This is a genomic window from Gloeobacter kilaueensis JS1, assembly GCF_000484535.1.
GTDB classification, from domain to species: Bacteria; Cyanobacteriota; Cyanobacteriia; order Gloeobacterales; family Gloeobacteraceae; genus Gloeobacter; species Gloeobacter kilaueensis.
Genome location: NC_022600.1, coordinates 905,381 through 1,126,596 on the forward strand (window position 1 = coordinate 905,381; position 221,216 = coordinate 1,126,596).

At 60.5% G+C, this 221,216-nt stretch carries 236 protein-coding genes, 7 tRNA genes and 2 pseudogenes (2 of these 245 running past the window's edge); 151 read left to right on the forward strand and 94 right to left on the reverse strand.

Features of this window, described 5'->3' with window-relative positions:
- Positions 1–26 carry the end of a helix-turn-helix domain-containing protein gene (locus tag GKIL_RS04190; RefSeq protein ID WP_023172166.1) on the forward strand. It extends 289 nt beyond the left edge of the window, so only the last 26 of its 315 coding nucleotides appear in the window; its start codon lies off the left edge, out of view; its stop codon occupies positions 24–26.
- 368 nt (positions 27–394) lie between these two features.
- Here GKIL_RS04190 and GKIL_RS04195 read toward each other — a convergent pair whose 3' ends face one another.
- A complete protein-coding gene (locus GKIL_RS04195) occupies positions 395–775 on the reverse strand; it encodes a hypothetical protein (RefSeq protein WP_041243710.1) in 381 nt (126 codons plus the stop codon).
- 219 nt (positions 776–994) lie between these two features.
- Positions 995–1,648 carry a helix-turn-helix domain-containing protein gene (locus GKIL_RS04200; protein WP_023172168.1) on the reverse strand — a complete coding sequence of 218 codons (654 nt, stop codon included), beginning with the start codon at positions 1,646–1,648 and terminating at the stop codon, positions 995–997.
- A 9-nt stretch (positions 1,649–1,657) separates the two neighbouring features.
- Here GKIL_RS04200 and GKIL_RS24525 point away from each other — a divergent pair, with 9 nt between their 5' ends.
- The 15 genes from GKIL_RS24525 (at position 1,658) to GKIL_RS04280 (ending at position 9,421) form a co-directional block, all read left to right on the forward strand.
- Entirely contained in the window at positions 1,658–1,954 is a 297-nt protein-coding gene (locus tag GKIL_RS24525; RefSeq protein ID WP_144080313.1) for a hypothetical protein, read from the forward strand.
- 128 nt (positions 1,955–2,082) lie between these two features.
- On the forward strand, positions 2,083–2,373 hold the full coding sequence (locus GKIL_RS24530) for a hypothetical protein (protein ID WP_144080314.1): 291 nt from the start codon (positions 2,083–2,085) through the stop codon (positions 2,371–2,373).
- Entirely contained in the window at positions 2,370–2,969 is a 600-nt protein-coding gene (locus GKIL_RS22280) for a pentapeptide repeat-containing protein (protein ID WP_023172172.1), read from the forward strand. Before GKIL_RS24530 ends, GKIL_RS22280 begins: the two co-directional genes overlap by 4 nt.
- Entirely contained in the window at positions 2,966–3,196 is a 231-nt protein-coding gene (locus GKIL_RS04215; RefSeq protein WP_023172174.1) for a hypothetical protein, read from the forward strand. The genes GKIL_RS22280 and GKIL_RS04215 overlap by 4 nt, the downstream gene beginning before the upstream one ends.
- Positions 3,193–3,411 carry a hypothetical protein gene (locus GKIL_RS04220; RefSeq protein WP_023172175.1) on the forward strand — a complete coding sequence of 73 codons (219 nt, stop codon included), beginning with the start codon at positions 3,193–3,195 and terminating at the stop codon, positions 3,409–3,411. Before GKIL_RS04215 ends, GKIL_RS04220 begins: the two co-directional genes overlap by 4 nt.
- Positions 3,398–3,925 (forward strand): putative metallopeptidase, encoded by a 528-nt coding sequence (locus GKIL_RS04225; RefSeq protein WP_023172176.1) that lies wholly within the window; start codon positions 3,398–3,400, stop codon positions 3,923–3,925. Before GKIL_RS04220 ends, GKIL_RS04225 begins: the two co-directional genes overlap by 14 nt.
- On the forward strand, positions 3,918–4,241 hold the full coding sequence (locus GKIL_RS04230; protein ID WP_023172177.1) for a hypothetical protein: 324 nt from the start codon (positions 3,918–3,920) through the stop codon (positions 4,239–4,241). Before GKIL_RS04225 ends, GKIL_RS04230 begins: the two co-directional genes overlap by 8 nt.
- Positions 4,238–4,438 carry a hypothetical protein gene (locus tag GKIL_RS04235; RefSeq protein WP_023172178.1) on the forward strand — a complete coding sequence of 67 codons (201 nt, stop codon included), beginning with the start codon at positions 4,238–4,240 and terminating at the stop codon, positions 4,436–4,438. Before GKIL_RS04230 ends, GKIL_RS04235 begins: the two co-directional genes overlap by 4 nt.
- Positions 4,435–4,794, forward strand: coding sequence for a hypothetical protein (locus tag GKIL_RS04240; protein WP_023172179.1), 360 nt, complete (start codon positions 4,435–4,437; stop codon positions 4,792–4,794). Before GKIL_RS04235 ends, GKIL_RS04240 begins: the two co-directional genes overlap by 4 nt.
- The gene (locus GKIL_RS04245; RefSeq protein WP_023172180.1) at positions 4,781–5,116 is read left to right on the forward strand and encodes a hypothetical protein; all 336 of its coding nucleotides are present in this window, start codon (positions 4,781–4,783) and stop codon (positions 5,114–5,116) included. Before GKIL_RS04240 ends, GKIL_RS04245 begins: the two co-directional genes overlap by 14 nt.
- Positions 5,106–5,315 (forward strand): hypothetical protein, encoded by a 210-nt coding sequence (locus GKIL_RS04250; protein WP_023172181.1) that lies wholly within the window; start codon positions 5,106–5,108, stop codon positions 5,313–5,315. The genes GKIL_RS04245 and GKIL_RS04250 overlap by 11 nt, the downstream gene beginning before the upstream one ends.
- Positions 5,316–5,764: 449 nt before the next feature.
- Entirely contained in the window at positions 5,765–7,294 is a 1,530-nt protein-coding gene (locus GKIL_RS04265) for a KOW motif-containing protein (RefSeq protein WP_023172182.1), read from the forward strand.
- Positions 7,291–8,325, forward strand: coding sequence for a DNA cytosine methyltransferase (locus GKIL_RS22285; protein WP_023172183.1), 1,035 nt, complete (start codon positions 7,291–7,293; stop codon positions 8,323–8,325). Before GKIL_RS04265 ends, GKIL_RS22285 begins: the two co-directional genes overlap by 4 nt.
- Positions 8,322–9,146 (forward strand): DNA adenine methylase, encoded by an 825-nt coding sequence (locus GKIL_RS04275; RefSeq protein WP_023172184.1) that lies wholly within the window; start codon positions 8,322–8,324, stop codon positions 9,144–9,146. Before GKIL_RS22285 ends, GKIL_RS04275 begins: the two co-directional genes overlap by 4 nt.
- On the forward strand, positions 9,143–9,421 hold the full coding sequence (locus GKIL_RS04280; RefSeq protein WP_023172185.1) for a hypothetical protein: 279 nt from the start codon (positions 9,143–9,145) through the stop codon (positions 9,419–9,421). Before GKIL_RS04275 ends, GKIL_RS04280 begins: the two co-directional genes overlap by 4 nt.
- A 45-nt stretch (positions 9,422–9,466) precedes the next feature.
- On the opposite strand, the gene GKIL_RS25185 is transcribed toward GKIL_RS04280, so the two are convergent.
- Complete coding sequence (locus tag GKIL_RS25185; protein ID WP_187293883.1) at positions 9,467–9,625, reverse strand: hypothetical protein; 159 nt, start codon at positions 9,623–9,625, stop codon at positions 9,467–9,469.
- An 81-nt stretch (positions 9,626–9,706) separates the two neighbouring features.
- On the opposite strand from GKIL_RS25185, the gene GKIL_RS23305 reads away from it, so the two are divergent.
- From GKIL_RS23305 to GKIL_RS04430, 33 genes are all read left to right on the forward strand, one after another.
- Positions 9,707–9,973: a helix-turn-helix domain-containing protein gene (locus tag GKIL_RS23305; RefSeq protein ID WP_071824781.1), complete on the forward strand. Its 267-nt coding sequence runs from the start codon at positions 9,707–9,709 to the stop codon at positions 9,971–9,973.
- Positions 9,924–10,901 carry a hypothetical protein gene (locus GKIL_RS24535; protein WP_023172187.1) on the forward strand — a complete coding sequence of 326 codons (978 nt, stop codon included), beginning with the start codon at positions 9,924–9,926 and terminating at the stop codon, positions 10,899–10,901. The genes GKIL_RS23305 and GKIL_RS24535 overlap by 50 nt, the downstream gene beginning before the upstream one ends.
- A complete protein-coding gene (locus GKIL_RS22290; RefSeq protein WP_023172188.1) occupies positions 10,894–11,595 on the forward strand; it encodes a hypothetical protein in 702 nt (233 codons plus the stop codon). Before GKIL_RS24535 ends, GKIL_RS22290 begins: the two co-directional genes overlap by 8 nt.
- Positions 11,585–11,809: a hypothetical protein gene (locus GKIL_RS04295; protein ID WP_023172189.1), complete on the forward strand. Its 225-nt coding sequence runs from the start codon at positions 11,585–11,587 to the stop codon at positions 11,807–11,809. Before GKIL_RS22290 ends, GKIL_RS04295 begins: the two co-directional genes overlap by 11 nt.
- On the forward strand, positions 11,802–12,017 hold the full coding sequence (locus GKIL_RS22295) for a hypothetical protein (RefSeq protein ID WP_023172190.1): 216 nt from the start codon (positions 11,802–11,804) through the stop codon (positions 12,015–12,017). Before GKIL_RS04295 ends, GKIL_RS22295 begins: the two co-directional genes overlap by 8 nt.
- Positions 12,014–12,490, forward strand: coding sequence for a hypothetical protein (locus GKIL_RS04300; RefSeq protein ID WP_023172191.1), 477 nt, complete (start codon positions 12,014–12,016; stop codon positions 12,488–12,490). Before GKIL_RS22295 ends, GKIL_RS04300 begins: the two co-directional genes overlap by 4 nt.
- A 472-nt stretch (positions 12,491–12,962) precedes the next feature.
- Positions 12,963–13,259, forward strand: coding sequence for a hypothetical protein (locus GKIL_RS04305; protein ID WP_041243713.1), 297 nt, complete (start codon positions 12,963–12,965; stop codon positions 13,257–13,259).
- Entirely contained in the window at positions 13,240–15,153 is a 1,914-nt protein-coding gene (locus GKIL_RS04310; RefSeq protein WP_187293884.1) for a phage terminase large subunit family protein, read from the forward strand. Before GKIL_RS04305 ends, GKIL_RS04310 begins: the two co-directional genes overlap by 20 nt.
- Before the next feature lie 46 nt (positions 15,154–15,199).
- Positions 15,200–15,802 carry a hypothetical protein gene (locus GKIL_RS04315; protein WP_144080315.1) on the forward strand — a complete coding sequence of 201 codons (603 nt, stop codon included), beginning with the start codon at positions 15,200–15,202 and terminating at the stop codon, positions 15,800–15,802.
- A gap of 53 nt (positions 15,803–15,855) precedes the next feature.
- Entirely contained in the window at positions 15,856–17,427 is a 1,572-nt protein-coding gene (locus tag GKIL_RS04320) for a phage portal protein (RefSeq protein ID WP_071824857.1), read from the forward strand.
- A complete protein-coding gene (locus tag GKIL_RS04325) occupies positions 17,414–19,549 on the forward strand; it encodes a phage major capsid protein (protein WP_023172197.1) in 2,136 nt (711 codons plus the stop codon). Before GKIL_RS04320 ends, GKIL_RS04325 begins: the two co-directional genes overlap by 14 nt.
- Before the next feature lie 30 nt (positions 19,550–19,579).
- On the forward strand, positions 19,580–19,768 hold the full coding sequence (locus GKIL_RS04330; protein ID WP_023172198.1) for a hypothetical protein: 189 nt from the start codon (positions 19,580–19,582) through the stop codon (positions 19,766–19,768).
- Between the two features lie 3 nt (positions 19,769–19,771).
- Complete coding sequence (locus GKIL_RS04335; protein ID WP_023172199.1) at positions 19,772–20,056, forward strand: hypothetical protein; 285 nt, start codon at positions 19,772–19,774, stop codon at positions 20,054–20,056.
- A gap of 8 nt (positions 20,057–20,064) precedes the next feature.
- Positions 20,065–22,125, forward strand: coding sequence for a hypothetical protein (locus tag GKIL_RS04340; RefSeq protein ID WP_144080316.1), 2,061 nt, complete (start codon positions 20,065–20,067; stop codon positions 22,123–22,125).
- A gap of 11 nt (positions 22,126–22,136) precedes the next feature.
- On the forward strand, positions 22,137–22,673 hold the full coding sequence (locus GKIL_RS04345; protein ID WP_023172201.1) for a hypothetical protein: 537 nt from the start codon (positions 22,137–22,139) through the stop codon (positions 22,671–22,673).
- The gene (locus GKIL_RS04350; RefSeq protein WP_023172202.1) at positions 22,670–23,671 is read left to right on the forward strand and encodes a COG1361 family protein; all 1,002 of its coding nucleotides are present in this window, start codon (positions 22,670–22,672) and stop codon (positions 23,669–23,671) included. The genes GKIL_RS04345 and GKIL_RS04350 overlap by 4 nt, the downstream gene beginning before the upstream one ends.
- Complete coding sequence (locus GKIL_RS04355; RefSeq protein ID WP_023172203.1) at positions 23,671–24,534, forward strand: CE1 family esterase; 864 nt, start codon at positions 23,671–23,673, stop codon at positions 24,532–24,534. Before GKIL_RS04350 ends, GKIL_RS04355 begins: the two co-directional genes overlap by 1 nt.
- Positions 24,534–24,977, forward strand: a complete 444-nt coding sequence (locus tag GKIL_RS04360) for a hypothetical protein (protein ID WP_023172204.1) — start codon at positions 24,534–24,536, stop codon at positions 24,975–24,977. Before GKIL_RS04355 ends, GKIL_RS04360 begins: the two co-directional genes overlap by 1 nt.
- Positions 24,978–24,988: 11 nt before the next feature.
- Positions 24,989–25,810, forward strand: a complete 822-nt coding sequence (locus GKIL_RS04365; protein ID WP_023172205.1) for a hypothetical protein — start codon at positions 24,989–24,991, stop codon at positions 25,808–25,810.
- A gap of 2 nt (positions 25,811–25,812) precedes the next feature.
- Positions 25,813–26,403 carry a hypothetical protein gene (locus tag GKIL_RS04370; RefSeq protein ID WP_023172206.1) on the forward strand — a complete coding sequence of 197 codons (591 nt, stop codon included), beginning with the start codon at positions 25,813–25,815 and terminating at the stop codon, positions 26,401–26,403.
- Positions 26,400–26,696, forward strand: a complete 297-nt coding sequence (locus GKIL_RS04375; RefSeq protein ID WP_023172207.1) for a hypothetical protein — start codon at positions 26,400–26,402, stop codon at positions 26,694–26,696. Before GKIL_RS04370 ends, GKIL_RS04375 begins: the two co-directional genes overlap by 4 nt.
- On the forward strand, positions 26,683–26,985 hold the full coding sequence (locus tag GKIL_RS04380) for a hypothetical protein (RefSeq protein WP_023172208.1): 303 nt from the start codon (positions 26,683–26,685) through the stop codon (positions 26,983–26,985). Before GKIL_RS04375 ends, GKIL_RS04380 begins: the two co-directional genes overlap by 14 nt.
- On the forward strand, positions 26,982–27,122 hold the full coding sequence (locus GKIL_RS25190; RefSeq protein ID WP_187293885.1) for a hypothetical protein: 141 nt from the start codon (positions 26,982–26,984) through the stop codon (positions 27,120–27,122). The genes GKIL_RS04380 and GKIL_RS25190 overlap by 4 nt, the downstream gene beginning before the upstream one ends.
- Positions 27,119–28,288 carry a hypothetical protein gene (locus tag GKIL_RS04385; RefSeq protein WP_023172209.1) on the forward strand — a complete coding sequence of 390 codons (1,170 nt, stop codon included), beginning with the start codon at positions 27,119–27,121 and terminating at the stop codon, positions 28,286–28,288. The genes GKIL_RS25190 and GKIL_RS04385 overlap by 4 nt, the downstream gene beginning before the upstream one ends.
- A gap of 12 nt (positions 28,289–28,300) precedes the next feature.
- Positions 28,301–28,711: a hypothetical protein gene (locus tag GKIL_RS04390; RefSeq protein ID WP_023172211.1), complete on the forward strand. Its 411-nt coding sequence runs from the start codon at positions 28,301–28,303 to the stop codon at positions 28,709–28,711.
- 50 nt (positions 28,712–28,761) lie between these two features.
- The gene (locus GKIL_RS25195) at positions 28,762–28,914 is read left to right on the forward strand and encodes a hypothetical protein (protein ID WP_187293886.1); all 153 of its coding nucleotides are present in this window, start codon (positions 28,762–28,764) and stop codon (positions 28,912–28,914) included.
- A complete protein-coding gene (locus tag GKIL_RS04395; protein WP_023172214.1) occupies positions 28,914–31,511 on the forward strand; it encodes a tape measure protein in 2,598 nt (865 codons plus the stop codon). The genes GKIL_RS25195 and GKIL_RS04395 overlap by 1 nt, the downstream gene beginning before the upstream one ends.
- Positions 31,508–32,179, forward strand: coding sequence for a DUF2460 domain-containing protein (locus GKIL_RS04400; RefSeq protein ID WP_023172215.1), 672 nt, complete (start codon positions 31,508–31,510; stop codon positions 32,177–32,179). The genes GKIL_RS04395 and GKIL_RS04400 overlap by 4 nt, the downstream gene beginning before the upstream one ends.
- Positions 32,176–33,402, forward strand: a complete 1,227-nt coding sequence (locus GKIL_RS22300) for a DUF2163 domain-containing protein (RefSeq protein ID WP_023172216.1) — start codon at positions 32,176–32,178, stop codon at positions 33,400–33,402. The genes GKIL_RS04400 and GKIL_RS22300 overlap by 4 nt, the downstream gene beginning before the upstream one ends.
- Positions 33,395–33,832, forward strand: a complete 438-nt coding sequence (locus GKIL_RS04415; protein WP_023172217.1) for a C40 family peptidase — start codon at positions 33,395–33,397, stop codon at positions 33,830–33,832. Before GKIL_RS22300 ends, GKIL_RS04415 begins: the two co-directional genes overlap by 8 nt.
- Complete coding sequence (locus GKIL_RS04420; RefSeq protein ID WP_023172218.1) at positions 33,819–35,486, forward strand: phage tail protein; 1,668 nt, start codon at positions 33,819–33,821, stop codon at positions 35,484–35,486. The genes GKIL_RS04415 and GKIL_RS04420 overlap by 14 nt, the downstream gene beginning before the upstream one ends.
- Positions 35,486–36,184, forward strand: coding sequence for a GTA baseplate fiber-binding domain-containing protein (locus GKIL_RS04425; RefSeq protein WP_023172219.1), 699 nt, complete (start codon positions 35,486–35,488; stop codon positions 36,182–36,184). The genes GKIL_RS04420 and GKIL_RS04425 overlap by 1 nt, the downstream gene beginning before the upstream one ends.
- Positions 36,177–36,566, forward strand: a complete 390-nt coding sequence (locus GKIL_RS04430) for a hypothetical protein (RefSeq protein ID WP_023172220.1) — start codon at positions 36,177–36,179, stop codon at positions 36,564–36,566. Before GKIL_RS04425 ends, GKIL_RS04430 begins: the two co-directional genes overlap by 8 nt.
- On the opposite strand, the gene GKIL_RS04435 is transcribed toward GKIL_RS04430, so the two are convergent.
- The 6 genes from GKIL_RS04435 to GKIL_RS04460 all read right to left on the reverse strand — a co-directional run bounded on the left by GKIL_RS04435 (position 36,563) and on the right by GKIL_RS04460 (position 39,261).
- Positions 36,563–36,976 carry a hypothetical protein gene (locus GKIL_RS04435; protein ID WP_041243719.1) on the reverse strand — a complete coding sequence of 138 codons (414 nt, stop codon included), beginning with the start codon at positions 36,974–36,976 and terminating at the stop codon, positions 36,563–36,565. The genes GKIL_RS04430 and GKIL_RS04435 overlap by 4 nt on opposite strands.
- A gap of 30 nt (positions 36,977–37,006) precedes the next feature.
- Entirely contained in the window at positions 37,007–37,723 is a 717-nt protein-coding gene (locus GKIL_RS04440; RefSeq protein ID WP_023172222.1) for a CHASE3 domain-containing protein, read from the reverse strand.
- On the reverse strand, positions 37,720–38,301 hold the full coding sequence (locus tag GKIL_RS04445; RefSeq protein WP_023172223.1) for a hypothetical protein: 582 nt from the start codon (positions 38,299–38,301) through the stop codon (positions 37,720–37,722). The genes GKIL_RS04440 and GKIL_RS04445 overlap by 4 nt, the downstream gene beginning before the upstream one ends.
- A complete protein-coding gene (locus GKIL_RS04450; RefSeq protein WP_023172224.1) occupies positions 38,298–38,492 on the reverse strand; it encodes a hypothetical protein in 195 nt (64 codons plus the stop codon). Before GKIL_RS04450 ends, GKIL_RS04445 begins: the two co-directional genes overlap by 4 nt.
- A gap of 50 nt (positions 38,493–38,542) precedes the next feature.
- Positions 38,543–38,944: a hypothetical protein gene (locus GKIL_RS04455; protein ID WP_187293887.1), complete on the reverse strand. Its 402-nt coding sequence runs from the start codon at positions 38,942–38,944 to the stop codon at positions 38,543–38,545.
- An 86-nt stretch (positions 38,945–39,030) separates the two neighbouring features.
- Positions 39,031–39,261: a helix-turn-helix domain-containing protein gene (locus GKIL_RS04460; protein ID WP_023172226.1), complete on the reverse strand. Its 231-nt coding sequence runs from the start codon at positions 39,259–39,261 to the stop codon at positions 39,031–39,033.
- A gap of 98 nt (positions 39,262–39,359) precedes the next feature.
- Here GKIL_RS04460 and GKIL_RS25200 point away from each other — a divergent pair, with 98 nt between their 5' ends.
- The 5 genes from GKIL_RS25200 (at position 39,360) to queA (ending at position 42,603) form a co-directional block, all read left to right on the forward strand.
- Positions 39,360–39,527, forward strand: a complete 168-nt coding sequence (locus GKIL_RS25200; RefSeq protein ID WP_023172227.1) for a hypothetical protein — start codon at positions 39,360–39,362, stop codon at positions 39,525–39,527.
- Positions 39,527–40,138: an ERF family protein gene (locus GKIL_RS22305; RefSeq protein ID WP_023172228.1), complete on the forward strand. Its 612-nt coding sequence runs from the start codon at positions 39,527–39,529 to the stop codon at positions 40,136–40,138. Before GKIL_RS25200 ends, GKIL_RS22305 begins: the two co-directional genes overlap by 1 nt.
- Positions 40,139–40,451: 313 nt before the next feature.
- Complete coding sequence (locus tag GKIL_RS04470; protein ID WP_144080319.1) at positions 40,452–40,880, forward strand: hypothetical protein; 429 nt, start codon at positions 40,452–40,454, stop codon at positions 40,878–40,880.
- Positions 40,881–41,048: 168 nt separating this feature from the next.
- A complete protein-coding gene (locus GKIL_RS24545) occupies positions 41,049–41,288 on the forward strand; it encodes a carboxymuconolactone decarboxylase family protein (RefSeq protein ID WP_023172230.1) in 240 nt (79 codons plus the stop codon).
- A gap of 259 nt (positions 41,289–41,547) precedes the next feature.
- A complete protein-coding gene (queA, locus tag GKIL_RS04475) occupies positions 41,548–42,603 on the forward strand; it encodes a tRNA preQ1(34) S-adenosylmethionine ribosyltransferase-isomerase QueA (protein WP_023172231.1) in 1,056 nt (351 codons plus the stop codon).
- 69 nt (positions 42,604–42,672) lie between these two features.
- Here the strand turns inward: queA and GKIL_RS04480 are convergent, their stop codons facing one another.
- On the reverse strand, positions 42,673–44,199 hold the full coding sequence (locus GKIL_RS04480; RefSeq protein WP_023172232.1) for a phytoene desaturase family protein: 1,527 nt from the start codon (positions 44,197–44,199) through the stop codon (positions 42,673–42,675).
- Between the two features lie 50 nt (positions 44,200–44,249).
- Here GKIL_RS04480 and coaE point away from each other — a divergent pair, with 50 nt between their 5' ends.
- On the forward strand, positions 44,250–44,837 hold the full coding sequence (gene coaE, locus GKIL_RS04485) for a dephospho-CoA kinase (protein ID WP_023172233.1): 588 nt from the start codon (positions 44,250–44,252) through the stop codon (positions 44,835–44,837).
- On the opposite strand, the gene GKIL_RS04490 is transcribed toward coaE, so the two are convergent.
- Complete coding sequence (locus GKIL_RS04490) at positions 44,822–45,382, reverse strand: DUF1997 domain-containing protein (protein WP_187293888.1); 561 nt, start codon at positions 45,380–45,382, stop codon at positions 44,822–44,824. The two genes, coaE and GKIL_RS04490, sit on opposite strands and share 16 nt — an antisense overlap.
- Positions 45,383–45,576: 194 nt before the next feature.
- Between GKIL_RS04490 and prmA the strand changes: the two genes are divergently transcribed.
- The gene (prmA, locus tag GKIL_RS04495) at positions 45,577–46,452 is read left to right on the forward strand and encodes a 50S ribosomal protein L11 methyltransferase (RefSeq protein ID WP_023172235.1); all 876 of its coding nucleotides are present in this window, start codon (positions 45,577–45,579) and stop codon (positions 46,450–46,452) included.
- Here the strand turns inward: prmA and thiO are convergent.
- The gene (thiO, locus tag GKIL_RS04500) at positions 46,427–47,479 is read right to left on the reverse strand and encodes a glycine oxidase ThiO (protein WP_023172236.1); all 1,053 of its coding nucleotides are present in this window, start codon (positions 47,477–47,479) and stop codon (positions 46,427–46,429) included. The genes prmA and thiO overlap by 26 nt on opposite strands.
- A 102-nt stretch (positions 47,480–47,581) precedes the next feature.
- On the opposite strand from thiO, the gene GKIL_RS04505 reads away from it, so the two are divergent.
- Together GKIL_RS04505 and serA are read left to right on the forward strand one after the other, a co-directional pair.
- Positions 47,582–47,959 carry a cupin domain-containing protein gene (locus GKIL_RS04505; protein WP_023172237.1) on the forward strand — a complete coding sequence of 126 codons (378 nt, stop codon included), beginning with the start codon at positions 47,582–47,584 and terminating at the stop codon, positions 47,957–47,959.
- Positions 47,960–48,131: 172 nt separating this feature from the next.
- Positions 48,132–49,712 carry a phosphoglycerate dehydrogenase gene (gene serA / locus GKIL_RS04510; RefSeq protein ID WP_023172238.1) on the forward strand — a complete coding sequence of 527 codons (1,581 nt, stop codon included), beginning with the start codon at positions 48,132–48,134 and terminating at the stop codon, positions 49,710–49,712.
- On the opposite strand, the gene GKIL_RS04515 is transcribed toward serA, so the two are convergent.
- Entirely contained in the window at positions 49,709–50,152 is a 444-nt protein-coding gene (locus GKIL_RS04515; protein WP_023172239.1) for a response regulator, read from the reverse strand. The genes serA and GKIL_RS04515 overlap by 4 nt on opposite strands.
- A 178-nt stretch (positions 50,153–50,330) precedes the next feature.
- On the opposite strand from GKIL_RS04515, the gene GKIL_RS04520 reads away from it, so the two are divergent.
- A complete protein-coding gene (locus GKIL_RS04520; RefSeq protein ID WP_023172240.1) occupies positions 50,331–51,824 on the forward strand; it encodes a sensor histidine kinase in 1,494 nt (497 codons plus the stop codon).
- On the opposite strand, the gene GKIL_RS04525 is transcribed toward GKIL_RS04520, so the two are convergent.
- Positions 51,821–52,246, reverse strand: a complete 426-nt coding sequence (locus GKIL_RS04525) for a response regulator (RefSeq protein WP_023172241.1) — start codon at positions 52,244–52,246, stop codon at positions 51,821–51,823. The genes GKIL_RS04520 and GKIL_RS04525 overlap by 4 nt on opposite strands.
- Before the next feature lie 287 nt (positions 52,247–52,533).
- On the opposite strand from GKIL_RS04525, the gene GKIL_RS04530 reads away from it, so the two are divergent.
- The 8 genes from GKIL_RS04530 to GKIL_RS04565 all read left to right on the forward strand — a co-directional run bounded on the left by GKIL_RS04530 (position 52,534) and on the right by GKIL_RS04565 (position 62,082).
- Positions 52,534–53,064 (forward strand): phycobiliprotein lyase, encoded by a 531-nt coding sequence (locus tag GKIL_RS04530; RefSeq protein WP_023172242.1) that lies wholly within the window; start codon positions 52,534–52,536, stop codon positions 53,062–53,064.
- A 45-nt stretch (positions 53,065–53,109) separates the two neighbouring features.
- Complete coding sequence (locus GKIL_RS04535) at positions 53,110–53,583, forward strand: HEAT repeat domain-containing protein (protein WP_187293889.1); 474 nt, start codon at positions 53,110–53,112, stop codon at positions 53,581–53,583.
- 198 nt (positions 53,584–53,781) lie between these two features.
- Complete coding sequence (locus GKIL_RS04540; protein WP_041243721.1) at positions 53,782–54,813, forward strand: glycosyltransferase family 9 protein; 1,032 nt, start codon at positions 53,782–53,784, stop codon at positions 54,811–54,813.
- On the forward strand, positions 54,803–55,885 hold the full coding sequence (locus GKIL_RS04545; protein WP_023172246.1) for a glycosyltransferase family 9 protein: 1,083 nt from the start codon (positions 54,803–54,805) through the stop codon (positions 55,883–55,885). The genes GKIL_RS04540 and GKIL_RS04545 overlap by 11 nt, the downstream gene beginning before the upstream one ends.
- Positions 55,879–57,108: a PucR family transcriptional regulator gene (locus tag GKIL_RS04550; RefSeq protein WP_023172247.1), complete on the forward strand. Its 1,230-nt coding sequence runs from the start codon at positions 55,879–55,881 to the stop codon at positions 57,106–57,108. The genes GKIL_RS04545 and GKIL_RS04550 overlap by 7 nt, the downstream gene beginning before the upstream one ends.
- 145 nt (positions 57,109–57,253) lie before the next feature.
- On the forward strand, positions 57,254–58,117 hold the full coding sequence (locus GKIL_RS04555) for a sigma-70 family RNA polymerase sigma factor (RefSeq protein ID WP_041243722.1): 864 nt from the start codon (positions 57,254–57,256) through the stop codon (positions 58,115–58,117).
- On the forward strand, positions 58,114–59,013 hold the full coding sequence (locus tag GKIL_RS04560) for a hypothetical protein (RefSeq protein ID WP_041243723.1): 900 nt from the start codon (positions 58,114–58,116) through the stop codon (positions 59,011–59,013). Before GKIL_RS04555 ends, GKIL_RS04560 begins: the two co-directional genes overlap by 4 nt.
- Positions 59,014–59,097: 84 nt before the next feature.
- Positions 59,098–62,082: a tetratricopeptide repeat protein gene (locus GKIL_RS04565; RefSeq protein ID WP_023172248.1), complete on the forward strand. Its 2,985-nt coding sequence runs from the start codon at positions 59,098–59,100 to the stop codon at positions 62,080–62,082.
- A gap of 103 nt (positions 62,083–62,185) precedes the next feature.
- On the opposite strand, the gene GKIL_RS04570 is transcribed toward GKIL_RS04565, so the two are convergent.
- Positions 62,186–64,063 (reverse strand): ABC-F family ATP-binding cassette domain-containing protein, encoded by a 1,878-nt coding sequence (locus tag GKIL_RS04570; protein ID WP_041243724.1) that lies wholly within the window; start codon positions 64,061–64,063, stop codon positions 62,186–62,188.
- A 185-nt stretch (positions 64,064–64,248) separates the two neighbouring features.
- On the opposite strand from GKIL_RS04570, the gene GKIL_RS04575 reads away from it, so the two are divergent.
- From GKIL_RS04575 to GKIL_RS04600, 6 genes are read left to right on the forward strand one after another with little or no spacing between them, the layout of a single operon-like run.
- The gene (locus GKIL_RS04575) at positions 64,249–65,199 is read left to right on the forward strand and encodes a glycosyltransferase (protein WP_023172250.1); all 951 of its coding nucleotides are present in this window, start codon (positions 64,249–64,251) and stop codon (positions 65,197–65,199) included.
- Complete coding sequence (locus GKIL_RS04580; RefSeq protein ID WP_023172251.1) at positions 65,196–67,094, forward strand: glycosyltransferase; 1,899 nt, start codon at positions 65,196–65,198, stop codon at positions 67,092–67,094. The genes GKIL_RS04575 and GKIL_RS04580 overlap by 4 nt, the downstream gene beginning before the upstream one ends.
- Before the next feature lie 9 nt (positions 67,095–67,103).
- The gene (locus GKIL_RS04585) at positions 67,104–67,853 is read left to right on the forward strand and encodes an SDR family oxidoreductase (RefSeq protein WP_023172252.1); all 750 of its coding nucleotides are present in this window, start codon (positions 67,104–67,106) and stop codon (positions 67,851–67,853) included.
- Positions 67,850–68,428, forward strand: a complete 579-nt coding sequence (locus GKIL_RS04590; RefSeq protein WP_023172253.1) for a D-glycero-alpha-D-manno-heptose-1,7-bisphosphate 7-phosphatase — start codon at positions 67,850–67,852, stop codon at positions 68,426–68,428. Before GKIL_RS04585 ends, GKIL_RS04590 begins: the two co-directional genes overlap by 4 nt.
- A 2-nt stretch (positions 68,429–68,430) precedes the next feature.
- Positions 68,431–70,593: a lipopolysaccharide heptosyltransferase II gene (gene waaF / locus GKIL_RS24100; RefSeq protein ID WP_023172254.1), complete on the forward strand. Its 2,163-nt coding sequence runs from the start codon at positions 68,431–68,433 to the stop codon at positions 70,591–70,593.
- Complete coding sequence (locus GKIL_RS04600) at positions 70,496–71,311, forward strand: glycosyltransferase family 2 protein (protein ID WP_041243725.1); 816 nt, start codon at positions 70,496–70,498, stop codon at positions 71,309–71,311. The genes waaF and GKIL_RS04600 overlap by 98 nt, the downstream gene beginning before the upstream one ends.
- 8 nt (positions 71,312–71,319) lie before the next feature.
- On the opposite strand, the gene GKIL_RS04605 is transcribed toward GKIL_RS04600, so the two are convergent.
- The 3 genes from GKIL_RS04605 to GKIL_RS04615 all read right to left on the reverse strand — a co-directional run bounded on the left by GKIL_RS04605 (position 71,320) and on the right by GKIL_RS04615 (position 74,952).
- Positions 71,320–72,186, reverse strand: coding sequence for an SDR family oxidoreductase (locus tag GKIL_RS04605; protein ID WP_023172258.1), 867 nt, complete (start codon positions 72,184–72,186; stop codon positions 71,320–71,322).
- Between the two features lie 27 nt (positions 72,187–72,213).
- Complete coding sequence (locus tag GKIL_RS04610; protein ID WP_023172259.1) at positions 72,214–73,428, reverse strand: zinc-dependent alcohol dehydrogenase; 1,215 nt, start codon at positions 73,426–73,428, stop codon at positions 72,214–72,216.
- 495 nt (positions 73,429–73,923) lie between these two features.
- On the reverse strand, positions 73,924–74,952 hold the full coding sequence (locus GKIL_RS04615; protein ID WP_023171280.1) for an IS110 family RNA-guided transposase: 1,029 nt from the start codon (positions 74,950–74,952) through the stop codon (positions 73,924–73,926).
- A 419-nt stretch (positions 74,953–75,371) separates the two neighbouring features.
- Between GKIL_RS04615 and GKIL_RS04625 the strand changes: the two genes are divergently transcribed.
- The 3 genes from GKIL_RS04625 to rsgA all read left to right on the forward strand — a co-directional run bounded on the left by GKIL_RS04625 (position 75,372) and on the right by rsgA (position 78,121).
- Positions 75,372–75,827 carry a hemerythrin domain-containing protein gene (locus GKIL_RS04625; RefSeq protein WP_041243727.1) on the forward strand — a complete coding sequence of 152 codons (456 nt, stop codon included), beginning with the start codon at positions 75,372–75,374 and terminating at the stop codon, positions 75,825–75,827.
- Positions 75,828–75,938: 111 nt separating this feature from the next.
- A complete protein-coding gene (gene dnaJ, locus GKIL_RS04630; protein WP_023172261.1) occupies positions 75,939–77,087 on the forward strand; it encodes a molecular chaperone DnaJ in 1,149 nt (382 codons plus the stop codon).
- 8 nt (positions 77,088–77,095) lie between these two features.
- Positions 77,096–78,121, forward strand: a complete 1,026-nt coding sequence (rsgA, locus tag GKIL_RS04635; RefSeq protein WP_023172262.1) for a ribosome small subunit-dependent GTPase A — start codon at positions 77,096–77,098, stop codon at positions 78,119–78,121.
- On the opposite strand, the gene GKIL_RS04640 is transcribed toward rsgA, so the two are convergent.
- From GKIL_RS04640 to GKIL_RS04650, 3 genes are all read right to left on the reverse strand, one after another.
- On the reverse strand, positions 78,118–78,714 hold the full coding sequence (locus GKIL_RS04640; RefSeq protein ID WP_023172263.1) for a sulfite oxidase-like oxidoreductase: 597 nt from the start codon (positions 78,712–78,714) through the stop codon (positions 78,118–78,120). The genes rsgA and GKIL_RS04640 overlap by 4 nt on opposite strands.
- Positions 78,715–78,748: 34 nt before the next feature.
- Positions 78,749–79,426 carry a bifunctional 4-hydroxy-2-oxoglutarate aldolase/2-dehydro-3-deoxy-phosphogluconate aldolase gene (locus tag GKIL_RS04645; RefSeq protein WP_023172264.1) on the reverse strand — a complete coding sequence of 226 codons (678 nt, stop codon included), beginning with the start codon at positions 79,424–79,426 and terminating at the stop codon, positions 78,749–78,751.
- 71 nt (positions 79,427–79,497) lie between these two features.
- Positions 79,498–80,319: a Uma2 family endonuclease gene (locus tag GKIL_RS04650; RefSeq protein WP_041243728.1), complete on the reverse strand. Its 822-nt coding sequence runs from the start codon at positions 80,317–80,319 to the stop codon at positions 79,498–79,500.
- Positions 80,320–80,430: 111 nt separating this feature from the next.
- Between GKIL_RS04650 and modA the strand changes: the two genes are divergently transcribed.
- Positions 80,431–81,186, forward strand: a complete 756-nt coding sequence (modA, locus tag GKIL_RS04655; RefSeq protein ID WP_023172266.1) for a molybdate ABC transporter substrate-binding protein — start codon at positions 80,431–80,433, stop codon at positions 81,184–81,186.
- A gap of 6 nt (positions 81,187–81,192) precedes the next feature.
- Here the strand turns inward: modA and GKIL_RS04660 are convergent, their stop codons facing one another.
- The 3 genes from GKIL_RS04660 to GKIL_RS04670 all read right to left on the reverse strand — a co-directional run bounded on the left by GKIL_RS04660 (position 81,193) and on the right by GKIL_RS04670 (position 87,501).
- Complete coding sequence (locus GKIL_RS04660; protein ID WP_023172267.1) at positions 81,193–84,816, reverse strand: cobaltochelatase subunit CobN; 3,624 nt, start codon at positions 84,814–84,816, stop codon at positions 81,193–81,195.
- Positions 84,817–84,928: 112 nt separating this feature from the next.
- Positions 84,929–86,995 carry a protein-disulfide reductase DsbD family protein gene (locus GKIL_RS04665; protein ID WP_023172268.1) on the reverse strand — a complete coding sequence of 689 codons (2,067 nt, stop codon included), beginning with the start codon at positions 86,993–86,995 and terminating at the stop codon, positions 84,929–84,931.
- Positions 86,992–87,501, reverse strand: coding sequence for a thioredoxin family protein (locus tag GKIL_RS04670; RefSeq protein ID WP_023172269.1), 510 nt, complete (start codon positions 87,499–87,501; stop codon positions 86,992–86,994). Before GKIL_RS04670 ends, GKIL_RS04665 begins: the two co-directional genes overlap by 4 nt.
- 262 nt (positions 87,502–87,763) lie before the next feature.
- Here GKIL_RS04670 and GKIL_RS04675 point away from each other — a divergent pair, with 262 nt between their 5' ends.
- Positions 87,764–88,855, forward strand: a complete 1,092-nt coding sequence (locus tag GKIL_RS04675) for a tetratricopeptide repeat protein (RefSeq protein ID WP_187293890.1) — start codon at positions 87,764–87,766, stop codon at positions 88,853–88,855.
- 59 nt (positions 88,856–88,914) lie between these two features.
- Here the strand turns inward: GKIL_RS04675 and GKIL_RS04680 are convergent, their stop codons facing one another.
- From GKIL_RS04680 to GKIL_RS04690, 4 genes are all read right to left on the reverse strand, one after another.
- Positions 88,915–89,508: a Dps family protein gene (locus tag GKIL_RS04680; RefSeq protein WP_023172271.1), complete on the reverse strand. Its 594-nt coding sequence runs from the start codon at positions 89,506–89,508 to the stop codon at positions 88,915–88,917.
- Positions 89,509–89,711: 203 nt separating this feature from the next.
- On the reverse strand, positions 89,712–89,846 hold the full coding sequence (locus tag GKIL_RS25710; RefSeq protein WP_275450541.1) for a hypothetical protein: 135 nt from the start codon (positions 89,844–89,846) through the stop codon (positions 89,712–89,714).
- Positions 89,847–89,903: 57 nt separating this feature from the next.
- The gene (gene uvsE / locus GKIL_RS04685; protein ID WP_023172273.1) at positions 89,904–90,635 is read right to left on the reverse strand and encodes a UV DNA damage repair endonuclease UvsE; all 732 of its coding nucleotides are present in this window, start codon (positions 90,633–90,635) and stop codon (positions 89,904–89,906) included.
- A 10-nt stretch (positions 90,636–90,645) separates the two neighbouring features.
- The gene (locus GKIL_RS04690; RefSeq protein WP_023172274.1) at positions 90,646–91,020 is read right to left on the reverse strand and encodes a nuclear transport factor 2 family protein; all 375 of its coding nucleotides are present in this window, start codon (positions 91,018–91,020) and stop codon (positions 90,646–90,648) included.
- Positions 91,021–91,241: 221 nt separating this feature from the next.
- Between GKIL_RS04690 and GKIL_RS04695 the strand changes: the two genes are divergently transcribed.
- Both GKIL_RS04695 and GKIL_RS04700 read left to right on the forward strand, forming a co-directional pair.
- A complete protein-coding gene (locus GKIL_RS04695; RefSeq protein WP_023172275.1) occupies positions 91,242–91,505 on the forward strand; it encodes a type II toxin-antitoxin system Phd/YefM family antitoxin in 264 nt (87 codons plus the stop codon).
- A complete protein-coding gene (locus GKIL_RS04700) occupies positions 91,502–91,915 on the forward strand; it encodes a type II toxin-antitoxin system VapC family toxin (RefSeq protein ID WP_023172276.1) in 414 nt (137 codons plus the stop codon). Before GKIL_RS04695 ends, GKIL_RS04700 begins: the two co-directional genes overlap by 4 nt.
- Before the next feature lie 98 nt (positions 91,916–92,013).
- Here the strand turns inward: GKIL_RS04700 and GKIL_RS04705 are convergent, their stop codons facing one another.
- Positions 92,014–92,886 carry a hypothetical protein gene (locus GKIL_RS04705; RefSeq protein WP_023172277.1) on the reverse strand — a complete coding sequence of 291 codons (873 nt, stop codon included), beginning with the start codon at positions 92,884–92,886 and terminating at the stop codon, positions 92,014–92,016.
- A 56-nt stretch (positions 92,887–92,942) separates the two neighbouring features.
- Positions 92,943–95,279, reverse strand: a complete 2,337-nt coding sequence (locus GKIL_RS22310; protein ID WP_023172278.1) for a S8 family serine peptidase — start codon at positions 95,277–95,279, stop codon at positions 92,943–92,945.
- Positions 95,280–95,509: 230 nt separating this feature from the next.
- Here GKIL_RS22310 and GKIL_RS04715 point away from each other — a divergent pair, with 230 nt between their 5' ends.
- From GKIL_RS04715 to GKIL_RS04725, 3 genes are read left to right on the forward strand one after another with little or no spacing between them, the layout of a single operon-like run.
- Entirely contained in the window at positions 95,510–95,872 is a 363-nt protein-coding gene (locus GKIL_RS04715) for a hypothetical protein (RefSeq protein ID WP_023172279.1), read from the forward strand.
- Positions 95,873–96,781 carry an NAD(P)H-dependent glycerol-3-phosphate dehydrogenase gene (locus GKIL_RS04720; protein ID WP_023172280.1) on the forward strand — a complete coding sequence of 303 codons (909 nt, stop codon included), beginning with the start codon at positions 95,873–95,875 and terminating at the stop codon, positions 96,779–96,781.
- A gap of 58 nt (positions 96,782–96,839) precedes the next feature.
- Positions 96,840–98,162: a dihydroorotase gene (locus tag GKIL_RS04725; RefSeq protein ID WP_023172281.1), complete on the forward strand. Its 1,323-nt coding sequence runs from the start codon at positions 96,840–96,842 to the stop codon at positions 98,160–98,162.
- Here GKIL_RS04725 and GKIL_RS04730 read toward each other — a convergent pair.
- Positions 98,137–98,616, reverse strand: coding sequence for a hypothetical protein (locus GKIL_RS04730; RefSeq protein WP_023172282.1), 480 nt, complete (start codon positions 98,614–98,616; stop codon positions 98,137–98,139). The genes GKIL_RS04725 and GKIL_RS04730 overlap by 26 nt on opposite strands.
- Before the next feature lie 210 nt (positions 98,617–98,826).
- Between GKIL_RS04730 and GKIL_RS04740 the strand changes: the two genes are divergently transcribed.
- Positions 98,827–98,899: transfer RNA gene (locus GKIL_RS04740), tRNA-Leu, on the forward strand.
- A 339-nt stretch (positions 98,900–99,238) separates the two neighbouring features.
- On the opposite strand, the gene GKIL_RS04745 is transcribed toward GKIL_RS04740, so the two are convergent.
- The 7 genes from GKIL_RS04745 to GKIL_RS04775 form a co-directional block, all read right to left on the reverse strand.
- Complete coding sequence (locus GKIL_RS04745) at positions 99,239–100,183, reverse strand: NADP-dependent oxidoreductase (RefSeq protein WP_023172283.1); 945 nt, start codon at positions 100,181–100,183, stop codon at positions 99,239–99,241.
- 92 nt (positions 100,184–100,275) lie between these two features.
- A complete protein-coding gene (locus GKIL_RS04750) occupies positions 100,276–101,310 on the reverse strand; it encodes an amidohydrolase family protein (RefSeq protein ID WP_023172284.1) in 1,035 nt (344 codons plus the stop codon).
- Positions 101,311–101,473: 163 nt separating this feature from the next.
- The gene (locus tag GKIL_RS04755) at positions 101,474–101,941 is read right to left on the reverse strand and encodes a nuclear transport factor 2 family protein (RefSeq protein WP_023172285.1); all 468 of its coding nucleotides are present in this window, start codon (positions 101,939–101,941) and stop codon (positions 101,474–101,476) included.
- 151 nt (positions 101,942–102,092) lie between these two features.
- Entirely contained in the window at positions 102,093–103,613 is a 1,521-nt protein-coding gene (locus tag GKIL_RS04760) for an aldehyde dehydrogenase family protein (RefSeq protein ID WP_023172286.1), read from the reverse strand.
- An 83-nt stretch (positions 103,614–103,696) separates the two neighbouring features.
- The gene (locus tag GKIL_RS24105) at positions 103,697–104,704 is read right to left on the reverse strand and encodes a hypothetical protein (RefSeq protein WP_223173804.1); all 1,008 of its coding nucleotides are present in this window, start codon (positions 104,702–104,704) and stop codon (positions 103,697–103,699) included.
- 408 nt (positions 104,705–105,112) lie between these two features.
- A complete protein-coding gene (locus GKIL_RS22320; protein ID WP_023172290.1) occupies positions 105,113–105,499 on the reverse strand; it encodes a YybH family protein in 387 nt (128 codons plus the stop codon).
- An 87-nt stretch (positions 105,500–105,586) separates the two neighbouring features.
- Positions 105,587–106,075 carry a nuclear transport factor 2 family protein gene (locus GKIL_RS04775; RefSeq protein ID WP_023172291.1) on the reverse strand — a complete coding sequence of 163 codons (489 nt, stop codon included), beginning with the start codon at positions 106,073–106,075 and terminating at the stop codon, positions 105,587–105,589.
- Between the two features lie 339 nt (positions 106,076–106,414).
- Between GKIL_RS04775 and GKIL_RS04780 the strand changes: the two genes are divergently transcribed.
- Positions 106,415–107,314, forward strand: coding sequence for a LysR family transcriptional regulator (locus GKIL_RS04780; RefSeq protein ID WP_023172292.1), 900 nt, complete (start codon positions 106,415–106,417; stop codon positions 107,312–107,314).
- 53 nt (positions 107,315–107,367) lie between these two features.
- Here GKIL_RS04780 and GKIL_RS04785 read toward each other — a convergent pair whose 3' ends face one another.
- Positions 107,368–108,012: a TetR/AcrR family transcriptional regulator gene (locus GKIL_RS04785; protein WP_023172294.1), complete on the reverse strand. Its 645-nt coding sequence runs from the start codon at positions 108,010–108,012 to the stop codon at positions 107,368–107,370.
- A gap of 79 nt (positions 108,013–108,091) precedes the next feature.
- Here GKIL_RS04785 and GKIL_RS04790 point away from each other — a divergent pair, with 79 nt between their 5' ends.
- Positions 108,092–109,204 (forward strand): aldo/keto reductase, encoded by a 1,113-nt coding sequence (locus tag GKIL_RS04790; protein WP_023172295.1) that lies wholly within the window; start codon positions 108,092–108,094, stop codon positions 109,202–109,204.
- Positions 109,205–109,492: 288 nt separating this feature from the next.
- A complete protein-coding gene (locus GKIL_RS04795; RefSeq protein ID WP_187293891.1) occupies positions 109,493–109,972 on the forward strand; it encodes an HAD-IIIA family hydrolase in 480 nt (159 codons plus the stop codon).
- A 13-nt stretch (positions 109,973–109,985) separates the two neighbouring features.
- On the opposite strand, the gene GKIL_RS04800 is transcribed toward GKIL_RS04795, so the two are convergent.
- Positions 109,986–110,966, reverse strand: a complete 981-nt coding sequence (locus GKIL_RS04800; RefSeq protein WP_023172297.1) for a DUF4351 domain-containing protein — start codon at positions 110,964–110,966, stop codon at positions 109,986–109,988.
- 819 nt (positions 110,967–111,785) lie between these two features.
- On the opposite strand from GKIL_RS04800, the gene uvrA reads away from it, so the two are divergent.
- Positions 111,786–114,728: an excinuclease ABC subunit UvrA gene (uvrA, locus tag GKIL_RS04805; RefSeq protein WP_023172298.1), complete on the forward strand. Its 2,943-nt coding sequence runs from the start codon at positions 111,786–111,788 to the stop codon at positions 114,726–114,728.
- A gap of 11 nt (positions 114,729–114,739) precedes the next feature.
- Here the strand turns inward: uvrA and GKIL_RS04810 are convergent, their stop codons facing one another.
- A complete protein-coding gene (locus GKIL_RS04810) occupies positions 114,740–115,402 on the reverse strand; it encodes a DUF1361 domain-containing protein (RefSeq protein ID WP_023172299.1) in 663 nt (220 codons plus the stop codon).
- A gap of 85 nt (positions 115,403–115,487) precedes the next feature.
- Positions 115,488–116,204, reverse strand: coding sequence for a Uma2 family endonuclease (locus GKIL_RS04815; protein WP_338029144.1), 717 nt, complete (start codon positions 116,202–116,204; stop codon positions 115,488–115,490).
- Positions 116,205–116,305: 101 nt separating this feature from the next.
- Between GKIL_RS04815 and GKIL_RS04820 the strand changes: the two genes are divergently transcribed.
- Entirely contained in the window at positions 116,306–116,815 is a 510-nt protein-coding gene (locus GKIL_RS04820; RefSeq protein WP_023172301.1) for a Rieske 2Fe-2S domain-containing protein, read from the forward strand.
- A 67-nt stretch (positions 116,816–116,882) separates the two neighbouring features.
- On the opposite strand, the gene metH is transcribed toward GKIL_RS04820, so the two are convergent.
- Entirely contained in the window at positions 116,883–120,458 is a 3,576-nt protein-coding gene (gene metH, locus GKIL_RS04825; protein ID WP_023172302.1) for a methionine synthase, read from the reverse strand.
- A gap of 111 nt (positions 120,459–120,569) precedes the next feature.
- On the opposite strand from metH, the gene GKIL_RS04830 reads away from it, so the two are divergent.
- The 3 genes from GKIL_RS04830 (at position 120,570) to GKIL_RS04840 (ending at position 124,419) form a co-directional block, all read left to right on the forward strand.
- Positions 120,570–121,229: a glutathione S-transferase family protein gene (locus tag GKIL_RS04830; RefSeq protein WP_023172303.1), complete on the forward strand. Its 660-nt coding sequence runs from the start codon at positions 120,570–120,572 to the stop codon at positions 121,227–121,229.
- A 59-nt stretch (positions 121,230–121,288) separates the two neighbouring features.
- Positions 121,289–121,918 carry a glutathione S-transferase family protein gene (locus GKIL_RS04835; RefSeq protein ID WP_023172304.1) on the forward strand — a complete coding sequence of 210 codons (630 nt, stop codon included), beginning with the start codon at positions 121,289–121,291 and terminating at the stop codon, positions 121,916–121,918.
- Between the two features lie 398 nt (positions 121,919–122,316).
- A complete protein-coding gene (locus tag GKIL_RS04840; protein WP_023172305.1) occupies positions 122,317–124,419 on the forward strand; it encodes a S53 family peptidase in 2,103 nt (700 codons plus the stop codon).
- Between the two features lie 180 nt (positions 124,420–124,599).
- On the opposite strand, the gene GKIL_RS04845 is transcribed toward GKIL_RS04840, so the two are convergent.
- The gene (locus GKIL_RS04845) at positions 124,600–126,243 is read right to left on the reverse strand and encodes a polysaccharide deacetylase family protein (protein WP_023172307.1); all 1,644 of its coding nucleotides are present in this window, start codon (positions 126,241–126,243) and stop codon (positions 124,600–124,602) included.
- 75 nt (positions 126,244–126,318) lie between these two features.
- Positions 126,319–127,344 carry a type I glyceraldehyde-3-phosphate dehydrogenase gene (gap, locus tag GKIL_RS04850; protein ID WP_023172308.1) on the reverse strand — a complete coding sequence of 342 codons (1,026 nt, stop codon included), beginning with the start codon at positions 127,342–127,344 and terminating at the stop codon, positions 126,319–126,321.
- 191 nt (positions 127,345–127,535) lie between these two features.
- Between gap and GKIL_RS04855 the strand changes: the two genes are divergently transcribed.
- The 4 genes from GKIL_RS04855 to GKIL_RS04870 all read left to right on the forward strand — a co-directional run bounded on the left by GKIL_RS04855 (position 127,536) and on the right by GKIL_RS04870 (position 130,609).
- Complete coding sequence (locus GKIL_RS04855; protein WP_023172309.1) at positions 127,536–129,077, forward strand: phycobilisome rod-core linker polypeptide; 1,542 nt, start codon at positions 127,536–127,538, stop codon at positions 129,075–129,077.
- A gap of 80 nt (positions 129,078–129,157) precedes the next feature.
- Positions 129,158–129,295: a photosystem II reaction center protein K gene (locus GKIL_RS04860; protein ID WP_023172310.1), complete on the forward strand. Its 138-nt coding sequence runs from the start codon at positions 129,158–129,160 to the stop codon at positions 129,293–129,295.
- 77 nt (positions 129,296–129,372) lie between these two features.
- Positions 129,373–130,131 carry a DUF429 domain-containing protein gene (locus tag GKIL_RS04865; protein ID WP_023172311.1) on the forward strand — a complete coding sequence of 253 codons (759 nt, stop codon included), beginning with the start codon at positions 129,373–129,375 and terminating at the stop codon, positions 130,129–130,131.
- A gap of 172 nt (positions 130,132–130,303) precedes the next feature.
- Positions 130,304–130,609, forward strand: coding sequence for a helix-turn-helix domain-containing protein (locus GKIL_RS04870; RefSeq protein WP_023172312.1), 306 nt, complete (start codon positions 130,304–130,306; stop codon positions 130,607–130,609).
- 194 nt (positions 130,610–130,803) lie between these two features.
- On the opposite strand, the gene GKIL_RS04875 is transcribed toward GKIL_RS04870, so the two are convergent.
- Genes GKIL_RS04875 through GKIL_RS04895 form a run of 5 tightly spaced genes read right to left on the reverse strand, consistent with a single transcriptional unit; the run spans position 130,804 to position 136,049 of the window.
- On the reverse strand, positions 130,804–132,414 hold the full coding sequence (locus tag GKIL_RS04875) for a type IV secretory system conjugative DNA transfer family protein (protein ID WP_023172314.1): 1,611 nt from the start codon (positions 132,412–132,414) through the stop codon (positions 130,804–130,806).
- Positions 132,414–133,541: a hypothetical protein gene (locus GKIL_RS04880; RefSeq protein ID WP_023172315.1), complete on the reverse strand. Its 1,128-nt coding sequence runs from the start codon at positions 133,539–133,541 to the stop codon at positions 132,414–132,416. Before GKIL_RS04880 ends, GKIL_RS04875 begins: the two co-directional genes overlap by 1 nt.
- A gap of 5 nt (positions 133,542–133,546) precedes the next feature.
- Positions 133,547–134,014, reverse strand: coding sequence for a hypothetical protein (locus tag GKIL_RS04885; RefSeq protein WP_023172316.1), 468 nt, complete (start codon positions 134,012–134,014; stop codon positions 133,547–133,549).
- Positions 134,011–135,312 (reverse strand): DNA polymerase III subunits gamma and tau, encoded by a 1,302-nt coding sequence (locus GKIL_RS04890; RefSeq protein ID WP_023172317.1) that lies wholly within the window; start codon positions 135,310–135,312, stop codon positions 134,011–134,013. The genes GKIL_RS04885 and GKIL_RS04890 overlap by 4 nt, the downstream gene beginning before the upstream one ends.
- 14 nt (positions 135,313–135,326) lie before the next feature.
- Positions 135,327–136,049, reverse strand: a complete 723-nt coding sequence (locus tag GKIL_RS04895) for a hypothetical protein (RefSeq protein ID WP_023172318.1) — start codon at positions 136,047–136,049, stop codon at positions 135,327–135,329.
- Positions 136,050–136,207: 158 nt separating this feature from the next.
- On the opposite strand from GKIL_RS04895, the gene GKIL_RS04900 reads away from it, so the two are divergent.
- Together GKIL_RS04900 and GKIL_RS25830 are read left to right on the forward strand one after the other, a co-directional pair.
- Positions 136,208–136,279: transfer RNA gene (locus GKIL_RS04900), tRNA-Asn, on the forward strand.
- Between the two features lie 63 nt (positions 136,280–136,342).
- Positions 136,343–136,543 (forward strand): annotated as a pseudogene (locus GKIL_RS25830) (PIN domain-containing protein); the annotation flags it as partial.
- 58 nt (positions 136,544–136,601) lie between these two features.
- On the opposite strand, the gene GKIL_RS24555 reads toward GKIL_RS25830, so the two are convergent.
- Positions 136,602–137,207, reverse strand: coding sequence for a hypothetical protein (locus GKIL_RS24555; RefSeq protein ID WP_023172319.1), 606 nt, complete (start codon positions 137,205–137,207; stop codon positions 136,602–136,604).
- 734 nt (positions 137,208–137,941) lie between these two features.
- Between GKIL_RS24555 and GKIL_RS04910 the strand changes: the two genes are divergently transcribed.
- The 6 genes from GKIL_RS04910 to GKIL_RS04930 all read left to right on the forward strand — a co-directional run bounded on the left by GKIL_RS04910 (position 137,942) and on the right by GKIL_RS04930 (position 144,346).
- A complete protein-coding gene (locus tag GKIL_RS04910; RefSeq protein WP_023172320.1) occupies positions 137,942–140,257 on the forward strand; it encodes an ATP-binding protein in 2,316 nt (771 codons plus the stop codon).
- Positions 140,238–140,927, forward strand: a complete 690-nt coding sequence (locus tag GKIL_RS04915) for a response regulator (RefSeq protein ID WP_023172321.1) — start codon at positions 140,238–140,240, stop codon at positions 140,925–140,927. Before GKIL_RS04910 ends, GKIL_RS04915 begins: the two co-directional genes overlap by 20 nt.
- Positions 140,928–140,959: 32 nt before the next feature.
- Positions 140,960–141,187 (forward strand): hypothetical protein, encoded by a 228-nt coding sequence (locus GKIL_RS24560; protein WP_023172322.1) that lies wholly within the window; start codon positions 140,960–140,962, stop codon positions 141,185–141,187.
- Positions 141,188–141,315: 128 nt separating this feature from the next.
- Entirely contained in the window at positions 141,316–142,449 is a 1,134-nt protein-coding gene (locus GKIL_RS04920) for a radical SAM protein (RefSeq protein ID WP_245595928.1), read from the forward strand.
- Between the two features lie 237 nt (positions 142,450–142,686).
- Positions 142,687–143,607 (forward strand): S1C family serine protease, encoded by a 921-nt coding sequence (locus GKIL_RS04925; RefSeq protein WP_023172324.1) that lies wholly within the window; start codon positions 142,687–142,689, stop codon positions 143,605–143,607.
- Positions 143,608–143,683: 76 nt separating this feature from the next.
- Positions 143,684–144,346, forward strand: a complete 663-nt coding sequence (locus tag GKIL_RS04930) for a response regulator transcription factor (RefSeq protein WP_023172325.1) — start codon at positions 143,684–143,686, stop codon at positions 144,344–144,346.
- On the opposite strand, the gene GKIL_RS04935 is transcribed toward GKIL_RS04930, so the two are convergent.
- Entirely contained in the window at positions 144,343–144,762 is a 420-nt protein-coding gene (locus tag GKIL_RS04935; RefSeq protein ID WP_023172327.1) for a GNAT family N-acetyltransferase, read from the reverse strand. The genes GKIL_RS04930 and GKIL_RS04935 overlap by 4 nt on opposite strands.
- A 218-nt stretch (positions 144,763–144,980) precedes the next feature.
- Between GKIL_RS04935 and GKIL_RS04940 the strand changes: the two genes are divergently transcribed.
- The 3 genes from GKIL_RS04940 to GKIL_RS04950 all read left to right on the forward strand — a co-directional run bounded on the left by GKIL_RS04940 (position 144,981) and on the right by GKIL_RS04950 (position 147,188).
- A complete protein-coding gene (locus GKIL_RS04940) occupies positions 144,981–145,739 on the forward strand; it encodes a ZIP family metal transporter (protein ID WP_338029147.1) in 759 nt (252 codons plus the stop codon).
- A gap of 13 nt (positions 145,740–145,752) precedes the next feature.
- Positions 145,753–146,601, forward strand: coding sequence for a hypothetical protein (locus GKIL_RS04945; RefSeq protein ID WP_023172329.1), 849 nt, complete (start codon positions 145,753–145,755; stop codon positions 146,599–146,601).
- Positions 146,602–146,690: 89 nt separating this feature from the next.
- A complete protein-coding gene (locus tag GKIL_RS04950) occupies positions 146,691–147,188 on the forward strand; it encodes a hypothetical protein (RefSeq protein ID WP_041243732.1) in 498 nt (165 codons plus the stop codon).
- Positions 147,189–147,197: 9 nt separating this feature from the next.
- Here the strand turns inward: GKIL_RS04950 and purH are convergent, their stop codons facing one another.
- Positions 147,198–148,718, reverse strand: a complete 1,521-nt coding sequence (purH, locus tag GKIL_RS04955; protein WP_187293919.1) for a bifunctional phosphoribosylaminoimidazolecarboxamide formyltransferase/IMP cyclohydrolase — start codon at positions 148,716–148,718, stop codon at positions 147,198–147,200.
- 98 nt (positions 148,719–148,816) lie between these two features.
- Between purH and GKIL_RS25205 the strand changes: the two genes are divergently transcribed.
- Entirely contained in the window at positions 148,817–148,990 is a 174-nt protein-coding gene (locus GKIL_RS25205; RefSeq protein WP_023172332.1) for a hypothetical protein, read from the forward strand.
- Positions 148,987–150,033, forward strand: a complete 1,047-nt coding sequence (locus GKIL_RS04960; protein WP_023172333.1) for a DUF3326 domain-containing protein — start codon at positions 148,987–148,989, stop codon at positions 150,031–150,033. Before GKIL_RS25205 ends, GKIL_RS04960 begins: the two co-directional genes overlap by 4 nt.
- Before the next feature lie 6 nt (positions 150,034–150,039).
- Here GKIL_RS04960 and GKIL_RS04965 read toward each other — a convergent pair whose 3' ends face one another.
- The 3 genes from GKIL_RS04965 to GKIL_RS04975 are packed head-to-tail and all read right to left on the reverse strand — an operon-like array spanning position 150,040 to position 151,753.
- On the reverse strand, positions 150,040–150,156 hold the full coding sequence (locus tag GKIL_RS04965; protein ID WP_023172334.1) for a photosystem II reaction center protein I: 117 nt from the start codon (positions 150,154–150,156) through the stop codon (positions 150,040–150,042).
- Between the two features lie 46 nt (positions 150,157–150,202).
- Complete coding sequence (locus GKIL_RS04970) at positions 150,203–151,099, reverse strand: SDR family oxidoreductase (protein ID WP_023172335.1); 897 nt, start codon at positions 151,097–151,099, stop codon at positions 150,203–150,205.
- An 18-nt stretch (positions 151,100–151,117) separates the two neighbouring features.
- The gene (locus GKIL_RS04975) at positions 151,118–151,753 is read right to left on the reverse strand and encodes a TetR/AcrR family transcriptional regulator (protein ID WP_041243733.1); all 636 of its coding nucleotides are present in this window, start codon (positions 151,751–151,753) and stop codon (positions 151,118–151,120) included.
- Between the two features lie 152 nt (positions 151,754–151,905).
- On the opposite strand from GKIL_RS04975, the gene GKIL_RS04980 reads away from it, so the two are divergent.
- The 3 genes from GKIL_RS04980 to GKIL_RS25835 all read left to right on the forward strand — a co-directional run bounded on the left by GKIL_RS04980 (position 151,906) and on the right by GKIL_RS25835 (position 155,596).
- The gene (locus GKIL_RS04980; RefSeq protein ID WP_023172337.1) at positions 151,906–154,284 is read left to right on the forward strand and encodes an endonuclease MutS2; all 2,379 of its coding nucleotides are present in this window, start codon (positions 151,906–151,908) and stop codon (positions 154,282–154,284) included.
- A 54-nt stretch (positions 154,285–154,338) separates the two neighbouring features.
- Positions 154,339–154,410 (forward strand) — tRNA-Thr (locus GKIL_RS04985).
- Positions 154,411–155,254: 844 nt separating this feature from the next.
- On the forward strand, positions 155,255–155,596 hold the full coding sequence (locus GKIL_RS25835) for a type II toxin-antitoxin system PemK/MazF family toxin (protein WP_023172339.1): 342 nt from the start codon (positions 155,255–155,257) through the stop codon (positions 155,594–155,596).
- 24 nt (positions 155,597–155,620) lie between these two features.
- On the opposite strand, the gene GKIL_RS04995 is transcribed toward GKIL_RS25835, so the two are convergent.
- Positions 155,621–156,220 (reverse strand): Uma2 family endonuclease, encoded by a 600-nt coding sequence (locus tag GKIL_RS04995; protein ID WP_245595900.1) that lies wholly within the window; start codon positions 156,218–156,220, stop codon positions 155,621–155,623.
- Positions 156,221–156,534: 314 nt separating this feature from the next.
- Between GKIL_RS04995 and GKIL_RS05000 the strand changes: the two genes are divergently transcribed.
- A complete protein-coding gene (locus GKIL_RS05000) occupies positions 156,535–157,566 on the forward strand; it encodes a class I fructose-bisphosphate aldolase (protein ID WP_023172342.1) in 1,032 nt (343 codons plus the stop codon).
- Positions 157,567–157,622: 56 nt separating this feature from the next.
- On the opposite strand, the gene GKIL_RS05005 is transcribed toward GKIL_RS05000, so the two are convergent.
- Together GKIL_RS05005 and GKIL_RS05010 are read right to left on the reverse strand one after the other, a co-directional pair.
- The gene (locus GKIL_RS05005) at positions 157,623–157,952 is read right to left on the reverse strand and encodes a hypothetical protein (RefSeq protein WP_023172343.1); all 330 of its coding nucleotides are present in this window, start codon (positions 157,950–157,952) and stop codon (positions 157,623–157,625) included.
- Between the two features lie 202 nt (positions 157,953–158,154).
- The gene (locus GKIL_RS05010) at positions 158,155–159,066 is read right to left on the reverse strand and encodes a PhzF family phenazine biosynthesis protein (protein WP_023172344.1); all 912 of its coding nucleotides are present in this window, start codon (positions 159,064–159,066) and stop codon (positions 158,155–158,157) included.
- A 500-nt stretch (positions 159,067–159,566) separates the two neighbouring features.
- On the opposite strand from GKIL_RS05010, the gene GKIL_RS05015 reads away from it, so the two are divergent.
- From GKIL_RS05015 to GKIL_RS25845, 6 genes and pseudogenes are all read left to right on the forward strand, one after another.
- Positions 159,567–160,184 carry a hypothetical protein gene (locus GKIL_RS05015; RefSeq protein ID WP_023172345.1) on the forward strand — a complete coding sequence of 206 codons (618 nt, stop codon included), beginning with the start codon at positions 159,567–159,569 and terminating at the stop codon, positions 160,182–160,184.
- A 316-nt stretch (positions 160,185–160,500) separates the two neighbouring features.
- A complete protein-coding gene (locus tag GKIL_RS25840; protein WP_420841397.1) occupies positions 160,501–160,758 on the forward strand; it encodes a zinc ribbon domain-containing protein in 258 nt (85 codons plus the stop codon).
- A gap of 413 nt (positions 160,759–161,171) precedes the next feature.
- A complete protein-coding gene (locus GKIL_RS23330; RefSeq protein WP_023172347.1) occupies positions 161,172–161,351 on the forward strand; it encodes a chlorophyll a/b-binding protein in 180 nt (59 codons plus the stop codon).
- 398 nt (positions 161,352–161,749) lie between these two features.
- Positions 161,750–161,950 carry a 50S ribosomal protein L33 gene (gene rpmG, locus GKIL_RS05025; protein WP_023172348.1) on the forward strand — a complete coding sequence of 67 codons (201 nt, stop codon included), beginning with the start codon at positions 161,750–161,752 and terminating at the stop codon, positions 161,948–161,950.
- 2 nt (positions 161,951–161,952) lie between these two features.
- Entirely contained in the window at positions 161,953–162,174 is a 222-nt protein-coding gene (rpsR, locus tag GKIL_RS05030; protein ID WP_023172349.1) for a 30S ribosomal protein S18, read from the forward strand.
- Positions 162,175–162,420: 246 nt separating this feature from the next.
- A pseudogene (locus GKIL_RS25845) lies at positions 162,421–162,744 on the forward strand (IS6 family transposase); the annotation flags it as partial.
- 783 nt (positions 162,745–163,527) lie between these two features.
- Here the strand turns inward: GKIL_RS25845 and GKIL_RS05035 are convergent.
- Positions 163,528–163,815, reverse strand: a complete 288-nt coding sequence (locus GKIL_RS05035) for an RNA recognition motif domain-containing protein (protein WP_023172351.1) — start codon at positions 163,813–163,815, stop codon at positions 163,528–163,530.
- A gap of 468 nt (positions 163,816–164,283) precedes the next feature.
- Here GKIL_RS05035 and GKIL_RS05040 point away from each other — a divergent pair, with 468 nt between their 5' ends.
- The 4 genes from GKIL_RS05040 (at position 164,284) to GKIL_RS05055 (ending at position 168,678) form a co-directional block, all read left to right on the forward strand.
- Entirely contained in the window at positions 164,284–164,694 is a 411-nt protein-coding gene (locus tag GKIL_RS05040) for a fasciclin domain-containing protein (RefSeq protein WP_023172352.1), read from the forward strand.
- 510 nt (positions 164,695–165,204) lie between these two features.
- Positions 165,205–165,825: a 50S ribosomal protein L25 gene (locus GKIL_RS05045; RefSeq protein ID WP_023172353.1), complete on the forward strand. Its 621-nt coding sequence runs from the start codon at positions 165,205–165,207 to the stop codon at positions 165,823–165,825.
- 433 nt (positions 165,826–166,258) lie between these two features.
- Positions 166,259–167,848 carry an acyl-CoA thioesterase/bile acid-CoA:amino acid N-acyltransferase family protein gene (locus GKIL_RS22325; protein WP_023172354.1) on the forward strand — a complete coding sequence of 530 codons (1,590 nt, stop codon included), beginning with the start codon at positions 166,259–166,261 and terminating at the stop codon, positions 167,846–167,848.
- Positions 167,849–167,997: 149 nt separating this feature from the next.
- Positions 167,998–168,678, forward strand: coding sequence for a phosphatase PAP2 family protein (locus tag GKIL_RS05055; RefSeq protein WP_081705170.1), 681 nt, complete (start codon positions 167,998–168,000; stop codon positions 168,676–168,678).
- Positions 168,679–169,281: 603 nt separating this feature from the next.
- Here GKIL_RS05055 and GKIL_RS23350 read toward each other — a convergent pair.
- The 3 genes from GKIL_RS23350 to GKIL_RS05075 form a co-directional block, all read right to left on the reverse strand.
- On the reverse strand, positions 169,282–169,620 hold the full coding sequence (locus tag GKIL_RS23350; RefSeq protein WP_023172357.1) for a hypothetical protein: 339 nt from the start codon (positions 169,618–169,620) through the stop codon (positions 169,282–169,284).
- 89 nt (positions 169,621–169,709) lie between these two features.
- Positions 169,710–170,435, reverse strand: coding sequence for a hypothetical protein (locus GKIL_RS05070; RefSeq protein WP_051382681.1), 726 nt, complete (start codon positions 170,433–170,435; stop codon positions 169,710–169,712).
- A gap of 193 nt (positions 170,436–170,628) precedes the next feature.
- Positions 170,629–170,700 (reverse strand) — tRNA-Lys (locus GKIL_RS05075).
- Between the two features lie 100 nt (positions 170,701–170,800).
- Here GKIL_RS05075 and GKIL_RS05080 point away from each other — a divergent pair.
- Together GKIL_RS05080 and GKIL_RS05085 are read left to right on the forward strand one after the other, a co-directional pair.
- Positions 170,801–170,873 (forward strand) — tRNA-Glu (locus tag GKIL_RS05080).
- A 7-nt stretch (positions 170,874–170,880) separates the two neighbouring features.
- A complete protein-coding gene (locus GKIL_RS05085; protein WP_023172359.1) occupies positions 170,881–171,807 on the forward strand; it encodes an RluA family pseudouridine synthase in 927 nt (308 codons plus the stop codon).
- A gap of 30 nt (positions 171,808–171,837) precedes the next feature.
- Here the strand turns inward: GKIL_RS05085 and GKIL_RS05090 are convergent, their stop codons facing one another.
- Positions 171,838–173,487, reverse strand: coding sequence for an alkaline phosphatase D family protein (locus tag GKIL_RS05090; RefSeq protein WP_023172360.1), 1,650 nt, complete (start codon positions 173,485–173,487; stop codon positions 171,838–171,840).
- Between the two features lie 305 nt (positions 173,488–173,792).
- Here GKIL_RS05090 and GKIL_RS05100 point away from each other — a divergent pair, with 305 nt between their 5' ends.
- The 4 genes from GKIL_RS05100 (at position 173,793) to rpsU (ending at position 177,519) form a co-directional block, all read left to right on the forward strand.
- Positions 173,793–175,367, forward strand: coding sequence for a B12-binding domain-containing radical SAM protein (locus tag GKIL_RS05100; protein WP_023172361.1), 1,575 nt, complete (start codon positions 173,793–173,795; stop codon positions 175,365–175,367).
- Between the two features lie 140 nt (positions 175,368–175,507).
- Positions 175,508–175,843, forward strand: a complete 336-nt coding sequence (locus GKIL_RS25715; protein ID WP_023172362.1) for an RNA recognition motif domain-containing protein — start codon at positions 175,508–175,510, stop codon at positions 175,841–175,843.
- 150 nt (positions 175,844–175,993) lie between these two features.
- Positions 175,994–177,301 (forward strand): DEAD/DEAH box helicase, encoded by a 1,308-nt coding sequence (locus GKIL_RS05110; protein ID WP_023172363.1) that lies wholly within the window; start codon positions 175,994–175,996, stop codon positions 177,299–177,301.
- A gap of 35 nt (positions 177,302–177,336) precedes the next feature.
- Positions 177,337–177,519, forward strand: coding sequence for a 30S ribosomal protein S21 (gene rpsU / locus GKIL_RS05115; protein ID WP_023172364.1), 183 nt, complete (start codon positions 177,337–177,339; stop codon positions 177,517–177,519).
- 13 nt (positions 177,520–177,532) lie between these two features.
- Here rpsU and tsaE read toward each other — a convergent pair whose 3' ends face one another.
- Positions 177,533–177,991, reverse strand: coding sequence for a tRNA (adenosine(37)-N6)-threonylcarbamoyltransferase complex ATPase subunit type 1 TsaE (gene tsaE / locus GKIL_RS05120; RefSeq protein ID WP_023172365.1), 459 nt, complete (start codon positions 177,989–177,991; stop codon positions 177,533–177,535).
- A gap of 46 nt (positions 177,992–178,037) precedes the next feature.
- Here tsaE and GKIL_RS05125 point away from each other — a divergent pair, with 46 nt between their 5' ends.
- Genes GKIL_RS05125 through GKIL_RS05135 form a run of 3 tightly spaced genes read left to right on the forward strand, consistent with a single transcriptional unit; the run spans position 178,038 to position 179,827 of the window.
- Positions 178,038–178,556, forward strand: coding sequence for an NYN domain-containing protein (locus GKIL_RS05125; protein ID WP_023172366.1), 519 nt, complete (start codon positions 178,038–178,040; stop codon positions 178,554–178,556).
- Between the two features lie 11 nt (positions 178,557–178,567).
- Positions 178,568–179,266 carry a type III pantothenate kinase gene (locus GKIL_RS05130; protein ID WP_023172367.1) on the forward strand — a complete coding sequence of 233 codons (699 nt, stop codon included), beginning with the start codon at positions 178,568–178,570 and terminating at the stop codon, positions 179,264–179,266.
- 27 nt (positions 179,267–179,293) lie between these two features.
- Positions 179,294–179,827, forward strand: coding sequence for a superoxide dismutase family protein (locus GKIL_RS05135; protein WP_023172368.1), 534 nt, complete (start codon positions 179,294–179,296; stop codon positions 179,825–179,827).
- Positions 179,828–179,843: 16 nt separating this feature from the next.
- On the opposite strand, the gene GKIL_RS05140 is transcribed toward GKIL_RS05135, so the two are convergent.
- The 4 genes from GKIL_RS05140 to GKIL_RS05150 form a co-directional block, all read right to left on the reverse strand.
- Positions 179,844–180,119, reverse strand: coding sequence for a hypothetical protein (locus GKIL_RS05140; protein ID WP_023172369.1), 276 nt, complete (start codon positions 180,117–180,119; stop codon positions 179,844–179,846).
- 101 nt (positions 180,120–180,220) lie between these two features.
- Complete coding sequence (locus tag GKIL_RS05145) at positions 180,221–181,642, reverse strand: bifunctional class I SAM-dependent methyltransferase/glycosyltransferase family 2 protein (RefSeq protein WP_023172370.1); 1,422 nt, start codon at positions 181,640–181,642, stop codon at positions 180,221–180,223.
- Positions 181,643–181,673: 31 nt separating this feature from the next.
- Positions 181,674–181,763 (reverse strand): hypothetical protein, encoded by a 90-nt coding sequence (locus GKIL_RS25850; RefSeq protein WP_023172371.1) that lies wholly within the window; start codon positions 181,761–181,763, stop codon positions 181,674–181,676.
- A 65-nt stretch (positions 181,764–181,828) separates the two neighbouring features.
- The gene (locus tag GKIL_RS05150; protein WP_023172372.1) at positions 181,829–182,125 is read right to left on the reverse strand and encodes a 2Fe-2S iron-sulfur cluster-binding protein; all 297 of its coding nucleotides are present in this window, start codon (positions 182,123–182,125) and stop codon (positions 181,829–181,831) included.
- Positions 182,126–182,372: 247 nt separating this feature from the next.
- Here GKIL_RS05150 and psbB point away from each other — a divergent pair, with 247 nt between their 5' ends.
- Positions 182,373–184,013 carry a photosystem II chlorophyll-binding protein CP47 gene (gene psbB / locus GKIL_RS05155; protein WP_023172373.1) on the forward strand — a complete coding sequence of 547 codons (1,641 nt, stop codon included), beginning with the start codon at positions 182,373–182,375 and terminating at the stop codon, positions 184,011–184,013.
- 73 nt (positions 184,014–184,086) lie between these two features.
- Positions 184,087–184,188, forward strand: a complete 102-nt coding sequence (locus tag GKIL_RS23355) for a photosystem II reaction center protein T (protein WP_023172375.1) — start codon at positions 184,087–184,089, stop codon at positions 184,186–184,188.
- Between the two features lie 84 nt (positions 184,189–184,272).
- Here the strand turns inward: GKIL_RS23355 and psbN are convergent, their stop codons facing one another.
- Positions 184,273–184,404, reverse strand: a complete 132-nt coding sequence (psbN, locus tag GKIL_RS05160) for a photosystem II reaction center protein PsbN (RefSeq protein WP_023172376.1) — start codon at positions 184,402–184,404, stop codon at positions 184,273–184,275.
- A 140-nt stretch (positions 184,405–184,544) separates the two neighbouring features.
- Here psbN and psbH point away from each other — a divergent pair, with 140 nt between their 5' ends.
- The gene (gene psbH, locus GKIL_RS05165) at positions 184,545–184,781 is read left to right on the forward strand and encodes a photosystem II reaction center phosphoprotein PsbH (protein ID WP_023172377.1); all 237 of its coding nucleotides are present in this window, start codon (positions 184,545–184,547) and stop codon (positions 184,779–184,781) included.
- Positions 184,782–184,821: 40 nt separating this feature from the next.
- Positions 184,822–185,145: a twin-arginine translocase TatA/TatE family subunit gene (gene tatA, locus GKIL_RS23360; protein WP_023172378.1), complete on the forward strand. Its 324-nt coding sequence runs from the start codon at positions 184,822–184,824 to the stop codon at positions 185,143–185,145.
- Here tatA and ggt read toward each other — a convergent pair.
- The gene (gene ggt / locus GKIL_RS05175; RefSeq protein ID WP_023172379.1) at positions 185,081–186,868 is read right to left on the reverse strand and encodes a gamma-glutamyltransferase; all 1,788 of its coding nucleotides are present in this window, start codon (positions 186,866–186,868) and stop codon (positions 185,081–185,083) included. The two genes, tatA and ggt, sit on opposite strands and share 65 nt — an antisense overlap.
- An 80-nt stretch (positions 186,869–186,948) precedes the next feature.
- Between ggt and GKIL_RS05185 the strand changes: the two genes are divergently transcribed.
- The 3 genes from GKIL_RS05185 to GKIL_RS05195 are packed head-to-tail and all read left to right on the forward strand — an operon-like array spanning position 186,949 to position 189,795.
- Entirely contained in the window at positions 186,949–187,707 is a 759-nt protein-coding gene (locus GKIL_RS05185; RefSeq protein ID WP_023172380.1) for a hypothetical protein, read from the forward strand.
- Between the two features lie 24 nt (positions 187,708–187,731).
- Positions 187,732–188,604, forward strand: coding sequence for a bifunctional methylenetetrahydrofolate dehydrogenase/methenyltetrahydrofolate cyclohydrolase FolD (folD, locus tag GKIL_RS05190; RefSeq protein WP_023172381.1), 873 nt, complete (start codon positions 187,732–187,734; stop codon positions 188,602–188,604).
- Entirely contained in the window at positions 188,605–189,795 is a 1,191-nt protein-coding gene (locus tag GKIL_RS05195) for a DUF2252 domain-containing protein (RefSeq protein ID WP_023172382.1), read from the forward strand.
- A gap of 351 nt (positions 189,796–190,146) precedes the next feature.
- Here the strand turns inward: GKIL_RS05195 and GKIL_RS24570 are convergent, their stop codons facing one another.
- The 4 genes from GKIL_RS24570 to GKIL_RS05215 form a co-directional block, all read right to left on the reverse strand.
- Positions 190,147–190,908: a hypothetical protein gene (locus GKIL_RS24570; RefSeq protein ID WP_023172383.1), complete on the reverse strand. Its 762-nt coding sequence runs from the start codon at positions 190,906–190,908 to the stop codon at positions 190,147–190,149.
- A gap of 308 nt (positions 190,909–191,216) precedes the next feature.
- On the reverse strand, positions 191,217–191,795 hold the full coding sequence (locus tag GKIL_RS05205; RefSeq protein WP_023172385.1) for a DUF1802 family protein: 579 nt from the start codon (positions 191,793–191,795) through the stop codon (positions 191,217–191,219).
- Positions 191,796–191,803: 8 nt separating this feature from the next.
- The gene (der, locus tag GKIL_RS05210) at positions 191,804–193,174 is read right to left on the reverse strand and encodes a ribosome biogenesis GTPase Der (protein ID WP_023172386.1); all 1,371 of its coding nucleotides are present in this window, start codon (positions 193,172–193,174) and stop codon (positions 191,804–191,806) included.
- A gap of 32 nt (positions 193,175–193,206) precedes the next feature.
- A complete protein-coding gene (locus tag GKIL_RS05215; protein WP_023172387.1) occupies positions 193,207–193,974 on the reverse strand; it encodes an HAD family hydrolase in 768 nt (255 codons plus the stop codon).
- A gap of 62 nt (positions 193,975–194,036) precedes the next feature.
- Between GKIL_RS05215 and hemC the strand changes: the two genes are divergently transcribed.
- Positions 194,037–195,080: a hydroxymethylbilane synthase gene (gene hemC, locus GKIL_RS05220; protein WP_081705172.1), complete on the forward strand. Its 1,044-nt coding sequence runs from the start codon at positions 194,037–194,039 to the stop codon at positions 195,078–195,080.
- Here hemC and GKIL_RS05225 read toward each other — a convergent pair whose 3' ends face one another.
- Positions 195,081–195,614 (reverse strand): hypothetical protein, encoded by a 534-nt coding sequence (locus tag GKIL_RS05225; protein WP_023172389.1) that lies wholly within the window; start codon positions 195,612–195,614, stop codon positions 195,081–195,083.
- 138 nt (positions 195,615–195,752) lie between these two features.
- On the opposite strand from GKIL_RS05225, the gene GKIL_RS05230 reads away from it, so the two are divergent.
- Positions 195,753–195,825: transfer RNA gene (locus GKIL_RS05230), tRNA-Phe, on the forward strand.
- 138 nt (positions 195,826–195,963) lie between these two features.
- Entirely contained in the window at positions 195,964–196,209 is a 246-nt protein-coding gene (locus GKIL_RS05235; protein ID WP_023172390.1) for a hypothetical protein, read from the forward strand.
- Positions 196,210–196,313: 104 nt separating this feature from the next.
- On the opposite strand, the gene GKIL_RS05240 is transcribed toward GKIL_RS05235, so the two are convergent.
- A complete protein-coding gene (locus tag GKIL_RS05240) occupies positions 196,314–196,760 on the reverse strand; it encodes a hypothetical protein (RefSeq protein ID WP_023172391.1) in 447 nt (148 codons plus the stop codon).
- Positions 196,761–197,034: 274 nt separating this feature from the next.
- Between GKIL_RS05240 and GKIL_RS05245 the strand changes: the two genes are divergently transcribed.
- Positions 197,035–198,558, forward strand: coding sequence for a type II secretion system protein GspD (locus GKIL_RS05245; protein WP_187293892.1), 1,524 nt, complete (start codon positions 197,035–197,037; stop codon positions 198,556–198,558).
- An 83-nt stretch (positions 198,559–198,641) separates the two neighbouring features.
- Here GKIL_RS05245 and GKIL_RS05250 read toward each other — a convergent pair whose 3' ends face one another.
- From GKIL_RS05250 to GKIL_RS05270, 5 genes are all read right to left on the reverse strand, one after another.
- A complete protein-coding gene (locus GKIL_RS05250; protein WP_041243746.1) occupies positions 198,642–199,472 on the reverse strand; it encodes a hypothetical protein in 831 nt (276 codons plus the stop codon).
- Positions 199,469–199,657: a hypothetical protein gene (locus tag GKIL_RS05255; RefSeq protein ID WP_023172394.1), complete on the reverse strand. Its 189-nt coding sequence runs from the start codon at positions 199,655–199,657 to the stop codon at positions 199,469–199,471. The genes GKIL_RS05250 and GKIL_RS05255 overlap by 4 nt, the downstream gene beginning before the upstream one ends.
- Positions 199,658–199,758: 101 nt before the next feature.
- Complete coding sequence (locus GKIL_RS05260) at positions 199,759–200,685, reverse strand: NAD(+) kinase (RefSeq protein WP_023172395.1); 927 nt, start codon at positions 200,683–200,685, stop codon at positions 199,759–199,761.
- A 4-nt stretch (positions 200,686–200,689) separates the two neighbouring features.
- Positions 200,690–201,550 (reverse strand): lipoyl synthase, encoded by an 861-nt coding sequence (lipA, locus tag GKIL_RS05265; protein WP_023172396.1) that lies wholly within the window; start codon positions 201,548–201,550, stop codon positions 200,690–200,692.
- 57 nt (positions 201,551–201,607) lie between these two features.
- Entirely contained in the window at positions 201,608–202,789 is a 1,182-nt protein-coding gene (locus GKIL_RS05270; protein ID WP_023172397.1) for a mechanosensitive ion channel family protein, read from the reverse strand.
- 146 nt (positions 202,790–202,935) lie between these two features.
- On the opposite strand from GKIL_RS05270, the gene GKIL_RS05275 reads away from it, so the two are divergent.
- Positions 202,936–203,589, forward strand: coding sequence for a response regulator transcription factor (locus GKIL_RS05275; RefSeq protein WP_023172398.1), 654 nt, complete (start codon positions 202,936–202,938; stop codon positions 203,587–203,589).
- Positions 203,590–204,642 carry a polysaccharide pyruvyl transferase CsaB gene (gene csaB / locus GKIL_RS05280; RefSeq protein ID WP_023172399.1) on the forward strand — a complete coding sequence of 351 codons (1,053 nt, stop codon included), beginning with the start codon at positions 203,590–203,592 and terminating at the stop codon, positions 204,640–204,642. It begins immediately after the preceding gene.
- On the opposite strand, the gene clpS is transcribed toward csaB, so the two are convergent.
- Both clpS and GKIL_RS05290 read right to left on the reverse strand, forming a co-directional pair.
- A complete protein-coding gene (gene clpS / locus GKIL_RS05285; RefSeq protein WP_023172400.1) occupies positions 204,624–204,905 on the reverse strand; it encodes an ATP-dependent Clp protease adapter ClpS in 282 nt (93 codons plus the stop codon). The two genes, csaB and clpS, sit on opposite strands and share 19 nt — an antisense overlap.
- 126 nt (positions 204,906–205,031) lie before the next feature.
- A tRNA-Gln gene (locus GKIL_RS05290) sits at positions 205,032–205,103 on the reverse strand.
- 128 nt (positions 205,104–205,231) lie between these two features.
- Between GKIL_RS05290 and ndhC the strand changes: the two genes are divergently transcribed.
- From ndhC to GKIL_RS05305, 3 genes are read left to right on the forward strand one after another with little or no spacing between them, the layout of a single operon-like run.
- Positions 205,232–205,594 carry an NADH-quinone oxidoreductase subunit A gene (gene ndhC, locus GKIL_RS05295; RefSeq protein WP_023172401.1) on the forward strand — a complete coding sequence of 121 codons (363 nt, stop codon included), beginning with the start codon at positions 205,232–205,234 and terminating at the stop codon, positions 205,592–205,594.
- Between the two features lie 34 nt (positions 205,595–205,628).
- Positions 205,629–206,324: an NADH dehydrogenase subunit K gene (locus GKIL_RS05300; RefSeq protein WP_023172402.1), complete on the forward strand. Its 696-nt coding sequence runs from the start codon at positions 205,629–205,631 to the stop codon at positions 206,322–206,324.
- Positions 206,325–206,335: 11 nt separating this feature from the next.
- Entirely contained in the window at positions 206,336–206,860 is a 525-nt protein-coding gene (locus GKIL_RS05305; RefSeq protein ID WP_023172403.1) for an NAD(P)H-quinone oxidoreductase subunit J, read from the forward strand.
- Between the two features lie 58 nt (positions 206,861–206,918).
- On the opposite strand, the gene GKIL_RS22330 is transcribed toward GKIL_RS05305, so the two are convergent.
- From GKIL_RS22330 to GKIL_RS05335, 6 genes are all read right to left on the reverse strand, one after another.
- Positions 206,919–208,280, reverse strand: coding sequence for an S-layer homology domain-containing protein (locus tag GKIL_RS22330; RefSeq protein ID WP_023172404.1), 1,362 nt, complete (start codon positions 208,278–208,280; stop codon positions 206,919–206,921).
- Positions 208,281–208,381: 101 nt separating this feature from the next.
- Positions 208,382–209,413, reverse strand: a complete 1,032-nt coding sequence (locus tag GKIL_RS22335) for an S-layer homology domain-containing protein (protein WP_023172405.1) — start codon at positions 209,411–209,413, stop codon at positions 208,382–208,384.
- 168 nt (positions 209,414–209,581) lie between these two features.
- Entirely contained in the window at positions 209,582–211,444 is a 1,863-nt protein-coding gene (locus tag GKIL_RS22340) for a tetratricopeptide repeat protein (RefSeq protein ID WP_144080322.1), read from the reverse strand.
- A 116-nt stretch (positions 211,445–211,560) separates the two neighbouring features.
- A complete protein-coding gene (locus tag GKIL_RS05325) occupies positions 211,561–213,291 on the reverse strand; it encodes a M61 family metallopeptidase (RefSeq protein ID WP_023172407.1) in 1,731 nt (576 codons plus the stop codon).
- Positions 213,292–213,323: 32 nt separating this feature from the next.
- A complete protein-coding gene (locus GKIL_RS05330) occupies positions 213,324–213,599 on the reverse strand; it encodes a YggT family protein (RefSeq protein ID WP_023172408.1) in 276 nt (91 codons plus the stop codon).
- Positions 213,600–213,648: 49 nt separating this feature from the next.
- The gene (locus GKIL_RS05335) at positions 213,649–213,960 is read right to left on the reverse strand and encodes a ssl2009 family thylakoid membrane protein (RefSeq protein ID WP_023172410.1); all 312 of its coding nucleotides are present in this window, start codon (positions 213,958–213,960) and stop codon (positions 213,649–213,651) included.
- A gap of 115 nt (positions 213,961–214,075) precedes the next feature.
- Between GKIL_RS05335 and deoC the strand changes: the two genes are divergently transcribed.
- Together deoC and GKIL_RS24115 are read left to right on the forward strand one after the other, a co-directional pair.
- A complete protein-coding gene (gene deoC / locus GKIL_RS05340; RefSeq protein ID WP_023172411.1) occupies positions 214,076–214,756 on the forward strand; it encodes a deoxyribose-phosphate aldolase in 681 nt (226 codons plus the stop codon).
- A complete protein-coding gene (locus tag GKIL_RS24115; RefSeq protein ID WP_023172412.1) occupies positions 214,756–215,646 on the forward strand; it encodes an ankyrin repeat domain-containing protein in 891 nt (296 codons plus the stop codon). The genes deoC and GKIL_RS24115 overlap by 1 nt, the downstream gene beginning before the upstream one ends.
- A gap of 63 nt (positions 215,647–215,709) precedes the next feature.
- On the opposite strand, the gene GKIL_RS05350 is transcribed toward GKIL_RS24115, so the two are convergent.
- Entirely contained in the window at positions 215,710–216,393 is a 684-nt protein-coding gene (locus tag GKIL_RS05350; protein WP_023172413.1) for a Bax inhibitor-1/YccA family protein, read from the reverse strand.
- Positions 216,394–216,504: 111 nt separating this feature from the next.
- Here GKIL_RS05350 and xth point away from each other — a divergent pair, with 111 nt between their 5' ends.
- Entirely contained in the window at positions 216,505–217,326 is an 822-nt protein-coding gene (xth, locus tag GKIL_RS05355) for an exodeoxyribonuclease III (protein ID WP_041244387.1), read from the forward strand.
- Here xth and GKIL_RS05360 read toward each other — a convergent pair.
- The 3 genes from GKIL_RS05360 to GKIL_RS05370 all read right to left on the reverse strand — a co-directional run.
- Positions 217,276–218,169 (reverse strand): metallophosphoesterase, encoded by an 894-nt coding sequence (locus GKIL_RS05360; RefSeq protein WP_023172415.1) that lies wholly within the window; start codon positions 218,167–218,169, stop codon positions 217,276–217,278. The genes xth and GKIL_RS05360 overlap by 51 nt on opposite strands.
- Before the next feature lie 78 nt (positions 218,170–218,247).
- On the reverse strand, positions 218,248–221,097 hold the full coding sequence (secA, locus tag GKIL_RS05365; RefSeq protein WP_023172416.1) for a preprotein translocase subunit SecA: 2,850 nt from the start codon (positions 221,095–221,097) through the stop codon (positions 218,248–218,250).
- A 96-nt stretch (positions 221,098–221,193) separates the two neighbouring features.
- Positions 221,194–221,216 carry the end of a sensor histidine kinase gene (locus GKIL_RS05370; RefSeq protein ID WP_023172417.1) on the reverse strand. The gene runs 1,462 nt beyond the window's last position, so the window shows 23 of its 1,485 coding nt (coding positions 1,463–1,485); the start codon falls outside the window, past its right edge — the gene reads right to left on this strand; its stop codon occupies positions 221,194–221,196.

Below are 221,216 nucleotides of genomic sequence, written 5' to 3' on the forward strand. Positions count from 1 at the left end.
CAAAAGCAAGCGCACAGCCCGAGTAGCGCCGGGCAAGCGGAACTGGCGCGGCGACGACGCATAATCCCCGCCAGCCGCCGCTACTATCCTTGTAACTTGAAAGGCTCTCCCCGGTTCGACCCCCTCGCGCCGGGGTTTTACTTTGTGCGCTTCTTGTCCCTGCTGCGCGGATCTTCATCGGCGACGGCGGGAACCGGCGGCGGTTGCGGTGGCTTCCCATTGCTATACCCCGGACACTGCGGAGCCTCCCCGCCAGGCCGTGAGTACGCAGATCTGGCCCCACAGCGATGGCCCCGAGCGTCGAGGTCGTCGGGGCAGAGGCAGCGGGCGCTGGCGGCGTGAGGCAGAAGAAAAACGGCTGCGACAAAGAAGAGAACAGCGGAGAACATTATTTTCATTTCCCAGACCTTGCGGCAATATCGTTCGCGATCGCAGCCTCGTCGTAGACAGTAGGCACGCCGCCCTTTCTGTCGTAGCTGTAGTAAAATCGCCCGACTTCAAGCGCGAATACCCTGGCCTCGGTGGACTCAGGGTGCCTCTCTAGGATGCGCAACGCAGCCTTATATACTCTGCTGCGTTCTGGTCCTCCGATCGCCTCTGCCTGTACTCGCAGCAAGTTGAGCCCTGGCGCTAAATCAGATAGAGCTACATCTCCTTTTTCAAGCTTTGCTATAAAATCTTGAACTGCCGGGGTTTTTGCTGGTGGCTCAAAAATTATAAAAGCTGCTGCAACAACTATCAGGCCAACAATCACAATGGTCGCAAACAGAGCCATAGAGCCGTGATCTGGGATAGGAGCAGAAGCACTCTACATCGATTTCTCCCCTGTTTGGGGGGATAGACCTAAGTTTATAGAATCTTCATAGACGGTGAAATCCCGTTGCGGCTAAGCACATGAACAAATGAGCATTTTTTGAGCAAAAAACGAACATGGACATGCGTTCATGCTCTCAGGCAAAATGTCCTCAGTTTTGTTCTGCCTATCACGTCCCTTTCAGTTTTCAGGTGTTTCATGCTCAGCCGCACTCAGCACCCTAGGTTCCGCGCCAGAAAAGTACACAATAAGCGTCTCCTTTACAGACGATTTCATGGATGTAATGTCCACCCTAGCTGGTCTCGCTTCTACAGGCAATTGATAAGTCGCCTTACATATATCAAAATATCTTTGGGTAAGATCTCTGTCGATTCCGTCGATTCTGTCAATTTGTTCTACGCGATTGCGAACGCTCCGTGCTTTGTATGGTGCCGATTCACCTTCTTCATCCGAAAAAACGTCTTCCTGGTCAAGGTTGGTGGCACCAGAATCATCCCAGGCTGTTAGATTTTTGACATCCAGACCTTTGATCAGCTCCGCTGCGGTCGTTTTATAAAGACTGGCGATAGCTATAAGAGCATCAAATGGAAACGGGAATTTGCCTGACAAGTAATTCGTCAGAGTTGGGCGCTTAATGCCTGTTTCTCTTGCTACATGAGCAACAGTGTGCTTAGCAGCGCGCATTAATGCCTTTACTCTCTGAATCAATATTTTGCCTGACTCCGCCGAGGACGGCGAAACAGCATGGGGCTGATCAGGCAGATTATTGACAGGATGTTCGATTTCTGACATCATGAGCTTGCTGGTTATCCAAGTTACCAGTAAGCGTAACATCGGCAGCTTATGCAAACGAAGATCAGCCTTTCATTGCCGCCTGTAGATGGGCCTTTCATTAAGGCCGAGCTTTCGCGCCGCAATGTCGAACTTCAAGACATTGCGGCTGCGGTTGGCGTCTCGGCGACGATTGTCAGCTTGGTCATTTCAGGCCACCGCAGTTCAAAGCGGGTAGCGCAAGCTATTGCAGCCGCTGCTGGGGTGCCTGTTGAGAAGGTCATCGCGCTTAGAAAATCAAAAGCTCAGGCTCCCTCTACCAAAGTTGCGCCTGAGCCAGTGACCACTACTACGAGGTCAACCACATGATACCGCATTCAAAAGCCTCAGCAGCGGGCCGACCCGCTCTGGGGGGAGTGGAAGTTGCTTGCGGGGCGCACCCTCTACGCGCCCCTCTTTTTCCCGCCCCCAGATCTGCCGAATATCTCGAAGCCAAGGTGCTCGAACTTGAGCACGAGCTCGCCGCTGCCTACCGCCAGATTGGCGGCCTGCAGGATCATATCCGCGCCCTCGAGGCCGAGGCCGATCAGCGCAACGCTCTGATCTTCCGCCAGGCCGCGCTGCACTTTGCTGCCCAGCGCGTCATTGCCTGCTGGGAAGAGCAGGGTGGCGGCGAAGAGCAGGAGGTCCGCCTCGCTATGGCCCTCAACTGGCTCCGCGAGGCTCTGGCTGGGAGGCCCGCGCCGAGGTACCTGCCCGCTGAGTGGCTGAAGGGAGGTGCGGCGTGACACCAGAAGCACTGCAAAAAATCCTCGCGGATCACCTCGAATGGATCGGGTCGCTCGGCGAGCGCGGCACCAGGGCCAACCTGTACGGGGCCAACCTGACGAGGGCCAACCTGTACGGGGCCAACCTGACGAGGGCCAACCTGGAGGGGGCCAACCTGTACGGGGCCAAGCTGACGAGGGCCAACCTGTACGGGGCCAACCTGGAGGGGGCCAACCTGACGAGGGCCAACCTGTACGGGGCCAACCTGACGAGGGCCAGCCTGGAGGGGGCCAACCTGGAGGGGGCCAAGCTGGGCAAGGAAACGAAAATCTCACCCGAGACACGTCTGCCCACCGGCGAACTCTGGAGCGAGTACCTGGCCGAAGTTGTGCCCGCGCTTTGCACCGCCGGGGGCCGGAAACTTGAGGAAGTGGCGGGCCATTGGGACTGCCACACCTGGGAGAACTGCCCGATGGCTGCCGCGTTCGGCGTGCAAGGAATTGAAGAAATTCCGCTTCTGTTTCGCCCGCGCGCTCAGCAGTTCGTGCCACTGTTCGACGCCGGGCTAATTCCGTGCCCAGTTGCCAGGTCCGAGGCGGCGGAGGTGCAGCCGTGAGCAAATTGCACCCCGAAGTTGTTGGCTGTCCTTTTCAGCAAGCCCCGGCTTTCAGCTATTGGCGCTACAGCCCCAGCCGCTCTGCTGTGCCGGTGCTGGTTGTGGCGCTGCTCGGTTCTGAGCGTGCTCAGGTCCGGCTTCTGGAGAATCCCTGGCCGGGCACGCTGGGAGACTTTATCCACGTCCGCACCATCCTGCGCAGCCAGCTGCAAAGGGGGCGCTCATGAACGAACACGCCCCCCCCGCACTGCTTCTTGCCAGCAGCGAGCGGCTTTTTCTCGAAGTCACCGAGCCGCTGGATCAACTGATCGCCCTCAAGCTGGCCGGGATTGTCCGCCAGCTGGTGAGCGTGGCCTACTCGATGGGCCATGCCGACGGCGGTCAAGCGCCCCAGCCGTGTACCGCCTGCCCGGCAAAAGGAGGTAGCGATGCCCAGGATTGAACTGCCCTTTGGCGGCGATCTGACCATTCCAGTGCCGCCACCGCAAGAAGAGGAGCGGGCCGCCGCCGATCTGCAAGATACCCGCGACTATTACCTGGCCGATCAGGAGGCGCACGATCTGGCGGACAAGCTGATCTTCAGCTGCTTCGAGCTGGTCCACCTGCGCAATGTGCCGATTCGCATTCTCATGCGGCGACCTGAGCGCTCAAGCAAAGGGCGGCTCACGATGGGCAGCGCCCATAAAGCGAGCCCTCGCGATCAGGCCCTGCACGGCTGCACTTTTGTGATCGTGCTGTGGGAGAAGTTTTGGAAGGGGGAGCCTCGCAAGCACGAGGCTTTGTTGTTCCACGAACTTTGCCACTGCTGGGTTGACGAAGAGGGCAAAGCGAAGCTCGTCGGCCACGACATCGAGGAGCACTACGCTGTCATCCGCCGTTACGGGGACTGGCAGGGCGAGGTTGAAGACGTTGCTCGGCAGCTCAGCCTCTTTGGCAAGGGAGGCAGCGATGAGTGATAACCCGCCCCGCACCCACAACGGCGACCAGTTGCCCGTCCGCTATGAGGGCGGCAAACCGGAGAGCCGACCCGCCGCCGTAGGTGGCAGCAGTTGGGTTGAAGTCGATCTCTGCACAGCTGCTGGGATCAAGATTGGCACCTGCAGGATGCCTGAAATTGAGTCGCTGAAGAGCGCGATTGCAACTCAGAACGGCGTTTTCATCTACGACGAAGAGTCAGATCGCTACTTGAAGGTGCCTACTTACTGGCCTGCTCCGAGCCAGTTGCACTTCAACTTTGCTGCTGGCGACTCGCCGCGTGGAGGTAGCTCATGAGCAAGATCGCCGTATTACACGCGCGGATCAAGGAGGCAGCCTGGGAGCCTCGCCCAGGCTGCCGGGTCGCCGTCGCCATTGTCCAGGCCGACGATTCACTGCTCCAGATTCTGCCTCTGGAGAGCCCTTACGGCGACGGCTACGAGCGCCGATGGGTGCCTGCTTCCTCAATCACCCTTCTGGAGGTGCGGCCATGATCGCAGGAGCACCTCGCCGGGGGCCGGGCAGGCCGCGCAAGAGCCAGCCACTGGCAGCTATAAAGGCAGTCATTGGTGATGGCGTCGGCACCCTGCCGCCTCTGGACAGGCGCTGGATCGGGGCCGCAGCAGCCTCTGCTGCCCTGGATATGAGCGCCCGGCTGTTGCGCACCTGGGCGGCCAACCCCAGTGCCTACGGCCTCACCTACGGCGTCCATTACCGGGATCTGGCTGGCCCTGCCTCGCGCCGCGCCAGCTACCAGTTCTGTGTCGAAGAGATCCGCGCTCTCATCTCGCGCCCTCCCTGTCTGCGCGATGCGGCCCGTGGGCAGGGGGGTGGCGATGTCAGCCACTAAAGCTAAAGCGTGCCTCGGGCCCTATCTGCAGGGGCTGGGCGCAACTGGCCGTCTTCTCGCGGATCGGTGCTTCGGGCGCTGCTGGGCGGCTGAGCAGCAGCTGTTTGCACTGAGGGCCGACGCTCTTACCCAGGCCAGTCTCAACGTTATTAGCTATCACGTAGGCGATCTGAAGGCCATCGCGTCGGAATGGGTGATCTGCTCCACCGACGAAGAGCGGGCCGATCGACTGGAGCTGATCCAGGAGGTCGCCGATCGCTGCGAGCTGGCGATCAGAGGCTGGCTGGCCTACGAGTTGGAGCATCGCTGCAATGAAAGGTAGCGCTGCAGGGGCGATCCGCTGTCCGGGCTGCGGGTGCCGCCTGAATAGCTGCATTCGCGCCACCAGAGGCAAGGAAGGGCTGCTGTCTGGCCACATATGCTTCCAGTGCCACCGCTTCTTTTTGCTCCTCAATACAGATCACCTTGCGCAGGGCGCAGCCCAGGAGGCGAGCGAGTGGGACGGCGAGCAGTTGATCTAACTGGCCGGACTTTCGGCCAGCTTGTGGCCCTGCAGCCCGCTGGATGCGCCGGGCGAGGGCTATACAGGGTACCCCTTTGGGAGTGCCGCTGCCTCTGTGGCCAACTCGCCACAGTCCGATCAACCTATCTGAACGCTGGCCGGACACGTTCGTGCGGCTGCCTGCGGGTAGAGCACGGGCGCAGATTGGGCCAGAGCAATCGAAAGCTATCTGGGAGGGCACTCTGATGCCCATTCGAGCAATGGAGCTGGCAGGCCAGACTTTCACTCGCTGGACAGTGCTGAGCCGGTACGACGGGCCGCGCCTGCTCTGCGGGCCAATCTATTGGGTCTGCCGCTGCGAGTGCGGCAATGTTCGAGCCGTCGAGCAGTGCTCTTTGAGAGCTGGGAAATCCCGCTCTTGCGGTTGCCTGCGGCGGGAACTACTCATGAATCGGGGAAACAATACTCATGACGACTGAATTGCAATTGCATGATTTTCAGGCAGGTCAATCTGTCTGGATAACCAGTGACAGGCTCGGCTACCAGGGCCAGAGCGCTGTGATTTTGGCTGTTGAAGGCAACGAAATCACCGTCAAACAAGGTGACGGTCGAGAGCGCTTGTACAAACCTGAAGAACTGGCTTTCCAGGCGCAGCCAGAGGCATCATTACCGCCCCTATTTACGCCTGGGCAACGGGTGCGCGTCGTATCTGGCGACCGGGCGGGCAAATCGGGCGTTGTCACCACGATTTCTTCAAGCGGAATTGTGCGTGTGCGCGGCGACGAGCAGACCGCTGGACCACCGTGGGCGATTGGCGCGCACCATCTTGAGGCGATGGCAGCTGAGGAGGAGGCGACTCCCGCCCCGCCGTCGAACGAGGCACAAAATACCGAAGAAGAGCCGTTGAAGCCCGGCGATTGCGTGAGCGGGCCTCTATTTGAGTGCGGCCAGGTGCGCTTTGTGGGCACTGACGACGATGGGCCGTGGGCCGATGTGCGCTGGGTGGCCGACTCGCGGATCAAGAGCGCCAAGTTTCCGCAAGCCCAGCTGAAAAAGCTCGAAGACGGCGCTTTTGAGGCTCCCTCCGGCTTGCCGCAGCCATTCCGCCCTGCGCGGAACTTCAAAGCTCTCGATTGGGTGGGCACGCCGAATGGCCCGGCTTTGATCACAGAGGTTAAGCCTGCGATCGGCGACTGGCTTTATGCAGCACAGGTGGGCGGCGAGGATGGCTCGGTCGTCTATTTTTATCAGACGACCGGCGGCTTAAAGAAGTGCGATCCACCGCCGGTGGCCGCCGAACAACGTTACGAGCCGGACCTATTTGCCAAGATCCTGGCGCGGGACGGCTCTCCTGTTGAGGAGGGCCAATCTCCCCCGCTGAAGGGAGGGCCAATCTCCCCCGCCGAGGGGAGCGCAGCCCCGCTTCCCCCAGCCATGCCCTTCAGCGATCAACTCTCTGATTGCTTTGTTCCGCCGCCTGTTGAGGCGTTCCCTGAAGAGCGCCAGGCCCACCACCAGGCCCGCGATAAACAGTTCGGCGAACTGCTGGCGGCTGAGCCTAAGTGTCCTCATTGCGGCGCGCCTGCAATTGTCAGCCGCGGCCCCAACTGCTGGTGCTGCAACCTGCCGTTGGAAGGCAAGGACGATTCCGAGGGAGAGACTCCTCCTGCCGCTGCAGCGACTTCGCAGGCTAGGGATCTGTTCTCGCTGCTATCTGCTGCCACTCGTGAGGCGGTGCGCGTAATGGCTCTGCTGGAGGATGAGCGGCAGGCAAAGCACCGAGCAGCGGATGTGCAGGCCATTGCCTCTCAGAAGGCGCTTGAGGAGGTGCGGCAGTTGCGCGAACGGCTGGCCCGAGCAGATCGCCTCAAGGCCGCCGCCGCCGCTTTCAGGACCGCCATTGCAGCACCCGTATCGACCGACAGGGTGAACGAAATCATGCGCGCTCAGCACGAGCTGCTGGCCGCTGCGCTTGAGTGTGAGGAGGGCGAGGGGTGAAGCCTTGCACCTTTGGCAGTCTATTTTCTGGCGGGGGCCTAGTGGACCTCGGAGCGGTGGCGGCTGGGTTGCAGCCTCGGTGGGCGATCGAGATCGATCCAGCAGTAGCAGGCGTATTTCGAGCCAACCACAACACCCCGCTCATTGAGGGCGATGTAGCGGCGATCGACCCGAACGATCTCGATCCTGTCGAAGTTCTTTGGGCCTCGCCTCCATGCCAGGCGTTTAGCCAGGCGCGCAATCAGTCGCTGCCGCAGCGAACCGACGCCGATCTTGGTCTTCACATTCTCCGCTACACCGCAGTCCTCCGACCCCGCCTAGTGGTCGTTGAGAACGTGCCCGCCTACCAGCACAGCGACCAACTGGCGCAGATAGTCGCGGGCCTCTGGGAGCAGAGCTATTTTGTGTGTCACCAGCTGCTGAATGCCAGCTGGTTCGGCACCCCTCAGACTCGCCATCGCCTTATCCTTCGAGCCTTTCGCGGCAGCCTCGTTCCTGAACTGCGCACTTCGGCGGCGAAAGCGGGCTGGTGGTCAGCGGTTGCAGATCTGGCCGATTCCTTTCCGCCCTCTCAGCTCGCACCGTGGCAGTTGAAGAAGCTCTTTCCGCTGGAACATTTTCTAGGAGAGGCAAACACACTGATTCGCGGCTGTGGCCCCAACCAGCGTGGGCCGTGGACTGTTGGAGCCGGGCGATCGGCTCCAACAGTGATTGCTTGCGCTGATAAAATCACTCTTCGCGCCTGGCTCGTCGATGGGCAGTTCAACGGCAGCCCCGACCAACGCGACCGACCGCCTACGGTGCGCAGAGGAGACGAGCCCGCCTACACGATTACGAGTAGCGGGGCGCTTCGCCCCGCTAGAGCCTGCCTGGATGGCCGTGTAGTTGCCCTAACTACCAGAGCGCTCGCACGGTTTCAGGATCTGCCCGACACCTATCAGTTGCCAGCGAACAAAACCCTGGCCTGCAAGGTGATTGGCAATGGCGTGCCTGTGCGAATGGCTGCAGCAATTTTGCGGGGGATGGCATGATTACCCGCCCCGCACTCCGTTGGTACGGTTCCAAATGGCGGCTGGCGCGCTGGATCATTTCTCACATGCCGCCGCACACCCGCTACGTTGAGCCTTTTGCAGGCAGTCTCGCTGTCCTTCTGCAGAAGCCGCCGGTGAGGTGTGAGGTTGTCAGTGACCTCGACGAGGAAGTCTGCAACTTTTTTGCGGTCCTTCGGGATCAGTTCGTAGAGCTGATCCGCGTCATTCGCCTGACACCTTACCACCGGTTGGAGTTCGAGCGGGCCTGGTTGTCAGTACCAGCCGCCGATCCGATTGAACGGGCCCGCCGGTTCTACGTGCGCAGCTGGCAGGGCCAAAGCGGCCCGACCGGCAAGTACATGCCAGGGTGGCGCAGCAATCCGGACGGCAAGCGCAGTGTAGATCCCGTGCGTGACTTTCTCAATGACAGCCATTTGATGGCCGTTGCTCGTCGATTGCGCCTCGTTCACTGGGAAACTCGGCCTGCGATCGAGACCATTCAGCGATGGGGCGGGGCAAATCAGACGCTCATCTACTGCGATCCGCCCTATCTCGGCAACCGCAAAGCGAACGATGAGTACGCCCACACGATGAGCGAGGCTGATCACATTCGTCTGTTTGAGCAGCTCGAAATGATGGATGCGACGGCCATAGTCAGCCATGCGCCATGCCCGCTGTACGACGAACTGTATGCCAGCTGGACTCGTTTCGGTAAGGCTGCGCAGACAAGAGCCGGCAAGCCCAGTCTTGAGTGCATTTGGATTTCACCTGCCGCCACCGCCGCTGCTGGTGGGCTGCTGAAGCTGGAGGTGGGCCGGTGAGCAAAACCCTTCTCGAATCTTTCACCGCAGCTCAGCGCGAATGGTTGCGCGATCACGTCGCCTTTTACACCTACAAGTTGCCTCGCCAAGAGCTGATCCAACGAGTTGAGCGGATCGCCCGCGAAGCTCGCACGTTGCAGGCCAGGCTGACAGATAAGCCGCAAGTGCAGGCTGAAGTGCTCGCCAACATGAAAATGGCGCTATCGATACTTGAAACCCTGGGCTACACGGTCGGCCCAGGCAATACTTTACAGGAGCGTGAATCATGCCAATGAATCGCGCCTTGTATCCGATAAATTGGGACGAGATAGCAACAGCTATCAAGGCGGCGGCGGATTGGCGATGCGCTCACTGTGGTAAGCAGTGCCGACGCCCTGGCGAGAAGTTCGACACTCATCGCCGCACAGCAACAACCGCCCACCTAAATCACAATCCGGCGGACTGTAGAGCGAGCAATCTGCGATGCCTTTGCGCGCCATGCCACTTGGCATACGACGCAGAGCATCACAAGAAAAACGCGGCCCTGACGCGGCTTGCGCGACAACAAAAGGAGCAAAACAGTGTACGGACTTGATAGGCAAATCATGAAAGAAGGGCTGCTGATTCTATCAATTTTGGCGCTGGCAACCGGCCCCAGATCCACCGCTGAAATCGTCAGGAACGCTGGGCTGAATCTGCCCAGCGGCTCACGACATCTCAACAATCTGGCAACGCACGGCTATGTTGTGTGTTGCGGAATCGTGGGTCGGAAACCTCAACAAACCTGGCAGATAAGTGATGCTGGCCGTGAGCGGCTGGCAAAAGGGAAAAACAATGAGTCGTTATAGATGGCTGAAGCTTCACCACGACATAATTGCTGACATAAAACTCAGGCGATTTAGCCCTGCTGAGAAGTGGGCATGGGTCGTGATTCTTTGTCTTGCGAGCCAATCGACTAAGAGGGGAATAGTTACGGCAGATCCTGAAGATGTTGCCGAAGCTTGCGAATTCAATAATTTTCAAGATTGGCTTTATTTTCGAGACAAGCTCGTAGCGAAGGGCATGGTCGAATTAACCTCGGACGGGTTACTTGTTTGCAATTTTGCCGAGCGGCAGTACGACAATCCCTCAGACGCGCCGGACGAGACACGCGAACGGAAGGCGCGACAAAGAGCCAGGGAAAAAGCTGCACAAGCTCAGGCCGAAAAAGCAGGTGTCACGAGCAGTCACGAGCAGTCACGAGGATGTCACGAGGATGTCACGACACAGATAAGAGGAGAAGAGAATAGATCAGAAGAGAAAAGAGAAGAGAAGAATTTAGAACCCCCCAACCCCCCCGCCGGCGGGGGGCACGAGGCGCAAAAAAAAGCCGAGCCTGCTACAGCAAAGCGCTCGAAACCTCGGCCCGACAGCGCAGACGGGATTGAGCTACCCGAAAGCCTGGAATCTCCGCAACTGCGGCAAGCGCTCGGAGAGTGGCTTGAGCACAAGCGACAAATTCGCGACCCACTTCGAGAGCTCGGAATTGCAAAATTAATCAAACGCCTTGCAGTGCTTGGGATTGAGCGCTCTGTAGCAGCGATTGATTACTCGATTGCGAACGGCTGGAAAGGGGTTTTTGAAGAGAAAAATTCCGCCGTCGCTCCCAAGTTTGGCAAAGTTGCACAATTTAAGTCAGCAGAGGAAAAGCGCCGCGAACAGCTCGAAGCCTGGGCGCGCGGCGAACCGCTGCAACACGAAGAACCGTTCATCGACGTGGAGGCAAATCATGCGTGAGAGCGAGAAATCGAGATTTTTGCACTGCCTCGACGGCGTGATGGCTGCGACGGGCAGACCTCTCAACCCTGCTGCTGTTCCGGTGTGGTGGGCCGTTCTTGAACCTTTTGCGCTTGAGGGCGTCGAAGCGGCCCTTTACGCCTGGGCCGCCAAAGAGCAAAAGGCTCCTGTGCCCGCCGACATAGCCAGGATGCTCTCAGCCGAACTGGCGGACGGATGGCCGGGGGCTGACGAAGCTTGGGCCTTGCTTCCGCTCAGCGAATACGACTCCGGCCTGCTCACCGACGAAGCGGCTGAGGCGATGGGCGTTGCCTTGCCGCTTGCTTATCGAGGCGACGAGACAGGCGCTCGGATGGCTTTTAGGGACGCCTACAATCGCTGCCGGGATGCGGCGATTGCGGCAGGCAAGAGGCCGCGCTGGTTTTTCACTTGCGGCATGGACCCCACTAGGCGCGCCCCAGTGTTACTCGATGCCGTGCGCAAGAGGCGGCTGCCCCTGGATCATTGCCTGCAGTTTTTGCCCGGCGACCATGCGCCCGAACTGCTTCGCGCCCTGGGCGTGGCGAGGCACCCGCTTCTTGTCGAGCACGAGCAGGCAGGCATCGAGAGGCTGCGCCGGATGTTGGATGCCGCTTGGCCTAAAGAGTTGCCTGCCGCCGATAACGATGAGCTGGAGGGCGAGGATGAAGATTGAGCCCGACCGCGAAGTGGCGCTGAACGCCTTTCAGGCTGGCCTGCAACAGGCAATTGACGCCGCCACGCTTGACAGCAAGATTCGGATACAGCGCTTTGCAAGAAGGCTGTGCCTGCGCAAAGAGGTCACGCCCGAAGAGCGCCGTCGGGAACGCTCAAGAGAAGCGGCTGCGGATTGGTTGAAGCTTTCGCCGCAGGTGTTGGGCAATGAGTGATATTGCCCACCAGGTGGCCGCCATCGATGTCGAGGCCGCCCGTGCTGGGTTCAGCAGATACGAGCTGCGCCTGCTCGTCTGGGGCCGCTACAACGCTGTCCGCAGGGCTGAACTCACTCCCGACGAGTTGGTGGACTTGCTTGAACACCTGCAACAGTTGCCCACACGATTACCTGCAAACAAACTTTTAACGGGAGCAGCAAGATGAAAACGAAACAAGAAGCCAAGGAAGCTCTGATGCTTGCTGGCTGGAGCGAAGAAGAGATCGAATCGGTTGGCATTGTCTTGCCGCCGCCATCACCAACTATCAATCCTGAAGATTTGCAAACCTGCCCAGACAGGATGCAGAGCTTTGGCCCACAGCGCCGCGAAGAGAACCTGGATCACTGGGCAAAACGAGGAGCCGATCGCGTTTGTTCTTACTGCGGCAGCATGCACCCGGATGAGTTCGTCGCCTTTTTGCGCCGCGCCGCAGATCCGGCTCAACCCGATCGGCTCGGATTGACGGACAAGAATTACAAGCTCTACGTCCACAGGCCCGGTGTCAGCAACGCCGGTCAGGGCGCAATCAAGTTCTATAAATGGCACCTTGCTCCAGAAGGCCAAGAGCTGGAGGAGCTGGAGGCTTTATTCAAGGCAGCCGTGCAGCAATCGCGTATTAAATACGGGGGCATCGCATGAGCACTGGAGAGATCGACTTCAAGCGGCTGCGGCCAAAGGTGAGCAAAATGGCTGAAACCCAGTCAGGAAGCGGGTTTCAGCTTTTTGGGCGGGTCGGCGCGGGTCCTTCCGGGGCCAAAAGACAGTGCGGGTATGGGCTGCCCAACTTTTCGCTAGTTACAGCCTTTTAAGACCCGACATGCCGCTGCAACGTTCGTAAAGACTAGATAAGGGTAATTACTGTTAGATAAAGGGCAATTAAGTAAGTAAGGCAGGTTGCAAGGTGTTGAGCGATAGAGTACGTGCAATTGAGCTAGGCGAATATCTTGGACCAATCAGCGAAAGAACGGTTCGCGATTGGGCTAGTCGGGGCATTATTCCAAGAGCCAGCGGTGGGCGCTACAGCATAAAAGCCTGCACATGCTCGGCAATTGCCCATTTTCAGGAAGAGGCAAAGCGGGCGTCGAGCGGCCTCAGTGACGACAACGAGGACATGCAGGCTGCCCTCCTGGCTGCAAAGCTGCGGATAGCTGAAGCCACTGCGGAGCAAGAAGAGGCTGCTGTAGCCGCTGCTCGCGGTCGGCTGCTGCCTGCAGGCGAGGTGATTGCCGAGGGAGCAAAGATGGTTGCAGCGTTTCGCGCCCGTTTGCTGAGCCTGCCCACCACTGCAGCGCCCCAGGTGGTCGAGTTGTCGGCCCCTGAAGCAGAAGCCCTGCTACGTTCGCTCGTCTACGAAGCGCTGGCCGAACTGGCGGCCTATGATCCGGGCGATGCCGACAGCAATTCGTGAAGCGATAAGGCAAATCGCCGCCGCCGCCGCACCGCCGCCGGATCTGAAGATTTCCGAATGGGCAGATACCTACCGGGTTATCCCAGAAGGAGCTGCGATGCCGGGCCGGTGGCGAACCAGCCGCACGCCCTACCTGCGCGAGCCGATGGACGCGCTCACGGATCCGCTTGTCGAAGAGCTGGTCATTATGGCGGGCAGTCAGGTAGGCAAGACGGAACTCACCCTGAACGTGCTGGGCTACTTCATTCACCAGGATCCGAGCCCCATTCTCTACATGGAGCCCACGGTAGAAATGGCGGAGAACTTTTCTAAAACTCGGCTGGCTCCAACCATTCGCGACACCGCCGTATTGGCATCGCGCATTGCGGATCCGAAAAGTCGCGACTCTGGTAACACTACGCTTCTCAAGAACTTTGCCGGGGGCTATTTGGCTTTGATTGGCTCCAACAGCCCCGCCCAGGCGGCAAGCCGACCGATACGAATACTTCTCGCCGACGAGGTGGATCGCTTCAGCGACTCGGCAGGCACCGAAGGCGATCCGGTGGATCTGGGCATCCAGCGGCAAGACACTTTCTTCAACCGCAAGCGTGGGCTCATCAGCACGCCTACTGTGCGCGATGTGAGCCGCATCGAAGCCGCCTTTCTGGCGAGCGACCAGCGGCGCTACTTTTGCCCGTGCCCAGTCTGCGGCGAATTTCAGCTGCTCCAGTTTCAATACCTGCGGTGGGATGCCGGGCGGCCCGAGAGTGCCTACTACCTGTGCGAGCATTGCGGGGCGAAGCTTTCTACCGCTCAGAAAAACCAGATGGTACGTGCTGGCCAGTGGCGAGCGACGGCTACACCGAAACCCGGCTCCGAGCGCTCGCGAGGCTATCACCTCTGGGCCATCTACAGCCCCTGGATCTCGCTGCAGTTGATTGTCGAGAAATTTCTCAAGGCAAAAGACGATCCTGAGCGATTGAAAGTCTTCACCAACACTGTGCTGGCGGAAACCTTCGACACCGCCGGGGGGCAGAAGATTGACTATCAAAAGCTGGCCGATCGATCGAACTACGGGCCTAGGGGCAGCAATGGTCAGCCCGCTCGTGAGTTCGTCTACGGGCTCGAAGGGGGCAAAGCCCCTGCCGCCGGGGTGCTGTTTTTGAGCGGCGGCGTCGATGTGCAAGACGATCGCCTGGAGGTGATCTTGAGAGGCTGGGGCCGGGGTGAACAATCCTGGCTTTGTTGGTACCAGCAGATCTGGGGCGATCCGCGCATGGTCTCGACCTGGGAGGCGCTTGACGAGGTGGTAGGTAGCACCTGGCGGCACCCTCACGGCGTCGATCTTCGCGTCGAAGCGGTCGGGGTGGATAGTGGCCATCTCACGCAGTACGTCTACGCCTACGTGCGTGGTGCGGCCCATCGAGGAGTGTTTGCGGTGAAAGGCATGGGCACGCCCACCGATCGCCCGATCCTGGGCACACCCACCTGGCAGGACATCGATCACGAAGGCAGGAAGATTAAAAACGGTGTGCAGCTCTGGTCTGTGGGCACCCACCAGGCCAACAGTCTCATCTATTCCCGGCTGGCGCTGCCGTACCCCGGCGACGGCTACTATCATTTCCCGGCGGGCCTTGAAGAGCCATTTTGGGAAGGGCTGTGTTCTGAAAAATTGATTACTGAGTATCGGGCCGGAGTAGCAACCCAGCGCTACGTGCCCATCGCCGGAAGAAAGCGCAACGAGCCCTTGGACTGCGAGCGCTACGCCCTCGCCGCTGCACTGAAGCTGGGCCTCGCCCGCGCTCCCTGGGACAAGCTCGAAGAACGGGTGAAGCCGAAAGAGCAAAAACCCACCACCGCCCGCGCAACTGCTGCAACTGGCCGCCAGTCCGGCAACTGGCTTACGGATTACTGAGCGGTTGCCCCCGTGATCGCAAAGTTTGAGCTGCAGCTGCAAAAAATTGGGAAGATTCGAGCGCCCGCCTGTGCAGCTACCCAACCCGATCAACCAAGGCAGCACCTACACCTGGCTCGACAGCCTCGTGGACTATCCCGCCAACCAGGGATGGGTGCTCACGTACTACTTTCGAGGCGGCGGCAGCGCTCTTAATCTTCCGGCGATCGCGAGCGGCGCAGATTTTCAGTCCAGCCTGACATCGGCGCAGACTGCTGGCCTCGCCGCCGGGCAGATCTACTGGCAGGCGAAGGTACAGCAGGGCAGCCAGATCGTCACTGTGGGCAGTGGTGCCATCACCGTAATCCTGGACCTCGCCGCTGCACCGCCCACCTACGACGGGCAGACACCAGCGCAGGCCCAGCTCGCCGCTGCCGAGGCTGCCATCCAGCGCCGGCTCAGTGGCCAGGACGTCGAAGAATACACCGTTGAGGGCCGGTCCCTGCGTCGCATGTCGCTCATGAGCTTGATCGACCTGCGCGACCGGTTGCGTCTCGAAGTCGAGCGCGAGTCTGCAGCCGACTCGATCGCCAACGGCCAGGGCGATCCGCGAGTGCTGGGCGTGATGTTTGGTCCGCCCATCGCTGGCGCTGGCGGAGGGTGCTACTGATGGGGCTCATTGCCTTTTTGCCCAGCGCCACGGATAGCGCCAGGGAGCGAGAGATGGCTCGCCGTGCCCGCGCTTCCGCGAAAGAGCGAGAATCGGCAGTTGCCACCGAGAGCCAGTATCGGCAGTTTGCCGCCGCGTTGCTCGACCGCACGACCAGTGACTGGATACCGTATGGCACCAGCGCCGATGCGGAGCTATTCACTTCGCTGGTGCGGATGCGGAGTCGGGCCCGGCAGCAGGTGCGCGACAACCCCTATGCGCGGGGCGCTGTGCGCACCATCGTGCAAAACGTGGTGGGGTTGAACGTTGGCTTTCAGTCGCGGGTGATGATGCTGCGCGGCGGGAAGTTGGACGACGGCACCAACGCCCGCATCGAGAAAGCCTGGAATCGGTGGTGCAAGAAGAAGTACTGCTCAGCCAACGGTAAGCACTCCTTTGCGTCGATGCTGCGGCTGGCTGTGGGCCGGGTGGCTGTCGATGGCGAGGTGATCGTCCGATTTCGCAGAAAAGCTTTCTCAGGCTCGACCATTCCGCTCGCTTTGCAGGTCATCGAGTCCGACCAGCTTGCCGAGGATTACAACCGCACTGCGCCCGGCACCGGCAACCCGATCAGGATGGGCGTCGAGGTCGATGCCGACGAGCGGCCTGTCGCTTACTGGATTCGCCCCAACCATCCGGGCGATTATCAGTTTGTCACCGGTGGCGGCAGCATTCAGCCAGTGCGCATTCCGGCAGAAGAGATCCTGCACCTGGCGGTGTTCGATCGGGCCGGGCAGACACGCGCCGAATCCTGGTTCTGTGCGGCACTCCTGCGCCTGAAGCAGATGAGCAGCTACGAGGATGCGGAGATTATCCGCGCTCGCGCTGCGGCCTGCAGGATGGGCTTTCTCAAGACCACAGGCGGATCGTCGGCTTTCGCAGACCTCGAGACCACCACCGGTAAGCCCACCGTCGATCCAGCAGACGGTGTGACCCGGCAGGTGCGCTTTGCCCCCGGCCAGTTCTGGCAGCTGCAGCCGAATGAAGAAGTGGATATCCCCGCCAGTCCGCCTCCTGGCGATGGTGGCGATCCGTTTTTGCGCATGATGCTGCGCTCGATTGCCACGTCGATTGGCATAAGCTACGCCACCTTCGCGAACGATCACGGCCAGAGCAATTTCTCTTCTTCGAGGCTGTCGCTCCTCGATGACCGCGACAACTGGCGGGTGATTCAGGCGTGGCTTATCGAGAATCTGATTCAGCCCATCTTTGAGCGCTGGCTTGACACCGCCGTGCTCTACAGCGCGCTGGATCTGCCTAATTATTTTGCAGACCCCGAGCGCTACTCAGATTGCCGCTGGAAGCCTCGCGGCTGGGCGTGGATCGACCCGCTGAAGGATGTACAGAGTGCCATCCTTGCGGTGAACGCGGGCCTTGACACTCTCACCAATCAGATCACCCAAAACGGCGGCGACGTGGAAGACCTGTTCAAGGAGCGGCGCATCGAGCTGGACCTTGCTGAGCAGTATCGGATTCCGCTCGCTGCCGATACGCGGGTGACGAACAACACCGCCGCCGTCGATCCGTCCGCCACCGCCGATTCAAACAACACCGCCGCCGGAGACAACACCAATGCCCAGCAGTAACCTCACGCGCATCCCCGCTCAGGGTAAGCGAGTTTTCACCCTGCAGCGCATGAAAAAACCGATGCGCGCTGACGAGCTGGCGATGCTCACATCCGAGGCGCTGGCGCTGGATCTGCAAGAAGACTCACCCGGCGAGATAGAGGCCCAGGCCGAAGAATCGAACGAGTACACCTTCAGCTTCAGTTCCGAGGAGCCCTACGAGCGCTGGTGGGGCACCGAGGTGCTAAGCCACGCACCAGGCGCTGTGAACCTCGATCGCCTCAATAACGGCGCGGCCTTCGTGTTCAATCACGACCCCGATCAGTTCTTGGGCTGTGTCGAAGCGGCAGCGGTGGGGGCCGACCGGCGCGGCTACTGCACGACTCGCTTTTCTGGCGAAGAGATGCCCCAGCTCCGCCGCCGCCAGGTGGACGAGGGCACCCTCAGAAACGTGTCGGTCTACTACACGATCGATGAAGTGATGGACATGGGCGACGGGCTTTTCGTTGTCACTCGCTGGACGCCCATCCATGTCACCCTCTGCTCGGACGCTGCCGATTACACCGTAGGCATGGGCCGCTCGCTTGAAAGTGGCGAGACTCGGACGATTGAGGTAAAGAAGGCCGAAAGCGCAACCTCGGATTGCTCACGCACGGAAAGTTTGGAGCCAACTCCCAAAACTGGAGGTATATCGATCATCGCCAACACCTCAAAGGAGCAAATTGCCGTGGCACCCACCGATGCCGAAGAGCGCACTGCAGAACAAATTGAGGCGGATCGCGTTGCTGGTATCCGGCAATTGTGCGAGCGCTTCGACGATGGCAAGAATGGCATGAAAGGCTACGCCGATATTTTGGTGAAGCTGGGTAGCACCCCGGCGGAGGCCCGCGAGGCCGTGAGATTGCGCCTCGAAGCCCGTGAGCAGACCCCGATTCAGACTTTCAACGCCCTGGGCCTGAGCGAGGCGGAGCAGCGGCGCTACTCGATCGCCCGCGCAATGCTGGCCCAGATGGAAGGGCGCTTTGAGCGCGACGCAGCTTTTGAGCACGAGTGTCACGTCGAGCTTGAAAAAGTTGCCCAGAAGGCAGGCATCCAGCGCCGGGGCGGCGTGCTTGTTCCTGTAGGCGATCTGAGATCGAACATCGCCAGCTACAGGCCGCAACCTGGCATGGATCTGGCCACCACGATGCGCGTCGAGGAGATGCGCGCCTACATGGAAGCGCAGTACCGCGCCCAGTACGCAGCCACCGCCGGAGCGTCCACCGGCGGCAACCTCGTCTACACCGAAGGGATGCCCCTCATCGAATTGCTGCGTCCGATCGCTCAGATCATGGGGATGGGGCCGCGCATCATGACGGGCTTGATGTCGAACTTGCAAATCCCTCGCCAGATTTCCGGTTCGACAGGCTACTGGGTGCTTGAAGATGGCTCAATCACCGAATCTGAAGCGACCTTCGACAACATCACCCTCACTCCTAAAACCGCTGGGGCGATGTCCGCCTACACCCGGCAGTTTCTTTTGCAGGCGACCCAGATCCCATCGGTCGAAGAATTTATCCGCACCGACTTGGCGCTGGGCTTAGCGCTCACCATCGACAAAGCAGCCATAAATGGTGCGGGCTCCGGCGGCGTGCCGCTGGGCATCCTCAACGCTTCAGGCGTGGGTTCTGTCGTGCTCGGCACCAACGGAGGCACGATCGACTGGCCTGCAACGGTGAGCTTCCAGACCAAAGTCGCGAACGCGAACGCCTCGGCGTTAGGCGGCCTCGCCTGGCTCACCAACCCAAACGTGATGGGCAAGCTCAAAACTACGCTCAAGGCCGCCGCCGCCGGATCTGACTTTATCTGGATGGATGGCCCGGCAGGCGATGCGGGCATGGGCATGGTCAATGGCTACATGGCCAAGGTAAGCACCCAGGTGCCGAACAACCTCACCAAGGGCACTGGTACCAACTTGAGCGCTGCCATCTTTGGTGCCTGGAGCCAGATGTTGATGGGCTTCTGGAGCATTGCCGAATTTCTATCCGACCCCTACAAAAAATTTGACACGGGCGGCGTGCGGGTGAGGGTGTTCCAGACGGTGGACCTGGCCTACCGCCACCCCGACGCCTTTGCCGTTGCCACCGACATCATCACGACCTGATCCTGAAGCAACATCTACGGAGACGTTCTCATGACCGCCTACCGCATCCGCGATCCTTTCTTTGTCTACCTCGAACAGCCCGGCAAGCCGACCAAGGTCTACGGGCCGGGCGAGGAAGTGGACCTCACTCCCGAGCAGTTCGCAGCCCACGAGCACAAGCTTGAAGCCGTGGCCCCGCCCGCGCCCAAGGACAAGGGCACCGGCAAGACGGAGGGCTGATAGGTGCCGAGTCTCTACGACGCGCCCTACACCGAGTTTTCGGCTGACACCGTGCTGACGCTCTCGAAGGCGGCAGGCGGTGGTGCAGGCGGCGTGCTCATGCAAGCCATCGGCGGCAATTTCCGCGCTCGCATCGACGGCCAGAACCCCGCCAGCGCTTCGGGCTTTCAGATCACACCGGCGATGGGCCTGGTCGAATTTGGCTTTGATTCGCTGCCCCAGGGCGCTCTCAAGGTGATTCGAGAGGCGGCGGGCACCGGCACTCTGGCCTACAACTACACGAGGTAGGCGAGGCGGTGGCCAGGCGCGGGCGGGCGATTCGTAGCAGCTTCCCGGCTCTGAGTTCAGGGGCGGCGAGCGCGCTCTTGTCGCTTCTGTCTACCTCGCCTGTTGGCGCATCGGCTCAGCAGACCCAGAACAAAACTGCCGGGGCCAACACCTCGGGCTTTACTCCAGTTGCCTATCCGGGCACGGCTGTAGCCATGAGCGGCGCAAACATGGATCGCCTGGCTTCTGCCAGCGTCGCCGGGGCCAATCTGATTCCTTATTCTTCTACCGCCGCCGCCGCTCTGCAGCGCCTTCCGGCCAGCGCCCAATCAGGCCAGCTTGTGGCAACGCCACAGGCAGGTTCCGGCAGCCCCCAGTCGCCAGCGCTGCCAGAATTTGTGATCACCCCAGCCTCGATCGCGGCAGCCATAGACTACTCACTCAATGGCACCACGCCCCCGGCGGGCAGCGGCAACCTCAAAACCAACAAGGGCGCGGCTTTTTGGATCTGGGCAAAAGATATTTCAGGCACTGAGTACGACATTGCCCAGAACTATCTGAGCAGCACCACCAGCCTCGCCGCCATCACGATCGCAAGCTGCACTAAATCGCATTTTACGCTTGCATTTATAAAGTTTATTTGCAAGGGCGGATTTAATGGCGGTGTACCGCCCACCTCGTCGGATCAGATAGATCAGATTTTGAACCAAAAAGCAGGGCAGTGGCTGGCCCGCTTTCCAGGAGCGGTAAACGGCAATCGATGGCTTACTTCAGCTGGCCTTAAAGACATCACTCTTGGGCAGTTGACAGGGAACGACAACGCTCTTGAAACCGGCTACACCAATTCGAGTAACGTATCCACGCAGCTGGGCGGCGGCGGCGCGCAGGTCTCGATGCTGAGCATGGTCAACATCGCTCGCTGGGACTCGAACTACACCCCCGGCCAGTACACAGATCTGACCTGGAAGTACACGCCGGTTGGCTTTCAGCTGGCGGCGGCGGCGATGTATGTCGCGCTGGGCGACCTGATTGCAAGTGATCCAGCCAACTGGAGCCAGTACAGCGAATCGGTGACGCCCAATCCGACCGGCAGCCCGGTGCAGGGATATCAGCCGGGCGATGCTCGCGATCGGATTGGCAAGTTTTCGTTTATCGAGATTGAGCAACCCCTGGGCCTTACCTACGATCTTTGGGCAACAGCCTTCGATTGGACCTTTGACACGACGAACGGCTATCAGCAAGGAACGGCCAGCCTATCGCTCGATTGCGCAGGCGGCCTGCAGCTGGTGCCAGCAAAATTTCTGGAAGTGGGCAAGCTGATTGCCAGAAACGGCCAGAACGCCGCTGGGCAGCAGATTCTACCCATTTTTGCAATCGACAATCTGTACACAGGTGAACCTTATGCCGATGGCAGCCGTTCCGATGCCTACAGCCGGGGCGGATACATCGGCAAGATCACTTCAAAAACTTCGCAGCTGCAGGCGTGTTACAACGACAACCGCCCCTTTGAGTGGTTCCAGTTCTACGGCTCGGGCGGTTCTTTCGGTAACTTCTGGTGGGCGGTTCGATCGGCTGGGCTGGTAATTCTGCGCACCGGCAATCAATCCGGCACGATCACCTACGACACTTTTATCTATTTTTTACTGGGGCTGCCTGCCATCACCGGCACCTCAGCGCCCAACGGCGCGCCAGGCGATACGGTCACGATCTACGCCTATGGGCTCTGGGATCTGCCAAGCGGCCAGACATCGATTGCCTCAATCAAATTTGGCGGCGTGCCTGTGGCGGTTGTGCCCAACGCCGATCCAGGCGGTGGCTCAGTGACGGTGGTTATTCCCGCCGGGGCAGCCAGCGGCCCCATCGTGATCGCTCTCAAAGATGGCCCGACTGGTACTTCGCCTTTCAATTTCACGATCACCGGCTCTGGCGGCAGCGGTGGCAGCGGCATCACCGACAGTTCCGGCGGCAACCTCACCGACAGTAGCGGCAACTCGATAACCGACGTACCGACACCGCCTGCCGCCCAGGCGCTCACCGACGACCTGGGCGGCACCCTCACCGACGACCAGGCGCAAACAATCACCGAATAGGAGACAAGCTCGTGTTTCGCAAGTTGACCAAAAGAACCGCTCTTGCCGCCGCTGGCCTGCTTCTTGCAGCCAGCGCCGTTTTCGCGGCCTCGATCAGCTCCTACGCCACCAAGAGCGCCCCCTACGCCGGGGCGGATCTTCTGCTGGGGAGCGACAGCGCGGCCACCAACGCCACCAAGAACTTTTCGCTCACCAACCTCGCTTCATTCTTTCTCGCAGCGCCCACCACCTCGGGCACGGCAACGCTGGGCGGGCGGCTGGTAGGTGGCACCGCCAACACCCTCACCGCTGGCGCGACGATCTCCCTCGACCCCACCCTGGGGAGCTTCTACAAGGTGACGCTTAACCAGAACAGCACGATGGGGGCGGTGACGACCGGCCTCGCTGGGCAATTTTTCTTCTTTGAGGTGGACGAGAACGGTACGGGCGGTTTCACCTTGACCGGCGGTACTGGCTGGTCGCTGCCGGCTCTTACCAACACCGCCGCCGGGTCGCGGAATATCTACTTCTGCTTCATGCCGACCTCCGCCGGGGTGCTCTGCAAATGATCGACCTTGCCGCCGACACCAAAACTATCTTTCTGAGCGACTTCGCCCAGCAAGCAAATCTGAGTGCCAGCGGCGCGGCCCCCGTGGCCATTCAGGTGATCTTCAACGAACGCACCTCGCCTGACGTGACCCGCTTTGGCGCTGTGGCCCAGGAGCGCTTCTACAGCGCCCTTGCCGCCGCCACTGTAGCAGGCACTATTCAGCGAGGAGGGACAACTCTCGTAACCCGGCTGCCGTCGATAGGGGCAGATCAGCTGTTTGATGTGACGGCAGCCCGGCCCTTTGGAGCGGACGGCGCGCTGGTGGAGCTGGTGCTCGCCAACCCCCGCGATCCAGCCTCTCAACTGGGCCTCGTGGCAAGTGGCCCCACTTTCTGTCAGGTGCGGGCGGCGGCGACCTTGACCCTCTTCGTCGCTATCCAGTGGCGGGGAATCAACGACGTGCCAGCGGGTGTAACCGGCGGCGTAACGGTCGAGATGGCCCCGTTTGACGCGGCATCAAAGATCGATCTGGTAGGGTATGGCCCTACCCAGGGCGCGCCTGGCAACGCTTTTGTGGAGATCGATATTTCACCGGAGGCCACAGCGCCGCTCGGGATCTACTCCACCACCCTCACCGCTTATCTGGATCGAGGCCAGCCTACCGAGCAGCTGCTGGGCACCCAGGCAATCCAGATCCAGGTTCTTCCCCAGGCCGCCGCGCTCACTCAGGTGATAGATCCTGTGCCGGTGGCGGCTGGTTCCACTGGGCCGCTCACGGTCAACTTCACCAATCGGCTCACTGGCGGGGCCATCTCCATCCAGATTCCACCCGCGAGCCTCCCGCCGGGCATCACCGTGCAGAGCTACGGGCCTGTGGCAGCAAATAATGCCAGCGCCAGTGCAGTGATCGCGGTTGATTCAACCGTTGCGCCACGCTTCTATCTGATCCCCGTGCTTTGCACCGATAGCACCGGTGGACCCATCGACCCGCTCACCTTTCGCTTGCAGGTGAAGTGATGGTAGCAACGGCACTGGGCGAGTACGTGACTCTTACGACCACCTGGGGCGGGATTGACCGTTCCTGGGTGCAGTACGTGCCTCTGTCGATCAACCCGTACTTTCCCCGGCCTGTGGTGCTGGCGCTGCACGGCGACTACGGCACTGCCCAAAATTTGATTACCTCGATGGCCTGGGGGGAGATTGCCGAGGCGGAGCCGAATGGCTTCTACGTGCTCATGCCCAACGGCGGAGCGCAGCTGTTGGCTGGTTACACCTGGAACTCGTATGTGTTTGACGGCAGCGGCGTCGATGACATGGGCTTCGTGCTGAGCTTGATTGATACCCTCAACACCACCTATCCGGTAGACCGGCGGCGGGTGTACTTCTTTGGACACTCAAAAGGTGCTCAGATGTGTACGACGATCGCCCTGCGCTATCCTCATCTGGTAGCGGCTCTGGGCCACATCAAAGGCGGCTGGGCCACCGATCAGAAGCCCGGCTGCGATCAATATTTTCAAGAGTACATGCCGGTGCCGGTGTGGACCTGGCGGGGCAACCTCGAAAATCAAGTGACAGCTGGCGTGCCCCGCGACGTACAAGATCAGCATCAGCTGGAGTACTGGACCACCAGGCTCGGCTGCAACCCAACGCCCATCGAGCAAGATTTTTTAATCCAGGGCACAGACCAGCGCTCAGGCAGTCTTACCGCCGACGACGGCAGCCCAGTGACGCGGGCCTGCTACACGCAGATCTACACAGGCGGCAGCGCTGAATATCGCTTCACCGTCGAGACCGAAGCGGAAAACGATCCGAACCATTCCTATCAACTGGGAACGGCCCGGCGGTTCTGGAATGACCTTTGCAAAAGGAGCAACCGCTGATGAGACTCGACATCTTGAACGCGGTTGAGCAGATTCTCACAGGCATCAAGAGTGCTCTGGGATTCAATACCGATATTGGGGCCAACGTGCAATACGCAGGGGGCGGCCTGGCAGCAGAATACAGCGCTGACACGCTAATTTATCTGGACGGCAAAGACACGATTGAGGCTAATCCTAATAGCTGGAATCACAACTTAGCTCTCACTATTGGAATTATCGGTTACGGCAAAGGACGAGCGACCAAAGAGTATTCAGCGAACGCCATTCAAGATGTTTACACCGCTTTTTCTCAAGCGATCAACTTGAATACTGTTGCAGTCTCGATAGAGCCGTCAGAAAGCGAAGTGGATATTTTAAGCAGCGGCAGCGGCAGCGGACAGGCCGTATTGGTAGCAGTCGTCAGTTTTCAAGTGCAGTACACAAGCGATCCCTGGATTCATTAAAGGAGCAACACATGGCCATTCAACCGCCAACAACTAGATTCCCCAAAATTCAGGGCCGGGTGCGCTTTGGCAAGCCCAACCCCTCTTATCCTGGTCCTGGTCAGTTGCGCCCAGTGGGCAATTGCGAAACCTGCTCAATCAACGCCAATCCGAGCACGGAAACGGCGCTGGATTACCAGTACATCCCGCCTGCTATTACCAACATTCCAATCAACGACGCGGGGCTTGAAATCAGCATTGTAATGAGCAGCATTGTCAAAGAAAACCTTGCAATTTTGGGCAATGGCGTTTCTACTTCTGTCGCCGCTTCGACCGCGCCAAGCGGCGACCCCAATCTGATTGTTCTAGGGCCAGCAATCACCACCTACGAATACGATTACCCTGGTCTTAACCTGTCGAATCTAGTTGTCAAGCTGCGCACGGGCACTTCGCCGACTTTCACGTACACGCTGCTTACGGTAAACAACGATTACCAGGTAGATCTCGACACGGGCGTTATCAAGTTGATTAAAACCGGCCAGCAGGGCACGGCTGTTTTGGTGGCTGGAGCGGCAAGCAACGGCTACGACCTGACTGCGGGCATGACAGAGTTCGACCTCGCAGACAATACCTATTTTGTGTCAATTGCCGGACGAAACATCACCGACAACCTTCGGCCCATTCGAGCCGAAATTTACAAGGTAGCCTTTGACCCGGCAAAGATTCTTGAGGTTCTTAATAAGAGCCTTACGAATTTTACTCTTGTTGGGCGAGTGCTGCCGGATCTGACTCGCAGCTTCACAGACCCTGAAGGCGCTTACTGGAACATCAAGTCAGGACTGGACCTGAGCTAATCATGGCACTGGGCGTAGACGTTTTTAGTTCGTTTAGAGAAGCGCTTGAGGCTCAAACAAAAGACCTCGAAGACGGCGCTAAGCGAGTACTTGTGCGAGCAGGCAAGTCGCTACAGCTTGCCATGCGCGAGCAGTACAAAAGCGTCTTTAAGCGGTCGAATACGCCCCAATCAAAGGGCTTCTTCAACGCCCAGAAAGTCTACGTTCTTGACGCGACTGGCACCCTGGGGCCAGCGGTCTACGTGTCGCTTGGACCGCGCAAATTCATCAACGTGTTTGAAGATCCGGCGGTGCTCGAAGCGGCTGGAAATTACCTTGTGATCTTGCTTCCTGAAGGGGCGCGCCTGCGTTTTAGGCGAATTACCAAAGGCAACCCCTGGGGTTCTGTCTGGCAAGCAATCAAGAAGTACAGCCGGATCATTAAAGTCTCAGACGGCTATCTCATTGTGTACCGCGATACCGGCGGCACCGAGCACGCCATCTACAAGCTGCAAAAAACAGTAAAGACCCGCAAATTGCTGGACTTTGCTGGGGCAATCAGGGCCACAGAAGCCCAGATGGACACCTTTATCAAGGAGGAATTTGACCTATGAGCGATCAGGAATTGCTGTTGAGCCTGCTCAGCCGAGATGAGCCCAGGACGCTGCAGCATCTCGATGCCGCCCTGCCCGCCGATCACAGGCTCAAAGACAACACCTTCGCCCTGCGCTGGGCTCTAAAGAGCCTTGAGCAGCAGAACAAGGTGCTGCAGGTGATGGGCGTGGCAGTGCCCGATGGCAGTTATTTTACCTACGGCTATCTGCCTGCGATCGAGCTGCCAGAGCCCGAGCCAGCCGCGCCAGAGCAGGAAGCCACCCACGAGGAGAAACACGATGCAGCTGATTGATTCGATCGCGGACTGGTTTATCGATCGGCTGCTTGCCAAGGCCCGGCCAGTGATCCGGCAGGAACTGGGCACGGCGACCGCCAACATCGCTACCGACGTGCAGAGTGAGTTGGCGCGCACGGCCAAAAGCCTCTCAGATCAGTGGAGCAGCCAGGCAGAGGCGCTGGCAGAAAAGGCTGACGCGATCGAGTCAAAGCTCGGCGGTGCCGCAGAGAAGATCGACGCGATTGCAAAGGCCGTCACCAGTCCGCCGTCTGCTCCCGCGCCGTTCAACTGGGGGAAACCATGAACAACGCAGCGGTCTTGATAGCTGGCGCAGTGCTGGGCGGCCTTTTCACCGCCTGCTTAATTTTCTATCTACAGGAAAAGCACCGCCGCCGCTACCGCCGCCGATATCACCCTTATTCAACAGGAGCAACAAAGTGAAAGCCCTGAAGCAACACCTCGCCGCTGCCCTCGCCGTTATCCTTCTGCTGCTGCCAACCGCCGTTCAGGCCGCCGATCCTGCGATCAGCGATTTCGCTCCGGCCAGCGCCGATCCGGGTGCCACGGTGACAATCAACGGCACCAACTTCGGCGGATTGAAATCGATCAGGTTTGGCCCCTCATCGAGCTGCTACGCCCAGTACTCCGGCGTTACGGCCACCCAGGCAAAGGCTGTGGTGCCTGTGGGCAACTGCTCGGGACAGATCACGCTCCACAATCTGGTGTCTGGCGTCGATGGCTACGGCACTTCGTCAAGTTCGTTCACCAGCTCGCCGCCGCGCATAGACAGCATGTCGGCCACCAGCGGCCAGCCGCCCAGCGTTGTCAGCGTCACACTCACTGGCGTCAACCTGCTGGGCACCGCCAGCGTCTGCTTCGGCGTCAGCGCGATCGGGCACAACTGCGCGCTGTTTACCTCGAACGGAACGACTTCTGTAACCGCCCAGATCCCGACTGGTGCCCGGACCGGCCCGATCGCCGTCAACACCTCGATCGGCACCGCCTACAGCCCGACGTTTGCCCTGCCGGACGATCCGAAAATCCCGGACGAGGCATGGACTCGCTGGGCCTACGTCTCTGCCCCCACGCCTCCGGCTGGCTACACCAGCGCAACACCTTGGGGCGTGGCGGTATTCGACACCCGATCTCCCGCTGGCTCTGCCGGGGTGGTCGAGGTGCAGAATCTCAAGTTGACGTGCGACGTAAATGGCGTTGCGACCACACTTGCGGACTCCGCTACCAGCTACCTCGGAGGCGGCCTGTACGAACGCGATCCCTGGTTTGCGAACGCCGAAAGCGACAACCTGCCCATGCCTCTTGCTCAGAACACGAGCACGGCCAGCTGGTACTTCGCTCCGAATACAGTGAGCGATCGGATCTGGCACTTCTGGGCAGGACGGGCCAATTTCAGCACCAGCGCTTCGGTGAGCAACTGCCACGTCTACGGCAAAATGCGCGCCACGGGGCGGGCGCTGGTGCAGCTGGGCTGGGACTGGTGGTCCTCGTCCACGTCCCCCGATCAGGGCTACGGAGCCAACAACGTTCAGGGCGCTCAGTCTCCCTGGATATTCGTGAGCCCGAACTGGCAAGAGATCACCTACCCATAAGGAGCAACGAGAGTGAATAACGATCTTGAGATTTTGCAGCCCGAGGGCCAGGCGGTCGAAACTGGATCCACCGCCGTCACCGTAAGCGCGCTGGCTTTTGGAAACCTGCGCAAGGCCCTGCAGCTGTGGCAGGGATACCTCGCCGTGCTCGACACTGCCGGACTGGAGCCTGCGGATCTGGCCCTGCAGCTGGCGGGCCTGGCTGAACCCGATACGATCCTGGCTTTCTGTGAGCTGTGCCTGAGCGCCGAAGACTACGAAAAGCTGCAGGCCGGATCCGCGATGGACGTGTTTGCCGTGTTTGCTTCAGCGGTTGAGGTGAACGCCGATTTTTTTACCCAGACCGCGCCGGGCATGGCTCGGCTTTTGGCGAAAACGCTGGCGGTAGGCGGGCCGGGTGGGGCGAGACCGTCGCCCGCCTGATCCGAGGCGGCCATCGCTGGGGTGACATCCAGCGCTACACCCTGGCCCAGGTGCGCCTCTTTGCCTACGAGCAGGCCGCCATCGAGCAGGCCGCCCGAGCCGATCGGGCCGCAGACGAGCAGGCCGCCATCAGCAGTGTCCTCAGTGCCGACGCCCACCGCCGCTTCATCGCCCACCTCGAAGATCTCTGGAGCCGAGACTGATGCCCGCAAAACAACTCGTAGTCAAGTTCAGCACAGACGGCTTGCCCCAGACGATCACAGAGATCCGCCGGGCGAACACCGAATACGATCAGATTGCAAAGACTCAGATCCAGGGGCTCGAAAAAGCCAAAATCCGGCTGAAGGAACTGGCCGCCGAGCCGGTGGTAGACCTCGCTGCCGTCAAAAAGCAGACCGCCGCCGTTGAGGCTGAAGAGCAGCGCCTGGCCCGCACGGTTTCTGCTGCCTTTCGCGAACTGGGCGTGCAATCGGGCGCAGAGATAGAAGGGCTTAAAAACCGGGCTATTGCCGCCTTTGAGGCGATCCAAAAAAACGGCGTAGCGAGCGCCAAAGAAGTTGAGCGGGCCGAGCTGGCCTTGCAGAAACGGCTCGAAGCGCTGGATGGCCAGCTGGATCGCACACAGGAAAGCGCGGGGGGATTCGGTAAAATTCTGGGCACTCTTAAAGGAGCTTTTCTAGGCGCTGTGGCAGCCTCTGCCGCCTACGCCGCGCTGGATATCGCTAAAGAGTTCGTGGCCTCCTCCGCCGCCGCCCAGCAATTGCAGGTGCGCCTGGAGCGCGTCACCGGCAGTCAACAGAATGCGGCCAAGCAATACAAGGATCTGCAGGCGCTCGCTGACAGGTACGGCCTTGAGATAGATGGCTTGACTCAGGCGTACAACGATCTGCGCCGCTCGACCAACGACGCCAACATCCCAGCAGAGAAAGCGAATCAGCTATTTCGCGACATCACCCTCGCGGGCCGAGCAGCCGGTATTGAGACTGGCACGCTCAACGGAGCCATCGTGCAGCTGGGCCAGGGCCTGGGTAGCGGCGTGCTGAGGGGCGATGAATTTAACTCAGTGATCGAGTCTGGCCTGATTCCTCTATCTGCTTTTGCCCAGGCACTGGGCACCACCAACGAACAGGTGCGCAAGTCGGCGGAAGGCGGCAAGATCACCACTGCTGTGATTCTCGAAGCGGCGCGGATCACTGGGGAGAAAGCAGCCCCAGCAGCCGAGGAAGCGGGCAAGAAGGCGGAGGGCGCGTTCAACCGGTGGGGGAATGCTGTAAAGCGGCTCCGAGATGCCTTTGCCCAGCCGGGCGGGCTGCTTGACATCCTCACCCAAGTAATCAACAAATCAGCCGAGGCGCTCACCGCAGCGCAAAAAGCAGTAGAGCAGGGCACCGATAAAACGCCACCGGCTTTCTCCAATCCCACGGCTATCCCCACCTATCAGCCCAACCCTTCAAAGATCAATCTGCCTCGAATCGTTCCTCCGCCTGCGGCGTTTCTGCAGCGCGGATTTGAAGCCCAAAAGGAGCTGCCTTCGTTCCTGGGCACGCTGACGCCCTTGCCGCCCGCGCCTGCAAACGCCCTTGCCGAATCGCAGAAATTCTCGAAGGAACTGGACGAGCTGCAGGACAAGCTCAAGAAGTACCGCGACGGAACCCTTGCCGCTACCCAGGCGGAAGTGCTGGGCTGGCAACAGCGGATCAAGGCGCTGAACGAATATTTTGACCCACTGGGCAAGCTCGAAGACCAGCAGCGCAAAGCTGAGGAGGCGGCCAAAAAAGCAACTGAGGCGCAGAAGAAGCAAGCGAACGAGACCGCCCGCGCCGCCGAATCGGTCTACAACGATGTGGTGAGGCTCAGCCGCGAGCTGGAGGCCCAAGAGAGCAAGCAATTCTATAAAGAGCTGGGAGCGGCGCTCGAAGTCGTAAATAAAGAATTAGAACGCCAGGACGAACTTGCAAGAAAGCTCCAGCCTGGCGGCAGTGGTGGCTATAAAGCCATCTTCGGCGACAGCACGACCGACGTAGGCGCGTACAGCCAGTTCGGCAACTTCTTTGCTCCCGCTGTGCAACCCGCCAAACAGGCGGCGGACACCCTGGATCTGGTGAAGGCCCAGACGGACCTGGCCCGCGAATCTTTCGATCGCTTCTCAGAATCGCTTGTAAAAGGCGGCGACGCCTTTGGCTCCTTCGCCCAAGCGGTGATCAAAGGGCTTCAGCAGATAGCAGCCCAGGAGTTATCGAAGTACCTCTTCAAATCCTTCTTGGGCCTGACCGGGCTGGGCGGCGGATTTACAGGTGCCTCTGGCAGCAGCGAGCTGGGGAGCTTCGCGGGCATCACTCCCACTGCGTTTGCTGGCTTGGGCTCTGTGCCCGCGACGGCTCTACCGGCAGCCGACTCGATCCCGAGCATTTTCACCTCGCCCGCTGGCGGGCTTGATTTCTCAGGAGCAACTTTCCTGGGCGGCCTCAAAGCCGGCGGCTATATCCAGCACAAGGCCAGCGGAGGGCTTTTCAGCGGGCCAGGCACGGGCACCAGCGACTCAATACCGGCCTACGTGAGCAACGGAGAGTACCTGCTCCCCGCAGACACCACCAGGCGGCTCAGCGTCCGCGCTCTCGATCGGCTGAGGGCCGGAGAAAGCGGGGCGAGCGTGTTCGCGGGCGGAGCTGGCGGCGGCGGCGATATCAACGTCTACCAGACGATCAACACCCCCGACGCCAACAGCTTCCGCAAATCTCGAAGCCAGATTGCCCGCGAGCAGGCTATCGACCTCGACAGGGCCAAGAGGAGGAACGGATGACGACGGCGAGCTTCTTAGAGATCCGGCTGGAATTTTGGGGCGAGAACGGAGCGCAGGCCGGACCCGCCTTCAACACTTCGATTCTTGAGCGCGGCAATGGCTACGAGAAGCGCAACGCGAACTGGAGCGCCCCAAGACGATCTTTCTCAACCGGCGACCGCACGCAGAACTACTCCTGGCTTGAGTACCTGATCAACTTTCAGGTGATGACTAAAGGCGCTGCCAGAGGATTTCGTTTCAGGGATCCGAGTGACTTCGACGTAACAAACGGTTTTAGAAATTCTGCTCAAACCGGTTTTCAGACGCGAGGCACGACCAACGCCAACGGCAACGGCAGCAACAAAGTATTTCAGCTGCAAAAGTCCTACGCCAATCCAATCGAAACGAACAATCGTGCCATCAAAAAGCCAGTCCAAGGCACCGTTCACATCTTTGTAAACGGCACCGAGAGCACCGCCTGGACGCTCGACTACACCACGGGCCTTGTGACTTTCAACGCGGCTCCGAGCAATGGCGCAGTAGTGAACTGGGCGGGACAATTCGACGTGCCTGTGCGCTTTGAGAACGACGATCTGATACAGGTGCTGCGTACTCAGCCACCGGATCGCGCTGTTGCCAAAACGACGTGGTTCTTCACACCGGCAAAGTTTCGCGAGATCCGGCTGTGAAGACGCTCGCGCCCGCACTTCTATCGCACCTGCAGCAGGAAGTAACGACGCTTGCCTACTTGCTCAGGCTCACCCGCGTCGATGGGGCGGTCTACGGTTTTACGACCCTGGACTACGACTTTGCGGTAGGCAGCACAACCTACAGAGCAACCGAAGGGCTGTCCCCAACTGCCGTAAGCCAAAATTCCGGCCTTGAAGTCAATAACCTTCAAATAGAACTGTTCTTGACTGATATCGGGATTACTGATAACGACGTGCAAGTGGGCAAATTCGACGCCGCACGCTGGGATCTATTCATCTTTAACTGGCAAGATCTGCCCACGGCAATCCCTTCAGATAAAGCGCTGCAGATAGGCGGCGGCTATGTGGGCGAGGGCCAGCAAACAGAGAGACTGAGCGTCACTTACGATCTGCGCGGCCTTACTCAGCAACTCAGCAACAATATTGGTGAAGTCACCTCGCCTACCTGTCGCTATAACCTTGGCGATGTGCGCTGTACAGTGAATCTGCCGGTACTCACCTACCACAACGCAGAAGTGACAACGCTGGTAGACGATCGCACATTCAGGGCGAGCCAGCTTGAATATTCAGATGACAATTACTGGGCAGGCGGCAAAGTCACTTTTAAGACTGGCGATAATGCCGGATTTTCGATTGAATGCGCTTTTAACGACAACGGCCAAATTGAGTTAGTAGCGCCGCCGCCGTATCCATTTACAATCAGCGACACTTTCGATATCACGCCCGGCTGCGATAAGAACCGTTACACCTGTGCGGGCAAATTCAACAACGCGATCAACTTCGGAGGTGAGCCGGACATCCCCGGCAACGACCAGCTGATCGCGGGCTACACCGGCGGCACTCCTTCTGGCGGCAGTAGCGGCGGTGGGGGCTCAGGTGGCACGGGCGGCGGCGGTAGCGGTGGTGGTGGCGGGCCAACAACATTAGCGCCGATGGTGACGGCGCTCGACACAACGATCGTAAGCTCCAACGACACAGTGACGGCCACCGGCAGCCACTTTACGGGCGTTGTGAAAGTCGAGCAGGTGAATACCGACAACCCCAGCCAGCGCAGCAGCTGCCCCTACAGCTTTATCAGCGACACCAGCTTGAGCTTTACCTTCAATGGTGGATTGGCCTACTCGACCTGGTACTGCGTCGTCACCACGAACGGCGGCAGCAACTCGACCAGCCCGATCATGCAGGTGCCGGCAGATGGCTGATCTGATCACTGGCGCTCAGGTAGTAACCGAGGCCCGCCGCTGGCTGGGCACACCATTCCACCACCGGGCGCGCCTTTTGGGGGTGGGCGTGGACTGCGTGCAGCTGCTCGTTGCCGTTGCCCACGAACTGGGGCTATCCACCTACGAGCCGCCGCCCTATAGCAGGCACCCGGACGGCAGGAAGCTCAGGGCCATCCTGGCGGAACTGTGTGAACCGGTGGGCGAATCGCTCGAATTGGCCCAGCCCGGCGACGTGCTGGAGGTGCTGAATAGCCGCTATCCGGGGCATGTGGGCCTTGCCACCGAGCGGGGCATCCTGCACGCGTCACTGGGCGAAGGCAAGGTGATCGAACATCCGATCGACGCGCACTTACAGCTCAAAATTTGCCGAGTCTACAGAATGCCCGGGGTGACTGATGGGAGCCTTTAATCCTCTGTCGCTCATCGCCCCGGCTCTGTCGATCGGGCTGTCGCTACTGGCACCGCCGACGCGCCTTCCCGACGCTGCCGGACCGCGCGTCGGCGATCTGTCCTTCCAGCGCTCTGACTACGGTGTGCAGATCCCCGACATCTGGGGCATGTTCCGGCTTCCCGGCAACTATATCTGGGCAAAAGACATCGAGGAGGAAGCCCAGACTAGCACCGTCACCACTGGCAAGGGCGGCGGCCCGCGCACGGTCCAGAACGTCACCAACTATTCTTACTTCGGCACTGCTGCTTCCCTGCTCTGCCGGGGGCCGGCAGAGTTTCGCCGGATCTGGTTGAACTCGAAACTGGTGTTCGATCGCTCGCAGTCTGGCAATCAGCAGGCAATGAACGACACTGACAATTTCGAGTACAACTATCTGACGCTTCACACCGGCACCAGCTTGCAGGGGCCGGACGGCACGATCAGCGCGGCGGTGGGCTACTACACCCCTGCCTACCGCTACAGAGCCTATCTGGTCTACCGGCGGCTACCTTTGGCAGACTACGGCAACCGCCCGCCCTCGATCTCTGCTGAGATGGTCGTCGGGGGCCAGGTGGTCAACGTCAACTACGGCGGCGATGGGTCCGGCTCTTCCGGCAACATCACCGTCCAGAGCAATCTATACGTCAACAACGACACGACAACGCTGAGCCTGGGCTACAGCTCGATTTCGAGTTTTACCAGTTTGACAACCCCGGACGGTTACACGGTCTATACGAACGGTACCGATTACACCGTCAACACCAGCACCGGCACGCTCACCATCCCCTCAGGAAGCGCCATCCGCACGGTCTTCGGTACGAACCCGAATATCACCGTGGCCCTGCGCGCCACCTTCGTCGCCACGCTCTCAGCCAGCGTGTTTCGGCGGGTGGATCCTAAGCCTTTCCCGCTCAACGCGATCGTGGCTGATCTTTGCGGACGGGCCGGGCTGCCGAACACGTCGATCGACCCAAGCGATCTCGAGTCCATCTCCGTGCGCGGCTTTGTTCACAACAACGTTGAACCAGCTCGCAACAGCCTCGAAACACTCTCGAAAGGGTACCCCTTCGACGTAGTGGAATCGAGCGGTGCGCTCAAGTTCGTGCGCCTCTGGTATTCGGGCAAACCGATTACCACCCTCACCGCCGACGCGCTGGGAGCGCACGACTACGGCACCGGGCACACTCCTCTCTGGACGCAGACGCGCACGCCCCAGAGCGAGCTACCGGCAGAAGTGCGGGTGCGCTATAGCGACTGGGACCGCGACTTTGCCGAGGGCAGTGCGTATGATCGTCGGCTCACACAGCCCTCGACCCAGAAAGTTTCGATCGACCTCACGAGCCTGGCACTCACAGGCGACGAGGCCACCAATATTGCCCGGCGCTCGATGTACCTGGCCTGGGCGGCAGCGGTGCGCTACGATTTTGCCCTGGCGATGGACTGGATCATCCTAGATCCTGGCGACTTGATTGAGTTCGAGCGGCCCGTAGACGACAGCGGCGGCACGACGCCTGTCGTCCTCTACGTCGATTCGGCGGATGTTGGGGCCAATTTTCAGATCAACTTGCGGGCGATCGGCTTCGATCCGGTGGTTTGCCAGCGATACGACGCCAATGCAGCAGGAGCTTATTAATGACAGACGACCCTAGGCACGGCCCAACTACCAGGATTTTGCAGTTTCGTGAGCGTACACCGCCGCCGCCAAAGCCGCCGCCGCTACCCAGGCAGACGGTGATCGGGGCCACGCGCTGCCACTGGAGAATAATCGACTGCCCGCCGGTAGCCGACCCCCACGGCCAGGCTCCGGGATTCTACTGGGCCGCCTGCCCAGAAGAGCGCTTTCTTGGCCGCTGGCACCTGGCCGCCCTCTATCAGTCCTGGGACCGGGGGGAGAACTGGCGCGAGATCAGCGCCGTCAATTACCCCGCGACGATGGGCGAAGTGGTGGCCGCGCCGGTCAGTCGGCGCGTGCGCGTGCGCATCTATCCGCCAGGCGAGCTGGAAGGAGCCACGCTGGCGGGCCTTGAAGTGGGCGACAACCTGGCGCTGGTGGGTGAAGAGCTTTTGCAGTTTCGCTACGCGGAGCTGGTAGACAAGGGCACTTACGATCTGAGCGGACTCAGGCGGGCGCAGCGCGGCACTTCAAAGTTGGCCATTGAGCCGGGTGCGCCCTTCACCTTGATGAGCGGCGACGGCATCCGGCGGGTGATTGAGTTGCAGGAAGCGCACGTTGGGCGCGAGCGGTGGCTCAAAGTGGTGAGCGAGGGCCAGGCGCTCGATCGCGTAGAATCTTTCCGGTGGGCAAACCTCGCGAGCTGGTACCGTGCCTGATATTTTTGGGAACTTAAAGAATTTCGCCAGCCCAGATCGGATCCACAACATCACTACCTTGCAGGAGCAGAAGCGGCAGAAGGAACTGGAGCTGCTGGCGACGGCCCGATCCGAAGCGGTGAAGTGGCGGTGCAACTACTTTATCTACCGCACGATCCGCGCTGATGGTTGCGAGGGCGATCTTGTGGCAAGCCCGGAGCCGATCGAGGGCGATGGTCGCCAGCTGCTTGCCATGATTGGCCCAGATGGCCAGCTTGCTTCCACGAACGGTGAGGAGCCGATCCAGATTGAGGATCTGGCCTGCCAGGCGACCCTGTTCCGCCGGGGCAAGCTGCCCGGCCAGGCAAAGCCACAGCGACCGAGGCCGAAGGGCTTCGGCTAGGGCGTGCCATCGCGAAGATGAGTGAGCCAGCTGATGATTGCCGACGCTGCAGCGCCGATCGCGGCAATGATCGCAGTCACGATCCCCCAGCGACCTTTCACCGCTTCGAGCGCTACTGAATGGCGGCCCCCTCGATACTCTCGCAGCTCAGCCTCAACCGCCTGCCGCCATGATTCCAGGCTGGTAAGCCGGGCGTCATGGCCCACTAGCGCCCTATCGGATGTTGTTGATCGCACGTCTATTGCCTCCACGGCTCCGGCTGTCGCGTGAAGAGTCGTCGCAATTTCTGCGAGTTTCACGCTCTGCTGATTGTTGGATTCCTCCAGAGCCTTAAGTCGCTCAGCGACAGGACTGAGCACCTCGCCAACTGCCTTGCGCAATTCAGAGACGATTTCCGAAGCCGTCGTCACAGGTATTCCCCCAGATTCAGTCATGGCTACCTACCCCTGCGAGATACGGCGCATCCTATCGGCAACTTGCTCTAGAGACTGTTTTACCGTTTGTAAAGGGGGGTTGGCGTGCGCCTCCTGCAGGATCTTTTCAGTGCTTGCCACTGCTTCTGTGGCCAGCTTTTGAACACGAAGGTCTTTGAATTTCAGCCATAGCAGTCCAGCCAGGGCAGAAGCGGTAACGAGGCACCCAGCAGTCAGCCCGATTGCAAGTCGTTGCTGTCGTTCAGCGAGGAGGCGAGACTCCTCGCTGAACATCCGGGCCATGGCATAGCGAAAGCCGTCCATGGCGGCTTTGCCACGCTTGCTTGCCACAATTCGCTGGGCCGCTTCAAAGCCTCGCGTCCGGCGAGCTTTGATCACGCCAGCCATGATTTCAAGTTTGGCGTGGCAGAGTCGCTGGCCAACCGCAAGCAGTCCCTGCTGGTAGGGATTGTCGGCGGTGAGAACAGCCAAGCGGGAAAGGCACGGCACAGCGTCGCCTACGGCCTGGCGGTACGGCTCCAGAAATTCGTCGTCGCCCGTGATCACATAGCCTCGCGTGCCCGTCTCGGCATCAAGGAGGTTTTTAAGGCACCGATCAATCTCAAGCCGCACCTCAAGCGTGTGCTCCACCCACTTGAGAGAATCCCACGCCAGAGCAAGAGAAATCGGCGCTGCTGCCAGCAACAAGCCATAACCAGCGGCGATAAGGGCCCGAGAAATCACGCCGCTTTGCCTTTTGCCTTGTTTGGCGCGATCACAGGTATGGGCGGGGCCAGATATTTCCAGATGGCCGCGACTCCCAGCTGAAAATCAACGGCTTTCGGATCAAAGACGTGATCTCTCACGTACTTGCCGGGACGCTGGATCGTAGTGGCCGCCCAGACATAGGGACTGGGCAGGCCCATCTTGCGGTAGGCGACGCCGTTGAAGCGCTCGGCCCGCCGTAGCGCCGTTGCCATATCGAGCCAGCTGAGGCCCACATAGCCCTGGAGCCTGAGCGCGTCGATCGCCCCTTCGTGCCAGGTCGCAAAAGGTCCGCGCCCCGCCGGTACGTTCCTGGTCGGCTTATCCAGCGGATCGCCGTTGCCCAGATAGGTGTCAAAGTCGAGATTGGACTCGCGGTAGTGCAGCGCTGCCACAAACCACCAGGGCACCCCGGCTGCTTCCTCGACAGCCAGGTACTCAGCTTTGTGGGCCAGGATCCGGCGGATGAGGCGGATCACCTCGTTCTGGCGCTGCTGCGGCACTTTGGCAGTGCGCCACCAGGCCGCCGTGAGATCAGCTACACCCAGTCTGCTCATTTGTCAGCCTCATCCTTCGAGCGCAGCGCGGCAGGCATCTGCAGCAGGAGCGCTCCCCCGAAAACGCTCAGAGCGTTCCACAACTGGTCTGGCACCGGTGCGCGCAAGCAACTCAAGATCACCGCACCCAGGGCCAGGATCGTTACGATCGCTCCCAGGTAAATCAGGGCAAGCCTTGAACTGTCGATCACTGCCAACCTCCGGCGCAACAAGCAAAGCTATCTATTTCCAGATTCGAGCTTCAGGCGATACTTTCCGTGCGTTCGCCCTCCGGCCTAGGCGGCATGTAATAGAGCCTCCTGGCCGCTGTGCGGGCGTAGCGGCCCAGATCCCAGCAGTATTGGCGAAAGGTCTCGCTGTCGATCTCCAGAAGATCGAGCAGGCGCGCACACTCTGCAGATTCAAGCCAGGCGGCGGCGGCGGCGGCCCTGGCGGCGGCCTCTTTCTCGCGGCGACCGGCGGCGGCAAATTTACCTACAGCTTCAGACCTTGCAGCGTGCAAATCGGCGACAGCCAGGATCAGCACCTCAACCGCAAGAGCAGAGTGTTGGCTGGCCACGGGCAGCATCCGAGTAATTGCAAGTCTGAAAATTCCGATCGCGGAAGGCGGCTTGGTGGTTAATGATTTTTCTGCCACGCCCAAGCCCGCCGATGCTACAAACCAGATTTAGCGCTACTTTCCGTGCGCTCAAATAGACGGCACAAAATACATGTCTGCCAAGATTGTGGTCAGGTGCCCGGCTCGTCGTCGGTCTCCCACTCAATATCAATAAGTGCATCGAGACTTTGCAGGCCAAAATAACGGCACAGTCGAATGACAGTATGGTTGTCGATCCGGTCGAAGTGATTGCGGTAGAGCTTGCCGACCGTGGTCGGGCTCAGGCCAGTCCTGGCGGCCAAAGTTTTTTGATCGATGCCGTGCTCGCGCATTAATTCGGGCAGCCTGCTTTTCAACTTCATCTCTCAATCGTACCATTGTACGATAGCACGATGCTAGCTAGCAGTTGACGCGATAACAGCAAGTTGATATCGTAGAAATATCGTTTGAGGACGGACAAATGTTGACGATTGCCCCGCCCCCGCCCCCGCCTGCGCTCACCACCGAAGATCAGAACTGGCTTGCCATCCTTGCCTTGATGGCAGAAGGCGGCGATCTGACCGGCGAAGAGATTGACCAGATCGATGCGCTGCTCGCCGCTGAGCTGGCCAGCGAGGACGTGGATTGATGGCCAGCTCAACGCTCCACCAGAAGATCGCGAAGATCCAGGGCCAGCTTGAGAAGGTGCCTAAGACAGGCGAGAACACTCACCACCGCTATCGCTACGCGACTGAAGCCGACCTGCTCGCCGCCCTCCGTCCGCTCTGTTCCGAAGCTGGCATCAGCTTGATGATCACCTGCACCAGTTGCCACATTGAGGAACACACTGCTCAGGTAATGGTGCGCCTCACCATCACCGACAGCGAAAGCGGCGAGGTGGCCACCGTCGATATGCCCGGCTTCGCCGCCGACAGCAAGGGCGATAAAGCCGTTTTCAAGGCGCTCACCGGCGCGGCAAAATACGCCTACTGGAAAGCCTTCGCCCAGGCTACCGGTGACGATCCGGAGAACGATGCGCCGCCCGGCGAGGCCACCAGTAACCGGCGGCGAGCAGTAGATCCGATCGAGGCCCGGCGCGATCGGGTGCGCGATCTGCTGAAGGCGGCAGGCGTCACCATCGAGCAGAGCAAGAAGCGGCTCACCGATCTCTATGGTCGGAGCACGGTTGCCGCGCTTTCCCTTGATCAGCTGGCGGACCTTGAAACTCGCCTCAGCGCCTCACAGGCCGCAAAAAGTTAAGCCGATTTTAGTCCAAGAATTTAAGGCCGAAACTCGTAAAATGCTCAAGGAGCGGATTCTAGCTTTTTAGCGCTCGGTGTTCGATTCCCCTCAGCTCCACTTCTTAAAAGCCGCTCAACGAGCCAGATCCGGGCTTTGAGCGGTTTTTACGCATTCATCCAAGTGTTGCAATTTATCGTTAGATTGATCTGTTCAGCTAATGGTAAAGTTTTTTCTTGATCCTGTAGCGATCTGGAGGATCCTCTCTATCCTGTTTGGCATCCGCTATCCCTCCTCCTCAGGTGGTTGGCGTGAAGTCGGAGGTGTCAAAATCATGATCGCTCACACGTACGTCGCCCTTGCTCTGCAGACGGCGATGCAGGCATGGAGCGGCGATAGTATCGCCCTTAGAAGATTGAATCTGGCAGCGGCCAGGCTCGGCCATCGCATCGATGCAGATGATCTGGGCGAACTGAAGGCCCATTCCCAGTGGTTAGAAAATCTGGCCTGGGGTCTTAAGGAACTCGAAACCGAGCTTCCCAGCCTCACATCTGTCCAAAACTACGTGGCTACCGCCCTGGATCTCTCACTGAGGGCCTGGGCGGGCGACGACGAAGCTTTCGCGTTGCTCAACAGAGCCGCCGAGATGACCGGCAGCGGGAGCGTCTCAAGCGAGCATCTAGCAGAGATCAAGCTGCATTCTCAACTACTTGAGAATATTGCCTGGGGCCTCAAAGAACTGGACAGCGAGCCGGCGCTCTAGAAAATAGAGTCGATGATTCTGCTGCCTGAAAAGTTAACTGTCGAGAACCGCCAGATCGAGCTGTTGCAGGCGCGACGACCTCTCCGTGCCTGATCGTCAGTTCCACGACGATGAGTAGCCCTCCAAGAGGAGCGACGATTCCCACCGAGCCGTTGACGAGGACGGGCTGTGCGAACCGGTGATCGTTCAGACCCGGTAGCGGACGAGATCTGGCAGGAAGCTGCCCGGTGCTACAGCGAGCCGGTACTTGCCGCCCTGCTCGTCGAAATTGCCCTGATCAACGCCTGGAACCGGCTCAACGTCACTATCGGCCAGGTAGCAGGTCCAATTCAGCCCCTCACCCCCCGGCCCCCTCGCCCACAAGGGGCGAGGGGGAGAAAGCCTGTGTTCCTGCGGACAAAACAGTGACTGCCCCACCGAGCCGCCACAGACTCGGCGTCGGGGGGGAGGGTGAGGGGGCCACGGGTGTCCCCCTCACGCGGGGCGGGGGGTTTGGGGGGAGGGCGCGAAGGGCCCCTCCCCCCGATGGTTTTGTTTCCTCAAAGCAGCTCAACCAAAAGAACCCCTCCCCCCGATAACCTTTTCTCCCAATTCAAAACTCTCACCCAAAAAGCCGCCCCCGACAACCGCGTAGCGCCCTGCGCTGGCGGTGTGCCACGATTCGAGCATGAACGATTCTGCCCACACGAGCGAGCTGGACTTGCTCACCGAAAGTTACGCCTACGAACTACCGGAGCGCTGCATCGCTCAAAACCCGGTCGAGCCCCGCGATCACTCGCACCTGATGGTCGTCCGGCAGAGCGATCACACCCATCGCCGCTTCTTCGAGCTGCCGGAGTTGTTGCAACCCGGCGATCTGCTGGTGCTCAACGACACGCGGGTGATCCCGGCCCGTCTATTTGGGCGCAAAGCTACCGGCTCCAGAATCGAAGTGCTGCTACTCGAACCGCGCTCCGAGCGCCAGTGGCTGTGTCTGCTCAAGCCCGCCCGCAAGCTCACAGCAGGAAGTGTCATCGACTTTGACGGCCTCTTGAGCGCCACCGTTCTTGAAAGCGATCCGGCCACCGGTGGGCGCTGGCTGGCATTCGACGGCAAAACCGACTTCGAGTCAGCCCTGCACAAACTCGGCCAGATGCCCCTGCCCCCTTATCTCAAGCATTCCACCGCCCGCGCCGAGCAGTACCAGACCATCTGGGCCAGCCGACCGGGGGCAGTGGCCGCCCCCACCGCCGGACTGCACTTCACATCGGAACTATTGACCCGGCTGAATGAGCGGGGCATCGAGCAAACCCAGATCACCCTGCACGTGGGCCTCGGCACCTTCCGGCCCGTCCAGGCCGCCCATATTCTTGCGCACCAGATGCACAGCGAGTGGTATGAGATTCCCGAGGCAGCCGTCGAAGCGGTGAGGCGCACGCGGGAGCGGGGTGGGCGGGTGATCGCGGTGGGGACCACCAGTGCCCGCGCCCTCGAAAGCGCCGGCGAGGACGGTACGCTGCGTTCCGGTTCCCGCCGATCGGAGTTGTTTATCTACCCCGGCTACCGCTGGCAGGTCGTGGATGGCCTGCTCACCAACTTTCACCTGCCGCGATCGAGCCTGCTGATGCTGGTGAGTAGCCTGGTAGGCCGCGAACGGTTACTCGCCCTCTACCGCGAGGCCATCGCCCAGGGCTACCGCTTCTACTCCTTTGGCGATGCGATGCTCATCTTGCTGGATGGTTGAGAAAGTGGACTACCGTCCTGGCGTACCTATTTGACAGGGTGATAGAAAAGCTGAGATGCCTGCTGCGTCTTAAGTCGTTTTTGCTTTTAGAGGACTGGACGTACTTGCAGCGACCAGTTCGGCAGTGCGCTCGGGTTCTACCAAAGAATTGACACAGAGGATGGCGGAGGCAGCGACGGCAGGCAGCCCGATGCCAGGCAGGGTGGTGTCGCCTACCCGGTACAGGCCGGTAATCGGTGTGGCGGGGCCAGGAAAGGTGCCGACGGCAGGCATGATCGCGGGGCCATAGCTGCCTTGAAAGCGGCGCAGGTAGCGCGCGTGGGTGAGGGGGGTGCCGATCAATTCGAGGACGATGCGATTTTTTAGATCGGGGATAATCCGCTCGATCGCCCGGTAGAGAGGAAGGGCGCGCTCGCGCTTGCGCTCGTGGTAGCGATTGTCGCGCTGCCAGGGGGCAAAGGGTTCGAGGCTGTAGGCGTGGAGGACGTGGTGTCCGGCGGGAGCAAGATTCGGATCCCAGACACTCGGAATCGAGATCATGCAGGTGTGGCCAGGATGCGTCAGGGGGTCGGCATGGACGACGACGTGATGGCCGCTCAAACTTTCAAGGCCCTCGGCGCGAATGCCCAGGTGCAGGTGCATGAAGCTATCGACGGCAGGCAGGGCGAGGGCTGATCGCAAAAATGCCGGATTCAACGCACCGGCGGGCACAAGCTTCGTGTAAGTGTCCCAGAGGCTGGCGTTGGAGATGACGACAGGAGCATCGAGGCGCTCGCCGCCGACAAGCTGCACTCCTGCTACCCGGCCCTGTTCGATCAAGATGGTCTGAACGTGGGCTCCCAGCCGAATTTCGCCGCCCCAGCGCTTCAGGGCGCGCACGAGCGCTTCGACGATCGCTCCACCGCCGCCTATCGGGTAGTCGATGGGCGATCGGCAGCGCTCGCCCCACATAAAGGCAAATTCGGGAGCGACCGTGCCGTGGGCGGTGAGGCCAGAGAGCAAAAAGCATTCGAGATCGACCAGGCGGCGTACCCAGGGATCCCTCACGTCGCGATCGAGGATCTGGCCGGTGGAGCTGCGCAGATCCCCCACCAGCGTCAGCAATTTAAGCGTCTGACCCAGGTAGGTGCCCAGCAAAGTCGCAAGCAGGCCCAGATCAGCTCTTAAAGAGAGAATCGGAATGTCGGCGAGCGCTTCGTACATCGGTAAAAGCCGCCGGGCAAAGCGCTCGAACTGGCGGGCTCCCGCTTGGGTCACCCCGGCGATGGCCCCGCTGTAGCGCCCGGCATCACCAAAGACAGCGAAGCAACTGTCTGGAAAGTGATAGTGGGCGAAGGGGCTGTAGGGCACCGTCGGCAGCGATTCGCCCAGAACAGCCAGGATCTGCCGCAGGGGATTGAGGCTTTTTGGATCGCCCAGACCACAGTGAAAGGACGGTCCTGAGTCGAAGTGAAATCCCTCGCGCCTAAAGGCGTGGGCGGCTCCCCCGGCGATCGTGTGGCTTTCGCAGACGAGCACCCGGCGACCGTGGCGGGCAAGCAGGGCCGCTGCGCACAGACCGCCGATGCCGCCCCCGACGATGATCGTGTCAAACATATGGTCATTGTCCCGTAGGCTGACAGAAAGACCAACAAAGGACGGCCAGGATGCGGGTAATTGGCCTTACAGGCGGGATCGCTACGGGCAAGAGCACCGTGGCCGCACTGCTCGCCCGTCGCGGGGTGAGGATTGTGGACGCCGATATTCTGGCGCGCGAAGCGGTGGCACCGGGAAGCCCGCTTCTCGATCAAATCGTCGCCCGCTATGGGCAAGGGATACGGACAACCGCTGGAGCCCTCGACCGCGCTGCCCTTGCCCAGATTGTCTTTGCGGACGCGCAGGAGCGCCGCTGGGTCGAGGCGCTCATCCACCCGTACGTGCGCGAGCACCTGGAGCGGGCGATCCAGCAGACAGCTGCCGGGGATGTGCTCTGCCTGGTGGTGCCCCTCTTGTTCGAGGCCCGGATGGGTGATCTGGCAGGAGAAATCTGGGTAGTCAGTTCCAGCCCCCGGCTGCAGCGCGAAAGGCTCAAAAGCCGCGACGGGCTCAAAGACGATCAGATCGAAGCGCGGATTGCAGCCCAGATGCCTCTAGAGCAGAAGGAGCGACTGGCGACGGTGGTGCTCAAAAACAACGGCGACCTGGCGGATCTGGAAAAACAGGTGGAGGCTGCTCTGGATCAGGCGTTGACTTGAACGGCGGAATTTTGCCAGCGCCGGAAGTCCTGTTCGAGCGACTTGCTCAGCCGGTCGCGCAGGATCCACAAAAAACTTTCGAGAATCGTGCGCGCCGCACCGGTGAGCACCGGCTCCGCCACAAAGGCCAGAAAAGGCGGCGTCGGAAAGCTGGCGGACGCTTCGGCCCAGCCCTCCATCGGGGTGCGCCCACCGCTCATCGCTTCGAGGGTGGTGAGGTTGGCACGAAAATCGATTTTGAGATTTTTGACCAGCCAGGGATGTCCCTGCAGGCGATAGTCGATGAGGCGCGCCCAGGCCCGGCCCTGCTCGTCAGCGCCAATCTCCAGCTCAGCGGTCGGCTCGATCGCAAGCCCCATCCAGGTGAGGGGGCGCACCCGCAGTTGAAAGTGATCCGGCCCGATCTGAGCGATGCGGTCGGGTGGAAAGCCACAGTGCAACAGCCGCTCGGGATCGCTTACGTAGCGGCGCACTGTGTCGGGAGGGGCAGGAAGCGAAACATTGAGCATCGCCCGCGCCGTAGCCTGAATTGCGCTGGTCGTCACATCCACCACCGGAAATTGCCCGTTGAATACATTAATGATACTTTTTATTGCTTCACAATGCTGCATCGCTGGGGAGAACGATGCGGTTGCACTCAGCGACCGGAACGGGGTATTGCTGAAGTGTAGCCGGGAAAGCGGTTCTGCGAAAGACCGTATTTCCTGATACATGTCCAGGAGAATAAGCGAGGCAGAAATTGAAATACCTGTGGGCAGTGCAGATCGAGACGGCTGCGGAGGCTGCCGACACGGAGGTGGAGGAGACGCTCTACTGGTACCTGACCGAACTGGGTCTTCCCTTCGTCGAGCGGGAACTGGTGGGAGGGCGGATGCAATTGCGGGGCTACCTGGCGGGGGAGACCCAGGCGGCGGTCCTTGAAGCCTGGCGCACCCACGTCGAGCAACAGATGGGTGGTGCCATCCGCATCGACTGGCAGCCGACGGCGATCCAGGACTGGCAGGCGGCCTGGCAGAAGCACTGGCAACCGATTCCTGTCGGCGAGCGGCTCGTCATCTGGCCACGCTGGCTAGCCAATCCGCCCCGCGACCGCCTCGTCATCCCCCTCGATCCGGGCATGGCCTTCGGCACGGGCGAGCACGCGACGACGCGGCTGTGCCTGCGGGCGCTGGAGGCTGAGCCGCAGTTGGGCCGCTTCGCCGACATTGGCTGCGGTTGCGGAGTGCTCACCGTCGCCGCGCTGCTATTAGGAGCAGAGTCTGGTTGGGCCGTCGATATCGACCCGATCGCCACAGCTGCCACCCTGGCCAACCTCGAACTCAATCGCCTCAGCGACCGGGCGACGGTGCTCACCGGCAGCGCCGGGGTGCTGCAAGGGCCGGTGGACGGTACTGTGAGCAATATCCTGGCGGAGGTGGTAATCGATCTGGCTCCGGAGTACGCCCGGTTGGTGCGACCGGGGGGCTGGGGCATCTTCAGCGGCCTGCTCGTCACCCAGGCAGACAGGGTGAGTGAGGCTCTATCAAAGCAGGGTTTTCAGCTGGGGCAGCGGCTGGAGGAAGGGGGCTGGTCCTGCCTGACGGGGCACTTCACGGGCAAAAGCGCCGGTAGCTGAAGGGGGCGAGCAGCGGTTGCGGCTCGCCGGTGACAATCTCGCGGGCCAGCAGGCGGGCGGTAATCGGCGCAAGGAGAATGCCGTTTCGGTGGTGGCCGGTGGCCAGATGCAGGTGTGGCCACGGCCCCTGGCCCAACAGGGGGGCAGCGTCGGGGGTGGCGGGCCGGAAGCCCCACCACTGTTCGACGAGCGGACAGTCGGCCAGACCGGGCACCAGGGCGAGGGCGTTTGTGAGCAGGGCGTGGATGCCGGCGGCGGTATTGCCCGGCTCGAAGCCCACCTGCTCCTGGGTGGCACCGACGACGATTCGCCCGTCCCGGCGAGGAACCAGATAGACGCCCTCGCCGTAGAGCACCGTGCGCAACTGCTCCGGCTGACTTTTAAGAGCGAGCATCTGGCCTTTAAGGGGCTGGACCGGTAGATCGAGCCAGGTGCCGGACCAGGCTCCCTGGGCGAGCACGAACCGATCGGCGCTGACGAGCCCGGCGTCGGTAGTAACTGCCCGCAGGTCCGGATCTGCCGGGCCAAGGACGTTCACTCCCGACTGTACCGCGATCCCCAGCCGTTCAGCCGCCGCCCGCAGAGCGACGAGCACCCGGCGATTATCGACTGCGCCTTCTTTTTCAAACCAGAGCCCGCCTGCAATGGTTTCGCAGATACCGGGGATGTGGGCCAGTACCTCCTCGCGTTCCCACCAGCATCCCTCGCCCAGGGCGATGTTCTGTTTTTCGACTGCTTCTTTATTCTGGGCAGGCAACAGGACGCCGCAGCTGCGATAATCGACCGGCTCACCGCTCGCTTCTTCTAATTGGGCGGCCCAGGCGGGCCAGAGCGCCCGGCTCGCCAGTCCCAGATCCAGGAGCGCACCCCTCAGCCCTTCCGCCCGTGGGGCGATCATCCCTGCCGCCGCCCAGGTGGCCGGTGAATGGCCCCGATCGAGGACGAGCACTTGCGTCGCTCCGATCCTGTGCAACTCGATGGCCAGGGCGAGGCCGACAATCCCACCGCCCAAAATGACTATTTTCACCGCCGAACAACCCGATCCTGGGTGGTACCCTGCTATTCTGTTCCAGTGTGGGCCGCGCCGTCATCGGTGGCCCTTCCAGCGATCTGTCGAGGACTACCGAACATGGAAGCTCCAGAAATTTCTACGATTGCCGCCACGACGATTCGTCCCTGGGGATCATTTACGGTCCTTGAGGAGGCTCCCGGTTACAAGATCAAGCGCATCGAGGTCAAACCGGGCCACCGCCTCAGCCTGCAGATGCACCACCACCGCTCCGAGCACTGGATCGTCGTCTCAGGTACTGCCCGCGTCACCTGCAACGAGCGCATCGAACTCGTCCACTCCAACCAATCGACCTACGTGCCGCCCTGCGCCTCGCACCGCCTCGAAAACCCCGGCGTCATTCCGCTTGTGATCATCGAGGTCCAGAACGGCCAGTACCTGGGCGAAGACGACATCGTTCGCTTTGAGGACGACTACAAGCGCGTCGGTCAGGCTTGATCCCGAAAATTGCCTTAAAGAAGTCTATCCGGGCAGAACCCTGCCCTAAAGTGTAGGACAAGATACCTCCTAACTGCGTCCTTATGCCCCCGCTACTTTCGAGCAGCAGGGGCTCTTTATTGCCTGAGTGTAGGTAGAATCAGAAGGCATTTTTTGTTTGAGCGGTGATTGCATGCCCAAGGTGCTGGTCAGTGACGCGATCGATCAAGTCGGCGTCGATATTCTTTCTCAGGTCGCTCAGGTAAGCTACGAGCCAGAATTGAGCCCGGCCCAGTTGCTTGAGAAAATTCCCGAGTACGACGGGCTGATGATTCGCTCCGGAACCAAAGTCACAGCCGAGGTGATCCAGGCGGCAGGACGGCTGCGGATTATCGGTCGTGCCGGTGTGGGCGTCGATAACGTCGATATCCAGGCAGCCACCCGCAAGGGCATCCTCGTCGTCAACTCCCCCGAAGGCAACACGATCGCCGCCGCCGAGCACGCGATTGCCCTGATGATGGCCCTCTCGCGCCACATCAGCGAGGCGAACGTTTCGCTCAAAGCCGGCAAGTGGAAGCGCTCGCAGTTTATCGGCGTCGAGGTCTACAAAAAGACGATTGGCATCGTCGGCCTCGGGCGAATCGGCTCGCACGTGGCGCGGGTGGCCCGTGCCCTGGGAATGCAGATCGTCGCCTACGACCCTTATATTTCGGCGGAGCGGGCGCAGCAGTTGGGGGCGCGCCTGGTCGATCTCGAACAGCTCTTTCACGAAGCCGACTACATCACACTGCACGTGCCGCGCACGCCGGAGACCACCCACCTCATCAACGAGCGGACCCTCGGCTTGATGAAACCCAGCGTGCGGATCATCAACTGCGCGCGGGGCGGTCTCATCGACGAGCAGGCGATCTACAGCGCTCTTAAAGAGGGCCGCATCGCCGGGGCCGCCCTCGATGTCTTTGAAAACGAACCGCTGGGCGAATCGGACCTGCGTAGCCTGGGGCGCGAGGTGATTCTCACGCCCCACCTGGGGGCTTCGACCGAAGAAGCCCAGACCAACGTCGCCATCGATGTCGCCGAGCAGATTCGCGACGTGCTCCTGGGCCTGCCCGCCCGCTCGGCGGTGAACATTCCGGGCCTCAGGCCCGAGGTGATGCAGGAACTGAAAGCCTATCTGGAACTGGCGGAGACCCTGGGCAACCTGGTGGGCCAGCTGGCAGGCGGACGGATCGATGCGCTCGACATTCGCCTGCAGGGCCTGCTCGCTGCCAAAGATGCCCAGCCCATCGTCGTCGCCGCCCTCAAGGGTCTGCTCACCCCGGCCCTGCGCGAGCGGGTCAACTTTGTCAACGCCTTACTGGAGGCCAGAGAGCGCGGCGTCCGCGTCACCGAGACCCGCGATTCGTCCTTTGCCGACTACGCCGGTTCGATTCACCTGCTGGCACGCGGACCGGAGGGCGAGCGTTCGGTGACAGGAGCCCTGTTGGGCGAAAACGAAGTGCGGATCACCAGCATCGACGACTTTCCGATCAGCGTCGCCCCGAGCCGCTTTATGCTCATCACCCTCCACCGCGACATGCCCGGCATTATCGGCAAGGTGGGGTCTTTCTTAGGCTCCCACAACGTCAACATCGCCGGAATGCAGGTGGGCCGCAAGATGGTGCGCGGCAATGCGGTGATGATGGTCTCCCTCGACGATCCGCTGCCGGAGGGATTACTGGGGGAAATCGAGTCGGTGCCGGGTATCCGCAAAGCTTACACCGTCAACCTCTAGCGCCCCTCCGAGTCGAGGGAAAAAAAATCCAGCTCAAGAGCCTGCAGCATCCCGAGGAGGGCGTTGACGCTGATGGGCTTGATCAAATAAGAATTGGCTCCCAGCTCAAAGGCGCGGTTGTTGTCGATTTCAAGTTCCGAACTGGAGATGATCACCACCGGCAACCGCTTGTAATTGGGGTGCTGCCGGATCCAGGCCAAAAGCTCAAAGCCCGAGAGGTTGGGCATCTTGATGTTGGACATCACCAGCACCGGCAGCGGATAGCGCGTCCGATCGGCGTAGGGCTCCTCACCGTCGAGATAGCGCAACGCCTCGCAGCCATCCGCCACGACCTGCAGATCGCAGCTGATCTGGCCTTTTGCAAAGGCCCGTTTTACGAGTAGCACGGCGGCAGGGTTGTCCTCGACCAGCAAGATCGTGCGCAATAGAAGGTTCGTCATCGGCGGTGCCCTTCCTCCGAACCTGATCTCCCTTCACGGTAAAGTAGCAAACAACGGGTTGCGTGCATCGATGGGACAGAATCTTCGTCCCATCATACGAAAAACACTCCTTTGCGCAGACTCGATACGCCCAAATCTAAAGCAAAGTTGAAGAAGAAGCGTCCTGCCGCCAACACCTATGCATAGTTCCGAGCTGCGCATACTGCTCATCGACGACAATCCCACCGATCGTTTGCTGGCTATTCGAGAGTTATCGCAGGAGTTTGACAACCTCCAGGTCGAGCAGATCACCGATCTGGCCGGTTTCGAGCGGGCGCTGACGGAGGAGCCCTTCGATGCGGTGATCACCGACTACCAGCTGCACTGGGGCAACGGTCTGCAGGTGCTCCAGCAGGTCAAAAGCCGCTCCTCGGACTGTCCGGTGATCATGTTCACCAACAGCAGCAATGGGGAATTAGCAGCGCAGGCGATGAAGGCGGGCCTCGACGACTACGTGACCAAATCGCCCAAACAGTACATTCGGCTGGCAGGAGCGGTGCGCTCCGCCCTCGAATACAGCCACGCCAACCGGCGCGTTCTGCTGTTGCAGGCCCGACTGCAGACGCTGCTGGGCCAGCTGCAGATCGGGGTTTTTCGAGCAACCGCCTCCGGACGATTGCTCGAGTGCAACAGCGCTTTTTTGCAACTGCTGGGCGTCGATCCAGACGAGGTGGTACAGCAGCTGCCTTTTGAGGAACTGTATCGGCTGCCCATCGGCGAGACGACACACTGGACGCGCGAGCTTCTAGTCGAGCGGGCGGATGGCACCAGTCTCTGGGTGCTTTTGAGTGCAACCCTCACCAGCAACAACGGGGAACGGCTGATCGATGGATTGCTCGAAGACATCAGTGCCCGCAAGCAGGCGAGCGCCGAACTCGAGCGCCGCGTGCGCGAGCGCACCGCCCAACTGGAGGCAGCCAACCAGGAGCTGGAGGCATTTTCTTACTCGGTCTCCCACGACCTGCGCGAGCCCCTGCGCAATATGCAGGGATTGGCCCAGGCGCTATTAGAAGATTTTCCGGAACAGCTCTCACCGACTGCCCACCAGTACGCCCAACTCATCGTCAGCTCCGGCCAGCAACTCGACGTTCTCATCCAGGAATTGCTCGCTTACAGCCGCCTGGGCCGGGCCGAGCTGCCGATTCAGCCCATCAACCTGAACGCGGTCCTCAGCAGTGCCCTCGCCCAACTGGAAGCAAAGCTGCTGGAGGCGAACGCCGTGATCGAAATCGAGGGCACTCTGCCTATTGTCCTCGGCCATTTCAGCACCCTGGTGCAGGTCACCTTCAACCTGCTCAGCAATGCGATCAAATTTGTCGCTGCCGGCGTCCAACCACAGGTCCGCGTCCGGGCCGAGTGGCGCACAAGCAGTACCCGGCAGCAGGCAGTCCTCCCGATTCGTCTGTGGGTCGAGGACAACGGCATCGGTATCGCCCCTGTGAACCATCAGCGCATCTTCCGCGTCTTCGAGCGGCTGCACGGCGCAGAAAGTTACCCCGGAACCGGCATCGGCCTTGCCATCGTGCGCCGGGGCGTCGAAAAACTGGGCGGCAGCGTCGGCGTCGAGTCAGCCCTGGGCAGCGGCAGCCGCTTCTGGCTGGAGCTGTCGGCAGCTGAGCAATCGAGCCGCTAGGTGGCACCGATAGGCGCGCCAAAAGAAGACAGCACCTCGGCGACGATATCGACGGACAGCGGTTTGACCAGATAAAAGTACGCCCCCAGGTCGTAGGCGCGATCGATCTGGCGGTTGCCGTGGCCAGTGATGACAATTACGGGCAGGTCTTTAAGGGCCGGTTGCTTTTGAATCCAGCTGAGCAGGTCCAGACCCGACAGGCCCGGCAGACGCAGATCGGTAACCACCGTATCCGGCAGGGGAAAGCGCTCGCGATCGGCGTAGGAACCCCGGCCTTCGAGGTAGCCAATCGCCTCCTCCGCCGAACTGACCCGCCGACATTCGACCCCCTGGTTCGCCTTGCAGAAAGTCCGCTCGACGAGCATCGAATCGATGGAATTGTCCTCGACCAGCAAAACAAATGTCCGCCTTGTGTCTCGCATCTCGCTCACCGCTTGCTACATCGTTGCTTTATTTGCAAATCAGCTTGGCTATCTGCTCCAGTCTCTGCTACCTCCCCCAGCCGGCAGCACTATCTAAAGAGAGGTTCTATCACTCATTCAGGGGATCTGCGTCCCGGTCCCCAGACGAGACACCCTCTCTGCTTCTCAAGCAGGAGAGATGGCTGTCGTATTCTGTGGCTTTGTATAGAGCAAGGCGAGGACCGGCAGTGCTACGCTATAGCTAATAAAACTTCACACTAAAGCTGCCAGGATACGGAGTAACTCGCGTGACGACGACATTGCTGCAGACTGCCGAATCTTTAATTGCCCGTTTCTTCCAGCACTCTGCGGGCCACTGGCGCTCCGAGCGGCGCTATTACACGCTGCCGGAGGGACCGACCCAGGAGATCGAGAGTCTGATCGAGGTGGCTTTTTTAGAGGCAGGCAGCGACGACCTGCTGCAGCTGGCCCAGCTTCACAATCTACCCGAAGACGGCAGCCTCGTCTGTGGAGCGCGGGTGAGCTGGCAGAGCAATGCCAAAATCGGCGGACGCGAACAATCCCAGGGCGTCACCGTCTTTGGTGCGCTGGGTGATCTGCTCTACCGCGATCGAGGCTTTGCCATCCACACTCCAGTCACCGCCCACTACAGCTTTACCAACCCCGATAGGCTCTGTCTGCGCACCGAGTACGGCGGGTCCGTATTCGAGGAAGAGATTCGGCTGGTGGGCGAGCGCTACCGCACGCGCCAGACGATCATCTCGCGCGCAGGCGAGCAAAAGATGATCGGCCAGTATCTGGAGACGCGCCTCGGTTGAGCTGGAGCACGGTACACTGCTAGGACGGGTGTGCAGGAAGATAGAGTGCGTCGAAGCGTCCCTTTTGTTTTGCTGGCTTTTTACATCGCGGTTCTGCCTGTCCGGGCCCAGAGCGTTGAGCAGACGCGCATCGCTTCACTGAGTGCGCGCTTGAGCGACCCGGACGTGCGTTCGCGTCAGCAGGCGGTAACAGCACTCAAGTACATGGGGGCAGCGGCAAAGGAAGCGTTGCCCGCCCTCCAGAACGCCATCGAGCGCGACCCGGACATGAACGTGCGGATGGGAGCCGTTCGTGCGGTCGGCAACCTCAAGGCGGCGGCGCGCGAGGCAGTGCCCTCGCTGGTGTTTGCCCTGCGCGACAATCAAGCCTGCCTGCGTCAAGTGGCGGCTATGGCCCTGGGCCTGATTGGACCGGATGCAAGGGGAGCGAGCGCAGCACTGATGGCGCTGCGCCAGGACAGCGATCCCCTGGTCCGACACAGCGCCGAGGACGCCATTGCCAGGATCGGCGGCCACTGAATCGAAGCTTTTTTGAAGATCCAACTTCCGACAGAAGAGCGCTTGCTGAGTGGGTGTTTTAGTAAGCCTAATACTGCAATTTGGAAGCGTCTGTTGGACAGCCATCTTACAGTGAGCAGTCCTGGAAAACCCGGCTGACAAAAAACCTAGCCCATGCATGTCCGAGAAACTATCTCGCTCGGCAAAATATTAGTGTGTATGAATACCAGTAATAGCAGCAGCTTCTTTGACCGTCCACGGCCTCCAGGTCGCGTCCTGGTTCTGCGCGCCCTGCAACTCGGGGATCTGCTCTGCAGCGTTCCGGCGCTGCGGGCGCTACGCCGGGCCTGGCCCAAGGCTGAGATTGCCCTGGTGGGGCTTGCGGAAGCAAAAACGTTCGTCGAGCGCTTCGGCGCTTATCTAGATGAGCTGATCGTTTTGCCGGGCTTTCCTGGACTGGTCGAGCAACCGGCGCACACCGAGGCACTGCCGGCGTTTTTGGAGACTGTGCAGCGGCGACAGTTCGACCTGGCGCTGCAACTGCACGGTAGCGGCTCGATTACCAATATTCTTGTCGAACTTTTTGGAGCAGGACAAACAGCGGGATTCTACCTGCCCGGTGCTTACTGTCCCGACGAGCGGACGTTTTTTTCCTATCCGGAGCACGAGCCGGAGGTGCGCCGCCCCCTGCAGTTGCTCTCTGCCCTTGGATTGCCCCTCGCAGGCGAGGAGCTGGAATTTCCCCTCCTGGCGGACGACCGGCGGGCGGCAGCCCGGCTGATGGCCACCCTCGGGCTGGAGCCGGGCCGCTACGTCTGCGTCCATGCCGGAGCCCGCGATCCGAAGCGCCGCTGGCCCAGCCGCTTTTTTGCGCAGGTGGCAGATTGGCTGGCAGCGCTTGGGCTAGCGATTGTTCTGACGGGCACCGGCGAAGAAGCATCCCTGACTGGGGCGGTGGCCCGGCAGATGCACTACCCGGCTTTTAACCTGGCTGGTCAGACCACCCTCGCTACCCTCGCCGCCCTGCTTGAGAGCGCTCGGCTGCTGGTGAGCAACGACACCGGCATCTCGCACCTGGCAGCGTGTCTGGCGGTTCCGAGCGTCGTCATCTTCAGCGCCTCCGACCCGGCCCGCTGGGCACCCCTCGATCGCGAGCGCCACCGCGTCGTGCTGCCGGGAGCCGATCCCGCCGTTGTCGTGGCCCAGGGCGAATTGCTGCTAGAGCGGGAGTGGCGGACCAATGCAGCCTGATTGGAGCAACGTCCGCCGCATCCTGGCAATGCGCCTCGACAACATCGGCGATGTGGTCATGCTCGGGCCTGCCCTGCGCGCCCTGCGGGATGCTCTGCCAGAGATGCATCTAACGCTGATGGTCTCCCCAGCCGGAGCGCAGATCGCCCCGCTGCTGCCCTGGATCGACGAATGTCTGGTGGAGCGGGTGCTCTGGCAGGACGCTTCGGCCCGGCTGCCCTTTGCGCCTGAGCGCGAACACTCCCGCATTGCCGCCCTTGCCGGTGGCCACTTCGACGCCGCCTTTTTCTTTACGAGCTTCTCCCAATCACCCCATCCCCCCGCCTTTGCCTGTTATCTGGCCGGTATTCCCGTGCGCATCGGCCAATCAAAAGAATTTGGCGGTGGTATGCTCTCCCATGCAGTGCTGCCCCCTGCCGACAGTCTCCATCAAGTCGATCGCAACCTCCACCTGCTCGCTGGTGTCGGAATTAAAAGTGCGGCTCACCCACTGGAACTGCACGTTCCCGAACCTGTCCAGGCCCAGGCGGACGCGCTGCTCACTGCGACGGTAGGGCGGAGCGATGAATTTATCGCCCTCGCTCCCGGTGCCAGTTGTGCAGCCCGGCGCTATTCGGCCACTCGCTTTGCCCAGGTGGTTCCCCTGCTGGAAGCGCATACCCGGATGCCTGTAGTCGTCCTGGGCAGTGCCGCTGAGCAAGCACTCTGCGAGCAGGTCAGCTCGCTGGGCGGCGTGTCCCTGGCGGGCCGGACGAACCTCGCCCAGATGGCTGCCATCCTCCGCCGCGCCCAGCTGGTCATTGCCAACAACTCCGGTCCCCTGCACATCGCCGACGCCTTTGCCAGGCCGATGGTGATCCTCTACTCCGGCAGCGAACTTGAAAGCCAGTGGCGGCCCCGCAGTAGCCCGGCCTGTCTGCTGCGCGTACCTACCGCCTGCTCGCCCTGCTACCGCTTCGACTGCCATGAGCAGCTGGAGTGCCTGGAAATTGATCCGCAAGCCGTCGTCGGCGCGGCTCTGGAACTGCTCTCGTCCGGCACACTGGTGACGGCTGGGGGGAAGCGATGCTGACGCGCGAATCCTTCGAGCAGATGGCGGCGGTGATCGTCGATCGCATCGGGCAACTTTTGCGCACCTGGGTCTGCGTCGTCAACGAGCGGGCCGTCGTGATCGAAGCGAGTGCCCCCTTCAGCTCGGGCCTACCTCTGGCTTTGGGCGAGCGGCCCGACTACCTGCGCATCCCGCTGCAACTGGAACGCCACACAGGCGAGGTGATCGTCCAGTTGCCGGAGGACAACCGGGTGATCGCTCCTCATCTGGCACGGGAGCTGGTGGAACTCATCGTCCACCAGCTGGTGATGGCGGCTTTGCTGCCGGACCGGCACGAGCTGAAGAACAAGTTCATCCACGACCTTCTGTGTGGCCCGGCCCGCGACGAGCCGACCATCCTGCGCGAGGCGCAGATTCTCGGCATGGACCTGGGTCGTCCGCGCACAGTGCTCCTCATCGACGCCGCCAAGTACATCCTCACAGCCCAACAGCCCCGGCAGCCCGAACGGGCACAGGAGCAGATCCGGCAGCGGGCCGAGCGGGTGATCGCGAGCATCGTGAGCTTCTTCCAACTACCGAGCGACACGATCTGCGCCTACATCGGCCAGGGGGAAGTGGCCGTGCTCAAAGCCAGCAGCAGCCAGGATCTGCTCGGCTGGACCTCCAGCTTTGAAGGCGAGCTGCCGCACACCGCCTGGGCCGATCTGGCCGCCCTCAAGCGGGCCGGTCAGGCGCTTTTGCTCAGGTTGCGCAGCGACACTGCCACCTCGGTGAGCATCAGCGTCGGTCGCTATCACCCCCGCCTCGAAGGACTGGCCTGCTCCTACAACGATGCCCGCGCCGCCCTTTCCCTCGGGCGGCGCTTCCACGGCCACAACCGCGTCCACTGCCTCGACAGCCTGGGGATCGCTGCTTTTATCGGGATCATAGACGAGTCGATGAAGATTGACCTTGCCCGCCACCTGCTCAGCCCCCTCGACCGCGAGCCGGAATTGCTCGAAACGCTGCGAGGCTTTTTTCAGACCAACTGCTCACCCTCCGAGGCGGCCAGTTCTCTATCGATCCACCGCAACACGCTGAGCTACCGCCTCGAAAAGATTGCTTCCTTTACGGGCCTCGATCCGCGCCACTTCGACGATGCTGTTCAGATTCGCCTCGCCCTGCTGTTGCGCACCCTGCCTTCCGAAGCCACTGCCCTCAGCACCGACTACCCCCGGCGATTGGCCGACGCTTCCGCCAGTTGAGAACAAATTGCGAGTAGAAGACGATCCGCTGGCTGCTGCGCGCTAGCCTTAACCAACTCAGACACGCCGGTTATACAAAAGTAGGTGTCGCCTGACCTTCTGGTATCCACCGGCACCCTGTAGTTTGAACCTCTCAGGACGTTGGATGGCTGAGCGCCGATCGTGGTTTTTGCGGGCGGGCCTCGGGGAGCCGGGTCAACCTGAGCCGTCCCTGCAAGATCTGGCCCTGCGCCTGCAGCCGCTCATGGGTGAACGGATGCGGTTGATTGCCGACACCGCACTGACTCCCCAGCGGCGCACCGAGGGTCTATTCAGGCTCGAGCGCGAGGCGGAACGCCTGGGCCTGCGGCGCTTTAACCAGAAACTCGAACAGCTCTGTCGAGCGTATTGCGCCCGCAAGGGAGCCAGCCGCTCGGGACGGTTCGACACCGAAGCCTTTACAGAAGACGTTCTACTGCTCACCTATGCCCGCCTGTTTCACTTCGACCCCACGAAGGCCAACTTTATGACCTGGCTGGGTTCTCATATTCTTTTACGGGTGTATACAACTATGCAGCGCTCTATCGATCCCACCTGGCAGCGTCCACAAGCCACTACCGAACGGGGCCGACAGGAGCAGTGGACGGCCAGAGCCCTTGCCTATCCCCGCTCGCTGGATGGCGTAACGCCTGTCTCGGCGTTCGAGCCGGAATCCGGCGTCGATCCTGGCGAGACGATCGGGGCGGGTGAGGCGAGTGCAGAAGCCGAACTGCTCGAAGAGCACTGCCGCGAGCGCTTCCTGCGCGCCCTCGAACGCCTCGACGACGCGGAGAAGGCGCTGCTTACCCGCGCTTATCTCTACGGCGAGTCCCAAAAAGAGATAGCCCAATCGCTGGGCCGTACCCGTGCCCGCGTCTGCCAGCGCCTGCGGGCGATTGCGGACAAGCTCGCAGTCCTGCTCGGGGAGGACTTTGAGCCGGACTGCGGCAATACGGCTTTTTGCGCTGCGCTGCGCCAGGAGAAAGTATGAAACCCAGAAGCTTTGCTGACTCTCTGCGCGAGGCGTTGCCGGAACTGATTCGCCGTTCCGGCTGGCAGGGGCTGCCGGACGCCTTGCCACCTGGGGAGCAGGCCAACGCCGAGGAGCAGGCACTGTGGCAGCAACTGGCGGCGGAAGTGGACGCACCGAGGCGATCGTGGATACAACGATTCGGCGCGCTGCGGCTGGCTTCACTGGCGACGGGAGTGGTGGCTGCCAGTTGGGTACTGCTGGTCGTAATCCCCAAAATGCCCTTTGTTGCGGACAAGCCAGTGCCTCCGGAGCCTGAGGCGACGCGCCCACTCAAAAGCCCCGCAAGACATTCTGTTTCTTCTTCCGGCGGTACCCGTTCTCTGCCGATAGACCCGGACCGGACGGCAGGCAGTTTTAAGCCAGAGACGCGGCAGGCAGCGCGCTTAGAGCAGCCTAAAAAAAGCGATCTCTCCAGCAATGCAGGCAACAGGTATTCTTCTCTCCCCCCGCGAGCGGCAAAAAGCAAGACAGCTTCTGCGCCGACGACGGGCGGGCTTGCTGACCAGATGCGCAGCCTCGAAGATGCTCCGATCACCTCTGACGCTTCCTCAAGCGCGCAGGGCCTGTGCCAGGCATTGACCGCCCAGGCTCCGGTGCCCACCAATCTGGAGGGTTTTGCCCTGGTCGAGGTGGTCCTTGCTCCCGGTGAGGCCGCCGACGGTTCGACCAGGACGCTCATCTCCGGCGGCGAGCAGATAGACCAGTTCATCGAGCAGGCGCTGGCGAAACTGGCAACGGAGGGGCGGGCGGGCAGTGGCGGGCGCTACAGGGTGACGCTGGAGACCGCGCCGCGCCGCTGGAGCTGTAAGGAAGTGAGCGATGATGCTCCCGGAGCCGGGGCAGGGGGAGCTTAAAGCGCGGCGAGGAGGGTGGCCGGGAATAAAAATAGATGCGTAGTACGCTCAGAGTGCATATCCTCCAGCCACTGGATCTAAAAGATGCTCAGATTGACCGGGACGATGGGCTCCTTCCTTGTTTCAGGCTGCAAGGTCCGCCACTGGGTCTGTGTCCTCTCTCTCGTGACGAGCCTGGGCCTCTTCTTGTCACAGGCGGCCCTGGCGCAACCCGCATCAGCCCCAGGAGCAACAGAAGCACCGGCGGGAGAACTGGCAGAGGCAGAGCAACTGTATCAGCAGAGCCTGAAGCTGCGCGAAGCGGGCAAGTACGCCGAAGCTCAACCTCTGGCCGAGCGCGCTCTGGCGATTCAGCAAAAAATTTTGGGACCAGAACACCTCCAGGTCGCTCGGAGCCTTGGCGGTCTGGCCAACCTGTACAGGGACCAGGGTGATTACGCCACAGCGAAAACTCTGGCCCAGCGCGCTCTGACGATCCGTGAAAACGTTCTCGGAACCGATCACCCGGACGTGGCCACCAGCCTCAGCAGCCTGTCTATCCTGTACTGGAAGCAGGGAGAATACGCTACTGCCGAGTCCCTCCAAAAGCGCGCTCTGGCGATTCGCGAAAAGGTACTCGGACCAGAAAATCTGGAGGTGGCCAATAGCCTCAACGTCCTGGCCGTCCTGTACTGGCAGCAAGGCGAATTCTCCACTGCCGAGTCGCTGCAAAAGCGCACCCTGGCGATCCGGGAAAAAGTCCTGGGGCCGGAGGACACCCAGGTAGCCTACAGCCTCGATAATCTGGCCATCCTCTATCACAGCCGGGGCGACTATGGGATCGCCGAACCCCTTCAAAAGCGTGCCCTGGCCATCCTGGAAAAAAACCTCGGGCCGGAGCATCCGGAAGTTGCCAGAAGCCTTCACAACCTGGGGGATCTCTACGCCTTGCTGGACGATTATGCCAGAGCCGAATCGCTGTACAGGCAGGCTTTAGCGGTTCGAGAAAAAGTTTTGGGGCCGGAGCATCCGGATGTCGCCAGAACCCTTCACGCCCTGGGAGAGGTATACGCGCAACAGGGCAATTACACCGAAGCCGAACTTTTCTACCGGCGCGCCCTGGCCATCCAGCAAAAAGCACTGAGGCCAGGGCATCCGGAGGCGGGTTACAGCCTTCAACACCTGGGCAACCTGTATTGGGAACAAGGCAAGTACAGTGCCGCCGAAGCGCTCTACCAGCAGGCGCTGGCGATTCAGCAAACCGCTTTCGGCCCAGAACATCCCAACGTCGCCGATGCTCTCTACGACCTGACGACCCTGCGCCTCGGACAGGGCCGGGTAACGGACGCCCGCCAGAACCTCAGTCGGACCCTTCAAATTCAGGAGTACAACTTTTCTTTAAATCTCGCCTCCGGCTCGGAGGAGCGCAACCGCGCCTACCTCGCCTCCCGCAAGGAGGCGGTCGATCTGGCCACCTCGCTGCATCTGCGGTGGGCACCGGACGATCCTCAAGCTGCCCGCCTTGCCCTCTCCGCTGCCCTCGCCCGCAAGGGTCGGGTACTCGAAGAGGCGTCTGCGACACTTGTCCGCCTGCGCCGCCACCTCGGTGTTCCCGGCCAAAAGCAATTGCAACAGCTGGCCGACGCCCGTTCGCAACTGGCTTCCCTGGTCTTCCGGGAGCCGGATGCCTCACCGGTCGAGCAGTACCAGAGCCGAATCGCCGAATTGCGCGATCTCACCCGCCAGTTGGAGGACTCCCTCGCCCAGATGGGGGCAGAAGCCGGTGCCCACCTGCGCGATCTCACCCGGCCCGTCACCCTCGAAGCGATTCAACGGGCGCTGCCCAGGGATGCGGCGCTGGTCGAATTTGTGCTCTATCGGCCCTTCGAGCTGAAAGCCGCCAGACCCTCAGAGCACTTCGGTCCACCCCGCTACGCCGCCTACTTGCTGCAACCATCCGGCCCACCGATCGGGGTAGACCTCGGGAAAGCTGAACAGATAGACGCGCTGGTTTCCTCCTGGCGGGCCTGGCTCCTTGATCCTGCTTCTCCTGCCGATGGCCCCGTAGGCAAGATTGCCCGCGTTCTGCACGAAAAGCTCTTTGGAGCGCTGGCAGGCAGATTAAAAGCGAAGCATCTGCTGATTGCACCGGATGGCCAGCTCAACACGGTGCCTTTTGCCGCCCTGGTGGCCAGGGACGGGCGCTATCTGCTGGAGCGGCACACCCTCACCTACCTCGTCTCGGGGCGGGAGTTGCTCCGGCTAAAACAAGCGGCTCCCATGCCCCAGACCGCCCCGCTGGTGGTGGGTGGGCCAGACTTTGGCCGTGCCCAGGCAGGCAATGAGCTTGCTACCCGCTCCCCCAAATTGGAGGCTGGATACGCCGAGACACCAACACCCCTCACAGACAACCCCCGCTCCTTAGATCTGGCGGGCTTTGCTGTGCGTCCGCTTCCCGGTGCGATTGTCGAAGCGCAGGCAGTCACCCGATTGCTGGGAACCGCCCGGCTGCTGACCGGCCCCGAGGCAACCGAGAACGCCCTGAAGGCGGCCCGCTCCCCGGCGGTGCTGCACCTGGCCACCCACGGCTTTTTTCTCCGGGACAAGGATGCTCTTAAAGCAGAAGCCGGCGCGCAGGAGCCGCTTTTGCGCTCGGGGGTGGCACTCGCCGGCTTTAACGCCCGCTCCTCGGGCCGCGAAGATGGCGTGCTCACGGCGTTAGAAGTGCAGGGGCTGGAGCTGGAAGGCACGCGGCTGGTGGTCCTCTCCGCCTGTGACACCGGCTCAGGACCGGTCCTGGTGGGCGAGGGACTCCAGGGGCTCAGGCGTTCGCTGGCTCTAGCAGGCACCCGCAGTCAGGTGCTGGCGCTGTGGCAGGTGGGGGACCGGACGACGGCGAGGCTGATGGAGCAATTTTATCGGGGACTGGCGGCGGGGGCTGGCCGTTCGGAGGCGCTGCGGCGCTCACAGCTGGAATTGCTGAGGACAACCGGGCGCACCCATCCGTACTGGTGGGCTTCCTTTGCCCTTTCAGGCGACTGGCGACCGGTTAGTTTTGTCTATCGCTCGCCACCCCAGTCTGAACCCTGACTGCTCATCCTCATCTAAATCAGCAGGCACTGTCTGCTAATTCCGTCCGAGTCCATGGGTGCAATGCCTGTCATAGTTTCCAGGGGAACCAGTTTACTGCTACTCAACTGTCCCGCTCGGCGAGAGCCAGCCAGCGCTCGGTGGCGGTGTCGAGGGTGTGGGTAAGTTCACCCATCTGGACAGCGATCGCCCTGGCGCGGTTGAAATCACCGGCAGCCTGCTGCAGGCTCTGTTCGAGGGCAGTGCGCTCCGCCTCCAGTTGGGCAATTTGATTTTCGAGATTCACCAGTTCGCGCTTTTCTTTAGAAGAAAGCTTGCCGGTAGCCGGAGCCGGTGCAGTCGGGGCGGGCGCTTTTGCTGTTGCACGAACAGGTATCTGGCGGGTCTGCTCCAGTGCCCGGCGGCGATCGAGGTAGACGCTGTAGTTGCCGGGGTACTGGCGGATCTGGCCGTCCGGCTCAAGGGCAAAGATCGTGTCTACGACCCGGTCAAGAAAGTAGCGGTCGTGGGAGACAGCGATCACACAGCCGCCAAAGTCTTCGAGATAGTCTTCGAGCACCGAGAGCGTCTGCACGTCGAGGTCGTTGGTCGGCTCATCGAGGATGAGCACGTTGGGGGCGGCCATCAGTTCGCGCAACAAAAAAAGCCGCCGCTTCTCGCCGCCTGAGAGCCGAGAAAGGGGTACGTACTGCTGATTTGGAGAAAACAAGAAGCGCTCGAGCATCTGGGAGGCGCTGATCGTCGAGCCGTCGGCAAGTTTGATCACCTCGGCCACCGCTTTGATGTAGTCGATTGCCCGCTGGTTGTCGTTCATCGCCGCAAGCAGCGCCTCCGAGTGCTGGTCGAAGTAGGCGATCTGAACGGTGGAGCCAATTTCGACGCTGCCGGAATCGGCGGTCTGGCGACCGGCGATGATGTCCATGAGCGTCGATTTACCGGCTCCGTTGCCGCCAATTACTCCGACGCGCTCTTCAGGGGTGAACTTGTAGCTGAAGTTCTTGAAGAGGATCCGGCCAGCGTGGGCTTTGGAGATATTCTCCAGCTCAATCACTTTTTTGCCGAGGCGGCGGCCCGCAGCAGCGATCTCGACTTTGCCCGCCACCTGCTTGAACTGCTGGTTCTGGAGGGCGAGGACGCGCTCGATGCGCGCCTTCTGCTTGGTGGAGCGCGCCTTTGGACCCCGCCTCAGCCACTCCAGTTCGCGGCGCAAGACTCCCCGGTGCTTGCGCTGGCTGCTCGCCGCCGATTCTTCGGCGAGCGCTTTTTTTTCGAGATAGTAGCTGTAGTTGCCCGTATAGCTAAAAAGTTCGCCCCGATCGAGTTCGAGGATGCGCTGTGTCACCTGATCGAGGAAGTAGCGGTCGTGGGTGACGAGCAGCAGGGCTCCTCGAAAGCGGACCAGATACTCCTGCAGCCACTGCACCGCATCGGCGTCGAGGTGGTTGGTCGGCTCGTCGAGCAACAGAACGTCCGGTTCGCTCAAAAGCGCGCTGGCGAGGGCGATGCGCTTGCGGTAGCCGCCCGAGAGCGTCCCGATTCTGGCCTCCGGATCGGCGATTCCGAGTTTGTCGAGGACGATTTTGGCTCGGGTCTCCAGCTCCCACGCACCGGTAGATTCCATCCGCCGGGTGAGATCCGCGAGCGCTGTGCTGTTATCGGCCCTGGCCACAAGTTGTTCGTAGGCGCGCACCAGTTGGCCCCGCTCGCCGCTGTCGGCAAAGACCTGCTCGATTGCCGTGTGCTCCGGATCCAGCTCCGGTTGCTGGGGCAGATAGACGATCCGCGCACCGTGGTTGATCGCGATCCGGCCTGAATCTGCTGTTTCGATCCCGGCGATCAATTTGAGCAGGGTCGATTTGCCCGAGCCGTTGGTGCCGATGAGCCCGACGCGCTCGCCGGCTTCGAGGCTGAAACTTGCCTCCTGGACAATCAGCTTCAGACCCAGGCTCTTATGGACCGACTGCAGCGAGATCAGGCTCATAGACCCCCAGCGCATTGCTCCCTGTCCATCGTAGCGGCGGGCAGTGGAGTACCTGAGCGATTGTGCAAATGCCCAAGGGCGTCCGCCTGTCCACCTCAAGATGCTGGGCGGTTGCCCGATGTATTGGCCGGGCGAATTGCCGAAGATGATCCCAGAGGCGCAAGTCCTCCATCGAGGTCGATCCGATGCGCATTCTCACCTGGCACGTCCACGGCAGCTATCTTTATAACCTGGCGCACGTGCCCTGCCAGTGGCTGCTGCCCGTCCGTCCGGGCCGCCCGGAAGGATACGGTGGCCGGGCCAGTCGAGAAGATTGGCCCGGTCAGCTCATCGAGATCGATGCCAAAGAAGTGCGCCACACCCGCTTCGACGGCATTCTCTTTCAGTCGCGCCGCAACTGGGAGGTGGACCAGTACGAACTGTTGAGCGCAGCGCAGCGGCGTCTGCCGCGCTTTTACCTCGAACACGATCCGCCCAGGGAGCACCCGACCGATACGCGCCATCCCGTCGATGATCCGGGGGTCGTGCTGGTCCATGTCACCCCGTTTAACGCCCTGATGTGGGACAGCGGGCGCACCCCGACCCGGATCATCGATCACGGCGTCGCCGTGCCGCCGGAGAGTGTTTATAGCGGTGAACTGGAGCGGGGGCTGGTGGTGCTCAACGGCCTGGCCCACCGGGGCCGCCGGTTGGGGGCAGACATCTTCGAGCGGGTGCGCCGGGTCGTCCCCCTGGATCTGGTTGGCATGGGTTCAGAGGAACTGGGCGGTCTGGGGGAGATCGACCACCGCGCCCTGGCGGCCTTTGCCTGCCGCTACCGCTTTTTCTTTCACCCGGTCCGCTACACCAGCCTCGGCCTGGCGGTGATCGAGGCGATGCTGCTCGCTCTGCCGGTGGTCGCCCTTGCCACCACCGAACTGGTGACAGCGATCGAAAACGGACGGACGGGCTACCTCGATACTGACATCGACCGGCTGATCGTCGCGATGCGCCGTCTTCTAGCCGATCCTGAGGAGGCCCGGCGCGTCGGTGCCGCTGGACGCGAGGCTGCCCTGGCGCGCTTTGGGATCGAGCGCTTTGTGGCCGACTGGCAGCACCTTCTGGCTCCAACCCCACTCAGCGGGCAACGAAAATGAAACGGATTGCTCTGATTAGCGAACACGCCTCGCCCCTGGCGAGCCCCGGCAGCGTCGATAGTGGCGGCCAGAACGTCTACGTCGCCCAGACCGCCCGCCACCTCGCGGCCCTCGGCTACGCGGTGGATGTCTTCACCCGCCGCGACAGTGCGCAACTGCCCGAGATCGTCGAGTGGCAGCCGCAGGTGCGGGTGATCCATATCGAGGCCGGTCCCGCCACCTGGGTACCCAAAGAAGACCTGCTGGCGCTGATGGACGCCTTCGAGGCGGGTGTGCTGGGCTACTGCCGCCAGTACCGCTACGCGCTGGTACACGCCCACTTCTGGATGTCGGCGCTGGTGGCGGCGAATATCAAGCGTCTGCTGGGCCTGCCCTTCGTCGTCACCTTCCACGCCCTGGGCCGGGTGCGCCGCCACCACCAGGGCGAAGCGGACCGCTTCAGCCAGGTGCGCTTTGAAATCGAGGAGCGGATCGTGGGTGAGGCGGACCGGCTGATCGCCGAATGCCCCCAGGACGAGGAGGATCTCATCTGTCTTTACGGGGCGGACCCGGAGCGGATCGTGCTCATCCCCTGCGGCTTCGATCCGGCAGAATTTTCGCCGATGAGCAAGGAACTGGCCCGCGCCGCCCTGGGCTACGAGCGCGACGAGCGGTTGCTGTTGCACCTGGGCCGCCTGGTACCGCGCAAGGGCATCGACACGGTGATCCGCGCCTTTGCCCACCTGCAGCACCACCACCGGCTGGTGGCGCGGCTCGTGATCGTAGGTGGCGAGAGCGAGCGGGCCGATCCGGCCCATTCGCCGGAACTGGCCCGGCTGGTGAACCTGGCGCGCGAGCTGGAGGTGGCTCAGTCGGTCCACTTTACCGGGCGGCGAGAGCGAGCGGTGCTGCGCCACTACTACAGTGCGGCGGATCTGTTTCTCACCACGCCCTGGTACGAACCCTTTGGGATCACCCCTCTGGAAGCGATGGCCTGCGGTACGCCGGTAATCGGTTCTAACGTCGGCGGCATCAAGTTCAGTGTCCGCGACAACGAGACCGGGTATCTGGTCGCTCCCAACGATCCGGTGGCCCTCGCCGATCGGGTCGCCTGGCTGTATGCCCATCCCCAACTGCGCGCCCTGATGAGCCGCCGCGCCACCAGCCGGGCGACGGATCTGTTTAGCTGGCGGCGAGTGAGCGAGGCGATAGCCGATCTCTACGAGCAGGTGATAACGGGTCCGATCACCCTGGAGGCCCGACAGGCCCTGGGTACGATCGACGCCAGTTTTGCCGGGGCGATCGAAACTTTGGGCCAATCCCGGCAGCGGCTGGCCCGACCGCTGCTGGTTCTGGCAGAAAAATTGCACGCCTGCTTCAAGAGCGGGGGCAAGGTGCTCGTCTGCGGCAACGGTGGCAGCGCCGCCGACGCCCAGCACTTCGCCGCCGAGTGCGTCGGTCGCTTTAAGTGCCCTGGTCGGGCTGGATTGCCGGTACTGGCCCTCAGCGCCGACAGTGCCTTTCTCACCGCCTGGGCCAACGATGTCGGCTACGAACAGGTCTTTGCCCGCCAGGTCGAGGCTTTTGGCCAGCCGGGGGATCTGCTTTTTGGCATCAGCACCAGTGGCCGCTCGCTCAATCTGGTGCGGGCCTTCGAGCGGGCCCGCGAGCGGGGGCTGAGCACCGCTGCCTTGCTCGGAGGAAGCGGTGGCCCCCTGCGCGATCTGGCCGATCTGGCCGCAGTCGTGCCCTCCACCGACACCCAGCACATCCAGGAAGTGCAGATTGTCCTCATTCATCTGCTGTGCGAACTCGTCGAACAGCGGATGCAACCGGCTGCCATCCCCGTCGCCGATACACCGGCGCTGCACCTGTGGGATCATCCGCGCCGCCGGATCGCCGTTCCCTTTGAATAGGAGCACTCTATGCAAGCACTGACTCGCACTGCAATCGCCACCCAATCTCTAAGCGGCAAAATTGCCCTTGTCACCGGCGGTGCCCGTGGCCTCGGCGAGGCGATCTGCCGCGATCTGGCGGAGGCGGGAGCGACCGTGATCGTCGCCGACATCGCCGCCGAGGCGGCCCGGCAGGTGGCCGGTTCCCTCGCGGACTATAACGCCCAGGCTCTCGCCCTCGATATCACCGACGAAGCCCAAGTCGAGGCGGCGATTGCCGGACTGCTGGCCGATCGCGGTCGCATCGATATCTTGATCAACAACGCCGGGACGGACTACACCCTGGCGGTGGACGAACTCACCAGCGCGCAGTGGGACCGGGTGCTGGACGTGAACCTGCGCGGTCCTTTTTTGCTCTCCCACCACGTCCTGCCGGCGATGAAAGCCCAGGGCAATGGCCAGATCGTCAACATCGTCTCCACCGCCGCCAAGCGCGCCTGGGCCAACGCTTCGGCCTACCACGCGAGCAAGTGGGGCCTGCTGGGCTTCAGCCACGCCCTGCACGTCGAGGGCCGCAGCCACGGTATCAAAGTCACCGCCGTCGTGAGCGGCGGGATGCGCACGCCGTTTCTACTCGACCGCTTCCCGGACATCGACACTGCGACGCTGCAAGATCCGGCGAACGTTGCTCAGACGGTCCGCTTCGTGCTCACCCTGCCCGCTGAGACGGTGATTCCCGAAATTACCGTGCTCCCGATGCGCGAAACGTCCTGGCCGTGAGTACCGTCGGGGCGGTCTTTCTCGACAAGGACGGCACGCTCATCGAGGACGTGCCCTACAACGTCGCCCCGGAGCGCATCCGGCTGATGCCCGGTGCCTGCGAGGGGCTGCGGCTGTTGGCTGGGGCAGGCTGGCCTCTAATCGTCGTCACCAACCAGTCAGGGGTAGCCCACGGCTACTTTCGCGAGGCAGCTCTGGCCGGTGTCGAAGCCAGGTTGCGCACGCTCGTGGCCCAGTGCGGTGCGCCCCTCGCCGGTTTTTATTACTGCCCCCACCATCCCGCCGGGAGTGTGCTGCCCTACGCCCGCCACTGCCGCTGCCGCAAACCCCGACCGGGATTGCTCTTGCGGGCCGCCCGCGAGTTACCGGTCGATCTGGGCCGCTCGTGGTTGGTGGGGGATATCCTGCACGACGTCGAGGCGGGTTCGCGAGCCGGTTGCCGAACCGTTCTGCTCGTCAACGGCCACGAGACCGAGTGGGTGCTCGGTCCCCGACGCCTGCCGGATTATCTGGCCGCCGATCTGAACGATGCGGCCCGCTTCATCGTGCGCAACAGTCCGCCAGGAGGACAGTAAAGATGCACAGGTACGTCCAGGTCTTCGAGAACCTGCCGGTGCTCGTGATCGGTGAGGCGATCCTCGATCGCTACAGCGTCGGCACCGCAAGGCGCACCTGTACAGAAAGTGCCGCTCCGATCGTCGATGTCTGCGAAGAACAGGCCGCACCGGGCGGGGCGGCAAACACCGCCTGCAACCTGGCTGCCCTTGGGGCAAGGGTGTGCTTTCTTACGGCAGTCGGCGAGGACGCAGCAGCCGGGCAACTGCGCCAACTTCTGGGCGAAGCCGGGGTGCAGGCGCACCTACTGGCGGTCGCCGGTCGCGAGACCCTCGTCAAGCACCGGCTGGTGGCGGATGGCCAGATCCTGGCGCGCTTCGACCGGGGCAGCACTGCCGCCCTACCCTCCGAGCCTGTCCAGCACCTGCTTGCGCTTCTGGAGGCCGAATGGGGGCGCTGCCGGGCGGTGGTCGTCTCCGACTACCGCTACGGCATTCTGGGCGATCCGGTGATCGCTGCTCTGGCTGGATTGCAGCAGCGTACATCGCGCACTCTGGTGGTCGATGCGCGCGATTTGACCCGTTATCGCAAGGTTGGAGTGAGCGCTGTCAAGCCCAACTACGAGGAAGCGCTCGGTCTTTTAGACAATGTGCAGACCGCTGCAAGCCGCCTGGAAACGGTGACAGCCTGCCGGGGGCAACTACTGGAGCGCACGGGAGCCAGTTCAGTGATCGTCTCGCTCGATCGCGAAGGGGTGGTCCTACTGGAGCGGAAAGGACCAGCCCGGCACATCGAAAGCACCAGCCAGCCGGGGCCGAACGGCCCACCCTACGCCCATACCACCGGAGCCGGGGATACTTTTGTGGCCGCCCTCGCCCTCGCCCTCGCTGCCGGGGAAAAAGCAGAGGCGGCGGCCCGGCTGGCCCAGAAAGCGGCGGGGGTGGTGGTCGCCCGCAGCGGCACCGCCCGCTGCAGCGCAGCGGATCTCGAAGCGGAGCTGGCCTGGTCCCAGAAGCAACCGAAAGCTTCTCCAGTTACGGGCTGGTCGGCGGCGCAGAATATTCTCTGCGTGCGCCTCGATGCGATGGGGGACGTGCTGATGAGCACCCCGGCTCTGCGGGCGCTTCGCCGTCCGGACCGCCGCCTGACGCTGCTGACTTCCAGCGCCGGTGGCCAGATTGCGCGTTTGATTCCCGAAGTCGATGAGGTGATCGTCTACGATGCGCCCTGGCTCAAGGCGACCGCCCCCCGCGCCACGAGCCGCCCCGAGTACGAGATGGCAGCCTACCTGCGTCAGCGCCAGTTCGACGCGGCGGCAATCTTTACCGTCTTCAGCCAGAACCCGCTACCGTCGGCGATGCTCTGCTACCTGGCAGGCATTCCCCTGCGCCTCGCCCACTGCCACGAAAATCCCTACCAGCTTCTTACCAACTGGATACTCGATCCGGAGCCGGCGCAGGGCATCCGTCACGAGGTCCGGCGGCAACTGGATCTGGTGGCGACGATCGGGGCTTACAGTCCCGACGAGCGCCTGTCGGTGCGGGCAGGCGAGAAGGCCCACCGGCAGGTCCAGCAACTGCTCGCTGAACTGGGTATCGGCGACGGGCGGCCCTGGCTGGTTATCCATCCCGGTGCCACCGCTCCTTCGAGGCGCTACGCCCCGGAGGGTTTTGCCGCCGTCGCCGAGCGGCTGGTGGCCGAGGAGGGCTACACGGTGCTTTTTACCGGCAACCGCGAAGAAGCGGGCCTCATCGAGCAGATCCGCTCAAAAATGGTCGTTCCCAGTTTTTCCCTCGCCGGTCGGCTCGACCTCGAAGAACTGGTGGCGCTGATTGCGATGGCCCCGCTCCTCGTCGCCAACAACACCGGCCCCGTCCACATCGCCGCTGCCACCGGCACGCCCGTAGTCGATCTCTACGCGCTCACCAACCCGCAGCATACCCCGTGGGAAGTGCCCCACCGCGTCCTCTCCCACGACGTTCCTTGCAAATTTTGTTTTAAAAGTCTCTGCCCCGAAGGCCACAACCACTGCCTGCAACTGGTCACTCCCGAACAAGTTCTCACCGCCGTGCGCGAATTGAGCCAGTATGAGCACCGTCGATATTTTGATCCCCACCTACTGCCGTCCCGCTGCTCTGGCGGTGACGCTCACCAGCCTGATCGCTCAGAGTTTCAAAGACTTTGATCTGATCGTCTCCGACCAGACGGAAGAGGGCGATCCGCTGGCTGCCGCCGAAGTCCAGACCGCCCTTGCCGTGCTGCGCATCCACGGCCACCGGATCGCGGCCCACAAGCACCTGCCCCGGCGGGGTATGGCCGAGCACCGCCAGTTTCTGCTCGATCAAGCCCAGGCACCGTATGTTCTTTTTCTCGACGACGATCTCATCCTCGAAAGCTGGCTGGTGGGTGCGCTGGTGCGGACGCTGAAGGAGGAGGACTGCGGCTTTGTCGGCAGCGCCGTGATTGGCCTGAGTTATCTGGCCGATGTCCGTCCCCACGAACAGCAGATCCGCTTCTGGGACGGCCCGGTGCAGCCCGAGAGCGTCCGGCCCGACACCCCCGAGTGGGAGCGCTACCGCCTGCACAACGCCGCCAACCTCTATCACCTCCAGCGGCGGCTGGGACTGGGGCCAGCGGATCGCCGCCGCTACCGGGTGGCCTGGGTGGGCGGCTGCGTCCTCTACGACACCGCCCGATTGCGCTCGGTGGGCGGCTTTCAATTTTGGCGCTCGCTTCCTCCGGTCCACTGCGGCGAAGACGCACTGGCCCAGCTGCGGGTAATGGCCCGCTACGGCGGCTGTGGCCTCATCCCGAGCGGCGTCTATCATCAAGAACTGCCGACGACGATCGAAGATCGGACAGCCAATGCCCCCCGGTTGCTGGAAGTGCCGGAGGCGGGCTGAGAGAAGCCTCAGCCGTTGACCACCTCGCCGCCGTTCGGATGCAGGATCTGGCCGCTGATGTAAGAGGAGTCTTCCGAGGCCAGAAAGACGTAGCTCGGTGCGACTTCCGCCGGTTGACCGGCCCGCTCCATCGGAGCGTTGCTGCCGTGGCTTGCCGTCTTTTCGGGACCGAAGGAAGCCGGAATCAGCGGTGTCCAGATCGGTCCTGGGGCGACGCCGTTGACGCGGATGCCCTTGTCGATCAGGGCCTGGGAGAGTGAGCGGGTAAAGGCGACGATCGCGCCTTTGGTCGTGGCGTAGTCGAGCAGCTTCGGGCTGCCCTTGTAGGCGGTCACCGAGGTGGTATTGATGATCGCGCTGCCCGATTTGAGGTGGGGCAGGGCGGCCTTGACCAGGTAGAACTGGGCAAAGATGTTCGTCCGGAAGGTGCGCTCCAGCTGTTCGGATGTAATATCTGCAATACTTTCTTGAGGGTGCTGCTCGGCGGCGTTGTTGACCAGGATGTTGAGCTGACCAAATTCCTGGATTGTGCGCTCGACCGCCTGCTTGCAAAACGCCTCGTCGCCAATGTCGCCTGCGATCGTGACACAGCGGCGGCCCTGCTGCTCGACAAGTTGCTTTGTCTTTTGGGCATCCTCGTGCTCGTCGAGGTAGACGATCGCGATATCGGCTTTTTCTTTGGCAAAGAAGACTGCCACGGCCCGCCCGATGCCGCTGTCGCCGCCGGTGATGAGCGCTACCTTGTTGAGCAGCTTGTTGGCACCGTGGTAGTTCTCGTTGTCATAGACCGGCTGGGGCGTCATCTGCGCCTCGCTGCCGGGTTGATGCTCCTGCTTTTGGGGCGGCTGCTGCGCCTTCGACTGTGCCTGGGTCATGGTGTCCTCGCGGAATGAAAGAGTTGTCTAGCTGCCCGGTACCAGTTCGACTTTGACCCAGCCCGGCTGGCGCTGATCGAACGCCTTGTAGGCGTCGAGGACCGAGGTGAGCGGTTCGCGCTGGGTAAGAATCCGGCTGGGGGTGACTGTGCCGTTGCGCACGAGATTGACCAGCTTCGGGATGTACTTGCGGTGATTGCAGTTGCCCATCTGGATCGTCAGGTTCTTGTTCATCGCCTTGCCGATCGGGAAGTTCATCGCCGCCGGTGGATAGACGCCGATAATCGAGAGCGTCCCAGCTTTGGCCAGCGCCTCGACTGCCCAGAGGAGCACCTGGGAGGGCGCGTTGCCCGGCTGCCAGAGCCTGCCCTGGGGGTGAGTCTCAGGGGCGATCTGCTCGACTTGCTCGCGAAACTGGTCTGAGAGTTTCTTTGCCTGGGCGGCAGCGGGACCGGAGTGGGGCTGCACCGCATCGACGCCCACCGCATCGATGGCGCGATCGACGCCGATGCCGCCGGTGAGCCGCTGCAGCGTCTCCACCGGGTCTTCTTTGTTAAAGTCGATCACCTCTGCCCCCTGGGCGCGGGCCATGTCGAGGCGCGAGGGCACCGTGTCGATGGCAAAGATCCGTCCGGCTCCCAATAGCTGGGCGCTTGCGATCGTAAACTGGCCTACCGGGCCGCAGCCAAAGACGGCCACCGTGTCGCCGGGGGCGATCTCAGCGAGTTCGGCCCCAAAGTAAGCGGTCGGGAAAATGTCGGAGAGCATGATCGCTTCGTCGTCGCTCACCTGTTCCGGCAATTTGACCAGGCCGACGTTGGCGTAGGGAATGCGGGCGTACTCCGCCTGCAGGCCGTTGAAGGGGCCGGTGTCTTTGGGGCCGCCATAAAAGGCCGTGCCCGCCTGCTGACCGTTGGGGTTGGCGTTGTCGCACTGGGCGTAGTAGCCCGAGCGGCAGTAGGAGCAGTAGCCGCAGGCGATCGTAGACGGGATCACCACCCGATCGCCCAACTGCAAGTTGCGCACATCGGAACCCAACTCCTCGATGATCCCGACGCCCTCGTGGCCCAGAATCGTCCCCGGTTGCATTCCGCTGAAGGTACCCCGGATCATGTGCAGATCGGTGCCGCAGATCGCACTTGCCGTCAGACGCACGATGACGTCGGTCGGCTGCAGAATCTTCGGCTCCGGAACACTGTCGAGGCGAATGTCGCCGATGCCATGAAATACGACTGCCTTCACGTTCTTCCCCCGCTCGATGAACAATCTGTGTCAGCAACAGAAAATGGCCCCTGTTAGAAACAGAGATTTCTGCTGCGATTTAATCTGGATTTTTTGTGAACAGAACAATCCTTGCCCTTTCGATGCCGGGCTGCCTCACACCTGAGAATGATCTGGTTTTTCTGTAAAAGAGACTGTAAAATCAAGTCGCAGAGCGAAACTGTTTGCGGAGAAATCGCAGTCTTCTGCAACGGTCGAACAGATATTTTTTTACTAGAGTAGATAAAGCAAAATAAGCTTCAGGTTTTGGGTGGAGTGGGGGAAGCGGATTTTTGGGGGTTGGTTGTTCTTTTGCTTTTTTGGGTATTGCTAAAACCGTCCCCCACCCCTCCACACCCCCACCTGGCCCCAAAAGGGGCCTGCCCCCCGCTCTCCTCCCCTGCCCCCGCTGGGCAGAGGAGAAGAGATACGGTATTGAGAGTCAAGCAGCCTCCTCCTTTCTTCTCTTCCTCCGCCCTACTGCAAGCAAACCAACCTGCCGTGCTCTGCATCGAAAGGCGTGTCTGTTTTCACAACCGCCCAGGCAATGTGTAAGAGTTTGCGAGCCGCAGCGCAAAGCGCTACCTTTGCCGGTTTACCGGCTGCTCGTAGCCGCTGGTAAAAGCTTTTAATCTGCTGATTGCAGCGGATCGCACTCAAGCTCGCCATATACAGCGCCGTGCGTAAGCGGGCATTGCCTGCATGGCCGATGCGCTCTGGTCTATGAAGGCTGGTGCCGCTACGGTGGGAGCGGGGAGCGAGACCCGCGTAGGCCACCGCCGCTTCCACCGTTGCACAGCAGCCGAAGTTGAGGGTACTCACCAACACCCACCCAGCGGTGACAGACCCAATGCCTTTGATAGTGCGCAGCTTGGTTGCAGCTTGATGCCAAAGCGAGTCTTGGGCGAGCAGCGCTTCTAGCTGAGCTTCCATCTGCGCAATCTGCTCATCGAAGGTGTGGCTCAACTGCTCCAGACTCGCTTGTACCGCCGCCACCACCAACGGAAATTGCCGCAGAGCGTGCAACTGGTTGTGCAGTTGTTGGCGTTGCTGCAGCAAGGCATCGCGATGCTGCAGGCGCTGTTGGAGTTGGTAATAAATCTCAGGCGGCGGCTGCCAAAGACCAGGTTGCAGGGCGGCAGCGAGTTGGGCAAGCGTCTGGGCATCAAGCGCATCGCTTTTGGAACGCTTGAGCAGTGCCCTGGCAAAGTAATGAGACTGAGCGGGGTTGACCACACTGACGGCAAAACCTTTGAGCGCCAGAAATGTGGCCAGTCGCATCCAGTAGGAGCCTGTGGCTTCGATGACCACTAACACCTCAGCGGCGGTGGGACAGACGGCGAGTAAGCGTTCGGCCAATTGGCAGTGTCCTTCGGGGGTTTGGGGCAGTGTGATGGCAGCGGTAGGCTTTGCGTGGGTGAGCAGCCAGGCGGCAGTGACAGTGAGTGCCGCCACATCAATACCGACAAATAGCTGATAGTCGTTTTGTGAACCGTCTCGCTGCATGAGTGTCTCCAGTTGAAGCTTCAGAGGAGGTAGGCAAGTTCCGCAGGACGGCAAAAGTCTAGCCTCGTGATACGTGGTCAGTGCCACTCGATACGGTTCAGCTTTGCCGGTCCTTGATAGCGGGGGACAATCTCTTCCACGCGGTCAAAGCCGCAAGGGGGGGCACAGTCCTCACCGCTACCTTGGAACCAATAGCAATATACGAGGGGGGGTTCACTGTAACTGGGCTGCAGGAGGGCCAAGTGAAGACGGTTTCAGAGTTGTCATCCTCCCCTCTCCCCTTGTGGGAGAGGGGCTGGGGGTGAGGGGAGAGGGCTGGGGGTTGGGACGCTTTTTCTGTCTAAATAGGGAGTTTGTTTAGTTGTACTTCGGTGAGCATGGCCCTCAACAGAGTTATTCATATTTGCAAGGGAGCAACCGTGGACGTTCTCAACCTGTTGATCGAGGATCATAGAACCGTCGAAGCGCTTTTTGACAAGATAGAAACCACTGACAATCCGAGGCTGATGCAACAATATTTCGCCCAGATTGCTCAGGAACTGACATTGCACGCCGCCGGTGAAGAGGAAGCTTTTTATCCCGCTGTCGGCCAGTTTGCCAGTACCGCTAATCTGGTGCGCGAATCTTACGAGGAGCACGCCGAGGTAAAGCGGCTGATCAACGACATTTCTTTTTTACAGCCCACTGCCCCTCTCTACCGTGAGCGGATCGCGCAGTTGCGCGCAGCGCTGGCCCACCATATCGAGGAGGAAGAGGGGGAACTGTTTCCACGGGTGGCTGAACATTTTAGCGAACAGCAGTGCCTCGAACTGGGCGATCAGGTGCTCCAGACAAAAAAGGAGGCAAAGCAAAGGCTGCTCGGTATGGGAGTCTAGCTCCTGGCCGCTTTGGACGACTGGCGGGGGAGGACGCTTGCGAGTCCTCCGCCAGATAGAGATACTGGATAGTGTAAGGTTTTACTAAGCAGCCGGAGACCATCCGAGACGATGGCCAGAGATTTATACGAGACGCTCAACCTCAACCGCAACGCCTCCAAGGACGATATCAAGCGGTCCTACCGCAAGCTGGCCCGCCAGTACCACCCCGATGTCAACAAAGATCCGGGGGCTGAAGACATGTTCAAGGAAATTTCGCGGGCCTACGAGGTGCTCTCCGACGATGAGAAGCGGGCGCGCTACGACCGCTTTGGTGAGGCTGGTATCGGCGGCAACGGCATGGAGGGCGGACCGGATTTCGCTGGAGCCGGTTTCAACGACATCAGCGACATCTTTGAGAGTTTCTTTGGCGGCTTCGCGGGCGGAGCCACCGGTGGACGGCGCGGTGGTCGCAGCGGCGGCCCGACCCGTGGCGACGATCTGCGCTACGACATGGTGCTCGAATTTACCGAGGCGGTCTTTGGTTGCGAAAAAGAGATCAATATTGCCCATCTGGTTACCTGCGAGACCTGCCGGGGTTCAGGAGCCAAGCCGGGAGCCGGTCACACCACCTGCCGCAACTGCGGCGGCCAGGGCCAGATCCGTCAGGCCCGCCGCACGCCTTTTGGGCTGTTTACCCAGGTGGTGCCCTGTCCTGTCTGCATGGGCCGGGGCGAGGTGATCGAAAACCCCTGTCCGACCTGCGACGGGCGCGGTCGCAATCAAAAGCAGACCAGCATCAAGATCAACATCCCCGCCGGTGTCGATGGCGGCTCCAAGCTGCGCGTCCAGAGTGAAGGCGACGCGGGCGAGCGCGGCGGCCCGCCGGGGGATCTGTTCATCTATATCGGCGTGCGCAACCACCCAATCTTCCGGCGCGAGGGCCAGGACATCTATTCGAGCGCCCAGATTTCTTATTTGCAGGCAATCTTAGGCTCCGAGATGACCGTCGAGACCGTCGATGGCCCACACACCGTTGTCGTGCCGCCGGGCACCCAGCCTGAGACGGTGCTCACCCTCGACGGCAGGGGCGTGCCCCGCGTCGGCAATCCGAACCGCCGGGGCAACCACTATCTGCAACTGAAGGTCGCGATCCCGACCAAACTCTCCGCCGACGAGCGCGAGTTGCTCACCAAGATTGCCAAGGTGCGCGGCGAGAAGGTCTCCAAAAAAGAGGGCCTTGAGGGGCTGATCGACAGTATCGGCAACCTCTTTCACTGAAGCCTGTCATGCAGCTTTCTGGCACGGTTCTGGCCCAGGAAGCAAACTTCTACCGCGTCCGCCTCGACGGCAGTGACCTGACGCTCCTCTGTACCCGCCGCGCCCGCCTGCGCAAGACCGGCGGGACTGTGCTCACCGGCGATCGCGTCGAGGTGGTCGAAGTCGATTGGCCGGGTGGCCGGGGAGCGATCGCAGCGGTGGCTCCGCGCACGTCTGAGCTGACCAAGCCCCCGATCGCCAACTGCTCTGGGGTTCTAGTCGTCTTTTCTCTCAGTGAACCGCCCTACGATCCGGCTTTGCTCAGCCGGTTTCTCGTGCAGGTCGAGGCGGAACACCTGCCGGCTCTGGTTTGCCTGAGCAAGGGCGACGAAGTGGCGAGCGCTGTTATAGAACCGATCGTCCGGGCGATCGAAAGCTGGGGCTACCCGGCTCGACCGGTGAGCGCCCGCAGCGGTGCCGGGATCGGCCCATTGCTGGCAGAGTTGGGCGGAACCTACGTGCTGGCGGGTCCTTCCGGGGCGGGCAAATCCAGCTTGCTCAACGCGATGCACCCTGGTCTGTCGCTGCGGGTGGGCGATGTCTCGGCTCGATTGGGCCGGGGCCGGCACACCACCCGCCACGTCGAACTTTTTGCCCTCAGCCCCAGGGCGCTGGTGGCGGACGCGCCGGGCTTCAGCCAGCTTGAAATCACTGTCGCCCCGGAGGACCTGGCGGTGTGTTTTCCGGAGTTCCGGCCCTACCTGGGCCACTGCCAGTTTCGCAACTGCCTGCACCGCGACGAGCCGGGCTGTGCGGTGCGGGCTGCCGGGTTGCCGCGCTTTGATATTTACCGGAGCTTTGTGGCCGAAGCGCTGGCTTTTGACCAGCAGCGGCGACAGACGAGCGAGCCGGAGGCCAGCTTGCGCGAGCGCGGCGGCTCCCGCCGCCGCAAAGGTGTGGCCGTACCGCGCCTGGAGGGGCAGTACCGCCAGTCCTCCCGCCGCACGGTCCGCCAGCAACTGCAGCAGTGGGATGAAGAGAGCCCGGAAGACTAATAATCGCTGTAGCGCTCTTCGCTCCAGGGTTCGCCCCGGCGGTGGTAGCCGTTCAACTCCCAGAAGCCGAGTTTTTCTTCCGGCAAAAATTCGAGGCCGTTGATCCACTTGGCGCTCTTCCAGGCGTACAGGTGCGGCACCACCAGGCGCATCGGCCCGCCGTGCTTGAGCGGCAGCGGTTCACCAAAAAGTTCGTAGGCGAAGAAGTTGTCCTCGCGCACAAAATCCTCGAACGGGATATTGGTGGTGTAGCCGCCGTAGCAGTGGGCCATCACCTGCTCTGTTCCTGGCTCCAGCTCGACCTGCTTCAAAAAGTCCGTCACCCGGATGCCCTTCCACTGCACGTCCAACTTGCTCCAGCGGGTGACGCAGTGAAAGTCGGCGGTAAATTCGGCCTTGGGCAGAGCCATAAACTCTTCCCAGGTAAACACTTTTTCTCTGGCCAGCCCCCAGACGTTGAAGCGCCAGACGAACGTATCCATCTGCGGCGTCCGGCCATAGGTCATCTCCGGAAAGCCGTTGGTCAGGTACTGGCCGGGAGGGACGCGCTCCTGCTGGGAGCCGTCGGGCTTTTTGAAAAACTTGCCGAGCATGGCCGGTCGATCCCCGCAAAGTGCTTATCACATCTTAACGGTGCTCCGGGACGGCCAGGCACCCGTCAGAAGTACGGTTCTGGTCGCCAAGCCGGACGAGCCATTCGCTCGCCCGGTTTGCGATCGTACTCCAGCGGCCCTTTGCCACCTCGCGCTCAGGAGCGAGGGAGTGGCCAACCCCGACCGCCAGGGCTCCCGCTCCCAGATAGTCCGCAAAATCCGCCTCGCCGATGCCGCCTGTGGGCACCAGCGGCAGATCCGAAAAGGGACCGCGCAGGGCGTTCAGGTAGGCAAGACCGCCTACCGGGGCGATCGGAAAGATCTTGATGAGGTCTGCTCCTGCCTGGTAGGCGGCGACGATCTCGTTGGGAGTGAGGGCACCGCTCATTGCCAGCACCCCTGCTGCCCGCGCCACCTCGATGATCCGCACGTCCGTATGGGGGCTGACGATAAAATGGGCACCCCAGCCGATCGCCCGGCGCGCCGCCTCGGGGGTGAGCACGGTGCCGCAGCCGACCAGCACCTCGTCGCCACAGAGGCGCAACTCGCCCACGACCTGCTCGGCACCGGGGGTGTCGAGGGTGACCTCCACCAGCCGCACACCACCGGCGATGATCGACCGGCCAATGCCCAGGGCACAGCGGGCCGAGTCGGTGCGGATGATCGCCAATAGCCGGTGCTTGCGAAAATGTTCGACGAGGACGTGGGTCACGGGAGTAGCAACCGGGGTGAACAGCTAGCCACTCAGCATAGCGGATCCGCTCGATTCAGGTACAATCGCCCTCAAGCTGGTAGATCGGGATCGATTCCGAGGGCGCGCAACCGTTCTGCCAGGGCAGCTGCCCGTTGTTGCGCTTGCTCTGCGCGCTGTCGCTCCTGTTCTGCCCGTTGCTCTGCCCGCTCTGCGCGCTGTCGCTCCTGTTCTGCCCGCTCGCGTTCCTGTTCTGCCCGTTGCTCTGCCTGCTCAGTGGGAGTCAAAATCCACTGGTCGTTCGCGTCGTACCAGCGCAGCCACAAGCGCTCTACCTGCTGAAAACGCCCCTGCCAGAGGCCAAGACCAATCTGCAATTCTTCTATCCACAGCCGGGGCTCGAAAATCTCCTGATAGGTTGCGCCTACTAACCGGAACAGCCGGTAGGTGTTGGCTTCGCGGTTGAACAGGACGTAGTACGGAATGCGCAGGATCTTTTCGTACACCTCCCACTTGGAGGGCGGATCTTGACCGCGCAGCGTCTGGCCCTGGTCCTCTTCCTGGGTGTTGGGTGACAGCAGTTCGACCACCACGATGGGCAGGGTGCCCTCCCGCCAGATCACATAGCTCAACCGACCAATGTCTACCAACCTCGGCACGCCGACGACTGCGAACCAGTCGGGACGCTTGTAGCGGCTGGTGTTGTGTACGTCGTAGTAGAGATTGAGATCGGTAGCGGTAAGGATTTGATCTGCCGGATAGTTCGGCGGCTGAAAGGTTTCACTCAAAAACTGCGGTTGCCAATCGTGAAACTCATCCGGCAAGCCAGGTTCCTCGGGATCTTCGCTGGGTAAATCGTACATCGATGGTAAGGGCAACGAGACGGTTCTATTGACAGGTTGATAGGTCGTCATGGCCCCAGGAGAATAACCGGTGCCTCTATAGTAGTGCTCGGCACCCGAGCCAATGGGTTCCCAAAGCCCGAGAGCTTACTGCATAATTGGGGCGACGTGCGGGAGAACGCGATGCGGCGATGGCTTTTGCTCATCCTGGCAGCTTGCTGGCTTGCCCCCGGCTTAGCGGCTCAGGCAGCGGATCTCACCGTCTCGGCGGCGATCAGCCTCAAAGAAGCCTTCAGCGAAATCGCGGCCCAATTCGAGAAAGCCCGCCCCGGCGATAAAGTCACCTTCAACTTTGGTAGCTCGGGCGAGCTGGCTCAGCAGATCGATCGGGGCGCACCGGTGGACGTGTTCGCCTCCGCCGCCCTCAAACAGATGAACGACCTCGACAAGAAGGGACTGATTTTGGTGGGCACAGCCCAACCTTTTGCCCGCAACCGGCTGGCTGTCGTCGTGCCCAAAGGCAGTGCGAAGGTGACGAGTTTCGAGCAACTCGCGAAAGTTGCCCGCCTGGCCATCGGCAACCCGAAGACGGTACCTGCCGGTCAGTACGCCTCCGATGCGCTCAACAAAGCAGGCATCTACCAGAATTTGCTCGACGCCCAGAAGCTCGTCTTTGCCGAGAACGTCCGCCAGGTGCTGGCCTACGTCGAAGATGGCAGCGTCGATGCGGGCATCGTCTACACTACCGATGCCCGCGTCAGCGACAAGGTGAGCGTCGGCTTTGCTGTTCCCGAAAACTACAGCGCTCCGGTCGTTTATCCTCTGGCGGTGGTCAAGGACAGCAAACTGCCGGAGCTGGCCAGGGCCTTCGTCGCCTTTGTACTCAGCCCCCAGGGCCAGGCGATCTTGCAGAGCAAGGGCTTTTTGAGCGCAAAGTAGTGCCGCTTATACCTGTTCGATCGCGTCCTCGGCCAGGGCGTACTGCTCCTGCAACTTCTCAAGCGTCTCTGCGTCCGCCTGCCAGAACTGGCGGCCCTGGGCTTCGAGCAAGCGGGCGACGATGTTGCGAAACGCCTCGGGGTTGTTCTTGCGCAGCCGGGCGGCCATCGCCGGATCGAGGGCGTAGGTCTGGGCGGCCTGGTCGTAGACCCAGTTGTCGCGAAATTCGGCTGTCGCTGACCAGCCCACCAGGGCGGTGAAGCGCTGAGAAATCTCGTAAGCCCCGCCGGAACCCTGGCCTGCCATCTGCTCGGCCCACTTTGGATTGAGCAGTTTGCCCCGGTACTCCAGGCGCAGCAGGGCGTCCAGTTCGATGGGCTCGGTGCTCTGGCTGAAACTTTCGACAAAGCTCGCCCCGACGGGCCGGTTCGCGCTGCGCTGGGCTGCCAGTTTCAGCGCGCCTGTGTTGGCGTAGTATTCTTGAATGTCGGTGAGGCCGTACTCCACCGAGTCGATCTGCTGGACGATCCGGCCTGTGGTGGTAAGCAGGCGCTCAAGCAATTCTGGCCGGGCGGTTCCCTGGTCCTTTCGGCCATAGCTGTACTGGTTGCGGCCCTGCCAGGTAGTGGCCAGTTGTTCGGTCTGCTCCCAGCTGGAAGTGAGAATCTGATCGCCCACCAGCGAGCCGTAGTCGCCCTTGGGGTTAGAAAAAAGGCGAGCGGTCGGGTTAGTGATGCCTTGTTGGGCAAAGGCCAGGGCGTGCTTGCGGATAAAGTTCAGCTCGGGCGGTTCGTCGATCGCAGCGGCACGAGTAAATAGATCGTCGAGGTTTTCGAGCACGTTGGCAAAGGTGTCGCGGAAGATCCCCGAGAGGCTTGCGAGGACGTCGATGCGCGGACGGCCCAACTCGGCCAGGGAGATCAGTTCGTAGGCCACCACCCGCCCGGTCTTTTCTTTGAGCGGCCTTGCCCCTACCAGGCCCAGCAGGATGCCCACAGATTCGCCCCGCGTCTTGATCGCATCGAGTCCCCAGAGCAGGACGGCGACGGTTTCCGGGTAGCTGCCGTGGGCCTTGCGATGATCGTTCAGGATATTCTCGGCGATCTGGCGACCGCGCAGGTACGCCCCCTCCGACGGCATCCGGTAGGGATCGAGGGCGTGGATATTGCGGCCCGTCGGCAGTACCCCTGCCCCGTCGCGGATCAGATCGCCGCCGGGGGCGGGCGGAATATACTGCCCATCCAGGCCGCGCAGGAGGTTGGTCATCTCTTCACCCGTGCGCAGCAACAGGTCGCGCACCGCACAGGCGTGCTGGAGTTGCTCCAGTTGTTCGCTGGTGAGAATCGCTTCCTGGCGCAGTTGCTCGAAGCGATCACCCCGCGCCACCGCTCCGAGCAAAGGCGTCGCCAGATGCTCGGCAAAGCAGGCATCGAGGTAGCTTTGCAGTTGCTCGGTGGTCGGCTTCTGCCCCAGAACGTGCAGGCCGCTTGAAAAAAGCCGATTTTCCAGCGTCTGCAGATACAGGTGGAGCTGAGCGCTGTAGGTGTCGAAGGAATCCGTCGGGGGGCAGTCAGTATCGAGACCGGCGGCTTTGACCTTCTGCTCGATCACCGCCTCCAGGGGCTGGTTCTCCCCCGGCGCGGCGCGGTACTCCTCCAGCAATTCCTTGATCTGGGCCAGTTCTTTATAAAGACCGGCCCGCCCGTAGGCAGGCACGTTGTGGGAGACGAGCACGCCGTAGCCCCGACGCTTCGCCAGGACCGACTCGGAGGGGTTGTTGGCGGCGTAGATATAGAGGTTGGGCAGGTTGCCCACCAGAAAATCTGGCCAGCTCTCGCCGGTATTGCCCAGGGGCGCACCCGGTAGCCACTCGAAGGTGCCGTGCATCCCAAAATGCACCAGTGCGTCCGCCGCGAAAACGTCTTCCAGCCAGCGGTAGAAGGCGACGTACTGCGGATGGGGGGTGAGATCTTTTTCAAACAACAGCCGCATCGGATCCCCAGGAACCCCGAGGGCGGGCTGCACACCGATCCAGACGTTGCCCAGGCGAATACCGGCAAGTTGAAATTGCTGACCGTCGAAACCCAACTCGGCGCGATCGAGCGCTCCCCAGTGCCGCTCGACGCGGCGGGTGCGCCGGTAGCCCAGCCAGCGCTCCAGTTGCCGGGGATCGATCCGCTCTCCAGAATTGGCCCCCGGCTGCTGCTGCTGCTCGCTCTGCCGCAATCGAGCAATCAGCGCCTCCCCGTCCTCGGGTACCGGCCCGCCCAGGTCGTAGCCCTGACTGGCTAGAGATCGTAAAAAAGTGACGAGCGATGCGGGCACGTTGAGCAGCGCTGCCGTTCCCGTCGCTCCGTAGCCCGGCGGAAAGCCGTAGAGAACGATTCCAATCCGCCGCTTCTTAGCTGGAGTACGCCGAAGCTGCACCCAGCGTTGAATCCGGCCCGCCAGCCGATCGACCCGCTCCGGCACCAGATAGATGCGCTCGCCCACCAGCCCCCCCAGGGGTACCGGGTCGATCGCCCCGTCCAACTCCGGCAGGGCGTAGAGGACCGCTGCCTGCAGACCGCCCACCCCCTGCCGGTACCAGGAGCGGATGTCTTGAATCAATAGCGGCGCGCTCACGAAGTACGGAACGTTGTTGCGCTCCAGAATGCGCACACCGGCGTCGATGCGCCTGCCCGCCTCCATCGAGCCCGCCGGGCCTCCCACCAGCGCAAAGCCCAGAGTCGAGACGAGCGCATCGACGCGGACCGCACCGGGGGCGGTTTGAGTATCGGGACCAGCGAGCCAGTCGCGCACGATCGTGTGGCCTTCGACGCCGGTGACGAAGACGGGCAGGGTGCGCAGTCCCTTTGCTTCTAAGCGCTCGATGAGCTGCGGAATGTAGGGCAGCTTCGAGACGACGTGCTTGCGGTAGAGCAACAGTGCTACCCTGGGCCATTCGCGGCGCTCGGGAAACTGCCGGTCGTACCAGGCAAGATAATCGGCGGGCCGGGTAAATAGATGGCTGGCCGCCGGGTGGACAAGACCGCTGTCGGGCATGGGCTGCACCGGCGGCACCGCCCTGACGGCGACCCCCAGGTACTCCTGGGCCAAGAGCAAAAACAGGTTCGCGACGTTCTCCGCTCCCCCAGCGTTCCAGTAGCCATATAAAGTGAGCCAGTTTCGCAGATCCCTGGCTTTTTTGCCCGGCACGAATCTGAGCAACCGTGGACCTGCCTTCAAAAAGCCCAGGTAGCCCGCCAGGCGATCCTCCTCCCGCGTCGAGCTAAATTTGCTGAGCAGCAATTGCACCGGCTTCGGCATCCCTTTGCCCTGGCCGAGCTGAAAACTGCCCAGGCGCGTCTGGCCCATCAACTCGATGGCCGACTCGAAGACCAGCCGCTGCGGGATCGCCTCCAGCCGCTCAGCCAGCCACTGCACCTGCTGATAGTCAAAGAGCAGGCTGCCCAAAAAAGCGCTCGCCCCAGTCAGGGCCACTTCGACTTCTGTCGGCCTTGCCACTAGATCCCGGTCGTTGAAGACCACCAGCTCCAAATCTGGACAGACCCGCGCTACCCGCTCCGCCGCCTCGCGGTACAGGTCGCTGTTAAAAGATTCAAAACCCGCCAAAAGGACGGTGTGCATCGCACCAGAATGTGAGGGTAGCCTTTATTCCTGTTATAGAGGCAATAGTTGGTTTCAGCCTTCCGGCGCTATCTGTAAAGAGTTCTGCCAGACTGACAAAACCGCAGGCAAGCTACAAGTACGCCCGCTCAAGCGCCTCTTGAACCAGCGACGGTGTGAGCAGTTCGGGCAGTATCTGCGGGTCGCGGCGGGGCCGGTAGAGAACATAAAAAGGAACGCTGTTGCGCTGGAAGCTGGCCAGTGCCGCTGTGATAAGCGGATCGCGGTTGGTCCAATCCGCTTTCATAACGACCACCCGCTGGCGCTGAAAGGCCGCCTGCACAGCAGGGGAAGCCAGAGCAACCCGCTCGTTGACCTGGCAGCTCAAGCACCAGGCGGCGCTGAAATCGACAAAAACCGCCTGTCCGGCCCGCTGGAGGGCAGCAAGGCGGGTGGGTGAATATGCTTCCCATACAAGAGCTGGGCGCGGTGGAGCAACGTGTCCCCAGGCAAAGCTCAGCCCCAGCACGACCAGGCTCAAAGCCGCCGTGGCCGAAAGCGCCCGCATCCAGGCCGGTCGCCAGAGCGCTCCCCAACTGCCCCACAGCCAGCCGCCCAGGCCGCACAACAGCAGAGCGACAAGCAGAGCGCTCTCGGCCTGCACCCCCGACTGCTGGCCCAGAACCCAGGCAAGCCACAGCACACTGCCCAGCAGGCCAAATCCGAGCAACTGGCGCAAGCGAATCATCCAGTCACCGGGCTTGGGCACAAAGCGCAGCAGAGCCGGTGCCCACGACAGCACCAGATACGGTGCAGCCAGCCCCACTCCCAGGCTGGTGAATACCAGCAGGGCAAGCGGGGCAGGTTGGGTGAGGGCAAAGCCCAGGGCACTGCTCATAAAAGGGGCTGAGCAGGGCGTCGCTACCGTCGTCGCTAGAACACCGCTTAAAAACGTACCGACGAGGCCCGACTCTGGAACGAGAGCCCCGAGGCGGGTAAAACCGGTACCAATCTCGAAGAGGCCAAACAGGTTGAGGGCAAAGCCAAACAACACCACGGCGATGGCGATGACGAACTGGGGAGACTGCAACTGGAATCCCCAGCCCAGTTGCTCGCCCCCGGCCCGCAACAACAGCAGCACGCCAGCCACCAGCCACAGCGAGACGAGCACACCGGCGGTAAAGACCGGGCCGTGCCAGCGCTGGTATCTGGCTTTGCCATCCGCCTGCTCCACCAGAGCGAGTACCTTCAGTGAGAGCACCGGCAGCACGCAGGGCATCAGGTTGAGGAGTACCCCACCGACAAAGGCGGAGGCGAGGATGGCAAGCCAGCCCGGCCAGGCGGGGGCAGGGGGGCCGGGCCGCAGGGCGATTGCCAGCGCTTTTTCAGAACCAGGACCACGCCAGCCTTCGGGGTTGAAGAGCACACCCTGCAAAACAGCCGGGGTTTTGCGCACCGACAGGCGCAGATTGAACCCGTCCGGTTGTGCTGTGAGAGTCTGGGGAGCGGCGAGTATCAGTCCTGCACCGGCAGGATAAAAGTTCACCTGCGCCTGCGCTTTGGGCAGCCAGGCGGGGCGCACGGCCTTTAGCTGAATTTGATCTCCAGAAGCGACCACCGCCTCGAAGCGCCAGTCGCTAGCGGTAATCGGAAGCCGTGAGCGGCTCAGAGCAAACGTGCCCGCCCAACGGCTGGGCTGGGGTATTCCCTGGCGCACCGGCAGTTGCAGGCTCAATCGACCATCCCCAGGTAGACAGACGGCGGCACATTCCAGCCACTGCACTACAGCCTGCACGGACACGCTGCTACCCAACTTGAGGGTGCGGGGCGTATGAATCGTGACCGGCAGCAGCACCTCGCCCTCGTAACCGTAGGAAACCAGAGCGGGCGAGGCGTCGGAGCGCACAAACTTTTGAGGATAGGGCCATTGCACACTTCCAGCGGCGAAGCCGGGAGGCAGGTGCCAGTTGACCGTCGTCGGCAGACCAACATCCCCGGCGTATTGCCAGTAGGTGTGCCAGCCTGGATCGAGCCGAAAATGCAGCCCGACCACCAGAGGACGCCCCGGCTGCACGCTGTCTTCTTCGGCTACCAGCTGGACCTCGGCGTGGGTGGAGCGCGCTACCTCCTGGGCTGAAACTGGCAGGATGAACAGCAGCAGAGCCAGCCCGACCAGCAAGCCCAATGCCCGCAGTGTCATCGCGCTTTTGGTGCCCACGCTTCCAGTAGATTGCCTACCTGCTGGGCAGTCATCGTGCGGGCATTGGCCAGCTCTCCACCGGCTGTCGAGCCGACAATCTTGCCCTGCGAATCGAGCACTACTACCGCCGGGATGCCCTTTTTAATAGGGTTGCCGTACTGGACAGCTATATCTGTATTACGGTTCCAGCGCCCGACGTCGATCGACACCAGATGAAAGCGCTGATCGACCAGGTTCTTAAGTGGGCCATTCTCGAAATAACTGCCCAGAACCCGGCAGTCCGGGCACCAGTTCGCCCCAAAATCAAGCAGGACGTATCTGCCGTCTTGTCTGGCGGCTGCCAGGGCACTGGTGATTTGCTTGTGGGCGTCGGCAGTCTCGTCGTAAGGTTGACCTTCGACCGCCAGCACTGGTTGGATAACCGGCATCACCGATGTTGCAAGACCTATCAGGCCAGCCAGAACAAACAGATGGGCGGCGAAACGGAAAAAGGCTCTGTTATTCATCTACGCATCCTTCAACCTTAGAATTCGCTCTTTCGTTGCAGCAGCGGGAAACTAGACGAAGGCAGCAATGGGACAAGGACGTAGCGGGGCAGGAGCTGGGCTGCACCTTCACTAAAGTACTATAACTCAATCAACAAACCGCTCTATCAGCAGAGCGCCTGGCATTCGACTCTGCTCACCGGCAGTTCTATAATGTGTACCGATGCTCACTCGCCGCGTCTTTATCCTGTGTAACCTGCTCTCAGCGGCCTTGCTGGGATCTGTGAGCGACGCGCTGCTTGCAGCTGAATCTGGCGATAACCTGGGCTCAACTTTTCAACCGCTACCGTTGCGCCGACAGTTGCCCCGGCTACGCCATTTCACTTTGAGCCCTCCCTATTGGGTTGCCCTGCGTCCAGCGCAGTTCGACCCGGACGGTCTTATCCACTCAGCAATAGAAATCATCGATCGAGAAAGCTCGGACGGATACCCACAGGCGATCGACCTCCTTAGTCGGGCGATCGATAGATACCCAAACGAACCGACCGCTTACTTCAATCGCGCTGTTTGTCGCGACATCACAGTAGACAAGCGTGGAGCCATCGCTGATTACACGAGGTTCCTCACCCTCTGCCCGGAGGATACGGAAGCTTATTGTCTGCGAGCCGTGACTGCCCGTAGGCCGATTGAGCTGGCGCTGGCGGATTTTGAGCGGGCGATTCAACTGGATAATAGCTATGGCTTCGCCTTCTACGCGCGGGGAATCCGGCGAATGGATGACGCTTGTGATGCCGGTGGAGCGGTGGAAGATTTTTCGCGTGCCCTCGATCGTCCGGCTGTCGGATACGACTACTTCAGTGTTTTTCTAAACCGTGCTGTCGCTCGTTTTGACATTGCGGATTTTGCTGGTGCAGTTGCCGATTGCACAGAAGCGGCAATTCGCGTCCAGAGCGTCGCTCGTTCAGAGTTCGATGCCCAGTTTCTGCGCAGTATGGCTCTCACCAACCGGGGGCTAATCTACGCAACAAGCGGGAATGCAAAAGCGGCAGTAGTAGACTTAAACGCCTACCTCGACGAAAAACCACAGCTCCAAGACACTCATATTTGTATTTACAGAGCTTATGCGCGTATTGAAGTCGGCGATTGGATAGGGGCAAGGAGCGATCTGGAATTGGTTCGGCAGGTGGCTACGGAGGATATTCGCTCTCATTCACTGTTCCCCCAAGGTTATCTGTTGCGTAGCGACGCGCTTGCCGGCTTGGGAGATAGAGCAGGAGCACTTGCTGACCTGCAGAAAGCAGCGGATCTCCTGTCTGGATTTAAAAATGAGGTTTATCGCGAGACGCTGGAACGCATTCAGGAACTGGCTGAGTAATTTTTAAAGGGCAGCCGGTTGCCCAGCTACCCTTACGAAGTGCTCCGTACCGGAACGCTTTAGCTGCGGACCAGGGGCGTATCGACAAGATGAGAGGCGATATACCAGATCTGAGTCTCGTTAGTAGGGAGGACTTCGCTGGTAAGCAGGTCGTTGGTGCTCGAATCACCGTTCTCGTCGGTCAGCTCCGCACCCTTGCGCGCATCCTCGATTACGATCTGGTGGGCTTCGAGCAGGCGCGAAAGCATAGCGGGCACTTCCTCCGCCCCGTTGGGCGGACGGCTGATCCGGGTGACTTCGGCTACGTGGCGGGGATCGGAGATGGCGATGCCGCCCAGCTTCTGGATGCGCTCGGCGATCATGTCAACCAGTTCGAGTTGCTCGTCGGCGTGCTTGTCCAATAGCAGGTGCAACTGGTAAAACGTTTCGCCGCGCACCAGCCAGTGGTGCTTCTTGTAGAGGTAATAAAGGATAACGCTGTCGGCAAGCAACTGATTGAGACTCTCGCAGCTGTCGGCGCGAACCTTCGCGTCGAGGCCGATGGGCAACTCGATCAGGGTACCGAAGGGCTGGATCTCGATGCCCTTCTGGTGCAGGATGGGCTGAGCCAGCCCATCGGTATTCTTTTGTGTAGACTTGTCCTCAGTCCGCATGGGTGAGACCTCTTGGTTGAATTCGACTGGATACGGTATCCAGGGCGCACCTGCTACGACCGACGCCGAAGCAGGCATCGGGCACATATTTTATTCAAGTCCGGCAGAGGTAGGTCCGCCTCCTTCGCGAGAAAGACGTAGGCGCACACAGGTGTATTCATCTTAAGCACGTTTTTTTGAAACGTTTAAGGCCACTGGCCAGCTCAGCTGACTGATTCAAGCAGGTTCCGCCTGCCCAGCCACTCGCGCTCCAGTTTTTCGATCGCCAGCTCTTTGGCCTTGGCTTCGACCTCGATCCACGGCGCGGCGCGGTAGCTCTCGGGCATATCGGTGATCAAGTCGCTATGCCGCCTATCGCTGAAACTTCCCGCTCCGTTGGAGATATGGACCAGCTGCTACTGTGGCACCGGCCAGGTAGAACGGGCACAAGCCAGCATCTGGCCTACGCTCGGGTCGTCGTAGCTTGTCAATTGCTCAGCTATGACGTGGTGGTGGGCGTCGAAGACCATCGGTACCCCCGATTGGCAGCAGATTTCGTAGATCTCGCAGGCCCGGTAGGCGTACTCGTCGTTTTCAAGACCCAGGCGCAGTCGCACACTGTCGGGCAGCAGGGCAATCTGCTCGATGAGTCGTTCGGATCTATTCGCCTTGCCGCCGTGGATTTCGATCAGTGCCCAGGGGCTACGGGGCTGACCCATCAGATCGAGCACTCGAGCGTGGTGGATGAGAACCTTGACGGCGTTTTCGATCACGGCCGGATCGTCGGAGTTGAGTACGACGTATTGATCGGGGTGAACCACCAGCCTGAGCCCGGCCCGGCTCGCTCGTTCGCCCGCCTGCCCAAGGGGTTCGGCAAACGTCGCAAGCACCTGACCGCCGAGTCGCTCGTCTGCAAACGGAAACAGTGCTGAACTGAGGCGGTAGAGCCGAATCCCATGCTCCAGGCAATAGTCGATCGCCCTATCGAGCCGTCGCAGATTTTCCTGGTACAGTTCGCCCAGCACGCGCAGTTGTTCGTCGCTACCCAGTTGTAATAGCCGTTTGCGCGTCAGTGTCCGAAAGCGCACCTGATCGCTCGCGGTGATGCAGACAAGCCCGAGGGCAGGCAAAGGGGGCGAGGTAGACATAGACGTCGTTCTAATAGAGTGCAAAGGCCGCCGAATCGTAGTAAGAACGGAAGTTGCGCACTTTGTCGTCCTCGAATTCGATAATCGTCACTCCCCGGTAGTGAATTGGGCGCTCGTCCGGCAGCGCTCCTTCTGAGACCCACTCCAGCACCGCCACCTGTTTTGCTTCGAGGGCTCTGGTGAAGCGGGTGCTGACATGCCTGAAAGCGCTCAGATACCCCAGCCAGAACTGGCGCGCTCCGGCTGTGCCCCGCAGCGGTTCCTCGATCGCCAGATTGCTCAGCTGTGAATCGTCGCTGAAGAGCGCGACCATCGGCTGCACGTCGCGGGTCTGCTCGATCTGCTGCAGCGTGTGCATGAAGTGCTCGGCGGTGGGATTCGGCATGGTGCTACCTGAGAAGTCGTCATCTCATTCTGGAGGAAAGCTTTCCTGCTTCCATCTGCCCAGAGTGAGGCTCCAGATCATCCAGGTGGTAATTGTCAGGCCCGTCTCCGCTCCGGGAGCACAACTTGTGAAAAATAGAACACATTTATCTAAAGTTCGGTTCAAAGGGGAACAGGCAAGACCTGGAATAATATAAGCTAGATAAACAGGCTAGCTTAACTATGGAGATGATGGTGCGCGAAGTTGGTGCTTTTGAAGCCAAAAACAAACTGGGCACCTTGCTCGATTGGGTAGAGAACGGCGAAGAAGTGATCATCACCCGGCATGGCAAAGCGATTGCACGACTGATCCCAAACAGGGCTGCACCTGAGCAGGGCAAAGCCGCAGCGGCTGCCCAACGCATTCGTAAGCGTGCGATTGCACTAAGAGCCGGTGTCTTCGATTGGTTGGAGTGGAAAACCTATCGCGACGAGGGCCGTCCATGAGCCTCGTGCTCGATAGCTCCATTGCCTTGGCCTGGCTTTATAGCGATGAAGCGAGTGCTGCGACTCAGGAAGTCTTTGATACCGTTCTTGCTGAGCAAGCCTGGGTACCCTCTCTATGGCGGCTTGAAGTAGCGAACAGCCTGCAGGTGGGCATCCGACGCGGACGCATCAGTACAGAATTTCGTGATGCATCGCTGGCAGATCTGGCATTGTTGCCAATTGCAGTCGATCCAGAAACCGACACGTTTGCCTGGTCGGCGACGCTGCGTCTGGCTGAGCGCTACCAGCTGACCCTCTACGATGCAGCCTATCTCGAACTGGCACAGCGACTCAACTTACCCCTGGCCACGCTCGACCAGCAGCTGCGGGCAGCAGGTGGCATCCTCGGTCTTGCCTTGCTCGGCATCTGAACTTAAAGCGGCATTTTTCTTCTCAGCAAATGTGCTACTTTATCTACTCAAGCTTGATCATCAAGCAAAGGGCTGGGGCAAGGCTCCAGCCCGCCCTATCAACTTTTTGTGTAACCGGCGGTCTGCAAAAAAGCCCTCAACTTGGCAAAGTAGGCGGACGGCGCACAGGGCCAGTCTTTGTCGCAGATCGCCTCTTTAGAAGGGCGGTAGGCGGCGCGCAGTTTCTGCCAGCCTCTGGTGGGTTGGCCCAGCAGGTACTGGGTGGCAAGATAGGCGGCGTAGCCGCCGCGCATGTCGCGGCCTGTTTTCTTCGCCTCGGCAACGCCCTGAAGGATGCGGGCAGCGGCGCGCCGGATCAACGCCGGGTAGTTGCGGGTGACGTTGCGGAAACTGCCCCGGCTGTACTGCCAGATCTGAATGGGCGGCACCGAATCGGCAAAATCTGTGAAGGTGTAGGCAAAGGCGTTGTCGGCGCTGACAAATTCAAAGCGGCCATCTTTGTCGAGGTCTTTGGCTCTGCCTGGCGGATAGTTGCCCCAGTCGGCTCTGGTGGGCTGGTAAGTATCCTGACGGGCTTCGTGGCGCAGAACCCAGATCCCGAAGCAGCAGTGCGCTCCGCCACTAAAAGTATCCAGGACGATTTCAGCCCTGCCATCGCCGTCGAGATCCTCGATGCGCAGGTTGCTGAGCGCTTCTTGATCGGGCAGTTTGAGATTCGCGTAGGTTCTGCCGCCCAGCTCAGCGTCGAGGCGGACGCTCACCTTGTTGCCATCTTTGCCAGGCAGGGAACGGCAGCTCAAGGTAGCCTGCAGGCCGCCCGCTGCGGCGCGGACGGTACCGCTTAGAGCCGTCTCGCTGTAGCGCCCCTCTTCCAGGCAGCGCTCACCCGCGCCGTCGGGCTGGGCAAACAGGGGACCGCCCGCCATCAGCCAGAAAAGAGGGACCCAGACGACAAAGAGAAGTTGATGCATTTTGGATAGCCGGAGATGGGCAGGGCACCCGAACCGACACCCTGCCCATAGGACGCTTACGGCACCTGGGCTGCTGCCGCCTGGGCGTCGAGCAATCCGAAACCGTCGTACACCGAGTAACCTGTACCGAACTGGTTGACAAAGGTGCCGGTGAAGGTGCCCCGGCTGGTGACGGCGGTGATCGTGGCATTGCCGAGGCTATCGGCGGAGTTGCCAAAGCCGCCGGTGGCCAGATCCCGGTCGATGCCGAAGTTGAGCTTGTCGCCCGAATCGAAGCTCGCGAAGGTGAGGTTGAGCGTCGGGGTGGGCGCGGTAGGACCGGCGGAGGTGATCGAAGGCAGCGTTGCGCCGCTCACGGTGCCGGTGGTGAGCGGAAAGCCGCCGCTGGCGCTCGGATCGAAGACCAGACCCGCCGGGGTGAGGTCGATGGTGAGGCTCGTGAGGGTAAGCCCCCGACCGCTCAGGCTGACGCGGAAGAAGTTGGGGTCGGTGCTGCTGCCGCCGTTGCCGGTGACGGTTACAGGTCCGGCGACGGCCTTGGAAAAGAGCGGATCGATGTCGCGGGCCGGGGCGGTGCTCTGCAGCGCGGTGCGGATCGCATCGGCGCTGATTGCGCCGGGTCCACCCGCCTTTTGCAACAGCAGCGCGGCGACGGCGGCGGCGTGGGGAGCGGCGGCGCTGGTGCCGCAGAAGTTGGGGAAGCCGTCGCCTTCCAAGTCGGTGCTGCTCAATGGCCCCGGTGGGAAGAAGGTGGTGTTGACGCAATCGACCGCCGCGATGTCCGGCTTGTTGCGCGTCTGGGGGGTGGCGAGGCGATTGCCGGCGGCGTCGAAGGCGATCGTCACCGGGCCGGGGGAGGAGTAGCTTTCGAGCACCGGGGCGTAGGGGGGCGGCCCAAAGGTGTCGTCGTACTGGTAGGCAGCGACACCGTTGCCGCTCGCTGCCGAGTTGTGGCCGTAGGTGGAGACGAAGGAACCCACTGCGTCGTTGTACTCGGCGTTGAGGGTGCCGCCAAAGACGACGTAGCGCAGGCGAGTCGCCTGCTGGGGCACGCCGGGGGCGCGGGTGGCGTTGCTTTTGGCGATCACGATCCGGTAGGTGGTGTCGGCGGCCAGATCCCGCGAGGGAATCTCGATGGGCTCGTTGGTGGAGAAGTTGTTGGCGACACCGCTCAGGTTGGCGACGTAGTTGCCCTGGCTGTTGAAGACGAGGATGTTGTAGTCGGTGGTTACCCCGCCACCGGTGACATCAAAAGGATCGTCCCACTGAAAGACGATCGTGCCGGTGTCGCCGGAGGAGGTGATCGTCTGAGAAATATCGACCTTAGAACTGGGGTCGAAGTCGTGGAAGCCACCTTTGGTATTGACCGAGCTGGGAATCGTCGCCAGATTGATCGTCGTGTCAGCCGGATCGATGCGGGTGCGGGCGACGTTGTCGGAGACGGGCCGAAAGTCGGAGGCGAAGCCCTTGCCCCGGTTGCCTGCCGAGGAGAAGTAGGCCACCTTCTTGCCCGCCAGGGTGCTGCTGGTAACGACATCGTCCACCGCCTGGGCGATGGGCCCGTCGGAGAACATCGGCTCGTTGAGGTAGATGATGTCGTCTGCGATCACGTCGGCGTTGCAGGCCGGATTGGTCCGCAGCGTGCGGATATTGGCGGCAAACTGGGTGGGTGTGCTGTTGGCGGTGGCAAAGCACAGATCTGCGTCCGGAGCCAGGTCGTGGACGATCTGGGCCATGCCCCGGCCCTCGTCGGTGCCGCCGGGAGAATCGATCAAGAACTTGACACCGGGGCTGTTGGCGGTGGTGTTGGTCAGGTTGGGCAGATCGCCTGTCGCCACGTCCTGGGTGGCGCGGGTGGCAGCGGTGGTGTTGGTGTTGTAGCTGTCGGACATGACGCCGACGGTGATTCCGGCCCCGGTAATCCCGGCTGCGTTCACCTGATCGACTTTGAGGGCAACGACACCCTGGGAGGTGGTCGCCCCGACGTTGCGCACCGGCTTGAGCGCCAGGTTGACGGCACCCACACCGCTCAGCCGTCCAGCCTCAGCGGCCCGGACGAGGGGCAGATAGGCGGCGATGACGCCGGAGCGGTAGGTAGGATTGGTGGCGACCACCTCGACGCCCAGCTGTTCGAGCGCCTGCTGGAGCTTACTTAAAGGCAGTCTGCCATTGGCATAAATTTCGACGAGCGCCCTGTCGCCCTTGAGCTGCAGGCGCTTGCCCGCCCGCAACTGACGATAGGTATCCGGCGCGCTCAGGTAACTTTGGGCCAACTCCCGCAGGCCCAGGCCCAGGTTGTCGGGGACGCTGGTGGTCTGCGACCAGACCGGTGAGACGCCCAGGCAGGCAGCGAGCAGGGCGAGAGGGAGATATCTGGAGTGGATTGATTTCATCGCTTTGGTTAAGTTGAGGTGACTGGATGGGAGGAACCACTGGTCTGCTGGCAGGTGGTCGGCCACGAGAAACTACTGTCTGCACTCCCACACCGAGAATGTCGGCTGCCCTCGGCCAGCAGGCGATTGAGATCCAGCAAGAATCTTACCAGAGTGGCCAGAGGCATTTGATGAAGTCTTAACAAGGCATATGATGGTCGTGCGCGTCGCGTTTGCCTGGAAAGCTGCTTATGCGTCAACTTCTGTGTCTTGTGAGCCTTCTGGTTCTGAGTGCCGCCTCTGCCTCCGCCCAGATCACCCAACCGACCACCACGCCCCTGACACCGCCCGACCCGGCTTTAAACGATCCGGGCCTGTCCAATCAAAACCGCGACCCCAACAGCTTTGGTTCATCGAGCGGTGGCTTCAACATGATGAATTTGATCCACCAGGCCAACCTGGGGGGCAACCGCAACCTGGACCAGTACCGCCAGGACCGCGACCGCAACATCGATCAGGCTGTCTCCAACTTCAACAACCGCTCCGAGGTGCAGATCACCCCGAAGCTGCTCAATCCTGCGCCTGCAGAACCGGCCCCACCGGCCAGACCGTAGATGCGCATCGCCGTGCTCGGGGCCGGCAGCTGGGGAACGACACTCGCGCAACTGGCCACCAGCCTCGATCACCGTGTCCAGCTCTGGTCGCGCACAGGTCCGCTCGCACTCTCTGCCGTGCTGGCCGATGCCCAGGTGGTGCTGAGTTGCCTGCCGATGCGGGCGGTAGCAGGGGTGATCGAGCAGGTTGCAGCCGCTGGTCTGCCGCCCGGCGCGATCCTGGTCAATACGACCAAGGGGCTCGACGCCACCGCCCGGCCCGCCTCGCAACTCTGGCGCTCGGCATTCCCTGACTGGCCGCTGGTGGTGCTCTCGGGGCCGAACCTGGCCGCTGAAGTGCGCGCCGGCTTACCGGCGGCGACGGTGGTGGCGAGCGCTTCGCCGGAGGCAGCCCGGCGCATCCAGCAGTGCTTCGCCTCCGAGCGCTTCCGCGTCTACACCAGTGGCGACCAGCTCGGCGTCGAGTTGGGCGGTGTGCTCAAAAACGTCGTCGCGATCGCTGCCGGGGTGAGCGACGCTTTGGGCCTGGGGGCAAACGCGAAGGCGGCGCTCATCACCCGTGGCCTCGCTGAGATCATCCGGGTGGGAACCCACTGGGGGGCTCAGGCTGAGACGTTTTATGGCCTCTCGGGGCTGGGCGATCTGCTTACTACCTGCAACAGCGCCCTCAGCCGCAACTATCAGGTGGGCTTTGGCCTGGGCGAGGGCCGAACCCTGTCAGATATTCTTGCCCAACTGGTGGGTACCGCCGAGGGCGTCAACACCGCCTCGATCCTCGCAGACTACGCCCGCAGGGTCGATCTCGAAGTGCCGATTACCGATCAGGTGTGCGCCCTGCTGGGCGGCGAACGCCCGCCCCAGGTGGCCCTGGCTGCCCTGATGAGCCGCAGGCTTAAAGACGAAAGCTAGCGGCGGCAACTTCCAGTGCCCAGACAGTTAAGCTGAAGGCGTAGAACCTGGATACTGGATGACTTCTTTGCTGCTGCGCAACGTGCGCATGGTGCTCGACGACGGTTCGCTCTACGCCGGGGATCTGCTCTGTCGCGACGGAACGATAGCGCAGATCGATCGCGCCCTGAATGAGGCCGCCGAGCGGACGATCGACGGCGGTGGCCGGGTGCTCTTGCCGGGGGTGATCGATCCTCAAGTCCACTTTCGCGAGCCGGGCAAAGAATACAAGGAAGACCTGCAAACCGGTTCCTGGGCCTGTGCGCGCGGCGGAGTCACCTCGTTTCTGGAGATGCCCAACACCAGCCCCGCCACCACCACCTGCGAACTGCTCAAGGACAAACTCGCGCGGGCGGCGAGCAAGTGCGTCGTCAACTACGGTTTTTTTATCGGGGCCACCTCGGACAACATCGCCGAGTTACAACAATCGATTGGTCTCAGTTGCGGCGTCAAGATCTTTATGGGCGCTTCTACCGGTGACCTGCTCGTAGACGATCCGGTAGCGCTGGAGCGCATCTTCAAAGAAGTGCCGCACCTCATCGCTGTTCACGCCGAGGACGAGGCGCGCATCCGGGAGCGCACGGCGCTGTTTGCTGACCGCACCGACCCCCACGTCCACTCCGAGTTGCGCGACGACGAGTGCGCCCGCCTCGCTACTGACCTGGCGCTGACACTTTCTAAGCGCTACCGGCGGCGGCTGCACATCCTGCACCTATCCACGGCAGCAGAAGTGGCGTTGCTCGCCGCCGACAAACCCGCCTGGGTCACTGCCGAAGTGATCCCCCAGCACCTGTTTCTCTCGACAGCAGCCTACGATGCGATCGGGATGCGCGCCAAGCAAAACCCGCCCCTGCGCTCAGAAGCGGACCGACTGGCGCTGTGGGCCGGCTTGCGCTCGGGGCTCATCGACTTTGTGGCCACCGACCACGCACCCCACCTGCTCTCCGAAAAAGACAGAGACTACTTTCAGGCCGCCGCCGGGATGCCGGGGGTCGAAACCTCACTCCCCCTGATGCTCACCGCCCTGGTGCGCGGCGAGGTGAATTTCGAGCAGATCGTCCGCTGGATGAGCCGGGCAGCGGCCCACGCCTACAACATTCCCAATAAGGGCTCGATCCGGCCCGGCTACGACGCCGACCTGGTGCTTGTGGATCTGGAGACCACCCGGCCCGCCCAGGCGGCCCGGATGGCGAGCCGCTGCGGCTGGACTCCTTTTGAAGGCTGGCCGCTCACCGGCTGGCCGGTACTGACGGTGGTGGGGGGCCAGGTAGTCTTTGAAGAAGACGAAGTTCAGAAGGACGTGCGCGGTCGCGCCCTCAGCTATTCGCCGGGGCAATCCTGAGCACGAAGACGCTCACCTCCGGCGTATCGCCGTAGTACACCTTCACCGTTCCGGGATCGGGAAGCTTGAGGTAGACATCGCCCTCAGCCGCCTCGCGCGGCGCAATTTCTTTTTGGGGCAGGGTCGTCTTTGTCGGTTCATAGCCAGCTACCGGGTCGGCAGTTCCTTCGTTGGGACTGACATAAAAGTTGTTGGGGCCAATTTTTTGCGGCAGCGGCACCGCTCCCGGATTGAAGAGCCGCACGCTCAGCTTTGCCTCACTCGCGCTCAGGCGCTCGGCTTTTTTGACCTGCAGAATGATCCCTTCGGGTGTGCGCACACCGGCGACCAGACCCTTGCTGCGCGCTGCTTTTGATTGCTCTGAGCCGATATTGGCGGGCCTGGTATTGGCCGAGCAGCCTGTTAGAAGGGCCAGGACCACTACCCACCCGATAACGATGTCGATGCGTTTCACTGCGCCTTGCGAATATGTCCCTCCTCATCGAACCACATTTGCCCGAGTGCCGGAAGCACGACCTCCTTCCTCAGTGGGTGCTGAAGGTGCCTCTCGCGGAGGAACACTCCTCGACGTAGGCGAGACTCGTTAAGCTGAAAGAACTGCCACCAGCTTACAGTCCCAGGCTCCCTGCTCCTCGTAAGCTGTTCGTGGCGGGCCAATGAACGCCCGAGCGTAGCCCAATGGTAGAGGCAGAGGACTTAAAATCCTTCCAGTATGGGTTCGAATCCCATCGCTCGGATTCTTGAAACCCCGTCCTATCATCGCTTGTAGTCCCTGCAGGCACTGAAAATTCGGCTGTCCGAAAATTGCACCAAGCGTCTTGAACGCGTCCAAAACTGCAGTTTTTGGCGTAAAGTTTGACCCAGAGCCTGCGGCAGAGGATCGGCAGTTTGAGGACAGTCTGGCATTGCCGAGGCGGAGTCGATGGCAAGCGAACTGCACATCGCGCTGGAGCGTGGCCAGTTTGCCTGGAAAGACTGGCGGCAAGGTGGGACCCACAAGCCCGCAGTTGCGGATACTGGCTCGAAAAATATGCGCAGGAGCACTGGGGGCGTTATCCGAGTACTCTAATGCCTCATCACTGACTTAACGCGCTTCCTAACGCACTCATTTGCAATACGATTTTGCCCCGAACATGCCCCTTCTGACTGAGTTCCTGAGCCTGACGGGCTTGGGACAAGGGGAAGGTTTGAGCGATATCGGTCTTCACCTGTCCGGAATCAATTAAACTTGCTATCTGCTCCAACAGCGAGGCAGAGGCTTCCATACTGATCATCTTGGCGCGCACACCTCGTCTTTGTGCTTCTTGAGTATCAGGGGGGGCGGAAGTTGAGATGAGAATGCCACCTGGCTTCAGCACTGCATAAGACCGCGTTTGAGTGTCGCCACCTAACGTATCTAGAACGACATCCACATTCTGCGCTACTTGTTCAAACGGGGTGGCGCGATAGTCAATCACTTGATTCGCACCGAGCGATCGCACAAAATCTGCATTCGCGGCTGAAGCAGTTCCAATCACATATGCTCCTCTCCACTTTGCAAACTGCACAGCGAACATGCCGACACCACCCGATGCCGCGTGGATCAAAACGGTTTGACCTGGCTTGAGATCGCCATGATTAAACAGGGCTTGATAGGCAGTCATACTGACCATCGGCACTGATGCTGCCTGCACAAAATCGAGCGTTCGAGGTTTGAGCGCGATTGTATCGGGTGAAGCGGTCGCGAACTCAGCATACGCTCCCATCTTGAGTTCACCGTACACAGATTGACCAACCTGGAACGCCTTGACATCCGTGCCAACCGCTTCCACAATGCCCGCAACATCCATACCGGGCGTGTATGGTAGCGGCATGGGCAAAACCTCTTTCACCATGCCTGATCGGATTTTCCAATCGAATGGATTGACCCCAGCAGCCTGAACTCGGATCAGGACTTCATTCGGTTGAGGTTCAGGCGGGGCAACCGTTTCTAGTTGCAGCACGTCTGACTCACCATATCGATGAACGCGAATCGCTCGCATGATGTTGCTCCCAAAGTTCTACAGGAATTGGTAAATCTGAGCCTCAATTGACAATTTGCGACAGATACATTGTGCTCAGCTCAACTTCATAATCAAGAGCCAAAGCCAGCCGCTACCTGTTCGGAGAGCGGACTCAGGTTCAAAGAGAACAGCTTGTTCGCATTTTCACGACCGACCTTCAGCTTTGTGACGTTCTCAAGCCGCATGTCGTCGAACCAACGCCCACCCATGTCCATCTGCTCATAAGGGTAATCCACAGAGAACAGTACCCGGTCCTCGCCCATCTGCTCAATGGCTTCCAAAAACGGCTTGCTGTGGAAGTGTCCGCTTGTGGTAATCCAGAAATTGTTGCCAAAGTAGTAGCTGGCCCGCCGCTTCGCCTTGGAGCCTTTTTCTCCGTCGCGCTGCTCGTCGAGGCGATGCTGCATGCGCGGCAGCATGAAGGGGAGACCTTCTCCCAGGTGACCCAGGATCACTTGCAAATTAGGGTACTCGTCGAAGAGCCCACTCAGCATCAGGCGAATGGCATGGCTGGCGGTCTCGTAAGCGAAAGCCCAGGCGGAGCCGACCAATTCGGGGTAGCCCTTGATCGCACGGGTCTGACTGGGCAATGGTTCGCGCGGATGCAGGTACACTGGAACGTTGAGGCGGGAGACGCGCTCCCAGAACACCCGTGCTGGCTCCTCGTCTAGATACTGGACGTGTTCGTCAGGGCCGATGTTTGAGTAACCGTTGATCAAAGCCCCTTTGAGTCCTAGTTCGCTCACAGCCCGCTCCAGTTCGTCTGCTGCACCCTCCGGGTTCTGCATGGCCACCGCTGCGAAGGAGGCGAACCGCCCAGGGTATTTCTGAATGAAGGAGTGCGCATAGTTGTTTGCAGACCGCGCCAGCTCAGTGGCTTGTTTCGGCTCGATCACCCCCTGCACGCCGGGCGAGGTGAGTGACATGATGCAAAGCTCGATGCCGGAGCGGTCCATCTCGGCAATGCAAAGTTCAGGATCGAGCAGGCGACGTTCGATGTCCTGAGCATAGGCGCGGCCATTTCGACCTTCTTCACCCTTCGCATCCCAGTACCTGTTGTTCAACTCTGTAGAAAAGTGTTCTTCGAGCGCAATCTTGCCTTCCATGTTCTCCTCCTATGTGAGTGGTTGGTGATTACCGGTGTGCTCAGGAGATTTATCAAAAACAAACTACCCGCTGTCTTCGTCTTGACTCACTCAGCCAGAGATTGCGCCCTGAGCGGAACCGAAGGGCAGTATTTCAAACGGTAAGCTCTTTTTAGAAATCTCCTTAGACCTCGACCTCTCCACCGACAGGATTACTCTGGAACTTCCAAGTACCACCTGAGCGGAAGGTCGAACCAGTGCCAAAGGTATCCTCCATGTACTGCATATAGGTGACCAGGCCATTATTGACCTTTGCAAAGAAGACAAAAGGAGAGGTAAACTTCTTGTCAAGTTTCACAGAGTGGGTGGTAAAGGTGCCGAAGAGCGCTACGTTCTCGCCCTCGCCAAAGGCATCATGCACCTCCAAGTCTTCGATCGTCCAAAAGGTGTTGAGTTCTTGGAAAACTTTGAGGACGCCGGCTGGACCACCATTTTTATGGGTACCCGCCCAGGGCATGAGCTTTTTCAGGTCGGGATTATCAAAGGTGAGCGATACGTAGGTAGCATCAGGGGCGACAAACCGATTGACGACCTCAGGCTGGGTGGCTCCTTTGAGGAGTTCCTGCACGATTTCAACGTTGCTGTTTGACATGGGTGTATTCGTTTTTGGTTACCGTTGGTTCAGTAGTGCGCGTTCTGTTGCGGGTCAGTGCCTACCGGGGAGATCAAGGTGCCTCTCTACCACCGTCAGACTATTCGCATAACCAGCACCGTCCGAGGAGACGAGCTGATTTCAAGCTCGACTAGTGAGTAGAAATGCCCGTACCAGGGAGCGTGCCTGAGTTGAAAGCGATGTGTTTGTACTCTAAAAATTCGTCCATAGCCGCCAGACCATTCAATCTGCCGTTGCCGCTACTCTTGAATCCACCTTCTTCAAATTCGTCCCAAATAACCGCCCAATCGTTGATCCAGATCGTGCCTGCATCGATCTCACGAGCAACGCGCAGTGGACGGTCAATATCCCGCGTCCAGATGCTCGCAGCCAGGCCATACTCACTATCATTTGCAAGCTGCACCGCTTCTGCCTCAGTATCGAAGATCTGCATGGTGAGAACTGGTCCAAAGACCTCTTCTTGCACGATCGTCATTTTTGGATCGCTGACTTCAAGTAAGGTCGGACGGTAGAATGCGCCACTAGCGAGTGGACCTTCAGTAATTGGGCCTCCTCGGACCAGCACCTTCGCACCCGCTGCAATCGCTTCTTCCACCATCTTGTCAACACGGGAGACATTCGACTTATCGATCAGAGGCCCCATATCGCTGGACGGATCAGATGCAGGCCCTGTTTTGACCTTCTCCAGTCGCTGGCTGATTAGCGTGCGAAATCGATCGGCAACAGCACGCTGCACTAGCAAGCGAGAACCTGTCATGCAGAACTGACCCGCGAAGGTCGTCAGTGCCTTCTCAACTTTGGGTGCAGCCACTTCAAGATCAGCATCATCAAAGATAATCATCGGGGTCTTACCACCGAGTTCAGTTTGAAATAGCTTGAGTGTCGCTGCCCCTGTCGCCGAAATTGCTTTTCCGGTCTTTGTGCTTCCTGTAAAGCTAATCACTCGAACATCCTTTGACTCCATCAGAAAAGATGATCCACCTCTGCCTCTGCTTTCACTGAAGACATTGATCACGCCCTTCGGTAAATCGGCAGCTTCAGCGAGCGTTTTACTAAACAGATAGTTAATCTGTGCTGTATTACCCGGAAGTTTAAGAACGGTTGTAACACCAGCAGCAAGAGCAGGTGCGAGAGAACGCACAGTCAGGACAAGCGGCGAGTTAAACGGTGCGACGATTCCAGCAACTCCGATCGCCGATCGAGTCACGACCGAAAGATGGCCCGGTTGGACTTCCATCGCCCGTCCGTAATTCGTCAGCACAACAGATGCCCAGTATCGAAATTTGCTGGGAATCATATCTACTTCAAATGCTGCCTCGTTATGGACTTTGCCGTTTTCAAGCGAGAGAATCGCGATCAGTTCATCTCTCCTGGCTTCAAAGCGATCGGCAATTTGATTCAGCACTCGCGCTCGAAGTGCCCGATTCTCCTTCCAGTCTAATTCCCGAAACGCCCGCACCGCAGCATTAATCCCTTGAAATGCCTCGTCGCGTCCACCATCTGCATACGTTCCAATCACATTGCCTGTCGCTGGATCGACGCTATCAGTATGCTTTTCTGAATCGATCCACTCGCCGTCAATCCAATTCAGTGCGGGTTTTCCTGGTTCAATGTTTGGTGCTGGGGATTTCTTCCCTGTCGTTACTGTCATAGTAGCCGCTCCTTACTTTCCTTGTAGGTGATACCAGTACCGGCGCTTAAGCATTTTACTCAGCCTGCTGGACAGTTGAGTTTCTACTCCGTCGAAGATTCATCGACATACTGCTCACTACCGATCATGATGAATTCAACCGTGCTGGCTGGAGCTGTGAAATCCAGTGAAGCGATTTCTTCTCTTTGGGCCTGGGCTTGACCTACCACAATGAGTTCCTTTCCACTTGTGCCCGGTTTGAGGCTCAGGGCGTGGGCATCGAGCTGTAGGATTGCACCCCGCACCAAACTGTTGCCCCTACCGCCTTTTGTGATCACGTCTCCAAGCACGAGAATGCTGCCAAATGGTTTGCTGGTCTGTATGCCGATCGATCCATTGCCATGAGTGGTAATGCTTTTGAATTCTGCATAAGCCAGGGTTCCATCGTATAGATTGAATCCCCGCGCCCCTTCACCGTAGGTCGTCAGCTCACCTTGCACAATTAGAGTCTGCAAATTTCCGAAATTCACGAATCCGATTCCACTAGTCCCATGAGATGCGACGGACTGCTTAGCCAGCCAAAGACGGACATTGCCCCAGTTATCCAGCACCATGTCGTTCATCCCATAAGTTGTTACAGGACTGTTGTTGATCACTTGTTGAGCCTTCACGCCTGAGCCAACAAATACTCCAGCTGAGATGAGATTGCTGACACCGGGCGGAATATTGCCATTGGTATGGATTTCACCCGTAGTCAACAGCTTAAGGTCAATCGTGCCGCCAGGGGAGGTGGGTGCTGGTCCACCTTGAGGGTCAGCATCTGCAGGAACAGTCATGCCGCCAAAAATAAAGATGCCACTGCCCCTCAAAGGTCTATCTTGAGTTCCCCCTGAAAGATTTTCGGCGCGAAGTGTCCAGCGACTTTGGGGATTGGTGCAGCGATTGTAGATGGTCAAGCAACCGGGAACGACCTCTACGCCGTAACCAGATGGACGATGCAGGTCTGAGGTACTGTCGCCATCGTGGACTTGAATATCATTAAGCATCAGGTCTGCCGTCATCGCGGTGCTAGATTCCAGGTGAAGCCGACCGTAGACGACAAGATGCTGCAACTTGAGTTGCCTTAGTGCGCTCGTTGTTGGTTCCAGACTGAGCGCCAGTCGGCTCGGATCAGATCGGAGGGTTAGATTCTGAAGTGTGTTATTTGCTGTGAGCGATACTCCATCTGAATCAGGCTTGAAAGCCAACTCGGCATCAGAAGTTATCCCCACCAAACTTGAGCCTTCAAGAAGCGGAAATCTCTCCAGGTTATGGAGGCGACCAGCTACCTCGATAACGACGTGTGTATGCTGAACCGCCTCAGCCAGAGAAGCCGTATCCCGAACAACTATGCGAGCGTCGGCTGTACTTACCACAGGTAATTCCCATCAGAAGAAAGCGGTGAAGTGGTACTGCTTAGGAACGTGGATTAAATGGCCTAAGCTAGGACTACCTCCCCGCCGTTTGCTATAGCGTCTGGCTCAGCGCTCTTCGGCAACTTCAACATTAAAGATGTAACGGTGGAACTTCCAGGTGCCCTGAATCCTCTTGAGGACGAAGATTTCGCGGTTGCTCTCGCCGTCCGCCGTCTTCTGTCCTTTGGGCGTGATAGTGCCGTTAGAGTGGGTGCGAATGTAACCGAGATCGCCGCTCACCTCTTGCTCCAGCAGGTTGAACTGAACGTTGAAGTCGAGCTTCGAGAAGAAGTCGGTGTAGAGCGCGAGGATCGCCTCGATGCCGGTAGTCGTGGGGAACGCCTGGCCAATGACCATCGCATCGTCTGTAAAGGCGCTCCGAATGAGGTCAAGCTTGGCCTCATTCAGGCCGCGTTGATATGTCTGGAGCAGGCTCTTGAATTCTTCACTCATGGGTGTCTCCTTCTAACAGCAAATAATCCCGTAACTATGTTGTTATGCGGAAACTGGTAGGTGAAACTTACCTACAAAAGTTTGACGTCAGGACGCTTTAAAAGTGGTGTCCGCCGCATCGACAAATTGCTGGAACAGGTCTGTCGGCCAATTGGGATCGGTCCTGGAGGTGCGCTCCAGGCACTTCCAGATGCCATCGCGGCGCTCAAAGATGTCGTCGTAAGTACCAGTGGACACAGTTCCGACGTGCTCGGCTCGCCAGGACACTGTCCATCGCCAGTGCGCTTCGGCCCGATTACCCGAGCCAGAAATTTCGAACGGGCCCATAGAGTGGAACCACTTGTCCAGCGGGAAGACGCTGTGCGCGTAGTCGAACATCTGCTTCATGCCGTCAGGACCCTCGAAGGTCGAAGTGCGCAGATCGTTGACGTAGAACCTGGCCTCAGGCCAGTAAAGGCGGTTATAGAAAGCGGCCTGCTCGCGCCCCCATCCCTTGTCGATATATCGCTGATGCAGGTTGAGTTGCTCGAAGATGATAAAGCGTTCAATCGCCGTGAGATCGTTGCTCTCTGACATTCAAGTTCTCCGCGTGTCCGGTCGAGGCATGGGCAGTATTGCAGATTCGTATTTAACGTACCTGAAACGCTCGATGTGTAAACCCTTCAGATGAGTTCAGCAAACCTGGGATACTGCCTTTTTTACCTCAGTCACAGCTATCTCCTTGCCTGGATATTTGATGCTGTATTGCCGAAAACATAACTTGATACCTCATCGCTGCACAAGCAGCATTTCGTTGATGCTGTGTTTCTTCGTAGGAAACTTTAGAATCGAGATAGAAAAACTAATGAGCATAAAAGTATTGCGTCCGCTGTGCCTTGATGCTAGGTTTCTGCGCAGGAAACTTTTAGAATCAAGATGGACACACTAACGAGCATAAAAGTATTACGTCAGGTAGTGGAATTGGGAAGTTTTGTGGCAGCTGCTGAGCGGCTCAACTTATCCACAGCCATGGTCAGTAAGCATGTGATGCACCTGGAGCGAAACCTTGGCACACGCTTGCTGAATCGAACCAGCCGACACTTAAGCCTGACCGAGGCAGGAACAATCTATTACGAACACTGCCGGGAGATGCTTGATAACCTGGAAATGGTAGAGGCACAGGTGAGGCAATCAACTGGTGTCGTGCGTGGAGCACTCAAGATCAGCGCCCCAGTTTGGTTCGCTAACCCTTTATTTACCAAAATCCTGGCAGAGTACCGCTCCCAATATCCAGATGTTTTATTAGATCTGAATTTGAATGATCGGATAGTGAACTTAGCGGAAGAGGGGTTTGATCTGGCGTTACGTGTTTCGCATGATGACCTTAGATCTTCACTGCCCACACGACGCATTTGCCCTATTCAATTTATGTTGGTCGGCTCACCAGACTATTTCCAGAGAAATGGACGACCCAAAAATCTTGATGAACTGGCGAAGCATACAGGCATCAGCTATTACTATTCGCAGTTTGCCGATCAACTGTTCTTTGATAGCTCCGATAGACGGGAGATGGTTAAACTGGCAGTCTCACTCCGCACCAACAACACCATCATGGAGTATCAAGCGGCCTCAGCCGGCATCGGGTTGGCACTTTTACCAGAGTGGTTGATCAAAGATGATCTTACTAGCCAGCGATTGGAGATGCTGGATCTCGGCCACATCGGATCAACTGCGTCCCTCTGGGCAGTCTATGCAAGTCGGCGGTACCTATCACCGAGGATAGAGACCTTCTTAGGTTTTCTGGTAGAACGTTTTTCTAGCACTACTGAGCTGTAGAATCTGATCTACCCCCGGAAATTAACAGCCTCCCTGATTTGACGGTGGCCTGGTCACAAGGGTTGTTGTGTGACCGGGAGCGAGAACTCTGGCCACGAACGCATCGCGGTTGCGGCCAAACGCAGCAGCTTTTCGCGCGACGCCCCATCGCGCGCCAGGGTAGACATGCCCTGGATAACCGCCATCGTGTGCGCTGCCAGGGCATCTGCGTCGATATCGCGAGCGATCGCCTCAGCCTCAAGCGACCGGGCAATCTTCTCGCGCAGGCGCGCTTCGATGCCACGGCGAATGGCGGCCAGTTCTTCCTGCACTTCGCTTGCGGCAGGCGAGCAACTGATGGCCGCACTGGCCAGCAGACAGCCTGGTGGAGTTTCTGCACCTGTAAAGCCAATGGCCGCTGCCTGCATGAGTCCCCAGGCAGCGTCGCGCGCCGTCGCCGCTTGCTCGATGATCGTCTCGGAGGTGACTGGCCCCGACAGGTAGTGCGCAACCGCTTCGAGGAACAACCCCTTTTTGTCTCCAAATACCGTGTAAATGCTCGATGGCGCAACACCCAGCACAGCAGTCAGATCGTTGAGGGAGGTTGCCTCATAGCCATGCCGCCAGAAGAGCAGCATCGCCTGGTGCAGTGCAACCTCGCGGTCGAAGGACAAGGGACGTCCTTTCCTTCGCCGTGGAGTCGGTTCGACGATATTCATAGTGCTCACTATGAAATAAGTGGCCCGCTTCGACAAGTGCCACTATGATTTTACTATCAGTCACTAGGAAAATCTAATTATGGGCCTCACCGACTACCGCACCCTTGGGCGTTCTGGACTTGTTGTCAGCCCTCTTGCCCTGGGAACAATGACCTTTGGCACCGCTCGCTGGGGCTCGGGCGAGGATATCTCGCGCGCCGTGTTCGACGCCTACGTGGACGCAGGCGGGAACTTCATCGACACAGCCGATGTGTACTCAAGCGGTCGTTGTGAGGAGATGGTGGGCAGATTTGTCGCCGAGCGCGGTCTGCGCGATCGGGTCGTGCTTGCAACCAAGGCTGGTTTTGCTGTGGGGCAGGGTCCTCATACCGGTGGAAATGGCGCAAAGCACATCTACTCGGCACTGGCCGGATCGCTGGGGCGGCTCCAGACCGACTACGTTGACCTGTTTTGGGTGCATGTGTGGGATTCTGTCACCCCGGCAGAGGAGTTGCTGGAGACGATGGCGGCACTGGTGCGTTCGGGAAAAATTCGGTACTGGGGTGTTTCGAACTGCCCGGCTTGGTACGTTGCCAGTCTGGCGACGCTCGCCGCCGTGCGCGGCCTGCCTGGGCCGATCGCCTTGCAGTATTTTTACTCGCTGATAAACCGCGACATCGAGGAGGAGCATGTGCCGTTGGCGGCGGAATTCGGCTTGGGCATCTTGCCCTGGAGCCCCCTCGCCTACGGGTTGTTGACCGGTAAATACGACCGGGCCGCCGTCGAAGCTGCGGGCACGAGAACGGGGGGATTGCCCAGTGAGGCAGCCACAAAAGACGAAGTGCGCCCCGACAGCGACAAGCGGTTGGACGGAGCCAATCCGTTCGGAGATTCGTTATTCACCGATCGCAACTGGAAAATTGTGGAGGTTTTGCGCCGGGTGGCGGACGAAGCGGGGTACAGCCCCGCCCGTGTCGCACTGTCCTGGGTAAACGGTAGACCAGGGATCACATCCACCCTGATGGGCGTGAGCCGGCTCGAACAGGTGGCCGATAACATCGCCGCGCTGGACGTTGTGCTTTCAGCCGAGCATCGCGCTGCTCTTGACAGCGTGAGCGCGCCAGAGCAGAGGATGTTATACAGCCTTTTCACACACTCTCTGCGCCAGCACGTCGTTTTCGGTGGAAGCTCGGTGACACTCTGGGGTGCATGAGGGATACCGTGTTGCCACAGCCGCTCGAAAAGTGAGTCGGTCATGGTCAATCGGCACGCTCCTGCTCCTGCTTCCACTGATTCTACGAGCCAATCTTGCCACAGCAGACATTTGACTCCAGAATGGCGCTGTCGCTTGGTCCCGAATTTGACCCAATCAAAAAACGATCCCGCAAAACTGCTCACAGCAAAGGTTTCAAAAAATATTGAAAGGACTTAAACTCCTTCCAGTATGGGTTCGAATCCCATCGCTCGGATCTTCCAGATCCTGTTCCAGCAGCGCCCGTCCATGCTGATCCTCTTCGACCTCGATGGCACGCTCATCACTTCTTACATGGAGCGGCCCGACCGGCAGTACCACCGCTGGCAGGTTCTGCCGAACCGACGCGCGTTGCTTGCGCAGTTGCGCGCCGAGGACCATCAACTCGGGATTGCCACCAACCAGGGAGGCGTTGGGCTGGGCTTTATCACCCAGGCAGCCTTTTACCGCAAGCTGGGCCTGGTGCTGGAAGCGCTGGAGCTGCCCTGCGATCTGCCGGTTGCCGTCTGCTTTGCCCATCCTCAAGCCCGGCGCAAGGAATACCGCAGTCCCGATGCGCTGGCCCGGCGCAAGCCCAATCCAGGAATGCTGCTGGAGCTGGCTCAAAACTTCAGCGAGGCTGCCGCTGGGGGTGTTCTCTATGTTGGGGATAAGCCGGAGGACCGGCAGGCTGCCCGTGCTGCCGGCGCTGACTTCGCCTGGGCAGAAGATTTTTTTGATCAGGAATGAATCCGCCGAATGGCTACGAATGGCTGTGCCGAGAAAGCCAGACCTCGAGGTCAGCCACCCCTACAAAATCGAGCAACGCTTCGCCCAGCTCTTCCAGTTGATCCACTGACAGTTGCTCCACCCGTTGCCGGGTCTGCTCACCCAGCCTCCCCACGCGGCGACCCAACTGACGCAGCACAATTGCCAGAGCCTCCTGCTGGCGGCCTTCCTGGCGGCCTTCCTGGCGGCCTTCCTGGCGGCCTTCCTGGCGGCCTTCCTGGCGGCCTTCCTGGCGGCCTTTTTCTGACCAACTGGTGACAATCTCCATCACCTGCTCCTGCTCCTTTGGGGCAATCCTAGCAAGCGCCTCCCCAAAACGCGCTTCTTCCTCGCCACTCAGACGCAGGTACGTATCCACGAAGCCCGATATCAGTTGCATCCGCGCCCGGTCCAGCCTCAGGCTAGCAATCAAGCGCAAACACTCCAGCTTCACCTGCACCCGCTCAGCAGGAGCAATGTTCATCTTTGCCATCAGTGCTCCGGCTACCGGGTTGGGCTGACGCACATAGTCGCGCCAGTTCAGGCGATTGAGCTGAACCACCCGGTAGTGAAACTCCAGCACCCTCAAGCCTGCAACCTCGACGCGGTGGAACGTCGGTTGGGCTTTTGCTGGGGCATCGAAGGAGAAGACGGCAATCGGGTAGACAGGCAACTGGTACTTTTCGTAGAGCCGGGCAAAATAGCGGAAGATGCGGTAGCTGAAGTGCGCCTGGGCTTCGGACTGGTTTTCGATGTGAATTAAAAAGTAGGACTCCTGTCCTTGCAGGCGAGCTTTGACAACGAGATCGGCTACGAACTGCTCGCCAGCGGTAACGTCGGTGAACAGCTCTTTGTCCAGGAAGACAAACGAGTAGCGGTCGAGCAGGGCCGCAAGGTCAGGAAAAAACAGGTCGATGAATTCGACAAAGAAGGTGGAAAGCAATTCTTTGAACAGTCGGTCGTGGTCAATCGGCACGCTCCTGCTCCTGCTGCAACACTGATTCTACGAGCCAATCTTGTCACAGCAGACAACTGAACTTTTGACTCCAGAATGGCGCTGTCGCTAGAGAAGAGTGAGGTAGGACACTGTAAGCATAGTGAGGCCGTCTGCGCTGCTATTATCTCCTTGACATCACGCTAGCCGAGGGAGAGCAGAAATACAATTAGAATATGCTCGCCTTCCAGGCAGCCTAGAATGGGAGATGACCTCGGCAGGGTGGCGGTGGCTGCAGTAGGGGGAGTTAGGTCTGCTCATCGTTCTACAGTGCCAGAACCCTGTCCTGAATGAGTACTCCTTCAACTTGACAATGCCTCACTGAGGACAACGCCACCTCTGGATAAACGACCTCAGAGCTATAGCTTGGGCTTAACTACTCGGTAGACGGTGACCGGCAGACAACAGTGGCAATGGGCACCACCAGCCGGACGTAGCCCGCTGGAGTGGGCAGGCGCTCGCCAGCAGATAACTGGTGAGCATATATAATTTTACAGAATCTTGATGGTTCACAACCTGATGCATTTCACTACATCAGCGAGGTCCAGGAGGCCGGTAGACCAGCGGACGTATCAGGCTACAGGTAACGGATTATCGGCTATGAATTCTGCACCGGCGAGAAAAAGTCACTTTTCAAAACTAGCGCTGAAATGCAACCGGAACAGGAATGGGGAAGATGGGGACTGAATTTTTTAGCCCGTGGTAATATGTCCACAAAACAGATCGGTTCTGCCATCCTTACTCTGGGACAGATAGGATGGGTGAACACTCTTTGAAGACTTCGTTACACGACGGGCGGACATGAGCGGCACGGGCAACGGCAAGGATTGTATCTATGTTCAGGGTGCCCGCCAGCACAACCTGAAGAACATTTCGCTCAAGCTTCCCCGCAACCAGCTGGTGGTGCTCACCGGCGTCTCCGGTTCGGGCAAGTCCTCCCTCGCCTTTGACACAATCTTTGCCGAAGGCCAGCGCCGCTACGTCGAGTCTTTATCTGCCTATGCCCGGCAGTTTTTAGGCCAGCTCGACAAGCCGGATGTCGATCATATCGATGGTCTCAGCCCGGCGATCTCGATCGATCAAAAATCTACGTCGCACAACCCGCGCTCGACCGTCGGCACTGTCACCGAGATTTATGATTACTTTCGGCTGCTGTTCGGGCGGGCGGGCAAGCCCTTCTGTCCGATCTGCGGGCGGCCCATCGAACCCCAGACCGTCGAGCAGATCGTCGATCAAATTCAGCAGTTGCCGGAAGGAACGCGCTTTCAGCTTTTAGCGCCGGTGGTGCGCGGCAAGAAGGGCACCCACGCCAAGTTGCTCTCTGCCCTCGCTTCGGAGGGATTCGTGCGGGTGCGGGTCGATGGGCGGGTTCTGGAGCTGGGCGAAAAGATTGAACTTGAAAAAAACCAGAGCCACACCGTCGAGATCGTCGTGGACCGGCTGGTACGCCGGGCAGGCATCGAGGAGCGGCTCGCCGATTCGCTTGCGACGGCGCTGGAGCGGGCGGAGGGGACGGTCGTAGTCGAGCTTTTGCCCCGCGACGAGGAGGAGGGCGAACGGCTCAGGCAGATTGCCCTCAAACACCAGTTGCACGACAGCGAGAGCGAAGTCGGCATCGAGATGGTCTTTTCGGCCAACTATGCCTGTCCGATCCACGGCTCGGTGATGGAAGAACTTTCACCGCGCATGTTCTCCTTCAATTCGCCCTACGGTGCCTGCCCGAGCTGTCATGGCCTGGGGGCGATTCAAGAATTTGCAACCGAGCTGGTGGTACCAGACCCGAGCAAGCCGGTGGCGGAGGCGATCCTGCCCTGGGCCGACTCGAACAATCCCTACTACGGCGAATTGCTCAAAAGTCTCGGCAAGCAACTGGGCTTCTCGCCCGCCGCCCCCTGGCAGATGCTCACCCGTACCCAGCAGCAGACGATCTTGCAAGGAAGTGCAGAGCGGCTGTTTGTCGATGCCGAATCGTTCTACAACGGCACCCGTGGCTACTTCACTAAGTTCGAGGGGGTGATCCCCGGCCTCAAGCGCCGCCTCGCCGAGGCCACCTCCGATCGGGTCAAGCAAAAGCTCGAACAGTACATCGTCTCCCAGCCCTGCCCGGAGTGCCAGGGCACCCGCCTCAAGCCCCAGGTCACCGCCGTCAAGGTGTCGGGCCATTCGATCCTCGATTTTGTCACGGTGCCGATCGACGCCTGCCTCGCGATGCTCGACGGCCTGGCTTTGAGCGAGCGCCAGGCGCGCATCGCCCACGAGGTCCTGCGCGAGATCCGCGCCCGCCTGCAATTTCTGGTCGATGTCGGCCTCGAATACCTCACCCTCGATCGCTCGGCGACGACGCTCTCGGGGGGCGAAGCCCAGCGCATCCGGCTTGCGACCCAGATCGGTTCCGGCCTCACAGGTGTGCTCTACGTGCTCGACGAACCTTCGATTGGCCTCCACCAGCGCGACAACGAGCGATTGCTGCGCACCCTTTTTCGCCTGCGCGCCCTCGACAACACGCTCCTGGTGGTCGAGCACGACGAGGACACGATGCGCGCCGCCGACTACCTGATCGACATTGGCCCCGGTGCGGGGGTCCACGGCGGCCAGGTGGTGGCCCAGGGCACGGTCGAGGACATTATCGCAAGCCCCGCGTCGATTACGGGCGCGTACCTGGGCGGACGGCGGCGTATCGAGACACCGGCTATCCGCCGTGCGGGCAACGGCCTCGCCCTCGCCATCCGGGGGGCGACGCGCAACAACCTGCAGGCGGTCGATGTCGATATTCCTCTGGGCAAGTTCGTCTGTATCACCGGTGTCTCCGGCTCCGGCAAATCGACGCTGATTAACGAAATTCTCTACCCCTACCTCAAGCACCACCTCGGACGCACCAGTCCCCGGCCCACCGGCGTCGAATCGGTCACAGGGATCGAAAACCTCGACAAAGTGATCGTCATCGACCAGTCGCCCATCGGTCGCACGCCGCGCTCCAACCCGGCCACCTACACCGGTGCCTTCGACGCCGTGCGCGAAGTGTTCTCGATGACCGTCGAGGCGAAGGCGCGGGGCTACGAACCGGGCCGCTTCTCCTTCAACGTCAAGGGGGGCCGCTGCGAGGCGTGCAAGGGCGAGGGCGTCAACGTAATCGCCATGAATTTTTTGCCCGATGTCTACGTCCAGTGCGATGTCTGCAAGGGCAAGCGCTACAACCGCGAGACGCTCCAGGTCAAATACAAGAACAAGACGATTTCAGACGTGCTTGAGATGACCGTCGAAGAAGCCTGCCAGTTCTTCGAGAACATCCCAAAAGCGATCAATAAGCTCATCACCCTCCAGCAGGTGGGCCTCGATTACATCCGCCTCGGCCAGCCCGCTCCCACTCTCTCGGGAGGCGAGGCCCAGCGCATCAAACTCGCCACCGAACTGTCGCGCCGTTCGACCGGTAAGACGCTCTATCTGCTCGACGAGCCGAGCACCGGCCTATCGTTCTACGACGTACACAAGTTGCTCGACGTGCTCCAGGCGCTGGTCGAGACGGGCAACACGGTCGTGGTGATCGAGCACAACCTCGACATCCTGCGCGTCTGCGACTGGATCATCGATCTGGGTCCGGAGGGGGGCCGCAAGGGCGGGCAAATTGTCGCCGCCGGTACCCCCGAAGCGGTCGCCGCCGTGCCCGAATCATACACCGGTCAGTTCCTGAGCCGTGTGCTCCAGCAATTTCCCCGCCGGGCCATCGGCTCCGAAGCCGCCCAGTAGTACTATTCCGCTTACTTTTCAGTCCTCGCGGTCAAACCAGGAACGTCCAGATCGCTTCTTTGCCAGTAAGAATAAAGTGCCAGGCAGATAACCTTCAGCGCATAGTAGAGCGTGGTAATAATCGCAAAAGTGATAGCGATCACCAGCAGCGGCTGCTTCGCCGCCAGTACTTCCAGCAGTTCAGCGACCACACCGCGCAGACCAGTCACGATATCCCAACTGTTGAGCCGGACAAAGCGGCCAAGATAGACGCCCACCGCACTCAGCGCGTGGAGGGTCAGTTCTACCGGCAGCACCCAGCGCTTCAGTTGCAAAGATTTGAGGTAGCGGCCCAGGTAGATGAGTGAGACGACGTAGGCCAGAAAGCCCGAGAGGATAAATACGATGTACTCGGGGATGAGCACCAGACCGATCACCCAGGCGGAGTAGTGGCCGTCCCGCGTCTCATCGATGAGATGAATGATGTCGGTGAGCACGTAGGGCGCGTTCGGCAAGAATGCGAGCCAGATGCAGGCTACCAGCCACCAAAAAAACGTGCGCGGTCGGTGCGGCCTAAAAAGCCAGACGCTCAAGGCCAGCGGCACCACCGCCAGAAACAAGTTCCAGCCCATCCAGTGCAGGTTGTGCCTGAGCGCACCGAAGGCTTCAGCGGTCCAGCCGACTAGCGAACCCATCTATCTTCGTCTATTCCGTAACCCTTGCCCGATCCTGGCATATTCGCGCTTCAGTGTTGCGTTTTCAGGAGGTTCGCGCGAAAAGCTACCCTTCAAGTTTCGCGCCCAGGATGTACTGCGCCGCCGCCGCATCACCTTCCGCCTGTCCAATCTGCAGAGCCTGGTGCAATACCAATGTGTCTAGATCGGGCAGTACCTGGGACCGCTGACTCTGAGTACTCAGTTGGGACACAAAAATCGTCACCTGGGACGATCTGCTATCGACAACCCAGTATTCACCCACTCCCATCTGGGCGTACAGGCGACGCTTCGTCTCAAGATCGTCGTTCAGAGTCGAGGCAGATACTTCGATCACCAGATCGGGAGGAGCGTAGACAGCGAGGTCAAGGGGGGCATTGGTGCGCCCAGGCAGCCGCACCTCGTTCAGGTAATAGGCCAGGTCCGGCTGGGCTTCGGCCAGTTCTGCTTTACGCAATGTCGGATTGACCAATCCCCACAGGCGTTGCCCGGAACGGATGGCCCAGGCAAGGACGATGGCAGCAATCAGACTATTGTCCTGGGCATGGGAACGACCAACCGGAGCCATTTCGACCCGCATCCATCCATCGTGATAGTAGAACCTGGCGTGCGTGTAGGCTGGATTATTCGCGAGGTCAATAAAAGTAGCCCAGCTAGCTTGCAGCCAGGTATTTTCTGCAATTGCGGAAGCTGACATCAGCCACTCCTGGCAGGCGTGCCCAGATGCTCCCCATTCTAATCCTCCGCTCAAGCTGGAGCTTTTTGAGAATGGACACTGTCGCATTGTATTGCGAGCACTGCCGAGCTAACTTTTAAGTAGTACAGCCGATTCGATTTTCCCAGGATCGTCGTTCGCTCCAGGCCACTGTAGTTGGAGAACCTGTCATGCCCGAGCTTTCTGCCGCCAGCCGCCGCCAACTGCTCACTAGCCTGACCGGCGGTGCGATTGCCTCGACTACCCTGGCTGCCCTCTACCCGTTGGCCCGCTTCTTTTCACCGCCCGCCAGACAGTGCGCCGCTCCAATTGGCAACGTCGCCCGCGACAACCAGGGCAACGAGATCAGGGTCCATAAGTTGCTGGCAGGAAGCCCCTGCTCTGAAGCACTGAAGCGGGTTCTGGTTCAAAATGGGCGACCTGGAGAAGGTTCACCCGTCTATCTGGTGAGCAATGATTGCCGCCTCGCCGATTACGCGATCAGCGCCGTCTGTCCGCACCAGGGCTGCGTCGTCCCCTGGAACAGCGAGTCCCAGATCTTCAGCTGTCCCTGCCACAGCTCCCGCTTCGACCCGGAGGGCCGTCTGCTCAAAGGTCCGGCGAAGCAATCCCTTGCTCTGCTAGCGGTGAGGGTGCAAGACGATCGGGTTCTATTGCTGCCCCGGCAGGGCAATAGATGAGAACTGCTTTTTAGCATTTAGAAATTCGATGCCAGCTACAGAGCCGTCTTCCAGCGTTCAACGCTTCTCACACCCCGAAGTAACGAGCCTCAGGATGGTGGCAGACGATGGCGGTGGTGGACTGCTCTGGGAAGAGCTGGTGGCTCTCGTCCATCGTGAGGTCGATGGCATCGGCGTGGACCAGCTCCAGCAAGATTGCCTGTTCGGCCAGGTTGGGACAGGCGGGATAGCCGTAGGAGAAGCGCGCTCCCTGGTAGCCACCGGCGATGAGTCTGCGCAGGTCGGGGGCATCTTTGCCCGCGATGGCCAGCTCATGACGGATGCGGGTGTGGGTCCAGTCGGCGAGCGCTTCGGCGGTCTGGACCGACAGACCGTAGTAGTAGAGGTAATCGCTGTAGCGGTCAGCCTTGAATAGTTGCTGGCCGTACTCGGTGGCGATGTGACCGACAGTGACAGCCTGCAGGCCAATCACGTCGAGCTGACCGCTTGTAACATCGGCGAAGTAATCGGCGATACAGAGGTGATCCTGGCCTTTTTGGCGGGGAAAGTGCAGCCGGGTGCGCACCGCCAGGTGCTCGGGGTTGCCGCTGGCGCGGTACTGCTCGAAGGACTCGAAGGAGTAGATCTGCACGGTGTTGCCTTCGGCCTGGCAGGGGAAGTAGCCGTAGGCAATCTGCGGGTGCAGGAGTTTGTTCTCGGTTACTTCTGCTTTCAAGCGTTCGAGCACCGGCCCCATCTCGGCGTCGCGCTTTGCCTCGTACTCGGAACGGCTCTGGTCAGGGGCTTTGCGATAGTTCCACTGACCGGCAAAAAGGGCGTTGAGGTCGAGGTAACGGAAGATATCGGCCAGGTCTAGATCCTCTGGCCCCAGAAGACGCACGCCCCAGAAGGGCGGCACCGGGCGGGGCACCTCGCGGGCAACGGCAGAGCGGACGATGGGAGAAATAGCCTCGGGTTCAGCCAGAGCGTCGGTGGAACGGAAAGTAGCAGCCGGGCGGGATACTGCTGCCGCTTCAGAACCAGCTACCAGGCGCTTGAGGTCGTCGCTCGTCGGAACAAAGCCATCGACGAAGCCCTCGATATCCTTCCAGGCGCTCCGGCTTTTGGCCTCCACCAGGGCGTCGAGAAAGTACAGGTCCGCAAAGGCATCCCGGCCATAGACGACCTTGCCCCGGTAGACGTTCTGGCAATCCACCTCCACGAAGCGGCGGGTGAGGGCCGCTCCGCCCAGGATGACAGGAGCGGTGATCTCCCGCTCGTTGAAGACTTCGAGGTTTTCTTTCATAAAGCCGGTGGATTTGACCAGCAGGCCGCTCATCGCGATGCAGTCGGCGTGGTGCTCCTGATAGGCGGCGATGATGTTTTCGACCGGCTGGCGGATACCGAGGTTGATCACGCGGTAGCCGTTATTTGAAAGAATGATGTCTACGAGATTCTTGCCGATATCGTGAACGTCGCCCTTGACCGTCGCGATCACGACCGTGCCACGGGTGGAGCCTTCGGACTTTTCCATGAAGGGCTCAAGGTAGCCGACGGCAGCCTTCATCGTCTCCGCCGACTGCAGCACGAAGGGCAACTGCATCTGGCCGCTGCCGAAGAGTTCACCCACCACCCGCATCCCGTCCAATAGATGGACGTTGATGATCGTAAGGGGCGGGTGGGTTTTGAGCGCTTCGGCCAGATCCTTGTCGAGGCCGACCCGGTTGCCGTCGATAATCCGCCGCTTCAGCCGCTCCTCTACCGGCGCGCTCGCATCGATCGTGGGCTGCTTGCGCGTCTTGCCGCCGCCTTCTTGTCTTGCATAAAAGGCGAGCAGGTTCTGGAGCGGATCGCCCGCGTCGTGCTCGTCGAAGATGAGCTTGCGGTGCAGTTCGCGCTCCTCCGGCTCGATGCGGTTGAGGGGCAAAATCTTGCTCGCATGGACAATCGCCATGTCGAGGCCGTTCTGGACTGCGTAGTAGAGGTAGACCGAGTTGAGCACCTGGCGGGCCGCCGGGTTGAGACCAAAGGAGATGTTCGACAATCCCAGGATCGTCCGGGTGCCGGGCAGTTGTTCTTTGATGAGGCGAATGCCTTCGAGGGTTTCGATCCCGAGCCGCCTCGAATCGGCGTCGCCGGAGCCGAGGGTGAAGGTGAGCGGGTCGAAGATCAGATCTTCGCTCTTGAGGCCGTACTTGTAGACCGCCAGATCGTGGATGCGCCGGGCCACCGCCAGCTTGCGCGCCGCCGTGCGGGCCATCCCTTCGGTCTCATCGATCGTGAGCGCCACCACCGCCGCCCCAAATTCGTGACACAGCGGCAGCAGCTTCTGCATCCGCACCTCGCCGTCTTCGAGGTTGATCGAGTTGACGATCGCCCGGCCCCCCAGTTGCTTGAGGGCGGTGTGGATGACCGGGATCTCGGTCGAATCGATCATCAGGGGCACGGTGGCCTGGGTCTTGAGCCGGGCGACGGTTTCGTTCATGTCGCGCACGCCGTCGCGGCCCACATAATCGACGCAGACATCGAGGATGTGCGCTCCCTCGCGCTCCTGCTCGCGGGCCATGCCGACGATGCCATCCCAATCTTCGACGAGCAGCAACTCGCGAAATTTTTTAGAACCGTTGGCGTTCAAGCGCTCGCCCACCAGCAGCGGAGCCGGGTCTATGCTTAGAGGCACCGGATTGTAGAGCGAGGCGACCTGGGGAACGACCTGCACCTGGCGCTCGCGGGGCTTGACACCCTCGACTGCCTGGGCGAGGGCTCGGATGTGCTCGGGGGTAGTACCGCAGCAACCGCCGACAATGTTGATCCCCAGTTCGTCTACGAAGCGGCGCACGTGGCTCACCATCTCTTCGGGGGTGAGATGGTAGTGGGCGTGGCCGCCGACGTTCTCCGGCAGACCGGCGTTTGGAATCACCGAGATCGCAAAGGGCGAGTTGTGGGCCAGGTAGCGCAGGTGCTCGGACATCAAATCCGGACCAGTGGCGCAGTTGAGGCCCAGCACATCGATCGGGTACGGCAGCAGGGCTCCGAGGGCTGCGGAGATGTCGGAGCCAACCAGCATCGTGCCCTGTTGCTCGATCGTGAGCGAGGTGATCACCGGCAGGCGAATCCCTTTTTGCTCGAAGACGAGGGCGATGTCGGCGAGCACCGCCTTGATCTGCAACAGATCCTGGCAGGTCTCGACCATCAACACGTCCGCCCCGCCGTCCACCAGGCCGCGCACATTGTCGAGGTAGGCCGCCTTGAGGGCGTCGTAGTCGGTCTGCCCCAGCGTCGCAATCCGGGTGCCGGGGCCAATCGAACCGGCGACAAAGCGGGGTTTGTCGGGCGTCGAGTAGCGGTCTGCCACCCGGCGGGCCAGTTGCGCTGCCTGAAAAGCCAGCTCATAAGCTCTATCTGCCAGACCGTACTCGGCCAGCACGATCGTGCTGCAGCCGAAGGTATCGGTCTCGATCACATCCGCCCCCGCCTCCAGGTAGCTCGCGTGGATCTGCTCGATCGCCTCGGGTTTGGAGATCACCAGATATTCGTTGCAGCCTTCGAGCTGGGCTCCGCCGAAGTCCTCCGCGCTCAGTCCCATCTTTTGAATAGACGTTCCCATCGCTCCGTCGAAGACGACGATCCGCTGGCGCAGCAATTCGAGAAAAGGATGGGTCATAGCGCTAAAACTCGTATCCGCGTTTAATCATCTTAGACGGGAAGTTCCTGCCCCAGGGCGCTGCTGGTAGACAGGCAGCGTACAATCCGGTTGGCCTGCAAGGGGACAGCTGTGATCAAGCTCTACCATCTGCCCGTCTCGTTCAATTCCCGACGCATCTGGATTGCGCTGTTAGAAAAAGCCCTGCCCTTTGAACTGGTCGAGATGCGCCTCGACGGCGACCAGTTCCAGCCGGACTACCTGGCACTCAACCCGTTTCACCACATTCCTGTGCTCGTCGATGGCGGGCTGCGCGTGCTGGAGTCGCTGGCCATCCTCGACTACCTGGAGGCAAAATACCCCTCGCCCCCCTTGCTTCCCACCGACCCGGCCCAGGTGGCGACCGTGCGGATGGTGGAACTGGTAACGATCAACGAACTGGTGCCGCCCTACGGTCTGCTCGTCCGCCACTTGATGGGTGCAAACATCGAAGACGCTGCCGCCCACCAGGCCCGACAGCGCATCGGTACGGTTCTCGCTTTCTTCGAGCAATTGCTGGGTGAAAAGGCGTACTTTGCCGGTGAACAGCTCACTCTCGCCGAAGTGGTCGCAGGAACAATCGTCCCCAGGGTGCCAGGGGTGGGCGTGCTCCTCGACGAATATCCACGGTTGCAGCAGTGGTCCCGGCGGCTTGCCGGGCGTCCCTCCTGGCAGCAGAGCGAACCCAAGGCGGCAGATCTGGCAGCTTCTCGGGCACGCATGGCAGCGATGGCCTGGCGATCACAGCCTTGAAGCTGATTCGCCTTCTTTCCTTCAGCTGTACGATCGACTGACCGCAAGCGAGGCGCAAAATGATCGAGCTTTACACCTGGAACACGCCCAACGGTCAGAAGATTCCAATCTTCCTGGAGGAAACGGGCCTGCCCTACGCGCTGCACCCGATCAACATCGGCAAGGGCGAACAGAAGCAGCCGGACTACCTGGCGATCAACCCCAACGGTCGCATCCCGGCGATCGTGGATAGCGATGGACCGGATGGAAAGCCGCTCGCTATCTTCGAATCCGGCGCAATTTTGATCTACCTGGCAGAAAAGTCCGGCCAGTTGCTCCCGCAAGATCCGCGTCGGCGCATCGAAGTGCTCGAATGGCTGATGTTCCAGATGGCGGGTGTGGGGCCGATGTTTGGCCAACTGGGCTACTTCAAGCGCCAGGAACCACCGAATCCACCGGCAGTCGAGCGGTTTTTACAGGAGACGGTGCGGCTGCTGGGGGTGCTCGATGGACGGCTCGCCCAGGAGCCGTTTCTGGCCGGAGAGTATTCGATCGCCGATATTTCCACTTTCGGTTGGGTCCGGGGGGCGGCCCAGCGCCTCGGCGTACCGCTGGAGGAAAAACCGCACGTCAGGCGGTGGCTCGAAGCGGTAGCTGGGCGGCCTGCTGTGCAAAAGGCTCTGCAAATCTTGCAAGAAAAGTGTGTCTGAGCTGTTATTTCGATTTTTGAAGAAAACTGAGTGCATCTACCCTGAATCTGGGATGATTTATTGCAAATTTTTGTAATCCCCTAAAAAGGGAGATTAAAGGTTGTAATCTTTCCTGGATTGCTATCTCTCTACCAGACTGCCCCCGAACAGCAAGGGCAGGCACAGGCTATAACCGGACGGTTCGGCCTGCATCGCTGACTGTGTCCATAGCTATACAAAATCTATATAGACAATAAAGCCGATATTGTATCGCCAGTGACACGGAAGTTGTCCTTTGGTTCATGGCGAACTTGTCTGCCGAATTCTCCGTCACTGACGGACACCCTGGCGTCACATGAGCGTGGTAATTTCGCCTGGGCTTGAAAGCCCGCGCCTTTTTTATTGGGGGAACACGAAGCATGTTGACGAAACTATGGCGATCCGCACTCGGCCTCGCTCTCGGGGCTGGAGTTCTTGTTTCGGCAGTCGCTGTCAAGGCGGCTCCCGCCGATCGCGCCGTGCTCACAGGGAGCATCCGGCCCTTCAGCGATCGCGTCCGCGTTGCAGGCACTGCCGAGGCGGGGGCGTTCGTCCAGTTCGATGTGGCCTTGAAGTTGCGAAACTACGACGCTCTGCGCGCCCGTCTCGCCCGGCGCGAAAAGCTCTCACCGTCCCAACTGGACCGCGAGCACCTGCCGCTGCGCTCCGATCAGGCGAGTCTGGTAAGCTGGCTGCGCGAGAACGGCCTGACGGTGACGCGTACCTACACCAACCGCCTGAGCCTGCAGGTGCGAGGGACCGTCGCCCAGGTGGAGCAGGCGCTGGGCGTCGATCTGGTGCGCGTCACCTTTGAGGGCAAAGCCTACATTGCGGCGCGCACAGCCCCTTCGCTGCCGACTGCCCTCAGCCGGTTCGTGCTGGGTATCAACGGCCTGCAGCCCTACTTGAAGGCACGGGCACTCAACACGGGCCTGCAGCCCCAGAGTCCGACCGCACCTTTCACGACGCCCTACTCGGTCAACGACATCAAGACCGCCTACAACGCGACAGGGGTACCGGCCACCGGTGCCGGTCAGCGCATCGCGATCTTGATCGATACCTTCCCGAACGACAGCGATCTCACCAGTTTCTGGTCCGCCAACGGCATCAACCAGAACCTGGGCAACATCGAAAAAGTCCAGGCAGTAGGCGGCACACTGCCGGGCGTATCGGGCGAGGAATCGCTCGATGTCGAGTGGAGCAGCAGCATCGCCCCGGAGGCGAAGGTGCGCATCTACGCGAGCCAGAGCCTGGCTTTTACCAACCTCGACCAGACCTTCCAGGCGATCATCGCCGATCTGCAAAATGGCCTCTCTATCTCGGCGCTGTCGATCAGCCTCGGTGCCTGCGAGTCGGATCTTCCCAGCTCACAATTGAGCACCGACGATCAGTACCTGGCCACGATCGCAAGCTTTGGGGTGAGTACGTTTGTCTCCAGCGGCGACAGCGGCTCGAATGGCGGCTGCAGCAATGGCCAGGGCGTAGATTTCTACGCGAGCAGTCCGAACGTGACGGCGGTGGGCGGCACCAGCCTCACCCTCGACAGTTCGGGAGCAGTCGTGAGTGAGACTGGCTGGAGCGGCAGCGGCGGTGGTACCAGCGTCAACTTTGGCCAGCCCAGCTGGCAGGCCGGTATCGCGCCGGGCAGCACACGGGCGGTTCCCGACATCGCAGCTAACGCCGATCCGAACACGGGCTACTATCTGGTCGTCAACGGCCAGGTGCAGCAGATCGGCGGCACCAGCGCCTCCGCCCCGGTCTGGGCCGGTTTTACGACCCTCTTCGATCAGGGCCGAGCCGCCGCCGGTCAGGGACTGCTGGGCCTGCTCAACCCGACCCTTTATCCGCTCATCGGCTCGGCCAACTTCCGCGACATCACAAGCGGCAGCAACGGTGCCTACGCCGCTGCCCCCGGCTACGATCTGGTGACTGGCCTCGGTGTGCCCAACGTGGGCACCCTTTATACGACTCTGACCGGTTCGAGCGGCGGCGGCAACCCGCCTCCCTCCGGCAACCTGCTGACTAACCCCGGTTTTGAGAACGGTTCGAGCAACCCTGCCCCCTGGGTGGCAACGCCTGGGGTGATCGACAGCTCCGCCAATCCCCCTGCCAACTCCGGCTCCTGGAAAGCGTGGCTGGATGGCTACGGCACCACCCACACCGACACGCTCTACCAGCAGGTGGCGATTCCTTCGACCGGCAACTCCGCCACTTTGAGCTTCTATCTCTATATCGCGACGGCGGAGACGACCACGACCACCGCCTACGACACCCTCACCGTCCAGGTGCGCGACAGTTCAGGAAACGTCCTCGGCACCCTGGGCAGCTTCTCGAACCTGAACGCCACAAACAGCTACGCGCAGAAGACCTTCGACCTCTCGCCCTACCGGGGCCAGACCGTCCAGATCTATCTGGTCGGCACCGAGGATGCTTCCCTGCAGACTTCCTTCGTAGTCGATGACTTTGCGCTGAGCGTCCAGTAGCAACCCCGGAGCAACACCTTCGTCTGTATCTTGTGTGTGGTTCACAAACAGGGTTTCGATGGGGCTGGTCCTCTATACTCCTGCTTCTCTATTGCGTTTCAGCCAGCAAAGCAGCTTACAGCCAGCGGCTTCTCCTGGCCAGGACTTGGGTTGTGCCCGCGTTGTCTTTATCCCACCAGGTCATAGGGGCGGGAAGACGAGGATGGCGTGGGGAACGATGCGGCTCGGGATGCTGCGCTCGGTGTGGCCGGTGACGAGCACTTCGCCTTTATAGATGAGGGAAGTGGAGAAGCCCGAATCGAGGAGCACCGCCTCGCGCATCCCGGCTGCTTCGAGGGCGCGGGCGAGCTGGCTCGCGTTGACGTTGGAGAGGGTGGCTCCGACTAGAGGCAGGCCCGCTTTGTCGATCGCCATAAAGGCGCGGCGGCGAAATTCGGCGTGGTTGGCCAGTTTGAACTGGTCGATCGCTTCGGTGGTGAGGGCGTGGCCGTCGCTCACCAGCCACACACCGGCGACGAACATATCCGACATATCCGGCAGGTACATCCGCGCCCCGGCCTCGGTGTTAAAAGTCTCGGGGCTGAAGGGTACAAAGCGGACGGCGGTGGAACTTAAAAGAACGACCGGCCTGCCCCGCAGGGACTTGTCGAACTGCTCGGCTCCGCTCACGAAATGGCCTTCGTTGTGGGCCAGGTAGGGACCGACCATGTCGCTGTTGCTGGAGTGGAGCTTGGCAAAGGCGAAGAAGCCGCCGTTGATGCCCGCTTCGGCCTTTTCGCGGGCGACGAAGGTGCCCACCGGGTAGCGCGCTCCGTCGGAATGATCGGTGAGGTAGGTGCCGCCGGTGAGCCAGACGAGCTTGACGCGCTCGAAAGTTCCCTCGTGTTTGGCGATCGGAGCGCCCATGTTGACGCGCAGATCCGGGGTGCCCATGTTCCCGAGGGCCAGAGCGAGGCGCGTGTCGATAAAGCGTTGCACGGCGAGCAGACTGCCGGACTGGCCCGCGTAGCCCAGATCCATCGTGAAGGACATCCGGTAGCCGGCGGCAATTGCCGCTTTGCGTACCCGCTCGTCCTGGTTGCCGGTGGGATAGCAGACGTAGAGGATCGGATGGCCGAGCTTTTCTTCGAGGATGCGCTTCGATTCGACCAGTTCGCGGTCGAGGGCGGCGTCTGAGAGAGTGCGCAGGTCGGCGGGGTGGGTGACGGTGTGCGACTGAATAGCCACCAGTCCTTCGCTATCGATGCGCTTGAGGTCGTCCCAGCTCATGTGAGCTTTGCCGGTGCGCACGCCGACGTAGGCGGTGTGAACAAAGAAGACCGCCGGGTACTTGTATTGCTGCAAAAGGGGATAGGCGTACTGGAGATGACCCAGGTAGCCGTCGTCGAAGGTGAGCAAAATCGCCTTCGCAGGCAGGGCAGCACCGTTTTTGAGATGTTCGTAGAGCTGGTCGATCGTGATTGGCGTCGCCCCGGCAGCCTGGATCGCCGCTAATTGTTCGCGGAACTCGTCCACCGTCGTGTCGAACCAGACCGCCTTTTTGCCCTCGACGATGTCGTGGTACATGATTGCGGGCACGCGGGCGAGGCGGGCGGCAGCAGCGATGTCCTCGGGGCCGCTCGCGGGAGCTGTGTCACTCAGCGAATCGGTCGTTACCGGCGTCGGCAGGGCGTTGACGGTGGCGGTGGCTGGTTGGGCAACGGGCCGGGTCAGGAGGAACCAGGCTGCCAGGGCCGCAATCACCCCAACCACCGCTCCCAGAAACAGAATCCTGCGCAGCAGTTGATTGGACGTGGGACCGGAGGATCTCAGGGCGCGACTCAAAGCAATGCTCCACGCGAAGACCACTCTCAAGAATACCAGCCCCGTCTCCGTCTCCTCATCAGAGGAGAGACGGCTCTATAGTAAACCGTCTTTTTTGGCCATCGTCACGAGCAGATCCACGACCCGGTTGGAGTAGCCCCACTCGTTGTCGTACCAGGCGACGACTTTGAAAAACTGGGGATTGAGTTCGATCCCGGCGGTGGCGTCGAAGATGCTCGAATGGGGGTCGCCTTGAAAGTCGGTGGAAACCACCTGATCTTCGGTGTAGCCGAGAATGCCCTTCAATTCGCCCGCCGCCGCCTGCTGCATCGCCTCGCAGATCGCCTTGTAGCTGGTCGGCTTTTCGGTACGGAAGGTGAGATCGACTACCGAGACATCCGGCGTCGGTACCCGAAAGGCCATGCCGGTGAGCTTGCCCTTTAACTGCGGCAGCACAAGGGTGACGGCCTTCGCCGCTCCGGTGGCCGCTGGAATAATGTTCTGCCCGGCTCCGCGACCGCCGCGCCAGTCTTTTTTGCTCGGGCCGTCCACCGTGGGCTGCGTCGCCGTCATCGCGTGGACCGTGGTCATCAACCCTTCTGCCAGACCGAAGTGTTTGTCGATCACCTGGGCGACCGGAGCGAGGCAGTTGGTGGTGCAGCTGGCGTTGGAGACGACCGTATCGGTGGCCGGATTGAACGCGTCGTGGTTGACACCCATCAAGAGCGTCGGTACCTTGTCAGGGTCTTTGGTCGGAGCGGAGATCACCACCCGCTTTGCACCGGCGGCCAGGTGGCGGCCAGCGCTCTCGTGATCGGTAAAAAGGCCCGTCGCCTCGACCACGTAATCGGCCCCAAGATCGCCCCAGGGCAACTCGGCTGGATTTCTCACCGCCAGGCAGGGAATGAACTGGCCATCGACCAGCAGGCCGTCGGGCTTGGCCTCGACGCTACCGGCGAAGCGACCGTGGGTGGAATCGTACTTGAGCAGGTAGGCCAGATTATCGGGAGGAACCAGATCGTTGATGCCGACGAACTGCAAACTGGGGTTCGTCAGGCCCGCTCGAAAAACCAGGCGACCGATGCGCCCGAATCCATTGATACCAATTTTGACAGTGCTCATGGTTTGTGGAGGCTCTCTTCTCTAATACCGTCATAACCGGGATGCTCAGATTATCAGAGATGCTGCCACCGGGAAAACGGGAATTTTCGCGAATTTCTACCTGTCTCGCCCTGTATAGATTTGTAAACTTGCACGGAAACAGAAATTGACGATAATTCAAAGAGAGTCAGGGTGTCTACCAGGAGAACCGCATGAGTGCGAGTGTATACAATTGGCGCGAGGTAGTTGCCAAGATCAAGATCGGCGATCAGGCAAAAGAAGGTGACTTCAACAACTACCTCGACATGGCGCGCAGCGTCCAGCCGCGCACGAGTGTCTGGGCGATCCCCTACGAGAGCCTGCGCACCCTTGGGCCACCTGGCCTCGACGAAGTGCAGACGCTGTTGCGTCCGGCGGTCGAGAAGACCAGCGATTCGCAGGGTCAAAAGCAGCTGGGGATCACCTCGATTGCCCCTGCCCCGGTCTACCAGTTGCGGCCCACCAGCAGCGCCCAGGACGTTGAGGCGTTGCTGCCGGTCATCTACAAGCAGGTCTTCGGCAACACGTACATTCTGGAGTCCGACCGACTCATCCAGGCCGAATCCCTACTGCGCAACGGCAGTATCAGCGTGCGCGAGTTCGTTCGCCGCCTGGCCAAGTCTGAACTGTATAAGTCGCGCTTTTTCCAATCGACCTCCAACAACCGCTTCATCGAACTCAATTTCAAGCATCTGCTGGGGCGGGCACCCTACAGTCAGGCCGAAATTCAAGAGCACTTCGGTCGTTACCACAAGGCCGGTTACGACGCAGAAATTGACAGTTACCTCGACAGCGACGAGTACCTGGAGGTGTTCGGCGAGGAAGTGGTGCCGTACTTCCGGGGCTTCAAGTACCAGACCAACCAGGCAGCGGCGGCTTTCCCGCGCCTGTTGAAGCTGTGGGGAGGCGACGCCGGGAGCGATACCGACCGCAACAAGGACGGTCAATACACCCGTATCACCACCACCGACCTCGTCAACCGTCTGGGAGATAGCAAGGCACCGGCAGCTCCGGTCACGCCGTTCCTCTTCTTCGAGGAGCGCAAAGAAGTCACCGCCAGCCCCGCCGAACTATTGCGCCCGGCTACCGGCGGCACCAGCGAGGCCCAGGGCCAGATCAAGCTGGGCATCAGTTCGATTGCTCCAGCCCCGATCTTCGAGCTGCGGCCCAACAGCAGCGAAGCTGACTTGCAGGTGGTGCTGCGCGCCATCTACAAGCAGGTCTTCGGCAATACCTACGTGCTCGAAAGTGAGCAGCCAATCCAGGCAGAGTCGCTACTGAGAAACGGCAGCATCAGCGTGCGCGAGTTCATCCGCCGCCTTGCCAAATCCGAACTCTATAAGGACCGCTTCTTCTACAACACCTCCAACAACCGCTTCATCGAACTCAATTTCAAGCACCTGCTGGGCCGCGCTCCCTACGACCACGGCGAGATCCAGGAGCACTTCGGCACCTACCACCGGGCGGGCTACGACGCAGAAATTGACAGCTACCTCGACAGCGACGAGTACCTGGCGCTGTTTGGCGAAAACATCGTGCCCTACTTCCGGGGCTTCAAGTACCAGACCAACCAGAGCGCTGGAGCCTTCCCGCGCCTGGGCAAACTCTGGAGAGGCGACGCCGGCAGCGACACCGACCGCAACAAGGACGGCCAGCGCACTCGCGTCACCACCAAAGATCTGGTCGTCTCCGGTCAGTTCAGCAAACCTGTCTGAGGAAAACTGCTGCGCCCGTTTCGTAAGCACATGTTACGATTATTGAACTGCGGCGCACATTCTGTAGCGAGGCTTAACAGATGACAGCATTGGTAATCTTGGCGGGTTTGCCCGCAGGTTGGGAATGGGCCAGTCCCCTCGTGGATCTGCTGCCGATCATTCCGCTTTTGTTCTTTGCGCTGGCCTTTGTCTGGCAGGCAGCGGTCGGCTTCAAATAAGCTGTCCGGCCTACCATTGTTAATCAACCTGTGAAGAAGCCGACCCAGCGTCGGCTTCTTTTTGGCAAGGAGAGACTGTGTACTGTCTGGGCATCGATTTTGGCTGGCAGAGTCAGCCGAGCGGCCTCGCCGCGCTGCATTTTACTGGCGATAAAACGTTACAACTTGCCTGTCCCCTCGAGTGCCGCAGCGAACCCAGCGATATTCTGGGTTGGGTCGAAGCGGTGGTGGGCGAGGCGGATGCGATCGTTGCCGTCGATGCCCCAACTTTGATCCCCAACGCCACCGGGATGCGGGTGCCGGACCGGGAGGCCCATCGCCTATTTGGCAAGTACCACGCCGGTTGCTATCCGGCCAACTTGGGTCGGCCCTACGCCCAGCGCACACTGGATCTGGGGCTGCAACTGGAGGCGCACGGCTTCGTTCATGCCGACCGGCTCACCCCCCGCCAGCCGGGGCGCTACCAGATCGAAGTTTTTCCGCATCCGGCGATCGTCGAACTGTTTGGCCTCGATCGGATCATCAAGTACAAAAAAGGGCCGCTCGCCGACCGCATCCGAGAACTGGGCCGTTATCGGGAATTAATGCTCACCGTGCTGCCACACCTTGCACCGCCGGTGGTGAATTTAGAATTGCCCCCTGTCCCGGCGAGCGGCACCGCCCTCAAGGCGCTGGAGGACCGGCTGGATGGCTTGCTCTGCGCCTACGTCGCCGCCCACTGGTGGTACTGGGGGTTGGAGCGCAACCGCGTACTGGGCAGCCGCTCGGATGGCTATATCGTTGTCCCTCAGCTCCACAACCTGGAAAGCCCTCGATCTGTGAAACTGCCGCAATAATGGGCTAGAGCAGGTGAGTGCTGGAGCCTAACTCGAAGGACAATCAGGACAAAGGCAGCGAGACGCCCCTGTGGGACCGCACCTGGACGGAGGTCAAGGGCGAGGGCGGTTGATGGCTCTCCACGTATCACATAGTAGACGAAGAGCGCTGTTTTTGTCTACTATGTGATGCATGCCGAGCAAAAAACAACCCATCTTCCCCTCTGAAAAAAAACTCCTCGCCGATTTTGGCGAGCGGCTTCGGCTTGCCCGTCTCCGGCGGGAGATCTCAGCTGAGACCCTTGCAGAAAGAGCATCTATTTCTCGTATGACCTTGTACCGGGCCGAAAAAGGCTCGCCCGCCGTTGCGTTGGGAACCTATCTGAGGATTTTGGCTGCGCTCCATCTGCAAGATGACATCAATCTGCTTGCGCAGGACGACAGGCTCGGTCGCAAGTTGCAGGATCTTGAACTTCCGAAAAGAAGAGAAGCAAAATGAGCAATAACAGGCTCGAAGTCTGGATTGATGCAGATTTTATCGACAAGACTACCAGGATTGGAACACTCTTTCATGACCGTGGAAATATCAGATTTAACTATGACAGAGACTGGCTGAAGCATCCGAGCAAATTTGACTGAGCTGTACTTCCTTCAAAAACTGTGCAATTTCTACGCCAGTTCCCAAAGTAAAGATCAAAAAAGCTGGACGCTGCGGGAAGAGGCGGGCGAATCGGAGGCGTCGAGGGGCAAAAAGCGCTCGGCAGCCTGCTGGCGCTGGGCGAGCGCCTGGGCGCTGAGCAGAGCGCTATTTTGGGCCAGCGTGGCTTGCTCCTTGGGCCAGAGTCGCTCGCACAGATCGGCCACGGCGATCTCGCTCGGATGCAGCCGCACAAGGAGGCGCATCGGCACCCCGGCCTCGGAGGCTCTGCCGTACTCGGGGTTCAAAAGCAGGCAGTGCCCCTGGCCCAGCTTGAGCAGGCTGCTTGCCTCCAGCAACGGACGGGTCTTTTCGTTGTCGGCGTAGGTGCGGGAGGCACCGCCTTTGCCGCTGTTGCGGCTGAGAGTGCGCTGCACAATCGATTCGTTGCCGAGCATCTCGGAGATGTACTGGGCGGAGTCCTTCTCGCCAGGGTTGAACAAAAATTTGGTGGCGCAGGCACCAAAGATTGCTCTGGCCGTCTCCTTGCTGTAGGTTTTCTCAAGCTGGGCGAGATTCTGCAGGCCGAGAATGCTCACCAGGCCATCTTCGCGGTTTTCGTTCAGCCAGTTGACGAGGGCCGGGAGAAAAAGTGTCGGTAGCTCGTCGAGGACCAGAACGAGCGGATCCTTGCGCCGGGAGTGGGCGTTGAACTGGATGAGCATGTGCAGCAGCGTCGCCACCAGAGGCAGCACCACGTCGCGGCGGGTGCGGTCCACCCCGAGAATCAACAATTTCTTGCCCGTCAGCTCAAAGTCGATCGTGCTCGTCCCGGCGAAGCTGCGCGCCACCTGCGGCTTGAGGATGCGGGTAAACAGCGCACTTGCCGTCGCCACGATCGAGGCAGCGGTCTTCTCGGAACTGGCGGTGCTCAGAAACTGGCCGTAGGAGGCTTTGATCCAGTTGGAGAGGTGGTCCGCCTGTTGCAGGCGCTTAGGTAGTTCCCCCAGACTCAAGATCGACTGGACCATCAGCAGATCCGGGTAGGGACTGGCTTTGGCCGTAAGGAGCACCGCCTCCGCCAGTTGATCGCCGGCAGGACCAAAGAAGGCGTCCTCGCCGGACTGGGAGGCGACGAGCTTGAAGTTGCGGCCCAGTACTTCGGCCAGTTGCCGGGCCGTCTCGCTGTCTTCTTCGGAGGCAAGCAGATCCAGTGGATTGAAGACGGCAGATTCTGCAAAGCCAGGCGCAAAGACCTGGGTGCTGTAGCCCAGGTGGCGGGCGTAGGCGGCGAGCCGCTGGGTCTGGGTCGGGTACTTGAAGTCGTAGAGTACCAGCGGCAACTCCTGGCGCAGGGCTGAGCGCACCAGCGGGTCGATGGCCGAGTAGGTTTTGCCGGAGCCGGGCTGGCCCATGACCAGAACGCCCCGCTCGGCGTGGGGCACCGGGATGAGCTGTCCCCCCCCGGCGGCGGGATTGATCTGCAGGGCGACTTTGTTCTTGGCGCGCCGCTGCTGCTGTTGGCGGGCGGTGCGCAGCGCCTGGGCGCGTTCGGCCCTGCCGCCCCAGCGGGCAGAGGCAGAGCGGGGCAGCTTCGCCGTGCCGCTGCGGCTCAACCAGACAGCTGCACCACCGAGCAGAGCCAGCAATAGATAGTTCGCGTCCATCAATTTGGTCCTACAAAAGTCAGCGCTTTTTCTTGAGAAGGAATCCAGGGGATAGGACCGATAAAGTACGGCGTGCAGCCCAGGTCGATGAAGGCGGTTTTGATGCAGACTCTTAGATAAAGACCAAAATCAGCCGTTCCCGCCTTTTCGTTTACGGCGGTGAGGACGATCTTGCCCCAGGGACCGAAGGGCAGGCGGCCCGTGGGCTCCTTGCCTGTATTGACGGCAGCGAGGGGACCGTGACCGCCGCGCACCAGTTGGGTTTTGCCGATCCACTGCTTGCCTGATAGGGGGTTTCCCAATTCGACGTGCAGGCAGTCGCGGTGGCAGGGCACAGCGAAGCCCTCGATGTCAGAACCGGTGATCGTGCGGATGCGCTCCTGCTCGATCGCCGCTAGAGGAATATCCACCAGACCGGCGATGCCGCTGAAGCGGCGCGGAAAGCGGGCAAAGCGGGCAAAGGGAATGTCGGCCAGCCCCGGAATGTCGCGAATGAACTGGCCTGCCCACCCGGCCAGCCGGTCAATCGCTACCTGCTCGATGCCCGGTAGCCCCGAAAGGGCGTAGCGGGCCAGATCGAGGGTGCCCAGGGGCAACTCGCCAAAACCCGGAACGTACTGGATGAGGTCGATGAGCCGCTCGTAGGGCGGCGTTCCGCCCTTAAAAAAGTAGACGGCCAGATCCCGCAGCAGGGGGACTGCCTCCGGCGGCAAATTCTCGTAGGCGAGCGCCTGGACGATGTCGGCCACAGTGTTGATGGCCAGAAGCTTCAGATCCGACAGGCGCAACTGCGACAGCTGCAGGCTCTGGGTGAGGCCCAGGGCGGCAATCTGTTCGAGGGAGAGTTGCTCCGGGCCAAAGGCTGTCGCCATATCCCCCAGCAGGATCGTGGCGTCCGCCCGCGCCCCCGATTGCCAGAGGCGGCTCGGATCGTAGCCCAAAGCGGCGATAATTGCGGGATCGGCAATCTGGATGCTGCCCCCCTCGGCGATCGGAGGCAGGTTGGCAAAGGTAATCCGCTCGAAGTCGGGCAACGGCACCCCGGCGGACCAGCGCACCGGGATCGCCCAGCAGGCTGTGGGCGAAACAATCGAAAGGACGATGATCAGCAAGAGCAATCGGCGCATGGCAGTCAGTGCAGGGCAGTGGGTGCGGTGGGCGGTTGGGAGGCAGGTAAGATTTCGAGGCCGTGGTAGCGCACTTCGTCGGTGCGCGGGTTAACCCGGTCCTGAAAGCGGATGGCAAAGTGCAGCAGGTTCATCCGGCCCTGGCTGTCGCTGGTGAGAATCTTGAGGGTAGTCCAGGTGCGGTTGCTGGGCAGCAGCGTCGGCAAATTGACCAGCCTAAGGCTCAAGATCTGGCCGGTGCGGTCGGTGCGGGCCACCACCCGCGACGGATCTTCTACCCACCAGTCGCTGATTTTTTCACCCGTAGCAAGCAGGCTGATGTCAAAACCCACCCCCCGGTAGAGGTCGATGACGAAGACGGGCCTGCCGCCAGTACCAGTGGCGGTCTGCTGATCGATGCGGGCGATGATAGAAGCACCTGCGCTGCCCGCCAGCCAGAACACCAGTGCCCAGGCGGCAGCCAGAGCCCTCACAGCCGCACCTCCCGAACAAAGAGCAGTTCGACCGCCGTACCGCCGGGGATGAGCCAGAGACCGGGCCGATCGAGCACCTGCTGTACTGCCTGCTGGTTGCGCGAGCGGATCACCCGCCCCAATTCGCCAAAAAGACCACTGCCGAGGGCGGCAAGTGGGTTGGGGCGGCCAAAGGTGGTGGTGGTCGAGATGCCGCCAAAGCCGCTGCTCTGCGTGCTGCTGCTGGCCCGGTTGAGGATGGCCAGTCCCTCTTCCGCGCCTTTAAGCAGGGCTTGACCGGCGTCGAGCCCGGCCACCTCGCCGCCCCGGTCCTGGCGATTGGCGACGAGGGGCAGGCCGCCCACCGCCCGGATACTCACCCCCTGCAGGGGCACCTCCCGGTTGCTGCTGCGCAGAGCCACCGCCACGAGCGATACCAGGCCGTTGGCTGTGATGCGCTGCACCTGGGCAAGGATGCGCGTACCGACCGGCAGTACCGGCTCGCCCGCCTCGGTGAGCACCGGCTCAGTGAGCACGACCACGTAGCGCTCGTCGTCAGTAGCCGCATTCGTCGCCTGGGTCGTCTGCTCGCGCAGGATGGGCCGCTCCAGCACGCCGACGGCCAGGGTAGTGGCGGCGATCGCGCCTGTGGTGGCGGAGGCGGATAGCCGCTGCTCAGCCGCTCCTTCGAGGTCCGGATCGAGGCTGGTGGCCTGGGGCTGAAGGACAGGCCGTGCGGGGGCTGTGGCACTTCCGCCTGCTATTGCCGGCGGAGAGAGCACGGGGGTATTGCTGCGGGTCGGCTGGGCCTGGGGCTGATCCTGGCTGGAGCCAAGGTAGGCGAGCCGGACTGGATTGCCCGATGGCGATGGGGCCACAGGCGGTAGCAGGCGCGGGGCAAAGCTCATCTGGGCCGGTGGCGGTGGGGGCGGGAGGACCGTCCGCTCCGCCTGGGCAGTCAGAACACGCGGCCTGCTCGTCGCCGGGGGAGGTGCCTGGCGCTTTTTGTCCCCCTGCAATCGTTCGAGCATCTGGCGCTGGTCGGCGAGGGCCACCTCCGCCCGCAGCCGCTCCAACTCACCGCCGCCGGCAGGAACTGCCGGTGGTGGTGTCGCCGCCGGCTGTGCCCGCGCTGGAGAGGAGCCCGTCCGGGCAGCGCTCTGAAAAAACAGGCCGTTGAGCACCCCGCCGATGCCCAGGGCCGGCAGCAGGGTGATCACTCCGACAATCGCCACCTTGCGGCCCGGCGTCAGCCAGCTGAGCAGTTGTTCGCGCCGGTCGGCGGACTCGAGTTTCTCGAATTCTTCTAGCTGCGACATGACAGATCACTCCTTCAAGAAGGGCTATTGGGCTCCAGTGAGCGCATCGCCACGATCTCCAGACCACTGGCGCGGATGCGGGCCACGGCCTGCTCCAGAGGTGTTTGTAAAAGACCCTCCACCGGCAGGGGCGCATCGATGGCCCGCACGGTGATTTGCTTGTTGAAGGGAATCGGTTCACCTTCGACGCGCTCGGGGCTGTAGACCACCTGGGCACCGACGACATTCACCGTCCAGGTGTAGGGCTGGCCCGCTACCGGCTGGGGCTGGCCGATCAAACTGGCATTGAAGATGACCTGGCTGTTGCGGCCTGAAACAACGCGGGAACTGAGGGCTGCCAATTGGCGCAACAGTTCGGAGCGCAGATCCTCGCTCAGGCAAAAACCGGCCTGATAGACGCTGCTCGGGAGCCGCGCCCGGTTACTGAGCACGATACCCGGATCGCGGCTGGCGCTCTGTCCCGGCAGCGACGCCGCTATCGTGTAGCGCCAGGTGAAGAGCATCTGCACCGATTCACCCACAAAGCGGCGAATCACCTCTGGCTCCCGCTCATAGTGCGCCTGCGCTGTTACGGCGATGCTGCGCCCATCGCTCAACTGCACCAGGCTCGGCAGGGGCCGGTGCGCCAGAATCTGCAATTGAACAGTATTCCAGATTGTCAAACAGCTGAGCAAAAAGCCGATGACCACTGCCACCAGTACAAAACTGCCCAAAAGTCCATTGCCGCTCGTCTTCAAGGCTGTCCGCCACTCGACAGGGGCAGCTTAACGCAACCGTTGTTTTTCCCAAAAATGGGAGACAAAAAACCGGTACAACGGTGTCCGGCGACGGACGGGAACACGGCGAGCAGACCCTTGCCGTTCTCTTTGTGCAGAGGTTAAAGTTAAAGACGCATTCCTCGGTAGCTCAGCGGTAGAGCAGCCGACTGTTAATCGGCTGGTCGCTGGTTCGAATCCAGCCCGGGGAGCTACTTCGATACAAAACTGCGAGATTTGGCGTTCGCAGTCTGCACTCCAGATGCCTCTCAGGTCTTTTCGCTGGTCGCGTGCTGCCGTTCGACGAAAGGTCGGCTCTCGCGTGGACCCGACTGATGGCGGACGGAAAAGCGCGCGGGAGACCGCGCAGTGTACTCGACACGATTATCGCGGCGGTCGCCGAAGCCAACGAATGCGTCGTCGTTACCGACAACGAAAAGGACTTTGAGGGCGTCGAGACACTCAATCCACTTCGGCCCCGTATGGAATGCAGGAGCTATCTGAAACTGCAGGCGCGGGTTTTACAAACGCCCGTTAATTTGGTTTGTCCGTCTGGGCATCGCTTACGGCGTTGTCGAGGACACCGGCCAGAGTTGCGACTACTTCCTGAACCTGAGACCAGCGCTGCTGTTCGGGATGATCGGGGTCTTTGCCGGTCAGTTCGCGCGTTCCGAGGGTCTCGATGATTGCTTTGAGCTGTTCCTGGTGGGCCCGGTTCTCGAAGTTGACCGCGTGCAGGGGGGCGACCGCCGCCGCTAGATCCCCCGCCGCCACCTGAGCAGCCCGGCACACCAGGGTGCCGTTCATCACCTGTTCTTGCTTGAGCAGGGCGTAGCGCACGACCCGCTCGTGAAGGACACCCTCGGAGTCGCTGATGAGCCGGTTCGATTCCTGGAGGGTTCTAATCGTGGTGGCGCTGGGTTCCGCCTTCAGTTCAAGCCTGGCAGCGACCGCGTCCAGAGTCCCGGCGTTTTTTTGATCGTCTCGAAAGATTTTGCCCAGGCGCTCGCAAATTTCTGGATCAGCGCAGTCGGACAACAGGCGCTGTCCATCGTCGATGAGCGAATTTTGTAAAGCTTTCATGTCCGCCAGCTTGGCCGCAATGGCGGAGCGGTCCTTATCCTCTGTGTGCGGTTGCATCTCACCTGCTCCTCTACGCCTGCTTGCTGATCTATTGTTGGAACTACATCTGTGTGTATCCATCTCTCCCCAGACGGATGTCCTGGCCGAAACGTGCTTTTGTCCTGCATTTCTATCAAAAGGCAGGCAGATACTACCGGTGCTGACTCCAGAGCTTATCTAGACTCAGGTGCTATTTACCGTGCCCTGGCCGCCGTGATACGGTTTCACAGGAGTCCAGAAGGTTGCGGAGCAGATGTCTTCATCTTGCTTTGCACGCCAGCTGCACTCTACCGACTACTCTGTCTGTCCCTCCCCCCGAGCCGTCTGCTGCGTCCACACCCAGGGATGCGCTTAAAGAACAAGTACAGCTAAGCATCAGCTACGTCTATCTGTTATAAGCTGCAGGCGGGTCTGGATTTCCAGTCCTGCTCGCAGGCTTTTGGGCTGTCTGCCGTCCCATGCTCCCCGATCCCGGCAGACGCAAGCCTGGGCTTTGACCACGTCTAGAATTGGGCGACAAGGCTTTCACAGCATCTTCATAGTGAGCCGGAGTGGAGATGTTATGTTGGCTGCTAGATATATTGCTTGTCCTGATCGATGCCCACCGCCTTTTTCGCCGGCCTTACCAGTCTGTCTGTTCATTTCAGACAGTCAGGCAGCCAGTTGGCTGGTTGCTGGCGGCAAGAAGGCAGGCAGGTGGTGGATTGCCTGCTATTCCGCTGTGAAATCCCCCCCACTGTCGGTGCGCGTCCATGAAGCTTTCTTTGCCGCTGTTGGCCTGGAAGAAGGGGGCTCAGCCGATCAGCGACAACCCCATGCCATTTTTGTCCAGCCGGTTGACCCTGATGCTGATGGTGGCTGTCGTCGTCATCGGTATAGCAGCAATTCAGCTCAGTGTCACCGACGTGCGCCGCAAATTGTTGGTCACAGAACAGTACATGATGGAAGGCGATCTCATTCAGTTTGAGACCGTCCTGGCTGCCAAACAAAAAGAAATTGAAAACGGTTTACAGCACGCTTATCTGCGCTTCAAAAAAGAAGGAATCCACACCGATAACTTAAAGGAACTGGTCGTCGCGAGCCACCTCAACTTTATTTCGATCCTCGACGATCAAGACCGGATCGTCGGCGGTGCCAGCCGCATTCTCCGCCGCAGCGAAGGACTTTCAAAAAACGCCGATCTATTCGGTCATCCGGTCAGCAGACCGGACAAATGGCTGCCGACCTACAGGACGCCTGTTCCCTTCGCCTTGCTCGACTACGAGCCGAGCGCCGTTCAACGCGGTGCCCAACTGCGGATGGGTCTGTTGCAGGACGCGCACCTGAACCAGGCCGGAGCGCTCAGCAATTTCGAGCTGCTCGATTGGCGCGAGATGGCGATTTTGGGCATCGACAGGCAGGCAGGATACTTTCAGCCAAAAGCGGCGCTTCGATCACAAGTCGGGCTTGCGATCGTCGCTATTCAGCCTCTGGTGCGCTCGGGCAAAACCTACCGGATCGTCGCCGGCTATCTCATCAACAACAATCCCGAGCTGGTCGATCAGATTTGTTATCTGACGGGCAAACCAGCGATTTCGATCGCCGCCGGTGGCTACCGGATCAGCACCACCCTCGCTGCTAGAGGTGGCTGGGTGCGGTTGCTGGGCCAGAAGATGCCGGGTGCGATCGTGCGCGCCACTCTGGAGCAGGCCGGTCCCTACTGGGGGGTCGAGGAGATTGCCGGAGGCCGTTATGCCTTTGGTGCCGTTCCACTCTACGATCACAGGCTCAAATCCCCGCGCATCGAGGCAGCACCGATCGGTATGCTCGAAATTGGTGTGCCGATGGCCGAGGCGGTCGAAAGCCGGATCAAGCTGAGCACCGACAATATCTACCAGATCGGCGCGCTGGGCCTGGTAACAGTGGTGGTCTTCGGCGGTGCGGTCTTCTATATGATTCGCCGGGGTGAACTGAATAACTGCGACCTGCACCAGTCCAAGGACCTGATCTTGGAGTCGGCGGCAAACGGTATCCTGGGCTTTAACCAGCGGGGCCAGTGTACCTTTGCCAACTCGGCAGCCCTTGAGCTGTTGCGCTGGACAGCCGAAGAATGCATTCTGCAAAAAGATATTCACAGCGTGCTGTCGCTACTGTACTGGAGCGACGAAAAGATCGGCTGCCAGATCGAGCAATTCGACCTCGGGAACACCACCCAGCCCAACTGTTCGTTTACGCGCGGCGATGCCTGGCTACTGAGAGCGGGCGGCAAATCGGTGCCGGTCGAGGTGAAGTTGACCAGAGCCAGCCATCCGAGTAGCCAGGTCAGCCTGGTGCTCACCCTCACCAACCTCGAAGAGCGGCAGCGCGCCGAAAAACAGGGCCGTCTGGCAGCGGTACTGGGCGAGCGCAACCGGATGGCGAGCGAAATTCACGACAATCTGGCCAACATCTTCGCTGGCCTGATGTTGCAGATCAAGTCGATCTTAAGCGCCCTCCAAAAGCCCACGATCGCCGAGGAGCAACGGCGATTAATTAGCGTCGCGACCTTGATTCAAAACACGGCTCAGTACGGCCTGCAGGAGATGCGGCGCTCGCTGTGGCTACTTCGGCCCGACGCCGTTGGTTACTCGGACTTGAGCACCAGTCTGCAGCAGTGCATTGAGCGGTTGTCCGTCGATCAAAGCTTCCACGTCGAATTTCATTGCAGCGGCACCCCTTACTGCCTCGACGATGCCGTTGAAAAAGAACTGCAACTGCTTGGCCAGGAAGCGCTGACCAATGCCTGCAAGCACGCCGCCGCTCAGCGCATTTCGGTCTCGCTCACTTTTGAACCGGACCAGTTGACGATGCGCATTCAAGATGATGGTTGCGGCTTTGATCTCAAAGGCTACAACCATCGACAGCACAGTCCCCAAACCCAGGATGATGTTCACTTTGGTCTGTTCAGTATGTTCAGACGAGCAGAAGAAATCGGTGGGCAACTTGTGATCGACACCGCCGTGGGCCAGGGGACCACGATTACCGTTTGCCTGCCGATAGCGGCATGTGAAGAAACCAGAGGAGTCCTCGATGGAAGCGAATCTTACTAACAGTGCCCCGATCCGGATCATGACCGCCGACGATCAGCCTGTCGTCCGCGCCGGTCTGGTCTGGATGCTCGAACAGGCTCCCGATATGGCAGTCGTCGCCCAGGCGAGCAATGGCCGCGAAGCTTTTGATCTGGCGATGACCCACCGGCCCGATGTGATCTTGATGGACCTGCGGATGCCGGTACTGAGTGGTGTCGATACGATTAAATTAATTCGCAAGCACTGGCCAGAGGCGCGGATCATCATTCTCACCATCTTTGAAGGCAACGACGACTGCATCCGGGGCAAACAGGCCGGGGCGGTCGGCTATCTGCTCAAGGATGCCCCCCAGGAAGAACTGTGGGGAGCGATCCGGGCTGTTCATCAGGGACTGGAGCATATTTCTCCCAAGATTGCCGCCAAGCTCGTCAGCAACGAAGAGACCGGCGAGCTGACAGCGCGAGAAAAAGAAGTTCTGCGCCTGGTGATTGCAGGCAAGAGCAATCAGCAGATTGCGGAGGAACTCAATATTTCTGTGGCAACGGTCAAATTGCACACCGGCACTGCGTATCGCAAGTTGGGCATCAGCGGCGAGAACAAGCGCCTGCAGGCGGCCAACAAAATTCGTCACCTCAATCTTTTTGATCAGCACGAAGTCTTCCAGAATCCCCATTCCGCAATCACCAACTGAGTTTCCCGTATCCGACCCCGAAGGAGCAAATCATGTCCACGCGTGAAAGTCGATCTTCCCTCGTTCACACGGCCATCTTGTGTGCGATGCTCGCTGTCACCCTTCCCCACCTGCCCCAGCACAATTCGTTGTTGCAGAATCTACTGGTTGAACCGGACCCGAGCGATCCCGATCCGATTCCTGAACCTGGTTTCAATCGCGGTCCCTACAGGCCGCCCCAGCTGCAGTTGCATGTCCCTTCAGCCAGCGTACCTGTTTAACTTGAAACACTGACGGTAGTCTCCCCCAACCTCGGCTCGTTGAGGTTTCTCTGGCTGCCTCAGGCAGTCAGTCGCCAGAGGTTTTTATGATTAATCAGTTCATCTTGAAGGTTGCCTCGCGTTGCAACATGCGGTGCAAATATTGTTATGTTTACGAACATCAAGACCAGTCCTGGCGCGATCAGCCGGCTTTGATGTCCGAGACGGTGATGCGCATGGCGGCCCAACGCATCGCCGAACACTGGCAGGGATCTGAGGAGCGTCTGCCGGTGCGGCTCGTGCTGCACGGAGGCGAGCCTTTGTTGTTGGGCAAAGCTAAAATGCGTCGCCTGATTACTATCTTTCGCGAGGTGTTCGATCCACTCGGTATCAACTACACATTCTTGATGCAGTCGAACGGCTTGCTGTTCGATCCGGAGTGGGTCGAACTGTTGCACGAGCTGCGGGTAGGCGTCGGCATCAGTCTGGATGGGCCACGAGCCTTTCACGATCGGCACCGGCTCGATGTGCAGGGTATGGGTACGCACCGGCGCGTCACCGACACCATCGAGCTGTTGCAGGGCACTGCTGCCGGGCAGGCTATCTTTGGCGGCACGATCAGTGTCCTCAACCGCGACTGCCCGCCGGAGGAACTGTACGCCTTTTTGCGAGGACTGGGACTGCAAAAGCTCGGCTTTTTGCTGCCCGATCACAACTTCGAGCATCCGCCAGCCGGCTGGCGGGGTCCAGAGCAGCCGACGGGGTTCGGAGAATACCTGATTCGACTTTTTGACTGCTGGATTCAAGAAGCCGATCCGCAGGTAAGCATCGGTTTTTTTGAGATGCCGATGCGGCTTTTGCGCGGATCGTCCCTGCGCTGGGGCGACGAGTACTGGGGACTTACTCCGGCGATGCTCGCGGTGATCGAAACCGACGGTTCGATCGAGCCGGTGGACTACCTCAAAGTCTGTGCGGCGGGAATTACCAAGACCAGCTTGAACGTCGCCACCGATCCGATCGCGGCCCTGCTCGCCACCTCGATCCTGCAGCCGCTCGTCGAGCGCGAAGCGCACCTGGCCCCTGTCTGCCAGAGCTGTCGCCTCAAATCGGTCTGCGGCGGTGGTCTGCTTGCCCATCGCTACCACCAGGGCCACTTCAGCAACCCGAGTGTCTACTGCCACGACATTCAGCAACTGCTCGATCACATGGCAGCGACAATTACCCTCTTCGAGTTGGCGGCAAGCTGGCAAAAAAAAGCGGACGCCGTTTCCATCGTCAATTAGGCTGGCGGTTCAAAACCTATAATCTCGTGCAGCCGTGCCTGTCTGGGCCGCCTGCTCCCTTGGGTTATCCCAGGGGCGCGGCGGGAGATCTGCACGTTTTGGTTTTTTTACGGGCGGGCCTAACCGTTTTTCCGGGTAGGCGCTAGCTGATTCGCCGATGGTCTTCGCCCCTGGGGTACGACATGCTTGGAGGACAGGACAGATAGCCTGTCTTTCCCATTCGGAGTACCGATTGTTATGACTGCTTCGAGCACCCTATCCAGTATTTCCAGCGAACTGGCTGCCACCGTCGAGCGGGCCAGTCCAGCGGTCGTGGCCGTCAATGCCCGAACGCGGATTGCCGCGAGTGGCATCCACTGGCGCGAGGGGATCGTCGTCACCGCCGAGCACACCCTCAAGCGCGACGAAGAAATTACCGTCAGTTTCGCAGATGGCCGTAGCGGCTCGGCCACCCTCGTTGGCCGCGATCCCGGCAGCGATCTGGCCGTCTTGCGGGTCGCCGATCTGCCGGAGGCGACTACACCCTTCGCTGCCGCCGACAGCCTCAAAGTTGGCCATCTGGTACTCGCCATCGCCCGCCCCGGCGAGGGTGGTCCGAGTGCCAGCCTGGGCACCGTCAGCACGATCAGTGGTCCCTGGCGCACCTGGCGCGGCGGGCAGATCGACAGGCTCATCCGCCTTGACCTCAACTTTTATCCTGGCTTCTCCGGCGGTGCCCTCGTCGATACTGCCGGGCAGATCGTGGGCCTTACCACTGCCGGTCTATCGCGCAGCGCTGTGGTCGCCGTGCCGGTAAGCACGATCGAGCGCACCGTCGATCAACTGCTTGCCACCGGGCGCATCGCCCGTGGCTACCTGGGCATCGGTATGCAGCCGGTGCGCCTGCCGGATGCCCTCAAAGCGCAGCTGAATCTTGCGGGTAACGGCGGTGTGATCGTCGTCAACCTCGAACACGAAGGACCGGCGGAGCGCTCCGGCGTTCTCATCGGCGATGTACTCGTCGCCATCGACGGCACCACGATCGATGACACCGACGACGTGCTCGCGCTATTAAGCCCCGAACGGGTGGGCAAGAGCGTTCCGGTCCAGGCGGTGCGGGGCGGGCAACCGGTTGCACTCACCATCACGATCGGCGAGCGGCCACGGAGGGGAGGATGATCGCCTCCGGCCCGGCTCGCGCTATCTCGACGGATACCGTCCACACCAATGACCAACCGAGCTATCCGGAGGCGGCGTGATCCGGGTGCTCATCGTCGCAGCGGCGGCAGTTGTCAGGGCCGGGCTGGAGAGTGTGATCGCCGCCAGTCCAGCGCTTGCCGTCGCCGGTCGTCCGGTCAGCTTGCTGCAACTGGCCCGGCAACTGGAGGAACTGCTGCCCGACGTGGTGCTCATCGATCTTGAAAGCGAAGCCGACGAGGCGGCCCTCGCCCGCCTGCCGCTGCCGGTCTTTGAACTGGACAAACAAATAGAAGCACCGCCTCTGGTCGTGCTCGTCGAGGAAGCAACCGGCAACTGGACAGCGGAGGCGCTGCGCGCCGGGGTGCGATCGATCCTGCCGCGCACGGCGACCGCCACCGAAATCGTTGCCGCTGTCGAAGCCGCCGCTAACCGCCTCGTCACGATTCATCCCGACTTGATCGAGTCTTTGATCGCCTCGCTGCCGGAAGCCCGCTCCACCCAGGCAAGCCCCCCCGCCGATCAGCCGCTCACCCCCCGCGAAGCGGAAGTGCTGGCGATGCTCGCCGAGGGTCTGGGCAACAAGACGATCGCGAAGCGGCTCACCATCTCAGAGCACACCGTCAAATTTCACATCAGCTCGATCTTTGGCAAGCTGGGTGCCACCAGCCGCACCGAAGCTGTCACCCTGGGCGTCCGTCAGGGTCTGATCTTGCTTTAATCGCCTTCCTGGGCGATCAGGCGCTTGCAAAAATGCACCGTCCGCTCCACCTCCTGATAGCCCAGCCGCTCGTGCGCCCGCAGGCTCACCAGATTCTCGATCTCCGCGTCAGAGGCCATCTCGCTGCAGCCTTGAGCCCGCGCCCACGCTTCCGCCGCCGCCACCAGTGCCCGGCCCATACCCCGATTGCGCACGTCCGCATCGACGTACCAGCCCTCCAGATAACCGACGTTCGCGCTCTCACAACCGGGGGCTGAGGCGCGCACCGAGAGTTCTACAAAACCAGCCAATCCCCCGTTGGAGCGCGGGTAGACCAGCACCGTCATCGCCCACGGCTCGATGCCGCCTGCAAAATACCGTTCGATCTCGCGGGCGTGTTCGCCGCCCACTTCCTCCGGCCAGAGTTCTGAGCGCATCCGCAGCCATTCCGCAGCGTCCCCAGGCTGCGCAGGCCGTACCGGCGGAACGGCGAAGGGCGGGTCTGGCACTTTGAGCGCACCAATTTGATCGCCTTCTATTTTCAGGCAAATGGAGGACGCGCTTCGCAAAATGCAACTATGATGAGAATGGTTTTCAGTTTTGTTTTCGCTTAGAATAAATAGACCGCCTGGGGAGGTTGCCTGCGTTGTTCGCCGTGATTCTCAGCCTGCTGGCTCTCGCTGCCACCTTGATTGGGGGGGCAGTGGTGCTGCGCTTTCGGCAATTGCCGCCGGAGCTACTGGCTTTTAGTGCCGGGACGCTGCTTACGATTCTTGGCCTCGATCTGTTGCCTTACAGTCTGCAGGTCTGCGGTCCGCTCGCCCTGCTCGCCTGTGGGCTCAGCTACGGTGGGCTGTGGTGGTGGCAGCGCTCTGGGCGGATCGGCGGACACTCCCACGGCCCTGAAGCCCTCGAAAGCCACCCATCGACCGAATCGGCGCTGGTCGGGGCGGTGGCTTTGATCGTCCATAAGCTGCTGGACGGGGCGATCCTGGGCATCGGCTTGAGCACCGGCTCTGCCATCGCTGCGGGCATCGGTCTGGCGGTGGTGCTCCACAGTTTTTGCGACGGGATCAACACGGTCGTTCTCGTGCTGCGGGCCCGCGCCGATCGCCATCTGGCCGCACTGTTTCTTGTCACCAACGCCGTTGCACCGCTCGTTGCGGCCCTGGGCATCGGTGGCCTCCACTTTGCGCCGGCGGTACTGGGCTGGCTCATCAGCGCTGTGAGCGGCACGTTTTTGTTTATCGTCCTGCACGATCTTCTGCCGGCGGCGCTGCAATCGCAGTCCGATTTTTCGATCGCCGCCGACGGCAAGGTGGTCCTCTTCTCCAGCCGGGCTGTGAGTCTGGCCGCCGGCCTCAGTGCCGGGGTGCTCTTGACCTGGGCGTTGAATGGGCTACTGAGCCAGTAGTACAGTAGTCCTGATGAAAAGTCTGCTTTCGTTGCTGGCGGGCGTATTTTTCCTGGCTATCCAGGTTCAAGCCCAGCCCTGCCGCCCCCAGCGGGTGACTCGCTTTCCGGTGCCGCCCCTCGATGAAGCATCCGGTCTGGTGCGCGCCGGCGGCAACTTCTGGTGGACCCACAACGATTCTGGCGACGGGCCATTCTTGTACGCCATAGACGATGCCGGTAAGTTGCTGGGCAAAGTGAGCGTTGCGGGTGCCACCAACGTCGATTGGGAGGATCTGGCGGCGGGCCGCTGCCCGGACAACGGTGGCCGCTGCCTCTACATCGGCGATGTCGGCAACAACAGCCTCAAGCGCCAGGACCTGGCTATCTACGTCGTGCGCGAGCCGGCTCCGACGGCGACGAGCGCGGAAGTGCTGCTGAAGTTGCCGGTGCGCTTTACAGATAAGCCCGCCAACACCGAAGCCCTCGTCTACGACGATGAGGGACGGCAGTTGCTGCTTGTCACCAAGGACTACTCTGGCCTGGGCCGGGTGTTTACCCGCAGCCTCGATCCCCAGCAGGCCAACCTGCAACCGGTGGCGGTTTTAGACCTCAGCAAGCGCGAGATCGCAGACAACCTGATTACCGGAGCGGCCCTCAGCCCCGATGGCCGCCAGTTCATGCTGCGCACGTATCTGACGGCCTTTCGCTGGCAGCGCCAGAGCGGCGAGGACTGGCATAAACTCTTCGAGCGCCAGCCCGTGGCGATTCCCCTCGAGCGCGAGCCCCAGGGCGAGGCGATTGCCCTGCCGACGAATGGGCCGGACTTTTATACCACCAGCGAGGAGCAGCCGGTTCTGTGGCACTACGTCTGCCAGCCCTAGGTGTTCAGGGCAAACATTTCTCCTGTAGATAGATGCCGGAGCCCATGGGTCCAGGGACAATGCGGGCAGTGATGCGCTTTACTAAAACGATGAAGACTCCACTGCTTGCTGCCGGTGTTGCACTGCTCGTGCTGGGGGGAGCTGCCCAGCCGCTTCGAGTTCGGGCCGAAACCTGCACCCCCCTTGAAGTCGTCGGCGCTGAGACCGGCAATACCGAGGGTGCAAAGCTCACCCGAGGCGACACCCGCGTCAAAAAATCGATCTCACCGGCGGGCACTTTTGTGACCGCCAACAACTGGAACACCGACTTTACCGTTCCGAGCGACTCTGCCTTCAATCGCTATGTGGCGACCGTCGTGCCCGACAGCGACGGCCAGTACGATATCCGCTTCGCCCTCAAGTACAGCGACCAGACCAGCGAGAAGTTCTTTGACAGGACGGGCGTCTCCCTCGGCAAAGGCAAACGCTACAGCTACGACGCCAAGCCGCGCGGCCTCAAAGACCAGCCCTATCAGGTCAACTTCTCCTTCGGCGGCCCGGTCTCGATCGGCAAGAGCTACACCGTGACGGTCCTCGGCTGCAAGTAGCCCTGGCCCTCAGTGCAAAAAGTGGCGAAGGCCGGTAAAGACCATCGCCACGCCCAGCTCGTCGCAGGCGCGGATCGAGTCGTCGTCCCGCAGGCTGCCCCCCGGCTGGACAATCGCCCGGATACCGGCGGCGGCGGCAGTGCGCACGGTGTCGTCGAACGGGAAGAAGCCATCGCTTGCCAGCACTGCTCCTTTTGCTTTTTCGGCGGCCTGCTCAAGGGCAAGCCGGGCGGAGCCGACCCGGTTCATCTGACCGGCTCCGATGCCCAGGGTGCAGTGGCGGTGGGCGACGACGATCGCGTTGGACTTGACGTGCTTGCAGACTTTCCAGGCAAACAGCAGTTCAGCCAGTGTCTCTGGGTCGGGTTGCTGCCGGGTTACTGCCTTCCAGTCTGCGGTCGTCTGTACGGGTGGATCGGGCTGCTGGACTAAAAAACCGCCGCTGATGGGCTTGATGTCGAAGACCGGTGCGGCGCTTAGATCTGCAAGCTCCAGAAGCCGCAGATTTTTTTTTGCCGCGAGCACGGCGAGGGCTTCCGGCTCGAAGGCCGGGGCGACGATGCACTCCAGAAACGTCTGGCTCAACTGCTCGGCGGTCGCTGCGTCGCAGGGGCGGTTGAGGGCGACGATGCCACCGAAGGCGGAGACGCTGTCGGCCTCGAAGGCCCGCCGGTAAGCGTCGGATAGCGTCTGGGCGGCAGCGACGCCGCAGGGATTGGTGTGCTTGATGATCACTGCTGCCGGTGCGTCCGTAAATTCGGCCACCAGCCGCCGACTCGCCTCAAGGTCGATCAGGTTGTTGAAGCTGAGCGCCTTGCCCTGGAGGATGCGGCCCGTGCTCCAGCCGGTGGGCGTCGTTCCAGATTGGTACCAGGCTGCCGCCTGATGCGGGTTCTCGCCGTAGCGCAGAGGCTGCACCTGCTGCAGATCGAGGTGCAACCGGGCCGGGAGCACCTGAGGCGTCTGGACCGGCTGGGAGGCAAACCAGTCCGCGATTGCCCGATCGTAGCCGGCGGTGCGCTCGAAGGCGGCGGCGGCACAGGCGGTCCGAAAAGGCAGGGTGGTCACACCGCCGTTGCGCCGCAGCTCGGCGAGGCAGCTCTCGTACTGGGCCGGTGCCACCAGAACGGTGACGAAGGCGCAGTTTTTGGCGGCGGCGCGCACCATCGTTGGTCCCCCGACATCGATCTGCTCGATGCGCGGATCGTCCTCAAAAGGATAAAGGTTGACCACCACCAGATCGATAGGTTCGATCTGCTGGGCCTGCAGATCCTGGCGGTCGCTTTCTTGATCGCGGCGGGCGAGGATGCCGCCGTGGATCTTGGGATGCAGCGTCTTTACCCGCCCGCCCAGCATCTCCGGCGCGCCGGTGTAATCGCTCACCTCCCGCACCGGCACCCCCGCTTCCCCCAGGGCGCGGGCGGTGCCGCCGGAACTGACAAGCTCAAAGCGAAATTCGGCGACCAGGGCGCGGGCAAATTCGACGAGGCCCGTCTTGTTGGAGACGCTGAGCAGAGCGGTGGGCATCAAATTTCTCAAAGCGGCGGACCAGGCAATTGTGCCACAACCGTTGCAGCGGGCGGCGGGCTCGGCAATAATGACCTCACGTCGTCCGTGCGCTCTTTACTATGTGCATTCACTACATCGAAGCTGAGATCGCCGTGGACACCAGCCGCGAACTGGTGGGCCAGATCGAGCAGGCGCTGCGCCCCCAGGGCGAACCGCTCCGCTGGGCGATCGTCGAAGCCTCTGGCTCGCCGGAGGCACCGGTGCGCGTCGAGGCGGTAGTCGTCCGCGAGTGAGGCCGCTCACCGTTGTCCTGCTGGTGCCGACCGGGGTCGGAGCGGCGATTGGCGGCTACGCCGGGGACGCAATTCCTGTCGCCAGACTCCTGGCCGGGGTAGCCGACCGGCTTGTGACCCATCCGAACGTCTTAAACGGCGCGCTTTTAAGCTGGCCTCTGCCCAACGCCCTCTACGTCGAGGGCTACGCCCTCGATCGCTGGTGCCGGGGCGAGTGGGCGCTGCGGCCTGTCCACCGCAACCGCGTCGGCGTCCTGCTCGATGCCGCGTTAAGTGACAGCCAGCGCCTGCAGCACCTCCAGGCGATCGAGGCGGCCCGCTTTACCCTGGGCGTCGATATCCTGGGCCACTGCACCAGCGAAGGGGCTTTGGGCATCCTGGTTCATCCAGGTTCCACCGGCACCGCCTGGGGAACGATCGCCCATCCGGATCGGCTGTTGCGCGCCGCCGAGCGGCTGGTGGCGGCTGGCGCAGACGCAATCGCTATCGTCAGCCGCTGCCCGGAAGTGGACGACAGCGCCTATCTGGGTGGCCGGGGCGTGGACCCAATCGGAGGGGTCGAAGCGCTCGTGAGCCATCTGGTGGTGCGCCACCTGGGGCGACCGGCGGCCCACGCACCTGCCTTCGACTACGCGGCGGAACCCCAGCCGGTCCATCCGCGCGTCGCTGCCGAGGCGCTGGGACCGACGTTTTTACCCTGTGTGCTCGCCGGGCTTTCTACGGCCCCGCGCTACGTGAGGGCAGACGCCGCCCACCCGTCGGATCTGCTCCCCACGCAGGTAGATGCGATCGTCGCCCCGGTCGGTTGCTCAGGCGGTCCGGGATTGCTCGCTCTGATGGCCCAGACAACCCCGCCGGTATTGCTCGCTGTCGAAGAAAATCTCTGCCGCCTGGATGTTACCCCCGAACGGCTCGGGCTCAAGGCCCGGCGCGTGCGCTCGTATCTGGAGGCGTGCGGCTGGCTGGTCGCTCTCAAGCAGGGTGTGGCTCTGGCGGAGGGAACGGTCTGCGCAATCAAACCGGACCCGCACCAGGACTGCTGAACAAATTTAACGCTCGCCGCTGCGACCGGGGTTGCGGGCCGGGTCGCCGGAGAGAAAGCCAAAGGCAAACAAACCGACGAACAACAGCACCACGATCGTGACAACCCACTTAAGAATTTCCATTCTTGAGGATCCCGAAGTATTTCTTAAACAATAATAGAGCACCGCTTCAAATTTGGAGATATTCCCGAATGCCTTCGCTGAGGCTGGTGAGGGCAGCCGGTGGCCCCTCCGCGAACGGGTTTTGCTCGGTGATGTTGTCCTCCTGCAGCATCACGAGTTGGTCCGATGTGATCGGCAACAGCTGCGGAGCGATCGCACTGCCGATCGCGACCGCCGGTCTGACAAACGCGAGTGGAATCGAGACGAAGGGCTTGTTGACCCGCAGGTAGGCGGCGAGAATTTCGAGGATCCGCCGCAGGCTCAGCTGTTCAGGGCCGCCCAGTTCCAGCGTGCGGTTATCCAGGGTATCGCTGGTCACACAGCGGACGATGAACCGGGCCAGATCTTTTACCCATAGAGGCTGCAGGCGGTTGGTGCCGGGGCCAATTACCGGAATCACCGGCGGTGTGCGCACCAGGTCGTTGGCGAGCAGGTTGATAAATTCGTCGCCCGGACCAAAGACGACCGAGGGGCGCAGGACGATCCAGGCAAGGCCCGAGGCGCGCACCAGTTCTTCGGTAGCCCACTTGGTCTGGTGGTAGCGGGCCGGGGCGGTGGGCCGGGCCCCGATGGCTGAGATGTAGACGAATTTGCCCACGCCTGCTTTTTGGGCGGCAGCGAGCAGGTTGCGGGTGCCGTCGGTGTGAACGCGCTCGAAGGTGACGGCGGGGGGCTGCTCGCGGATGATGCCCACCAGGTGAATCACCTGTTCGACGCCCTGGGTAGCCCGCTCCAGCGCTGGCGGATCTTCCAGGCTGCCGGCCACGATCTCGACATCGAGCTTTTTGAGCGCCGCTGTGTCTGCCCCCGGACGCACCAGGGCACGCACGGGCAGGTTGCTCTCGCGCAGGGCGCGGGCGGTGTGGGAGCCGATAAAACCAGTGGCACCGGTCAGCAGAATCATGCCTTCACGATGCCACAGCTAGCAATCTTCAAGACCACTGCCGCGCAAAAAGATCGCGATCACCGTGCGCTTCCAGAGAGCAAACTGCTCGGGATCATCGAGAATTTCGGAGAAAAAGCTCTGGAGGTACTGCATCTGGGAGAAGTACGAGAAGCACAGCACCATGCTCGAAATCACCATCCGGCTCATGTCGATATCGGCGCGCAGGCGGCCCTGCTTTTGAGCTGCCTCGAAGTAGGCGACCACCTCTTCAAATGTCTGGCGGCGAAAACCGAGGTTGCTCAACTGGTTGGGCTCGCTCAGGACCTCCCAGCTGATGAGCCGCACGTAGACGCGGTGGGTGGCAAGAAAATCAAAGTAGCTGTTGAGCAGGCGCTTGAAAGTCTCCGCAGGTGAAAGATCGGCGTGCAGCAGATGGCGGCTCAGCTCGATCATCGGTTTGAGGTGCTTTTCGAGCACCGCCCGGTAGAGCCCTTCTTTGCTGTTGTAGTGGTAGTAGATCATCCGCTTGTTGATCTCAGCGGCGCGGGCGATCTCATCGACGCGGGTACCGACGAAACCGAACTTGGCAAAAAACTGCTCCGCTGTCTCCAGAATGCGCTGGGCAGAACCGCTACCAGAATTTTCAGTATTGGAATCCGTGCTATCGTTCATCGTTGCGCGCATTGCAAGCCGCAGGGCTGAGTGTCGTTGCAAACAGTGTTGCACAAAACACCGGCAGTAACGGTTGTTTTGGTGCGAAAGGCCGATTCTGGGCGGTTGGACTACGATCGAGAAGCGGACGTTGACGCAGCAAAAACGATTGAATGGCACAACTTGCAGATCTGGCGGCGGAGACGCGCGGGCTACTGGGCTGGCCCCGGCTGTGTGCGCACCTGGCTACCTTTGCCCAGACGAAGGCGGCCCGGCGCGCCTGTGAGGAGCTGTTGCCCTTTTTAAAAATAAGCGAAGCCGAGTTGTGGCTGGAGCGCACCGCCGAGGCGATCGATCTGAGCGAGACGCTGCCGGGGGGCCTCAGCTTCGAGGGCGTCCACGATATTGCCGGTGACATCGATCGCGCCGAGCGGGGGGGCATGTTGAGCGGTGAGCGGTTGCTGGCCCTCGCCTCCACCCTCGCTACTGCCCGCCGGTTGCGCCGCACGATCGACGATCGGGCTGAACGGGTACTGCAACTGGCTTTGCTCGTGGGCGATCTGCGCACCTTTCCTGAAATTGAGCAGGAGATCTACCGCTGTATCGATGACACAGGCGAGGTGGCCGACCGGGCAAGCGAAAAGCTCGGTAACCTGCGCTCCGCCCACAAGCGCCTGCGCAGCGAGATCCAGCGCGATTTGCTGCAGCTTTTGCAGCGGCGGGCCAGTGCCTTTCAAGAACAGCTCATCACCCAGCGCGGCGAGCGCTTCGTGCTGCCACTCAAAGTCACCCACCGCGACTCGGTGTCGGGCATCGTCCACGACTCCTCCGCCAGTGGCCAGACGCTCTACATCGAACCGATGGCCGTCGTCGAGACCACCAACCGCCTCATCGAAGGGATGCGCGCCGAGCAGGTCGAGGTCGAACGCATTTTGCTCGCGCTTTCTGCCCGCGTCGGTGAATCGGCCCCGGAGCTTGCTCACCTCCATCAGGTGCTCACCGAGCTGGATCTGGCCGCGACCCGCGCCCGCTACGCCCTCTGGCTTAAAGCAGTGCGCCCGAATCTGGGCGCAGATAATTGCGAGCTTGCCGGTGTGCGCCATCCGCTACTGGTCTGGCAGGAGCGCCACGAGCAGGGGGTGCCGGTGGTGCCCGTCGATCTGCCAATTCCAGGCAGCGTGCGGGCAGTGGTGATCACCGGTCCCAATACCGGCGGCAAGACCGTTACCCTCAAGACCCTGGGACTGGCGGTGCTGATGGCCCAGGCGGGACTATTCGTACCGGCCCGCGATCCGGCGGCCCTGCCCTGGTTCGATTCGATCCTCGCCGACATCGGCGACGAGCAATCGATTGAGCAAAATCTTTCGACCTTCTCGGGCCACATCCGCCGGATCGTGCGCATCTTAGAAGCGATGGACGCAGGTTCGCTGGTGCTCCTCGACGAGGTGGGTGCCGGCACCGATCCGCAAGAAGGAGCCGCCCTCGCCCGCGCCCTGCTTGTCGAACTGGCGGCGCGGGTGCGTCTGGTGCTTGCCACCACCCACTACGGCGAATTGAAGGCGCTCAAGTACACCCACGCGCACTTCGAGAACGCTTCGGTCGAATTCGATCTGGCGAGCCTCGCTCCCACCTACCGCCTGCTCTGGGGCATTCCTGGCCGCTCGAACGCCCTTACGATCGCTGCCCGCCTGGGCCTCGATCTGCAGGTTATCGACGCGGCCCAGTCGAGCCTGAGCGAGAGTGACATCGAACTCGATCAGGTGATCGCCGCCCTGCAGCGACAGGTGCAGGACCAGCAGGTGCAGGTCGATTCCGCTACTCGTCTGCGCGCCGAACTCGAGCGCCAACAGTCGGATCTGATCCGTCAGCAAGCGGCCCTCGACCAGCGCGAGGTGCAGTTGCGCGAGCGCCAGGACCGGCAGGTGGCCGAGATCGTCTCCCAGGCCCGCTCCGAAGTGGCACGGGTGATTCGCGAGTTGCAGCGCGGCAATGCCACCGCTCAGCAGGCCCAGCAGGCGAGTGCTGCCCTCCAGGACATTGCTGAAAATTACCAGAGCAAACCGCCCGAGCCGCCCGCCGCTTACCGGCCCCAGCTGGGCGATCGGGTCGAGATTCTTTCTCTAGGTCAGAGCGGGGAAGTTGTGAGCCTCCAGGACGACGGCCAGGTGGTGCGCGTGCAGGTGGGCGTGCTCAAGCTCACCGTTCCTGTAAGCCAGTTGCGTCCTCCCGGCAGCCCCCGCCCCAAGCTCCCTGCCCGTTCTCAACCTGTCGAGCCGCCCCGTCCCCCTGCCCCTGCCAACCCTGAACCCCTGGTGCGCACCGAAGCCCAGACCATCGACCTGCGCGGACGGCGCGTCGCCGAGGCGGAAGCGCTGCTGGAGCCGGAACTGAACCGCCAGCGCGGACCTCTCTGGATCATCCACGGTCACGGCACCGGCAAACTACGCGACGGCGTCCACGAAATTCTGGGGCGTCACCCGCGCGTTGCCCGCTTCGAGTTCGCTGATCGCGCCGACGGCGGCAACGGCGTCACCGTCGCCTTCTTAAAGTAGCGCCCCCTTGGCTTGGCTTACCGAAAGCGCTATAACCAAAAAGGTATCCGGTTTGCCGATGTGGCGCAGTGGTAGCGCATTCGATTCGTAATCGAACGGTCGCGAGTTCGAATCTCGCCATCGGCTTTACAAGTAGCGCCAGAAAGCTCTTTCCGGTATCACGGTGTGCAATCTGCTCCTGAGCCTTTGATTGGTACAGTAGGTTGTCACCCCAACTGGCATATAGTCTTCCTTGAAGTAAAGCCATCACTTACGGGAACCTTAAGAGCCAGGGCTTTTTCGTTCTCCGCAAGATTGGTTATGCTTAACTCGTTAACCTATCTGGCGCAGAGTCCACTCTAGAAGGGTACTCTGCACATTCTCAACTGAGAAAAAAACCTACTGACCTTATGATTTATACTGTTGATGGTGGTCTTGGTGAAGCTGCGGCTACAGCTTGGTTTCAGCAAATCGACGCTCCAGAATGAAAAAGCCCTGCCTTAAGAGCTTACATAAATTCGATGAAATTGCTTCTCTATCCTTACCTTATTTAGCAGGTACTCCTTATGTGAAGGAGAGAGCATGTATAAGCACCCCCTGTGTTATCACTAAAGAGTTGAGTATTTCTTGAACATGGGCCAAAAGCTAATTCTTCGTGTCAAACATATAAACCGACTTGCTGTACATGAGGGTTTTACTCGCAAAAGCCCAAATGCTGGAGGGGGTCGAATCGAGCATGTTCGATTGCTTGACGACAACTACAGACTTACAAATGAGACGGTTGACGTTGATGCTTCAAATCTTGAAGTCCTATCTCCCCAACCGTACGAATCCCAACCTGATAAGCGGCAGTTGCCGGAGCAGAAGCCATTTTCCAGCGCTGTAGAACCTTCCACCGGAAGGTTGACACTTCTAGCAGAGTGGGGCGGCAGTCTTGACTTCCTTCGCGACGAACCGGATCTGTACAGCCTGGAAGATGGGGAAGCCCTCCATGGTGAGTAAAGGGGATATCGTTCTCGTACCTTTCCCCTTCACCGACTTGAGCCAGACAAAAGTGCGACCGGCAGTGACACTCTGGAGCGACGTTGCAGGGGCTGACGTTCTGCTCTGTTTCATAACCTCCCAGCCTGGTGATCCTCTAGCCTTTGAACTATTGCTCGATCCACAAGATTCAGAGTTTCCTCTTACTGGTCTGCAGGTACGTTCGCGGCTGCGAGTAACGCGCATGGCGACAATTGAGCGCCGCCTGCTACGCCGCCGGTTGGGCAAGTTGGGAGAACAGATGTTGCAAAGACTGGATGCTAGCCTAAAGCAGGCTTTGCAACTGTCTTAAACGTACTAAAAGCATTACTATTAATTACTCAGCATCAAGACCCAGTTGGCGCAGGCGCTCCGCTAAGCGGTCAGCCCGTTCTCGTTCTCGCTCTGCCCGTTCTCGCTCTTGTTCGGCTCTAGCGGCAATCTCGCTATAACTTTCAAAGCGCGCACCGTCCGGTCGCCAGAGTTGTAGTTCTTCCCCGCTCAACTCGAAGCGCACCCCTAGGCGCGGGCTGACCCAGCCCATCATCTCCACCGCTTCGAGATTCTCGCCACGGCGGAGGTAGCCGTTGAGCGTCCCTTCGTCCGGATCATAGACGTAGTACTCCTCGATGCCGTAGCGCTGATAGAAAGCAAACTTGCGCGTGATCTCAGCCACCCGGTTACCGGGGGAGAGCACCTCGAAGACGACCTGGGGAGCGATTCCGCCCTCCTCCCACTGCCGGTAGCTGCCTCGATCGCCTTTGGGACGACCGAAGGCGACCAGGACATCGGGACCGATGCGGGTCTTGTTGTCGCCCTCGATCGGATACCACAGCAGGTCACCAGCAACGAACACATTCGGATCGGCAGCGAGGAGCCATTCCAGCCCTTCTTTGATATAGACAATCAGGCGGAACTGCTTTGTGTTGTCGGACATGGGCATGCCATCCGAGTCAGGGTAGTGAACCGCCTGTGTGTAGAGGACCATGCTGCGCTGTTAAGCCTATGTACCATCGATGATAACAACCACTCAGCATCAATCTTGTCGAAAGGCATTACGCTCTTCCCGCTGCGATTCGTAACCGAACGGTCGCAAGTCGTAATTCCGGGTTCGGGTTCCCTGCGATTGTGCTCGATGGTCCAAACGTCTTCTACCTGCACCCTCTCTGGCTTAGCGAGTGCAACAACTATTTGGCGAGCACGTCAAAATGGATCCGACAGAGCGTTCACAAGACAGGGGAGATAAAAGATATGGGCGGACAGGAGTTAGCGGCAACTGCCAGAGCAATGGTTGCTCCCGGCAAAGGGCTTCTGGCAGCAGACGAAAGTTACGACACGGCAAACCGGCGCTTTGAGAAGCTGGGCATTGCGACGACTGCTGAGATGCGGCGGGCCTACCGCGAAATGCTCTTTACGACCCCCAGCATCGGTGACTTTCTCAGCGGCGTGATTTTATTCGATGAGACGATTCGCCAATCGACAAAAGACGGTACGCCCTTTATCAAAGTTCTGCAGGACGCCGGTATCATTCCGGGCATCAAGCTGGACGCGGGGGCAAAGCCGCTCGCCAAAGCGCCGAGTGAACTGGTGAGCGAAGGTCTCGATGGCCTGCGCGACCGCATCGCTGAGTACTACAAGCTGGGTGCCCGCTTCGCCAAGTGGCGGGGGGTGATCACGATCGGCGACGGCATTCCGTCCAACCGCTGCATCAAGACCAACGCCCACGCCCTCGCCCGCTACGCCGCCCTCTGTCAAGAAGGCGGCCTGGTTCCGATCATCGAGCCGGAGGTTTTGATCGACGGCGATCACACCCTCGAGCGCAGCTACGCTGTCCACCACGAAGTGCTCAAGGCGGTATTCGACGAACTCTACATCCAGGGCATCGAGCCGGAGCAGATGATTCTCAAACCGAGTATGGTCCTACCCGGCAAAAAAAGCCCCCAGCAGGCGAGCGTCGAGGAGGTGGCGCGCTTTACGGTAAAGTGCCTCAAGGAGCGCGTTCCGGCTGCCGTTCCTGGCTGCGCCTTTCTCTCCGGTGGCCAGAGCGACGAGGACGCCACCGCTCATCTCAATGCCATGAATGCGCTGTTTAAAGATGAGCTGCCGTGGCGGCTGACCTTTTCCTACAGCCGCGCCCTTCAGCAAACCGCCATGCAGATCTGGAACGGACGGGAAGAAAACGTCGCGGCGGCGCAAAAAGAACTGTACCGTCGCGCCAGGCTCAACAGCGCCGCCTCCCTGGGGCAGTATCGGCCTGAAACGGAAAAAGCCACTGCTGTGTAAACTCTCCCGCTGTCGGGCCGCCCTCAGCTCAGGCTGCAGGGCGGCTTGAAAGTCGGCTAGGCTGCGAAGTCTTCCTTGCTCGACTTGGTGAGCAGCTCGCTCAGCTTTTCGAGCTTCTCGCTGGTGCTCGAATCGATCTTGGCGGCAACCTTCTTGGTTTCCTTGCCGAGTCGGGCCAGCAGCTTGCCGACGGCCTTGCCATCGACTTCATCCGATTTGAGGATGCCCTCGAGCTTCTCAAGATCGGCAGCAATCGGCTCATAGTCTGGGCCGGCCTCAGCTAGATCCTTGCGCCAGGCTTCGATATTGCGCGTGGCCTTACCGACTGTAAGGGAAGTGATTTTCTCCTGGAATGCAGCGAGCGTGGTGTCGAGTTTTGTAGACATAGTGCTTACTCTCATAAACAACATGGGCAGCGGGCAAATCCGGCAGATGGAGGCTGGCGATGTTCCCTTCTGCCCGTCCCACCGTCTCCCCAGCTAAGGGCGCATTCGCTGTATCCGAGGTCAGAAGTCTACTTTCTATCTTTGTGGGGACGTTTTTTAGAGGGATATGGGTGGACCGGCAGGCAAAAAGCCGAGCCGAAGTTTATGGCCGTGTTCCTGGGCCAAACTCGCCTTTGCTCACCAGCACCACCCGACCGCCGACGCGAATGGCTGTCAGTTGCCCATCCTGCAGGTCGTACTGGAGGTTGAGAAAACTTGGACGACCCATCTCGACGCCCTGCTCGACGAGGTAAGAGCAGGTACCGTGGACGAGAGGATCTTCCAGTGCCAGGTAACCAGCTAGAGCGGTGACGGCTGAACCGGTGGCAGGATCCTCCAGCACACCGACGCTGGGGGCAAACATGCGCGCCCGCAGGTAATCGGCCCGCTCCGGGTCCGCTCCGACGACAAAAGCAAAGATCATCGAGGCCCAGGCACCGCCCAGCACCCGTTGCCACTGGGTCAGCTCGAGGCGGATGCGACCGAGGGCGTCCAGGTTCGTGATCGGCACAAACAAAAACGGAACGCCGCAGGAGATTGCCCGTGCGGGAGCGGCAATTGCCCTCGTCTCCAGCGAAAGCACAGCGGCAAGATCGGCGGCGGCGGGCGGCTCGGGACCATACTCGGGCATCTGAGCCGCACTGAGCGTACAGCTTACAGGCTGACTGTTCCGGGCTTCGACAGTTACCGGCACCGGCCCGACCCCTTCTTCAAAAACAATTTCTGTCCGTTCGCCTGTCAGGGAAATGTCGCCGATGGCAGCCAGAACAAAGGCGGTTCCGACAGTAGGATGTCCAGCGAAGGGCAACTCGACCTGGGGAGTGAAGATGCGCAGGCGGCGGGTGCCTCCCTGTTCGGGCGGCAGAACAAAGACCGTCTCAGAGAGATTGAACTCGCGGGCGATGTGCTGCATCTGCTCTGGATCGATGGCGCGGGCATCGGGAAAGACAGCCAAAGGGTTGCCCCCAAAGATCTGATCGGTGAAGACGTCGGCGGTGTAGTAGCGGTACGGCATAGACAAAACGAAACGATAAGATTAGATGAAGTTGAGCGACGCTTATTGTAAAAATATATAATATAAGCTTGCTTTTCTAGGTTGGCTTTTGCCCTCCAGTCAAGAGAAGTGCAACCGAAGCAATTACTCCTTTATGAGGCAAAGAAACCCCAGCCTTAAATTTAGGTACATATTTTTTGCGATCCTGTGTCATGATCTGCTCCTTCTGAGGTTAGTGTAGCGGAGCAGGAACATAACTTAGCGGGCTGTCTAGCTTTCCAGGTCCACCTCCCTCATGAACAGCTGTCCAACTTAGACGTGAGCCAGCTCTACTTATGTCTTTAGATAAAATTTGGCCCTACCTATTTACATAGGTGAAGGCTAGATCACCCACCTAAGATCAAGGTCTTACAACCTTAATCGGTTCGCTGTAAAACCTTAGCCTGCCACTTGCAGCAAGGTTCTGACTTGCTAGCACAAGTCTAATTTGCACTTTCTCAAACATTGAGGGGACTACTTACATGACTTACGCAGATCAGTCGGGACGCGTCGCCGGTGTTCCCGCCGCACCTACCACTACCGAGGTTATTGAGTATCACGACCGGGTACGCTGGGGTCCAGTTCTGGCTGGCCTGGTTGTTGCACTTGGTACGCAACTCGTATTGAGTTCACTGGGTGCTGCCTTCGGCCTGAATGCGATTGCCAACTCCGGTGCACCGCGTTCAGATGCTGGTGATGTCGGGAGCGCCGTCGGTCTCTGGAGCATTATCTCGCTGTTTGCCTCGCTGTTCGTGGGCGGCTGGGTAACTGCCCGTACGAGTGGTCCAATCACTCGCAATGGTTCGCTGTTCAACGGTGCTATCTTGTGGGCAACGACCCTGTCACTCGGTGCCTACTTACTGGCGAGCGGCGTCTCTGGTGCCCTGGGCGTGCTCGGCTCCAACCCTCAGTTGACCGGCCAGGCCCAGAATAATGTGCCGGCTGGCGTACAAGCTCCGACAGCGGAGCAGACCCGCAACGTCGCTGGTAACGCTGCAAAAGGCAGTTTGTCCTTCGCTGTCGGCTCGCTTCTGGGTCTGGCTGCTGCCCTGAGCGGTGCCTATGTAGGTGCCAAGCGCCGAATGATCGAAGAAGTATAACCTGCCTCGTTCATTAGATTATCTTGGATTTCACAACTCTGAAAGCGCCCCTCGCCTGGGCGTTTTTTGTGGCCTCTCCGGCTTTTTTTGGTCTTGACCCGTAAAACTGGACCACGGGAAACGCCGACAGGCGCACAGGCTTCCTGCACAAGCTCTCGACACAGCTCCTCCGCAAGAACCACCCCATTCGGGGGGCAGGCCAAGTGGTGGTGGTCGAGGACTTGTGTGTGAAGGGGTTGGGACGGACCCCCCCATTCGGGAGGCAGGCCGCTTGGCCAAATCGTTCCACGATGCAGGCTTTGGCAAGTTCCTGGCGATGCTTGAGGCGAAGGCTTTCACGTACGGACGGGAAGTGCTCAAAGTCGGCAGGTACTTCGCTTCTTCTCAAATCTGTTCTACTTGTGGGCACAAGGACGGACCGGAGCTGCTATGGGTGCGGCAGTGGACCTGTCCCCAGTGTCATAGCGAGCACGATAGGGACGAGAATGCAGCGAAGAACATCCTCGCCCAGGGACTCGGGGAGAGGTTAGGGCACCCTCCCGCATCCGCCACTGCGGAGAAGGAACCCGGATAAACGCCTGGGTCGCCAGCGTAAGACCACTCGCAAGGGGGCAGCAGGCAGTGAAGCAGGAACCCGCCGGTCGGGGAGACAGCAATGTCTTGCTGAGAAGGAATCTCCGTCCTTCTAGGACGGGGAGGAGGTCAAATCGAAGAGATAATGGCTAAACCAGCGTCACTCTCACCTAAGAAACCATGCGAGTATGGTATTGCAAGTCCAGCGACACCTTCGCCCGCCATGTACTAAATAGGCAGAGTGCAACTATTCCACTAAAGTTGCCCTTGCAGCTAAGAAATGGTCGTCTTACTCACACCATTAATATTGCATCACCACTGGGTATGCCTTTATAGGGATAGACAACTAGCCGAGCCATCAACTACGGTAGTAATGTAACGAACTGTTAAACACCATTTTCGAGGATGCTTGCTATGGAAACCAATACACAAACCGAAATAAACGGACAAAATCGCAATGCATGGCTTTTCGGTTTCACACCCCAGGCTGAAATCTGGAATGGTCGTCTAGCGATGATCGGCTTCGTCGCTTACTTACTCTGGGATTTAGCAGGTTACAGCGTCTTGCGCAACGTATTGCATCTTATTGGGTAAGTGGCTTTAGAGAAGCAGGGATTGAGTTATCAGAGCCTGAGCAAAGTGGGTCTGTCCAGTAACAGTGCTATGGCTCATTCAATTTCACTAGCTCACCTCTAGCTAGATGGTTCTCTGATCTTCCCAATTGGGTTGACGTGTCAGCTCTGTTTCACAGATGATGTTGGTCTCGAACTCGATAGGTGACAAGTGTCCGATTGCTGGGTACGATCGCTCCTGCTTGGAAACTTACTGGTTCCGTTGCAGGAAGTCTGATCTACTTGGCTGAGAGAGTACAGTCAACTCCACAGCCACCTGACGAGCAGGTTTCGGCTTCTTCCAGCTAAGCTCGTCGTGCATCCTGTGGGCAGATCGAGAGCGGAATGCGAACCAGTGAGAGACCGTGCAAGGACTGGACAATGGCAGCCATAGCGGAGCCAGCTGCTCGCCTCATTGTGAGTCTGGAGTCTGCCGAGTGCCAGACCAACGCCCTGCAAGCGTTCGCCCGGCGTCTCGCGCTACAGCACCAGCAAAACAAGTGCAACGCGACGAGGCGCATGGAACTCAAAAAGTTCTGCTCCCACTGCAACAAGCACACCATACATCAAGAGATCAAATAGCGATGGCCTATGGATATCGTGGCAAGCGGGTGTCGCCCATCCCGCCCAAGGACAAAATTGATTACAAAGACGTGGACCTACTGCGCAAGTTCATCAGCGAGCGGGGCAAGATTCTACCCCGACGAGTCACCGGGCTTACTGCCAAGCAGCAGCGTGACCTGACTGTGGCGATCAAGCGTGCTCGCATCCTCGCTCTATTGCCCTTCGTCAATCGAGCCGGCTAAAACCGCTCCTGGCTGTGGCCCTCCTAGCCTGCACTGCATTTTTATCCAGTGCGTTCGGCCATCCCAGGAGCATCCCGATCTGCCCATGGGATGAGCAACATGTTCACTCTATGAAATTTTAAGAAAATGGCCGCTTGATTTCGGCAACTCTGGGCTCAAGCCAGCTTTTGATGAAGCGGGGTCTTCCTGGAATGGTCAAGTTGACTGGAGTGGCCACCGAGGACAAGCTTCTAGCACCGTGAAAAGATGAGCAAAGCCGACTCCCTCTACTACCGTCATCGTTTCCCGCCAGAAATTATCTCCCACTGCGTCTGGTCCTATTTCCGATTCAATCTCGGCTACCGCGATGTTGAGGAGATGATGGCCATGCGTTGCATCACCCTCACCTGCGAGACCGTTAGAGCTTGATGTCGCAAGTTCGCACAGACCTTCGCTAATCAAACCCGTCGCCGACGGCCAAAGCCCGGTGACAAGTGGCATCTGGACGAGATGGCCCTCAAGATCAACGGTCACACCTCCTATTTATGGCGGGCAGTGGATGGGGATAGCACTATGCTCGACATCCTGGTATAGAAGCGGCGCAACGAGGCGGCGGATTAGGGGCGTTGGGGCAATGCCCCTGAGGTGACTCGACTGAGCCATTCTCATGGCCTCTACCACGATTGTTGCGGCTGGGGGTCATGCCGTAGTGCAGACACAGACCCTGGTAGGCCACGGTCAGATCCTCAGCTGTGCGCGGGTGCAGATTGTGGAAGGTCGCTGAGAGGCTATCAGCGCGGGGTGCTCGGCTGGGCAGCCACCCAGCTGCCATAGAGCATTCTGCAATCCTTGGGAGAGGGCGGCAAAACTCTCACCCCCCTGAACAACCTGAACGTAACTCCAGCCGCTAGAGGCCAGCCGGGAATGAAACAAGCGATGAGCGAAGGGTTGACCGTCAATGGTGACAGTGGCCTGCTTCAGTTCAGCCTGCCCCCCGAATGGGGGGTGAAGTCCGAGAGGCCCTGCTGTCCTAGTAAGTGCTCCTGGCGGAACATCAGGCCCGTTGGCCCCAACGGGCCATCATTTCCTTGGGTGGACCTTCTGTAGCCAACCACTTGCGCACCCGTCGCTGCAGAGTGCGCAGAATCTTGCGGGGGTAACGACCGGGATAGAGCGTTTGTAGATGTTCCCACAGCGTCATCGGCCCCAGTTCAGGTGTACGACGCAGTGGCAATAGTTCTGATTGCCAGACCTCAGCGAGAGGATCTTCTCGGGTGCGATGAGACCAACAGAATAAGCAGTTTGGAAACCAGCATGGGAGGGAGCAGAGATTACACCTTCAAACTACCAGACTGACTCAGCCAGGCTGCACTATTACCTGGGCCGCTCGGAACGGTTAGCGAAGCTGCTACCGTTACGTTCGGGCCGGGGCTCGGCCTTGCTGACTCGGATCTGGCGGTTGTCCCAGGTAGTGCCGTCGAGTTGTTCGATCACTTTCGCTTCCTCAGATTCCGCCATCTCTACAAAGGCGAAACCCCTGGGCTGGCCGCTATCGCGGTCGATCGGGATCTTCACGTTCTTCACAGTTCCGAACTTGGCAAACGCGTCGCTGAGATCCTGCTGAGTAACGGAAAAAGGCAAGTTGCCAACAAAAATAGTCATTGCACGTCTCCTATGAAAACAACCAAAGGTCAAGGAGAGCAATGCGCCCTGACAGATGGGTCAAGTACCTCCACTGTAGACAGCAGTAAAACGATTTGGTTTTTTGTAACAATATCTTAACGAGTGTCGAGTTTGTGTGAGGGAAGCTTCGGCGTAAGTCGTTCTGCCCAACATGTGATGGGCATCGTCACCACCCACAATCGCTTCTTGACAACAGGGCTGTGGTCTCGAAGTTTGCTTTGTAGGAGCGCCATATAGAGAGTTGAAGGTGCAAGATTTCGCTCGTCTACCTTCTCTATTTACAACTGCTCTGGCCTATTTTTAACTCGAAATTCCCACACAACAAGGGCCATATCGCTCAATAGAGATTGCGGTTATGCTTCCTTTTATTCATGTCTGTTCGTGGACAATGTTGCCGATCTAGAAACATGTGTGCCATGCTAAAAGTGCAAGAAACAAAAGGAATCAATGTCTAATATTGTTGACACAGCCGTTCAAGCTGGTACTTTCAAGACTCTGGCAGCTGCTCTGGGTGCGGCAGATCTGGTTCAGACCCTCAAGGGTAACGGACCGTTCACTGTTTTCGCTCCGACCGAAGAAGCATTCGCACAATTGCCTGCTGGCACCATCGATAGCTTGCTGAAGCCCGAAAACAAAGCTGAGTTAGTGAAAATCCTCACTTATCATGTTGTTTCCGGTAAAATCTTCTCCCGCGATATCAAGCCTGGTAAGGTCAAGAGCGTTCAAGGTGGTGAGTTGTCAATTGGCCAGCAGGGTGGCAAGGTTACCGTGAACAACGCAACGGTCAATCAGGCAGATATTGCTGCGGACAATGGTGTGATTCACTCTATAAATCAGGTTTTGATGCCCACTGGCTAGAGTGATGACCGATGGACCGGGCTGCTGGCTCGGCATCATTCCCTGCCAATTAATTTCGGCATGATACAAGCAAGTCCTTGCTCGAACTAAAGCAAGGATTTTTTTAGTTTATGGGATAAATTCTCGTTATTGATATCGCGATATAGCTATTTTTGTTTTACTTGCTTTAAAAGCAGCAAAGCTGCTGCTAAGTAAACGGAGATAATCAAACGTAAGATTGTCGATAGTTCAAATGCTTTCAAAGAGAAGATTTTAGCCTTATGCTCTATGCCCTTTCACGTTCTAGCTCCTTAGTAGCGAAGTAATTTTCAACCAACATCGAAAAGTTTCATAAGTAAGTAACCCTAAAGCTAAACTCGATTTCCCGAACCCAATACACAGTAAAGATCTGCCTCCCAGAACTTTCAGTTTTGTCATGTTCGCATATTTATTGCAGTATGATTTCTCTGGGTCGAAGTGCTAAAGAAGTCGGAAGTAGTCTAGACTAGAGATTCATTAATCAGGCTTTTCATGTCTCATCCTCACGTTACTGCTGCAAAGCGCACCTTCGGTATCAATCCACGTGCGTTGCGTCGAGCAGGCAAAGTGCCAGCTGTTCTCTACGGACACCAAGGCACCCAGTCCGTGTCTTTAGAAGTGGAACTAGCTGCTGTCGAGCAGTTGATGCAGCGAGCATCAGTTAACAACACGGTCATAGATATTGTCATCGCTGGAGTTTGGTCTGGAGAGGTACTGCTGCGCGAGAAGCAAATGGACCATCTACTTCAAAAACCCCAGCATTTGAGTTTTTTTGCAATTGCTGGACACGGCCCTATCACAATGAACTTGCCAATTGTCTTTATTGGTGAGCCAGCTAGAGTGACTGGCGAGCGTGGCATAATGGAAAAAGTACTCACAGAACTGGCCGTCATTGCCAGTCCGGAGTCGGTGCCTGAATCGATCGAAGTCGATGTGAGCAGGCTGGGTATCGACGACGTTCTGCACGTGGGAGACATTGAACTGCCGGTTGGCCTAGAAGTGCTAGGCAACATGGAGAGGGTAGTGGTGATCGTAAAACCCTCTGCTATGAGCAATGAACTGGCTTCACTCGAAGCGGGCACGCCCGCTATCTCCCAGCTACCCGCAGCCTAACACTGCCTTCGCCTGGAGCGCAGTGCAGATGGCACTGTCAGATGAGGCCACCAATTTTCGGGGGGTACCTGCGCCTACGAATCCGGTTGGCATAGGTCTGTGCGAACTTGCGGCACCAAGAGCAGATAGTCTCGCAGGTTAGCGGCACGCCGCGCACAGCAATCAACTCCTCGACATCGCCATAGCTAAGGGCAAAGCGGAAATAGAGCCAGCCGCAACGGGAGATGGTCTCAGGCGGGAAGCAGCGGTGGAGAGGGGAATGGGGAGTGCTCGTCGCTCTACAGTGCCAGACGCCCACTCCTTGAACTTGACAATGCCGACTAGCTTATCCCCCGGCCCGAACTCACGTTATGGTGAAGTTCGCGGATTCCCTCTGCCTCACCACCTGGAGGCGATGTGCCCCAACTGTTCGCTGCCTCAAGGAGATGTACAGATGTTACACAGAACTGGCTGGTCAATCGCCCTGGCGATTCTTGTCTCGGGCTGCTTTGCCAGTGCCGCTCGGACACAGCAGGCGATGAGTGTTCGGCGCGGCACGAGCCCCAGCATCTGTACAATCGCAGGTACCCGCTGCAGCAGTAGCGCTACGACGGCATCGACCGCTCTGGCATTTAACTTCGTACCCACGAACAAGGTGCATTCCGGCGACCCACTTTCCATCCGGCTGACAGGACTATCTGCAGGCGCAACCGTCGAGATTACTGCCCAACGCCTCGTGCCGGCGGACAAACCAACGCTCTATCGCTCCTCGGCTACTTTTCAAGCCGATACCAACGGCGTGATCGATCTAGCTACTACCCCAGCCCTTTCGGGCTCCTTCACCGGCATCGACCCCACCGGCCTTTTCTGGTCGATGCTTCCTACCACCGCATCAATCGCGGGCTTTGCGCCGGGTCTGGTTCAACTCCAGGCAAGCGCCGCAGGAAAACCGTTGGCGATCGGGGAAGTAACACTCCTCGATAGCGATCCGAATGTGCGAATCGAGGCGGTGGACGCGTTTGCCGGAGCAGTGCTTGCCCATCCACCGCGTCAGAGCAAACCGCCGGTGCTCATCGTTCTGGGTGGCTCAGAAGGCGGGGCCACCACAGCTCGCAGTCTGGCTGGGCGGCTTGCTCCCTATGGGTTTGCTGTTCTAGGGCTGCCCTACTACTCGCCCGATTTCGGTGGCAAACAGGAGGTGCCGGGGTTGCCCTCCAGCTTCGCTCGATTGCCAGTGGACCGCCTCGCTCAGGTGCGCGCCTGGTTGCAAAAGCGCTCCGACATCGACGCAAGTCGAATTGCTATCTACGGAGTCTCAAAAGGAGCAGAATTTGCCCTCATCGCTGCAAGCAAGTATCCCTGGCTCACCTCGGTGGTAGCAGTGGTGCCCAGTGATGTGGTCTGGGAGGGCTGGGGGGCCACTGCCCAGCCGCCAGGATCACAACCGTCGTTTTCCTTCGAGGGAAAAGCACTGCCTTTTACTCCATACGATGGCATCGACAAAGAATTTGCCAAGTTCTCCCAGCCTGGTGCGGTGGTGCGTCTGCGCATTCCCCACGATGCAGGGCGACGAGCCAACCCCGAACGAGCCGCCGCTGCCCGCATTCGAGTCGAGGACTTTGCAGGCGAGATGATGGTGGTGGGTGGAATGGAAGACCAAGTCTGGGCTTCCGGGCTGATGGCTCAGAATATCGCTGAGCGCCGTGCGGAGGCGGGACGCAAGACAACGGCCCTCATCTACCCGGAGGCCGGGCATCCGCTGAGCGGTGATGGCTGGAAACCGACCACTGACTACGGTGCAGGTCTAGGAGGTAGCCCGGCGGGCAATGCCCACGCCCAATACGACGCTTGGCCCAAGACCATCGCTTTCCTGCTCCGGACGTTGAAGGTATCGGCTGACAGGGACAGTTGGTCCACGAGGGATAGGATGAGCGACGGTGCTGTTGGCGAATTCGACAAGGGGCTAAAAGGCAAGACATGGATTTCAGACTGGAAGATGGGCCTGCGGAGGTCTATGGTTTCGAAAGGGTCGCCACCTACCTGACAGATCTATCGTATATGGATAGGCAACTGACACGTCCTTCGACAGGTTGCCAGAGGTCACAGATAGGTAACCGGGCCAGCAACAGGAACTGGCACTAGCCTTCCATTTACCAGATACAGCCGACGCTTCTTCGGCACAGCATTGAATCTATGTCTCGTGTGTTTTCCCGTTTCCGGAACTTCTGGCCTTTGCTATCCGGCCTGCCCCTCGCGGGTCTGCTCGTGGCCGCCCTGGCCCTGTGGGTTTTCACCGCACTGGGCGAGGATGTCCTTGAAAAGGAAAGCTTCGCCTTCGACCAGTCCATCCTGCTTGCCATCCGTCGCCTCCACTCCCCGACACTGGACACCTTGATGAGCGGCATTACCACCCTGGGAGATCCGAAAGTGCTGGTGGTGTTGAGCGTGGGTCTGAGCGTGGCCCTGGCCCTGCGTCGGCGAAGGGCGGAGGGGCTGACTTTGCTGGTAGCTGGGGGCGGGGCAGCGGCGCTCAACTTGCTACTCAAGAACCTCTTCGCGCGTTCGAGGCCCGAACTGTGGCAGCGGGTGGTCGCGGTGATCAATTACTCTTTCCCGAGTGGTCACGCCATGGGTTCTCTCGTCATCTACGGCCTGGTAGGCTACCTGCTCATCAAACACGCGAAGCACTCGCGGGGTTGGATAGCTGCTGCCACGATCGCGCTTATCGCTGTCATTGGCTTCAGTCGCCTCTACCTGGGCGTGCATTGGCCCACCGACATCATCGCCGGGTACGCCGCCGGGCTGGTGTGGCTGACGGCCTGTATCCTCACCCTGCGCCTGTGGCAAGGACGAGACTCGGCTGCAGAAAAGTAAAACTCCCACGTGCTTTTCGCCGCATAGCACACGACAGGCAATCTACTGAGATTGCCCAGGTTTTGCGGTCTGTAGATGTTGAGCCATCGACCACCCATTCGGGTGGCAGGCCAGCCCACCACTCGACGGGAAAATAGATCGATGACCACAGCCAGGGTCGTTGACCCAACGACCCCCATCTGCAGTTGCTGGTTTTCCCGACGCAGGCGAGCCAGTTCCTGGCGCTCCACGCTCGTCGAAGGGGCATCACAGAAGTGCTATGGAGTCGGTCAATCTGGGACTGGCGGAAGAGAGCGGCTGAGGGTGGTTTGGCAGATGCCGAGGTTCTTAGCAAGCTGGGTGACGGATTTGCCGGACTCTCGGGCAATGCGAACGGCTTGTTGCTTCTGCTCAGAGGTGTACTGCTGGTGAGATTTTGGTGGCATGGACTCCTCCTTGGTTCCAAGTCTACTGAGGGAGTCCACCAAATCCAGGCAATCTCAATCTCGATGCGAAGGAGGGCTTGGCTTGAGTCAATATCTCACCTCTATGCGCTTTTGCTAACTAGAGTGCAGTTCTTGATCGCAGACAATGTGCTTACATGGCTCGTCACCGTGGGCACATTCATTTAATAGCTCGGAAGCGATACTTTTTCTTATCTTCCTGCTTGTCTTGGTTAATCAGGATGGAGCCACTGCCCTTACAGTGTGAGCAGTAAGGGCTGAGCCCTGATTTTTTGAGGCGGGCGCACACCAGCGGCCAGTGCAACGAGCAGAACAGGCCACTAGGCATATCGAAGTCCATGCCTACCGGGTCCAGCCGCCCTGCCCACAAAAGCACAGCTTTATCTTCATCATCCAGTTGATCGAGCGAGCGGACCCGCTCGGCATAATCGACATTCAGGCGTGCGGCGGCGGCACTCCAGCCAATTCCACCACATTTGCCGCACTTCAGCTTTTGCATCTTGACTTGAGTTTTGTGATTTGGTACTTCGCTTGCGTCCAGTGTACGCAATTGAGTGACAAGTCAAAAAACCGTCCGGCCTGAGCGGCTCACCCAAATACGGCAATTGCTGAATAGATGCACTGCCACCCTGGATTGGGAATTTTTTCACGCCACGCTTCTATTTCAGAATCTTCCGGCAAGTTGCGCGGCAGCACTTGTTTAGCCGTATGGGTTCCTTTGAGGGCTTTGATATCAAAATTGAGTTCCGGTTTTGCGAACTCAGCCAACTTGCCCATCGCAAAGCAGAATTTCTCACGGGCTCGTGTCCCCGCAGGCTTACTTAAGATGGCCTGATGCAAAAGCTCCACAGTGAACGGGGCATCTTGATCTAGTTGAATAAAAGCGGCTCTGTAGCTTGCTTGCCAGGTAGCAAGCGGGCCAGGTTCTCTGGGTCTGCGTTGAAAGTAATCTTCCTCCATGCGAGCGATTACCTCCCGCAAGGTCGTAAGTGGGGGACTTTGCTTTTCTGCTGGCGGGCTTGACGGTTTATATTCATCCCAGGAAAAAACACCATTTTCCAACTGTTCACCCACCAGGCGGGCCTTACGTTCAGCAACAGCGATACCAGCGACAGAAGCACGCAGATGGAGAGGGATGCGCTGTTGAAAAGGTAGCTTCTTGGCGGAAGCAGGTAAGGGAGGCAAGGTTGCTCGCAAGTAGAGGTATCCGCCAACCAGGCTAATCTGCACTCCGCTTCCACGCTCTTTCAGGCGTTTGTTGGCCGCTAAGATAGCCAGGCACACTTTTTCAGCCACCTCAGACATGGCTTCCATCCCCTGGGCGCATCTGCTGGAATGCTACAAGCAAAGGGGTTTTGGCCCAAATTGGATAGCCAAAGTTATTGCCTAAATTTGCTCTCAGCTCTGGCTTTTTGAGCGGTTGCATCCGCTCTATCAGCAGGGCCAATGCAAAACACAGGAGAGCTACAAGCCTCTTGATAGGGGGCTTATAGTCTGAAAGGGTTGATGGGCCGTCAGGGATTCGAACCCTGGACCAAGAGATTAAGAGTCTCCTGCTCTACCGCTGAGCTAACGACCCAAATCAAGCTAGCACTTCATTTGCGCCTTTGCCAGGGGTTGCCGTTCCAAAAAAGGGTGCGCTAATATACATGGTCTGTGCAAGCAATTGCGCCCCATTTGCCCTCATCGTCTAGAGGCCCAGGACACCGCCCTCTCACGGCGGCGACGCCGGTTCGAATCCGGCTGGGGGTATAAAAATATGGCCGAAAGCAGCGACAGCGCTGTGAATCAGGGCTGCACCTACATCGATCGCATCGACCGCGTAGCAGCGGGGGCGACGGTCCTCGATTTTTACCGCGAGCGCTACCGCCATTCGCAGCCGCAGCAGTGGCGGGAGCGCATCGAGAAGGGAGAAGTGCTGCTCGATGGGAAAAGGACAGGGACTGGAGAAATCCTGCGCCCAGGCCAGGTGCTCAGCTACCACCGGCAACCCTGGCAGGAGCCACCGGTGCCGCTGCACTTCGAGATTCTCTACGAGGACGAGGTGGTGCTGGTCGTAGCCAAGCCTTCGGGGCTGCCAGTGCTGCCGGGGGGCGGCTTCGTCGAAAATACGCTGCTGGCCCAACTAAAAAAACACTTTCCTGAGCGCACACCTGTACCGGTGCATCGGCTGGGTCGGGGCACCTCGGGGCTGCTGTTGCTCGCCCGCACCCCAAAAAGTCGGGCGGCCCTCAGCGAACAGTTGCGCCGGCAGCAGATCACCAAGATTTACCGGGCTCTGGCCTCGGGCTCGCCGGTGGCCGATCACTTCGCGATCGACCAACCTATCGGCAAGGTGCCCTATCCGGGCCTGGGTTATCTCTGGGCCGCGACGGACGGGGGTCTTACTGCCTACAGCGAGTGCTCTGTGCTCCGCCGCCAGGCCCGAGACAGCCTGCTTGCCGTGACGATCCGCACCGGCAGGCCCCACCAGATCCGCATTCACCTCGCGGCTGCCGGGCATCCCCTGGTGGGCGACCCGCTCTACGGTCCCGGCGGGGTGCCGCAAGCAGTGGAAGGGGAAGGCAGACGGGCAGTACCGGGCGACTGCGGCTACTGGCTGCACGCCTGGAAATTGGGATTCAGGCACCCTGAGAGTGGCCGGGGGCTTGAGCTGACCTGTGCGCCCCCGCCTGGGCTCGCCTGAGGTGCAGTTGCCTCCTGTAGCGCCAGCAGTTCAGTTGACGATGAGCTGCGGCTGGCCGTTGGGGATCGTAAAGGACTTGAGGGTAAAGCGGCTCGAAGTGGTGCTCACGATCGACTTTACGGCCCGGTAGCTCACCTGCATCGAATCGGGGGTGATCACGGCCTTCGAGTAGACGTGGTACTTGAGGTCGAGGTAGAGGATGTGGGGGTTGGTCGCCTGCAGGAGCAACCGGCCCAAAGCGGTGAGGTTGAGGCCGCCCACCAGTTCGTAGACGCCCGCCGAGCTGACCGAGCCGCCCACCACTTCGACCGCTACGGTCGGGCTGTTGGGGTCGGTAAAGTCGGGTTTGAGCAGACCCGCGTAGCAGTTGTGGATGTCGCCGGTCCAGAAGACGACGTTTTTGATCTGCCTGTCGCCGATAAATTGCAGCAGCTCCTGGCGCTCCGCCGGGTAGCCGTCCCAGGCGTCGAGGTTGATGTAGAGGGTGAGGCTGTTGATCAGATCCTGGTTCGCTCCCTGGTAGAGGCGGGGGTTTTTGATGGGCAGAGCCCGATCGAAGTAGCGCGGTGCCTGGCCGGTAGGACCAAATAGCGAAATGTCGATCGCCGCAAAGCGCATCGCCATCACTTCGTTGAGAATGACCTTCCAGCGTGCAGCGGAGGCGGCCAGGTTGTCCTTGAGCCAGGTTTTTTGACTCGTCCCCAGCATCGTGCGCGCCGGATCGTCCAGTTCCGGGCAGGGCGGGGTAAACAGGTCGCTCTTGCAGACCACACCGTCGCGGTACTGCCGCTCGTCGAGCACAAACAGATCCGCGAGGCTACCGAAGGAGAGCTTGCGGTAGAGCTGCACGCTCGCCTTGCCGTCGGAGCCAATCGCCAGTGGGCTGACCGGTTCGACCGGCAGATATTCGAGAAACGCCTGATAACCCGCCGCCTGGCGCGCCTCGTCGCTCGCGGAGGTAAGTTCGGTTCCGGCGTAGTTGTTGAAGACCTCGTGGTCGTCCCAGAGATGAATCCAGCAGAACTGGCGGCGCACCTCCCGATAATTCGCATCGCTCAGGTAGAGCCTGTACTTCTGGCGGTACTCGTCGAGGGTGGTCGCTTCGCCGCCACCGATCGTATCGAGGCGCACCTGGCCTTTTTGAAAGTCAGCGGCACCGGTCTCGTAGATGTTGTCGCCCAGGTGGACGCAAAAGTCGGCATCGTCGTCGGCGACGATCGCGGCGAAGACTGTGTAGTAGCCCTGGGTAAAGTCCTGGCAGCTGACGTAGGCAAAGGTGAGCCGGGCAGGCTCGCTACCCGCTGCTGGAGCCGTCTTCGTGCGACCGGTAACGCTGGTGTAGCCGGTGTCGCTCGTGAAGCGGTAGTAATAACGGCTAAAAGCAGCCAGGCCGCTGACGCGCACTTTGACGGTGTAGTCGCTGCTTGCGTCGGTCACCTGGCTGCCGGTGGCGACGATGGTCGAAAAACCGCTGTCGGCAGCCACCTCGTAGCGCACCGTCACCGCCCCGCTGCCCTGGAACGCCTCCGGCACCCTGGTCCAGAGGAGTACCCCGTCGGGTTGGGGTTCCCCCGAGGCCACACCGTAGTCGTCGGTGGCCTGGGCAAAACCCGATTCGCCAGCCAGCAGCAAGGCCGGTACAGCCAGCGTCCCTTTGAGAACTGAGCGGCGGTTGAACATGTGCAGTGCTCCAGAATGACCAGAGCAAAGTTACCGCGATTGCTTTAAGGCAGCTTTAAGGGACCGGCAAACCTTTGGGAACATGTATCGAATTTAGCGCGTCTACCCGTCCAGCCTGACCAGGATAGACGCACAGTACTACTCCACCAGAATTTGGAGCGATACTGGCTTGCATGGGCTTTCAAGTCATCAGTACGAATCTTCTCTCCCAGGGGAGGCAAAGGTTACAGTCAGACCTTATGTATAGGGACATGTATGGAAATATCTGTTACGCTCTTATCGCTTCGTCCAACAAATAGTTTCTGATGAACGTTCTTTTGTTCTCGCCCATCTTTCCAAAAACCTTCTGGTCCTTCGAGCGCGTTCTCAACTTGATCGGTCGCAAGGTGCTTCTGCCGCCCCTGGGGCTGGTGACAGTAGCGGCGATGTTGCCCAGGCACTGGTCGCTGCGTCTGGTAGATCGCAACGTGCGAGCTGAGACGGAGGCGGACTGGCAGTGGGCCGATCTGATCTTGATCTCAGCGATGATGGTTCAAAAAGAAGACTTTCTGCACCTGATTGGCGAGGGCGTGCGCCGGGGCAAAAAAGTCGCCGTCGGCGGTCCCTATCCCACTTCGATGCCGACGGACGCTGAACGGGCCGGGGCGCACTATCTGGTGCTCGACGAAGGGGAGCTGACAATTCCGATGTTTATAGCTGCCCTCGAGCGCGGAGAACAAAGCGGCACTTTCCGGGCTGCAGAAAAGCCAGACATCACCGCTACACCCGTACCGCGCTTCGACCTGCTGGAGCTGTCGGCCTACGATTCGATGTCGGTGCAATTTTCGCGGGGCTGCCCCTTTCAGTGCGAATTTTGCGACATCATCGTGCTCTATGGCCGCAAACCGCGCACCAAGACCCCCGAGCAGTTGCTCGCCGAATTGCAGGCACTGGTGGATCTAGGTTGGGACCGCTCGGTGTTCGTCGTCGATGACAACTTCATCGGCAACCAGCGCAACGTCAAGCGAATGCTTAAAGCCTTGATTCCCTGGATGCAGCAGCGCGGCTTTCCTTTTCGCTTTACAACCGAAGCTTCTGTCAATCTGGCTGAGGATGCGGAGTTGATGGAGTTGATGGTTGAAGCGGGATTCGATTCGGTCTTTCTGGGCATCGAGACGCCCGACGAAGAGAGCCTCAACCTCACCCAAAAATTTCAGAACAACCGCAAGCCCCTGAGTGAGTCCTGTCGGCAGATCACCCAGGCTGGGCTGAGGCTGCTTGCCGGTTTTATCATCGGCTTCGACGGCGAAAAATCGGGCGCGGGGGAGCGGATCGTGCGTTTTGTCGAGCAGACGGCGATTCCCGATGCCATGTTCAGCATGTTGCAGGCTCTTCCGGGCACAGCCCTCTGGAGTCGCCTTGAGCGGGAAGACCGCCTGGTCGATGTCGGCGACGGCATGAACCAGAGCACCCTGATGAACTTTGTGCCAACCCGGCCCATCGACCAGATCGCTGAGGAGTACGTGCAGGCGTTCTGGGAACTGTACGAACCGGCGCGCTTTATCAGGCGCTGCTACCGCCATGCGCTCGAACTGGGGATGCCCAAGGGCAAGCGTCCTTTCAAGCTGCCTGCCCTGCCCGAGATGCGCGGTCTATTGCAGATTGTCTGGCTGCAGGGTGTGCAGCGCGCCCGGACCCGACGGCTCTTCTGGGCGCAGCTGTGGGATCTGCTGCGGCGCAATCCCCAGGCTCTGGGAGCTTACCTCACCGTCTGTGCCCACGGCGAGCATTTTTTTGAGTTTCGCGAGGAAATCCGCGCTAAGATTCACCTGCAGCTGGCAGGCTCCGGTCTGGGGGCGGCGATTGGCGAAACGATCGCCACGCGCAGCCGCCCAGCGTGAATCTGAACACACCAGCAAACATGCCCCGCCGGCAGGGCTCGACACGGACAAATCGATCCGTGCTAGGGTGGAGCGGCTAAGCCAGCGGTAAAGTCACTTTCAGGTCCTTTGCAGTTGGTCAGTTTTTTTGGAGACAGACGGTGACGATATTTGTTGGCAACCTGCCTTTTTCTGCTACCGAGCAGGAACTCGTGGACGCCTTTGCCGAGTACGGCGAAGTCAAATCGGTGAAGATCCCGACCGACCGTGAGACGGGTCGGCCCCGGGGGTTTGCTTTCGTCGAGATGGACGAATCTGCCGAGGCCAAGGCGATCGAAGAGCTGGACGGGGCGACCTGGAACAACCGCGAATTGCGCGTCAACAAGGCCGAACCGCGACCCGAACGCGGCGGCGGTGGCGGCGGCGGTGGCTATCGCGGCGGCGGTGGCGGTCGCAGTGGCGGTGGCGGCGGTGGCGGTCGGGATCGCCGCTATTAAGCCCTCCCATTCCGGTTTGACCCGTCTTCTGACACGTATCAGAAGACGGGAGCGGCTTTTTGCGAAGCAAAAAAGCAATGGTGTCCGGTGGAGCGCGGTTGACCTCAGCCGCGCTCTGTCGGACGTTTTAACCTGTAGGCACCCCAAGCTATGACCTTTTCACAATTGAATCTGCACCTGGCGTTGCTGCGCGGCATCGAGGAGATGGGCTTCAACCAGCCGACGGCAATCCAGTCTGAGGCCATTCCCCCAGCTCTGGCCGGCCACGATGTGCTGGCCTGTGCGATGACCGGTAGCGGCAAGACGGCTGCTTTCTTGCTGCCGATTCTGCAGCGGCTACTCGATGAACCGCGCGGGACGACCCGTGCCCTCATCCTCACCCCGACGCGGGAACTGGCAACCCAGATTCAAGAACATTTTGTTCAGCTCGCCCGGCACACGCGCCTGCGCAGCGCGGTGATCATGGGCGGCGTCCCGGCAGCTCCCCAGATTCGGGCACTCAAAAGCGGCGTCGAGGTGCTGATTGCCACACCCGGTCGCCTGCTCGATCACCTGGACCAGTCCTACACCCGTCTGTCCGGCCTCGAGGTTCTGGTCCTCGACGAAGCGGACCGAATGCTGGATATGGGCTTTTTACCGGCGATCCGCCAGGTGCTTTCCCATCTGCCCGCCCGGCGGCAGACGCTGTTTTTCTCGGCGACGATGCCCCGGCCCATCGCCCGGCTGGCAAGAGAAATCCTCAAGCAGCCGTTTTCGATCAATCAGGAGCGTCAGGCCGCTCCCGCTACCGGCCTCACCCAGAGCGCCTACCCGGTGGCCCAGGAACTGAAGGCGAGGCTGTTGCTGCAGCTTATTGCCCACGAGCGGATGCGTCAGGTGATCGTCTTCACGCGCACCAAACACCGGGCAAACCGGCTGGCTGAATTGCTCACCGCCGCCGGAGTAAGCTGCGATCGCATCCACGGCAACCGCACCCAGGCCCAGCGCACCCAGGCGCTCGAAAGCTTCAAAAGCGGCAAATGCCAGGTTCTTGTAGCGACCGATATCGCCGCACGGGGCCTCGATATCGAAGCGCTCGGCCATGTCGTCAACTTCGATGTGCCCCAGGTGGCCGAAGATTATATTCACCGCGTCGGTCGTACCGCCCGTGCCGAGCGCACCGGCGATGCGATCACCTTCGTCGCCCCCGACGAGGAGGAGCGCTGGCGAGCGATCGAGCGGGCAATCGGCAAGCGCCTGCCCCGGCTGACGCTCGCCGGTTTCGACTACAAGGCGACCCCCGCCCAACCGCTGGAGGTACCGATCCGCGAGCGGATCGCCGCGATCCGCTCTGCCAAGACGGAGGAGCGGGCGCGGGCTACAGCCAAAGCCGAGCGCAAGGCCCAACGGCAACCGGCCCAGGCCCATTCCCGGCCAGAGGCGAAGCGGCCTGCGCTCAGAAAACGGGCCTCGGCCTGACAAAGTCTTCAGTACATCAACTTGAGGAGGGAGCGATGGCGCAGGTTAGACTCGGCGAGAACGAGACGATTGAATCGGCCCTGCGCCGCTTCAAACGGGTCGTCTCCAAGGCGGGTATCCTTGCCGATGCAAAGCGGCATCGCCACTTCGAGACAGCGGTCGAAAAACGGCGGCGCAAGGCGGTGGCCCGGCAGCGCCGCAAATATTCCCGCTCCTGAGAGGCACTTTTTTTTAACGGTCTCGATATAACTGTTGCAACTGCCGCAGCAGCTCTCCTGCTGCGTCGCCCTGGGCTCCGACAGTGGCCGTGCGCGGCTCGTGCCAGTCCAGTCGAATGCGCAGGTAATTTTCTGGCAGCTCGCTGAGCCGCTCTGCCCATTCGATAGCGACGATCGCCGGTTGTTCCCAGAGTTCTTCGAGGCCGAGGGCCGGTACTTCCTGTGGTTCGAGCCGGTAGAGATCGATGTGGATGAGCGGCCAGGGCCCACCGCCGTACTCTTCGATCAAAGAAAAAGTCGGCGAGGTGACCGGCTCGCCGATGCCCAGCTCATGGGCCAGACCCTGAATGCAGGTCGTCTTGCCCGAGCCTAGATCGCCGTAAAACAGCAGTACCACCGCTGGCTGCCAGCAACGGGCGAGCCTCGCTCCCAATTCCAGCGTCGCGTGCCGGTCCGCGAGCAAGATCTTCACAGCCAAATGTGACAAACTTGAAACATAAGCAAGCCTGGAAACGGCAGTGCAGACGATTCTACTGGTCGATGGCTACAACGTGGTCGGCAGCTGGCCAAAGCTGGTGCGCCTGCGAGACAGTGTCAGCCTTGAGGCGGCAAGAAACGCCCTCATCGAGCAGTTAGCTGACTTTGCCAGTTTTCGCGGCTACTACACGGTGCTGGTCTTCGACTCGCAGCTGGTGCTCTCACCTCTGGCACGGAAGGTAGAGACGGCCAGCCTTGAGATTTGCTTTACCGACTACGAACAGACAGCGGACAGTTTTATCGAAAAATTTAGCTACGAGCTATTGCGCGAGGGAAGGCGGGTGATGGTGGCCACTTCCGACCGGGCCCAGCAGTTGCTGATCCTCGCCCAGGGAGCAGGCTGGCTCTCGGCCCAGCAGCTACTTAAAGAAGTCAAGGCTGCCCGCCACCAGATGGACGAACAATTGCAGCAGCGCCGCCGCCAGCCGGGCCGCAAGCTCGCCGATCACCTCGATCCTGGGGTACTCGAGCGCTTTGCCCGCTGGCGGCAGGGCGAATAGGAGAGCCGAGGGTGTGGCTCGCGGTCAATATCGGCAACAGCCGCCAGCACTGGGGCTGGTTCGATCAAAGTACGCTCGTCGCAGTGGCCGATTACCCGCTCGATTACTGGGATAGGGGGTCTATCGCTCAAGCAGAAGCGGTGATCGTCGCCTCGGTGGTGCCCGAAGCGCTCGCGCCCTGGCAGGCGGCGGGAGCGCAGATCCTGACACTCGAAGCGCTACCGCTGGCCGGTACTTACACAGGTCTTGGCATCGACCGGGCACTGAATCTCATCGCGGCAGCCGACGCCTGCGGGCTGCCGGTGCTGGTGGTCGATCTGGGCACGGCAATTACCGTCAGCAGCAGCGATAGCGAGGGCCGCTTTGGCGGGGGTTGCATTCTACCGGGCTTTCGCACCCAGTTTCGCGCCCTCGCCCAGGACGCAGCCGCGCTGCCGGAGGTGGTCCTGCCGGAGATGGTGCCGGCGTTGCTGTCATTTTCTACGGTCGAAGCGATTCAGGCCGGAGTCGCCCACGTTGCCCTGCTGGGCCTCCAGCACATCCTCCAGCAGTGGAAGATCCAGTGGGCCGGGGGGATCACCGTCGCTACCGGCGGCGATAGCCCCTGGGTACAAAAGCAGAGGCCGGACCTGTTCGACGTCTACGAGCCCCACCTGACGCTCTGGGGAATTCAAGTGACCCGGTGTGCGCGGCAAGCCCACACATCGTAAAATCGGGGCACCGTCCACGTGGCTGCAATGAAAAAATCTATTCTTTCAGGGTGCCTGCTCCTGCTCATACCAGTTTTCGCCGCCTCCGCCCAGACGGGCACCCGTCAGGCCACCGCCGCCCTGGTCGATAGCAACGGCCAGACCGTAGGCACCGCTGCCCTCAGCCAGTCCTCCGCCGGCGTGTTGAGCGTCAAGCTCGATGTCAAGGGACTGCCGCCGGGCGAGCACGGCATTCATTTTCACGCCGTCGGCCTGTGCGAGGGGCCAGGCTTTACTTCAGCAGGTGGCCACTTCAATCCGGCCACCAGACAGCACGGCCTCGAAAATCCCAAGGGGGCGCACGCGGGTGATCTGCCCAATCTGAGCGTCGCAGCCGACGGAACCGCCAGCTACAGCGCCACCGACGTGCGCGCCTCCCTCGAACCGAACGCCTTCAATAACCTCCTCGACAGCGACGGCACGGCCCTCATCATCCATGCCCGGCCCGACGATCTCAAGAGCGATCCGGTGGGCAACAGTGGAGCCCGCATTGCCTGCGGTGTGCTGAAGCCCGCCAAATAAGCGTGCGCTCGGGTGGCTAGGAAGCTTTCTTCTTGACGTCGCTGGTCTTGTTTTTGACGTCCTTGGTCATCTCGGCGCGCTGGGCCTTGGCCCGCCTGTCGGACTTGACCTGACGCTCGCGCATCTCGGAGAGCGTGTTGTCCTTTTCTTTGGTGGTCGTTTTGGTCTCGGTCTTATCGGTCATCTTCTGCCTGGAGGTGGTCTCCGGTGTGCTGGTCTGAGCCAGGGCCGGGACGACGAAGCTGCCCAGGAGGCTGAAGGCAGCGAGCACGGCGACGAGTGAGCGTTGCATAGGAATACTCCGTGAGAGAAAGAACGGATTTCTGAGTCCATCTTGCGCGTGCCTCGGGCAACGGGGGTCTTCCCGAGGGTGGAACCTGTCCGTTCAACTCTCTACCAGAATTTGATCCGCCGCCCGGCAAACACACACATGCGCAACAGCAACAGTCCCTCGCGAAAGTGGGCGATGTTGGACTGGCCATAGACGCGGGGCTGGTAGCGAATCGGCACCTCGACGATCTGCAGGTTCAATTTGGCCGCTCCAAAGAGCAGATCAAAGTCGCCGAAGGGGTCGAAGTCGCCAAAGTAGGTTCGCCCGGCGGCGATCTTACGGTAGTCCGTCCGCCAGAGAACTTTGGTGCCGCAGAGGGTGTCCTTGAGCGGCTGATCGAGCAGGTACGAAAAGACCGCGCCAAAAAATTTGTTGGCGAGGGTGTTGAGCCAGGGCATCGCCTGGCGCGAGCGCGGATAGATGAGGCGCGAGCCGTTGATAAATTCGCCCCGACCAGAGGCGATCACCCTAAAGAATTTGGGCAGATCCTCGGGGGGCACCGTCAGATCGGCGTCGAGAATGAAGAGCACGTCGCCTGTCGCCTGCTCGAAGGCAAAGCGCACCGCGTCCCCTTTGCCCCGGCCCGGTTGCTGAAAGATCCGGATCTCCCAGCGCCCGGCGTACTCGCGGGCCGCCTGAACGATCACAGCCCAGGTATCATCCTGCGAGTGGCCCTCCACAAAGATCACCTCGGTGCGGCTGCCCAGTTTCGGCAGCCGCTCAAGCGCAGCGCGAATATTGCCCGACTCGTTGCGGGCCGGAATGATCACCGAGCAACTCGGTAGCGCATCGCCCCAGGCCGCAGGCGAACGGGCGACGATGTACTGGGTGAGGCACAGGTGCTCGACGAGGGGCAGGCGGGCGACGTAGCGGTTCAGCCAGTTAGAGACCAGAGGCACCCGGCGCGGCACCAAAAGCCGCCGTCCCTGCTTGACGACCGTGTAGCCCGTGATCGCCAGCAGACTGCGCACGTCGGCCACCGACAACCAGTTTTGTGCCGGTTGGGGCATCCGCTCGCCGATGCGCTCGCCGATGCGCAGGATAGGCTCCCAGAGATAGTTGTGAAAAAGAATGACGACGCGGGTGCGGTGGTGGCAGTAGGGCAAAAGCTGCTCTAAGACCGTCTGCACATCCGCCAGATAACCGACCACACCGGCCAGCAGAATATAGTCGAAGCGCTGCTCACCTAGCTCCAGCTTCTCAGCGTCCTGACAGAGAAACTGCAGATCGGGGTGGCGCTCGCGGGCCAGAGCGACCATCGAAGCGCTGAAGTCGATACCAAGACCCGCCCCACAGCCTAGCGCAGCGAGCAGATCGCCGTTACCCGAGCCAATTTCAAGAACCCGGCTTCCCTGGGGAATCAAAAACCGGCACAGCGCCTCGATGTCCTGGTAGTAGTAGCGGTTGCGCCGCCGCCAGCGCTCCAGGCTGTAGGCCACCGCCTCGAAGTGCTTCTGGACTTCTTCTTTGTAGGAATAGTTCATCGACCGGCAGCACCGGACGGTAACGCAAGAGCTACTTTCGCTCGGACTGGACCCAGACGATGATCAAAAAACCGCAACAGACCAGAACCAGCAACGCAATCGCAAGCAGTGCAATACTCATCGAACCTTTATCACCTCCGGTGCCCGTCCTCCAAACAGAATAGCACCCACCCTAAAAAACGAAGTCTAAGGCTTGACGCGCACACCCAGTTCACCCGATACGACCGTCTGGCAGGCGAGCCGATAGGAGACCGGCTTGTTGCGCAACTTTTGCTCCTCGACGGCGGTGCGCTCACTGAGTTGCTCGGCTCCGGTGAGAATCTCGACGACGCAGGTGCCGCACTGACCGACGCCGCCGCAGTTGAGCAGCTTGGCCATGCCTTTGTAGATGTCGATGCTATTTTTGAGGAGCGCATCGCGCAGGATGGTGCCGTCCATGACGTAGATGTCGGTTTGCTGAGGCTTGATGTGGATCGTTGCCATAGGTGCCCTGCCAGCGAAATTCCAGTCCTCTATCGGCAACCGCTCCCCTCGATCCCCGGCTTTGTTACAGGAGTGAAAAGCCTTGTAAAAAAGAGTTGCGCGGTTGCTGAGCATTGGTTACACTTCTTTATACTGTTTTCCAAGACCTGCGGCAATAAAAAAAGCGGTTCTTACGGGCAAAGAGTATAGGCGCGCTGGATGGCGGGCCCAACGCGGATAACTGGCACAGTTAAGGAGGACGAGTTCGATGGGATTACCTTGGTATCGGGTGCACACAGTTGTCACCTCTGATCCAGGTCGATTGATCGCAGTACACCTGATGCACACGGCGCTGGTGGCCGGTTGGGCAGGATCGATGGCCTTCTATGAAGTGGCCACCTTTAATCCGTCTGACCCGATCCTCAATCCGATGTGGCGGCAGGGGATGTTTGTCATTCCCTTCATGACCCGGCTGGGTGTGATCAATTCCTGGAGTGGCTGGTCGGTTTTCGGGCCCTTCACCTCCGACGGGCTGGGCAATCCGGTGACTGGGGACGTTGGTTTCTGGTCCTTCGAGGGCGTCGCTGCTGCCCACATTGTGCTCTCCGGGCTGTTGTTCTTGGCGGCCTGCTGGCACTGGGTCAACTGGGATCTGGAGCTATTTCGCAATCCGCGCAACGGGGAACTGGGCCTCGATCTGCCCAAGATCTTCGGCATTCACCTGTTGCTTGCGGGTATTCTCTGCTTTGGTTTTGGGGCCGTTCACCTGCAGACGGTGGGCATGTGGTACTCGCTCGACCCGCTCTACGTCGAAGCGGGCAAGTACGGCGACTATATCCAGCGACTGGCAGCGAATATACCCAAGGACGCCTTCGGCAACTTCAAATCGACCGGCATCGTCGTTCCGACGGGCTTTGCCTGGGGAGCGGACGGCTTCAACCCGTATAACCCGGCGGGTATTGCTGCCCACCACGTCGCCGCCGGTATCGTCGGCATCTTAGGGGGCATCTTCCACATCGCGGTGCGGCCACCGGAGCGGCTATACCGCTCGCTGCGGATGGGCAACATCGAAACGGTCCTGGCGAGCGCCCTCGCGGCGGTCTTCTTTGCCGCCTTCGTCGTCGCCGGTACCTTCTGGTACGGCTCTGCCACCAACCCGGTCGAACTGTTCGGTCCAGTGCGCTACTCCTGGGATGCGCAGCTCTACGACGAACGGATTGACCAGCTCGTTGCCGCCAACATCGCCAAGGGCATGAGCCCCAAGCAGGCCGAGGACGCCGTGCCGCTGCGGTTGCGCTTCTTCGATTACGTCGGCAACAGCCCCGCCAAGGGCGGCCTCTTCCGGGGCGGCCCGATGAACAACGGCGACGGCATCGCCAACGGCTGGCTCGGCCACCCAATCTTCAAGGACAAAGAAGGCCGCACCCTCCGGGTGATGCACCTCAACACCCTCTACGAGACCCAACCGGTCGTGCTCATCGATAAAGACGGCATCCCGCGCGCCGATATCCCCTTCCAGCGCTCCGAGTCCCAGCTCAGCATTGAGCAGACGGGTGTCACCGTCTCCTTTGTGGGTGGCAAGCTGGATGGCCAGAGCTTCGAGGATCCGGCCCAGGTCAAGAAGTACGCCAAGGCCGCCCAGTTCGGCGAACTCATCGAGTTTGACCGCAACCTGCCGGGCGGGACAGAAGCTGACGGCGTGTTCCGCACCAGCACCCGTGGCTGGTTCGTCCTCGCCCACGGCATCTTTGCCCTGCTGTTCTTCTTTGGCCACATCTGGCACGGAGCGCGCACGCTCTTCCTCGATGTCTTCACCGGCGTCGATCCGACCCGTCAGGAAGAAGAGTTCGAGTACGGCGTCTTCAAGAAGCTGGGTGATGCCACCACCCGCAGAGAAGAAGTGGCCTGATTTTGTAGTTCAAGCGGCGGGGTTCCCCGCTGCTTGAACCTGCACTTTCCACTGTTATCCAAGGGGATCGCTCATGGGTTCGTCCGGTATCACGACTATCACCTACGTACTGATCCTGGCCCTCATCATCCTGGCTATCTTCTTCGCCGTCTTCTTCCAGGAGAAAAAGCGCTGAAGTTTGCCCACGGGGCCGGATGCGTTCCAACAAAAAGCCACCCGGCGACAATGGCCGGGTGGCTTTTTGTTGAATCTATTCGATTTAATCCTCGTGCATCTCAAACGGGTCTGCCAGTTTCTTAGAAGGCGGACCAAAGGCGGTGTAGATCGAAAGGGCGGTCACCAGCACCAGGGCGACCAGAATGCCAACGACGAAAAACTGTGCGACACCCATGGTTGTTTCAAAGTGTAAACTGCTGCTTCCAGTGTGTCAGCTTTGCCCCAGGCGCGCAAGCCGGAAAATTCGTTGACAGGTGCGTTAGATCCCGACAGAATACGTATAATTTAGTAACACTAGCTGCGACAGGTGTACCGATGGCGCGTAGGACATGGTTAGGTGACCGGCTCAAGCCGCTAAATTCGGAGATCGGCAAGGCCAGCCCTGGCTGGGGGACAACGCCGATCATGGGCGTGCTCATCGCTCTATTTGGCGTCTTTTTGATCATCATCTTGCAGATCGCCAACAACTCGCTGTTGCTGCAGGGCGTCAACGATCAGGAGGCGACCGGTCCTGCCAACCAGGGTTACGGTTACTATCCCAAGTCTCGCTAGGGTGCCGCTCTATACTGGGAGCAGGTAGGCGAGTTTTGCTATGGAACTATTTGGCGTCGGCCCGCTGGAACTGGTGGTCATTGGTCTGGTCGCTCTGCTGGTCTTTGGACCCAAGAAGCTACCGGAGCTGGCGCAGAATGTCGGTCGGCTGATGCGCGGTCTTAAAGATGCCTCGCGGGACTTCGAGCGCGAGTTGCGGCGCGAGTTCGTCGAGCCTCAGACACCGGTGGCATTCCCCGAGCGCTCCTTCGAGCCCGCCCCACTGCCGGAGCCAATCACTACCGAAACCGTCGCCGAACTCAGCGATTCGGCAAACGGGAAGCCGCCGGTTGCTTCTCAGCCTTCTTCGGAACCAGCGGCCTAGCCGGGGCGATCCAGAGGGCGCTGGTGCCCTCGCGCCGCCGGTCGCTTGCGGCGACGAACGGCACAGCGGGGTCAGGCTGGGCCTGCACCGCTTCGACGTTGCCCATCGCATCGATGGGCACAACCTGATAGCCCAGATCGCTTAGGGTGCTTGTCGGCACTGGAAAATCCGCTTCGACCAAAAGGCGGTCCGGCTGCCATTGATGGTGCAGGCGGGGAGCGTTCACCGCCTCGGCGAGGGGCAGTTTGTAGTCGAGCAGGTTGAGCACCGTCTGCAGAACGGCGTTGGTGATAAACGATCCGCCGGGGCTACCGAGGACGACCCAGGGCCGCCCGTCTTTAAGCAGAATCGTCGGCGTCATCGACGAGAGGGGCCGCTTGCCGGGGGCGATGGCGTTCGCCTTGCTGCCTATCAGGCCAAAGAGGTTGGGCACGCCGGGGGCGGCAGCAAAGTCGTCCATCTCGTTGTTGAGCAGAATGCCGGTCCCCGGTGCAACCACCCCGGCTCCGAAGCCGCCGTTGATCGTCTGGGTGATCGAGACGGCGTTGCCGTCGCTGTCGATCGTACTCAGGTGGGAGGTGTTCTCCACCGGGCGCGGCCCTTCCCAACTGGTGAAGGCGGCGAGGGTCGATCGATCGAGGAGGCTTCCGGGGGTGATGGCACTGGAGGGGGTGGCGCGGGCCGGGTCGATGGTTGCTTTTTGAGCAATGCCGTAGCTTCTGGCAATCAAGGCTGCAACCGGCACCGGCACGAAGGCCGGATCGCCCAGAAAGCGCGAGCGATCGGCGTAGGCGCGGCTCATCGCCTGGGCCGTAAAGTGGGCCCGCAGGGGCAGAGGCTGGGTGGGCAGATCAAAATTTTCGACAATACCGAGCATCTCCAACAGCACCGTGCCGCTACCGGGGGGCGGCATCGTCAGCATCTCGGTCCCCCGATAGCTGCCGCGCAGGGGGTCGCGCCAGAGCGGAATATAGGCTCCCAGATCGTTCGTGCTCACCAGAGCGCCGTGGGCCGTCATCGCCCTGGCCAGGGCCTGGGCCGTCTGGCCCCGGTAGAAGCTCGCGCCTCGCGTCTGGACCCACGCCTCGATCGTGCGCGCCAGATCCGGCTGTTTGAGCAGATAACCCGCCGCCGGTGCCTGGTTATTGACCAGAAAGATGCGGCTCGCCTCCGGATCGCGCCGGAGCCGACTGGCCGACGCTTCGAGCCGCTCGTGCAGGAGCGGGCTCACCGCAAAGCCGTCCCTGGCCAGCCGGATCGCCGGGGCGGCCACCTCGGCAAGGGGCAGACTGCCGCTCGTCTGCTGCAGCCGCAACAGGCCCGCCGCCTGACCGGGAACGGCTACCGCCAGATAGCCATCGAGGGAGAGCCTGGGGATCACCTTGCCCGCCGCATCCAGATACATCGAGGCGCTGGCCCGCGCCGGAGCGGTTTCGCGAAAGTCGAGCACCCGCGCCTGATGGGTGCGGCCCGTGTAAAAAAGCGCAAAGCCGCCACCCCCCAGACCGGACGCCTGGGGTTCGACCACTCCCAGTACCAGACTCGCAGCGATGGCGGCGTCGAAGGCGTTGCCCCCCTTGCGCAACATCTCGATCCCGGCGGCGGTGGCCAGCGGGTGGGCGGTGCTCACAGCACCGCTTTCGGCACGGGCAGCGGCGGCAAAGGGCAAAGCTGCCAGAGCGGCGATGGCCAGCCTTCCTCCCAGGCGATAGTTCAGAGGCATAATTTCTTGAGAGATTCCGAGTCAGGTGTATCATACCGGGGTAATCCTTCGCCGGACCTCCGGCTTCTGACGCGGACGGAATGCTCGGACAGTTGCGGCGCTTATCGATCGTTGCTTCGCTGGTGGCCCTCGCCCTGCCTGCCCCTGCCCTGGCGCTGACGTTGCAGGTGACGGTGGCGGGCCAGAGCGTTCAGGTCACAGACAACAGCAAACTCGATGCCGAGAAGACGAGCGGCACGATCCGCTACGCGGGCCAGGTGGGCGACGTCGAGGTACGGGCGACGGCGGTCGAAGAACTTACGGCCAGGGGCCAGCGCGCCCTGACCCTGAGCGGGCCGACCGGCAGCGAGGGGCCGGAGCCGATGATCACCAACGCTGGAGAACCAGGGACAGAAATTACTCTCAGCGTCACCAGTTCCGACTTTGAAACCCTTGGCCCCGAGACGCGCACGAGCCTGCACTACCAGGGGCAGATCACCGATGTCGAGGATGCCCGACTTGCCCTCGATGTGCCCCAAAACCAGCTCAGCGCCCTTGTCGGCAGCCAGACTGCCACAAGCATCCAGATTCCGGCGGTGCAGTCCGAAGGAGAACAGTCCAACTTTGAACAAAAAAGCCCGCCCGCCCAGCTCAGCGGCGAGGTCAAAAATATTGGTCTATCGCTGCAGGTCAAACTTGGCTCCGGCGACGCCCTTTTAGTCGATGAGGCGCGGGTCGTCACCGCCACCGTCGAGCAGAGCTTCAACCTCGCATCGATCGCCGGGATTGCCGTCGCCCTAGTAGTGATTGCCATCGGCCTCGTTCTTTTTCTGCGGCCCCGCCGCCGCGTCCGCCGCTAGCCCGCCCGATCAGGAGTTCCACCCGTGTCCGCACTGCTTCTCGATGGCAAAGCCCTGGCGGCCCGCATCCAGGCAGAATTGACCCACGAAGTCCGCTCGCTGCAGGAGCGCTTCCCCCGCCCGCCCGGCCTCGCCGTCCTCTGGGTGGGCGACAATCCAGCCAGCGCCGCCTACGTCGGCAACAAGAACCGCTCCGGTGCCGGCGTCGGCATCGATATCAGCAAAGGGCAGCATCTACCCGCCACCCTCTCGGAGGCCGAACTGCTCGCGATCGTCGATGAATTGAACGCCGATGCGAGCGTGGACGGCATTCTCGTCCAGCTGCCACTGCCGGAGCAGATCGACAGCAACCGCATCCTCGACCGCATCGATCCGGACAAGGACGTGGACGGTTTGCACCCCACCAACCTTGGCCGTCTGGTGCGCGGTGAACCGGGTCTGCGCTCCTGTACCCCGGCGGGGGTGATGCGCCTGCTCGCCGAAGCAGGGATCGATCTGGCCGGTAAGACTGCCGTCGTGCTCGGTCGCAGCATTCTGGTGGGCAAACCCGTCGCCTTGATGCTGCTCGAAAAAAACGCGACGGTCATCATGGCCCATTCGCGCACGCGGGATCTGGCAGCCCTCACCCGCAGCGCCGATGTGGTCGTGGCCGCTGTCGGCAAGCCGGGCCTGGTGGATGGCGCGATGATCAAGCCGGGAGCGGTCGTCATCGACGTGGGCATCAACCGGATCACCGACGCGGCGGGCAAGAGCCGCCTGGTAGGCGACGTCGATTTTGCCTCCGTGCGTGAGGTGGCCTCCGCCATCACCCCGGTGCCGGGCGGCGTCGGGCCGATGACGGTGACGATGCTGCTCGCCAACACCGTGCAGAGCTATCGCCGGCGCGTGGGCAGCTAGATGACGATCTTCGAGCGCATCGAGCAATTCAACCGGGGCCGCGACCCGCAGTTGCTCCAGATCAAGTACGCGAAGATGCGCACCAGTCCCCTGCGCTTTTTTCGCGGCAGTTGTCACTTGTTTGCCGAGGACTGGCCGGTGGCCTCCTCGCTCAATCGCTCCCCGCTCACCTGGAACTGCGGCGATCTGCACATCGAAAATTTTGGCAGCTACAAGGGCGCAAACCGTCTCACCTACTTCGACATCGACGACTTCGACGAGGCGATCCTCGCTCCCTGCACGGTCGATCTCACTCGCTTTCTGACAAGTGTGCTGCTGGCTGTGCGGTCTTTGAGTGACGAAGCAACTGTTGCCAGACACCTCTTCCAGAGTGGACTTGAAGCTTACAGCGCTGCTCTTGCTGCGGGCAAGGCGTTCTGGATCGAGCGGCGGATCGCTGCGGGGCTGATCGGCGATCTGCTGGACCGTCTTCGTCAGCGCCGCCGCCGGGACTTTTTGTTGCGTTTAAGCGAGCGCACTGCGACGGGCTGGCAGCTCAAGACACTACCGGGCCGCTTCTTCCCCATCCCTCAGCCAGAGTACGAACAGATAGCCGGGACCGTTGCCAGGCTCGCGACAACAGCTCCGGACCCGCGATTTTATGAGATCTTCGACATCAAGCGGCGCGTCGCCGGTACCGGCAGCATCGGCATCGAGCGCTACGCGATCCTCGTGCAGGGGCGCGGTTCACCGGACGGGCACTTCATCCTCGATCTCAAGCGCGCCCTTCCCTCCTGCTGGCAGCCGCTGTTTCAAGCCTTTCAACCTGCCTGGCCGGACGAAGCGACGCGTGTCAGCCAGGTGCAGCAGCGCCTGCAGGCCGTCGCCCCCGACTCGCTGCACCCACTGGTACTGGACGGCAAGCCTTACGTACTTAAAGAACTGCAGCCGGAGGCCGACCGGGTGGATCTTACAAGCTGGGACGGCAAGCCGAAGCGCCTGGAAAGCCTGGTACGGACGATGAGCCAGATCATCGGCTGGGCGCACCTGCGCGCCAGTGGGCGCGACCGCTCGGCCATCGCCGACGCGCTCATCAACTTTGCCCACCAGCAAGGCTGGCAATCGCTGCTGAGCGAATACGCCAACCATTACAGCGAGCAGGTAGTAGCGGACTGGCAGGAATTTTGCCGAGCCAGCGCACCCGATACTTGAGCTATCCTCCTGCTTCGGACATCGGATGTGTGATTTACAAACAGGGTTACAGGCATAACTGCTCTCTTGAAACTGACTTCACCCATCCCGCCTGCAGCCCAGTGACAGTGAACCCCCCCTCTTCTCCTCTGCCCGGCGGGGCAGGGGAGGAGAGCGGGGGGCAGGGGGGGTGTGGAGGGGTGGGGACGGTTTTAGCAAGCACCCAAAAAGCAAAAGAACGACCAGCTCCAAAATCCGCTTCCCCCACTCCAGCCCAAAACCTGATGCTTATCGTCTGCTTAGAATAAAAAAGTACATATTATGTTTTCCATTGCCGTTGCCTCGTCGTCGTTATTGCACTTCCGTAGTTTCCTATTCCCATTCAAATTGTCCAAACTCCCAATCATTATATGTATGTTTCCACCTCTCTTCATTTTCAAATTCCCGCTCATATGCTTCTACATCTCTAGCTTCCAGAGCAAGAATATGCGACTTAAGCAGAGCTTCGCGATTTTTCAGGTAGCAGTGAGGATGATCCGACCACTCGACTTCACACTCCTGGCCTGGAGCCTGTGAATTAAAGTCTTCAAATTCGCACCAAGTTCCTTTGACTCTACCCCAACCCCACATGCTATATCGGCTATTCCATCTGTACTTAAACCAAAATTCTAGCTCGGGAAAAGCACGTCCTATTAGACGGATGAGAGAAACAGAATGCTTTGGCTCGAAAACTCCCGTTCCCGATGCGTTGTAGACAAGACAATCTTCTGCTTCCTCAATAAGCTCTCCTCCTACACTGGGGAGATGGACATCAGTAGAGAATCCTTTTTCAACAATGAAATGGACAGGATTGCCAGCAGAGTCAGTACAGTATAAGAACGTTTCAACCATTGGATCATCAAGGTAATCTTCCATCTCAGATTCCTCGACTTGTTTACCAACAATTACTATAATCCCGTACTTACCTTGGTCCAGGATTATGGCCACACCGGTTGCTTTGAGGACAGGAATAAAATTAGAAAAATTTAGCGTGCTATACCGATTTTTGCCCTGGACCTGTAGCACATCTCTAAATCGTCTCAGTTCGTCTTTGGGACCACTAACTCTTATACGAAGCTCACCAGATGTCGCCATAGAACCTGCTCAATTTAATTGTATATGCTGGCTCAGTGGAGTATAGTAGCAGATGGCCCTGGGCACAACTTGTTGCCCCTCCACTATCCCTATCGGACGGAGAGCTGGTGACTACTGGCTCTATGTTCTGGTACATCATCCGCTTTATGCCGAGTTGATTTTATGGTTGGCGGCGAGGATATTGCGCTCTCGACCTGTGGTCCACGCGGACCGTGCACGCTCCGTTCCCAGCCGCATCAGTTCCCGGAAGCGCTGCAGTTCTTCGTCTGTCAAACTCATCGGCCTTGTCCCCTTACTCAGTTCCTTTGTCACGGTGCCTCGACAGAAGCAGCTCCGCCCAATAACCGGGTAAGTTTGAAAGTGAGGTCTTGACGTTGCGGTTCGTCCAGCACTGGCGACATCTGTCGGGAAGGCGGTTCCTCCACGAGCGGCACCCAGGAGTGGCAACCGGCGTACTCAGGTTTTTCGATCACTTCAAAGGGTTCTAAGAGTCGAAAGACCGTGAGCAGAAGCACCGTGAGCCCCGGCCTGCGGTAGTAAAAGCGCTCTGCAACGGTGGCCGGAGCGAGCAGGTGCAATTCTGTCAGTTTTTCCAGTACCTCAAAGGTGTCCACCTGCCAGTAACGCTCGACGCGGGCAAAAAGCTGGATCGGCACTCGCCCCGGTTCTGGAGTCCGAAGCTGGGCGAGCCGTTCTTGGGCGGCAGGGATTAACTGGGCTGGATTCTGGTGAAAGGCAGTCGGGTAGAGAAAGAATGCCTCGTGCTCGACGCTGAAGCCGCCCCGCCGCTCGCGAATACCCCCCTTGCGCAGCAGGATGCTCTGCTCACCCCGCTCAAGGGCGTCGCAGATAACTGCCCATTCTTTAAGAGCAACGTTCAGGGTCAAAGATTCCTCTAAACTTTTTCGCGCTTGCGGGCCGTGCGCGCCACCTCCCGCTCCGGCTTGCCGCGAAAGACAAAGCGCAGGGGCGAACCTTCAAAGCCCAGAATCGAGCGGAACTGCCCTTCGAGGTAGCGGCGGTAGCCCTCTTTGAAGAGCTTGGTGTCGTTGACGAAGAGCACAAAAGTTGGTGGATTGGTGGCGATCTGGGTGGCGTAGTAGACCCGGCCCTGGCGGCCCTGGCGAGTCGCGGGGGGTGAGCGCCACAGCAGTGCCTCCTGCAGCGCCTCGTTGAGAACGGCGGTGGGCACCCGGCGCTGGTGCTGTTCGGCGACCCGATCGACTGCCTCGATGATCTTATCGACCCGCTGGCCCGTCAGGGCGCTGGTAAAGACGATCGGTGCCCACTCGACAAAATTTAACTCCTCCCGCAGCCGCTCGCGGTAGTGGTTCATCGTGTAGGTGTCCTTTTCGAGGGCATCCCACTTGTTGACAACTACTACGCAGGCGCGGCCTTGATCGACGATCTTGGCTGCCAGGTTGCCTTCTTGATCGTGGGCCCCTTCGAGGGCGTCGATGACGAGCACCACCACGTCGGCGCGGCGGATCGCCCGGATCGCCCGCGAGACGCTAAACGCCTCGGGGCCATAATCGACCCTGGCTTTTTTGCGGATACCGGCTGTGTCGATGAGGCGATAGCGCCGCCCGTTGCGCTCGATAAGTGTGTCAATTGCATCGCGGGTAGTGCCCGCCACCTCGGAGACGAGGGCGCGTGGGTGCGGACCACCGACTAGGGCATTGAGCAGGCTCGATTTACCGACGTTGGGCCGACCGATGATCGCGACGCGCAACTCCGCCTGCTCGCGCTCCTCGGGCTGTTCTTTGGGGAGAACCGCCACCAGCGCGTCGAGCAGATCGCCTGTGCCGGAGCCGTGGATGGCCGAGACGGCGAACGGTTCTCCCAGACCCAGAGCGTAAAATTCGGCGGCCAGGCTGAGGGCAGTGGAGGGCTCTTCGAGCTTGTTGACCGCAAGCAGCACCGGCAATTGCTTTTGGGAGCGCAGCCAGTCGGCCACCTCGCGGTCACCGCTGGTAAGGCCCAACTGACCATCGACGACAAAGATCACCGCCGAAGCTTCAGCGAGGGCAATCGCCACCTGCTCGCGAATCAGGGGCAAAAACTGTTCGCTATCTTCAAAGACCAGGCCGCCGGTATCGACCACCTGAAAGCGATAGCCGCACCATTCGGCGGGCAGATAGAGCCGGTCGCGGGTCACCCCCGGCTGGTCATAGACGATCGCCTCGCTGCCTCCCGCCAGGCGGTTGAGCAGCGTGGACTTGCCGACATTTGGTCGGCCAACGATAGCGACAACAGGTAATTGCATAGCTTTGTTATTCTAACTGATCGCAAATGCGTTCAGCGGCGGCGCGGCCAGCGGCAGGCGAGCCAGCCTCTGCGTCTGGCCAGGCGCTTGAGCGCCCAATCGGGATTGACGACGATCGGGATGCCGACCGCGCTCAGCATCGGCAGATCGGAAGCACTGTCGGTATAAAAAAAGCTATCCATCAACTCCAGCCGCTCTGCCCTCGCCCAGAGTTGGGCTGCCTTGACCTTGCCCTCGCCGTAGCACAGGCCCACCCCAGCAAACTGGCCGGTAAAAAGGCCGTCTTCGACTTCCAGGTGGGTGCAGAGCGCCGCATCCATGCCCAGGGCGTGGGCGAGCGGTTCCGCCAGGTAGGAGATGGCGGCGGTGAGCAGCACGCAGCGATGGCCGCGTGCGCGGTGCCATTCGAGGACCGTCTGGGCCTGGGCCGCCACCCTGGGCAAGAGTTCCCTCAGCGCAATCTGGCGGCAAAAACGGATGAACTCGGCTTCTGGCTTGCCTTTGATGCCCTCCAGGGTCGGCTTTAAGATCGCATCCATCGACAGGCGGTTGAGGCGGTAGAGCAGGTAGTAGTAGATCGTCTTAAATAGATCGCTCATCGCGGCTCTGTCTTCGGCCACGGCGCGCTGCACATAAAGAAGCGAGGAGTTGCCCGCTACCAGCGTCTGATCCATGTCAAAAAAGGCGGCAACGCTGCCACCCTCGGGAGCAGCCAGAATTTTTTGCTGCAGGCGCAACTGATTTTCGATGGCCGAATGCCTGCGCGATGCGCGACGAACAATGGATTTGCGCAGACGCACGATCAAGGTGATTCTCGAAGCAGACCCTCCCAGTTTACCTGCATTAACACTCCCGCCCTGGTATGAAGCCGCTCAGCTATGCTGAGAAAGCTTTTGCAGTAGGAGTTGGCGGCGTGTCTGGCACTGTCTGTATCGGTTCGCGCGATTCTCAGCTGGCGCTGGTTCAGACCCACTGGGTCCAGGGCGAGTTGCAGCGCGCCCATCCTGAGACGCAATTTAGCGTCCTTGAGATGAAGACCCAGGGAGACAAGATTCTCGATGTCCCCCTGGCCAAGATCGGCGACAAGGGGCTTTTTACAAAAGAACTCGAAGCCGCCATGCTCGATCGGCGCACCGACCTTGCCGTTCATTCGCTCAAGGATCTGCCCACCATCCTGCCGGAAGGTCTGATCTTAGGAGCGATCACCGAGCGCGAAGATCCCCGCGATGCCGTTATTATTCGCCAGGATCTGGAGGCAGCGAACCTCGAACAACTGCCTGACGGCGCTCTGGTGGGCACCTCCTCGCTCAGGCGGCTCGCTCAGCTCAAGCACCACTACGGCGATCGCTTCCGCTTCAAAGATATTCGCGGCAACCTCAACACCCGCCTGCGCAAGCTCGACGAAGGGCAGTACGACGCGATCGTGCTTGCAGTCGCAGGACTCAAGCGCTTAGGCAGTGAGATGGCTTCCCGGATCAGCGACATTCTTCCTCCGGAAATCTCGCTGCACGCCGTCGGCCAGGGGGCCCTGGGCATCGAGTGCCGCAGCGGGGATGAGGCGATACTCGCACTGCTCACCAGCCTCAACCATCCGCCCACCGCCCTGCGCTGCCGGGCAGAGCGGGCAATGCTGCGCGCCCTCGAAGGGGGCTGCCAGGTACCGATCGGCGTCTACAGCGAGATCAAAGATGACACGACCCTCAGCCTACAGGGCGTCGTCGCTTCCCTCGACGGCCAGCAACTGGTGCGTGCCCACCGCAGCGGCCCCGCCGACGATCCAGAAGCCCTCGGCTCTGCCGTTGCCGACGATCTCAAGGCCGCCGGGGCGCAGCAGATTCTGGAGGCGATCTTTAAGCTGGCCCGTTCGCCGGAGGTGATCGCACCGGGGGCTCTGCCGGCCCAGTAATCAGTCGCGAAAGTAATAGCGATCGATGGCCTCGGTGGCCCGGCTGTCGCGCAGAGCCCGCTGGGCCAGGTTGGCGACTTGCTCGTTGCCTTCGATAAGCAGCAGGTACTTGCCCCGCTCGATCCGGTTGCGGTAGGCGATCGATTCGCCGCTCTCGAAGACGAAGCCGACGCCACCGCCAACCAGTAGCCCGCCCAAAATCCCCGAGAGTCCACCCAGGATCGCGGCAATTACCAGGCTCAGGATGCGGTTATCCGGCACAATGTCGATGTGCGTAAGCCAGTTAAATAAAAAGCCAAAGACCAGGCCAATCAACCCCGTTAAGCTCGCGGTGCGCCAGGCGCGCTGCTTTGCGACCCGCAGCGGATCGGCGAAACCTACAGCGTCGGCGTCGCGGTAGCCTCTGCCGACGATCGCGATATTTTCGGGCGAAAGCCCCTGCCTCTGCAGAGAGCGATAAGCCTCCAGCGCCGCCGGCTCATCGCCAAGCACGGCAATCACCAGATGGCGCTCGCGCGGTTGAGTGCTCTGCACGCCCGTACCCCCAACTTCGATTCTCCTCTCAGTCTATAAATATTCTTCAAGCAGGCCACCCATCTTCTGGTGCAGAGCGGGCGCGGACGATTGACATTCATGTTTGGCTGGATCCAGAATAGGTATTCGTTGATGCAAGCCGGGATAGCTCAGTTGGTAGAGCAGCGGACTGAAAATCCGCGTGTCGCCAGTTCAAGTCTGGCTCCTGGCACTCGCAATTTGCTGGCTGTCGTCGATTGCCCCGACGGCAGAGCACAAATTTTTAGCTAAAACCGCAGCCTGTCCACAAAATAGAGCATCTATACTGACAGCACCTGCCAGATCGCAGGCAACACTGTAGGGGGCAACGATGTCAAGTATTCAAGCACCAGGAACATTCGGTACACATTTTCGCGAACACGCAGGGTGGACGATTCTCACCCGAGCGGTCGAACCGGGCTACGGGCGCGGCTTCATCGCTGAGTTGATCGACCCGAACGGTGGACGCTGGGGGCCGCTCGTCGGGTTTCTCTCACACCAGGAAGCCCAGGAACAGACGATGCGGTGCATCGAAGCCATTGGCCGCCGCAAGCTGCGCCTGCGCCGTCGAGCCTAAAGAAAGTACGCAAATCCGGCAGAAATAGTGTAGAATCGAGAGCACTACATAACTTGTAAGGCTCTCTGGGTGGTGGCGTTGCCGCCACCTTTTTGTTTGGGCGTCTAATAGGCGTTCCCCAGCTTTTGCTGGACGCAGGCGCGCATCGCTTCACGATCTTGCTGCGGCTGCTCGCTGCGGCACTGCTCGATTGCCTGGCGCAGGGCAGCGCGCTGCTGGTCGCTCAAGTTGGCAGGACCACCGCCTGACTCGACGCCATAGCCATAGCCATTGCCCGGCTGGCGACGATCACCTGTGAGCTGTTGTTTTTGCTCAGGTGTGAGGATAGTACCGAGGCGCTGGCGCACGCAGGTGCGCTGGTTATCCGGGCTCTGGGAACTCTGTTGCTCGCGGCAGTCGCGCACCGCCTGACGCAGGGCCGCCTGTTGGTCGGAGGAGAGGTTGAGATTGCTGAGGTTGCCGCCGGGGGCAGGCCCTTCGACCTGGGCCAGGACCGGAGCTGTGAGCACGCAGAAACTCAACAGACTACGGATCAAAATAGGTTTGAGCATAGCGGAGCACACTCCTGTCAGAAAGTACGATAACCGCGACCCAGTATAGAGGGGACGCCGACTGGGTAAAACTCCTGTTGGGCGGGGAACTGCTCTGTAGACGCTCGCTATCGGTCGAAGTTCAGACTCTACCTCCGGTAGGGGACAAATCTGCACGATCGAGCGGGCTGGTTGCCGGCTGCGCTTTTTAGGCTAAACAAGACAATCGCCCTCAATTCCGTAAGCGAGGTAAGTGGCGATGCGCCGCTGGAGCGGGTCGTTGGGGCTGCTGCTGATGCTATTTTCTTTCTCGTCGGCCTGGGGAGGGGAGCCGCCCGCTGAGCCGCTGACGCTTAAGGTGCGCAGCGGCGATCTGCCGGGCACCCTCACCCTGCTGGGCCGAATTGCCAGGGCAAACGTGATCTTAGAAAATTCGGTGAGCGGTCGGATCACGCTTAACCTCGAAAAGGTCAGTTTCAGCGCTGCCCTTGCCGCCGTCGCCGCTGCTGCCGGATTAACAGTTGTTCGTACCGAGGACAACGTCTATATCGTGAGCAAGCCTGCCACCGCCGGTCTTTCTCCCCTGGTAAGCGGCATCGTCCAGGCGGGCGGCGGCAGCGATCCTGCCCAGCGACCGGTGAGTTTCAACGTCAAGAATGCCGAACTGGGTTCTGTCATCGAGAACATCGCCAACCAGGCCGGGGTGCAGCTGGTGATCAAAGGCATCCTGCAGGACCGGGTGACGGGCCGGATGGCGGGGGTGCCCTTCGAGCGGGCGCTGGGGCATCTGCTGGGCGGTACCCGCTTCGGCTACCTCCACGAGGATGCTATCTACCTCATCGCCGATGCCACCCCCGGCACCCTCACCAGCCGCCTGCTCGAGCAGACCGATGTCGTACCCCTCAGCTACACTTCCGCCAAGACGGTGAACACCCTTGTTCCAGCCAGCCTCGCCCCTTACATCAAGGCGGACCCGATTCGCAACGCCGTCGTCATAAGTGGCACCGAGGCGATCCGCCGCCAGGTCAAACAGTTGCTCGCCCGCATCGACGCCCCGATTAAGCAGGTGGTCTTTGAAGTCAAGATTGTCGAACTGAGCGAGTCGGGCTCCCGCGACCTCAACGTGCTCAAAGGGGTACAAAATGGCAGCGCCACCGGCACGACGAGCGACGACACCACCACCAGCTCGACAAATCTCAGCCTCGCCTCGCAACTCACCGGCGGTGTAGCGGTCGGCGTCTTCAACAACGTTGCCCGCATCCTCGAAGTGGTGAGCGGTCTTGTCACCCAGGGCAAAGGCCGCCTTCTGACCGACACCAAACTGAGCACGGTAAGCGGCCAGAAGGCGAGCCTCGATGTCCAGACCGACATCAACCTCACCCTTACTGCCCAGAGCACGATCAACGGCTCGACTTCCAACACTTCGACCATCAACACCCTGCGCGCCGGTACGGTGGTCGAACTCGAACCGACCGTCCAGGCCGACGGCAACGTGCTCGCCATCCTCAGCCTCGAATCTTCGGTCGCCGGTACCCAGACCAACGCCAACACCGCCCCCAATATCTCCCGGCGCAAAGTGCGCAACACCCTGCTTCTCAAAGACGGCCTCACCGTCGAGATTGGCGGGTTGATTCAAAACAATACCCACGAGAACGTCACCCGCCTGCCCCTTTTTGGCTACCTGCCCCTGATCGGACAACTCTTTAGCAACACCTCCGTCTCCGTCGAGCAAAGTGAATTGCTCGTCTTCATCACCCCCCGCATCCGCGATGTCCAGCCAATCGAAGCGACCCGTCTGCCCCTCGAACCCCAGCGCTAGATTATCGACTAGCCGACAGAGCTACATGAGCAGTCTGTTACCTGTTTTGGATCGTTTGTGAAGTCTTTGAAAGACTATTTTATTTACAGATGCCGTTTTTGCTTGAGAGCAGATCCACGGCTCTCCGCTTGCTCCCGAGTCCGCTTGTACTTTTGCCGTTTTGCTTCAAGCCTCTGAAGTTTGTCGTTGACAGTTCGTTCTCGAAACCTGGATGTCACCTCTGAAGTCTCAGCCTGCAAATAGCTCCAAGGAACTGCCTCCTCAACGCTAATGCTGTACTGATACCAAACACACAGGCCCTCTTTACTTTCTGCTAGAGCGAACAAAGCTTTGATAACTTCTATAAACTCCCGACCTTTTAGATCCAGCGATGCAACAAACTCTGGAATTACCAGCAGTAATAATCTAATATGTTTCTCATCCTGACGGTCATGTTGGGGAAGACCTTTAAGATTAGCGAGTTTACCCTCAAGCAGTGTGATTGGATCTATAACTTTGAGCTTGACACCAGCTGATTCATTCCGACCTATAAAGGCGAGAGCCTGCTCTAAGATTTTCTCTGTACTCACACCATACACACTGCCCAAGACATCTATCAGCAGAGTTGTATTCTTACGTTGAACAAGCAGCACACCTGTGTTTGGTGTACCACCATCGATATTTTTGTTGAGAGTGATCTTTGCTCCTAAAGCGCGACCAATTAACTCTGCATCCTGTCTGGTGCCAAGAAAATCAATGTCCATGCTCGTGTAAGGTTGCAGCTCTTGCCAATTGGCAGTTTCTCGCGCAAAGAGGATCGACCAAAAGTTGACAGCCTGTCCGCCAACTAGCACAACTTCAGCGCCGCTCTCGGTTATTTCAAACAAGATTTCCTGCACTAGTGCAGGATCAAGAAAAGTACCGAGATGGCTCACCGTCGCTTGCGCAGACCCAGAGCCCATCCCTTAGGCACGATGAGTTCGAAAGAGCGAGGACGGAAACTGAACTCAAGATAGCGCTGTGCCTGCTCTGGATCCAGTGCATTGAAAGCAGCTCTAGCCCTTGCTTTCTCGCGGGCTATTTGCTCCATTTCTTCTGGCTCGGCCATGCGTACATTCATGGACTGACTTGCTCCAACAGCAATCTCTGCGCAACAAAAGCTATGCACCTGCCCCTGTTCTATCACGGGAGCGCGTCTTTCTCAAGGTTCCCCGAAGCGATCTATGGCAGCTCTACAGAGAGGGGTTTGGCGATGTGGGGCAGGCCCCACCCGAGTTTTTCGCGCAAGAGGGCAAAAAATTCTGGCGGCTGCAGGCGGATAAGGCGAGTGCGAAAGCGGGAGCGGCGGACGCGCACCTGATCGCCCGGCACGATGTAGCAGCCGGAGTTGCCGTCGAGGGAGAGGATGAGGTGGGCGTGGTTGGTGGGCGGGTAGAGCACCAGCGATTCGGTGTCGGCGAAGACCAGCCCACGGGCGGCGAGGGAGTGGGGGCAGATCGGGATGAGCTGCATCACCTGCACGTCGGGGGTGACCACCGGACCACCGGCAGCCAGGGCGTAGGCGGTCGAGCCGGTGGGGGTAGCGATGATGATGCCGTCGGCGGCGATATCGACGGCGTTGTGGCGACCGATGGCGACCTCGAAGTGGCACATGCCCGAGAGGGGCTCCTTGTGGAGCACGGCCTCGTTGAGGGCGAGCGCTTCCCAGATCAGATGCTCGTCGCGAAAGACCCGCACCTCCAGCATCGAGCGGTCTTCGAGAATGTACTGCTCGGAGAGGAGCGTGTCGATGGCCGGATGGAGCTGGTTGAGGTAGCCCTCGGTGAGGAAGCCCATGTGGCCAGTGTTGATGGCCAGAAGCGGAATATCGAAGGGAGCCACCTGGCGGGCGGCGGCGAGCACCGTGCCGTCGCCGCCCAGCACGATCGCAAACTGCATCGCCTCGTCGTAGCCATCTGCCACCAGCCGGTCGATCGGCGTGTGGCAGACGGGGCTGTCGGGCCTCGGAAAGCCGAGGATGCCTCCCCAGCCGGTGGTCTGGTAGACCCGGTAGCCCGCTGTCAGGAGCTTGTCATTCAGTTCGACGGCGGCTCGCACGGCGGCGGGCTTGGTGTCGTTGAAGATGATTCCGGCTTTTGGGCTGCCCATAGCGCTATTCTGGTTCCCCGGCGTGGTAGGAACTGCGCACCAGTGGCCCCGAGCGCACATGGGCAAAGCCCAGCTCTCGGGCGGCAGCCTCCAGTTCGGCAAATTCGGCAGGGGTCCAGTAGCGCTGCACCGGCAGGTGGGCGCGGGAGGGCTGCAGGTACTGGCCGATCGTGACGCGCTCGCAGCCGATGGTGCGCAGATCGGCGAGGGTCTGGACGACCTCCTCGTGGGTTTCACCGTGGCCCAGCATCAGGCCAGACTTGGTGGCGATCGCCGGATCGAGGCGGCGGACGGTGGCGAGTACGGCCAGACTGCGCTCGTAGCTCGCCGCCTTACGGGCATAGTTCTGCAGGCGGCGCACCGTTTCGATGTTGTGGTTAAAGCAGACAGGACGGGCGGCGACAACGGTGGCGATGCAATTTTCGTCGCCGCGAAAGTCGGGGGTGAGCACTTCGATCGCAACTCCAGGGTTGCGCTCGCGGATGGCGGCCATCGTGCGCGCAAACCAGCCCGCTCCTTGATCGGCAAGATCGTCGCGGGCGACGGAGGTGAGCACGACGTAGCGCAGGCCCAGCAGGGCCACCGACTCGGCTACTTTCTCAGGTTCATCTGGATCGAGAGGAAGCGCTCTGCCGCTCGTCACCTGGCAGAAGCCGCAGGCGCGGGTGCAGACCGGCCCCATCAGCAAAAACGTCGCTGTCTTCTGGGCGTAGCACTCGGCCCGGTTCGGACAGCGCCCCTCCTCGCAGATGGTGTGCAGCTGGCGCTGCTTGATGATTTTTTCGACCGTGCTTACCTGGGAAGCAGTGCCGATCGAGCGGCGCACCCAGTCGGGCAGGCGCGGGGCGGCGGTCCGGTGACTCATGGCGTCCGTGGGCGATTCGATCCCAGGATAATACCCCGCTCTCCTGCTGGAGCGGGCTCAGCTTTTTTTGCCGTTTTCCTCCCGGCCAGACAACAGCTCCACCACGAGCGGCGCGGGCGGGGCGGCGGGGGCAGTTTGACCGACCAGCAGAATGCCTGCGCCCTCGAACGCCCTGAGCACGGCGTAGCGGATCGCCCGCTGGACAGCCCACTGCTCCAGGGGAGCCGTCTTCACCAGCATCCGCAGCCCGACGCCACCGGCGCTCAGTTCGTCGATACCGAGCACTCTGGGCGCTTCGAGAATTTTCTGGTGCCAGTCCGCCTCGCTTCGCAGCGCCTCTACTGCGGACGCCATGAGCGCCATCGCCCGATCGATGTCGCTGCCGTGCTGGACGGTGAGCTTGAGATCGACCTGGGCAAAGCGGTTCGACAGGTTGGCCACCGTCTGGATCGCATTGTTGGGGATGGTAATCAGCCGCCCTTCGCTGTTGCGCAGCTGGGTGATCCGCAAATTCATGTTCTCGACCATGCCGCTCAGACTGTCGTTGCTGTTGATCACAACAAAGTCGCCGACGCCGTACTGGTCCTCAAACAGGATAAAAAAGCCCGTGATCACATCCTTGACCAGACTCTGGGCACCAAAGGAAACCGCCAGCCCGACGATCCCGGCACCGGCGATAATGGGTCCCACTTCGACGCCGACTTTGCCCAGCACCGAGACGGCGACGATGGTCACAAGCACGACGGTGAAGGTGCCCTTGAGCACGCCGCTGAAGGTGCCGATGCGCAGTTCCAGACGGGGGGAGCGATCGCGCGCCAGAAGCCGACCATCGCGGATCGCCTCGAAGAATAGATCGATGAGCCGGTAGCCGATCCGGATCGCAAAGACCCCCAGCGAGATCACAAGCAAAATGCCTGGCAGAGGCCCGATGAGCACCGCGTAGATTTGCTGTTGCCACTCAGCATTGACCAGACCACTGACAAGATAAAGCCAGCCGGCGACGATCCCCAGGCGGAGGAGCCACAGACAAAGGCGAGCCAGCTCCGGTACGAGCAGGTTGCGCGCCTTGTTCGACGAATCTGTCTGGACCTGGGCGCTGAAGTAGCGCCGCTGCAGGACGCCTGCAAGCCAGTACAGCCCGAGCGCCAGGACACTCAGACCGGCTGCAGCCAGGGACAGGCCCGGCCAATCGCCTGCGGCCAGCTGAGCTGTGACCAGTGTGCTTAGCCAGTTTTGCATAGTCGAGTGTTCGATAATTTTGCTCTATCTCACCATCCTGGGTGAACGGGCCGTCGCCTATCTTCCTACCCTGGGGGGAGCTTCCTCTACCTGGGGGGTGAGGGGAACAGCAGTGCTACCTTATAAAAAATACGTTCAAGCACATCATGGCCCTGCGCTTTATCGTCGTCGAAGACCACCCCGAGGTCGCCAAAAACAACTGCGAATGGCTGCAAAAAGTCGATGGCGACGCCTACTGCGAGATCCTCACCGATCCGATTGCCGCGAGCAAGCGCCTCAAAGAATTTCAGCCGGATCTGCTCGTAGTCGATCTGCTCTACGGCCAGACCAGCGGCCAGCAGTCGGGGGAACCGGGGCTCAACCTGCTGCGCGAAGTCTTTCAGAACTATCCCAACCAGAGCGTCATGGTCTACTCCAGCGAGCCGCTCCTGCTGACGCCTCTAAGCGAGGCGATTGGCAAGCACGAGGGCGGTTTTGCTGCCGTCAACAAGATGGACCGACGCACCCAGTTTCTTGAGGGGGCAAAAAGTGCCCTCAGCGGCGAATTAAAGATTCCCCGCGAACTGCGTGGCCTCCTGCAGCTCACCGAGCGCGAAGTCGAAGTGCTGAGCCTCATCTGTAAAGAAGCGCTCACCGACCAGGCCGTGGCCGACCGCATCTACACCAGCAAAAAAACCGTCCAGAACCACGTCCAGCGCCTCAAAGAAAAGCTGGGCATCGCCCTTGAGGACACCAACGAGACCAATGGCCGGGTAGCCCTGTGCATCGAGGCGATGCGCCGCAAACTGGTGCAGTTCTAGATGCGGGCCGTCCTGTGCGGCTACTACGGCTTCGGCAACGGCGGCGATGAGGCTCTGCTTTTAAGCCTGCTGCAGATGCTGCCCGCCCATGTCGAGCCGGTCGTGCTCGCAGCCCATCCACAGGCGGCAGCAAAGCGCTACGGCATCGCCTGCATCGATCGCTGGAATATATTCAGCGTCAGCCAGGCGATCGCCGGTGCCGACGCTTTTATCTGGGGCGGCGGCAGCCTGATGCAGGACGTTACGGGCAAAGCCAGTTTGCTCTACTACGGCTCGCTGATGCAGTTGGCCCAGAGCTTCGGTAAGCGCACGATCGCCTGGGCGCAGGGCCTGGGTCCCCTCAAAAGCCGCTGGAGCAGCGAGTACACCCGCCGCGTCCTTGCCGGTTGCACAGCGGTGAGCGTGCGCGACCGGGGTTCGGCGCAACTGCTCGATCGCTGGCAGATCCGCTACGAACTGGTCTGCGATCCGGTCTGGGGGCTCGAACCGCTGTCAGGCCCGCCTTCGCCGACTCAAAAATCGCAGATTGCCGTCGTTCTCAGACCCCATCTCGACCTCGACGCCCGCCGCCAGAGCGTGCTCGTCGCTGCCCTCGAACGTCTGCAGCGCGCCACCGATAGCCACATTCTCTGCGTTCCCTTCCAGCAACCGGGCGATGTTGCCCTGGCGCGGGCGATTGCCGAAAGCCTCGGCCCCTGCTGCGAGGTCGTCGCCGAATCGGACCCCAGGCGGCTCAGCAGCTTGTTTGCCGGGGTCGATCTGACGATCGCGATGCGCCTGCACGGTGTGCTGATCGCCGCCGCTGCCGGAAGCCGGGTCTGGGGAATCAGCTACGACCCGAAGGTGGCGCAACTGCTCGCTCAGATCGAAGCGCCGGGCTGCGATCTCGCCCGACTCCCGGACGATCCGGAGGTTCTCGCCCAATTCTGGATCGATCACTACCGGCGCGGCAGGAGCCTCGATGAAGCGGAACGCCGGCACTGGCGGGCCCTGGCCTGGGGCAACGCCGCTGTGCTCCAGCGCGTGCTGGACCGTCAGCCGTCCGGTTCGTAGGTGCTGTTCAGGCCATGACGGCCAAGGCTTTCACTATAAAATTCAGCGTGTTCGAGGGCACAGACGATCACCACCGCTACACCGCTGTTGTGCGCCTCGAGCATGACCGAGCGCGCTTTGGTGGGCTGCATCTTCGGAATCGTCTTCATCAGCACCTCGATGACGTAATCCATCGGGGTGTGATTGTCGTTGTGCAGTAGAACTTTGTACAGCGGCATCGGTTTGCGCTGTACAATCTTCTTCTCAAGAGTCTCTGTGCTCATAGATGCTGCGGATGGATGCGTAAGAATACCCAGGTAATAATTCTGCCCTAAGGCAGAGGCGCTGGCAATACCAAATATAACCACTTCTGGCAAAAAGAACTCTCGCTTGACCAAAAAACGCAAAGGCTCGGGCGGATGGATTCGAACCACCGGATGGCGGGACCAAAACCCGCTGCCTTACCGCTTGGCTACGCCCGAACAATCGAACCTGCCAGGCGATCGTAACGAGCGGGCTAGGGGGGTGTCAAGGCGAGAGCGGACGTCTGCCTGTCGGGCGCAGGAGGTGGGTTACACTGTTATTGTCAACAATTCGTTTACAAAACAGAGTGTTTGTTCTTACTGGCTACGACGCGCTGCTCATCTTCCTGCTGCTCAGTGCCCTGGTGCCCGTCCTCGCTCTGCTCGTCGCCAAGCTGATCCGGCCAAAGGTTGCTGGCGCTTACCGCACCACCACCTACGAATCGGGCATCGATCCCAGAGGCGATAGCTGGATTCAGTTCAACATCCGCTACTACATGTTTGCCCTCGTCTTCGTCGTCTTCGACGTGGAGACCGTTTTTCTCTATCCGTGGGCTGCCGCCTTCAACCAGTTGGGGCTGCTCGCCTTTATCGAGGCGCTTATCTTTATCGCCATTCTGGTGATTGCCCTTGTCTACGCCTGGCGCAAGGGTGCCCTCGAATGGACCTGAGGCGCTCTGCCGACCCGAAAGCTCGTGAATCGTCATGGAAACCAAGAATCTCCTCAACCCGATCCAGCGCCCGGAAGTCACCTCCGAATTGACCAACAACGTGGTGCTTACCACGCTCAACGACCTGTATAACTGGGCGCGGCTCTCCAGCGTCTGGCCCCTGCTCTACGGCACCAGTTGCTGCTTCATCGAGTTTGCCGGGCTTATCGGTTCGCGCTTCGACTTTGACCGCTTCGGTCTGGTACCGCGCTCCACGCCGCGCCAGGCCGATCTCATCATCACTGCCGGAACGGTGACGATGAAGATGGCTCCGGCGCTGGTGCAACTTTACGAGCAGATGGCCGAACCCAAGTACGTGATCGCGATGGGAGCCTGCACGATCACGGGGGGCATGTTCTCCACCGACTCCTACACCACCGTGCGCGGCGTCGATAAGCTCATTCCCGTCGATGTCTACATCCCCGGTTGTCCGCCCCGGCCCGAGGCGATCTTCGATGCGATCATCAAACTGCGCAAGAAGATGGCCAGCGAGGACTTCCGCGAGCGCTACAACCAGATGCAGCAGACCCACCGCTACTACCAGACCCAGCACTCGATGAAGGCGGTGCCGGAACCGCTCTCCAGCCAGTACCTCGAAAGTCCCACCCGCCAGGCGGCACCGCCTGAGCTGGTGGCGGCGATGGAGGTGCCCCTGGTGCTGCCTGAGAAGACCAAACAGGAACAGTCCTAAAGATCATCGTCATGGAAGAAGAACAACTGCAGCCATCGCCGGCAACTGAAATCGAACCGCTCAAGGGCCCCATTTCCGACTCGCTCAAGGCGCGCGGTCTGCCCCACGAGTTGCTGGGCCTCGATCGCCAGGGCGTCGAGATCCTCAAAGTCGAGCCTGAGCACCTCTTGCGCGTCGCCAAAGCCCTCTACGACGACGGCTTCAACTACCTGCAGTGCCAGTGCGGCTTCGACGAAGGCCCCGGTGCCCAACTGGGGAGCATGTACCACCTCACCCAGCTGAGCGACCGGGCCGATCGACCGCCGGAGGTCCGGATCAAGGTCTTCCTGCCCCGCGACAACCCGAGGGTGCCTTCGGTCTATTGGATCTGGAAGACCGCCGATTGGCAGGAGCGTGAGTCCTACGACATGTACGGCATCCTTTACGAGGGCCATCCCAACTTGATCCGGATCTTGATGCCCGAAGATTGGGTCGGCTGGCCGATGCGCAAGGACTACGTCACCCCCGATTTTTACGAACTGCAGGACGCTTACTGAGCGACCTGCTTCTGCAAAGCCACCGACAGTCGCCTGTCGGTGGCTTTTTGGTGAGCCGTTAGCGCGAAGGGGGAACTGGTGCGCCGAGGGGAATGGCGTTGAGCTGACTGTCGGAGATTTTTTTGACCTGGTTGAAGTTGTAGCCCAGCGCCTGGAGGGTCTGGGGATCGGGGATCGCCCGGCGGCGGCCATTTTCGATCTGGTAGATCGTCGGACCACTGCCCCGGACCAGAGCACCGTCGGCAAAGAAGGGCTGGGATGGAACGGGTTGGCCAAGCGGAATCGTGTTGAGCTGGTTGTCCGGCAGTTTGACAACTTGATCAAAGCTGTAGCCCAGCGCCTGGAGAGTCTGGGGATTGGGAATCGCCCGGCGGCGGCCATTTTCGACCTTGTAGATGGTCGAACTACTGCCCCGGACCAGTTTTCCTTCTAAAAAGTCCGGTCTGGTGGGTGCAGCCCCAAACGAGAGCCGCCGATCTGCCTCCTGGGTGATCGAGTCGTTGCGGTTGCGCAGCGTTACGGCGATGCGGGCGTTGTTTTCTTGATCGCCGCGCTTGACGGTGTAGTTGCCCTCGTAAACGCCGCTGTCGGTCTCCTGCAGGGGCAGCGACTGGGCAACGCCCTGGATGCTGAAGTTGCCCGTCGCCCCAGGCGAAGCGCTCACCCGAATGTTGAGCACTTCACCGGGTTGCAAGGACGGCTTGTTGGGGGAGAGGGCAATGCGCTCGATCGACAGGGCACCACCGCGATCCGCGCCGCCCTGGCCTCCACCAATCAGGCCGATCGACAGGGGCGGCAGGTTCTGACCGCTGCGGGCGAGGGTCTGGTACATCAAAGCGGCCACCTCCCCCCGCGAGGCGAGCTTGTTGGGCGCGATCACCGCCGGGTCCGGAAAATTGGCGATAATCCCGGCATCGGCGGCCTTTTCGATGCTTGTCCGGGCCCAGTCTGGCACCGCCTGGACATCGTTGTACTTATCGAGAGCCTGGGAGGAACCCTTGTAGCGGTTGCCCAGGGCTTTGGTCAGGATGACGAGCGCCTGGGCGCGGGTGATCCGCTCTTCGGGCCGAAACGTGCCATCCGGAAAGCCGGTCACCAGGCCATTGTCGCTTACTGCCGCAATGGCGTTCGCCGCCCAGTAGTTTCTTGTTACGTCGTTGAAGTTGGCGTTGCCGCCGCTGCCCTGCAGGTTAAAGGCTTTGGCGGCAATCGCCGCAAACTGGGCGCGGGTGATCGGGGCGCTGGGACGGAAGGTGCCGTCTGGAAAGCCGCCGATAAAGTTGCGGTCCGCCAACCCCGATACGTAGGGTTCAGCCCAGTAACCGGACACGTCGTTAAAATCTGCGGCCAGGGCGGTTGCGCCAAATACCAGGCTTGCAACCAGACCGCCTGCCACTGTCTTCCAGGGCGTTGTGTACATGCGTCATGCTCCCATTGACATTCGGTGAACAGTATCACCGGAGAGGATAGGCACTAGTATTACCGTATCCTACCTCTCCTGCATCCGACTTGAGAGGGAAATCAGCGATTGAGGACGGAAACGAAAGTATACGTTCCTTCTGCTGTCCGGGTAACGCTGCCGCCGGTTTGATTTTGAAGCGAGACCGCGATGCGGGCGTTGTTTCCTTGATCTTCGCGCCGGACCGTGTAGTTGCCCTCGTAGACGCCGGAGCCGACTTCTTGAAGGGGAATCGCCTGGGCAACACCCTGGATGCTGAAACTGGCCTGTGCGCCCGGTGTGGCGAAGACGCGCACCAGCAGTTCATCGCCAAAGCGGAAGGAGCGCACCGCCGGGACGATCACGATCCGCTCGATCGCAAGCTGGTCGTTGCGGGCGGCGACGTTCGAGGCGGGTGGTTGGGACGGCTGTGAGGTTCTGTCTTCGGGGTTGGCTGGAGCGTTGGGGGCAAGGGTGCCGATCTCAAGGGGCGGCAGGGACTGACCGCTGCGGGCGAGGGTCTGGTAGAACAGGGCAGCGACGGCACCGCGCGTGGCGAGGCTATTGGGCTCGATCACCGTCGAATCGGGGTAGTTGACGAGAATTCCAGCGTCGGCGGCGGTGGCAATTGCCGAACGGGCCCACTCAGGAACCTCCTGGGCGTCGGCGTAGCGCTGTAAGGTCGCAGCGGCGTCCGGGCGGTTGGTGCCCAGCACCCGCGAGAGGATGACGAGCGCCTGGGCGCGGGTGATGTTTTCTTCCGGATGAAACGTTCCGTCCGGGAAACCGGCTACCAGGCCACTTTTACTGACTGCTGCGATCGCACTGGCAGCCCAGTAGTTGCGATCGACGTCGCGAAAGTCCGGGCGCTCGCCGCCGCCTGGCAGATCAAAAGCCTTGAGCGCCATCGCCGCAAACTGGGCGCGGGTGATCGGAGCGTCCGGGCGAAAAGTGCCGTCCGGAAAACCTTCGACGAACTGGCGCTCGGCGAGGGTCTCGATATAGGGCCGCGCCCAGAAACTGGCAATATCCCGCAGCGGTGCAGCAACGGCAATCCCACTAATAGCCAGGTTCAAAGCGAGACTGGCTGCCGCTGCCTTCCAGAATCTTCCCATGATCGCTCCTCGATGAGGGTAGTTCTGTATATTGTCAAATCCTCCAAGCTAGCCTGCCAGGGCAAAAGCGGCAGAGTGCAGGAGTAGAGGCTGAAACATACGGTACCTTTGACCGCAACCGTCAGAGCGTAGTTTCCAGCAACAGCGCTATTCTTGATACACGATTCTCTAACTGTCGGAGGCAGCGAGCTGTTTTTGCATCGTCTCTACCTGCCTCTTCATCTGTTGTATCAGAATCTGGAAGTCAGGATCGGCTCGCAGGCTGCTGAAGGCTGGTTCAGAGGCGGTGCCGCGATAGTCGCGCAGTCCGGCTGCTATCGCCTTGCGCAACCACTGCAAAGCCTGGGCTCTGTCCTTGCGGACCGTATAGACTGCAGCCAGATCGAACGGATAGTAGTAGGTCTCATCGCCGGCGGCGATCCGCTCTTTGTCGGTTTTGACGCTCCTTGCGAGCAGGGAACGGGCAGCGGCAGCGTGGCCCGACTTGCTCTCGATGTCGGCGAGCACCGTCGTAGGTTGCAGTACGTTCGAGCTGGCGGCAAAGTCGCCGCTGGTGAGTTCCAGCACTTTCTGGTAGTACTGGCGGGCGGCCCCCCAGCGGCGGCGGAAGCGCTCGACGTTGCCCGCCGCCGGAAGGCCGTCCAGACTCTCGGGGTCACCTTTGAGAATTTTCTGGGCCTGGGCCATCGCCCGATCGGGTTTGTTCTGCAGCAGGTAGATTTCGCTCAAGACCGCCAGAGCGGTCGTATCGTCCGGCTGCAACGCGAGCGCCTTTTGCAGCCACTGGATCGCTGTGTCATCCTCGGCGAGGGTGACGTAGATCAAGCCGAGGTTGTGGTAGGGGTTGGCGTTGGTCGGGTCGAGGGGAATCGCTTTTTTGGTCCAGCGCACCGCCTCGCTCAGCTCGCCCAGATTGGAGAGGGCTGAGCCGTAGCTGCTCACCGCCGGTGAATAGTTGGGGTTGATCGCGATTGCCCGGCGGTAGGATTCAAGCGCCCGGCGGACCTGGCCTTTGTCCCAGTAGCTGTTGCCAAGAGCAGTGTGGCCTTCTGCCAGATTTGGATTGAGAGAAACAGATTTCAAAGCGGTCTGCAGCGCCGCCTCCAGCCAGTTGAGCCCTTCGCCGAAGTAGATCGTCTTGCGGCTGTAGGCTCGGGCGAGCCCGGCGTAGGCCAGGGCGTAGTCCGCATCCATCGCCAGTGCCTGCTTGAATAGAGCGATTGCCCGGTCGTTGTCTGCTTTGTTGGTGCGCCGATAATATTCGAGGCCCTTGAGGTAGAAGTCGTAGGCGGTCAGGCTTGCCGTCGGTACCTGATCGATGTGGTTTTTTTCGGTGTCGGTGAGCTTTGCTTTGAGCTTGTGGGCGATCTGGGTGGCCACGTCCGCCTGAATAGCAAACACGTCCGTCAACTTGCGGTCGTAGTCCTCCGACCACAGTTGGGCGCTGGTGCGCGGATCGATGAGCTGCCCGACGATGCGCACGCGGTTGCCCTCCCGGCGCACCGAACCGGTGAGAACCGTGCTGACTTTTAATTCTTCGGCGATCGCGGCGATGCTTTTTTTGCTGCCCTTGTACTGGAGGGCGGCACCGCTGGAGATCACCGTCAGATCGGCGATTTTGCCCAGTTCGTTGGTGATATCGACCGTCATGCCGTCGCTGAAGTAGGCACTCTGCCTGTCGCCGTCGAGGTTCTCAAAGGGCAACACGGCGATCGAGTGGCCTGCGGCTGCTGGGAGCGTCGCCCGCGTCCCCCACCAGAAGACAACGGCGAGCAGCACCACCTCCAGCACTGCAATACCCGCCAGAAGCGCGTAGCGCCGTTTGAACAAAGAAGCGAACCAGCCACTGCCGGGACTGCTCGCCTCGACGCTGGTGGTAGCTGAAGCTTTGGCCGGGGCGTTGTTGAGCTGGTAGCTGAGGACGCCGATGATCAAAATACAGCCAATCGTCACCCCCAACAGCAGGGGGCTGGTGACGACTCTTTGATCGGAGAGCCGGGAATTGAGCCAGGTGAGTATGGAGTTGAGCAACACCACACTGACTGGCAGCACAAGGGGATGGAGCCTGGACAAGGAGGGAAAGCCAATCGCGCGGAAAACCAGCTTAAATGCTGGGGAGCCCAAATGCACGCATTCGATACACAGCGTTAAGCCGGACCCAGCCAGGCTGTGAGCCGTTCGCGCTGCTCATTGGTTGCGTCGTTGGAGACGCTCAGGGTATAGCCCGTCGGTCGCGGTGCATCCAGCCAGACCGTGCTGCTCACCAGCTCCTCGCGGCGGAAGTAGGCCACCTCGATAGCCGTCCCAGGCTGCAGCTCCGCGAGGCGGTCCTTGAGGGTGGCGTGGGTCACCTTCCAGCCGCCGAGAGCGACCAGTTCGTCGCCGTGGTTGAGCCCTGCTTTTTGAGCCGGAGAATCGGCTTCGACGGTCTGCACGAGGGTGCGGCCATTTTGCTCCTGGGTGCGCAGGCCCAGACAGGGCGGTGCGTCCTCCAGTCCCTGGGCGACAAGTTTCAGACCGTAGGGCGCAAAGCCAGCGTCAAAATCGAGTTCCGCCGTCGAGCGCAAGTAGCGATCGAAAAAGTCGCCAGGCTCGTATCCTGCTGCCTGGGCGATGATCTGCTCCAGCTCATCCTCCGGGAAACTCACATCCTCTCTGCCGTAGTGCTGCCAGAGATAGCGCATTGCCGCGTCGAGCGAGCGCTCGCCCCCGGTTTGCAGCCGAATGTCGAGATCGAGAAGCAAGCAGACGAGCTGGCCTTTGAGGTAGTACGAAATCTGGGCGTTGGCTGAATTTTCGTTCGGGCGGTAGAGCTTGATCCAGGTATCGAAGCTCGATTCGGCGAGGGGCTGCACCCGGCGGCCAGGGGTAGCAAGAAAACGGCTGATCTGCCCACCCAGCAATTTTAGATAGTGCTTGCGGTTGTAGAGGCCCGCCCGCAGGGGAATCAACTCGTCGTAGTAGCTGGTCGCCCCCTCCATGAACCAAAGGGCGCGGGTGTAATTTTCTTGCCCGTAGTCGAAGCGATCTAAAGTCGAGGGCCGGATGCGCTTGACGTTCCAGAGATGAAAAAATTCGTGGGCGACCAGATTGAGAAACTTAAAATATTTTTCTTCGGGCTGCAGCTCGAAGCGCGGATAGAGTAGCGTCGTCGAGTTGCGGTGCTCAAGACCACCGTAGCTGTCGGCAAAGTGGACGATAAAGACGTAGTGATCGTAGGGCAATTCGCCAAAGAGCTTGGCCTCGGTGACGATGATACTTTCGAGATCCGGCAAAAAGCGATTGAAATCGAGGTTGCTCTTGCCCCAGACTGCCAGGGTGTGGGGCCTGCCCAGCACCGTAAACGGGATGATCCGGTGGGTGCCCACCTCAAAGGGGCTATCGACCAGCTCGTCGTAGCTGGTAGCGCGGTAAGTGTTTTGTTGCCGCTCCACTGCGCTCAGGGCCGTTGTCACCCGCCATTCAGGATGGAGCGGCTCGACGCTCACCTCGCAGGGCAGCGCTTCGAGGCCGGGAACGTACAGAAACAGACAGGCACCGTTGAAGTAGGCGTGGGTGGTGTCGAGGTGGCTGGTGCGCACGGTCAGTTCGTTGGCGTAGACCCGATAAGTGATGTGCAGGCTGGCGATACCGGCTGTTTCGACCTGCCAGGTCTGCTTGGCGGTCTTGCGCCAGCGCGGCGATGCTCCGGCGGCACTTTGAACCGCAAAATCCTGCAGATGTCGGCTGTACTCGCGCACCAGGTAGGAGCCGGGTGTCCAGACGGGCAATTTTAGCCACAGACTGTCCGATTGCCAGCCTTCGATCACCATCTCGACATCAAAAAGGTGGGCATGGGCCTGTTCCATGCTCACCCGATAGCGGATCGTCGTCGTCATGAGTCTTGCTTACGGTTTGGCGTGGGTCTATTTTAGACCGGCAGGGAGCGCAGCCCTTCGACCAGCAACTGGCCGCCTACCTGCAATGCCAGAAACGCCAGGATGGGCGAGAGGTCGATGCCGCCTAGAGGCGGGATGATCGAGCGGAAGAGGTTGAGGTAAGGGTCGGTCAACTGGCTCAATATCGCCCAGGGATTGCGCGACCAGTCGATATTCGGGAACCAGCTCAGTAGCACCCGTACAAACAGCAGGACAATGTAGATCTGAATAAAATTTCCCAGCGCATCCGCCAGAGTCTGTGAGATCATCGCTACCGTCACCGAATGCTTCTTTCTTTAGGGTAGTCGATCGTTTCGCTCAGGGGGAAGCGGCAGGTGCCGCCGGATCCGGCGGCTCGTCGGGTTGAGCGCTCGTCGAGGTGAGCCGATCGCGGGTCTGCTCGATTGCCTGGTTCAGTTCGGCAATTTTTTCGTCGAGCACGCGCCGGGCATCTTCGAGGCTGCTCGGAGCCACTGGTTGCTGGGGCACGCTCTCGGGCTCGGCGGTGCGATCGCGGCGCAACCGTGGCATCAGCAAGCCCGTGAGTACCCCGCCGACGACTGCTCCGATCACAGCGCCCGTCACCAGCCCATCTAAAAAGCCGTCCTGCTCGCCGCTACCTTGCGCCATGATCTGTCTTTCCTGTTTTTCTCAAGAATAGCGGTTGGACGGCGCTGCTCCTCTATCCCAACCAGCGAATCAGAGTATTCTGTTGAAAAATTCACCACTGAAAGGATCGATCCCGATGATCAGCAGCCATCCTGAGATCGAACTGGCCGGTTTTATCGAACAGACCTGCTTGAAGCCGACCACCACCGCAGACGATATTCGTCAAATCTGCTGGGAAGCGCAGCGCTACCGCTTTGGGGCCGTCTGTGTCGCTCCTGTCTATGCCCGGCTCGCCGTCGAGCAACTGCACAAGCAAAAGCCCAAAATCTTCACCGTCGTCGGTTTTCCCCTCGGTCTGAGCACGGCGGCAGCCAAGCTCTACGAGGCGGAGGAAGCGGCGGCGATGGGCGTGGACGGGCTGGAGGTGATGGTCAATCTCGGCGCTGTCAAATCCGGGCAGTACAACGTTATCTACGAAGAACTGGGCCGGATCGTCGATGCGGTCAGCTGCGAGGTGCGCGCCATTCTCGAATGGAATTTGCTCGACGGCGACGAGCGCAAACACCTCGCCGAGGTCTGCCTCGATGTCGGTGTCAGTATGCTCAAAACCAGCGCCGGCTGGTCCGGCCTGGTCAAGACAGAAGATGTTCAGGCGCTCCGGCGCGTCGTGCGCAACCAGCTGGGCATCAAGGTGGCAGGTGGCGTCCACAGCCTCAGCCAGGCGCTCGAACTGCTCGCCGCCGGTGCCAATCGCCTCGGTACCAGCCGGGGAGTCGAGATTCTGCGCGAACAGCACCGGCTGGAGGAGACCGCCTGATGAAGGCCGGGCGAATCGTTGCGCTGGCACTCGCTATTTTTGCCGCGCTCGCGCCTGGCGGTTGGGCGGAGGAGCTGGCGCTCCGGCGAGTCAACGGCATCTACGAGCTGCCGGTGCGGATCAACAACGCCCTCACCCTCAACTTCATCGTCGATACCGGAGCAGCGGAGGTGTCGATCCCGGACGAGGTCGGTCTGTCGCTGGTGCGGGCCGGGGTGCTCCAGCCACGGGACGCCCTGCCCGACCGCATCTACACCGACGCCAGCGGTCAGGCGGTTCGTCGCCGCCGGGTGATGCTGCGCAGCCTCAAAGTCGGCAGCTTCGAGGTGCGCAACGTTCCAGCCAGCATCGGCGGCAGCGCGGGCCTGTTGCTTCTGGGGCAGAGTTTTCTCGCCCGCGTTCCTTCCTGGACGATCGACAACCGCCGCCAGGTGATCGCTATCGGGCCGCCCGCCCTCAAAGCTGCCGCCGCACCGCTCGCCGAGGACGTCAACGAACCCGACGCCAATGGCCGCACGCCCCTGATGCGCAGTGTCATCGACGGCAACACCGTCAATGTCCGTACCCTGCTCGTGCGGGGAGCGGACGTTGGCCGCCGCGACAACGCCGGTTGGACCGCCCTGATGCTCGCCGCTGCCCAGGGCGATGCGCTTCTCATCAAAACCCTCGCGGAGGCAGGGGCTGACCCCAACGCCAAAAACAGCGCTGGTTGGACGGCTCTACTCTCGGCGGCGTCGCGGGGCGATCTGGCCGTCGTTCAGGCTTTGATCTCAGCTGGTGCCGACGTCAACATCCGCAACAACAGCGGCTGGACCGCCCTGATGGCAGCCCAGCAACACAACGATGCCCAGATGATCCAGCTCCTTAAAAAAGCGGGGGCCACAAACTGACCTGTGCTCAGCCGCCCAAAAAAAGGGAGCCTGGTGGCTCCCTGAATACCTCCCCCTGCAAACCTAGTCGCGGCTGCTGCCGCCGAAGATGCGCAAGAAAGCCAGGAACAAATTCAGAAAATCAAGGTAGAGGTTCAAGGCGATCTGGCCGGCGGTCTGGTTGAAGCGGTTGTCGCGGGCCATGTTCAGATCGAAGGCGGTAAAGGCGGTGAAGACAATCACCGTGATCCACGAGATCACCAGATCCGTGACCGGCGACTTGAGCAAGAAGATGTTGAGCAGCGAGGAGATGATGATCCCCAACAGGGCCATAAACAGAATGCTGCCCCAGTTGCTCAGATCTTTTTTGGTCGTCCAGCCGTAGATCGCCCCCGCTGCGAACGTCGCTCCGGCAGAGACGAGCGCCTTGAGCAAAATGCCCTGGCCGACACTGCTGGCTAGATAAATGCTCGCGATCGGTGCGAGGACCAGACCTGTGACACCGGCATAAACAAAAAGCAAGACCAGCGAGAGGTTGTCGGCGTTTTTGGACCACGAACGTACAGTCCCGATCGCTAGGATCAGCCCGAACTGAACGATGATGAGCGGCCAGAACCAGGCGGCGATGCCGGGCAAGAAGGACGCCCACCAGGAGATCGCTCCAGTCAGGCCCAGAGAGATGCCCATCGCCGCAAACGCGCCCGGCAGGTTGGAAGCGCGCAACTCCCGCTGTCTATTTAGACCCGTCGAATCGGAGTAACCGTACATTGAACGTTTCTCATCAGGATGTACAGCACTTATTTTAACACCACGATTTTTTACAGGCATCTCCATTCAGCGCTGACACCGGGCGGTGATAGTCTCAAGAGCGTGAACACGCTGACCGTTGCCTCCTGGAACGTCAATTCGATCACCGTGCGCCTCGCCCAGGTGATCGACTGGCTGAATGTCCACCGTCCGGACGTGCTCTGTCTGCAGGAGACAAAGATCCCGGACGAGCGCTTTCCGAAAGCGGCGATCGAAGCGGTGGGCTATCAGGTCGTCTACAGCGGCCAGAAAGCTTACAACGGCGTTGCCATCCTCAGCCGCCTGCCCATATCCCAGGTGCGTTCCAGCCTGCCGGGAGACGACGAGACTGCCCAGAAGCGGCTGATCGCAGCGACGATCGCCGGTATCGAGGTCGTCAACGTCTATGTTCCCAACGGCTCGGAGGTCGGTTCCGAAAAATTTGCCTACAAGCTCGCCTGGCTCGAACGGCTGTACCGGTGGTTCGAGCGCGACTTTGATCCCCAGGGTGCGGTGCTGCTGTGCGGCGACTTTAACATTGCCCCGGAGGCCCGCGACGTCTACGACGCCCAGGCTGTTGCGGGCAAGGTGCTCTTTCACCCGGACGAACACGCCGCCCTCGCCCGCCTGCAGCAATGGGGTCTTATCGATACATTGCGCATCCACACCGAAGAGGCGGGGCTTTTTAGCTGGTGGGACTACCGCGCCGCCGCCTTCCGGCGCAACCTCGGGATGCGCATCGATCAGATCTGGGTGAGCGCCCCTTTAGCAGCGCGCTGCACAGCAGGCTGGATCGACCGACAGATGCGCGCCGCAGACTCGCCCTCCGATCATGTGCCGGTGGTGGCTTCTTTTGAAATAGATTCAGAGGCGCGGGATCCCGGCGGGAGCGTCCTGGAACTGGAGAGCCGGTAGCGGGAGGGCAATCCGGCCAGAGCGATCGCAGTTGCCGCCTGTCACCAGTGGGTACCAGAGGGGCGTTTGCCCCTCTGGGCGCACCGGCAGCCAGTCGTAGCGCAGATAGACCTGGCCTGCCTCGCGAAGGATCTGGATCGGGCGGATCGCATTCGGGGGGCCACCGAGGGCCGGGGCACTCAGGTGCGCTCGGCGGCCAGTGCGCCAGAAGCGCGGAAAGTGCAGGTGACCGTTGACGAGCACTGCGACGTTCGGCGCTGCAGCCAGAGCCTCGCTCAATTGCAGACTGTCCGCTGGCCGAAAGCGCCAGTCCCAGCCAGGAGCTGCGACGATGGGCGGATGGTGCAGGGCAACGATTGTTACTTCTTCGCGGTGGATTCGTAGCTCCTCGCCCAGCCATGCCTGCTGTTCGGCGGAGAGTACCCCCTGCATCCGGGGAGCAGTCTCGGGGATCGAGTCGAGGGCGATGAGCCGGTAGCCATTTTTAAGGGCACAGCTGTAAAAAAGCCGCCCCGGCAATCCCAGCCGTCGAGCCAGTGCCCGTTTGCCCAATTGCCCCGGCCCCGGCTCGACTGCGACGTCGTGGTTACCGGCCACCACATAGTAGGGGCAGGGGAGATCGGCGACAATTTCGAAGAACTGATCGAGGGCGGCTTCCTCCGCTCGATCGAGCAGGTCGCCCGTAAAGAGGACGAACTCCACCCCCGGCAGGCGCTGGACAGCTTCGACAGCCCTGCGCAGCAGCGCCGCCGGGTCCGCCGACAGCCACCAGTTGGTTGGAGCCAACCCAGCCCGCAGGTGGATGTCGGATATCTGAACGAAGTTGAGCAAAGTTTCAGTCATAAAGTCAGGGAGAAATAGCCAGAAAGTCAGTCTGTCTTCTTTGCTCTAGCCGGACCGCGAACTGAAGGCTTCTGGTACTCAGGCGTAGGCCATCCCGTCGTCGATGGGCGGGTTGTACTGGGGCTGGAAGTGGTAGAGCGCAAAGACGACGTTGCGGCGCACTTCGGCGAGCATTTCCAAAAACAGCTCGTAGCCTTCGTTTTTGTACTCGATGAGCGGGTCTTTTTGCCCGTAACCGCGCAGACCAATCATCTCGCGCAGGGCGTCCATCTGCTGGAGGTGCTCGCGCCAGAGGTTATCGATCTGATTGAGGATAAAGAAGCGCTCCGCCTCGCGCATCAGCTCGGGCTGAATCGCGTTGATATAGTCTTCGCGCGTCTCGTAGGCAAGGCGGGCCTGCTCCTTGAGGTCTTCTTCCAGCTCGATCGCCGAGAGGTCGCCCAGTTGTACCGGGTCGAGCTGGTTTTCGAGCAGCGGGATGAGCTGCTGCATCGCAGCGATGAGACGGGGCAGATCCCACTCTTCGGGGGGCCGCTCCGGATCGACGCAGCTACGGACGATTTCGCTTATCGTCTCGTCGATGTACTGGCGGACGACAGGGCTCAGATCCTCGCCCTGCAGGACACGGCGGCGCTCGGCGTAGATCGCCTTGCGCTGGTTGTTCATCACCTCGTCGTACTCGAAGACCTGCTTGCGCTGGTCGTAGTAAAAGGTCTCGACCTTGCGCTGGGCATTTTCGAGGCTCTTGGTGAGCAGGCCCGACTCGATGGGCATGTCCTCCTCGACCTTGAACGCCTCCATCAGCCCCGCCACCCGCTCACCGCCGAAGATGCGCAGGAGGTTGTCGCCCAGGGAGAGAAAGAACCGGGCCGAGCCGGGGTCGCCCTGGCGTCCGGAACGACCGCGCAACTGGTTATCGACCCGCCGCGACTCGTGGCGCTCGGTGCCGATCACGTGCAGGCCGCCGAGGCGAACGACTTCCTCGTGTTCGTAGTCGGTGACCGCCTGGTACTCCTTGTAGATGAGCCGGTAGACATCGCGCAGGCGCTGAACCACCGGATCGCTGGTCGGCCCCTTCTCGGAGGCAATTGCGATGAGATCTTCGACCTGCAGCGCCGGTTGCGATTCGGCCCCCAGTTGTTCGACGGCGAAGGCAACCGCCTCTTTGAGCGCCTTCTGGGTCGGTTCGCTCAACTCGCACGGAAACAGATCCGCCCTGGGCAGTGCTTTTTTCTTGGCGGCAGCGCCAAAACCCACCCCCCGACTATCACCGCCCGATAGCAGAGTCAGCATCGGTGAGAAGAGATCTTCCTCGTCGCTCACCAGGGCCGGGAAGACGGCTTCTTTGAGCTTGAGGCGGGCCATATATTCGGCGTTGCCCCCCAGCAGGATGTCGGTACCCCGGCCTGCCATGTTGGTGGCGATCGTGACCGCTCCTTTGCGCCCGGCTTGGGCGACGATCTCAGACTCGCGCTCGACGTTTTCGGGCTTGGCGTTGAGCAGGTTGTGGGCGATGCCCTTTTGCTTGAGCAGATCCGAGAGCACTTCGGATTTTTCGACCGAAGTGGTGCCCACCAGCACCGGGCGGCCTACCTTGTTCATCTCGGCAATTTCGTTGGCGACGGCGCTCCACTTGCCGTTCTCGCTCTTGTAGACCTGATCGGCGAGGTCGGTGCGGATCACCTTGCGGTTGGTGGGCACCGCCGTCACCTCAAGGCCGTAGATCTTGCCGAATTCGGGTTCTTCGGTGACGGCGGTGCCGGTCATCCCGGCCAGCTTTGGATAAAGCAAGAAAAAGTTTTGATAGGTGATCGAGGCGAGGGTCTGGGTCTCGTTTTGAATGGTTGCCCCTTCTTTGGCCTCGACCGCCTGGTGCAGCCCCTCGGACCAGCGCCGACCGGGCATGACGCGGCCTGTAAATTCATCGACGATCACCACCTCGTCGTTGCGGACGATGTACTGCACGTCGCGGATAAACAGTTCCTTGGCCTTGACGGCGTTGAAGACGAAGTGTGCCCAGGGGTCCTTGGGGCTGAACAGATCGTCGGTGTCCAGCATCTGCTCGGCGAGGACGAAGCCCTCGTCGGTGAGGGTGACGTTGCGCTGCTTTTCGTCTACTTCGTAGTGCTTTTCGCGCTCGAGAGCCTGGGCCACATCGTTGGCCCGCAGGTACTTCTCGGCAGGTTTGCCGACGGCACCCGAGATGATGAGCGGCGTGCGCGCCTCGTCGATCAAGATCGAATCGACCTCGTCGATGATGCAGTAGTTAAAGGGCCGCTGCACCAACTCCTCCTGGCTGGTGGCCATGTTGTCGCGCAGGTAATCAAAGCCCAGCTCGGAGTTGGTGGCGTAGGTAATGTCGGCGGCGTAATTTTCGCGGCGCTCGACAGAATCCATGCCCTGCTGGATAAGACCGACGCTCAGCCCCAAAAAGCGATGCACCTGGCCCATCCACTCCGAGTCGCGCCGGGCCAGATAATCGTTGACCGTGACGATATGCACGCCTCTGCCGGTAAGGGCGTTGAGGTAGGCAGGCAGGGTGGCGACGAGGGTCTTGCCCTCGCCCGTCTTCATCTCGGCGATCTGCCCCTCGTGCAGGACGATGCCGCCCACCAGCTGCACGTCGTAGTGGCGCAGGCCGATGACGCGCTTTGCTGCCTCGCGGACGATGGCGAACGCTTCGGTGAGCACCGTCTCAAGGGCAGCGTCGATGCGGCGGCGCTGTTCGCGCAGATCGAGGCCATCGAGTTGCACGTCTTTGAGCTGTTCGGCGACGCGCTTTTGCAATTCGGCGGTTTTGGCGCGCAACTGTTCGTCGCTGAGGGCAGCGATCTCCTCTTCGATAGCGTTGATCTCCGCGACCCTGGGCTGGTACTTCTTAGTCTTGCGCTCCTGCGGATCGCCGAAGATTTTGTTCCACCACGCCATAGTGCTTACCAAATCGTTGCCGGATAGGACCGATCTTAACCCAAGGTGACCCTGGAGCCTGCAGGATGTCCGGCCAACTGTCTTGACGCTAAAAAGTCACTCTCTTGAGGGCAGTTCGA

What these genes read in the sequence shown, in the direction of transcription:
- GKIL_RS04195 (WP_041243710.1), bottom strand. Translation starts at nt 775, where the DNA reads ATGGCTCTGTTTGCGACCATTGTGATTGTTGGCCTGATAGTTGTTGCA.
- GKIL_RS04200 (WP_023172168.1), bottom strand. Translation starts at nt 1,648, where the DNA reads ATGTTACGCTTACTGGTAACTTGGATAACCAGCAAGCTCATGATGTCA.
- GKIL_RS24525 (WP_144080313.1), top strand. Translation starts at nt 1,658, where the DNA reads ATGCAAACGAAGATCAGCCTTTCATTGCCGCCTGTAGATGGGCCTTTC.
- GKIL_RS04220 (WP_023172175.1), top strand. Translation starts at nt 3,193, where the DNA reads ATGAACGAACACGCCCCCCCCGCACTGCTTCTTGCCAGCAGCGAGCGG.
- GKIL_RS04225 (WP_023172176.1), top strand. Translation starts at nt 3,398, where the DNA reads ATGCCCAGGATTGAACTGCCCTTTGGCGGCGATCTGACCATTCCAGTG.
- GKIL_RS04230 (WP_023172177.1), top strand. Translation starts at nt 3,918, where the DNA reads ATGAGTGATAACCCGCCCCGCACCCACAACGGCGACCAGTTGCCCGTC.
- GKIL_RS04235 (WP_023172178.1), top strand. Translation starts at nt 4,238, where the DNA reads ATGAGCAAGATCGCCGTATTACACGCGCGGATCAAGGAGGCAGCCTGG.
- GKIL_RS04240 (WP_023172179.1), top strand. Translation starts at nt 4,435, where the DNA reads ATGATCGCAGGAGCACCTCGCCGGGGGCCGGGCAGGCCGCGCAAGAGC.
- GKIL_RS04245 (WP_023172180.1), top strand. Translation starts at nt 4,781, where the DNA reads ATGTCAGCCACTAAAGCTAAAGCGTGCCTCGGGCCCTATCTGCAGGGG.
- GKIL_RS04250 (WP_023172181.1), top strand. Translation starts at nt 5,106, where the DNA reads ATGAAAGGTAGCGCTGCAGGGGCGATCCGCTGTCCGGGCTGCGGGTGC.
- GKIL_RS04265 (WP_023172182.1), top strand. Translation starts at nt 5,765, where the DNA reads ATGACGACTGAATTGCAATTGCATGATTTTCAGGCAGGTCAATCTGTC.
- GKIL_RS04275 (WP_023172184.1), top strand. Translation starts at nt 8,322, where the DNA reads ATGATTACCCGCCCCGCACTCCGTTGGTACGGTTCCAAATGGCGGCTG.
- GKIL_RS25185 (WP_187293883.1), bottom strand. Translation starts at nt 9,625, where the DNA reads ATGGCGCGCAAAGGCATCGCAGATTGCTCGCTCTACAGTCCGCCGGAT.
- GKIL_RS24535 (WP_023172187.1), top strand. Translation starts at nt 9,924, where the DNA reads ATGCTGGCCGTGAGCGGCTGGCAAAAGGGAAAAACAATGAGTCGTTAT.
- GKIL_RS22290 (WP_023172188.1), top strand. Translation starts at nt 10,894, where the DNA reads ATGCGTGAGAGCGAGAAATCGAGATTTTTGCACTGCCTCGACGGCGTG.
- GKIL_RS04295 (WP_023172189.1), top strand. Translation starts at nt 11,585, where the DNA reads ATGAAGATTGAGCCCGACCGCGAAGTGGCGCTGAACGCCTTTCAGGCT.
- GKIL_RS22295 (WP_023172190.1), top strand. Translation starts at nt 11,802, where the DNA reads ATGAGTGATATTGCCCACCAGGTGGCCGCCATCGATGTCGAGGCCGCC.
- GKIL_RS04300 (WP_023172191.1), top strand. Translation starts at nt 12,014, where the DNA reads ATGAAAACGAAACAAGAAGCCAAGGAAGCTCTGATGCTTGCTGGCTGG.
- GKIL_RS04305 (WP_041243713.1), top strand. Translation starts at nt 12,963, where the DNA reads ATGCAGGCTGCCCTCCTGGCTGCAAAGCTGCGGATAGCTGAAGCCACT.
- GKIL_RS04310 (WP_187293884.1), top strand. Translation starts at nt 13,240, where the DNA reads ATGCCGACAGCAATTCGTGAAGCGATAAGGCAAATCGCCGCCGCCGCC.
- GKIL_RS04320 (WP_071824857.1), top strand. Translation starts at nt 15,856, where the DNA reads ATGGCTCGCCGTGCCCGCGCTTCCGCGAAAGAGCGAGAATCGGCAGTT.
- GKIL_RS04325 (WP_023172197.1), top strand. Translation starts at nt 17,414, where the DNA reads ATGCCCAGCAGTAACCTCACGCGCATCCCCGCTCAGGGTAAGCGAGTT.
- GKIL_RS04330 (WP_023172198.1), top strand. Translation starts at nt 19,580, where the DNA reads ATGACCGCCTACCGCATCCGCGATCCTTTCTTTGTCTACCTCGAACAG.
- GKIL_RS04350 (WP_023172202.1), top strand. Translation starts at nt 22,670, where the DNA reads ATGATCGACCTTGCCGCCGACACCAAAACTATCTTTCTGAGCGACTTC.
- GKIL_RS04355 (WP_023172203.1), top strand. Translation starts at nt 23,671, where the DNA reads ATGGTAGCAACGGCACTGGGCGAGTACGTGACTCTTACGACCACCTGG.
- GKIL_RS04360 (WP_023172204.1), top strand. Translation starts at nt 24,534, where the DNA reads ATGAGACTCGACATCTTGAACGCGGTTGAGCAGATTCTCACAGGCATC.
- GKIL_RS04365 (WP_023172205.1), top strand. Translation starts at nt 24,989, where the DNA reads ATGGCCATTCAACCGCCAACAACTAGATTCCCCAAAATTCAGGGCCGG.
- GKIL_RS04370 (WP_023172206.1), top strand. Translation starts at nt 25,813, where the DNA reads ATGGCACTGGGCGTAGACGTTTTTAGTTCGTTTAGAGAAGCGCTTGAG.
- GKIL_RS04375 (WP_023172207.1), top strand. Translation starts at nt 26,400, where the DNA reads ATGAGCGATCAGGAATTGCTGTTGAGCCTGCTCAGCCGAGATGAGCCC.
- GKIL_RS04380 (WP_023172208.1), top strand. Translation starts at nt 26,683, where the DNA reads ATGCAGCTGATTGATTCGATCGCGGACTGGTTTATCGATCGGCTGCTT.
- GKIL_RS25190 (WP_187293885.1), top strand. Translation starts at nt 26,982, where the DNA reads ATGAACAACGCAGCGGTCTTGATAGCTGGCGCAGTGCTGGGCGGCCTT.
- GKIL_RS04395 (WP_023172214.1), top strand. Translation starts at nt 28,914, where the DNA reads ATGCCCGCAAAACAACTCGTAGTCAAGTTCAGCACAGACGGCTTGCCC.
- GKIL_RS04400 (WP_023172215.1), top strand. Translation starts at nt 31,508, where the DNA reads ATGACGACGGCGAGCTTCTTAGAGATCCGGCTGGAATTTTGGGGCGAG.
- GKIL_RS04415 (WP_023172217.1), top strand. Translation starts at nt 33,395, where the DNA reads ATGGCTGATCTGATCACTGGCGCTCAGGTAGTAACCGAGGCCCGCCGC.
- GKIL_RS04420 (WP_023172218.1), top strand. Translation starts at nt 33,819, where the DNA reads ATGGGAGCCTTTAATCCTCTGTCGCTCATCGCCCCGGCTCTGTCGATC.
- GKIL_RS04425 (WP_023172219.1), top strand. Translation starts at nt 35,486, where the DNA reads ATGACAGACGACCCTAGGCACGGCCCAACTACCAGGATTTTGCAGTTT.
- GKIL_RS04445 (WP_023172223.1), bottom strand. Translation starts at nt 38,301, where the DNA reads ATGAGCAGACTGGGTGTAGCTGATCTCACGGCGGCCTGGTGGCGCACT.
- GKIL_RS04460 (WP_023172226.1), bottom strand. Translation starts at nt 39,261, where the DNA reads ATGAAGTTGAAAAGCAGGCTGCCCGAATTAATGCGCGAGCACGGCATC.
- GKIL_RS25200 (WP_023172227.1), top strand. Translation starts at nt 39,360, where the DNA reads ATGTTGACGATTGCCCCGCCCCCGCCCCCGCCTGCGCTCACCACCGAA.
- GKIL_RS22305 (WP_023172228.1), top strand. Translation starts at nt 39,527, where the DNA reads ATGGCCAGCTCAACGCTCCACCAGAAGATCGCGAAGATCCAGGGCCAG.
- GKIL_RS04470 (WP_144080319.1), top strand. Translation starts at nt 40,452, where the DNA reads ATGATCGCTCACACGTACGTCGCCCTTGCTCTGCAGACGGCGATGCAG.
- queA (WP_023172231.1), top strand. Translation starts at nt 41,548, where the DNA reads ATGAACGATTCTGCCCACACGAGCGAGCTGGACTTGCTCACCGAAAGT.
- GKIL_RS04480 (WP_023172232.1), bottom strand. Translation starts at nt 44,199, where the DNA reads ATGTTTGACACGATCATCGTCGGGGGCGGCATCGGCGGTCTGTGCGCA.
- coaE (WP_023172233.1), top strand. Translation starts at nt 44,250, where the DNA reads ATGCGGGTAATTGGCCTTACAGGCGGGATCGCTACGGGCAAGAGCACC.
- GKIL_RS04505 (WP_023172237.1), top strand. Translation starts at nt 47,582, where the DNA reads ATGGAAGCTCCAGAAATTTCTACGATTGCCGCCACGACGATTCGTCCC.
- serA (WP_023172238.1), top strand. Translation starts at nt 48,132, where the DNA reads ATGCCCAAGGTGCTGGTCAGTGACGCGATCGATCAAGTCGGCGTCGAT.
- GKIL_RS04515 (WP_023172239.1), bottom strand. Translation starts at nt 50,152, where the DNA reads ATGACGAACCTTCTATTGCGCACGATCTTGCTGGTCGAGGACAACCCT.
- GKIL_RS04520 (WP_023172240.1), top strand. Translation starts at nt 50,331, where the DNA reads ATGCATAGTTCCGAGCTGCGCATACTGCTCATCGACGACAATCCCACC.
- GKIL_RS04525 (WP_023172241.1), bottom strand. Translation starts at nt 52,246, where the DNA reads ATGCGAGACACAAGGCGGACATTTGTTTTGCTGGTCGAGGACAATTCC.
- GKIL_RS04540 (WP_041243721.1), top strand. Translation starts at nt 53,782, where the DNA reads ATGAATACCAGTAATAGCAGCAGCTTCTTTGACCGTCCACGGCCTCCA.
- GKIL_RS04545 (WP_023172246.1), top strand. Translation starts at nt 54,803, where the DNA reads ATGCAGCCTGATTGGAGCAACGTCCGCCGCATCCTGGCAATGCGCCTC.
- GKIL_RS04550 (WP_023172247.1), top strand. Translation starts at nt 55,879, where the DNA reads ATGCTGACGCGCGAATCCTTCGAGCAGATGGCGGCGGTGATCGTCGAT.
- GKIL_RS04555 (WP_041243722.1), top strand. Translation starts at nt 57,254, where the DNA reads ATGGCTGAGCGCCGATCGTGGTTTTTGCGGGCGGGCCTCGGGGAGCCG.
- GKIL_RS04560 (WP_041243723.1), top strand. Translation starts at nt 58,114, where the DNA reads ATGAAACCCAGAAGCTTTGCTGACTCTCTGCGCGAGGCGTTGCCGGAA.
- GKIL_RS04565 (WP_023172248.1), top strand. Translation starts at nt 59,098, where the DNA reads ATGCTCAGATTGACCGGGACGATGGGCTCCTTCCTTGTTTCAGGCTGC.
- GKIL_RS04570 (WP_041243724.1), bottom strand. Translation starts at nt 64,063, where the DNA reads ATGAGCCTGATCTCGCTGCAGTCGGTCCATAAGAGCCTGGGTCTGAAG.
- GKIL_RS04575 (WP_023172250.1), top strand. Translation starts at nt 64,249, where the DNA reads ATGCGCATTCTCACCTGGCACGTCCACGGCAGCTATCTTTATAACCTG.
- GKIL_RS04580 (WP_023172251.1), top strand. Translation starts at nt 65,196, where the DNA reads ATGAAACGGATTGCTCTGATTAGCGAACACGCCTCGCCCCTGGCGAGC.
- GKIL_RS04585 (WP_023172252.1), top strand. Translation starts at nt 67,104, where the DNA reads ATGCAAGCACTGACTCGCACTGCAATCGCCACCCAATCTCTAAGCGGC.
- waaF (WP_023172254.1), top strand. Translation starts at nt 68,431, where the DNA reads ATGCACAGGTACGTCCAGGTCTTCGAGAACCTGCCGGTGCTCGTGATC.
- GKIL_RS04600 (WP_041243725.1), top strand. Translation starts at nt 70,496, where the DNA reads ATGAGCACCGTCGATATTTTGATCCCCACCTACTGCCGTCCCGCTGCT.
- GKIL_RS04605 (WP_023172258.1), bottom strand. Translation starts at nt 72,186, where the DNA reads ATGACCCAGGCACAGTCGAAGGCGCAGCAGCCGCCCCAAAAGCAGGAG.
- GKIL_RS04615 (WP_023171280.1), bottom strand. Translation starts at nt 74,952, where the DNA reads ATGCAGCGAGACGGTTCACAAAACGACTATCAGCTATTTGTCGGTATT.
- dnaJ (WP_023172261.1), top strand. Translation starts at nt 75,939, where the DNA reads ATGGCCAGAGATTTATACGAGACGCTCAACCTCAACCGCAACGCCTCC.
- rsgA (WP_023172262.1), top strand. Translation starts at nt 77,096, where the DNA reads ATGCAGCTTTCTGGCACGGTTCTGGCCCAGGAAGCAAACTTCTACCGC.
- GKIL_RS04640 (WP_023172263.1), bottom strand. Translation starts at nt 78,714, where the DNA reads ATGCTCGGCAAGTTTTTCAAAAAGCCCGACGGCTCCCAGCAGGAGCGC.
- GKIL_RS04650 (WP_041243728.1), bottom strand. Translation starts at nt 80,319, where the DNA reads ATGACGACCTATCAACCTGTCAATAGAACCGTCTCGTTGCCCTTACCA.
- modA (WP_023172266.1), top strand. Translation starts at nt 80,431, where the DNA reads ATGCGGCGATGGCTTTTGCTCATCCTGGCAGCTTGCTGGCTTGCCCCC.
- GKIL_RS04660 (WP_023172267.1), bottom strand. Translation starts at nt 84,816, where the DNA reads ATGCACACCGTCCTTTTGGCGGGTTTTGAATCTTTTAACAGCGACCTG.
- GKIL_RS04665 (WP_023172268.1), bottom strand. Translation starts at nt 86,995, where the DNA reads ATGACACTGCGGGCATTGGGCTTGCTGGTCGGGCTGGCTCTGCTGCTG.
- GKIL_RS04670 (WP_023172269.1), bottom strand. Translation starts at nt 87,501, where the DNA reads ATGAATAACAGAGCCTTTTTCCGTTTCGCCGCCCATCTGTTTGTTCTG.
- GKIL_RS04680 (WP_023172271.1), bottom strand. Translation starts at nt 89,508, where the DNA reads ATGCGGACTGAGGACAAGTCTACACAAAAGAATACCGATGGGCTGGCT.
- uvsE (WP_023172273.1), bottom strand. Translation starts at nt 90,635, where the DNA reads ATGTCTACCTCGCCCCCTTTGCCTGCCCTCGGGCTTGTCTGCATCACC.
- GKIL_RS04690 (WP_023172274.1), bottom strand. Translation starts at nt 91,020, where the DNA reads ATGCCGAATCCCACCGCCGAGCACTTCATGCACACGCTGCAGCAGATC.
- GKIL_RS04695 (WP_023172275.1), top strand. Translation starts at nt 91,242, where the DNA reads ATGGAGATGATGGTGCGCGAAGTTGGTGCTTTTGAAGCCAAAAACAAA.
- GKIL_RS04700 (WP_023172276.1), top strand. Translation starts at nt 91,502, where the DNA reads ATGAGCCTCGTGCTCGATAGCTCCATTGCCTTGGCCTGGCTTTATAGC.
- GKIL_RS04705 (WP_023172277.1), bottom strand. Translation starts at nt 92,886, where the DNA reads ATGCATCAACTTCTCTTTGTCGTCTGGGTCCCTCTTTTCTGGCTGATG.
- GKIL_RS22310 (WP_023172278.1), bottom strand. Translation starts at nt 95,279, where the DNA reads ATGAAATCAATCCACTCCAGATATCTCCCTCTCGCCCTGCTCGCTGCC.
- GKIL_RS04715 (WP_023172279.1), top strand. Translation starts at nt 95,510, where the DNA reads ATGCGTCAACTTCTGTGTCTTGTGAGCCTTCTGGTTCTGAGTGCCGCC.
- GKIL_RS04720 (WP_023172280.1), top strand. Translation starts at nt 95,873, where the DNA reads ATGCGCATCGCCGTGCTCGGGGCCGGCAGCTGGGGAACGACACTCGCG.
- GKIL_RS04725 (WP_023172281.1), top strand. Translation starts at nt 96,840, where the DNA reads ATGACTTCTTTGCTGCTGCGCAACGTGCGCATGGTGCTCGACGACGGT.
- GKIL_RS04745 (WP_023172283.1), bottom strand. Translation starts at nt 100,183, where the DNA reads ATGCGAGCGATTCGCGTTCATCGATATGGTGAGTCAGACGTGCTGCAA.
- GKIL_RS04750 (WP_023172284.1), bottom strand. Translation starts at nt 101,310, where the DNA reads ATGGAAGGCAAGATTGCGCTCGAAGAACACTTTTCTACAGAGTTGAAC.
- GKIL_RS04755 (WP_023172285.1), bottom strand. Translation starts at nt 101,941, where the DNA reads ATGTCAAACAGCAACGTTGAAATCGTGCAGGAACTCCTCAAAGGAGCC.
- GKIL_RS04760 (WP_023172286.1), bottom strand. Translation starts at nt 103,613, where the DNA reads ATGACAGTAACGACAGGGAAGAAATCCCCAGCACCAAACATTGAACCA.
- GKIL_RS22320 (WP_023172290.1), bottom strand. Translation starts at nt 105,499, where the DNA reads ATGAGTGAAGAATTCAAGAGCCTGCTCCAGACATATCAACGCGGCCTG.
- GKIL_RS04775 (WP_023172291.1), bottom strand. Translation starts at nt 106,075, where the DNA reads ATGTCAGAGAGCAACGATCTCACGGCGATTGAACGCTTTATCATCTTC.
- GKIL_RS04780 (WP_023172292.1), top strand. Translation starts at nt 106,415, where the DNA reads ATGGACACACTAACGAGCATAAAAGTATTACGTCAGGTAGTGGAATTG.
- GKIL_RS04785 (WP_023172294.1), bottom strand. Translation starts at nt 108,012, where the DNA reads ATGAATATCGTCGAACCGACTCCACGGCGAAGGAAAGGACGTCCCTTG.
- GKIL_RS04790 (WP_023172295.1), top strand. Translation starts at nt 108,092, where the DNA reads ATGGGCCTCACCGACTACCGCACCCTTGGGCGTTCTGGACTTGTTGTC.
- GKIL_RS04795 (WP_187293891.1), top strand. Translation starts at nt 109,493, where the DNA reads ATGCTGATCCTCTTCGACCTCGATGGCACGCTCATCACTTCTTACATG.
- uvrA (WP_023172298.1), top strand. Translation starts at nt 111,786, where the DNA reads ATGAGCGGCACGGGCAACGGCAAGGATTGTATCTATGTTCAGGGTGCC.
- GKIL_RS04810 (WP_023172299.1), bottom strand. Translation starts at nt 115,402, where the DNA reads ATGGGTTCGCTAGTCGGCTGGACCGCTGAAGCCTTCGGTGCGCTCAGG.
- GKIL_RS04815 (WP_338029144.1), bottom strand. Translation starts at nt 116,204, where the DNA reads ATGCGACAGTGTCCATTCTCAAAAAGCTCCAGCTTGAGCGGAGGATTA.
- GKIL_RS04820 (WP_023172301.1), top strand. Translation starts at nt 116,306, where the DNA reads ATGCCCGAGCTTTCTGCCGCCAGCCGCCGCCAACTGCTCACTAGCCTG.
- metH (WP_023172302.1), bottom strand. Translation starts at nt 120,458, where the DNA reads ATGACCCATCCTTTTCTCGAATTGCTGCGCCAGCGGATCGTCGTCTTC.
- GKIL_RS04835 (WP_023172304.1), top strand. Translation starts at nt 121,289, where the DNA reads ATGATCGAGCTTTACACCTGGAACACGCCCAACGGTCAGAAGATTCCA.
- GKIL_RS04840 (WP_023172305.1), top strand. Translation starts at nt 122,317, where the DNA reads ATGTTGACGAAACTATGGCGATCCGCACTCGGCCTCGCTCTCGGGGCT.
- gap (WP_023172308.1), bottom strand. Translation starts at nt 127,344, where the DNA reads ATGAGCACTGTCAAAATTGGTATCAATGGATTCGGGCGCATCGGTCGC.
- GKIL_RS04855 (WP_023172309.1), top strand. Translation starts at nt 127,536, where the DNA reads ATGAGTGCGAGTGTATACAATTGGCGCGAGGTAGTTGCCAAGATCAAG.
- GKIL_RS04860 (WP_023172310.1), top strand. Translation starts at nt 129,158, where the DNA reads ATGACAGCATTGGTAATCTTGGCGGGTTTGCCCGCAGGTTGGGAATGG.
- GKIL_RS04870 (WP_023172312.1), top strand. Translation starts at nt 130,304, where the DNA reads ATGCCGAGCAAAAAACAACCCATCTTCCCCTCTGAAAAAAAACTCCTC.
- GKIL_RS04875 (WP_023172314.1), bottom strand. Translation starts at nt 132,414, where the DNA reads ATGGACGCGAACTATCTATTGCTGGCTCTGCTCGGTGGTGCAGCTGTC.
- GKIL_RS04880 (WP_023172315.1), bottom strand. Translation starts at nt 133,541, where the DNA reads ATGCGCCGATTGCTCTTGCTGATCATCGTCCTTTCGATTGTTTCGCCC.
- GKIL_RS04890 (WP_023172317.1), bottom strand. Translation starts at nt 135,312, where the DNA reads ATGTCGCAGCTAGAAGAATTCGAGAAACTCGAGTCCGCCGACCGGCGC.
- GKIL_RS24555 (WP_023172319.1), bottom strand. Translation starts at nt 137,207, where the DNA reads ATGCAACCGCACACAGAGGATAAGGACCGCTCCGCCATTGCGGCCAAG.
- GKIL_RS04910 (WP_023172320.1), top strand. Translation starts at nt 137,942, where the DNA reads ATGAAGCTTTCTTTGCCGCTGTTGGCCTGGAAGAAGGGGGCTCAGCCG.
- GKIL_RS04915 (WP_023172321.1), top strand. Translation starts at nt 140,238, where the DNA reads ATGGAAGCGAATCTTACTAACAGTGCCCCGATCCGGATCATGACCGCC.
- GKIL_RS24560 (WP_023172322.1), top strand. Translation starts at nt 140,960, where the DNA reads ATGTCCACGCGTGAAAGTCGATCTTCCCTCGTTCACACGGCCATCTTG.
- GKIL_RS04920 (WP_245595928.1), top strand. Translation starts at nt 141,316, where the DNA reads ATGCGGTGCAAATATTGTTATGTTTACGAACATCAAGACCAGTCCTGG.
- GKIL_RS04925 (WP_023172324.1), top strand. Translation starts at nt 142,687, where the DNA reads ATGACTGCTTCGAGCACCCTATCCAGTATTTCCAGCGAACTGGCTGCC.
- GKIL_RS04935 (WP_023172327.1), bottom strand. Translation starts at nt 144,762, where the DNA reads ATGCGCTCAGAACTCTGGCCGGAGGAAGTGGGCGGCGAACACGCCCGC.
- GKIL_RS04945 (WP_023172329.1), top strand. Translation starts at nt 145,753, where the DNA reads ATGAAAAGTCTGCTTTCGTTGCTGGCGGGCGTATTTTTCCTGGCTATC.
- GKIL_RS04950 (WP_041243732.1), top strand. Translation starts at nt 146,691, where the DNA reads ATGAAGACTCCACTGCTTGCTGCCGGTGTTGCACTGCTCGTGCTGGGG.
- GKIL_RS25205 (WP_023172332.1), top strand. Translation starts at nt 148,817, where the DNA reads ATGTGCATTCACTACATCGAAGCTGAGATCGCCGTGGACACCAGCCGC.
- GKIL_RS04965 (WP_023172334.1), bottom strand. Translation starts at nt 150,156, where the DNA reads ATGGAAATTCTTAAGTGGGTTGTCACGATCGTGGTGCTGTTGTTCGTC.
- GKIL_RS04970 (WP_023172335.1), bottom strand. Translation starts at nt 151,099, where the DNA reads ATGATTCTGCTGACCGGTGCCACTGGTTTTATCGGCTCCCACACCGCC.
- GKIL_RS04975 (WP_041243733.1), bottom strand. Translation starts at nt 151,753, where the DNA reads ATGAACGATAGCACGGATTCCAATACTGAAAATTCTGGTAGCGGTTCT.
- GKIL_RS04980 (WP_023172337.1), top strand. Translation starts at nt 151,906, where the DNA reads ATGGCACAACTTGCAGATCTGGCGGCGGAGACGCGCGGGCTACTGGGC.
- GKIL_RS25835 (WP_023172339.1), top strand. Translation starts at nt 155,255, where the DNA reads ATGGTGAGTAAAGGGGATATCGTTCTCGTACCTTTCCCCTTCACCGAC.
- GKIL_RS04995 (WP_245595900.1), bottom strand. Translation starts at nt 156,220, where the DNA reads ATGTCCGACAACACAAAGCAGTTCCGCCTGATTGTCTATATCAAAGAA.
- GKIL_RS05000 (WP_023172342.1), top strand. Translation starts at nt 156,535, where the DNA reads ATGGGCGGACAGGAGTTAGCGGCAACTGCCAGAGCAATGGTTGCTCCC.
- GKIL_RS05005 (WP_023172343.1), bottom strand. Translation starts at nt 157,952, where the DNA reads ATGTCTACAAAACTCGACACCACGCTCGCTGCATTCCAGGAGAAAATC.
- GKIL_RS05010 (WP_023172344.1), bottom strand. Translation starts at nt 159,066, where the DNA reads ATGCCGTACCGCTACTACACCGCCGACGTCTTCACCGATCAGATCTTT.
- GKIL_RS05015 (WP_023172345.1), top strand. Translation starts at nt 159,567, where the DNA reads ATGACTTACGCAGATCAGTCGGGACGCGTCGCCGGTGTTCCCGCCGCA.
- GKIL_RS25840 (WP_420841397.1), top strand. Translation starts at nt 160,501, where the DNA reads ATGCTTGAGGCGAAGGCTTTCACGTACGGACGGGAAGTGCTCAAAGTC.
- GKIL_RS23330 (WP_023172347.1), top strand. Translation starts at nt 161,172, where the DNA reads ATGGAAACCAATACACAAACCGAAATAAACGGACAAAATCGCAATGCA.
- rpmG (WP_023172348.1), top strand. Translation starts at nt 161,750, where the DNA reads ATGGCAGCCATAGCGGAGCCAGCTGCTCGCCTCATTGTGAGTCTGGAG.
- rpsR (WP_023172349.1), top strand. Translation starts at nt 161,953, where the DNA reads ATGGCCTATGGATATCGTGGCAAGCGGGTGTCGCCCATCCCGCCCAAG.
- GKIL_RS05035 (WP_023172351.1), bottom strand. Translation starts at nt 163,815, where the DNA reads ATGACTATTTTTGTTGGCAACTTGCCTTTTTCCGTTACTCAGCAGGAT.
- GKIL_RS05040 (WP_023172352.1), top strand. Translation starts at nt 164,284, where the DNA reads ATGTCTAATATTGTTGACACAGCCGTTCAAGCTGGTACTTTCAAGACT.
- GKIL_RS05045 (WP_023172353.1), top strand. Translation starts at nt 165,205, where the DNA reads ATGTCTCATCCTCACGTTACTGCTGCAAAGCGCACCTTCGGTATCAAT.
- GKIL_RS22325 (WP_023172354.1), top strand. Translation starts at nt 166,259, where the DNA reads ATGTTACACAGAACTGGCTGGTCAATCGCCCTGGCGATTCTTGTCTCG.
- GKIL_RS05055 (WP_081705170.1), top strand. Translation starts at nt 167,998, where the DNA reads ATGTCTCGTGTGTTTTCCCGTTTCCGGAACTTCTGGCCTTTGCTATCC.
- GKIL_RS23350 (WP_023172357.1), bottom strand. Translation starts at nt 169,620, where the DNA reads ATGCAAAAGCTGAAGTGCGGCAAATGTGGTGGAATTGGCTGGAGTGCC.
- GKIL_RS05070 (WP_051382681.1), bottom strand. Translation starts at nt 170,435, where the DNA reads ATGGAAGCCATGTCTGAGGTGGCTGAAAAAGTGTGCCTGGCTATCTTA.
- GKIL_RS05085 (WP_023172359.1), top strand. Translation starts at nt 170,881, where the DNA reads ATGGCCGAAAGCAGCGACAGCGCTGTGAATCAGGGCTGCACCTACATC.
- GKIL_RS05090 (WP_023172360.1), bottom strand. Translation starts at nt 173,487, where the DNA reads ATGTTCAACCGCCGCTCAGTTCTCAAAGGGACGCTGGCTGTACCGGCC.
- GKIL_RS05100 (WP_023172361.1), top strand. Translation starts at nt 173,793, where the DNA reads ATGAACGTTCTTTTGTTCTCGCCCATCTTTCCAAAAACCTTCTGGTCC.
- GKIL_RS05110 (WP_023172363.1), top strand. Translation starts at nt 175,994, where the DNA reads ATGACCTTTTCACAATTGAATCTGCACCTGGCGTTGCTGCGCGGCATC.
- rpsU (WP_023172364.1), top strand. Translation starts at nt 177,337, where the DNA reads ATGGCGCAGGTTAGACTCGGCGAGAACGAGACGATTGAATCGGCCCTG.
- GKIL_RS05135 (WP_023172368.1), top strand. Translation starts at nt 179,294, where the DNA reads ATGAAAAAATCTATTCTTTCAGGGTGCCTGCTCCTGCTCATACCAGTT.
- GKIL_RS05140 (WP_023172369.1), bottom strand. Translation starts at nt 180,119, where the DNA reads ATGCAACGCTCACTCGTCGCCGTGCTCGCTGCCTTCAGCCTCCTGGGC.
- GKIL_RS05145 (WP_023172370.1), bottom strand. Translation starts at nt 181,642, where the DNA reads ATGAACTATTCCTACAAAGAAGAAGTCCAGAAGCACTTCGAGGCGGTG.
- GKIL_RS25850 (WP_023172371.1), bottom strand. Translation starts at nt 181,763, where the DNA reads ATGAGTATTGCACTGCTTGCGATTGCGTTGCTGGTTCTGGTCTGTTGC.
- GKIL_RS05150 (WP_023172372.1), bottom strand. Translation starts at nt 182,125, where the DNA reads ATGGCAACGATCCACATCAAGCCTCAGCAAACCGACATCTACGTCATG.
- psbB (WP_023172373.1), top strand. Translation starts at nt 182,373, where the DNA reads ATGGGATTACCTTGGTATCGGGTGCACACAGTTGTCACCTCTGATCCA.
- GKIL_RS23355 (WP_023172375.1), top strand. Translation starts at nt 184,087, where the DNA reads ATGGGTTCGTCCGGTATCACGACTATCACCTACGTACTGATCCTGGCC.
- psbN (WP_023172376.1), bottom strand. Translation starts at nt 184,404, where the DNA reads ATGGGTGTCGCACAGTTTTTCGTCGTTGGCATTCTGGTCGCCCTGGTG.
- psbH (WP_023172377.1), top strand. Translation starts at nt 184,545, where the DNA reads ATGGCGCGTAGGACATGGTTAGGTGACCGGCTCAAGCCGCTAAATTCG.
- tatA (WP_023172378.1), top strand. Translation starts at nt 184,822, where the DNA reads ATGGAACTATTTGGCGTCGGCCCGCTGGAACTGGTGGTCATTGGTCTG.
- ggt (WP_023172379.1), bottom strand. Translation starts at nt 186,868, where the DNA reads ATGCCTCTGAACTATCGCCTGGGAGGAAGGCTGGCCATCGCCGCTCTG.
- GKIL_RS05185 (WP_023172380.1), top strand. Translation starts at nt 186,949, where the DNA reads ATGCTCGGACAGTTGCGGCGCTTATCGATCGTTGCTTCGCTGGTGGCC.
- GKIL_RS05195 (WP_023172382.1), top strand. Translation starts at nt 188,605, where the DNA reads ATGACGATCTTCGAGCGCATCGAGCAATTCAACCGGGGCCGCGACCCG.
- GKIL_RS24570 (WP_023172383.1), bottom strand. Translation starts at nt 190,908, where the DNA reads ATGGCGACATCTGGTGAGCTTCGTATAAGAGTTAGTGGTCCCAAAGAC.
- der (WP_023172386.1), bottom strand. Translation starts at nt 193,174, where the DNA reads ATGCAATTACCTGTTGTCGCTATCGTTGGCCGACCAAATGTCGGCAAG.
- hemC (WP_081705172.1), top strand. Translation starts at nt 194,037, where the DNA reads ATGAAGCCGCTCAGCTATGCTGAGAAAGCTTTTGCAGTAGGAGTTGGC.
- GKIL_RS05235 (WP_023172390.1), top strand. Translation starts at nt 195,964, where the DNA reads ATGTCAAGTATTCAAGCACCAGGAACATTCGGTACACATTTTCGCGAA.
- GKIL_RS05240 (WP_023172391.1), bottom strand. Translation starts at nt 196,760, where the DNA reads ATGCTCAAACCTATTTTGATCCGTAGTCTGTTGAGTTTCTGCGTGCTC.
- GKIL_RS05245 (WP_187293892.1), top strand. Translation starts at nt 197,035, where the DNA reads ATGCTATTTTCTTTCTCGTCGGCCTGGGGAGGGGAGCCGCCCGCTGAG.
- GKIL_RS05255 (WP_023172394.1), bottom strand. Translation starts at nt 199,657, where the DNA reads ATGAATGTACGCATGGCCGAGCCAGAAGAAATGGAGCAAATAGCCCGC.
- GKIL_RS05260 (WP_023172395.1), bottom strand. Translation starts at nt 200,685, where the DNA reads ATGGGCAGCCCAAAAGCCGGAATCATCTTCAACGACACCAAGCCCGCC.
- lipA (WP_023172396.1), bottom strand. Translation starts at nt 201,550, where the DNA reads ATGAGTCACCGGACCGCCGCCCCGCGCCTGCCCGACTGGGTGCGCCGC.
- GKIL_RS05270 (WP_023172397.1), bottom strand. Translation starts at nt 202,789, where the DNA reads ATGCAAAACTGGCTAAGCACACTGGTCACAGCTCAGCTGGCCGCAGGC.
- GKIL_RS05275 (WP_023172398.1), top strand. Translation starts at nt 202,936, where the DNA reads ATGGCCCTGCGCTTTATCGTCGTCGAAGACCACCCCGAGGTCGCCAAA.
- csaB (WP_023172399.1), top strand. Translation starts at nt 203,590, where the DNA reads ATGCGGGCCGTCCTGTGCGGCTACTACGGCTTCGGCAACGGCGGCGAT.
- clpS (WP_023172400.1), bottom strand. Translation starts at nt 204,905, where the DNA reads ATGAGCACAGAGACTCTTGAGAAGAAGATTGTACAGCGCAAACCGATG.
- GKIL_RS05300 (WP_023172402.1), top strand. Translation starts at nt 205,629, where the DNA reads ATGGAAACCAAGAATCTCCTCAACCCGATCCAGCGCCCGGAAGTCACC.
- GKIL_RS05305 (WP_023172403.1), top strand. Translation starts at nt 206,336, where the DNA reads ATGGAAGAAGAACAACTGCAGCCATCGCCGGCAACTGAAATCGAACCG.
- GKIL_RS22330 (WP_023172404.1), bottom strand. Translation starts at nt 208,280, where the DNA reads ATGTACACAACGCCCTGGAAGACAGTGGCAGGCGGTCTGGTTGCAAGC.
- GKIL_RS22335 (WP_023172405.1), bottom strand. Translation starts at nt 209,413, where the DNA reads ATGGGAAGATTCTGGAAGGCAGCGGCAGCCAGTCTCGCTTTGAACCTG.
- GKIL_RS05325 (WP_023172407.1), bottom strand. Translation starts at nt 213,291, where the DNA reads ATGACGACGACGATCCGCTATCGGGTGAGCATGGAACAGGCCCATGCC.
- GKIL_RS05330 (WP_023172408.1), bottom strand. Translation starts at nt 213,599, where the DNA reads ATGATCTCACAGACTCTGGCGGATGCGCTGGGAAATTTTATTCAGATC.
- GKIL_RS05335 (WP_023172410.1), bottom strand. Translation starts at nt 213,960, where the DNA reads ATGGCGCAAGGTAGCGGCGAGCAGGACGGCTTTTTAGATGGGCTGGTG.
- deoC (WP_023172411.1), top strand. Translation starts at nt 214,076, where the DNA reads ATGATCAGCAGCCATCCTGAGATCGAACTGGCCGGTTTTATCGAACAG.
- GKIL_RS24115 (WP_023172412.1), top strand. Translation starts at nt 214,756, where the DNA reads ATGAAGGCCGGGCGAATCGTTGCGCTGGCACTCGCTATTTTTGCCGCG.
- GKIL_RS05350 (WP_023172413.1), bottom strand. Translation starts at nt 216,393, where the DNA reads ATGTACGGTTACTCCGATTCGACGGGTCTAAATAGACAGCGGGAGTTG.
- GKIL_RS05360 (WP_023172415.1), bottom strand. Translation starts at nt 218,169, where the DNA reads ATGACTGAAACTTTGCTCAACTTCGTTCAGATATCCGACATCCACCTG.
- secA (WP_023172416.1), bottom strand. Translation starts at nt 221,097, where the DNA reads ATGGCGTGGTGGAACAAAATCTTCGGCGATCCGCAGGAGCGCAAGACT.